Annotated in this window: 182 protein-coding genes, 4 tRNA genes and 1 pseudogene (1 of these 187 only partly in view); 108 read left to right on the top strand and 79 right to left on the bottom strand. The window is 53.6% G+C overall.

Annotated features, from left to right (window positions below):
- Window positions 1-203 (top strand): hypothetical protein (locus ABIB59_RS21205; RefSeq protein ID WP_354036922.1); only part of this gene is annotated, 203 nt, incomplete at its 5' end.
- Between the two features lie 83 nt (window positions 204-286).
- Here the strand turns inward: ABIB59_RS21205 and ABIB59_RS21200 are convergent.
- A complete protein-coding gene (locus tag ABIB59_RS21200; protein ID WP_354036935.1) occupies window positions 287-733 on the bottom strand; it encodes an acyltransferase in 447 nt (148 codons plus the stop codon).
- Window positions 734-754: 21 nt separating this feature from the next.
- A complete protein-coding gene (locus ABIB59_RS21195) occupies window positions 755-1,267 on the bottom strand; it encodes a GNAT family N-acetyltransferase (protein ID WP_079497648.1) in 513 nt (170 codons plus the stop codon).
- A 145-nt stretch (window positions 1,268-1,412) separates the two neighbouring features.
- Here ABIB59_RS21195 and psiE point away from each other — a divergent pair, with 145 nt between their 5' ends.
- Window positions 1,413-1,826 (top strand): phosphate-starvation-inducible protein PsiE, encoded by a 414-nt coding sequence (psiE, locus tag ABIB59_RS21190; RefSeq protein WP_039077938.1) that lies wholly within the window; start codon window positions 1,413-1,415, stop codon window positions 1,824-1,826.
- 338 nt (window positions 1,827-2,164) lie between these two features.
- Here the strand turns inward: psiE and malG are convergent, their stop codons facing one another.
- The 3 genes from malG to malE all read right to left on the bottom strand — a co-directional run bounded on the left by malG (window position 2,165) and on the right by malE (window position 5,994).
- Window positions 2,165-3,055 carry a maltose ABC transporter permease MalG gene (gene malG, locus ABIB59_RS21185; protein WP_039077937.1) on the bottom strand — a complete coding sequence of 297 codons (891 nt, stop codon included), beginning with the start codon at window positions 3,053-3,055 and terminating at the stop codon, window positions 2,165-2,167.
- Window positions 3,056-3,069: 14 nt separating this feature from the next.
- Window positions 3,070-4,614, bottom strand: a complete 1,545-nt coding sequence (gene malF / locus ABIB59_RS21180; protein WP_039077923.1) for a maltose ABC transporter permease MalF — start codon at window positions 4,612-4,614, stop codon at window positions 3,070-3,072.
- Window positions 4,615-4,803: 189 nt separating this feature from the next.
- Window positions 4,804-5,994: a maltose/maltodextrin ABC transporter substrate-binding protein MalE gene (gene malE, locus ABIB59_RS21175; RefSeq protein ID WP_039077922.1), complete on the bottom strand. Its 1,191-nt coding sequence runs from the start codon at window positions 5,992-5,994 to the stop codon at window positions 4,804-4,806.
- A gap of 369 nt (window positions 5,995-6,363) precedes the next feature.
- Between malE and malK the strand changes: the two genes are divergently transcribed.
- The 5 genes from malK (at window position 6,364) to ubiA (ending at window position 11,525) form a co-directional block, all read left to right on the top strand.
- Complete coding sequence (gene malK, locus ABIB59_RS21170; protein ID WP_354036919.1) at window positions 6,364-7,473, top strand: maltose/maltodextrin ABC transporter ATP-binding protein MalK; 1,110 nt, start codon at window positions 6,364-6,366, stop codon at window positions 7,471-7,473.
- A gap of 109 nt (window positions 7,474-7,582) precedes the next feature.
- Window positions 7,583-8,893 carry a maltoporin gene (locus ABIB59_RS21165; RefSeq protein ID WP_354036917.1) on the top strand — a complete coding sequence of 437 codons (1,311 nt, stop codon included), beginning with the start codon at window positions 7,583-7,585 and terminating at the stop codon, window positions 8,891-8,893.
- 108 nt (window positions 8,894-9,001) lie between these two features.
- Window positions 9,002-9,967: a maltose operon protein MalM gene (gene malM / locus ABIB59_RS21160; RefSeq protein ID WP_334750087.1), complete on the top strand. Its 966-nt coding sequence runs from the start codon at window positions 9,002-9,004 to the stop codon at window positions 9,965-9,967.
- 179 nt (window positions 9,968-10,146) lie between these two features.
- Window positions 10,147-10,644: a chorismate lyase gene (ubiC, locus tag ABIB59_RS21155; protein ID WP_039077918.1), complete on the top strand. Its 498-nt coding sequence runs from the start codon at window positions 10,147-10,149 to the stop codon at window positions 10,642-10,644.
- An 11-nt stretch (window positions 10,645-10,655) separates the two neighbouring features.
- Entirely contained in the window at window positions 10,656-11,525 is an 870-nt protein-coding gene (gene ubiA / locus ABIB59_RS21150) for a 4-hydroxybenzoate octaprenyltransferase (protein ID WP_071194361.1), read from the top strand.
- A 116-nt stretch (window positions 11,526-11,641) separates the two neighbouring features.
- Here the strand turns inward: ubiA and plsB are convergent, their stop codons facing one another.
- Window positions 11,642-14,062 carry a glycerol-3-phosphate 1-O-acyltransferase PlsB gene (gene plsB / locus ABIB59_RS21145; protein ID WP_039077916.1) on the bottom strand — a complete coding sequence of 807 codons (2,421 nt, stop codon included), beginning with the start codon at window positions 14,060-14,062 and terminating at the stop codon, window positions 11,642-11,644.
- Between the two features lie 130 nt (window positions 14,063-14,192).
- On the opposite strand from plsB, the gene ABIB59_RS21140 reads away from it, so the two are divergent.
- Entirely contained in the window at window positions 14,193-14,561 is a 369-nt protein-coding gene (locus ABIB59_RS21140) for a diacylglycerol kinase (protein ID WP_079497650.1), read from the top strand.
- A 108-nt stretch (window positions 14,562-14,669) separates the two neighbouring features.
- Window positions 14,670-15,284 (top strand): transcriptional repressor LexA, encoded by a 615-nt coding sequence (gene lexA / locus ABIB59_RS21135; protein WP_039077914.1) that lies wholly within the window; start codon window positions 14,670-14,672, stop codon window positions 15,282-15,284.
- Here the strand turns inward: lexA and ABIB59_RS21130 are convergent.
- Complete coding sequence (locus ABIB59_RS21130; RefSeq protein WP_071194358.1) at window positions 15,259-15,447, bottom strand: hypothetical protein; 189 nt, start codon at window positions 15,445-15,447, stop codon at window positions 15,259-15,261. The two genes, lexA and ABIB59_RS21130, sit on opposite strands and share 26 nt — an antisense overlap.
- A 97-nt stretch (window positions 15,448-15,544) precedes the next feature.
- On the opposite strand from ABIB59_RS21130, the gene ABIB59_RS21125 reads away from it, so the two are divergent.
- Window positions 15,545-15,754, top strand: coding sequence for a CsbD family protein (locus tag ABIB59_RS21125; protein WP_039077936.1), 210 nt, complete (start codon window positions 15,545-15,547; stop codon window positions 15,752-15,754).
- Window positions 15,755-15,861: 107 nt separating this feature from the next.
- Here ABIB59_RS21125 and zur read toward each other — a convergent pair whose 3' ends face one another.
- Complete coding sequence (gene zur / locus ABIB59_RS21120; protein ID WP_039077912.1) at window positions 15,862-16,377, bottom strand: zinc uptake transcriptional repressor Zur; 516 nt, start codon at window positions 16,375-16,377, stop codon at window positions 15,862-15,864.
- A gap of 272 nt (window positions 16,378-16,649) precedes the next feature.
- Between zur and ABIB59_RS21115 the strand changes: the two genes are divergently transcribed.
- Window positions 16,650-17,966 carry a conjugal transfer protein TraF gene (locus ABIB59_RS21115; RefSeq protein ID WP_039077910.1) on the top strand — a complete coding sequence of 439 codons (1,317 nt, stop codon included), beginning with the start codon at window positions 16,650-16,652 and terminating at the stop codon, window positions 17,964-17,966.
- A gap of 41 nt (window positions 17,967-18,007) precedes the next feature.
- Here ABIB59_RS21115 and ABIB59_RS21110 read toward each other — a convergent pair whose 3' ends face one another.
- Together ABIB59_RS21110 and ABIB59_RS21105 are read right to left on the bottom strand one after the other, a co-directional pair.
- Complete coding sequence (locus tag ABIB59_RS21110; RefSeq protein WP_071194355.1) at window positions 18,008-18,325, bottom strand: helix-turn-helix domain-containing protein; 318 nt, start codon at window positions 18,323-18,325, stop codon at window positions 18,008-18,010.
- A gap of 1 nt (window position 18,326) precedes the next feature.
- A pseudogene (locus ABIB59_RS21105) lies at window positions 18,327-18,670 on the bottom strand (type II toxin-antitoxin system RelE/ParE family toxin).
- A 192-nt stretch (window positions 18,671-18,862) separates the two neighbouring features.
- Between ABIB59_RS21105 and dusA the strand changes: the two are divergent.
- Window positions 18,863-19,861 carry a tRNA dihydrouridine(20/20a) synthase DusA gene (dusA, locus tag ABIB59_RS21100; protein ID WP_354036933.1) on the top strand — a complete coding sequence of 333 codons (999 nt, stop codon included), beginning with the start codon at window positions 18,863-18,865 and terminating at the stop codon, window positions 19,859-19,861.
- 152 nt (window positions 19,862-20,013) lie between these two features.
- Window positions 20,014-20,256 carry an envelope stress response protein PspG gene (gene pspG, locus ABIB59_RS21095; protein ID WP_039077907.1) on the top strand — a complete coding sequence of 81 codons (243 nt, stop codon included), beginning with the start codon at window positions 20,014-20,016 and terminating at the stop codon, window positions 20,254-20,256.
- Between the two features lie 290 nt (window positions 20,257-20,546).
- Here the strand turns inward: pspG and ABIB59_RS21090 are convergent, their stop codons facing one another.
- Window positions 20,547-21,530, bottom strand: coding sequence for a quinone oxidoreductase (locus ABIB59_RS21090; protein WP_039077906.1), 984 nt, complete (start codon window positions 21,528-21,530; stop codon window positions 20,547-20,549).
- 58 nt (window positions 21,531-21,588) lie between these two features.
- On the opposite strand from ABIB59_RS21090, the gene dnaB reads away from it, so the two are divergent.
- The 6 genes from dnaB (at window position 21,589) to ABIB59_RS21060 (ending at window position 27,392) form a co-directional block, all read left to right on the top strand.
- Window positions 21,589-22,995, top strand: coding sequence for a replicative DNA helicase (gene dnaB / locus ABIB59_RS21085; protein WP_039077905.1), 1,407 nt, complete (start codon window positions 21,589-21,591; stop codon window positions 22,993-22,995).
- A gap of 124 nt (window positions 22,996-23,119) precedes the next feature.
- On the top strand, window positions 23,120-24,199 hold the full coding sequence (gene alr / locus ABIB59_RS21080; RefSeq protein WP_222557098.1) for an alanine racemase: 1,080 nt from the start codon (window positions 23,120-23,122) through the stop codon (window positions 24,197-24,199).
- Window positions 24,200-24,419: 220 nt separating this feature from the next.
- Entirely contained in the window at window positions 24,420-25,613 is a 1,194-nt protein-coding gene (tyrB, locus tag ABIB59_RS21075) for an aromatic amino acid transaminase (protein ID WP_354036911.1), read from the top strand.
- A 183-nt stretch (window positions 25,614-25,796) separates the two neighbouring features.
- Complete coding sequence (aphA, locus tag ABIB59_RS21070) at window positions 25,797-26,501, top strand: acid phosphatase AphA (protein ID WP_108702192.1); 705 nt, start codon at window positions 25,797-25,799, stop codon at window positions 26,499-26,501.
- A 103-nt stretch (window positions 26,502-26,604) separates the two neighbouring features.
- Window positions 26,605-27,021 carry a secondary thiamine-phosphate synthase enzyme YjbQ gene (locus ABIB59_RS21065; protein WP_039077901.1) on the top strand — a complete coding sequence of 139 codons (417 nt, stop codon included), beginning with the start codon at window positions 26,605-26,607 and terminating at the stop codon, window positions 27,019-27,021.
- A 2-nt stretch (window positions 27,022-27,023) separates the two neighbouring features.
- Window positions 27,024-27,392 carry an MmcQ/YjbR family DNA-binding protein gene (locus ABIB59_RS21060; RefSeq protein ID WP_107223961.1) on the top strand — a complete coding sequence of 123 codons (369 nt, stop codon included), beginning with the start codon at window positions 27,024-27,026 and terminating at the stop codon, window positions 27,390-27,392.
- A gap of 13 nt (window positions 27,393-27,405) precedes the next feature.
- Here the strand turns inward: ABIB59_RS21060 and uvrA are convergent, their stop codons facing one another.
- The gene (gene uvrA / locus ABIB59_RS21055; protein ID WP_039077899.1) at window positions 27,406-30,231 is read right to left on the bottom strand and encodes an excinuclease ABC subunit UvrA; all 2,826 of its coding nucleotides are present in this window, start codon (window positions 30,229-30,231) and stop codon (window positions 27,406-27,408) included.
- Window positions 30,232-30,482: 251 nt separating this feature from the next.
- Between uvrA and ssb1 the strand changes: the two genes are divergently transcribed.
- Window positions 30,483-31,019 (top strand): single-stranded DNA-binding protein SSB1, encoded by a 537-nt coding sequence (gene ssb1, locus ABIB59_RS21050; protein WP_039077898.1) that lies wholly within the window; start codon window positions 30,483-30,485, stop codon window positions 31,017-31,019.
- Between the two features lie 174 nt (window positions 31,020-31,193).
- Here the strand turns inward: ssb1 and ABIB59_RS21045 are convergent, their stop codons facing one another.
- Complete coding sequence (locus ABIB59_RS21045) at window positions 31,194-31,475, bottom strand: YjcB family protein (RefSeq protein ID WP_039077897.1); 282 nt, start codon at window positions 31,473-31,475, stop codon at window positions 31,194-31,196.
- Window positions 31,476-32,028: 553 nt separating this feature from the next.
- Between ABIB59_RS21045 and ABIB59_RS21040 the strand changes: the two genes are divergently transcribed.
- Both ABIB59_RS21040 and pdeC read left to right on the top strand, forming a co-directional pair.
- Window positions 32,029-33,432, top strand: a complete 1,404-nt coding sequence (locus tag ABIB59_RS21040; protein ID WP_354036907.1) for a GGDEF domain-containing protein — start codon at window positions 32,029-32,031, stop codon at window positions 33,430-33,432.
- Window positions 33,433-33,772: 340 nt separating this feature from the next.
- Window positions 33,773-35,344: a cyclic di-3',5'-guanosine monophosphate phosphodiesterase PdeC gene (pdeC, locus tag ABIB59_RS21035; protein WP_039077895.1), complete on the top strand. Its 1,572-nt coding sequence runs from the start codon at window positions 33,773-33,775 to the stop codon at window positions 35,342-35,344.
- A gap of 15 nt (window positions 35,345-35,359) precedes the next feature.
- Here pdeC and soxS read toward each other — a convergent pair whose 3' ends face one another.
- A complete protein-coding gene (gene soxS, locus ABIB59_RS21030) occupies window positions 35,360-35,683 on the bottom strand; it encodes a superoxide response transcriptional regulator SoxS (RefSeq protein ID WP_039077894.1) in 324 nt (107 codons plus the stop codon).
- A gap of 80 nt (window positions 35,684-35,763) precedes the next feature.
- Between soxS and soxR the strand changes: the two genes are divergently transcribed.
- From soxR to ABIB59_RS21010, 4 genes are all read left to right on the top strand, one after another.
- Window positions 35,764-36,222: a redox-sensitive transcriptional activator SoxR gene (gene soxR / locus ABIB59_RS21025; protein ID WP_039077893.1), complete on the top strand. Its 459-nt coding sequence runs from the start codon at window positions 35,764-35,766 to the stop codon at window positions 36,220-36,222.
- A gap of 310 nt (window positions 36,223-36,532) precedes the next feature.
- Window positions 36,533-37,201, top strand: coding sequence for a glutathione S-transferase family protein (locus ABIB59_RS21020; protein WP_039077892.1), 669 nt, complete (start codon window positions 36,533-36,535; stop codon window positions 37,199-37,201).
- Between the two features lie 306 nt (window positions 37,202-37,507).
- Entirely contained in the window at window positions 37,508-38,857 is a 1,350-nt protein-coding gene (gene ghxP, locus ABIB59_RS21015; RefSeq protein WP_039077891.1) for a guanine/hypoxanthine transporter GhxP, read from the top strand.
- A gap of 141 nt (window positions 38,858-38,998) precedes the next feature.
- Complete coding sequence (locus ABIB59_RS21010) at window positions 38,999-40,645, top strand: Na+/H+ antiporter (protein WP_039077890.1); 1,647 nt, start codon at window positions 38,999-39,001, stop codon at window positions 40,643-40,645.
- Window positions 40,646-40,855: 210 nt separating this feature from the next.
- Here ABIB59_RS21010 and ABIB59_RS21005 read toward each other — a convergent pair whose 3' ends face one another.
- The gene (locus ABIB59_RS21005; protein WP_039077889.1) at window positions 40,856-41,776 is read right to left on the bottom strand and encodes a LysR family transcriptional regulator; all 921 of its coding nucleotides are present in this window, start codon (window positions 41,774-41,776) and stop codon (window positions 40,856-40,858) included.
- Between the two features lie 103 nt (window positions 41,777-41,879).
- On the opposite strand from ABIB59_RS21005, the gene ABIB59_RS21000 reads away from it, so the two are divergent.
- Both ABIB59_RS21000 and ABIB59_RS20995 read left to right on the top strand, forming a co-directional pair.
- On the top strand, window positions 41,880-42,290 hold the full coding sequence (locus tag ABIB59_RS21000; RefSeq protein WP_103245048.1) for a CidA/LrgA family protein: 411 nt from the start codon (window positions 41,880-41,882) through the stop codon (window positions 42,288-42,290).
- Window positions 42,283-42,972, top strand: a complete 690-nt coding sequence (locus tag ABIB59_RS20995) for an LrgB family protein (RefSeq protein ID WP_039077887.1) — start codon at window positions 42,283-42,285, stop codon at window positions 42,970-42,972. Before ABIB59_RS21000 ends, ABIB59_RS20995 begins: the two co-directional genes overlap by 8 nt.
- On the opposite strand, the gene ABIB59_RS20990 is transcribed toward ABIB59_RS20995, so the two are convergent.
- Entirely contained in the window at window positions 42,969-44,267 is a 1,299-nt protein-coding gene (locus ABIB59_RS20990; protein ID WP_354036903.1) for a Gfo/Idh/MocA family protein, read from the bottom strand. The two genes, ABIB59_RS20995 and ABIB59_RS20990, sit on opposite strands and share 4 nt — an antisense overlap.
- 47 nt (window positions 44,268-44,314) lie before the next feature.
- On the opposite strand from ABIB59_RS20990, the gene ABIB59_RS20985 reads away from it, so the two are divergent.
- Window positions 44,315-45,880 carry a hypothetical protein gene (locus ABIB59_RS20985; protein ID WP_354036901.1) on the top strand — a complete coding sequence of 522 codons (1,566 nt, stop codon included), beginning with the start codon at window positions 44,315-44,317 and terminating at the stop codon, window positions 45,878-45,880.
- A 72-nt stretch (window positions 45,881-45,952) separates the two neighbouring features.
- Window positions 45,953-46,102 (top strand): hypothetical protein, encoded by a 150-nt coding sequence (locus tag ABIB59_RS20980; RefSeq protein ID WP_165159383.1) that lies wholly within the window; start codon window positions 45,953-45,955, stop codon window positions 46,100-46,102.
- Here the strand turns inward: ABIB59_RS20980 and actP are convergent.
- The 3 genes from actP to acs all read right to left on the bottom strand — a co-directional run bounded on the left by actP (window position 46,099) and on the right by acs (window position 50,150).
- The gene (actP, locus tag ABIB59_RS20975) at window positions 46,099-47,748 is read right to left on the bottom strand and encodes a cation/acetate symporter ActP (protein WP_354036899.1); all 1,650 of its coding nucleotides are present in this window, start codon (window positions 47,746-47,748) and stop codon (window positions 46,099-46,101) included. The two genes, ABIB59_RS20980 and actP, sit on opposite strands and share 4 nt — an antisense overlap.
- A complete protein-coding gene (locus ABIB59_RS20970; RefSeq protein ID WP_039077883.1) occupies window positions 47,745-48,059 on the bottom strand; it encodes a DUF485 domain-containing protein in 315 nt (104 codons plus the stop codon). The genes actP and ABIB59_RS20970 overlap by 4 nt, the downstream gene beginning before the upstream one ends.
- A 132-nt stretch (window positions 48,060-48,191) precedes the next feature.
- Window positions 48,192-50,150, bottom strand: a complete 1,959-nt coding sequence (gene acs, locus ABIB59_RS20965; RefSeq protein WP_107223966.1) for an acetate--CoA ligase — start codon at window positions 50,148-50,150, stop codon at window positions 48,192-48,194.
- 413 nt (window positions 50,151-50,563) lie between these two features.
- On the opposite strand from acs, the gene gltP reads away from it, so the two are divergent.
- Window positions 50,564-51,877, top strand: a complete 1,314-nt coding sequence (gene gltP / locus ABIB59_RS20960; RefSeq protein ID WP_039077881.1) for a glutamate/aspartate:proton symporter GltP — start codon at window positions 50,564-50,566, stop codon at window positions 51,875-51,877.
- Window positions 51,878-51,918: 41 nt separating this feature from the next.
- Here the strand turns inward: gltP and ABIB59_RS20955 are convergent, their stop codons facing one another.
- Window positions 51,919-52,689, bottom strand: coding sequence for a DeoR/GlpR family DNA-binding transcription regulator (locus ABIB59_RS20955; protein ID WP_079497657.1), 771 nt, complete (start codon window positions 52,687-52,689; stop codon window positions 51,919-51,921).
- A gap of 105 nt (window positions 52,690-52,794) precedes the next feature.
- Here ABIB59_RS20955 and ABIB59_RS20950 point away from each other — a divergent pair, with 105 nt between their 5' ends.
- The 3 genes from ABIB59_RS20950 to ABIB59_RS20940 all read left to right on the top strand — a co-directional run bounded on the left by ABIB59_RS20950 (window position 52,795) and on the right by ABIB59_RS20940 (window position 54,314).
- The gene (locus tag ABIB59_RS20950; RefSeq protein WP_071194341.1) at window positions 52,795-53,181 is read left to right on the top strand and encodes a VOC family protein; all 387 of its coding nucleotides are present in this window, start codon (window positions 52,795-52,797) and stop codon (window positions 53,179-53,181) included.
- Window positions 53,182-53,340: 159 nt separating this feature from the next.
- Complete coding sequence (locus tag ABIB59_RS20945) at window positions 53,341-53,817, top strand: hypothetical protein (RefSeq protein WP_039077878.1); 477 nt, start codon at window positions 53,341-53,343, stop codon at window positions 53,815-53,817.
- Complete coding sequence (locus tag ABIB59_RS20940) at window positions 53,817-54,314, top strand: hypothetical protein (protein WP_079497659.1); 498 nt, start codon at window positions 53,817-53,819, stop codon at window positions 54,312-54,314. Before ABIB59_RS20945 ends, ABIB59_RS20940 begins: the two co-directional genes overlap by 1 nt.
- 75 nt (window positions 54,315-54,389) lie before the next feature.
- Here ABIB59_RS20940 and fdhF read toward each other — a convergent pair whose 3' ends face one another.
- On the bottom strand, window positions 54,390-56,537 hold the full coding sequence (gene fdhF, locus ABIB59_RS20935; protein WP_354036895.1) for a formate dehydrogenase subunit alpha: 2,148 nt from the start codon (window positions 56,535-56,537) through the stop codon (window positions 54,390-54,392).
- A 269-nt stretch (window positions 56,538-56,806) separates the two neighbouring features.
- On the opposite strand from fdhF, the gene ABIB59_RS20930 reads away from it, so the two are divergent.
- Window positions 56,807-57,538, top strand: coding sequence for a response regulator transcription factor (locus ABIB59_RS20930; RefSeq protein WP_039077874.1), 732 nt, complete (start codon window positions 56,807-56,809; stop codon window positions 57,536-57,538).
- Between the two features lie 5 nt (window positions 57,539-57,543).
- Here ABIB59_RS20930 and ABIB59_RS20925 read toward each other — a convergent pair whose 3' ends face one another.
- From ABIB59_RS20925 to ABIB59_RS20900, 6 genes are all read right to left on the bottom strand, one after another.
- A complete protein-coding gene (locus ABIB59_RS20925) occupies window positions 57,544-58,551 on the bottom strand; it encodes a carbohydrate kinase family protein (protein WP_354036931.1) in 1,008 nt (335 codons plus the stop codon).
- Complete coding sequence (locus tag ABIB59_RS20920) at window positions 58,548-59,408, bottom strand: ketose 1,6-bisphosphate aldolase (RefSeq protein WP_039077872.1); 861 nt, start codon at window positions 59,406-59,408, stop codon at window positions 58,548-58,550. Before ABIB59_RS20920 ends, ABIB59_RS20925 begins: the two co-directional genes overlap by 4 nt.
- A 10-nt stretch (window positions 59,409-59,418) precedes the next feature.
- Window positions 59,419-60,105: a D-lyxose/D-mannose isomerase gene (locus tag ABIB59_RS20915; RefSeq protein ID WP_039077871.1), complete on the bottom strand. Its 687-nt coding sequence runs from the start codon at window positions 60,103-60,105 to the stop codon at window positions 59,419-59,421.
- Between the two features lie 263 nt (window positions 60,106-60,368).
- Complete coding sequence (locus ABIB59_RS20910; protein ID WP_039077870.1) at window positions 60,369-61,310, bottom strand: ABC transporter substrate-binding protein; 942 nt, start codon at window positions 61,308-61,310, stop codon at window positions 60,369-60,371.
- A gap of 39 nt (window positions 61,311-61,349) precedes the next feature.
- Complete coding sequence (locus ABIB59_RS20905) at window positions 61,350-62,360, bottom strand: ABC transporter permease subunit (RefSeq protein WP_039077869.1); 1,011 nt, start codon at window positions 62,358-62,360, stop codon at window positions 61,350-61,352.
- Complete coding sequence (locus tag ABIB59_RS20900; protein ID WP_193794917.1) at window positions 62,353-63,876, bottom strand: sugar ABC transporter ATP-binding protein; 1,524 nt, start codon at window positions 63,874-63,876, stop codon at window positions 62,353-62,355. Before ABIB59_RS20900 ends, ABIB59_RS20905 begins: the two co-directional genes overlap by 8 nt.
- Before the next feature lie 306 nt (window positions 63,877-64,182).
- Between ABIB59_RS20900 and ABIB59_RS20895 the strand changes: the two genes are divergently transcribed.
- Window positions 64,183-66,747 (top strand): ATP-binding protein, encoded by a 2,565-nt coding sequence (locus tag ABIB59_RS20895; RefSeq protein WP_071194334.1) that lies wholly within the window; start codon window positions 64,183-64,185, stop codon window positions 66,745-66,747.
- Between the two features lie 30 nt (window positions 66,748-66,777).
- On the opposite strand, the gene ABIB59_RS20890 is transcribed toward ABIB59_RS20895, so the two are convergent.
- Both ABIB59_RS20890 and ABIB59_RS20885 read right to left on the bottom strand, forming a co-directional pair.
- Window positions 66,778-67,107, bottom strand: coding sequence for a low molecular weight protein tyrosine phosphatase family protein (locus tag ABIB59_RS20890; RefSeq protein WP_039077866.1), 330 nt, complete (start codon window positions 67,105-67,107; stop codon window positions 66,778-66,780).
- The gene (locus tag ABIB59_RS20885; protein ID WP_071194333.1) at window positions 67,085-67,330 is read right to left on the bottom strand and encodes a hypothetical protein; all 246 of its coding nucleotides are present in this window, start codon (window positions 67,328-67,330) and stop codon (window positions 67,085-67,087) included. Before ABIB59_RS20885 ends, ABIB59_RS20890 begins: the two co-directional genes overlap by 23 nt.
- A 318-nt stretch (window positions 67,331-67,648) precedes the next feature.
- On the opposite strand from ABIB59_RS20885, the gene ABIB59_RS20880 reads away from it, so the two are divergent.
- The 3 genes from ABIB59_RS20880 (at window position 67,649) to yjdP (ending at window position 72,222) form a co-directional block, all read left to right on the top strand.
- Window positions 67,649-69,493, top strand: coding sequence for an ATP-binding protein (locus ABIB59_RS20880; RefSeq protein ID WP_125125497.1), 1,845 nt, complete (start codon window positions 67,649-67,651; stop codon window positions 69,491-69,493).
- 1 nt (window position 69,494) lies between these two features.
- Window positions 69,495-71,810: an ATP-binding protein gene (locus ABIB59_RS20875; RefSeq protein ID WP_354036892.1), complete on the top strand. Its 2,316-nt coding sequence runs from the start codon at window positions 69,495-69,497 to the stop codon at window positions 71,808-71,810.
- 91 nt (window positions 71,811-71,901) lie between these two features.
- Complete coding sequence (yjdP, locus tag ABIB59_RS20870; RefSeq protein ID WP_039077862.1) at window positions 71,902-72,222, top strand: DDRRRQL repeat protein YjdP; 321 nt, start codon at window positions 71,902-71,904, stop codon at window positions 72,220-72,222.
- Window positions 72,223-72,245: 23 nt separating this feature from the next.
- On the opposite strand, the gene ABIB59_RS20865 is transcribed toward yjdP, so the two are convergent.
- Window positions 72,246-72,581, bottom strand: coding sequence for a zinc ribbon domain-containing protein YjdM (locus ABIB59_RS20865; protein WP_039077861.1), 336 nt, complete (start codon window positions 72,579-72,581; stop codon window positions 72,246-72,248).
- A gap of 611 nt (window positions 72,582-73,192) precedes the next feature.
- On the opposite strand from ABIB59_RS20865, the gene crfC reads away from it, so the two are divergent.
- Both crfC and ABIB59_RS20855 read left to right on the top strand, forming a co-directional pair.
- On the top strand, window positions 73,193-75,538 hold the full coding sequence (gene crfC / locus ABIB59_RS20860) for a clamp-binding protein CrfC (RefSeq protein ID WP_039077860.1): 2,346 nt from the start codon (window positions 73,193-73,195) through the stop codon (window positions 75,536-75,538).
- A gap of 2 nt (window positions 75,539-75,540) precedes the next feature.
- Window positions 75,541-76,419 carry a diguanylate cyclase regulator RdcB family protein gene (locus ABIB59_RS20855; RefSeq protein ID WP_039077859.1) on the top strand — a complete coding sequence of 293 codons (879 nt, stop codon included), beginning with the start codon at window positions 75,541-75,543 and terminating at the stop codon, window positions 76,417-76,419.
- A gap of 101 nt (window positions 76,420-76,520) precedes the next feature.
- Here ABIB59_RS20855 and kdgT read toward each other — a convergent pair whose 3' ends face one another.
- Window positions 76,521-77,519: a 2-keto-3-deoxygluconate transporter gene (gene kdgT / locus ABIB59_RS20850; RefSeq protein WP_039077858.1), complete on the bottom strand. Its 999-nt coding sequence runs from the start codon at window positions 77,517-77,519 to the stop codon at window positions 76,521-76,523.
- Window positions 77,520-78,203: 684 nt separating this feature from the next.
- Between kdgT and proP the strand changes: the two genes are divergently transcribed.
- Window positions 78,204-79,706, top strand: coding sequence for a glycine betaine/L-proline transporter ProP (gene proP / locus ABIB59_RS20845; RefSeq protein WP_039077934.1), 1,503 nt, complete (start codon window positions 78,204-78,206; stop codon window positions 79,704-79,706).
- Window positions 79,707-79,741: 35 nt separating this feature from the next.
- Here proP and ABIB59_RS20840 read toward each other — a convergent pair whose 3' ends face one another.
- From ABIB59_RS20840 to ABIB59_RS20825, 4 genes are all read right to left on the bottom strand, one after another.
- Entirely contained in the window at window positions 79,742-80,698 is a 957-nt protein-coding gene (locus ABIB59_RS20840; RefSeq protein ID WP_354036890.1) for a nickel/cobalt transporter, read from the bottom strand.
- Between the two features lie 411 nt (window positions 80,699-81,109).
- The gene (locus tag ABIB59_RS20835) at window positions 81,110-82,240 is read right to left on the bottom strand and encodes a nucleotidyl transferase AbiEii/AbiGii toxin family protein (protein WP_354036888.1); all 1,131 of its coding nucleotides are present in this window, start codon (window positions 82,238-82,240) and stop codon (window positions 81,110-81,112) included.
- Window positions 82,240-82,857, bottom strand: a complete 618-nt coding sequence (locus ABIB59_RS20830; protein WP_335255429.1) for a DUF6088 family protein — start codon at window positions 82,855-82,857, stop codon at window positions 82,240-82,242. Before ABIB59_RS20830 ends, ABIB59_RS20835 begins: the two co-directional genes overlap by 1 nt.
- 800 nt (window positions 82,858-83,657) lie before the next feature.
- Window positions 83,658-83,733 (bottom strand) — tRNA-Phe (locus ABIB59_RS20825).
- Between the two features lie 182 nt (window positions 83,734-83,915).
- Here ABIB59_RS20825 and ABIB59_RS20820 point away from each other — a divergent pair.
- Together ABIB59_RS20820 and ABIB59_RS20815 are read left to right on the top strand one after the other, a co-directional pair.
- Window positions 83,916-84,761 carry an AraC family transcriptional regulator gene (locus ABIB59_RS20820; RefSeq protein WP_354036886.1) on the top strand — a complete coding sequence of 282 codons (846 nt, stop codon included), beginning with the start codon at window positions 83,916-83,918 and terminating at the stop codon, window positions 84,759-84,761.
- 44 nt (window positions 84,762-84,805) lie between these two features.
- Entirely contained in the window at window positions 84,806-85,402 is a 597-nt protein-coding gene (locus tag ABIB59_RS20815; RefSeq protein ID WP_172600719.1) for a LysE family translocator, read from the top strand.
- Here the strand turns inward: ABIB59_RS20815 and ABIB59_RS20810 are convergent, their stop codons facing one another.
- The 5 genes from ABIB59_RS20810 to aspA all read right to left on the bottom strand — a co-directional run bounded on the left by ABIB59_RS20810 (window position 85,403) and on the right by aspA (window position 90,962).
- Complete coding sequence (locus tag ABIB59_RS20810; protein ID WP_039077853.1) at window positions 85,403-85,978, bottom strand: transcriptional regulator; 576 nt, start codon at window positions 85,976-85,978, stop codon at window positions 85,403-85,405.
- A gap of 48 nt (window positions 85,979-86,026) precedes the next feature.
- Window positions 86,027-87,742, bottom strand: coding sequence for a protein-disulfide reductase DsbD (locus ABIB59_RS20805; RefSeq protein ID WP_354036884.1), 1,716 nt, complete (start codon window positions 87,740-87,742; stop codon window positions 86,027-86,029).
- Entirely contained in the window at window positions 87,718-88,041 is a 324-nt protein-coding gene (cutA, locus tag ABIB59_RS20800) for a divalent cation tolerance protein CutA (protein ID WP_039077851.1), read from the bottom strand. Before cutA ends, ABIB59_RS20805 begins: the two co-directional genes overlap by 25 nt.
- 81 nt (window positions 88,042-88,122) lie before the next feature.
- On the bottom strand, window positions 88,123-89,424 hold the full coding sequence (locus ABIB59_RS20795) for an anaerobic C4-dicarboxylate transporter (RefSeq protein WP_079497673.1): 1,302 nt from the start codon (window positions 89,422-89,424) through the stop codon (window positions 88,123-88,125).
- Window positions 89,425-89,525: 101 nt separating this feature from the next.
- Window positions 89,526-90,962 (bottom strand): aspartate ammonia-lyase, encoded by a 1,437-nt coding sequence (gene aspA, locus ABIB59_RS20790; RefSeq protein WP_039077849.1) that lies wholly within the window; start codon window positions 90,960-90,962, stop codon window positions 89,526-89,528.
- 337 nt (window positions 90,963-91,299) lie between these two features.
- Between aspA and ABIB59_RS20785 the strand changes: the two genes are divergently transcribed.
- Window positions 91,300-91,764, top strand: a complete 465-nt coding sequence (locus ABIB59_RS20785) for an FxsA family protein (protein WP_039077848.1) — start codon at window positions 91,300-91,302, stop codon at window positions 91,762-91,764.
- 38 nt (window positions 91,765-91,802) lie between these two features.
- On the opposite strand, the gene yjeH is transcribed toward ABIB59_RS20785, so the two are convergent.
- Complete coding sequence (yjeH, locus tag ABIB59_RS20780) at window positions 91,803-93,050, bottom strand: L-methionine/branched-chain amino acid transporter (RefSeq protein ID WP_354036881.1); 1,248 nt, start codon at window positions 93,048-93,050, stop codon at window positions 91,803-91,805.
- Window positions 93,051-93,316: 266 nt separating this feature from the next.
- On the opposite strand from yjeH, the gene ABIB59_RS20775 reads away from it, so the two are divergent.
- From ABIB59_RS20775 to ABIB59_RS20760, 4 genes are all read left to right on the top strand, one after another.
- Window positions 93,317-93,610 carry a co-chaperone GroES gene (locus ABIB59_RS20775; protein ID WP_007372708.1) on the top strand — a complete coding sequence of 98 codons (294 nt, stop codon included), beginning with the start codon at window positions 93,317-93,319 and terminating at the stop codon, window positions 93,608-93,610.
- A 44-nt stretch (window positions 93,611-93,654) separates the two neighbouring features.
- Window positions 93,655-95,301, top strand: coding sequence for a chaperonin GroEL (gene groL, locus ABIB59_RS20770; RefSeq protein ID WP_071194324.1), 1,647 nt, complete (start codon window positions 93,655-93,657; stop codon window positions 95,299-95,301).
- Window positions 95,302-95,555: 254 nt separating this feature from the next.
- A complete protein-coding gene (locus tag ABIB59_RS20765) occupies window positions 95,556-95,909 on the top strand; it encodes a DUF4156 domain-containing protein (protein WP_039077845.1) in 354 nt (117 codons plus the stop codon).
- 374 nt (window positions 95,910-96,283) lie between these two features.
- A complete protein-coding gene (locus tag ABIB59_RS20760; protein ID WP_317087202.1) occupies window positions 96,284-97,930 on the top strand; it encodes a methyl-accepting chemotaxis protein in 1,647 nt (548 codons plus the stop codon).
- A 93-nt stretch (window positions 97,931-98,023) separates the two neighbouring features.
- Here ABIB59_RS20760 and yjeJ read toward each other — a convergent pair whose 3' ends face one another.
- Both yjeJ and epmB read right to left on the bottom strand, forming a co-directional pair.
- The gene (yjeJ, locus tag ABIB59_RS20755; RefSeq protein ID WP_354036878.1) at window positions 98,024-98,899 is read right to left on the bottom strand and encodes a YjeJ family protein; all 876 of its coding nucleotides are present in this window, start codon (window positions 98,897-98,899) and stop codon (window positions 98,024-98,026) included.
- A gap of 228 nt (window positions 98,900-99,127) precedes the next feature.
- The gene (epmB, locus tag ABIB59_RS20750; RefSeq protein ID WP_354036876.1) at window positions 99,128-100,156 is read right to left on the bottom strand and encodes an EF-P beta-lysylation protein EpmB; all 1,029 of its coding nucleotides are present in this window, start codon (window positions 100,154-100,156) and stop codon (window positions 99,128-99,130) included.
- Between the two features lie 41 nt (window positions 100,157-100,197).
- Here epmB and efp point away from each other — a divergent pair, with 41 nt between their 5' ends.
- The 3 genes from efp to ecnB all read left to right on the top strand — a co-directional run bounded on the left by efp (window position 100,198) and on the right by ecnB (window position 101,329).
- The gene (gene efp / locus ABIB59_RS20745; RefSeq protein WP_039077842.1) at window positions 100,198-100,764 is read left to right on the top strand and encodes an elongation factor P; all 567 of its coding nucleotides are present in this window, start codon (window positions 100,198-100,200) and stop codon (window positions 100,762-100,764) included.
- Window positions 100,765-100,940: 176 nt separating this feature from the next.
- Entirely contained in the window at window positions 100,941-101,075 is a 135-nt protein-coding gene (gene ecnA, locus ABIB59_RS20740) for a lipoprotein antitoxin entericidin A (protein WP_039077841.1), read from the top strand.
- A gap of 107 nt (window positions 101,076-101,182) precedes the next feature.
- Entirely contained in the window at window positions 101,183-101,329 is a 147-nt protein-coding gene (gene ecnB, locus ABIB59_RS20735) for a lipoprotein toxin entericidin B (protein ID WP_039077840.1), read from the top strand.
- A 36-nt stretch (window positions 101,330-101,365) separates the two neighbouring features.
- Here the strand turns inward: ecnB and ABIB59_RS20730 are convergent, their stop codons facing one another.
- Complete coding sequence (locus ABIB59_RS20730; RefSeq protein ID WP_039077839.1) at window positions 101,366-101,989, bottom strand: LuxR C-terminal-related transcriptional regulator; 624 nt, start codon at window positions 101,987-101,989, stop codon at window positions 101,366-101,368.
- A 263-nt stretch (window positions 101,990-102,252) separates the two neighbouring features.
- Here ABIB59_RS20730 and sugE point away from each other — a divergent pair, with 263 nt between their 5' ends.
- Window positions 102,253-102,570 (top strand): quaternary ammonium compound efflux SMR transporter SugE, encoded by a 318-nt coding sequence (gene sugE, locus ABIB59_RS20725; protein WP_039077838.1) that lies wholly within the window; start codon window positions 102,253-102,255, stop codon window positions 102,568-102,570.
- On the opposite strand, the gene ABIB59_RS20720 is transcribed toward sugE, so the two are convergent.
- The 5 genes from ABIB59_RS20720 to frdA all read right to left on the bottom strand — a co-directional run bounded on the left by ABIB59_RS20720 (window position 102,567) and on the right by frdA (window position 106,475).
- Window positions 102,567-103,097 (bottom strand): lipocalin family protein, encoded by a 531-nt coding sequence (locus ABIB59_RS20720; RefSeq protein ID WP_039077837.1) that lies wholly within the window; start codon window positions 103,095-103,097, stop codon window positions 102,567-102,569. The genes sugE and ABIB59_RS20720 overlap by 4 nt on opposite strands.
- Before the next feature lie 83 nt (window positions 103,098-103,180).
- Window positions 103,181-103,540, bottom strand: a complete 360-nt coding sequence (gene frdD, locus ABIB59_RS20715; RefSeq protein WP_039077836.1) for a fumarate reductase subunit FrdD — start codon at window positions 103,538-103,540, stop codon at window positions 103,181-103,183.
- An 11-nt stretch (window positions 103,541-103,551) separates the two neighbouring features.
- On the bottom strand, window positions 103,552-103,947 hold the full coding sequence (gene frdC, locus ABIB59_RS20710) for a fumarate reductase subunit FrdC (protein WP_039077835.1): 396 nt from the start codon (window positions 103,945-103,947) through the stop codon (window positions 103,552-103,554).
- Between the two features lie 10 nt (window positions 103,948-103,957).
- Window positions 103,958-104,692 (bottom strand): succinate dehydrogenase/fumarate reductase iron-sulfur subunit, encoded by a 735-nt coding sequence (locus tag ABIB59_RS20705; protein WP_039077834.1) that lies wholly within the window; start codon window positions 104,690-104,692, stop codon window positions 103,958-103,960.
- Window positions 104,685-106,475 carry a fumarate reductase (quinol) flavoprotein subunit gene (gene frdA, locus ABIB59_RS20700; protein WP_354036872.1) on the bottom strand — a complete coding sequence of 597 codons (1,791 nt, stop codon included), beginning with the start codon at window positions 106,473-106,475 and terminating at the stop codon, window positions 104,685-104,687. Before frdA ends, ABIB59_RS20705 begins: the two co-directional genes overlap by 8 nt.
- Window positions 106,476-106,784: 309 nt before the next feature.
- Between frdA and epmA the strand changes: the two genes are divergently transcribed.
- Window positions 106,785-107,762 (top strand): elongation factor P--(R)-beta-lysine ligase, encoded by a 978-nt coding sequence (gene epmA, locus ABIB59_RS20695; protein ID WP_039077832.1) that lies wholly within the window; start codon window positions 106,785-106,787, stop codon window positions 107,760-107,762.
- 128 nt (window positions 107,763-107,890) lie between these two features.
- Here the strand turns inward: epmA and mscM are convergent, their stop codons facing one another.
- The 3 genes from mscM to rsgA form a co-directional block, all read right to left on the bottom strand.
- Window positions 107,891-111,223, bottom strand: coding sequence for a miniconductance mechanosensitive channel MscM (mscM, locus tag ABIB59_RS20690; protein ID WP_354036870.1), 3,333 nt, complete (start codon window positions 111,221-111,223; stop codon window positions 107,891-107,893).
- Window positions 111,224-111,241: 18 nt separating this feature from the next.
- Window positions 111,242-112,210, bottom strand: coding sequence for an archaetidylserine decarboxylase (asd, locus tag ABIB59_RS20685; RefSeq protein WP_169038535.1), 969 nt, complete (start codon window positions 112,208-112,210; stop codon window positions 111,242-111,244).
- Between the two features lie 99 nt (window positions 112,211-112,309).
- A complete protein-coding gene (gene rsgA, locus ABIB59_RS20680) occupies window positions 112,310-113,365 on the bottom strand; it encodes a small ribosomal subunit biogenesis GTPase RsgA (RefSeq protein ID WP_079497680.1) in 1,056 nt (351 codons plus the stop codon).
- Between the two features lie 106 nt (window positions 113,366-113,471).
- Here rsgA and orn point away from each other — a divergent pair, with 106 nt between their 5' ends.
- The 4 genes from orn (at window position 113,472) to ABIB59_RS20660 (ending at window position 114,556) form a co-directional block, all read left to right on the top strand.
- Complete coding sequence (gene orn, locus ABIB59_RS20675) at window positions 113,472-114,017, top strand: oligoribonuclease (protein ID WP_039077828.1); 546 nt, start codon at window positions 113,472-113,474, stop codon at window positions 114,015-114,017.
- Window positions 114,018-114,220: 203 nt separating this feature from the next.
- Window positions 114,221-114,296: transfer RNA gene (locus tag ABIB59_RS20670), tRNA-Gly, on the top strand.
- A gap of 72 nt (window positions 114,297-114,368) precedes the next feature.
- Window positions 114,369-114,444: transfer RNA gene (locus ABIB59_RS20665), tRNA-Gly, on the top strand.
- Between the two features lie 36 nt (window positions 114,445-114,480).
- A tRNA-Gly gene (locus ABIB59_RS20660) sits at window positions 114,481-114,556 on the top strand.
- 268 nt (window positions 114,557-114,824) lie between these two features.
- Here the strand turns inward: ABIB59_RS20660 and queG are convergent.
- Window positions 114,825-115,964, bottom strand: a complete 1,140-nt coding sequence (gene queG, locus ABIB59_RS20650) for a tRNA epoxyqueuosine(34) reductase QueG (RefSeq protein ID WP_039077821.1) — start codon at window positions 115,962-115,964, stop codon at window positions 114,825-114,827.
- Here queG and nnr point away from each other — a divergent pair.
- From nnr to rlmB, 19 genes are all read left to right on the top strand, one after another.
- Window positions 115,963-117,510, top strand: a complete 1,548-nt coding sequence (gene nnr, locus ABIB59_RS20645) for a bifunctional ADP-dependent NAD(P)H-hydrate dehydratase/NAD(P)H-hydrate epimerase (RefSeq protein WP_354036867.1) — start codon at window positions 115,963-115,965, stop codon at window positions 117,508-117,510. The genes queG and nnr overlap by 2 nt on opposite strands.
- Window positions 117,482-117,943, top strand: a complete 462-nt coding sequence (tsaE, locus tag ABIB59_RS20640; RefSeq protein WP_039077819.1) for a tRNA (adenosine(37)-N6)-threonylcarbamoyltransferase complex ATPase subunit type 1 TsaE — start codon at window positions 117,482-117,484, stop codon at window positions 117,941-117,943. Before nnr ends, tsaE begins: the two co-directional genes overlap by 29 nt.
- Before the next feature lie 16 nt (window positions 117,944-117,959).
- The gene (gene amiB / locus ABIB59_RS20635; protein ID WP_354036865.1) at window positions 117,960-119,300 is read left to right on the top strand and encodes an N-acetylmuramoyl-L-alanine amidase AmiB; all 1,341 of its coding nucleotides are present in this window, start codon (window positions 117,960-117,962) and stop codon (window positions 119,298-119,300) included.
- A 9-nt stretch (window positions 119,301-119,309) separates the two neighbouring features.
- Window positions 119,310-121,160 carry a DNA mismatch repair endonuclease MutL gene (mutL, locus tag ABIB59_RS20630; RefSeq protein WP_354036863.1) on the top strand — a complete coding sequence of 617 codons (1,851 nt, stop codon included), beginning with the start codon at window positions 119,310-119,312 and terminating at the stop codon, window positions 121,158-121,160.
- On the top strand, window positions 121,153-122,103 hold the full coding sequence (miaA, locus tag ABIB59_RS20625; RefSeq protein WP_039077816.1) for a tRNA (adenosine(37)-N6)-dimethylallyltransferase MiaA: 951 nt from the start codon (window positions 121,153-121,155) through the stop codon (window positions 122,101-122,103). The genes mutL and miaA overlap by 8 nt, the downstream gene beginning before the upstream one ends.
- 96 nt (window positions 122,104-122,199) lie before the next feature.
- Complete coding sequence (gene hfq, locus ABIB59_RS20620; RefSeq protein ID WP_039077815.1) at window positions 122,200-122,505, top strand: RNA chaperone Hfq; 306 nt, start codon at window positions 122,200-122,202, stop codon at window positions 122,503-122,505.
- A 74-nt stretch (window positions 122,506-122,579) separates the two neighbouring features.
- Window positions 122,580-123,860, top strand: a complete 1,281-nt coding sequence (hflX, locus tag ABIB59_RS20615) for a ribosome rescue GTPase HflX (RefSeq protein ID WP_039077814.1) — start codon at window positions 122,580-122,582, stop codon at window positions 123,858-123,860.
- A 140-nt stretch (window positions 123,861-124,000) separates the two neighbouring features.
- On the top strand, window positions 124,001-125,266 hold the full coding sequence (gene hflK / locus ABIB59_RS20610; protein ID WP_039077813.1) for an FtsH protease activity modulator HflK: 1,266 nt from the start codon (window positions 124,001-124,003) through the stop codon (window positions 125,264-125,266).
- Window positions 125,267-125,268: 2 nt separating this feature from the next.
- On the top strand, window positions 125,269-126,273 hold the full coding sequence (gene hflC, locus ABIB59_RS20605; RefSeq protein WP_039077812.1) for a protease modulator HflC: 1,005 nt from the start codon (window positions 125,269-125,271) through the stop codon (window positions 126,271-126,273).
- A gap of 75 nt (window positions 126,274-126,348) precedes the next feature.
- Window positions 126,349-126,546 (top strand): DUF2065 domain-containing protein, encoded by a 198-nt coding sequence (locus ABIB59_RS20600; protein WP_039077811.1) that lies wholly within the window; start codon window positions 126,349-126,351, stop codon window positions 126,544-126,546.
- 103 nt (window positions 126,547-126,649) lie between these two features.
- Window positions 126,650-127,948: an adenylosuccinate synthase gene (purA, locus tag ABIB59_RS20595; protein ID WP_039077810.1), complete on the top strand. Its 1,299-nt coding sequence runs from the start codon at window positions 126,650-126,652 to the stop codon at window positions 127,946-127,948.
- Window positions 127,949-128,101: 153 nt separating this feature from the next.
- Complete coding sequence (gene nsrR, locus ABIB59_RS20590) at window positions 128,102-128,530, top strand: nitric oxide-sensing transcriptional repressor NsrR (protein WP_039077809.1); 429 nt, start codon at window positions 128,102-128,104, stop codon at window positions 128,528-128,530.
- 154 nt (window positions 128,531-128,684) lie between these two features.
- Window positions 128,685-131,117 (top strand): ribonuclease R, encoded by a 2,433-nt coding sequence (gene rnr, locus ABIB59_RS20585; RefSeq protein WP_039077808.1) that lies wholly within the window; start codon window positions 128,685-128,687, stop codon window positions 131,115-131,117.
- Window positions 131,118-131,338: 221 nt separating this feature from the next.
- A complete protein-coding gene (gene cuyA, locus ABIB59_RS20580; protein WP_079497686.1) occupies window positions 131,339-132,355 on the top strand; it encodes a D-cysteate sulfo-lyase in 1,017 nt (338 codons plus the stop codon).
- Window positions 132,348-133,073: a cysteate racemase gene (cuyB, locus tag ABIB59_RS20575; RefSeq protein ID WP_039077827.1), complete on the top strand. Its 726-nt coding sequence runs from the start codon at window positions 132,348-132,350 to the stop codon at window positions 133,071-133,073. The genes cuyA and cuyB overlap by 8 nt, the downstream gene beginning before the upstream one ends.
- Window positions 133,074-133,148: 75 nt before the next feature.
- Window positions 133,149-134,150, top strand: a complete 1,002-nt coding sequence (locus ABIB59_RS20570; RefSeq protein WP_354036858.1) for a taurine ABC transporter substrate-binding protein — start codon at window positions 133,149-133,151, stop codon at window positions 134,148-134,150.
- Entirely contained in the window at window positions 134,147-134,917 is a 771-nt protein-coding gene (locus ABIB59_RS20565) for an ABC transporter permease (protein ID WP_071193467.1), read from the top strand. The genes ABIB59_RS20570 and ABIB59_RS20565 overlap by 4 nt, the downstream gene beginning before the upstream one ends.
- The gene (locus ABIB59_RS20560; protein WP_354036856.1) at window positions 134,917-135,693 is read left to right on the top strand and encodes an ABC transporter ATP-binding protein; all 777 of its coding nucleotides are present in this window, start codon (window positions 134,917-134,919) and stop codon (window positions 135,691-135,693) included. Before ABIB59_RS20565 ends, ABIB59_RS20560 begins: the two co-directional genes overlap by 1 nt.
- 93 nt (window positions 135,694-135,786) lie before the next feature.
- Window positions 135,787-136,521, top strand: coding sequence for a 23S rRNA (guanosine(2251)-2'-O)-methyltransferase RlmB (gene rlmB / locus ABIB59_RS20555; RefSeq protein WP_039077803.1), 735 nt, complete (start codon window positions 135,787-135,789; stop codon window positions 136,519-136,521).
- Window positions 136,522-136,761: 240 nt separating this feature from the next.
- Here the strand turns inward: rlmB and ABIB59_RS20550 are convergent, their stop codons facing one another.
- Window positions 136,762-138,042 (bottom strand): MFS transporter, encoded by a 1,281-nt coding sequence (locus tag ABIB59_RS20550; protein ID WP_317086805.1) that lies wholly within the window; start codon window positions 138,040-138,042, stop codon window positions 136,762-136,764.
- Window positions 138,043-138,204: 162 nt separating this feature from the next.
- Here ABIB59_RS20550 and ABIB59_RS20545 point away from each other — a divergent pair, with 162 nt between their 5' ends.
- Window positions 138,205-139,824, top strand: coding sequence for an isovaleryl-CoA dehydrogenase (locus ABIB59_RS20545; RefSeq protein WP_039077800.1), 1,620 nt, complete (start codon window positions 138,205-138,207; stop codon window positions 139,822-139,824).
- Here the strand turns inward: ABIB59_RS20545 and ABIB59_RS20540 are convergent.
- The 3 genes from ABIB59_RS20540 to bsmA all read right to left on the bottom strand — a co-directional run bounded on the left by ABIB59_RS20540 (window position 139,821) and on the right by bsmA (window position 142,669).
- Window positions 139,821-141,755, bottom strand: a complete 1,935-nt coding sequence (locus tag ABIB59_RS20540) for a methyl-accepting chemotaxis protein (protein ID WP_354036853.1) — start codon at window positions 141,753-141,755, stop codon at window positions 139,821-139,823. The two genes, ABIB59_RS20545 and ABIB59_RS20540, sit on opposite strands and share 4 nt — an antisense overlap.
- 173 nt (window positions 141,756-141,928) lie before the next feature.
- Window positions 141,929-142,204, bottom strand: coding sequence for a DUF1471 family protease activator YjfN (yjfN, locus tag ABIB59_RS20535; RefSeq protein WP_039077798.1), 276 nt, complete (start codon window positions 142,202-142,204; stop codon window positions 141,929-141,931).
- Window positions 142,205-142,339: 135 nt separating this feature from the next.
- Complete coding sequence (bsmA, locus tag ABIB59_RS20530; RefSeq protein WP_039077797.1) at window positions 142,340-142,669, bottom strand: biofilm peroxide resistance protein BsmA; 330 nt, start codon at window positions 142,667-142,669, stop codon at window positions 142,340-142,342.
- Window positions 142,670-142,856: 187 nt separating this feature from the next.
- Here bsmA and yjfP point away from each other — a divergent pair, with 187 nt between their 5' ends.
- Window positions 142,857-143,606, top strand: a complete 750-nt coding sequence (yjfP, locus tag ABIB59_RS20525; protein ID WP_039077796.1) for an esterase — start codon at window positions 142,857-142,859, stop codon at window positions 143,604-143,606.
- Here the strand turns inward: yjfP and ulaR are convergent, their stop codons facing one another.
- Window positions 143,607-144,362 carry an HTH-type transcriptional regulator UlaR gene (ulaR, locus tag ABIB59_RS20520; protein WP_039077795.1) on the bottom strand — a complete coding sequence of 252 codons (756 nt, stop codon included), beginning with the start codon at window positions 144,360-144,362 and terminating at the stop codon, window positions 143,607-143,609. It abuts the gene before it with no gap.
- A 118-nt stretch (window positions 144,363-144,480) separates the two neighbouring features.
- Entirely contained in the window at window positions 144,481-145,545 is a 1,065-nt protein-coding gene (gene ulaG / locus ABIB59_RS20515) for an L-ascorbate 6-phosphate lactonase (protein WP_071193478.1), read from the bottom strand.
- Window positions 145,546-145,906: 361 nt separating this feature from the next.
- Here ulaG and ABIB59_RS20510 point away from each other — a divergent pair, with 361 nt between their 5' ends.
- Genes ABIB59_RS20510 through ABIB59_RS20485 form a run of 6 tightly spaced genes read left to right on the top strand, consistent with a single transcriptional unit; the run spans window position 145,907 to window position 150,315 of the window.
- A complete protein-coding gene (locus ABIB59_RS20510) occupies window positions 145,907-147,304 on the top strand; it encodes a PTS ascorbate-specific subunit IIBC (RefSeq protein WP_039077793.1) in 1,398 nt (465 codons plus the stop codon).
- A 14-nt stretch (window positions 147,305-147,318) separates the two neighbouring features.
- The gene (gene ulaB, locus ABIB59_RS20505; RefSeq protein ID WP_039077792.1) at window positions 147,319-147,624 is read left to right on the top strand and encodes a PTS ascorbate transporter subunit IIB; all 306 of its coding nucleotides are present in this window, start codon (window positions 147,319-147,321) and stop codon (window positions 147,622-147,624) included.
- Window positions 147,625-147,633: 9 nt separating this feature from the next.
- Window positions 147,634-148,101: a PTS ascorbate transporter subunit IIA gene (gene ulaC / locus ABIB59_RS20500; protein ID WP_079497699.1), complete on the top strand. Its 468-nt coding sequence runs from the start codon at window positions 147,634-147,636 to the stop codon at window positions 148,099-148,101.
- A gap of 13 nt (window positions 148,102-148,114) precedes the next feature.
- On the top strand, window positions 148,115-148,768 hold the full coding sequence (gene ulaD, locus ABIB59_RS20495; protein WP_107223536.1) for a 3-keto-L-gulonate-6-phosphate decarboxylase UlaD: 654 nt from the start codon (window positions 148,115-148,117) through the stop codon (window positions 148,766-148,768).
- Window positions 148,769-148,777: 9 nt separating this feature from the next.
- Window positions 148,778-149,632 (top strand): L-ribulose-5-phosphate 3-epimerase, encoded by an 855-nt coding sequence (locus tag ABIB59_RS20490; protein WP_079497700.1) that lies wholly within the window; start codon window positions 148,778-148,780, stop codon window positions 149,630-149,632.
- A complete protein-coding gene (locus ABIB59_RS20485; RefSeq protein WP_132439811.1) occupies window positions 149,632-150,315 on the top strand; it encodes an L-ribulose-5-phosphate 4-epimerase in 684 nt (227 codons plus the stop codon). Before ABIB59_RS20490 ends, ABIB59_RS20485 begins: the two co-directional genes overlap by 1 nt.
- Before the next feature lie 132 nt (window positions 150,316-150,447).
- Here ABIB59_RS20485 and ABIB59_RS20480 read toward each other — a convergent pair whose 3' ends face one another.
- Window positions 150,448-151,641 (bottom strand): MFS transporter, encoded by a 1,194-nt coding sequence (locus ABIB59_RS20480; protein ID WP_354036848.1) that lies wholly within the window; start codon window positions 151,639-151,641, stop codon window positions 150,448-150,450.
- Between the two features lie 161 nt (window positions 151,642-151,802).
- On the bottom strand, window positions 151,803-152,075 hold the full coding sequence (gene yjfY / locus ABIB59_RS20475) for a DUF1471 family protein YjfY (protein ID WP_039077825.1): 273 nt from the start codon (window positions 152,073-152,075) through the stop codon (window positions 151,803-151,805).
- Window positions 152,076-152,419: 344 nt separating this feature from the next.
- On the opposite strand from yjfY, the gene rpsF reads away from it, so the two are divergent.
- From rpsF to ABIB59_RS20450, 5 genes are all read left to right on the top strand, one after another.
- On the top strand, window positions 152,420-152,815 hold the full coding sequence (rpsF, locus tag ABIB59_RS20470) for a 30S ribosomal protein S6 (RefSeq protein WP_006686337.1): 396 nt from the start codon (window positions 152,420-152,422) through the stop codon (window positions 152,813-152,815).
- 6 nt (window positions 152,816-152,821) lie between these two features.
- Window positions 152,822-153,136, top strand: coding sequence for a primosomal replication protein N (gene priB / locus ABIB59_RS20465; RefSeq protein ID WP_039077787.1), 315 nt, complete (start codon window positions 152,822-152,824; stop codon window positions 153,134-153,136).
- A 4-nt stretch (window positions 153,137-153,140) separates the two neighbouring features.
- On the top strand, window positions 153,141-153,368 hold the full coding sequence (gene rpsR / locus ABIB59_RS20460) for a 30S ribosomal protein S18 (protein WP_000135199.1): 228 nt from the start codon (window positions 153,141-153,143) through the stop codon (window positions 153,366-153,368).
- Window positions 153,369-153,409: 41 nt separating this feature from the next.
- Window positions 153,410-153,859 carry a 50S ribosomal protein L9 gene (gene rplI / locus ABIB59_RS20455; RefSeq protein WP_039077786.1) on the top strand — a complete coding sequence of 150 codons (450 nt, stop codon included), beginning with the start codon at window positions 153,410-153,412 and terminating at the stop codon, window positions 153,857-153,859.
- Window positions 153,860-154,042: 183 nt separating this feature from the next.
- Entirely contained in the window at window positions 154,043-154,981 is a 939-nt protein-coding gene (locus ABIB59_RS20450; protein ID WP_354036819.1) for a DMT family transporter, read from the top strand.
- A 41-nt stretch (window positions 154,982-155,022) separates the two neighbouring features.
- Here ABIB59_RS20450 and ABIB59_RS20445 read toward each other — a convergent pair whose 3' ends face one another.
- Window positions 155,023-155,682, bottom strand: coding sequence for a LysM-like peptidoglycan-binding domain-containing protein (locus ABIB59_RS20445; protein ID WP_108702164.1), 660 nt, complete (start codon window positions 155,680-155,682; stop codon window positions 155,023-155,025).
- A gap of 233 nt (window positions 155,683-155,915) precedes the next feature.
- On the opposite strand from ABIB59_RS20445, the gene bamJ reads away from it, so the two are divergent.
- Both bamJ and cycA read left to right on the top strand, forming a co-directional pair.
- The gene (bamJ, locus tag ABIB59_RS20440; RefSeq protein ID WP_039077783.1) at window positions 155,916-156,536 is read left to right on the top strand and encodes a BamJ family beta-barrel-assembly machinery protein; all 621 of its coding nucleotides are present in this window, start codon (window positions 155,916-155,918) and stop codon (window positions 156,534-156,536) included.
- A 297-nt stretch (window positions 156,537-156,833) separates the two neighbouring features.
- Window positions 156,834-158,243 carry a D-serine/D-alanine/glycine transporter gene (cycA, locus tag ABIB59_RS20435; RefSeq protein WP_079497704.1) on the top strand — a complete coding sequence of 470 codons (1,410 nt, stop codon included), beginning with the start codon at window positions 156,834-156,836 and terminating at the stop codon, window positions 158,241-158,243.
- A 94-nt stretch (window positions 158,244-158,337) separates the two neighbouring features.
- Here cycA and ytfE read toward each other — a convergent pair whose 3' ends face one another.
- The 4 genes from ytfE to ABIB59_RS20415 all read right to left on the bottom strand — a co-directional run bounded on the left by ytfE (window position 158,338) and on the right by ABIB59_RS20415 (window position 161,893).
- Window positions 158,338-159,000 (bottom strand): iron-sulfur cluster repair protein YtfE, encoded by a 663-nt coding sequence (gene ytfE / locus ABIB59_RS20430; RefSeq protein WP_071193486.1) that lies wholly within the window; start codon window positions 158,998-159,000, stop codon window positions 158,338-158,340.
- A 94-nt stretch (window positions 159,001-159,094) separates the two neighbouring features.
- Window positions 159,095-160,063 (bottom strand): DMT family transporter, encoded by a 969-nt coding sequence (locus tag ABIB59_RS20425; protein ID WP_071193487.1) that lies wholly within the window; start codon window positions 160,061-160,063, stop codon window positions 159,095-159,097.
- Between the two features lie 75 nt (window positions 160,064-160,138).
- Window positions 160,139-160,963: an AraC family transcriptional regulator gene (locus tag ABIB59_RS20420; protein ID WP_071193488.1), complete on the bottom strand. Its 825-nt coding sequence runs from the start codon at window positions 160,961-160,963 to the stop codon at window positions 160,139-160,141.
- 81 nt (window positions 160,964-161,044) lie between these two features.
- A complete protein-coding gene (locus ABIB59_RS20415; protein WP_039077778.1) occupies window positions 161,045-161,893 on the bottom strand; it encodes an SDR family oxidoreductase in 849 nt (282 codons plus the stop codon).
- A gap of 84 nt (window positions 161,894-161,977) precedes the next feature.
- On the opposite strand from ABIB59_RS20415, the gene ABIB59_RS20410 reads away from it, so the two are divergent.
- Window positions 161,978-162,364, top strand: a complete 387-nt coding sequence (locus tag ABIB59_RS20410) for a winged helix-turn-helix transcriptional regulator (RefSeq protein ID WP_039077777.1) — start codon at window positions 161,978-161,980, stop codon at window positions 162,362-162,364.
- Between the two features lie 59 nt (window positions 162,365-162,423).
- Here the strand turns inward: ABIB59_RS20410 and ABIB59_RS20405 are convergent, their stop codons facing one another.
- On the bottom strand, window positions 162,424-164,367 hold the full coding sequence (locus ABIB59_RS20405) for a bifunctional 2',3'-cyclic-nucleotide 2'-phosphodiesterase/3'-nucleotidase (RefSeq protein WP_071193490.1): 1,944 nt from the start codon (window positions 164,365-164,367) through the stop codon (window positions 162,424-162,426).
- A 315-nt stretch (window positions 164,368-164,682) separates the two neighbouring features.
- On the opposite strand from ABIB59_RS20405, the gene cysQ reads away from it, so the two are divergent.
- On the top strand, window positions 164,683-165,423 hold the full coding sequence (gene cysQ / locus ABIB59_RS20400; RefSeq protein ID WP_039077775.1) for a 3'(2'),5'-bisphosphate nucleotidase CysQ: 741 nt from the start codon (window positions 164,683-164,685) through the stop codon (window positions 165,421-165,423).
- Here cysQ and ABIB59_RS20395 read toward each other — a convergent pair.
- The gene (locus ABIB59_RS20395) at window positions 165,417-165,977 is read right to left on the bottom strand and encodes a YtfJ family protein (protein WP_039077774.1); all 561 of its coding nucleotides are present in this window, start codon (window positions 165,975-165,977) and stop codon (window positions 165,417-165,419) included. The two genes, cysQ and ABIB59_RS20395, sit on opposite strands and share 7 nt — an antisense overlap.
- A gap of 326 nt (window positions 165,978-166,303) precedes the next feature.
- Between ABIB59_RS20395 and ABIB59_RS20390 the strand changes: the two genes are divergently transcribed.
- Window positions 166,304-166,510, top strand: coding sequence for a DUF1107 domain-containing protein (locus ABIB59_RS20390; protein ID WP_039077773.1), 207 nt, complete (start codon window positions 166,304-166,306; stop codon window positions 166,508-166,510).
- A 152-nt stretch (window positions 166,511-166,662) separates the two neighbouring features.
- Here the strand turns inward: ABIB59_RS20390 and paeA are convergent, their stop codons facing one another.
- From paeA to msrA, 4 genes are all read right to left on the bottom strand, one after another.
- Window positions 166,663-167,997, bottom strand: a complete 1,335-nt coding sequence (gene paeA / locus ABIB59_RS20385) for a polyamine export protein PaeA (RefSeq protein ID WP_039077772.1) — start codon at window positions 167,995-167,997, stop codon at window positions 166,663-166,665.
- Between the two features lie 415 nt (window positions 167,998-168,412).
- Window positions 168,413-168,886: a hypothetical protein gene (locus ABIB59_RS20380; protein WP_039077771.1), complete on the bottom strand. Its 474-nt coding sequence runs from the start codon at window positions 168,884-168,886 to the stop codon at window positions 168,413-168,415.
- Between the two features lie 356 nt (window positions 168,887-169,242).
- Window positions 169,243-169,833 carry an EAL domain-containing protein gene (locus ABIB59_RS20375; RefSeq protein WP_071193491.1) on the bottom strand — a complete coding sequence of 197 codons (591 nt, stop codon included), beginning with the start codon at window positions 169,831-169,833 and terminating at the stop codon, window positions 169,243-169,245.
- A gap of 389 nt (window positions 169,834-170,222) precedes the next feature.
- Window positions 170,223-170,864: a peptide-methionine (S)-S-oxide reductase MsrA gene (gene msrA / locus ABIB59_RS20370; protein ID WP_039077769.1), complete on the bottom strand. Its 642-nt coding sequence runs from the start codon at window positions 170,862-170,864 to the stop codon at window positions 170,223-170,225.
- A 213-nt stretch (window positions 170,865-171,077) separates the two neighbouring features.
- On the opposite strand from msrA, the gene tamA reads away from it, so the two are divergent.
- The 4 genes from tamA (at window position 171,078) to ABIB59_RS20350 (ending at window position 178,850) form a co-directional block, all read left to right on the top strand.
- Window positions 171,078-172,811, top strand: a complete 1,734-nt coding sequence (gene tamA / locus ABIB59_RS20365; RefSeq protein ID WP_079497708.1) for an autotransporter assembly complex protein TamA — start codon at window positions 171,078-171,080, stop codon at window positions 172,809-172,811.
- Window positions 172,808-176,584: an autotransporter assembly complex protein TamB gene (gene tamB / locus ABIB59_RS20360; protein ID WP_354036815.1), complete on the top strand. Its 3,777-nt coding sequence runs from the start codon at window positions 172,808-172,810 to the stop codon at window positions 176,582-176,584. The genes tamA and tamB overlap by 4 nt, the downstream gene beginning before the upstream one ends.
- A gap of 2 nt (window positions 176,585-176,586) precedes the next feature.
- Window positions 176,587-176,931, top strand: a complete 345-nt coding sequence (locus ABIB59_RS20355) for a gamma-glutamylcyclotransferase family protein (RefSeq protein WP_039077766.1) — start codon at window positions 176,587-176,589, stop codon at window positions 176,929-176,931.
- A gap of 137 nt (window positions 176,932-177,068) precedes the next feature.
- Complete coding sequence (locus ABIB59_RS20350; RefSeq protein ID WP_354036813.1) at window positions 177,069-178,850, top strand: SEL1-like repeat protein; 1,782 nt, start codon at window positions 177,069-177,071, stop codon at window positions 178,848-178,850.
- A gap of 66 nt (window positions 178,851-178,916) precedes the next feature.
- On the opposite strand, the gene bla is transcribed toward ABIB59_RS20350, so the two are convergent.
- The 3 genes from bla to ppa form a co-directional block, all read right to left on the bottom strand.
- On the bottom strand, window positions 178,917-179,771 hold the full coding sequence (gene bla / locus ABIB59_RS20345; RefSeq protein WP_354036811.1) for a class A beta-lactamase: 855 nt from the start codon (window positions 179,769-179,771) through the stop codon (window positions 178,917-178,919).
- Between the two features lie 177 nt (window positions 179,772-179,948).
- A complete protein-coding gene (locus ABIB59_RS20340) occupies window positions 179,949-181,532 on the bottom strand; it encodes a methyl-accepting chemotaxis protein (RefSeq protein ID WP_354036809.1) in 1,584 nt (527 codons plus the stop codon).
- Window positions 181,533-181,795: 263 nt separating this feature from the next.
- Window positions 181,796-182,326 carry an inorganic diphosphatase gene (gene ppa / locus ABIB59_RS20335; protein WP_039077764.1) on the bottom strand — a complete coding sequence of 177 codons (531 nt, stop codon included), beginning with the start codon at window positions 182,324-182,326 and terminating at the stop codon, window positions 181,796-181,798.
- Between the two features lie 401 nt (window positions 182,327-182,727).
- Between ppa and ytfQ the strand changes: the two genes are divergently transcribed.
- From ytfQ to ABIB59_RS20305, 6 genes are all read left to right on the top strand, one after another.
- On the top strand, window positions 182,728-183,684 hold the full coding sequence (ytfQ, locus tag ABIB59_RS20330) for a galactofuranose ABC transporter substrate-binding protein YtfQ (protein ID WP_039077763.1): 957 nt from the start codon (window positions 182,728-182,730) through the stop codon (window positions 183,682-183,684).
- A 122-nt stretch (window positions 183,685-183,806) separates the two neighbouring features.
- Window positions 183,807-185,309: a galactofuranose ABC transporter, ATP-binding protein YtfR gene (gene ytfR, locus ABIB59_RS20325; RefSeq protein ID WP_354036807.1), complete on the top strand. Its 1,503-nt coding sequence runs from the start codon at window positions 183,807-183,809 to the stop codon at window positions 185,307-185,309.
- Between the two features lie 10 nt (window positions 185,310-185,319).
- Window positions 185,320-186,345 (top strand): galactofuranose ABC transporter, ATP-binding protein YtfT, encoded by a 1,026-nt coding sequence (gene ytfT / locus ABIB59_RS20320; RefSeq protein WP_107223524.1) that lies wholly within the window; start codon window positions 185,320-185,322, stop codon window positions 186,343-186,345.
- A complete protein-coding gene (yjfF, locus tag ABIB59_RS20315) occupies window positions 186,332-187,333 on the top strand; it encodes a galactofuranose ABC transporter, permease protein YjfF (RefSeq protein WP_039077760.1) in 1,002 nt (333 codons plus the stop codon). Before ytfT ends, yjfF begins: the two co-directional genes overlap by 14 nt.
- A 108-nt stretch (window positions 187,334-187,441) precedes the next feature.
- A complete protein-coding gene (locus ABIB59_RS20310; protein ID WP_354036804.1) occupies window positions 187,442-189,007 on the top strand; it encodes a methyl-accepting chemotaxis protein in 1,566 nt (521 codons plus the stop codon).
- 52 nt (window positions 189,008-189,059) lie between these two features.
- Complete coding sequence (locus tag ABIB59_RS20305) at window positions 189,060-189,581, top strand: DUF2569 domain-containing protein (RefSeq protein WP_125125456.1); 522 nt, start codon at window positions 189,060-189,062, stop codon at window positions 189,579-189,581.
- 82 nt (window positions 189,582-189,663) lie between these two features.
- Here ABIB59_RS20305 and fbp read toward each other — a convergent pair whose 3' ends face one another.
- Window positions 189,664-190,662 carry a class 1 fructose-bisphosphatase gene (gene fbp, locus ABIB59_RS20300; RefSeq protein WP_039077757.1) on the bottom strand — a complete coding sequence of 333 codons (999 nt, stop codon included), beginning with the start codon at window positions 190,660-190,662 and terminating at the stop codon, window positions 189,664-189,666.
- Window positions 190,663-190,836: 174 nt separating this feature from the next.
- Here fbp and mpl point away from each other — a divergent pair, with 174 nt between their 5' ends.
- Both mpl and iolR read left to right on the top strand, forming a co-directional pair.
- Window positions 190,837-192,213, top strand: a complete 1,377-nt coding sequence (gene mpl, locus ABIB59_RS20295) for a UDP-N-acetylmuramate:L-alanyl-gamma-D-glutamyl-meso-diaminopimelate ligase (RefSeq protein ID WP_039077756.1) — start codon at window positions 190,837-190,839, stop codon at window positions 192,211-192,213.
- Between the two features lie 471 nt (window positions 192,214-192,684).
- A complete protein-coding gene (iolR, locus tag ABIB59_RS20290) occupies window positions 192,685-193,518 on the top strand; it encodes a myo-inositol utilization transcriptional regulator IolR (protein WP_354036801.1) in 834 nt (277 codons plus the stop codon).
- 124 nt (window positions 193,519-193,642) lie between these two features.
- Here iolR and iolT1 read toward each other — a convergent pair whose 3' ends face one another.
- Window positions 193,643-195,076, bottom strand: a complete 1,434-nt coding sequence (gene iolT1 / locus ABIB59_RS20285; protein WP_354036799.1) for a myo-inositol import MFS transporter IolT1 — start codon at window positions 195,074-195,076, stop codon at window positions 193,643-193,645.
- Window positions 195,077-195,517: 441 nt separating this feature from the next.
- Between iolT1 and ABIB59_RS20280 the strand changes: the two genes are divergently transcribed.
- Window positions 195,518-196,954, top strand: a complete 1,437-nt coding sequence (locus ABIB59_RS20280) for a sugar porter family MFS transporter (RefSeq protein ID WP_354036797.1) — start codon at window positions 195,518-195,520, stop codon at window positions 196,952-196,954.
- A gap of 158 nt (window positions 196,955-197,112) precedes the next feature.
- Here ABIB59_RS20280 and iolB read toward each other — a convergent pair whose 3' ends face one another.
- Together iolB and ABIB59_RS20270 are read right to left on the bottom strand one after the other, a co-directional pair.
- Window positions 197,113-197,937: a 5-deoxy-glucuronate isomerase gene (iolB, locus tag ABIB59_RS20275; RefSeq protein WP_354036795.1), complete on the bottom strand. Its 825-nt coding sequence runs from the start codon at window positions 197,935-197,937 to the stop codon at window positions 197,113-197,115.
- 25 nt (window positions 197,938-197,962) lie between these two features.
- Window positions 197,963-198,644 carry the final stretch of a CoA-acylating methylmalonate-semialdehyde dehydrogenase gene (locus tag ABIB59_RS20270; protein ID WP_354036793.1) on the bottom strand. It continues 824 nt past the right edge of the window, so the window shows 682 of its 1,506 coding nt (coding positions 825-1,506); its start codon lies off the right edge, out of view; its stop codon occupies window positions 197,963-197,965.

Here is a 198,644-nt window from a genome sequence, read left to right as displayed (position 1 = left end):
TTCGGGCCAACGCGTTGCGTTGTTCAAAATCGTTCCGGACGATTTTGTCCTGTCTCGACAAACCTCAGTCCGCCATCCCTGGCGGCCTGACCTTGTCATCGGGTCTTCGTCTCACCGATTTCAGCGGGGACTCAACCCCCTCGCTGCATGCTCTGCGCCAGGGGGCACAAAGTTGTCGCTGTGGTTGTCATGCGGGAAAATGAGTCAGCCGTGACTAACAAGGTTGAAGACGCTCACTATCTACGACTGGGCGTGTAGCCCCGGCAAGCGCAGCGCTGCCGGGGGTCTACAAGCGCCGCAACAGCTTCGCCGGATTACCCGCGTAAACCCCTTTCTCAGTAATCGATTTGGTGACCACGCTGCCGGCACCAATCACCACGCCATCGCAAATGGTCACTGCCAGAATGGTGGCGCCGCTGCCAATCGACACATCATTACCCACCACGATATTTCCCCAGCTATCCCTGTCCGGGTTGGGTTTGCCTTCACGAAACATATCGTTAGCGAACATCACGCCATGACCAATAAAACAGCGCTCGCCAATAGTCACATATTCGCAGATAAAACTGTGAGACTGGACTTTGCTGCCCGCACCGATTTTCGTATGCCCCTGAATTTCGACAAAAGGTCCGATGAAAACGTCTTCTGCCAGTTCGCAGTCATACAGATTCACCGGGTCATAGATCACCACATTCTCACCGCAAACCACGTTACGGATAGCGGCCTGCCGCATCTTCGCACCCATCCCATCTCCTTAAATGACTTTGCCCAGAATATGCAGCGTGCTCTGCTGCGAGGCGGTACTGAACACGGTATCCCGCACATGTTCAAATCCCTGGCGTTCATAGAATCGACGGGCCTGCGGGTTGGCATCCAACACTTCCAGCCACAGGAAGCGTTCGCCATGTTCCCGCGCGCGACGGGTTACCTCCTGGATAACACCTTCCCCATAACCTTTACCGGTCGCCTGCGGCAGAAAATAGAGTTTATGCAGTAGCGTTCCTGACGGGCCCTGGGGGCTGGCGGCAGCATGCCAACTGAATTTGGCAAAGCCGACCGGGATACCATCGCTGGCAGCAATCAGCCAGCAGCACCCCTCGTCCTGCAGACTCTGCTGTAAAACGGGCAGTGCGTATTCTTGCGCGAGAAAATTCGCCAGTTCATCTTTGTTCTGCCACAAATGGGCGAAATGATGGGTGTAGCTGGCATATGCCATATCGTGGAGCAGTTCAGCATTGTTAACCTGTGCCTGACAGATTGTAAGCATTATGTTTTTTACTCCCTGTTGCTGTGCTTGCAGGGCGATATGTCACCACGATAGAGCACAAAATATAAGCAAAAAATCTAGATCTGGATCACATTTTTGCGTTATACAGAAAGCTCGTCACTGAGAATGAGGTGCCGGTATGACAATGCCATCGCTAACTGTTCGTCCACGCGTTGAGTTTATCTCCACCGTTCTCCAGACCGTGTTGAATCTGGGTTTACTGAGTCTTGGCCTGATTCTGGTTGTCTTTCTGGGTAAGGAGACGCTGCATCTGGCGGATGTCCTTTTCGCGCCTGAACAAACCAGCAAGTATGCGCTGGTGGAAGGACTGGTGGTCTACTTTCTTTACTTTGAATTTATCGCGCTGATTGTGAAGTACTTTCAGTCAGGTTTTCACTTCCCGCTTCGTTATTTTATCTACATTGGGATCACCGCGATTGTGCGGCTGATCATCGTCGATCATAAATCGCCAATGGACGTGCTGATCTACTCTGGCGCGATCCTGCTTCTCGTGATCACCTTGTGGTTGTGTAACTCTAAGCGTCTGAAACGTGAATAAAAAAATGGCGCTCCGGGGAGCGCCTAACAACAGTCACAAGTTAACTCGCCATATATCGGTTTGCAGGGGGGGTTGGCGGCCTCGTTTACCCCCGTCACCTACGTTGGGTAAGTTTCCGGGGATGCTCTCTCTTGCCGCCTTCCTGCAACCCGAATTATTTAGAGTTCGGGTCAATATTCCAATGAGGACTACAGTGGCATATATACTCGTCATACTTCACGTTGCAGATGCGTTGGCTACACTCGTTCACCCCGGTCACTTACTCCAGTAAGCTACCGGTGACTCTCTCATTTGCCGCCTTCCTGCCACGCGAATTATTTAGAGTATGACGATGAAAATTAACCTTTTACACCGCCTGCGGTGAGGCCGTTAACCAGCCAACGCTGCGCAAGCAGGAAGACAACCGTAATCGGAATAGCTGACAGCACCGCAGCGGCTGCAAAGTCGCCCCACAGATAGTTTTGCGGGTTGAGGTATTGCTGCATGCCAACGGCCAGGGTGTAGCTGTTGACATCGCGCAGTAGCAACGAGGCTACTGGCACTTCGGTGATCGCGGCGATAAACGACAGAATGAACACGACCGCCAGAATCGGTACTGACAACGGCAACAGCACAAGACGGAATGCCTGCCACGGCGTTGCGCCATCCAGCGCTGCCGCTTCCTCCAGCGAGTTGTCGATCGTTTCGAAATAACCTTTAATCGTCCAGACGTGCAGGGCGATGCCGCCCATATAGGCGAAAATAACCCCGCCGTGCGTGTTCAGGCCGATAAACGGAATGTACTGGCCCAGACGGTCAAACAAGGCATACAGAGCCACCAGCGACAGCACCGCCGGGAACATCTGGAAAATCAGCATCCCTTTCAACAGCGTCGCTTTGCCAGGAAAGCGCATACGGGCAAAGGCATACGCACAGGTAGTTGAGAGCGCCACGACACCGATGGCGGTAATCGCTGCGATCTTGATGGAGTTCCACAACCACAGCAGCACCGGGAAGGGGGGCGGCGTCACACGGCCATCGGCGTGCTCCACGCTAAAGCCCAGCGCCAGTTTCCAGTGTTCCCACGAGATGCTTTCCGGAATCAGGCTCCCGGTGGCGAAGTTGCCTTCACGCAGAGAGATGGTGATCACCATCAGCAGCGGGAACATAATTGCGGCGATAAATACCAGCAATAACAAATGGGTAACGAATAACCTTAATTTTTGCGATTTCGCCTGGACCATTGCCATAATCATCGCCCTCCTTAATCAAATTTCATGCGTGTGGCTTTCAGATTGATGATGGCAAGCGCGCCAACCAGCAAGAAAATCAGCGTGGCGATAGCGGCCGCGAGGCCAAAATCTTGCCCACCGCCACCCTCAAAGGCAATGCGGTAGGTGTAGCTGACCAGCAGGTCGGTATAGCCCGCAGGCGTGGTGGTGCCGATACGGTCCGGGCCACCGTTGGTCAACAACTGAATCAACACGAAGTTATTAAAGTTAAAGGCGAAACTGGCGATCATCAGCGGCGTGAGCGGCTTGATCAGCAGCGGGAAGGTGATGCGGAAGAAATTCTGGAACGGCCCGGCGCCATCCATTGCCGAGGCTTCATACAAATCGTCCGGAATCGCTTTCAGCAGCCCCATGCACAGAATCATCATGTACGGATAACCGAGCCAGGTGTTGACGATGATGATCATCGAACGTGCTGTGGTCGGGTCGCTAAACCACGCCGGTTTGATACCAAACAGCGCACTCAGCATCATGTTGATCTCACCGAAGCTCTGGTTAAACAGCCCCTTGAAGATCAGAATGGAAATAAAGGACGGCACGGCGTAAGGCAGAATCAGCAGGACGCGGTAGATGGCCTTGCCTTTCAGCGATTCCCACTGCACCAGACAGGCCAGTACCATGCCGACGGCGACGGTCAACACGACGGTTAACAGCGAGAAGACCACCGTCCAGACGAAAATCTCAATAAACGGTTTCTGGATACCTTCATCGGTAAAGACGCGCATGAAGTTATCCCAGCCAATGGTCACGGTGTAGCCTGGGCTGAGTTTTTCATCGCCCCAACTGTTATCAGCGTTAATAGCCTGATAGAAACCGAGAGTGTTATTGGGACGGTATTTCACACCGCTCTGCTTATTGGTGAGCGTGCCATCTTCCGCCATGCTGTACAGCGGCGTGGTACCAGAGAACTGACGCAGTGAGCTCATCACAACATTGCTGTTATCTGGCAATACGGCGGTAAGCTGGTTAAGCGCGGTGCGGTTTTGCGTGACGTCACGCAGGGTGCCACGTTCGCCCGCAGGCAGGGTATCCGTCTCTTTTAAGACGATTTTTTGCTCGCCACCGAGTTTAAAGGCGTCCGAAAGATAGTTTTTGCCGCTTTCACCGTCGGTCAGCGCCAGTCGCCAGCTTCCCTCTGCCGGGAAAAGCGCAAAGTTATAGGTTTTTCCCGCCTGATAAGAGCGGTCCATCAGCACCTGCTGCGCGCGTTCTTGCGTGAGCTGGTGGGTGCTGCTGTAGTTCGTGAACGCAATGGCGATGGTACAAATCAAGGGAAACAGGACAAACAGCCCCATCCCGGCAAGGCCTGGATAGACATAGCGCCAGGCGTAGGTTTTACGGTTCGCAAAAATGTACAGGCCAGCCGAGCTTAAAATCAGCGTCGTGATGGCGAAAAGATATTCCCCTTGTGCATACATTAAAACTACAAGGTACCCCACCAGTAAGCCCAGCAGACCTATCACTGACCATTTCAGCGCGTCACTTTGCCACCAGTGCTTCTTTTTAATGACATCCATGGGGGAGTTTCCTCTTTACACTTCATCCTTCGCGTTGCCTCTTTGTTGGCTGCGGATGCGCACCCCAGTCACTTACTTTTGTAAGCTCCTGGGGATTTGCATCCTTGCCGCCTCGATGCAACACGAATGATTTCGTGTAAACAACGTATTTAACAATCCTTACTTCCTGAGAAATAAGGGACTACAGTCTTACTTAGTAATACGACCCTGTGCGTCTTTCAGCGCGGCATCGACGGTCTGACGACCACTCACTGCGTTGATCACGGCGGTGCGGGTGGCGTACCAGAAGGCGGCCATCTGCGGAATGTTCGGCATGATTTCGCCTTTCTGGGCGTTATCCATTGTTGCCGCGATACGTGGATCTTTCGCTAACTGGTCCTGGAAGGATTTCAGTGCTACCGCGCCGAGTGGTTTGTCTTTATTCACTTCATCCAGACCCTGATCGGTCAGCAGGTAGTTTTCCAGAAACTCTTTTGCCAGTTCTTTATTCGGGCTGGCGGCGTTAATACCGGCACTCAGCACACCAACGAACGGTTTGGACGCTTTGCCTTTAAAGGTGGGCAAAGAGGTCACGCCGTAGTTGATTTTGCTCTTATCAATGTTGCCCCACGCCCACGGACCGTTAATGGTCAGCGCAGTTTCGCCTTTGTTAAACGCGGCTTCGGCGATGGAGTAATCCGTATCCGCATTCATATGTTTGTCTTTTATGAGCTTAACCAGGAAGCTCAGACCCGCTTTCGCGCCAGCGCTGTCCACGCCAACGTCTTTCACGTCATATTTGCCGTTTTCAAACTTGAAGGCGTAACCGCCGTCAGCGGCAATCAGCGGCCAGGTGAAGTACGGCTCTTGCAGGTTGAACATCAGCGCGCTCTTACCTTTCGCTTTCAGCTCTTTATCCAGCGCCGGGATCTCTTCCCAGGTTTTTGGCGGGTTCGGCACGAGATCTTTGTTGTAAATCAGTGAGAGGGACTCCACGGCGACCGGGTAGGCGATCAGCTTGCCGTTATAACGCACTGCATCCCAGGTGAACGGGAATAACTTGTCCTGGAAGGCTTTATCCGGGGTCACTTCCGCCAGCAGGCCAGACTGTGCGTAGCCGCCAAAACGGTCATGAGCCCAGAAAATAATGTCCGGGCCATCGCCGGTCGCTGCAACTTGCGGGAATTTCTCTTCCAGCTTGTCCGGGTGCTCAACGGTGACCTTAATACCGGTATCTTTCTCGAATTTTTTACCCACTTCGGCCAGGCCGTTATAGCCTTTGTCGCCGTTGATCCAGATAACCAGCTTACCTTCTTCAATCTTTGCGAGGGCAGAAGCGGAGAACATCATCGTCGTCAGTGCGGACAATGCGAGGATGCGTGCGCCTGTTTTGAATTTCATATATCCCGTCCTTTAGGTGATGTGCTCGTGGATATGTTTGGTGGTCTAACGGGGTGTAGTCTCCTTTGTTGGCAAGCGCTTCTCATCCTCCTTACCCCTACGCCCCTGGGTGGATTTGTGTGATCTCTGTTACATAAAGTTTCTTTATGTGTGTCAGCGCACATAAAAACACACCGATTTTTGCCGTCTGCGTCACGAAAATCGCCTCAGCCCCCGGCAACGCGGGGCAGACTCGTCCCTCTCATCCTCCCGTCTCCTCCCCCATAAAAAAGCGAGGGGGTGGAGGATTCGCCAGCGTTATCAATAGCCCATAGTCAGCCCATCTTGAATGTTTCTGTAAGTGACAGGTTGTAACGAAGGGAGAGGGGCATGGCGAGCGTACAGCTGCGGAATGTAACGAAAGCCTGGGGCGATGTGGTGGTGTCAAAAGACATCAATCTCGACATCCACGAAGGAGAATTCGTGGTATTTGTCGGTCCGTCAGGCTGTGGGAAGTCGACGCTGCTGCGCATGATTGCGGGTCTGGAAACCATTACCAGCGGCGATTTGTTTATTGGCGATGCTCGTATGAACGATATCCCACCCGCCGAGCGCGGCGTGGGCATGGTGTTTCAGTCTTATGCACTTTATCCGCACCTTTCTGTGGCGGAGAACATGTCATTCGGCTTAAAGCTGGCCGGGGCGAAAAAAGAGGTCATCAACCAGCGGGTCACCCAGGTCGCAGAAGTCCTGCAACTGGCGCATTTGCTGGAGCGTAAACCGAAAGCCTTGTCTGGCGGTCAGCGTCAGCGCGTGGCAATTGGTCGTACGCTGGTGGCAGAACCGCGCGTTTTCCTGCTGGACGAACCGCTTTCCAACCTCGATGCCGCGCTGCGTGTGCAGATGCGTATTGAGATTTCGCGTCTGCATAAGCGCCTCGGCCGCACGATGATTTACGTCACCCACGATCAGGTAGAAGCGATGACGCTCGCTGACAAAATCGTGGTGCTGGACGCCGGTCGCGTCGCGCAGGTGGGTAAACCACTTGAGCTTTACCACTATCCGTCAGACCGCTTTGTCGCCGGGTTTATTGGTTCGCCAAAAATGAATTTCCTGCCGGTGAAGGTAACGGCCACCGCCATTGAACAAGTCCAGGTCGAGCTGCCTAACCGCCTGCGGGTCTGGCTGCCTGTCGACAGCGCCAATGTGCAGGTCGGCAGCAATATGTCACTCGGTATTCGCCCTGAACACCTGCTGCCAAGCGACATCGCTGATGTCACCCTGGAAGGCGAAGTTCAGGTCGTCGAACAGCTAGGCCACGAAACGCAAATTCACATCCAGATCCCCGCCATCCGTCAAAACCTGGTCTACCGCCAGAATGACGTGGTGTTGGTAGAAGAGGGGGCCACATTCGCTATCGGCTTGCCGCCAGAGCGCTGCCATCTGTTCCGCGAGGATGGTACGGCCTGTCGTCGGTTGCATAAAGAGCCGGGCGTTTAAGGTCTCCCATTAAAAAAGCAAAACGCCAAACCGTTCGCGGTTGCAGCCAACGAAGAGGCAGCCCGAGAGGTGAGGTGTTTAAAGAAAAGCAATGATCTCAGGAGATAGAATGATGACTACTCTGCGCAAAGTTCCACTGGCAATCGCCATCGCCGCGGGCATTTTGTCTGCCCAGGCGGGCGCTGTCGATTTTAAAGGCTATGCCCGTTCGGGTATTGGCTGGACCGGCAGCGGCGGCGAGCAGCAGTGCTTCCAGGCCACCGGTGCTCAAAGTAAGTATCGTCTTGGTAACGAATGCGAAACCTACGCCGAACTGAAACTGGGCCAGGAAGTATGGAAAGAAGGCGACAAGAGCTTCTACTTCGATACCAACGTAGCCTACTCCGTTGCCCAACGTAATGACTGGGAAGCGACCAGCCCTGCGTTCCGTGAAGCCAACGTTCAGGGTAAAAACCTGATCGACGCGCTGCCGGGCTCCACCATCTGGGCAGGTAAACGCTTCTATCAACGTCATGACGTTCACATGATCGACTTCTACTACTGGGATATCTCTGGTCCTGGTGCCGGTCTTGAAAACGTTGATGTTGGTTTCGGTAAACTTTCTTTAGCGGCAACCCGTTCGTCTGAAGCGGGTGGTTCCGGTACTTTCGCTGACCGTGATTCACTTGGTAATCGCGTATATGACAACCTGGTGCCGAACGACGTCTTCGACGTGCGTTTAGCGCAAATGGCTGTCAACCCTGGCGGTACGCTGGAGTTTGGTGTGGATTACGGTCACACCAACCTGCCGGACAAATATGACCTGGCGCCGGGCGCATCGAAAGATGGCTGGATGTTCACCGCTGAACATACCCAGAGCATGATGAAAGGTTACAACAAGTTTGTACTGCAGTACGCAACAGACTCCATGACCTCTAACGGTAAAGGTATTCCGCAGGGCGGCAGCATCAACAACAACGGTTCACTGTGGCGCGTGCTGGATCACGGGGCAATCAACCTCGCTGACAACTGGGACCTGATGTATGTCGGTATGTACCAGGACATCAACCGTGACGACAACAACGGTACCAAGTGGTGGACCGTGGGCGTACGTCCTATGTACAAATGGACACCGATCATGAGCACCCTGCTGGAACTGGGTTATGACAACGTCAAATCCCAGCGCACCAGCGACACCAACAACCAGTACAAAATCACCCTGGCCCAACAGTGGCAGGCTGGCGACAGCATCTGGTCTCGTCCGGCAATTCGTCTTTTCGCAACCTACGCGAAGTGGGATGAGAAATGGGGTTATGCCAACAGCGATTCCGGTGCTGGTTACACCTCTGGCGTAGCGTATCGCGATACCTCCGCGAAAACCTTCAGCCGTGGTGATAACGACGAGTGGAGCTTCGGCGCCCAGATGGAAATCTGGTGGTAATCCTCGCCACCTGACGTACCGAAACAAGAGGGGCGTAAGCCCCTCAATTCTTCGAGACAGTGCGCTATTGCCGGGCGTTAGTTGTCTCTCGTAAAGAAGGTGATAACAATGAAAATGAAAAAAAGTTTCGTCGCCCTGTGCCTGACCGCGGGTTTACTCGCCGCAGCGCCTGGGGTTAGCTTCGCAGATGTTAACATTGTCCCGCAAAATACCACGGCGGCCCCTGCCATTCCGGCCTCCGCACTCCAGCAACTGAGCTGGACGCCTGTCGATCAAAGCAAAACACAAACAACTGAGCTTGCCACCACGGGCCAGCGCCTGAATGTGGCGGGTATCAGTGGCCCGGTGGCCGCATACAGTGTCCCGGCGAACATCGGTGAACTGACGCTCACGCTCAGCAGTGAAGTGAATAAACAAACCAGCGTTTTTGCGCCCAATGTGTTGGTTCTTGACCAGAACATGTCACCTGCCGCGTACTTCCCCAGCAGCTTCTTTACCTATCAGGAGCCGGGAGTGATGAGTGCCGACAGGCTGGAAGGGGTGATGCGCCTGACGCCTGCGCTGGGCCAGCAAAAAATCTATCTGCTGGTCTTCACAACCGAAAACGATCTGCGCCAGACCACCAAACTGATGGACCCGGCCAAATCCTACGCCAAAGGAACGGGTAACGCGGTACCGGATATCCCCGATCCGATAGCCCGTCACGTTACTGAGGGCGTGGTGAAACTGAAAGTGAAAACCAACAGCGGTTCCAGCGTGCTGGTTGGCCCATTGTTTGGTTCATCCGGACCAGGGCCGGTGACGGTGGGCAACACCGCCGCGCCTGCCACCGCTTATAGCGCACCAGCGGCCGCACCTGCTGCGGTGGCTACCGCGCCGACCTCTGCGCCTGCGCCTGCCGCGAAAAGTGAGCCGATGCTGAATGACACTGAAAGCTATTTCAACCAGGCCATTAAACAGGCCGCCGCAAAAGGTGATATCGATAAGGCACTGAAATTACTGAATGAAGCTGAGCGTCTCGGGTCTACATCCGCCCGGAAAACCTTTATCAGCAGTGTAAAAGGCAAGGGGTAACCGTCTCCCCGCAATGCTGATGTTTGCAACAACTGGTGCGTCGCCTGACGCACCCTTTTTTCTGGCGCAACGACGCTGTTGCATATCTGTTGCGCTTATGAAAACTGAATGAAGTTCCCCGCACGAGGCAGCCTGTTCTGCGATACAATAATGTGACGTTATGTATTGGAGAGTAAGGCATGTCACACCCCGCGCTTACGCAACTGCGTGCGCTACGCTATTTTGACGCACTTCCCGCGCTCGACCCGCAGCAACTGGACTGGCTGTTGCTGGAAGATTCCATGACGAAACGTTTTGAGCAACAGGGTAAACAGGTGTCTGTGACGCTTATCCAGGAAGGGTTTGTGACGTCCGATATGCTTGATGGCGAGCGCCATTTGCTGCCTGACGATACGCGGTACTGGCTGCGGGAGATCCTGCTGTGCGCTGACGGCGAACCCTGGCTTGCCGGGCGAACCGTGGTGCCGGAGTCTACGCTGACCGGGCCGGAACTTGCGCTGCAGAAGCTGGGTACTACGCCGCTTGGGCGTTATCTCTTTACATCATCTACGCTGACACGAGATTTTATTGAGGTTGGTCGCTATGACACGCTGTGGGGAAGACGCTCCCGCTTGCGCCTGGGGGGAAAACCTCTCCTGCTGACTGAACTGTTTTTGCCTGCGTCACCGCTGTACTAAGAGGAAAAAAAATGGAGTGGAGTCTCTCGCAGAATAAGCTGCTGGCCTTTCATCGACTCATGCGCACGGACAAGCCCATTGGTGCGTTGCTGCTGCTCTGGCCAACGCTGTGGGCACTGTGGGTTGCAACGCCGGGCGTTCCTCCCCTGTGGATCCTGCTGGTGTTTGTGGCGGGGGTCTGGTTGATGCGTGCGGCAGGCTGTGTGGTAAATGACTATGCAGATCGTAAATTTGACGGGCATGTGAAACGTACGGCTAATCGTCCGCTGCCCAGCGGGGCGGTCACGGAAAACGAAGCGCGCGTACTGTTTGTGGTATTGGTGGTGCTGGCGTTTGCACTGGTGTTGACGCTTAACACGATGACCATTCTGCTCTCCGTTGCGGCGCTTCTGCTTGCCTGGGTTTATCCGTTTATGAAGCGTTATACCCATTTGCCGCAGGTGGTGCTGGGGGCGGCGTTTGGCTGGTCGATTCCGATGGCCTTTGCCGCGGTGAGTGAGTCGGTGCCGCTGAGTTGCTGGGTTATGTTTCTTGCCAATATCTTGTGGGCGGTGGCCTACGATACGCAGTACGCCATGGTGGATCGCGACGATGATCTGAAAATCGGTATCAAGTCGACCGCTATTCTCTTTGGACGCCACGATAAGTTAATCATCGGCATATTGCAGGTGGCGGTGCTGGCGCTGATGGTGGCGATCGGTGCGCTCAATGGCTTAGGCTGGCAATTCTACGGGGCGGTTATTATTGCGGGTGCGCTGTTTGTTTATCAGCAGAAGCTGATTGTGAATCGCGATCGCGACGCCTGTTTTAAGGCGTTTATGAATAATAACTATGTGGGGCTGGTACTGTTTATCGGTCTCGCGGCAAGTTATCTGGCGTAATTCACCTCTTCCCGGATGCGGCGTTGCCTTATCCGGGCCACCTCAAGCGCCAGGCTCAGAGTAGCCCCGATAAGCGAAGCGCATCGGGGACATTACTCCCCGATGCGGCCCTTTATTCACTCAGCCTGGGTTGCGCTCTCAATCGTCAAGCGCACATCAGAGGTAATCAGCTCGGCTAATAGCTGATACACCGCCAGCGTCTGCTCAGGCTCGGCATCTCCGGTATCGCTGATATACCCTTCGTCACGCAGCGTCAGCACCAGGGTACTGAATACCGCCTTATCGAAGAATTCCGGCGCATTGATGCCGTGCAGAACAGACAGACGCTGTGCCAGCGTGCGGCTCTCTTTCTCCAGCGTACTGCGGTTCATTGCCGGATTGGCGCTCAGCAGCCAGAAGGTGATGGCATAGCGTTGCAGCGTTTCGCGCGCACCCGCCGCCAGCAGTTGCAGAGTTCGGGAATGTGCCGGGTTGATATAGAGCTGACCATCTTTCATGGTAATCAGCCCCTGGCGCAGCAATTCCTGAGCAAGACTTTCCAGCACGCCTGCCAGCTCTTCTTTTTCCCAACGTAAGAAAAGCTCGGCTTTCAGCATCGGGTAAAGCAGCTCAACATGGCGCAGCATCTCGTCCTGAGAGATATGACGATGCTGGGTAATAATGGCCGCCATCAGCGAGGGCAACATCAGCATATGCGCAATGTTGTTGCGGTAGTACGTCATCAGAACCGCCTGCTCGCGCGGCAGAATGATGATATCGCCAATCGTGTCTTTCTCTACTTCGAACTTATTCATCTGCAACGCATGCTCAATAAGCGCGTCCGCACTTACGGTGGGTACCGTTGTGTCGGCGGCATAGGGCACATTGCGCATCAGGTTGAGGTAGCAATTCAACTGTTCGGTGAGCTGTTCACGGGTCAGAGAACGCTGGCGAGAGGCCAGAAGCGCGGTACAGCAGAGGTTCATGGCGTTTGCCGCGCCGGCATTGTTAATGCGTACCATCAAATCGGCAGCAATAGCGTTCACCGTCGGCGTCAGCCAGGCAGGACGCACCGCTTCGATAGGATCGATAGACTCGCGCCATTCCGGCACCCGGTGGTTCAGGTAGTTCATCAGCGGGATAGGCTCGCCGAAGTTCACATAACCCTGACCGAGATTACGCAGCTTACTTAAACCGCGTATCATCTGGGCAAAACCTTCTTTCTCTTTCGTCGCGCCACGCAGCTCTTTGGCGTAAGTCCCCACTTCCATGACATGCTCATAACCAATGTAGATTGGCACCAGCGTGATCGGACGGGTACCTCCACGCAGCATGGCCTGAATCGTCATAGAAAGCGTGCCGGTCTTCGGATCCAACAGACGGCCCGTACGGGAGCGCCCGCCTTCAACAAAGTATTCCACTGAGTAGCCACGGTTAAACAGTTCACCCAGATACTCGCGGAAAACGGTGGAATAGAGCTTATTACCCTTAAAGGTACGGCGAATAAAGAACGCGCCCAGACGACGGAAAATGGGGCCCGCTGGCCAAAAGTTCAGGTTGATCCCGGCTGCAATATGCGGCGGTACCAGCCCCTGGTGATAGAGCACATAGGAGAGCAGCAAATAGTCCATATGGCTGCGATGGCAGGGCACATAGACAATTTCATGGCCATCATGGGCGAGCTGACGAACACGCTCCGCGTTATGCACATTAATGCCCTGATACAGACGGTTCCAGGTAAAGCCGAGGATACGGTCTGACAGACGGATCATCTCGTAGGAGAAGTTCGCCGCAATCTCTTCCATCAGCGCAATTGCGTTTTGCTGCGCTTTATCATGGGAGATTTTTTTGCTGCGCGCTTCGTCTTCTACGGCGCGAGCGATGGCTTTGGAGGAGAGCAGCTTATTAAACAGGTCCTGACGGGCAGGTAAACGCGGCCCCACGGCGGCCAGGCGCTGACGGGCAAAGTGCATACGCGCTACGCGCGCCAGTTTTTGCGCAATGGTTTTGTCCGTGCCGTGCTCGGTTGCCATACGACGCAGCGAAACCGGCGGGGAGAAACGCACAAAGCTGTCGCGGCCAAGCCACGAGATCGCGAAAAATTTCTGGATACCGTTTAGCATACGCAGCGGCGGGTTGACCTCGCCCTTTTCGCGACCTGGAGAACGACCAAACATCATCGATACAGGCACCATCTGAACATCCAAATCGGGATGGCTGCGGTGCAGATCGAGATAGTCATGGAATAGCTTGATCGACTCTTCTTTCGGCGTGTACCAGGTAAAGACACGAGGCCCGCCGTGAATAAAGATATAGCGCGGCAGCTCCGCTCCGTCGATTTCAAGCGGTTCGAGGGGGTCGGGCAAATCGTGTGCCAGACACTGAGCGCGCAAGGTCAGTAAATCTGCCTTCGAGTTATAAGGCAAAACGTACATAATAGGACGCGACGTATCGAGCCCTAATTCCTGGGCGGGTTCCGCCGGGATAGACTTGCTTTTTACCAGCACGCTTAATGGTAAATTAAGTAATTTGTAGTAAATTCGTGGCCAGCCGGACATAAACGATGTAAAGCCTCTGGTTAATAATGCCATTGCGCGGCAAGAATATCAGAAAGTCCGCAGAATTTCTTTTCTACCTCTATAAGCTTACATAGACATTGACGTTCATTACATAAAAAGGTTGTTTTTGATGGCCAACAATACCACTGGAATTACCCGCATCATTAAAGCGGCAGGCTATTCATGGAAAGGGGTGCGCGCAGCGTGGATTAACGAAGCTGCTTTTCGTCAGGAAGGTGTTGCGGTCGTTATTGCCATTATCATTGCGGCTTTTCTGGATGTAGATGCGATTACGCGCGTTCTGCTGATTGGCTCTGTCGTACTGGTGATGATTGTGGAAATCCTTAATAGTGCGATTGAAGCCGTGGTTGATCGTATTGGGTCTGAATTTCACGAACTCTCGGGTCGTGCGAAAGACATGGGGTCTGCTGCGGTATTGATGGCCATTCTCCTGGCACTGTTTACCTGGGTTTCTCTGCTGTGGGGCTATTTTCGATAGCGCTTCCAGAAATACGTTAAGTCCGCGTTTTTTGCTTAATTTTGGTTTCAAAATCGCCTTTAACTGTATATACTCACAGCATAACTGTATATACACCCAGGGGGCGGAATGAAAGCTTTAACGGCCAGGCAGCAAGAGGTGTTCGATCTTATTCGCGATCGAATCAACCAGACAGGTATGCCGCCGACGCGTGCGGAGATCGCGCAACAGTTGGGGTTCCGTTCCCCAAACGCGGCAGAGGAACACTTGAAAGCGCTTGCGCGTAAGGGTGTTATCGAGATTGTATCCGGCGCGTCTCGCGGTATTCGTCTGTTGCTTGAAGAGGAAGAGGATATTGGGCTGCCGCTTATCGGGCGCGTCGCTGCTGGCGAACCTTTGCTGGCGCAACAGCACATTGAAGGGCACTATCAGGTCGATCCTTCTCTCTTCAAGCCTAACGCTGATTTTCTGTTGCGCGTAAGCGGTATGTCGATGAAAGATATCGGCATCATGGATGGCGATCTGCTGGCGGTGCATAAAACCCAGGATGTTCGCAACGGACAGGTTGTTGTAGCGCGTATTGACGATGAAGTGACGGTCAAGCGGCTGAAAAAGCAGGGCAATACCGTGCAGCTATTGCCTGAAAACAGTGAGTTTTCCCCTATTGTGGTAGACTTGCGCGATCACAACTTCACCATTGAAGGTCTGGCGGTTGGCGTTATCCGCAATGGTGAATGGCTGTAATACCTTTCTGAGCCGTGGCGGCATGCCTGCTGTCACGGTTGCTTGCTTTTACTGACAAAGCTTTAACCTCTTTTTTATCCCTCTGATCTCGCTCGGTTTTGCTCCGCATATCTATTCCGGTAATTTGCTTTCCGATGGTTAAAAATTCCGAATAAAGAATCATGGCCGCTATCCTTAACTACAATAATTATCACGTTCAGGATATTAAGAGCGTAACGAAAGGAATAACGCTGTTCATGACCAATGATGAGGAGACGACGATGAATAAAGACGAAGTCAGCGGCAACTGGAAACAGTTCAAAGGTAAAGCGAAAGAACAGTGGGGTAAATTGACCGACGATGATATGACCATCATCGAAGGTAAACGCGACCAGTTGGTCGGTAAAATTCAGGAACGCTACGGCTATGCCAAAGATCAGGCAGAAAAAGAAGTCGTGGATTGGGAAACGCGGAACGATTACCGCTGGTAGCCTTCACATCCCCCCAATGTGTAAACCCTCAATGGCTACCCTGCCCGAACGGTACATGGATGTACCACCCTCGGTTGCCTCACCTGCTTAAAAGAGAAAAATCGCGACTAGCGCGATTTTTTTTTCAACTGAATTGTGTGGTCATGATGACATTTGCCGGGGTGTCGGCACGCTTCAACTTCCGCGCAATCAGCGCATAATCCATGTGCTTCTATGACATTATGGCGCAGCGCAAAACCGCGTTTTGCCGCCAGCGCATGCATGATGTCTTCCACGCCCTCCGCTTGCTCCTCTTTTACCACACCACAACGGTCACAGATAAACATTGCGGATGTGTGCGTTGGCTGATCGAAAAGATGACAAAGTACGTAGCTGTTAGTGGACTCCACTTTATGCACAAACCCTTGCTCTAAAAGGAAATCCAGCGCGCGATAGACAGTGGGAGGTTTGGCCTGCGGCTCTGCCTCACGCAGAAGATCGAGCAGGTCATAAGCGCTGATTGCCCCCTGCTGCAGACTCATCAGGCGTAACACTTCGAGGCGCTGAGGAGTCAGGCGCACATTGCGTTGCACACACAGTTTTTCGGCCTGCGCGAGCATCTCTTGCGAAGTGGACTTATCCATAGGCGTTCTCTCATGAAATGGCAATATGAGCCCCCACTTTACCATGTTCTGTACTAAACGCCGAGATCACGACCGCGCCTTCCCCTTTCGCAATCGCTATGCGTCTTCTATAAATATTGTTGGTCACTTCATATAACAACATCTTCTGTAACGCTTTATTACATTCAGTAGAAATAGGATATTTTTTGGATGTTATTCGCAGCAATAGAGCCTCCCTGTCCATGTCACAACTAACAGGGTCATAAAACTCATTTGATTACGAGACGCATACTGTGAAAAACAATCTTAAACTTTCGGTGGTCGCTATCGCTGTCTCCTTTTTCGTGGCAAAGCAAGCCGGAGCGGCAAATACCTGGGCAGAGGCACGTAATGATGCGATGGGGGGAACAGGTGTTGCCTCCGCAAATTACGGCAGTGGTGCATTCATTAACCCGGCGTTGCTGGCAAAAGCAAAACCGGAAGACAATGTTACGGTCATCTTACCGACCGTGGGGGCGCGGATAACTGATGAGGACAACCTGCGTGATGAAATTGATGATATCAGTAATAAGATCGATTATTACAAGGACATAGTTAATAACCTCACCCTGCGGGAAGTGCTGCTTAACCCTGTTAGTACTGTTGATCAGTTCCAGTCAGCGGCAAAAGATCTGGCGGATTCGCTTGATTATCTGGATGGTAAAACCGCGAGTGCGAATGCCGGGGCCGGTATCGCCGTCACGATTCCTAACGATGTGTTATCTGTTGCCTTTGTGACCAAAGGTTACGCGCACGCCCGCGTCAATTCGAATATTGATCAGGACGATATCACCTATCTTCGCAATATCCAGAACAGTGATACGGTAGCCACGGGCGTTGCCCTGGGGGCAGTACTCTCACCTAATGGCTCAGGCGAAATCACAAAAAATCTTAACTCCACGGCATCAGGCCGTGCGGCCATCATTACGGATTTTGGTATCGCCATGGCGCACCAGTTTGACGTGGGCGGTGTTCCGCTTTCCGTGGGCGTTACGCCAAAACTGCAAAAGTCGTGGATCTATAACTACACCACCTCGATTTATGATTACGACAAAAACCAATGGAACAACAGTAAGTACCGCAAGGACGACACGGGCTTTAACATTGATGTTGGCCTGGCGGCAGATTTAACAGATAACGTCACCGTCGGTCTGAGTGGACAAAACCTGGTCTCGCGTAACATCGACACCAAAGATGTATTTATCACCAATGGCAGAACCGGTGAGGTTAAAAACTATAAAGATACCTACCAAATCAGCCCATTAGTCACCGCGGGTGCGGCGTGGCATAACGATCTGCTGACGCTAAGCGCTGATGGCGATCTGACGGAAACCAAAGGCTTTAAGAGCGAGAAAAACTCGCAGTTTGTTGGCGTCGGTGCGGAGGTTCGCCCTCTGAGTTGGCTGGCGGTTCGTGCCGGTTATCGCGCTGATGTCAAAGGCGATGAAAGCAACGTCTTCACCGGCGGTGTCGGTTTTGCGCCATTTAACCGCGTGCACGTTGATTTAATGGGGTTAGTGGGTGAGAACAAAACCTGGGGTGCCGGTGCGCAGTTGAGCATGACATTCTGATGCACAATCGGAGGCCTTGCGCCTCCGGTTTTTCTTTGTGCTCAGGCAAAAACCACCTTCATACGTCCCGGGGTACGGCGCGGGCGCCCAACCACAATTTGAACATCGCGCCCTAAGCGTGTCAGACATTCAAGCATTTTTACTTCACTTATGCCGCGAAATTGGCCGCGCAGCATATTTGATAGCCTGGGCTGTGTCATCCCCAATAACTTTGCCGCCTCCACCTGAGTAAGACGACGACTTTTAATGATATTGCCAATGGTGGTAGCAAGCTGCGCTTTAACCTGCATTTCATCCGCATTGTCCAGTCCAATGTCGGCATAAACATTGCCGCTGCTGATATCGATATTCTGGCTCATATTATGCTCCTCTGGCATGGGCTTCTGCTGCCTTAAGACGTTCTCGAATTTTTTCTATATCAGATTTGGGGGTTTGCATACCGGATGACGACTTCTTCTGAAATGCATGTAGCACATAGACCGCCTGTCTGAATTTCAGGGTATAAACCGCGCGATAAGTATCGGTGCAATAGTCTTCGACCACCTCCAGCACACCTGCGCCCCAAATCCTTTTAACGGTTTTGCCTGGGGATGCTTACCTCCGTCTTGTGCGAGATGCAACGCATAACCAAAAACATCCTGAACATCCTCCGGCAGAGACTGAAGATCTTTTTTGCTGCTCCCCACCCAATACAGTGGCTTCATTCGCGTTATCCTTGCGATTTTTTATATCCATATGGGTATGTTTTAGCTAAAGGGATGAGCAAATAACAGTCAGAAAACAGAATGTGTGCCATTATGTGCAGTACAATAATTACACTAATGTCCTCGCTGCCCGACGGCGATTCTCTGTGCTATAGTAGCGCCCCTTTTTTACCTAAAGCCTATTTATTCGCCATGTCGCCAGAAAATCAGCCTGCTGCTTATCCTGCTCACCGTTTCTCCATTGCGCCGATGCTCGACTGGACGGATCGCCATTGCCGCTATTTCCTGCGCCTGCTTTCACGCCATACGTTGCTCTATACCGAGATGGTGACGACGGGAGCTATTATTCATGGCAAGGGCGACTATCTGGCATACAGCGAAGAAGAACACCCGGTAGCATTGCAGTTGGGGGGGAGTGACCCGGCGCAACTCGCATATTGCGCGAAACTGGCAGAACAGCGCGGTTATGATGAGATCAACCTGAACGTAGGTTGCCCGTCCGATCGCGTGCAGAACGGCATGTTCGGCGCGTGCCTGATGGGCAATGCGCAACTGGTAGCCGATTGCGTCAAAGCGATGCGCGACGTGGTATCCATTCCGGTGACGGTGAAAACCCGCATCGGCATTGACGAACAGGACAGCTACGAATTTCTCTGCGATTTTATCAGCACGGTTTCCGGCAGGGGCGAATGTGAGATGTTTATCATCCATGCGCGTAAAGCCTGGCTTTCCGGCTTAAGCCCGAAAGAGAACCGTGAAATCCCCCCGCTGGACTACCCACGTGTCTACCAGCTTAAACGCGATTTCCCGCATCTCACCATGTCGATTAATGGCGGTATCACTTCGCTGGAGGCGGCCAAAACCCACCTGGAGCATATGGATGGCGTGATGGTTGGACGCGAGGCGTATCAGAATCCGGGCATTCTGGCGCATGTTGATCGGGAAATATTCGGCGCGGATGCGGTGGATGCGGATCCTGTCGCGGTGGTTCGGGCAATGTATCCCTATATTGAGCGTGAACTGCAGCAGGGGACCTACCTCGGGCATATTACCCGCCATATGCTGGGCCTGTTCCAGGGGATCCCAGGGGCGCGCCAGTGGCGTCGCTATCTGAGCGAAAACGCACATAAAGCCGGGGCCGACGTCGCAGTGCTGGAACACGCGCTGAGTCTTGTGGCAAACCGCGAATAATTTCGCTAAAAAATGGTCAAATTCACCAGGCTCTGCATCACCATGCAGAGCCTTTTCTTTTATAAATCAATAAACTAAATGTGGCACGCTTCTTGTAATGCATTTGGTAAGTCATCGTCCCGATGCCATTATCTGTTTACCAGGAGCGCGCCATGTTGGAATTACTGTTTGTTATCGGCTTTTTTGTTGTGCTACTCGCCACCGGTGTTTCATTGCTGGGTATTCTGGCGGCACTGCTGGTGGCAACCGCAGTGATGTTTTTGGGCGGCCTTTTTGCGTTGATGATCAAGCTGTTGCCCTGGTTATTACTGGCGGTTGCGGTGGTGTGGATTATCCGGGCAGTCAAAACGCCAAAAATTCCTCAATATCAGCGCAATAACCGTTGGCGTTACTAAAGTATTGAGTACTTGATCACAACCTCGACACTTTTCCGGGCGCTTTGCTAAGAACCGAATAGGATTTACTTATCAAATCTGTCACTATCGCCGCGTTAACGAATTCATCGAGCTGTACCCTACATACAGCCGAACTAAAAAAAGAATGGGCTTCCTTCGGGAAGCCCTAATTCTTTTTACCGCCGTCATCCTCAGGCCGCAGATGCATTACCTGCGCTCATTCATCCCGGTCACTGCCTTGAATAAGCGCGCGGGCATTCACGCTCTCGCCGCCCGCCTGCAATGTGAATTTACGGAATCAACAGGCTCGACCCTTGCGTTGCGCGGCTTTCCAGAACCTCGTGTGCGCGTCGTGCGTCGGTGAGGGCAAATTTCTGCGATTGCGCCACTTCCACTTTGATCACGCCGCTGGCAATCAGCGAGAACAGCTCATTGCTGGCCTCTTCAAGCTCCTCGCGATTTGTTACGTAGCCGTTGAGGGAAGGGCGGGTCGCATACAGCGAACCTTTCTGGTTGAGAATACCCAGGTTGACGCCTGATACCGGCCCGGAGGCGTTACCAAAGCTCACCATCAGGCCACGGCGCTGCAGGCAATCGAGGGAGTCTTCCCAGGTGTCTTTACCCACCGAGTCATACACGACGCGGACTTTTTTCCCGTTGGTTATCTCTTTTACGCGCTCAACAATGTTTTCTTCGCGATAGTTAATAACCTGCCATGCGCCAGCCTGTAAGGCCCGCTGTGCTTTCTGCGCGGAGCCGACAGTACCGATCAATTTTGCCCCCAGCGCCTTCGCCCACTGGCAGGCAATCAGCCCTACGCCACCCGCCGCCGCATGGAACAGGAATGCTTCATCAGGTTTAATTTCGTACGTTTTGCGCAGCAGATAAAAGACAGTGAGCCCTTTCAGGAAGGAGGCCGCCGCCTGCTCGAACGAGATGGCATTGGGCAGAATAGCGACTTTGTCTGCCAGAACATTGTGCACGGAGCTGTAGGCACCAAGCCCGGATTGGGCGTACACCACGCGATCGCCCGCTTTGACATGTTTGACGCCAGAACCCACTTTGCTGACCACGCCCGCCGCCTCGGTCCCCAGGCCACTCGGTAATGACGGGGGTGGGTACAGCCCACTGCGAATGTAGGTGTCGATATAATTAATCCCTATAGCTTTGTTTTCGACCTGGACTTCATTTTCCGCCGGATCGGTGGGATTAAACTCGACAGCTTGCAATACCTCAGGGCCACCATGCTTGTGAAATTCAATTCTTGTCGCCATGCTTCCTCCCGAATGATAATCTTTCGAACCATTCATTACGTTGGTAACTCCATTCACTATGGCAGGAAATAAACCCTTCAACAAACAGACTGAACCCCGCGATTTTCAGGTCGAGGGGATGAAAGTGCCGCCCCATTCCATTGAAGCGGAACAGTCGGTGTTGGGCGGTTTAATGCTGGATAACGAGCGCTGGGACGATGTTGCCGAGCGCGTTGTGGCGGATGACTTCTACACCCGCCCGCATCGCCATATCTTTACTGAGATGCACCGTCTACAGGAGATGGGTAAACCCATTGACCTGATTACGCTGGCAGAATCGCTGGAACTGCAAGGGCAGTTGGATATTGTCGGCGGCTTTGCTTATCTGGCTGAACTGTCCAAAAACACGCCAAGTGCGGCGAACATCAGCGCTTACGCAGACATCGTGCGTGAACGTGCAGTTGTACGCGAGATGATCTCCGTTGCCAATGAGATCGCCAATGCGGGTTTCGACCCTCAGGGGCGCACCAGTGAAGACCTGCTCGATCTTGCTGAGTCACGGGTTTTCAAAATTGCGGAAAGCCGCGCCAATAAAGACGAAGGCCCGAAAAACATCGCGGATGTGCTTGAGGCGACCGTTGCGCGTATTGAGCTGCTGTTCCAGCAGCCTCACGACGGCGTTACTGGCGTGAATACGGGCTACGATGACTTGAACAAGAAAACGGCGGGTCTACAGCCATCGGACCTGATCATTGTCGCCGCGCGTCCATCCATGGGGAAAACCACCTTTGCGATGAACCTCGTTGAAAACGCGGCGATGTTGCAGGATAAACCGGTTCTCGTCTTCAGTCTTGAGATGCCCTCAGAGCAGATTATGATGCGTTCTCTGGCCTCCCTGTCACGTGTGGACCAGACGCGCATTCGTACCGGTCAGCTTGATGACGAGGACTGGGCCCGTATTTCCGGCACCATGGGCATCCTGCTGGAAAAACGCAATATCTATATTGATGACTCGTCCGGCCTGACGCCGACCGAGGTGCGTTCCCGTGCCCGGCGTGTTGCCCGTGAGCATGGCGGCATTGGGCTTATCATGATCGACTACCTGCAACTGATGCGCGTGCCGTCGCTGTCCGACAACCGTACCCTGGAGATCGCGGAGATATCCCGCTCTCTGAAAGCACTGGCGAAAGAGCTGCAGGTGCCGGTTGTTGCGCTATCGCAGCTTAACCGCTCACTGGAACAGCGTGCGGATAAACGCCCGGTCAACTCCGACCTGCGTGAATCCGGCTCCATCGAGCAGGACGCCGACTTGATCATGTTTATTTATCGTGATGAGGTTTATCACGAAAACAGCGACTTAAAAGGGATCGCTGAAATCATTATTGGTAAGCAACGTAACGGCCCGATCGGTACGGTACGTTTGACCTTTAACGGACAGTGGTCGCGTTTTGATAATTATGCGGGTCCACAATACGACGACGAATAATCCTCGTCATCCTTTGAGCTACAGCGGTGTTGGCTACGTCCCCGGAGATGCATGGCCTTGCCGCCTTGCTGCAACTCAAATGATTTAGAGGATGGTTTATTTTTCTTAAAGGCAAGGAATTCAAATGCAAGCGGCAACTGTTGTAGTCAACCGCCGCGCTCTGCGACACAACCTTCAACGTCTGCGCGAACTGGCTCCCGCCAGCCGCCTGGTTGCGATTGTGAAAGCGAACGCCTACGGACACGGTCTTCTTGAGACCGCGCGAACGCTCCCCGATGCCGACGCTTTCGGCGTCGCCCGTCTCGAAGAGGCTCTTCGCCTGCGTGAGGGGGGCATTACCCATCGCATCCTCTTGCTCGAAGGGTTTTTTACCGCTGACGAGCTCCCTCTGGTTTCTGCTCATCATCTTGATACGGTGGTGCATAGCGTGGAACAACTCACGGCGCTGGAAGCGGCGCATCTGGATGAGCCTGTTACCGTGTGGATGAAGCTTGATACCGGTATGCACCGCCTGGGCTTTCATCCGTCTGAGGCCGAGGCGTTTTACCAGCGTCTGAGCCAGTGCAAAAATGTGCGCCAGCCGGTGAATATTGTCAGCCACTTTGCCCGTGCCGATGAGCCGGACTGTGGTGTGACAGAACGTCAGCTCGATATCTTCACCACCTTTAGCGACGGCAAACCGGGGCAACGTTCTCTTGCTGCATCCGGTGGCACGCTGCTGTGGCCGCAGGCCCATTTTGACTGGGTGCGCCCCGGCATCATTCTGTATGGTGTTTCGCCGCTTGATCGCCATCCATGGGGGGAAGATTTTGGCTTCCAGCCCGCGATGACGTTGACCTCCAGCCTGATTGCCGTGCGCGAGCATAAAGCGGGTGATGCGGTCGGTTATGGCGGAACCTGGGTGAGTGAGCGCGACACGCGCCTTGGGGTGGTGGCGATGGGCTATGGCGATGGTTATCCGCGTTCGGTGCCGTCTGGTACGCCTGTGCTGGTTAACGGTCGCGAAGTCCCGATTGTTGGTCGGGTGGCGATGGATATGATTTGCGTCGATTTGGGCCCGGATGCGCAAGATACCGCCGGAGACCCGGTAGTGTTTTGGGGGGAAGGTTTACCCGTCGAGCGCATTGCGGAAGCCACCGGGATCAGTGCCTATGAATTAATTACGCGCCTGACATCGCGCGCTGTCCTGAAATACGTCGATTAACGCAGCGTCGACTCTCCCCGGATGCGGCGCAAGCGCCCTGTCCGGGATATGATTTTGCCCGCGCTGGCGTTTGGTTTTCTCCCTCTCCCTGTGGGAGAGGGCCGGGGTGAGGGCATCAGACGACACTGCCCAAACGCAGTACACACATCCCGCTCGACCTTCTCTCGCTTCCGGTTTATTGTGTCTTATCCTTCCTACTGTAAACCTGGAGAACCACCTCGTGTTTCAAAAAGTTGACGCCTACGCTGGCGACCCCATCCTTAGCCTGATGGAGCGTTTTAAAGAAGACCCGCGCAGCGACAAAGTTAACCTCAGCATCGGGTTGTATTACAACGAAGATGGCATCATCCCGCAGCTACAGGCTGTTGCCGAAGCGGAAGCCCGCCTCAATGCCCAGCCGCAGGGTGCGTCTCTCTATCTGCCGATGGAAGGTCTGACTACTTATCGCCACACCATTGTGCCGCTATTGTTTGGTGCGGAACATCCGGTGGTGGCGCAAAAACGCGTTGCAACGATCCAGACATTGGGCGGCTCCGGCGCCCTCAAAGTGGGTGCTGATTTCCTGAAACGCTACTTCCCGGATTCCGGTGTGTGGGTCAGCGATCCCACCTGGGAAAACCATGTCGCCATTTTTGAAGGCGCGGGCTTTAAGGTCAACACTTATCCCTGGTTTGACAGTGAAACCAATGGCGTGCGCGTTACCGCGCTGCTGGAAAAACTCGCTACCCTGCCGGAGAAGAGCATCGTTCTGCTGCATCCGTGCTGCCACAACCCAACCGGTTCAGATTTAACAAACGCGCAGTGGGATGAGGTGGTAAACGTGCTGAAAGCCCGCAACCTGATTCCTTTCCTCGACATTGCCTACCAGGGCTTTGGCGGCGGTATGGAAGAAGACGCCTATGCGATCCGGGCGATTGCTGATGCGGGTTTACCGGCGCTGGTCAGTAACTCGTTCTCCAAAATTTTCTCACTCTATGGCGAGCGCGTAGGCGGTCTCTCCATTGTCTGTGAGGATGCGGAAACGGCCTCTCGCGTCCTGGGGCAGTTGAAAGCGACGGTGCGTCGTAACTACTCCAGTCCGCCGAACTTCGGTGCGCAGGTTGTTGCGACGGTGCTCGGCGATACGGCGCTGAAAGCCTCATGGCTGGCGGAAGTCGAGACAATGCGTATGCGCATACTGGCTATGCGTCGGGAGCTGGTGAACGTGCTGAAAGAGGCCGTTCCGGGGCGAAACTTTGACTATCTGCTTAAACAGCGCGGCATGTTCAGCTACACCGGTCTGAGTGCTGCACAAGTTGATCGTCTGCGTGAAGAGTTTGGTGTCTACCTCATTGCCAGTGGGCGTATGTGCGTTGCCGGGCTTAATAGCCGCAATGTGCATCGCGTTGCTCAGGCATTTGCTGCTGTAATGTAAACGACGCATATTTTCCTCCCGTCAGGGAGGAAAATGGCGCGATCCTGCTACAAATATTCCGGTTTATGATGATGAAACCGCAGAAACGCCTTTCTTTCACCCGTCCCTGAGGGTATGGTCAGAGAGCTTTTTGATGCTTAGCACGCTATCTGACAATAACGGACTGAAAATTTAGGGATAAACATGCGAAAGTTCACATTAGCCCTCTGCTTATCGTTTTCGCTCACCGGTGCTTTCTTTGCTCAGGCTTCTACGCCGACTCCGGATAGCACAGGCACCAACGTTGCCAAACTGGCCGAACAAGCGCCCATTCACTGGGTCTCCGTCGCACAGATCGAACACAGCCTGGTGGACCGCCCACCGATGGCCGTCGGGTTTGATATCGACGATACGGTCCTGTTTTCCAGCCCCGGCTTCTGGCGCGGTAAAAAAATGTACTCCCCGGATAGTGAAGCCTATCTCCAGAACCCGGAGTTCTGGGAGAAAATGAACAACGGCTGGGATGAGTTCAGTATTCCAAAAGAGATCGCGCGGGCGCTGATCGCGCTACATGTGAAACGCGGCGACAGCATTTACTTCATTACCGGACGCACGCAGACGGCGACGGAAAGCGTGACCAAAACCTTGCAGGACGATTTCTTGATTCCGGCGGCGAATATGAATCCGGTGATTTTTGCCGGGGTGAAAGACGGGCAAAACAGCAAGACGCAGTGGCTGGCCGACAAGCAAATCAAAATCTTTTACGGCGATTCGGATGAAGACATTACGGCGGCGAAAGCGAGTGAAGCCCGCCCGATACGTATCCTGCGCGCTTCGAATTCAACCTACCGCCCGCTGCCACAAGCCGGGGCGTTTGGTGAAGAGGTGATCGTAAATTCCGAATATTAAGATTGAATTGTTGTTTTTTTAAGCAAATCTGTTCTGTCGGGTTTTACCTTTCGCCGACTTGCTGCACACTTAAAAAGATTCGTCTTTTAAAAGGAAGCAGCAGATGTGGTATCAACAGACTCTTGTTCTCGGGGCAAAACCCCGGGGTTTTCATCTGATCACTGATGAGGTGCTGGGGCAGATCCGCGATTTGTCCCGCATCAGAACAGGCTTGTTGCATCTGCTCCTCCAGCATACTTCCGCTTCTCTCACCCTCAATGAAAACTGTGACCCCACCGTACGTCACGATATGGAGCAGCATTTTCTGCGAGCGGTGCCGGATAACGCCCACTACGAGCATGACTACGAAGGCGCGGACGATATGCCTTCGCATATCAAGTCTTCCATGCTGGGTGTGTCGTTATTACTTCCTGTCGCCAGCGGGCGCGTTCAGCTTGGGACGTGGCAGGGGATTTGGCTGGGAGAGCATCGTATCCACGGCGGTTCGCGAAAAATCATCGCGACGCTACAAGGGGAATAAAGATGACAATTTCGGAGTTATTGCAGTATTGCATGGCGAAGCCGGGTGCAGAGCAGAGCGTACACAGCGACTGGAAGGCCACGCAGATAAAAGTGTCTGATGTGCTGTTTGCGATGGTGAAAGAGGTGGAAGGCCGCCCGGCTGCATCCTTGAAAACCAGCCCGGAACTGGCTGAACTACTGCGTCAGCAGCATAATGACGTGCGCCCAAGCAAACACCTGAACAAAGCGCACTGGAGCACCGTCTATCTCGACGGCTCGCTCCCGGATTCACAGATTTACTACCTTGTGGACGCCTCATACAAACAGGCGATAGAACTGTTGCCTGAACAGATCAGGCAACAGCTTTACTCCGCATCATCCAGGGCGTAATCAGCCCGGAAGATTATTTCAGCATCGGTTTCAGGAATCGCGCCGTGTGTGAGGCTTCACACTCGGCGACGGTTTCTGGTGTGCCGGACACGAGAATTTCCCCGCCTCCGCTGCCGCCTTCCGGACCGAGATCGACAATCCAGTCTGCGGTTTTGATGACGTCCAGGTTATGCTCAATGACCACGATGGTATTGCCCTGGTCACGCAACTGGTGCAGAACGTCCAGCAGTTGCTGAATATCGGCAAAGTGCAGGCCGGTGGTCGGTTCATCCAGAATATAGAGCGTTTGGCCGGTGCCACGTTTCGACAGCTCGCGCGCCAGCTTCACGCGCTGCGCCTCACCGCCGGAAAGCGTGGTGGCTGACTGACCCAGACGGATGTACGTCAGGCCCACGTCCATCAATGTTTGCAGCTTGCGCGCCAGCGCCGGGACGGCATCAAAGAATTCACGGGCTTCTTCGATGGTCATATCCAGCACTTCATGGATGGTTTTGCCTTTGTATTTAATCTCCAGCGTTTCGCGGTTATAGCGCTTGCCTTTGCACTGGTCGCACGGCACGTAGATATCCGGCAGGAAGTGCATCTCAACTTTGATTACGCCATCACCCTGACAGGCTTCGCAGCGTCCACCACGGACGTTAAAACTGAAACGCCCTGGGGTGTAGCCGCGCGAACGGGATTCCGGCACGCCGGCAAACAGTTCACGAACCGGGGTGAAAACGCCGGTATAGGTCGCCGGGTTGGAACGTGGCGTACGGCCAATCGGGCTCTGGTCGATATCGATCACTTTGTCGAAATGTTCCAGCCCCTGAATATCACGATAAGGCGCGGGTTCGGCGATGGTGGCACCGTTTAACTGGCGCTGAGCGATCGGGAACAGCGTGTCGTTAATCAGGGTAGATTTACCCGAACCGGAAACACCGGTAATACAGGTGAACAGCCCTACCGGTAGCGTCAGCGTCACGTCTTTCAGGTTATTGCCGCGTGCTCCGGTCAGTTTAAGCACTTTTTCCGGATCGGCTTTAACGCGATTTTTCGGGACGGCGATCTGGCGTTTGCCGCTCATATACTGCCCGGTGAGGGATTCAGGCACTGCCATAATCGCCTCCAGCGGGCCTTCGGCGACGACCTGACCACCATGCACCCCTGCGCCGGGGCCAATATCGATCACGTGATCTGCGGCGCGAATGGCATCTTCATCATGTTCGACCACGATGACCGTGTTGCCGAGATTACGCAGGTGGATCAGCGTACCGAGCAGACGTTCGTTATCGCGCTGATGCAGGCCGATTGACGGTTCATCCAGCACATACATGACGCCCACCAGACCTGCGCCAATCTGGCTTGCCAGACGGATACGCTGAGCCTCGCCGCCGGAAAGGGTTTCCGCGGAACGGGAAAGCGTCAGGTAATTCAGACCGACGTTCACCAGGAATTTCAGGCGATCGCCAATCTCTTTGAGTACTTTTTCAGCGATTTTCGCGCGCTGGCCGGACAGCTTCAGGTTATTGAAGAAGTCCATAGCGTGACCGATGCTCATGTCCGAGATGGTTGGCAGCGGCGTATTTTCAACGAAAACATGGCGGGCCTCGCGGCGCAGGCGCGTACCGTCGCAAGTGGCGCAGGGACGGTTGCTGATAAATTTCGCCAGCTCTTCGCGTACCGCGCTGGACTCCGTCTCTTTATAGCGACGTTCCATATTGTGCAGCACGCCTTCGAACGGATGGCGGCGCACGGAGGTATCGCCACGATCGTTCATATACTTGAATTCAATACTCTCTTTGCCGGATCCGAACAGCACCACTTTATGCACGGTTGGGCTGAGGCTGTCCCACGGCGCTTCCACATCAAATTTGTAGTGGTCCGCCAGCGATTTCAGCATCTGGAAATAGTAGAAGTTACGGCGATCCCAGCCGCGAATTGCGCCACCCGCCAGCGATAGCTCGGGGTTCTGAATCACGCGGTCAGGGTCGAAATACTGCTGCACGCCGAGCCCGTCACAGGTCGGGCAGGCGCCTGCCGGGTTGTTGAACGAGAACAGGCGCGGTTCCAGCTCGCGCATACTGTAGCCGCAAATCGGGCAGGCGAAATTGGCCGAGAAAAGCAGCTCTTCGGCTTTGGGATCGTCCATGTCGGCGACCACTGCCGTGCCACCGGAAAGCTCCAGCGCCGTTTCGAAGGACTCTGCCAGACGCTGCGCCAGATCCTCGCGCACTTTAAAGCGGTCAATCACGACTTCAATGGTGTGTTTCTTTTGCAGCTCCAGCTTCGGCGGATCGGAAAGGTCGCAGACTTCACCGTCAATACGCGCGCGGATATAACCCTGGCTTGCCAGGTTTTCCAGCGTTTTGGTGTGTTCACCTTTACGTTCTTTGATTACCGGCGCCAGCAGCATCAGACGTTTGCCTTCCGGCTGCGCCAGCACATTGTCGACCATCTGGCTCACGGTCTGTGCCGCCAGCGGAACGTCATGGTCCGGGCAGCGCGGTTCACCTACGCGAGCAAACAACAGACGCAGATAGTCGTGAATTTCGGTAATGGTCCCGACGGTGGAACGCGGGTTATGCGAGGTCGACTTCTGCTCGATAGAAATAGCAGGAGAGAGCCCTTCAATGTGGTCAACGTCAGGCTTTTCCATCAGCGAAAGAAACTGACGGGCATAAGCGGAAAGAGACTCAACGTAGCGACGCTGCCCTTCGGCATACAGAGTGTCGAAAGCCAGTGACGATTTACCCGAACCCGACAGACCGGTAACGACAATCAATTTGTCGCGTGGAATGACGAGGTTGATGTTTTTGAGATTATGGGTGCGCGCGCCCCGTACTTCGATCTTATCCATTCACCTTTCCCGGTAATAACTCGGCATGCCTGGTCGATTGGAAGGACAACCAGCGGTCAGAAACGGCTAATTATGACACAATTTAAACTGGCTGGATATACAGTATTGGAATGCAAATTCAGAGGGGATGTGCAACAATGTTGAGTCCGCGCGACAACTCTGGAAGATCCTTCGCAGCTATGAACATGTCGCATGGAAATGGTACACTCCCGCGCTTACACTATTTAGAAATGTTTTCAGGAGACACGATCATGGCCAGCAGAGGCGTAAACAAGGTGATTCTCGTCGGTAATCTGGGCCAGGACCCGGAAGTACGCTATATGCCGAGTGGTGGTGCAGTGGCCAACATTACGCTGGCGACTTCCGAATCCTGGCGTGATAAAGCGACCGGTGAAATGAAAGAGCAGACTGAATGGCACCGCGTTGTGCTGTTCGGCAAACTGGCAGAAGTGGCCGGTGAGTACCTGCGTAAAGGTTCTCAGGTCTACATTGAGGGTCAACTGCGTACCCGCAAATGGACCGATCAGTCCGGTGCCGAGAAATACACCACCGAAGTCGTGGTTAACGTGGGCGGCACCATGCAGATGCTCGGTGGCCGTCAGGGTGGCGGTGCTCCGGCTGGCGGCAATATGGGCGGCGGCCAGGGCCAGCAGGGCGGTTGGGGCCAACCTCAGCAGCCGCAGGGCGGTAACCAGTTCAGCGGCGGCGCGCAGTCTCGCCCACAGCAGTCTGCGCCGGCACCGTCTAACGAACCGCCGATGGACTTCGACGACGATATTCCGTTCTGAGTGCAGGCCATCGGCCTTATCAGCGCGACCCGTATGGGAAATGTATCGACAAAAACCCCGCACTGCGGGGTTTTTTGTTACCTGCTGGCGTTATTTGTCTCTTTTCGTGTCAGCGGATTTTTGACAATAAAAAAGCTCCACGCGGGAGCTTTTTCACTAAAGAAGGGCTTGCTGTCAGGTAATCACCATCGGCCATTCGGGGGAAGATTTCTCTGACATCTCCGTCATGATATTGATGACGTTGTGCCAGACGGCATGGACATCGACCATCGTAATGCCCAGCAGGCCCGTTGCAAACCAGCAGGCTGCTACCAGACCAAGGCCGCTGCTTATCACAGCCAGACCAATATAATCTGCTTTACGAAAGCGAATGTTCAATGTGCTGGCCATAAACATCAGCACTGCACTCAGTATCTGCCAACGAAGAAGAACGACACTGGTGGTTAATGTAGCCATGAAAACGATCCTCGAAAGAAAACTTTCAGGCACAGGTGGGTGACGCCATGAGCCTGAGCGATGTGTGCAGGCGCAGAAAATCTGCAGAAGTAACGTTCTACATTGAAACAGTGTTCCCTGTCTCAAGAATGTGTGAACTATATCACATTTGTTCTTTTATTCGCCAGTGTGCAAATGAGCAAAATTTTCTGTGCAAAGGGGCATTTTGTTAGAGGGCGTAGGGGTTAACCGGGCGTGATGATAGCGTTTTGCTATGAAGAATAAGAATGCTAATAAATTCAAAAAGATAGTCACTTTATGATTTTTTGCCTATTTTGCCTGGGTTGGCACTTTTCGGAACATCGATTATTCTTGATCGAATAGCTATATATATCTGAATGTCACTTTTCAGATTTCTGATCTGCATGGATATATCCTCAACTGGCGTCTTTTAAACGCATTTCGCTGCATTTTTTGTAAATCAGCGTTGGTCATCGGAATTTAGCTTTTCGTTTTTCCTGTACAGCTCATTGTGGGTATGGTCCGGTGTTTAATCATCTGTGACTGAAAAAAAATGAAAAAAGAAAATACCGCCATTCCTGTGGATGATGGCGCGGTGGCGCTTACTATCCTGGCGAAGTTGATGCCATGCTTCAGTGCACAACGCACGCTAAAAGAAATTTTACAGGCAATTAATAGTGCCGTAGGTTCAACGCTCTCCTGGGTTGTGGTAGAGCAGGATGGGGATTTCCAGCATGAGAGCGCGGGGCAGATTCCATGCACCCTGGGCGATGCGCAAACCTTTCTGGAACAGTCGCAATTGCGGCGCAATCAACATGCGTGGCGTGTTATCTGTTGGCGACGGCAGGTTGGTACAATATTATTTTCTCCTACTCACCATGCTGCTGATAAATTCCATGGCGGTATTCTCTGTAAATTAATTTCAAGCGCTCATGGGGTAGAGGGGTATTTCTTCCTGGCGTTTCCGCAGCCGTTATTTTCAATGAGTATCATTAAAAGTGTGGTGATCATTCTTGTCGAGAAATTAAAAGATTATCTCGCCGGTATTATTGCTAAAGAGCGCATGACCAGAGAAATGCATCGCATTGTCGCGCAATATAAAGTCTTATTTGATCGCGCCCCCGTATTAATGAATTCATTTGATAAAAACAACCGCTGTATATTATGGAATGGGGAGTGCGAACGGCTGTTTGGTTGGTCAATTGAGGAGTTAAACTGTCAACCTGATCCATTAGCATTATTTTTCCCTGATGATGAGGTCCGTCATAAGGTCCGGGCTTCTGTCAGCGCTTCGCCTGCTGTCGATATGTATGAATGGCATCCGGTAAGGCGCACGGGCGAATTATTAACCGTATTGTGGTCAAATATTTTGCTCCCGGATAAATCCATTCTCAGTATCGGGCTGGACATTACCGAACGTAAGAAGGCTGAGCAGCAACTGGCGGTGAAAGCGACGACTGATGACCTGACGGGGTGCTTTAATAGGTTCTCTATATTACGGCAATTCAGAGAGGCGCTTGCCGCCTGTGAACCGGGAGATCCCGATAGTCATTTCAGTATCCTCATGTTGGACCTGGACCATTTTAAAAACATCAACGATCGCTGGGGCCACCTTACAGGCGATGCGGCACTGCGCCATTTCTGCGAGAAAATTCGTGAGCTCAGCACGCCGGACTACGCGTTAGGTCGTCTGGGAGGAGAGGAATTTCTGATTTTATTACCGCAAACTGACAGTCAGACTGCGCTGCGTTTTAGCCAAAAAATTCGCGCTGCGCTGGTCGATAAACCGCTTTTTAACGGGGATGAAAAGATAACCTTATCCTTTAGCGCAGGTGTTGTGTTTGTTACCGGAGGGGTGTCCGATACTTCAGTTTTGCTTACGCTTGCGGACGATGCGCTGTACGATGCGAAGCGTACCGGGCGCAGCCGAACTGTGATTGCAGGAGCAATTTTATAAATATTCCCGGCTTCCTTCCGGAAGGCTATGCAATAGATGAAAAAATACCCGATCGGCCTGTCTTTTTTTTATCCTGCGGAGAGTTTGACTTAATCAACTATTGTCTGTTGCGTAAACTAAAAACCCTGACTGGCGACTGGATAAATATTTTCCTTAATATAAACACAACGCATACTTTTAGTTTGCCTTACGGGCAAATATTATCGTCATAACCAAATATTAGGTTTTTAATGAAAAAAGTAAGTTGCTAATGTCGTATGATTCATGCAACGTAATCACCTGTTTATCAAAGCATCCTGCCTTCATTACAGGCACACTAAATGCAGGGATATAGGCGGAAATGAATCATAGCGCGCAGCGTAAGATGCTGAGAGTCGTCGGGATCATCATGGTAGTGCTCCTACCGGTGATGCTGTCGCTATGGTTTGCGCACATCCGTGCAGTAAAAGAAACAGGTATCCATCTTCGTTCTTTTGCGCAACTTGCTTTAGATAAAACTGAACGGGTTATCGGACAAGTCGACCTGGCCCGAAGCGCCGCTGAGAAATATCACGGTCAAGTTTGTTCCCCTGAGCATCGTAGCTACATGCTCAATATCATTCGCGGTAGCCTGTATGTTGCCGATTTAATATACGCGCGCGGCGAACAGTTTTTATGCTCGACAGCTTTTTACCCTACGCAATCGTATGCTATTTCGCCTCCCGAGTATAAAAAAAAGCCAGCCATCTCTATTTATTACTATCGTGATACGCCATTTTATCCCGGATATAAAATGGTCTATATGCAGAAAGGAAATTATGTCGCGGTAGTCAATCCGCTTTCCTACAGCGAGGTGATGTCAGACGACAGCACGCTGGCTTATGGTATTTACGATACGGTAACGGGTCTCTTTTTTTCCGTCAGTGATCAGGCCGATCTACAAACACTGGATAAGCTCGTCCGTAAAAATGACCTTACTTTTCAAGAGAATGGTCGTTTTTACACAATAGACCATTCTGATAAACGTCCCATTGCAATCATTGTTTCGACCTCCAGCGACACTTATTTTCAGTATCTTTATCATCAGGCGACATTAACACTGCCGTTAGGCATGATTTGTAGCATTATTATTTTATTGATGTGGTCGCGAACACGGCAGGAGTTTAACTCTCCACGACGAATGCTGCACAGAGCATTAACCAAACACCAGCTTGAACTTCATTACCAGCCCATTATTGATATCAAAAACGGCCAATGCGTAGGCGCTGAAGCATTATTGCGCTGGCCGGGTTTTAATGGTCCGGTAATGAGCCCGGCGGAATTTATTCCGCTGGCAGAGAAAGAAGGAATGATTGAGCGGGTTACCGATTATGTCGTTGATGAAGTCTTTAATGATCTAGGAGAATTCTTAGCAGCATGGCCGCATCTTTATATTTCGATTAATCTGTCAGCCGTCGATTTCCATTCTTCCCGCCTGATTGCACTTATTACCAATAAAACCAGGGAACATTCTGTACGCGCAGAACAAATTAAAATTGAAGTAACCGAACGTGGGTTTATTGATGTTCCTAAAACCACGCCGGTCATTCAGGCGTTTCGCCATGCGGGTTACGAGGTGGCGATAGATGACTTCGGCACCGGTTACTCGAACTTGCACAACCTGTACTCCCTCAACGTCGATATTTTAAAAATTGATAAATCCTTTATCGATACGCTGACGACCAATAGTACCAGCCACCTGATCGCTGAACACATCATTGAGATGGCACACAGTTTGCGCCTGAAAATTATCGCGGAAGGGGTGGAAACAGCAGAACAGGTAACCTGGTTACTTAAGCGTGGCGTGCAGTACTGTCAGGGTTGGCATTTTGCGAAGGCTCTGCCGCCGCAGGAGTTTAAAGCCTGGGTTGCGCAGCCACCTTCGCTAAAGTAAGCATCCCGGCGACACTTACGCCTGGTGGCGATAGTCGCTGGGAGTCCGATCAAATTCCCGACGAAACACGCGTGAAAACGTTTGTTGCGAAACGTAGCCCAGATCCATCGCAATATCAAAAATGGGACGCCGCGTAGTACGCAGTGCTTCCGCAGCCAGTAACAGACGGCGCTGACGAATGTAATCTCCCAGCGTCTGATGCATCACGGTACGAAACATTCTCTGCAAATACCATTTTGAATAACCTGACTTTCTGGCGACTACATCAATGTTTAACGGTTGGTCGATATGTTCATCAATCCATTCCGTAAGGGTCTGAATAATTTGCTGATGGGACATAGAGCTGCCTCTTTCTCGATTCGTCGTTTTGTCTGCGGTGGAGTATAATTCCTCAAGTTAACTTGAGGTAAAGAGGTTTTATGGAAAAGAGAACACCGCGTCTCAAGGCGCTGCTCACACCGGGTGAAGTGGCGAAACGCAGCGGGGTGGCCGTTTCCGCGCTGCATTTTTATGAAAGCAAAGGGCTTATAAAAAGTACCCGTAATGCCGGTAACCAGCGGCGCTATACACGCGATGTGCTGCGCTATGTGGCGATCATTAAAATCGCCCAGCGTATTGGTATTCCTCTGTCGACCATCGGCGATGCGTTTGGCGTATTGCCGGAAGGACATACGCTGAGCGCGAAAGAGTGGAAGCACCTTTCGTCGCAGTGGCGCGAGGAACTGGACAGGCGTATTCACACGTTGGTTGCGTTACGTGATGATTTGGATGGGTGTATTGGCTGTGGTTGTCTGTCGCATAGTGATTGCCCGCTGCGAAACCCAGGAGACCAGTTAGGCGCTCAGGGGACGGGGGCAAGGCTGCTGGAAGGCGATTAGCTAAAGAAACATATTCCCCCGGTGGCGCTGTCGCTTACCGGGGCTACAGCAATACAAAAAACTAAAGCGCCCAACTGGGGCGCTTTAGTCGGTCCGGTCTTTGTCTTTCTCTCTATCCCATTCTGTTATGGGAGGGTTTCCCCCGACATCAGCACCCCTCATCATGTTGGAGGTTCCGGATTGTGCTGACACTTTTAGTCTAGGCAATGGCGAAAAATTCGCCACATCATGACGCTTTTTTTTAGGAAATTTTTCATCCAAAGAGCAAGCTTTTCTATAGTTAATTCGAATAACTCAGCGGGAGCCTGTCATGCTTAAAGTTCACCACCTGAACCAGTCTCGTTCTCAGCGCATTCTGTGGGCGCTGGAAGAACTGGGTTTACCGTATCAACTCATTCATTATCAACGTGAAAAAACCATGCTGGCTCCTGCGTCACTTAAGAAAGTGCACCCGCTGGGCAAATCACCGGTACTGGAAGACGACGGTCTGATCCTCGCTGAATCCGGCGCAATTCTGGAATACCTGCAGGAAACCTACGATACAAACAGCCTGCTTAAGCCTCAGGATAGAGAGATGCGTCAGCAGTATCGCTTTTGGCTGCATTACGCCGAAGGATCGCTGATGCCTTTATTATTGATGAAGCTGGTTTTTGCCAGCCTCGGTAAACCACCCGTACCGTTTGGTGTGCGAACGATAGGAAAAATGCTTGGTCAGGGCATCCAGAAAGCCTGGCTAAACAAGCAAATTGAAACCCACGCGCGTTATATCGAGTCGCAACTGGCCGTGAAGCCCTGGTTTGCCGGAGAGCAGTTAAGCATGGCCGACATTCAGATGAGTTTTCCGATTTTCGCATTGCTGTCACGCGGCGGCATTGCCGATCTTCCGCATACCCAGTCATGGAAAAAGAGAGTTGAAATGCGCCCGGCCTGGCAACGGGCGATTGAGCAGGGCGGCCCTTTGGATCTCCCCGGTACGTAATATTGATCGCGAAATGTTGCAAAGTTGCGCAGGGGCGATAACGTTTGCGCATCGGTCGGTTAATTCTTCGTCGTCATAAGCGAAAATTAGCAAAAAGCGGCAAAGTTCAGTTGAAAAGCGGTATCTAAACGCTGGATAATCGTTTGCCTTTTTTGACCAACCGTTTTGTATGCGCGGAGTTAATCGTTTGCTTTTTGTGACACCCCTTCGTCACATCGCAGCTCAGGGAGACGACGTTTAACAGGCAGTGGACACTGTCCGCCTCGCATATCAACGAAAGATAAAAACTCTCAGGGGATGTTTCCTATGTCTACGCCTTCTGCGCGTACCGGCGGTTCGCTTGACGCCTTATTTAAAATTTCTGCTCGCGGCAGTACTGTTCGTCAGGAAATCGTTGCTGGGTTAACCACGTTTCTGGCGATGGTCTATTCCGTTATCGTTGTGCCTGGCATGCTCGGTAAAGCGGGCTTCCCGCCAGCGGCGGTGTTTGTCGCTACCTGTCTGGTTGCCGGTGTCGGTTCGATCGTCATGGGCCTGTGGGCAAACCTGCCACTGGCTATCGGTTGCGCTATCTCTCTGACCGCGTTCACCGCGTTTAGCCTGGTGCTGGGCCAACATATCAGCGTTCCGGTCGCTCTGGGTGCCGTGTTCCTGATGGGTGTGCTGTTTACCGTTATTTCCGCGACGGGTATTCGTAGCTGGATCCTGCGCAACCTGCCGCAAGGTGTTGCGCATGGCACCGGTATCGGTATCGGTCTGTTCCTGCTGCTGATCGCGGCGAACGGCGTGGGTCTGGTTATCAAGAATCCGCTGGACGGCCTGCCCGTCACGCTGGGTCATTTCGCCAGCTTCCCGGTGATCATGTCGCTGATTGGTCTTGCGGTTATCATCGGTCTGGAAAAACTGAAAGTACCGGGCGGCATCCTGCTGACCATCATCGGTGTTTCTATTGTCGGACTCATCTTCGACCCGAGCGTGCACTTCTCCGGTATTTTCGCTATGCCATCGCTGAGCGATGACAAAGGCAACTCCCTGATCGGCAGCCTGGATATCGTTGGCGCGCTGAACCCTGTCGTGCTGCCAAGCGTACTGGCGCTGGTGATGACGGCGGTGTTTGATGCGACCGGTACTATCCGTGCGGTAGCCGGTCAGGCGAACCTGCTGGATAAAGACGGCCAGATTATCGATGGCGGCAAAGCGCTGACCACCGACTCTCTGAGCAGCGTGTTCTCCGGTCTGGTGGGCGCGGCGCCTGCGGCGGTATACATTGAGTCTGCGGCAGGTACGGCGGCAGGCGGTAAAACCGGCCTGACAGCGATCACCGTTGGTGTGCTGTTCCTGCTGATTCTATTCCTCTCTCCGCTCTCCTACCTGGTTCCGGCGTATGCGACTGCGCCAGCGCTGATGTACGTAGGTCTGCTGATGCTGAGCAACGTGGCGAAAATCGACTTTGCCGACTTTGTTGATGCGATGTCCGGCCTTATCACCGCAGTGTTCATCGTGCTGACCTGTAACATTGTTACCGGCATCATGATCGGCTTTGCCTCTCTGGTCATTGGCCGCGTGGTCTCAGGTGATTTCCGTAAACTGAATATCGGTACTGTGGTTATCGCCGTGGCGCTGGTCATCTTCTACGCAGGCGGCTGGGCAATCTAATTCCCTTGTCTCTTGTGTACAACGGGTGGCTCAGGCCGCCCGTTTTCATTTTTTGCGCACATCCTGTTTCCTTTGCGTTAAGCTGAATGTTCTATCATCAAGGCATGACGCCTTAATAAAAACATCGCAAACAGGGAACGCATGGAAATCTTTTTTACCATCCTCATCATGACCTTAGTGGTTTCGCTCTCGGGCGTGGTCACGCGAGTAATACCATTTCAGATCCCACTTCCTCTTATGCAAATCGCCATTGGCGCGCTACTGGCTTTCCCCACGTTCGGGTTGCATGTGGAGTTCGATCCGGAGCTGTTCCTCGTCCTGTTTATTCCGCCATTGCTGTTTGCCGATGGCTGGAAAACGCCCACGCGCGAATTTCTTGAACATGGCCGGGAGATCTTTGGCCTGGCGCTGGCGCTGGTGGTAGTCACCGTCGTCGGGATCGGTTTTCTGATTTACTGGCTGGTTCCGGGCATTCCTCTGGTGCCGGCTTTTGCCCTGGCGGCAGTGCTGTCGCCCACCGATGCGGTGGCGCTGTCTGGCATTGTGGGGGAAGGGCGTATTCCGAAGAAAATCATGGGGATTTTACAGGGCGAAGCGTTGATGAACGACGCATCCGGTCTGGTCTCGCTCAAATTCGCCGTGTCGGTAGCGATGGGTACAATGGTGTTTACCATTGGCGGCGCGACGGTTGAATTTTTGAAGGTGGCGATTGGCGGCATTTTCGCCGGGTTCGTGGTGAGCTGGCTGTACGGTCGTTCACTGCGTTTTCTGAGTCGCTGGGGGGGTGATGAGCCCGCTACACAAATCGTGCTGCTGTTCCTGTTGCCGTTCGCTTCTTATCTGATTGCGGAACACATTGGCTTTTCCGGTATCCTTGCCGCGGTGGCCGCCGGTATGACGATTACCCGCTCCGGCGTGATGCGCACCGCGCCGCTCGCTATGCGTCTGCGTGCCAACAGCACCTGGGCGATGCTGGAGTTTGTATTTAACGGCATGGTGTTCCTGCTGTTAGGCCTGCAACTGCCGGGCATTCTCGAATCGTCGCTGGCAGCAGCAGCAGCCGATCCGAATGTGGAAACCTGGATGCTGTTTACCGATATCGTGCTGATTTACTGCGCGCTGATGCTGGTACGTTTTGGCTGGCTGTGGACGATGAAAAGATTCAGCGTGCGCTTTTTGCACAAAAAACCGATGGAGTTCGGCTCCTGGAGTACGCGTGAGCTGCTGATTGCCACCTTCGCAGGCGTGCGTGGTGCGATTACACTGGCCGGTGTGCTGTCTATTCCGCTGTTTTTACCTGATGGCATCGGTTTCCCGGCACGTTATGAGCTGGTGTTCCTTGCCGCCGGGGTGATTCTGTTCTCGCTGTTTGTTGGCGTTGTAGCGCTGCCGTCTCTGTTGCAGCATATTGAAGTGCGTGACCATTCCCAGCAGTACAATGAAGAACGACAGGCGCGGGCGATGATTGCCGAGGTAGCGATTGTCGCGATTCAGAAAATGGAAGAGCGTATGGCGGCCGATGCGGAAGAGAATATCGACAACCAACTGCTCACCGAAGTGAGTTCCAGGGTGATTGGTAATCTGCGTCGTCGTGCGGATGGGCGTAATAACGCAGAAAGCTCGCTGCTGGAAGAGAACCTTGAACGCCGTTTCCGCCTGGCAGCCCTGCGTGCGGAACGCGCCGAGCTTTACCATCTGCGCGCGACACGGCAAATCAGCAATGAGACGTTACAGAAGATGCTGCACGATCTTGATTTGATGGAAGCGCTGTTAATCGAGAAAAAGTAAGTTTCCTCTCCCTTATCCCCACAAAATGCGAGCACGAACGGTCCCCTCTCCTCTTTGAGGAGAGGGCCAGGGTGAGGGGGAAAATGCGGCTCTGATGGTCATTCCGTTCACCTCCTGAGCCGCATATTCTCCTTGCCCCAAAGGGGAGAAGACAATGAATTGTGCTCGCTGTGGCTATAGCATTCACTTATCGGGGCATTCCCGGTCTGATTACTTCTTTCCTTCGCCCAGCGGCACATCCGCAATATCCATATTCACCCAGAACCCTTCACAGCATTGCAGCCAGGCTTGTGCACTGCGGGAAAGATAGCTTCCTTCACGCCAAATCATCCCCAGATGCCAGCGTAAATCACTCTCCAGCGGAACCCAGCGCAGCGTCTGTTTATCCAGGCGCTGACAAATGGGCTCCGGTAAAATCGCGATCCCTACGCCGGCCTGTACCATCGCAGCCAGGAAATCCCACTGCCCGCTACGCACGGCAATCCGCGGCTTCACGCCATGGTCGTTAAAGAGCTGCATAAGCTGGCGGCTGAGGGCGAAATCTTCGTTATAGATGAGCAGCGGGTGCCCGGCCAACTGTTCAGGTGTTATGGACTGAATATTGAGCCAGTCGCCGGAGCGCGGCACCAGCACACAGAGCGGATGGCTGAATAGCGGCAGGGTAGAAAGGCCGCTATCCTCCTCGACGGGCAGGGCGGTCATCGCCAGATCCAGTTCGCCATTGGTGACCGCCTGCTGGACCGTCAGGCCGCCAAACTCGGAAATTTTCAGCTCAACGCCGGGATAGCGCTGGCGAAACAGGCCTATCGGCCCGGCCATCAGCATTCCGACCATCGGGGGGATGCCGAGGCGCAGCAGCCCTTTATTTAAATGGTTGATATCACCAAGTTCTGCCTCAAGCTGGCGAAACTCAGCAAGGATAGCCAGCCCGCGCTCGAACACCACGCGCCCGGTATCGGTGAGAAGTAATTTGCGTCCATCGCGAATGAGTAGCGTGCAGTTCAGCTCATCTTCAAGATTTTTCAACATCTTACTGATTGTCGGCTGGGTGACGAACAACCGTTCCGCTGCGCGAGTGAAACTTTGCTGGCGCACCACTTCCACAAAATAGCGCAGCGTTCTGATGTCCATAATTATTCCTTTAAACTATGCCTGCGATGAGTTTAATTCATTTCAGTATGGAGTAGCGGCTCCCTATACTGTGCTCTCTGTCTCATTTCCGCGAGAATTATCTATGGATATGGCGTTAGGTCGTATTACGCCTGCCATTGTGCGTCGACTGCAGGTGCCGGTTCAGGTTGTTATCTATGCCGGGCTGTTTATCGTGGCGCAATATCTGGTGCAGTGGCTGCATCTTCCCCTTCCCGCTAACCTGGTTGGCATGATCCTGATGCTGGCGCTGATTGTCTGTCGCGTGGTTCCCCTGAGTTGGGTGAGGGCCGGCGCGCGCTGGCTACTGGCCGAAATGTTACTGTTCTTTGTGCCTGCCGTTGTCGCCGTGGTGAATTACACTCAGCTTTTGATGGTGGACGGCTGGCGTATTTTTGCCGTGATTGCCCTGAGTACCCTGATGGTGCTGGGGGCCACAGCCTGGGTGGTTGATAAGGTTTATCGCTTCGAAATCAGCAGGCTGAATCATGAATGATTTTGCCCTGAGCGTGCTCTGCCTGGTCATGACGCTGGTTATCTATTTTCTCAATAAGCGCCTGTACCGCCGGTTCCATAAACTCCCGTTAATGCCGTTAGTTTTCACCCCTATATTGCTGGTGCTGATCCTGGTGTTCGGGCATATCTCCTGGCAGCGTTATATCGGTGAATCTCACTGGCTGCTTTGGCTGTTAGGCCCGGCGACCATCGCCTTTGCCGTACCGGTGTATGACAACCTCGCGGTGATTCGTCGCCACTGGATGTCGCTTTCCGCGGGCGTTATCACCGCAACGGTGGTCGCCGTAACCAGCTCGGTCTGGCTGGCGCGTCTCTTTACCCTGCCGGATGACATTCAGCGCAGCCTGGCGGTGCGTTCGGTGACGACGCCGTTTGCGCTGGCGGCGGCAGGGCCATTGGGCGGACAGCCGGATCTGGTCGCTTTGTTTGTGGTGATTACCGGGGTATTCGGCATGGCGGTGGGGGATGTGCTCTTTTTGCGCCTCTCCATTCGCGAAGGGATGGCAAAAGGCGCTGGGTTTGGTGCGGCGTCTCACGGCGCGGGAACCGCCCGCTCCTACGAGCTGGGCCAGCAGGAAGGCGTCGTCGCCAGCCTGGTGATGATGCTCTCTGGCGTGGTGACGGTATTGGCCGCGCCGCTGGTGGCGCGGCTACTGTTTTAGCCCTGTTTTTTCAAACGCGATACCAGTTCGAACTCACGGAAATTGACCGGGCGCTGTTGCTGCATGGAAATATTGCCCGCGATGCCCGTCAGGATCGACATTGCCCCGGCGCGGTGATCGGCGGCACGCCTGAGCGGATCGTTACCCGGCGTGCCGAACAGATCGGCAAGCATCGCGTTATCACCGCCGCCGTGACCGCCCTCGCCGAGGGTAAAACTGGCCTCCCAGGGGGCGGCAAACATCGGGAAGACAGTAATATTGCAGGACTCCAGACTTCCCTCGTTTGCGCGCTCGCCCCCGGCGTTCACATACGATTTTTCGACGATTTTCATCTCCAGTCGGCCTTCGCTGCCGTTAAACACCACATTCAGCCCTTCCCAGGGCAAATACGTATTCAGCGAATAGCTAAGCTGGCACTGGTTCTGGTATTTCACCAGCACCGAAAGGGTATCTTCGATGGTGATACCATCGCTGAATACACTCTGATCGCGCCAGTAGTGATCTTCATGCTCCGCGTCCAGATAGAGCGCCTTAAGCTGCGGATTGTCCGCCATGTGCAGCGCAAACGGGTCTTCTTTGGCCGTCGCATAGCCGTGGGCGCGTGGATAGAACCCGGTCACACCCCGTTTTTCCGCGTTCTCTTTGCCGTAAAAACGCAGGCTGCCTTCGGCGTAGACGCGCTCTGGGTAGCTATCGAGCCAGAAGTTCATTAAGTCGAAGTGGTGGGTGGATTTGTGGACCAGCAAACCGCCGCTGTTGCGTTTTTCCCGGTGCCAGCGGCGAAAATAATCGGCGCCGTGCTCGGTGTTGAGCAGCCATTCGAAGTGGACGGAGTAAACCTCGCCAATGGTGCCGGTCATCAGCAGTTCGCGCACTTTGCTGTGGTGCGGCGCATAGCGGTAATTAAACGCCACGCGAACGGTGTGCCCGGTCTCTTCAATGGCATCGAGAATACGGAGCGCCCGTTTTTCATCAATGGTCATCGGCTTTTCAGTGATCACATCGCAGCCCGCTTTCAGCGCCCGTACGATATAGTCGTCATGGGTGCGGTCCATGGTGGTGACGATAATAATGTCCGGACGCGTCTCGCGGATCATCGCCTCGAATTGCGCGGCTTTCCAGGTGGATACCGGAGCAGCGCCTTCGTTTTTTAATAATGTATTGGCGTAATTCATTCGCGTTTGGTTGGTATCGCAAAACGCCACCAGTTGCGCATTGTCTTTCCACTGACCGCCGATCGCAGAAATATATAATCCGGCGCGCCCACCCGTGCCGACCAGGGCATATTTTTTCATACTATCCTCAATTATTATCTGTGAGAGTAAATGACCTGGATGAAGTCATGAAACGTATTGCCCATCAATTAATGGAACTCAACAGCACCTTTATCTGGCACTGGTCATGGTTGATGCAAGGTGTTGAAAGCGCTAAGCAACACGGCTTTACAGGCATCATTCTTCATCAGCAGGAGTTATTTTCACTGCTGGCAACGCCCTCGCCATTGAGTCAGAAATTGAATGTGGAAAATCTCATTCATCAACAGCATTACGCGTTGCACTATTTAAAACGGGTGAACCAGTATCTGGCGGCGAATAATTTGTCTTTTTGGTTGCAGGGAGAGGCCGCGCCCGCTGACGATATTATTAAGCGTAAATTCCCGGAGTTTGCTTTCGACGATAAAAGCACGCCGGATTTCTGGAACCACTTTTATTCCACAACGCTGGCGCCGTTATTAAACGAATTACCCCATCTGAGCGGTATCATTCTTAGCCTGACGACCCCGTCTTTTCAGACGGTAGAGTGGCAAAAAAGTCTGCGTCAGGTCTGGCGGCAATTACGCGGCGCCGGAAAAAAACTGATCCTGCGCGACTTTATTGATGACTCCTGGCCGCGCCAGCAGTTGTCGGGCGTACTGGCAACGCTGCCTCATGACGTTCGCGCCTCGATCAAAGCCACGGAGCTCGATTACCACCCCGGTTTTGCCAATCACCCGCATATCGTCACCCTGCCGGATCATAAAAAATGGATCGAATACGATCTCTTTGGCATCGGTTACGGCTGGACAGCACTGCCGTGCTGGCTTGCCGATGAAATCAGCGGACGGCTGAGCTGGGCCATCGGCGCGACGGACAACAGCGTGGAAGCCATTACCTGCCGGGTAAGCTGGCAGTGGCTACCGGACAGCCGCGTCATGGATTCGGTCAATGCCATCAATCTGCTGGGCCTGGCGGCGGCCAATCAGACGCAGGGCCACGTTTTTGACGACTGGGTCGAACAGCATGGGCTGCGCTTTCGTCAGCCGCAGGATAAAACCCGCCTTGCCGCATTATTCCATTCCAGCTACGACTGGCTGTGTAAAACCCCTAATCTGCTGGGGCGACGCCTGCATTACCAAAGCCAGATCCCGGAAAGCCTGGCGCAGGCGCAACAATTGCTGCATATGGACACGCGCAGCGCCAACTGGCTGCAGGCATATCAGCCGCTGATGCCACCGGACGATCGTGACCTGGGCGGCGAACAGCGCCAGCTTATTGCGTTGGAAAAGCAAAACGCCTGTTTCCTGGCGGCCAATGCCGTACAAACCCTGCGCGAGCTGCTGCCGCGAATCACCTGCCCGGATGATTCGATGGAGACGTTACTGGCCGCCTGGCGCAATGCGGATATCTATAGCCAGATGTTCAGCCGGGTCACAGAGGTCGTTACCGATGTGCTGTGGCGCGATCATTATGGCGACGATGCCCTGCCTGCCAGAGCACTCGAAAAGCATCAGCAATCTCTGCTGCGCTACGCCGATACGCTCGCCGCCTGGGTGAACAATCCGCCACCCGGTAGCCCGCTCTTTCTGCCGTTGCTGCTGAGCCCCCAGCGTCTGGCGGCCTTTGCCGATAGTCTGGAGGCGTCGCTGTGAAATAAGCATAAAGGGGCGCCGTCGGGCTGTCGTGTACCCGTCGACGACCTGCGTGTCGGGAAGGGGCAGGAGATGCAAAAGCGTGATGTTGCTTACAAAGCAGGGGAAATGTTTGTGACAGGGATCGGCTTTTTGGCGGCAAAGAAGGTGATGTCTGTCACCTGTGGCGGGAAAAACTGTGATATCGCCCCGGTCATGGCTGACCGGGGCAGAGGGGCTTAGTGGGCGCGGCCCTGTGCGATGCCGACACCCGTTTGTGAACGGATGAACTGCGCACGGAACTGCTCACGCTCGCGAATACCTTCTTGCGTATTGTCGGTAATCGAGAAAATCCAGATACCGATAAAGGCTACGGCGATAGAGAATAGCGCCGGGTATTCATACGGGAAAATCGCCTGCGCATGGCCGAGGATTTGTACCCAAATGGTCGGGCCGAGGACCATCAGAATCACCGCCGTCAGCAGGCCCAGCCAGCCGCCAATCATTGCGCCACGGGTGGTCAGTTTTGACCAGTACATGGAGAGCAGAATGATAGGGAAGTTGCAGCTCGCCGCGATGGAGAACGCCAGCCCCACCATAAAGGCAATATTCTGCTTCTCAAACAGAATACCCAGCAGAATAGCGACCACACCGAGCACCAGTACGGTGATTTTCGAGACTTTCAGCTCCTGACGTTCGGTGGCGTCTTTATGAATGACGTTAGCGTACAGGTCATGAGAGACCGCAGATGCGCCCGCAAGCGTCAGCCCGGCAACCACCGCCAGGATGGTGGCGAAAGCCACAGCGGAGATAAAGCCGAGGAACAGGTTGCCGCCGACCGCATCCGCCAGGTGCACCGCCGCCATGTTATTGCCGCCAATCAGCGCGCCCGCCGCATCTTTAAAGGCCGGGTTTGCCCCAACCAGCATGATGGCGCCGAAGCCAATGATAAAGGTCAGAATGTAGAAATAACCCATAAAACCCGTGGCGTAGAACACGCTCTTACGGGCTTCACGCGCATCTGACACCGTGAAGAAACGCATCAGAATATGCGGCAAACCTGCCGTACCAAACATCAGCCCCAGGCCCAGCGACAGTGCGGAGATCGGATCTTTAACCAGACCGCCCGGACGCATAATGGCTTCCCCTTTCGGATGAACCGCCATCGCTTCGCTAAACAGGCTATTGAAGCTAAAGCCGACATGCTTCATCACCATAAAGGCCATAAAGCTTGCGCCGAACAGCAGCAACACGGCTTTGATGATCTGTACCCAGGTGGTGGCGAGCATACCGCCGAAGAGAACATAGAGCACCATCAGCACGCCGACCAGCACGACCGCAACGTGGTAGTTGAGGCCGAACAGTAACTGAATAAGCTTACCTGCACCGACCATCTGGGCTATCAGATAGAGCGCCACCACCACCAGCGAACCGCAGGCGGAGAGGGTGCGAATCGGCCCCTGTTTGAGGCGATACGAGGCGACGTCGGCAAAGGTGTAACGCCCCAGATTGCGCAGACGTTCGGCAATCAGGAACAGAATAATTGGCCAGCCGACGAGGAAGCCCAGCGAGTAAATCAGCCCGTCGTAGCCGGAGGTGTAAACCAGCGCAGAGATCCCGAGGAACGACGCGGCTGACATAAAGTCACCGGCAATCGCCAGGCCATTCTGGAAGCCCGTAATATTACCGCCTGCCGTGTAGTAATCGTTACGCGAACGCACCCGTTTTGACGCCCAGTAAGTGATATAGAGCGTCAGCGCCACGAAGATCAGGAACATGATGATCGCCTGCCAGTTGGTTGGCTGGCGTTGGACCGCGCCGGTAATGGCATCGGCGGCGTTGGCCGTAAAAGGCAGTGTGGCGGCGAGCGCCGTCAGAACACGCTTCATGATGCTTTTACCTCTTGCAGAACGGTTTTTGTCAGACGATCAAACTCGCCATTTGCCCGCCAGACGTACACGCCGGTCAGCAAAAACGAAATCACAATCACACCAATGCCAATCGGAATACCCCGCGTGACGCTGCTGCCCGCCGAGATCGGCGTACCGAGCCAGCCTGGCGCAAAGGCGATCAGCAGAATAAAACCGACATAGATAATCAGCATGATGATGGAAAGAATGAAGGCAAACCGTTGCCGCTTTTCGACGAGCTCCCTGTAATGCGCATTGTTTTCTATCCGTTGATAAATGGTGTCATTCATCACAGAACTCTCCAGAGGTAAGGTAGGGTTTGTTGTTATTCCCTCTCCCTTGAGGGAGAGGGTTAGGGTGAGGGGGTGGTTTGCGATGCCCTCACCCCGACCCTCTCCCACGGGGAGAGGGGGAATGCGAGGTTACGATGGCATGGTGATGGCCTGCTTCTCTTCGAGCAGTTTCTCCACGACACCCGGATCCGCGAGGGTCGAAGTATCGCCGAAATTGCTGGTATCCCCGGCGGCAATTTTGCGCAGAATACGGCGCATGATTTTGCCGGAACGGGTTTTGGGCAGAGAGTCGGTCCAGTGCAGGACATCCGGCGTTGCCAGCGGGCCAATCTCTTTACGTACCCAGTTGCGCACCTCGGTATAGAGCGCGGGGGTCGGCTCTTCACCGTGGTTCAGGGTGACGTAAGCGTAGATGGCCTGGCCTTTAATATTGTGTGGAATGCCCACCACCGCGGCTTCGGCGATTTTTGGGTGGGAGACCAGCGCCGATTCAATCTCCGCGGTCCCCAGTCGGTGGCCGGAAACGTTCAGCACGTCGTCCACGCGGCCGGTTATCCAGTAATAGCCATCTTCATCGCGGCGCGCGCCATCGCCACTAAAGTACATGTTCTTGAAGGTTGAGAAGTAGGTCTGCTCAAAACGCTCGTGGTCACCAAACAGGGTACGCGCCTGGCCCGGCCAGGAGTCGGTAATCACCAGGTTGCCCTCGGTGGCCCCTTCCTGCGGATGACCTTCGTTATCCACCAGCGCAGGCTGCACGCCAAAGAACGGACGGGTCGCGGAACCCGCTTTGAGCTGTATCGCACCCGGTAGCGGGGTGATCATAAAGCCCCCGGTTTCGGTCTGCCACCAGGTGTCCATGACCGGGCATTTTTCGTTGCCGATTTTCTTCCAGTACCACTCCCAGGCTTCCGGGTTGATGGGCTCGCCGACGGAACCGAGAATGCGCAGCGAAGAGCGGTCCGTACCGTCAATCGCTTTGTCACCTTCCGCCATCAGCGCACGGATAGCCGTGGGCGCGGTATAGAGAATATTGACCTTGTGTTTGTCCACAACCTGGCTCATACGCGCTGGCGTCGGCCAGTTCGGCACCCCTTCGAACATCAGGGTAATCGCGCCGCAGGCCAGTGGTCCGTACAGCAGGTAGCTGTGGCCGGTGACCCAGCCGACATCGGCGGTGCACCAGTAGACGTCGCCGTCGTGATAATCGAAGACATACTTAAAGGTGGTGGCTGCATAAACCAGATAGCCGCCGGTGGTGTGCAGTACGCCTTTAGGCTTGCCTGTAGAACCGGAGGTATAGAGGATAAACAGCGGGTCTTCGGCATTGACTTCAACCGGCTGGTGTTGCGGGCTGGCATTGGCGGTGAGGGCGTCCCACCACAGGTCGCGGCCTTCGTGCCAGTCGATGTTGCCGCCGGTACGTTTAAGTACCACGACATGCTCAACGGTTTTTACATTCGGGTTTTTCAGCGCGTCATCGACGTTCTTTTTCAACGGGATATTACGCCCGGCACGTACGCCTTCATCGGCGGTGATCACCAGCCGGGAGCTGGAGTCCACAATGCGTCCGGCAACGGCTTCCGGCGAGAAGCCACCGAAAATGACCGAGTGGACGGCACCGATACGCGCACAGGCCAGCATCGCGACTGCGGCTTCCGGAACCATGGGCATATAGATAGCCACCACGTCGCCTTTTTTAATGCCCAGGTCTGTCAGTACATTGGCAAAACGGCAGACATCTGTATGCAACTGGCGATAGGTAATATGTTTACTTTGGCTGGCGTCGTCGCCTTCCCAAATGATGGCGGTTTGGTCGCCACGTTCGGCAAGATGGCGGTCAAGACAGTTGGCCGCAAGGTTCAGCGTGCCGTCTTCGTACCATTTAATGGAGACATTACCCGGGGCGAAGGAAGTGTTTTTCACTTTCTGATAGGGTTTAATCCAGTCAAGGATTTTGCCTTGCTCGCCCCAGAAGGTGTCAGGATCGGTGATGGATTGCTGATATTTAGCCTCGTACTGCTCCGGATTGATCAGGCAACGTTCCGCAATATTTGCGGGAATATCGTGTTTATGGATTTGGCTCATGGCTTTTGCTCTCCTTGTAGGATGTTAATAATATGTCAAATAAACGTTAATTATAGGGGCTTTGCCTGGTTTGTTTATTATTTGCGCTATAGATCACGCATTGACTGAACAGTATGAAAACTGAACAAATGAATCTTTGAAGGAAAATAATTGCCGGAATTAATTATCTAAAAATGGCTGAAAAAAAGTTTTTTCATAACAAATGGTTATGTATGATAAATGGCATAAAAAAGCGTTTTTATGCATAAATTCAGTCAATACCCCTTCTGGTAAAGGGTTGCGCCCTACACCCTGCAAATGGTACTGATAATGCGCGTTAAAAAACCCCGCAAGAGCGTGTGACGCTAACCATACCCTTTCCGTATGAGTCGTTCCCCACCGGGAAGGTCGCTTCATTGAGGATGTCTCGAGTTATGAAAAATTTGAAAGTCAGCCTGGCCTGGCAGATTCTGCTGGCCCTGGTGCTGGGTATTCTTCTGGGCAGTTACTTGCATTATCACAGCGACAGCCGCGAATGGCTGATTGCGAATCTCCTGTCTCCGGCAGGCGATATCTTTATTCATTTGATCAAAATGATTGTTGTGCCGATTGTTATCTCCACGCTGGTGGTGGGTATTGCCGGTGTGGGTGATGCGAAACAATTGGGGCGTATTGGCGCCAAGACCATTATTTATTTCGAAGTGATCACCACGGTGGCCATTGTGCTGGGTATTACGCTGGCGAATGTCTTCCAGCCGGGGTCGGGCATTGATATGTCACAACTCGCGGCGGTGGATATTTCGAAATATCAGAGCACCACGGCAGAAGTGCAAAGCCACGCGCATGGCTTGATGAACACGATTTTGTCTCTGGTGCCGACCAACATTGTGTCTTCGATGGCGAAGGGCGAAATGCTGCCGATTATTTTCTTCTCGGTACTGTTTGGCCTGGGGCTCTCTTCACTGCCTGCCACGCACCGCGAACCGCTGGTTACGGTGTTCCGTTCTATCTCTGAAACCATGTTCAAAGTGACCCATATGGTGATGCGTTACGCGCCGGTCGGCGTATTTGCGCTGATCTCCGTAACGGTCGCGAACTTCGGTTTTGCGTCCCTGTGGCCGCTGGCGAAACTGGTGGTGCTGGTTTACTTTGCGGTGCTGTTCTTTGCGCTGGTGGTGCTGGGACTGGTGGCGCGGATGTGCAAACTCAGTATCTGGACGCTCATCCGCATTCTGAAAGATGAGCTGATCCTGGCCTACTCCACTGCAAGCTCTGAAAGTGTGCTGCCGCGTATCATTGAGAAGATGGAAGCCTATGGCGCGCCAGCATCCATCACCAGCTTCGTGGTACCGACCGGTTACTCCTTTAACCTCGACGGCTCTACGCTGTACCAGAGTATTGCTGCCATCTTTATTGCACAGCTTTACGGTATCGACCTGTCGCTGGGCCAGGAGATCATTCTGGTGCTGACGCTGATGGTTACCTCTAAAGGTATTGCCGGTGTGCCGGGCGTTTCGTTCGTGGTGTTGCTGGCAACGCTGGGCAGTGTGGGCATTCCGCTGGAAGGTCTGGCCTTTATTGCCGGTGTTGACCGTATCCTTGATATGGCGCGTACCGCCCTGAACGTTGTGGGTAATGCGCTGGCGGTACTGGTTATCGCCAAGTGGGAACACAAGTTTGACCGTAAAAAAGCCGCGGCTTACGAGCGTGAAATGCTCGGCAAGTTCGACAAGACGGCCGATCTGTAATCGTCACGCCGCCTTTCGTCAGGGAGGCGGCGCTTCTTGTTTCAGGCCGTGATAACGGTAATCTGTTGTTCCTTTAATACGGTACGCAGTGCATCGCTGATATTTGCTTCAATGATTATCACATCAAGCGCCTGAGGCCGTGCCACAACATAGCGTGCCACGCCGGGCAGTTTATCTGCCGTCAGGGCAACAACCGTCTGGTTACTCTGTTTCAGCACCGCTTTTTTAAATTCGCAGTCGGCAAAATCAAACCCTGTTAGCCCAACATCCGGGTCCATAGCGCAACCGCCAATAAATACCTGATCGAATAACATCTCCTGAATCTGCGCAACGGCACCACTGCCAACGCAGCCTCCCGTGGCCTGATGAATCTGCCCGCCCAGAAGGATCACTTCGCTGTGCGAGCGTTTCATGAGTTCGACGGCGATTTCGGGTGAGTTCGTCACCGCTGTGATGCGGATATCCGCAGGCAGAGCTCTGGCGATGGCCAGATTCGTCGTACCGGCATCAATGAAAATACAGGTGTCTGGCTTCACCAGCGCTGCGCATTGCTGCGCGATCTTGTCCTTTTCTGCACTGTTTTTCACTTTGCGACTGTGAAAATTCCCGGCTTCCGGCAACTGTAGTACCGCGCCGCCATAGACCTTTTTGCACACGCCTGAATGACTAAGCTCTTGTAAATCCCTGCGAATAGTATGTTCAGATACCTGCATCTGGCTGGCCAGTTCTGCACAGACAACGCGTCCGTTTTCCTGCAAAAGCTGGCGAATACGTGCTTGTCGCTGTTGCGGAAAAGCTGCATAATCGAGCATAAAGCCTCTTTATTGAAATGTCATCGAGCAATAATGAGCATGATCCAGCATTATGAACCGCCTTGTCAATGCGGCTACCGGGTATAACCACTGTGGAGATAAAAGATGAAAATTGCACACGTCGCGCTCTGGACGCGCAACCTGGATGCGCAGGTCGCTTTCTGGCAGGAAGTGTTCGGCGGGCAGAGCAACGAACGCTATCTCAGTAAAAACCGTCCTGGCTTCGCCTCGCACTTCATTTCCCTGAGCGAGGGGCCGACCATTGAACTGATGGCCTTGCCTGAGCTTGATGATGCGCCGGCTAACCCGGAGTTTGTCGGCTGGGCGCATATCGCGATTACCGTTGGCGGTAGCAATGAGGTGGACGCGATGGCGCAAAAAGCACAGGCTAACGGGTGTTTGCTAAGCCCGGCGAGATGGACCGGCGATGGGTTCTATGAAGCGGTGATTGCCGACCCGGACGGTAATCGCATTGAGCTGGTCGCGGCGTAATCTCCCTTACCGGGCCATATAATATATGCACGTCGACTGTCGCCTCCTAAATTGCGGGGCGATTTTTTTATAGCAGATTAAGTAATTGTAGCCATAATACGTCTGTCGCGGATATTAGCACGCGTTTAACGTTACCCTGATGATACGGAGAGTTCAGGAATGTCAGACTTTTATCTACATGAAGGCAATCGCTATATTGTTAAAAATCAAAAGGGATTGAAAATAGCCCTGGCGATCGCGTTTGCTGCGATGGGCGTTTATGCCTATTTCAAACATGAATCATCACTGCGCGGTATTATTGTCGCGCTCGTTTTATTTGCCATTGCCGGCGTGATGCTGGCGACGCTGCGCATCAAGATGGTATTTGATTTAGATAAACGCATTTTTTATATCCAGAACGGCGGCGGCAAAACGACATACAACCAGTCGTTGGATAATTTCGCCGGGCTTGAGTTGATTCGCCAGTACCGCTTTTTTGGCCTTATTCGTAACAGTATTGTCAATGTGGTCTTTAACGTTGACGGTAAAACCTCGAAAATGCCGATAAGGCAGTTTGGCCCCGGCCAGAAAGCGCCGCAGGCTATGATGGAAGAGACGGAAGCCTTTCTGGGTATCAGCCCGCGAGGAGATGCCTGATGCCAGCCCCTTTGCTGGTAGAGTTGACCGACCGGCGCCTGGTCTATCGTCCGTGGAAGGTCGGTAGCGCACTGGTATTTGTCGCGGCCGGTATTGCCCTGCTGGTCGGCACGTTTATTTGGACGCAAATGAACGACAGGACACTGCAATCCGTCATCGTGTTTCTGCTTTTCGGCGCCGTTCTGACGGGGTACGGGCTTATCTACACCCTAAAGAATGCGGAAGTGCTTATTTTTGATGTCGCCACCGGGCGGATAACAAAGAAAGCTCCCTTTCTGCCGGAAAAAGATCTCAGCCGTTTTAATGAGGTCTACTCCATTTCACGCGTCGGCGAAATGCGGACATTTCATTATGCCCTGAGCCGTAAGAGCGAGCACGGCGGCGGTAATATTGCCATTTCTGACGATTTTTTAAGTGAAAAACGCGAGCCTGAACGCACTGCGTTTGAAGAGAATATTTTGCCTGTTATTTCAAGGCTGCTTAATTTAAAACCATAATCATTTAATGGTTATGTTATAAATAACAAAATAAAACGGGGTGCGATAATCACACCCCGTTTTTTTACGCCGCTATTAGCCCAGTGCGCTTTCGCGCAGACGCGATTTCAGTTTGTTGTACTCGTCGATCACATACTGCTCGGCAGCACGCTGGTCGGGAATACGTTCCACATTCACCGCGCAGTACTTGTACTCTGGCGTTTTGGTAATCGGACTCAGGTTCTCCGTCACCAGCTCGTTACAGGCACCAATCCACCACTGGTAGGTCATGTACACCGCGCCTTTATTCGGGCGTTCACTGACCTGCGCACGAGTGATAATCCGGCCTTTACGCGAGTTCACCCACACCAGTGCTTCATCTTCAATACCGAGGCGCGCGGCATCGGCGGTGTTGATTTGCGCGTAGCCGGGTTCATCTGCCAGTGCCGACAGCGCCGCACAGTTGCCGGTCATCGAACGGCAAGAGTAGTGGCCCACTTCACGCACGGTAGAGAGCACCATCGGGAACTCGTCGTTGAGTTTGTCGATTGGCGCGACCCAGTCGCAGGTGAAGAACTTCGCCAGCCCGGTATCGGTGTCGAACTTCTCTTTGAAGAGATACGACGTCCCCTGGTCGGCATCCGATGTATCGCGACACGGCCACTGAATGTAGCCCAGCTCACCCATTTTCTCGTAGGTGGCGCCGTAGAAATCCGGGCAGAGATGACGCAATTCGTCCCAGATTTCCTGCGTGTTGTTGTAATGCATCGGGTAGCCCATACGGGTGGCAATCTCACTGATAATCTGCCAGTCCGTTTTCAGATCCCACTTCGGTTCTACCGCTTTAAAGAAGCGCTGGAAGCCACGGTCAGCCGCCGTGAACACACCTTCGTGCTCACCCCAGGAGGTGGATGGCAATATGACGTCCGCCGCCGACGCGGTTTTGGTCATAAAGATATCCTGCACGATGACCAGTTCCAGATCCTCAAACGCTTTACGCACGGCGGAGAGTTCTGCGTCGGTCTGCAGCGGATCTTCCCCCATGATGTACGCGGCGCGCACTTCGCCATGTGCCGCGCGGTGCGGCAGTTCGCTGATGCGATAACCGGTATGCGCGGGCAGCTCGGCCACACCCCAGGCTTTCGCGAATTTATCGCGGTGAGCCTGTTCTTTGACGAACTGGTAGCCCGGGAAGGTATCCGGCAGCGCACCCATATCGCAGGCGCCCTGGACGTTGTTCTGCCCACGTACCGGGTTCACCCCAACATGCGGTTTACCCAGGTTGCCCGTCAGCATGGCGAGACTGGTCAGTGAACGTACCGTCTCTACGCCCTGATAGAACTGGGTTACGCCCATGCCCCACAGGATGGTGGCGTTTTTCGCACCGGTATACATGCGGGCGGCTTTACGGATATCCGCAGCGCACACGCCCGTGATCTCTTCCACCGACTCCGGCGTATAGCCTTCGACGATTTTTTTGTACTCTTCAAAACCCTGGGTACGCGAGGCCACGAACGCCTGGTCGTACAGGTTTTCTTCAATAATCACATGCCCGAGTGCGTTTAACAGCGCGATGTTCGAGCCGTTTTTCAACGCAACGTGCATATCAGCAATACGCGCGGTTTCGATTTTGCGCGGATCGCAGACGATGATTTTTGCCCCGTTCTGTTTCGCCCGAATCACGTGGTTAGCGACGATAGGATGCGAATCCGCCGGGTTATAGCCAAAGATAAACACGAGATCCGTGTTATCGATTTCGTTAATGGCATTACTCATTGCGCCATTGCCGACCGACTGGTGCAGACCTGCAACCGATGGGCCGTGTCAGACGCGTGCGCAGCAGTCCACGTTATTGGTACCAATAACGGCGCGCGCAAATTTTTGCATTATGTAGTTGGTTTCGTTCCCCGTACCGCGGGACGAGCCGGTTGTCTGAATCGCATCCGGGCCATACTTCTCTTTAATGGCGCTCAGGCGAGTGGCAACGTAATCCAGGGCTTCATCCCAGGAGACGGCTTCCAGTTTGCCGCCACGCTGGCGACGGATCATTGGGGTTTTCAGACGAGGCGTAAGGATCTGTGTATCATTAATAAAATCCCAGCCATAGTAGCCTTTCAGACACAGGGTACCCTGGTTGGTCTTTCCTTGCGCAGCCTCCGCCCGAACGATTTTTCCGTTATCCACCACCAGGTTAATCTTGCAACCTGAGGCGCAATACGGACAAACCGTGACGACTTTTTTCATCGCTATCGCTCCAGTTAAGAAAGATCGCGCTTTGCGCGCTCACTCGACCCATTATGCATCTTCTATGCCATGCTTCTTTTGTGGGTATTGCCTGATTTTACGTCCGAATTTTGGTCAAAATACTGACGAAGGGCAGGCCATCGTCAAATTTGACGTGACGAAGGCGAGGGGATGTGACCGCGATTATAAAAACAGCATTAATTCACCGCCTTTATGGTTCCGCCAAATAAAATAAAGCAACGAATCACTTTTCCTGACGGATGCGGACAATGAAACCTGCGATTCTGGTAGTGGATGATGATGTGGCGGTCTGCGAACTGCTCAGGGATGTGTTGAGCGAGCACGTCTTTACGGTACACGTGTGTCATAACGGGCTGGATGCGATTGCTGCGGCAGCACGGCATCCTGAAATTGCGCTGGTGTTGCTCGATATGGTCCTGCCGGACATCAACGGCCTGATGGTGCTTACCCAACTGCAGAAACAACGCCCTGAGCTGCCGGTGATTATGCTCACGGGGCTGGGCAGTGAATCGGATGTGGTAGTGGGGCTGGAAATGGGGGCTGATGACTATATTGGCAAACCCTTTACCCCACGGGTGCTGGTGGCGCGGGTGAAGGCGGTGATGCGCCGCACGGGCGCGCTGGCGGCGGATGTGCAGACGATGAAAATGGCCGGGTATGCCTTCAATGGCTGGCATCTTGATCCCGCACGCTGCCAGCTTAGCGACCCCCGTCGGCAAACCGTTGATTTAACCCAGGGGGAATACAGCCTGCTGCTGGCGCTGGTACAAAACGCGCGTCGTGTACTCAGCCGTGAGCAACTGCTGGAATTGACCCACAGTGAAAGCGTTGAGGTGTTTGACCGCACTATCGATGTATTGATCATGCGCCTGCGCCGCAAAATTGAGATCAACCCGCATCAACCCGCGTTAATCAAAACAATACGCGGGCTGGGCTATGTTTTTGCGGCGGATGTCGTACACAGCGAACAGGCGGCGTAGCGGCGCTATGGCGCGCCGTCGATCTCTTGTTTTAATTCTTCCAGCGATTTCGCCCCGTCGATGGCGTTCGCGCAAAGCAGGCTTGCCCGGGCGCAGGCGTGGGCCAGTTGAATGCTTTGCGCCAGCGGCCAGTGTTCGTGGCAGCCGTAGAGCAGCCCGGCGCAAAACGCATCTCCCGCACCGACGCTACCGATGATCTCCTCCTGCGTGAGCATCAGGGTGGCTATCCACTGACCCTCGCGGCCTGGTTCCTCGCCCCATGCCCCCTCCGGGCAGTGGATCACCACGCGCTGGCGTACCCCGGCGGCGAGCAACTGCGAGGCGGCCGTGGCGATGTTGGCGATATGCGGCGAATCGTCAGGCAGGCGCATCTCCAGCCCGCTAAATTCTCCCGCTTCCATCTCGTTGATGACCAGATAATCCAGATACGGCAGGCAGGGCATCACCAGCGGCTGATAACGCGGATCGCCCTTGCGGGAGACCAGATCGAGCGACGTTTCGTAACCCTGCTCGCGCATCTGTGCCAGCAGGCGGGCGCTGCGGGTACCAAACTCCTCATCCGGCAGGTCAAGGCTGTCGAGCAGCAACAAATAGCCGAGATGGAAGATTTTCATGGTCTGGTCCAGGCTGTTGAATGCCGGGAGATCCAGAAGACGGTTGGCGCCGGGGGAGTGGAAGAAGGTGCGTTGGCCGGTTGGATCGGTCATGACCTGCGACATGGAAGTTGGGGCAGAATTGGTGCGCTGCACATGCTGGCGATTGACATGATACTGGTCGAGCATCGCCATAATGTAATCCCCGTCGCTGTCTTCACCGACCAGCCCCACCGCCTGAAGCGGCATGCCCGTGCGCATTTTGGCCAGCGTCAGCAGGACATTGAGCGGCGCTCCACCGGTAGAACGCTCGCTTTGCGTGATCTCCGCTAACCAGCCACGCTCCGGCCATTGCACAATCTGGTGCACATGATCGACCAGCATGTTTCCGGCGGCGATAATTCCTTTTCTTTCCATCAGAGTTGCCCCGCGCTGCCAAAGACGCGCATCTGCCCGGCAACGGTGTCGGTGATGGCCTCTTCCACGCTCAGCAAGAGCTGGGCGAATTCGTCGTAGAGAGGCTGGCGGTTGGCCATGCGTGCTTCAATGGTGTCCAGCGCCGCTTGCGACATCCCGGTATAGAAATTGATTTTATGGATGCCAAGCCCGATAGCGCGCCGGAAATCCGCGTCACTGATGCCGGAACCACCGTGGAGCACCAGCGGCAGGCCGGTTTGCTGGCGAATCGCCTCCAGGCGAGCAAAGTCGAGCTTCGGTTCCCCTTTGTATTTACCATGGGCGTTACCAATGGCGACGGCGAGGGTGTCGATACCGGTACGGTCGACAAAATCACGCGCTTTGGCGGGGTCGGTAAACCAGGCTTCATCCGCATGACCATACAATGCGCCACCTTCATCGCCGCCAACGGCCCCGAGTTCAGCCTCCACAGAGACGCCCACCGCATGGCACATCTTCACCACTTCCCGCGTCTGGCGAATATTCTCTTCATATTCCAGCGTAGAGCCATCAAACATCACCGAAGTAAAGCCCAGCCTTAAGGCGCGCACCACGGATTCAAAATGCAGGCCGTGATCGAGGTTAAGCACCACCGGAATGTCATGGTGGGCGGCTTCGTATTTCACCGCTTCCACCAGTGATTCGAGGGAGACATATTTGAAGTGCACCTCGGCGATATTGATGATGAAAGGCGAACGCTCCTGTCTCGCCGCAGCATACAGCGCGCGTAAAAAGTGGGAGTCGAGCACGTTGAACGCGCCCAGCGCGTAGTGATGTTCACGGGCGTGCGCCAAACCCTGGGCAAGCGAAATCAAAGCCATCGTATTCTCCTTAGCTCAGAAACAGACCATATTCGTTACACAGCACTAGCTGCGCGGGTTCGTCTTCCAGAATGTCGTTAAAGCGATCTACCGGGTGCAGGAAGTGGTTGTCATGTTCGTCATCGTTGACCGACGACACTTCGCCGACCAGCACATCGCCGAAACCGGATTCGCCCCAAAAGCTGTGGTACAGACCGGGCGGCAGGCAAATGCTTTCCCCTGGTGAGAGGCGTAACTGGCTGCCCGCTGAATGTGTCTGGAGACAACCGTCGATAACCACGCTCACGTCGGTATACGTCGTCTCTTCATGCGCGCCGGCGTTCCACAGCTCGATAATCAGATTGCCGCCGCCACGGTTAATAATGTCTTCGCGTTTGCGCCAGTGAAAATGCATGGGTGTGACCTGCCCGTCGCGCACGTGCATGATTTTTTCCGCATAGCATTTGGCGTAAGGGGTGCCATTTGGCGAACCATTGCGCAGGGTGAAAAGGGTGAGCCCTTGGGTGTAAAAATTGTCACCGCCGAAAGCGGTGACATCCCAACCCAGTTTTAAGTCGAAGACTTCGCGCCAGCTATCGTGATCAAGTTGATGCCATTTGGTTGGGGGAAAACTGGCGAAGGGCGGCAAGTGGACGTCGTGCATGGAAAAGAATTGCCGGGTATGGCCGAGGATTTCATTGATTTCGGAGCGTTTCATGACTATCTCCTGATGGCATTTGAGCGCGTTGTGCCCCTCACCCTAACCCTCTCCCCACAGGGGCGAGGGGATGGTTTGCTCCCTCTCCCCACAGGGGCGAGGGGATGGTTTGCACCCTCTCCCCACAGGGGTGAGAGGATGGTATGCTCCCTCTCCCCACAGGGGCGAGGGGATGGTTTGCTCCCTCACCCCACAGGGCGAGGGGATGGTTTACTCCCTCTCCCCTATGGGGAGAGGGCAGGGGTGAGGGGAAAAAACCGCACTTACTTAACCGTCCAGCCCTTATAGGTACTGACGTTTTTCTTGTCGATCATCGTCACCGGGATCAGCACAGGCTCTTTCGGCGCGGGTTTCCCCTGCAGAATGTCATAGCCGATTTCCACCGCTTTGGCCGCCATTACCTGGGGATCTTGCGCCGGGGTCGCGACAAACAGCGAGTTCTCGCGTTTCAGCGCCTCTTCACCGTCCGGGCTGCCGTCCACGCCAACGATAAAGAACTCGTTACGTTGTGCCTGTTTAGCAGCCAGATCGGCGCCGATCGCCGTTGGATCGTTAATCGCAAACACACCGTCGATCTTCGGATTCGCGGCCAGCAGCGAGGTCATCACTTCCAGACCCCCTTCGCGGCTGCCTTTGGCGTTCTGGTTAGACGACAGCACTTTGATATCCGGGTGGCGCTTGAATTCGGTCTGGCAGCCTTCCACACGGTTCTGTACCGCAGAGACCGGCGGTCCGTTGATGATGACCACATTGCCTTTGCCTTTCAGACGGTCGGTAATGTACTTACAGGCCATCTCTCCGGCCTGGGTGTTATCCGAGGTAATGGTGGCATCTGCCCCTTCCGCCGCAACGTCAACGGCGACCACGACGATACCGGCATCTTTCGCGCGTTTGACCGCAGGCCCAATACCTTTCGAATCCGCAGCGTTGAGGATAATCATGTCCACTTTGGCGGCGATAAAGTTATCGATTTGCGCCACCTGTTGGCCAAGGTCGTAGCCGCTGGAAACCAGCGTTACTTTCACCTTATCGCCCGCCAGTTTACGCGCTTCCAGCTCCGCCCCTTTGGTGATTTGCACGAAGAACGGGTTGGCAAGGTCGCCTACCGTTACCCCGATCGATTTCAGTTCTTTGGCCTGCGCAAATGGCGCTGCGGCAAGCAGTGCGCCAGCACAGAGCGCGGTGACTAACGGCTTCAAACGCATATTCTTTCCTCACGTAGGGTTTTCAGGGAAATCTTGTTGTTATGCACTTTGATGATGTCGGGTACGGTATTTGTCTATCAGCACTGCAATGATGATCACCGCCCCTTTGATCACCAGTTGCCAGAAGTAAGAAACACCCATCAATGTCATGCCATTGTTCAGGGTGGCGATAATCAGCGCCCCGACCAGCGTACCGGTGATGGTGCCGATGCCGCCGACGAAACTGGTGCCGCCGAGGATGACCGCCGCGATGGCGTCAAGCTCGTAGCCCATACCAAGGTTACCGTTGGCGCTGTACAGACGAGACGCGCTCATCACCCCGCCAAGGCCAGACAGCAGGCCGCTCATGCCGTAGACAAACAGCAGTACCAGCCACACTTTGATACCGGTAAGACGCGCCGCCTGCATGTTGCCGCCGACGGCATAAATGTGCACACCCAGGGTGGTACGACGCAGGATGAACCAGCAGACCACAATCACCGCCAGCGCAATCACCACCAGCCAGGGGATCGGCCCGAGATAGTTATTGCCGATCCACTCAAACCCGATACTGGAGTTGATGACCGTGGTGCCGTCCGCCAGCAGATAAGCCGCGCCGCGCAGCGCCGTATAGGTGCCAAGCGTAACGATAAAGGGGGGAAGCCCGGCGAACGCGACCAGTACGCCGTTAAACAACCCCAGCACCAGACCGAGCATCAGCGCGGCGGGTACGGAAAGGAAAGCCAGTTCCGGGATCAGCGACACCACCATCGCCGCCACCGCCGTGGTGCCGAGGATGGATCCGACTGACAGGTCAATACCGCCGGTCAAAATGATAAAGGTCATCCCCGCCGCCAGCACGATGTTGATCGATGCCTGGCGAGTGATATTCAGCAGGTTGCTTTCCGTAAAAAAGTTCGGTGCGATAAAGCCAAATACTGCGACGATCAGGATCAAGATTGGCAAGATGCCGACCGTTTGCATCAGATCGCCCATCAGCATTTTTTTCGCCGAGGCCGATTTCGCCACCTGTTGTGGCGTGGTGGCAGAGGTCTCTTTCGATTCAGTCATGGTGCACCGCCTGATGATGGGATTCGTTCACGCCGGTCGCCAGCGTCATAATGTTTTCCTGGGTAATACGTTCGCCTTCCAGTTCACCGGCGATACTGCCTTCATGCATCACATATACGCGGTCGCTCATACCGACCACCTCCGGTAACTCGCTGGAAATCATCAGAATGGCCACCCCTTTGCGCGCCATCTGGCTCATGATGCGATAGATTTCGCTCTTGGCCCCGACATCGACGCCGCGTGTGGGCTCATCGAGAATCAGGATGCGCGGCCCGATGGCGACCCAGCGGGAGATCAGCAGTTTTTGCTGATTGCCGCCCGAAAGACCACCCGCCCGCACCTGAGAGTGGGGCACGCGGATATTGAGTAACTTGATGGCGTCATCGGAGATGGATTGCGCTTTCTTGCGGTCGAGCAGGCCGTAACTGGCATCGCGCTCAATGGTCGCCATCGTGATGTTTTCCTGCGCGGCCAGCTCCAGAAACAACCCTTGTTCTTTGCGGTTTTCGGTGAGGAAGCCGATGCCTAAATCAATGGCGGCTCGCGGAGAGTGGATAACCACCGGTTCGCCATCGATTTCAATCACCCCGCCGGTAGCTTTACGCACGCCAAAAATCAGTTGTGCGAGCTCTGAACGACCTGCGCCCACCAGGCCGGCAAGGCCGACGATCTCTCCGGCGCGTACCTGCAGGCTGACCGGCTGGATTTTTTTGCCGTCGGTGAGGTGATGAATGTTCAGACGAACATCGCCCCGTGGAATATCGCGTTCTTTATTGAAGAGATCGCTGAGCGGGCGGCCCACCATCATACGTACCAGTTCTGAGGCGTTGAGTTTGTCGCGGGTCAGGCTGCCCACATACTGACCATCACGCAGGACGCTAACCCGGTCGGAAAGCTCATACACTTCTGCCATGCGGTGGCTGATATAGATGATTGCCATCCCTTCGTCGCGCAGACGCATGATCAGTTCAAACAGGCGGTGTGTTTCACGAGAGGAGAGGGCGGCGGTGGGTTCATCCATCACCAGAATACGGCTGTTACGATGCAGGGCGCGGGCGATTTCGACTTGTTGTTGTTCGGCGATGGTCAGTTTCATCACCAGGTCACTGGCTTTGAACTGAGCGCCGAGGCGGTCAATCACGCTTTGCGCCTGAGCGACCATGTCCCGGCGCTGAATTAGCCCACCGCGGGAAATCTCACTGCCCAGAAAGATATTTTCGGCGACGGTCAGATTGGGGGCTAACTGCATCTCCTGATAGATCAGCGTGATGCCAGCCGCCAGCGCGTCTTTTGGCCCTTTGATATTAAATGACTGCCCGTCAATTAATATCTCGCCGCTGGTGGCGGTGTATGCCCCCGCGAGGATCTTCATCAGGGTGCTTTTACCCGCGCCGTTTTCCCCCATCAGTGCGTGGATTTCGCCAGGATATACCGTCAGATCCACGCCTTTGAGCGCGTAAAACTTGCCAAACGCTTTGGCAATATTGCGCATCTCCAGAACCGGCGTCTTGCTCATGGCTTACTCCTGCAAGGGTTATCAATACTTGCAGTCCACCACGATGAAATAAATGCAGAATGACATTGGGCGTTCATATTTGTCATATTGCTGAATAGTTAACGAAGATCACAGTTACGCAACATAACTTCCTTCACCCTCACCCCAGCCCTCTCCCTGGAAGGGAGAGGGAGAAAACCCAGACCGCACCGAGCAGTCCCCTCGCCCCTCCGGGGAGAGGGAGGAAACCCAGCCCGCACCGAACAGTCCCCTCGCTCCTCCGGGGAGAGGGTTAGGGTGAGGGGAACACAGACAACGGAGCCCGCTATGCCCTATCGGCACAACTCGTTTTTCGCCAGCGCGCGCGGGCGGTTACTGTTCTTCAACCTGCTGGTGATGGCCGTGACCCTGATGGTTTGCGGCGTTGCGGTATTGGGATTTCGCCATGCCAGCCAAATCCAGGAGCAGGTGCAGCAGCAGACGCTGGATGACATGACCGGCAGCATGAACCTTGCGCGTGATACGGCAAATGTCGCCACGGCGGCGGTGCGCCTTTCGCAGGTGGTGGGGGCGCTGGAATATAAGAGCGAAGCGGAACGGCTTAAGGCGACCCAAATGGCGCTGCAAAAATCGCTGGAACAACTCGCCCGTGCCCCGCTGGCCCAACTGGAACCGCAACTGGTGGAGCGCATTACCTGGCGCAGCAATGAACTGGAACAGAGTGTGACGCAGATGCTGGAGCGTGGTCAGCGCCGCCATCTTGAACGTAATGCGCTACTCAGTTCGCTGTATCAGAACCAAAGTTATCTGCGCCATTTGCAGGCGTTTAACCAGCGCGATGGCATTGCCATTGGCGATCCCCGTTTACTCGGCGAAATGGACAGGCTGCTGGCCGCTGCCATCCGTACCCCCTCGCCACGCCCGACGATCCAGCAACTGACGGAGATCCGCACACAGTTGCCAGAGCGCACCGACAACCCGGTGGTGAATGGCATTTTGCAGGATTTCAACGATGAGCTGGCAAAACTCGGTCCGCTGGCGGCGCAACTGGATGAGAGCGATCTGGCGATAAGCTGGTTTATGTTTCATATCAAAGCGCTGGTCGCTATTCTCAATACCGATATCAATCAGTACGTTGCCCAGGTGGCGCAGGCTTCTGAGCAACGGACCGCGCAAAGTCACAGTGAAATGCGCTCGATCATTATCTTTATCAGCGCCTTTGCCCTGCTGGCGCTGGTGATTACCGGGTTTGCTGGCTGGTATATCTACCGCAATCTGGGGTCGAATTTAACGGCGATTTCCCGTGCGATGTCCCGTCTGGCGCGCGGTGAGCCGGATGTTCCTGTACCAGCGCTGCAACGGCGCGATGAACTGGGCGAACTGGCGCGCGCCTTTAACGTCTTCGCCCGCAATACCGCCTCGCTTGAGCACACCTCTAAGTTGCTCAAAGAGAAAAGCACCCAACTGGAGACCACCTTCCATGCCATGCGTGACGGCTTTGCGCTGTTCGACAGCCAGGGCTGCCTGGTGGTGTGGAACCCGCAGTATCCGTTGCTGCTTGGCCTCTCTGCCGAGGCGCTGCAACGCGGGCAGCACTATCAGAGCCTGTTGCGTCAGGTGAGTGAGCTGCCGGACCATGTGCAGGAGAACCTCGCGCGACCCATGCCAAAACCGCAGGAGCTTCGTCTGGCGGATAACCGCACTATTGAGCTGCGATTTAGCCCGGTACCGGGGCGCGGAATGGTCAATGTCGTGCTGGACAGAACGGAACGTAAGGGGCTGGAAGAGGCGCTGTTGCACAGCCAGAAAATGAAAGCCGTCGGTCAGCTTACCGGTGGGCTGGCGCACGATTTCAATAACTTACTGGCGGTCATCATCGGTAGCCTGGAACTGGTGAACCCGCAATCGCCGGATGCCCCGCGTATCTCCCGTGCGCTAAAAGCGGCTGAGCGTGGGGCGATGCTGACCCAGCGTTTGCTGGCCTTCTCGCGTAAACAATCTCTGCACCCCCATGCAGTAGAGATGCAGCCGCTGCTGGAGAACTTAAGCGAGCTGATGCGTCATTCTCTTCCTGCCACGTTGACGCTGGAGATTGAGGCTCAACAACCTGCCTGGCCTGCATGGATTGACGTTGGCCAACTGGAAAACGCCATCATCAATCTGGTAATGAACGCGCGGGATGCGATGGAAGGGCAGAAAGGGACGATCAAGATCCGTACCTGGAACCAGCGTGTGACGCGCAGCGACGGACGCAGGCAGGATATGGTGGTCCTGGAAGTGATCGACAGAGGTTGCGGCATGTCCGGGGAGGTGAAGGCCCGCGTCTTCGAGCCGTTCTTCACCACCAAGCAGACCGGCAGCGGCAGCGGCCTGGGGCTGTCGATGGTATACGGCTTTGTGCGCCAGTCCGGTGGACGGGTGGCTATTGATAGCGCGCCAGGCCAGGGAACCACGGTACGTTTACAACTTCCACGCGCGTCGGTACAGGTCGTCAGCCCGGTCGAGCAGGCGCCCGCACAGGAAGCGGACCGTACTGATAAGTTAATCCTGGTGCTGGAAGATGAAGCGGATGTACGACAAACCCTCTGCGAACAGTTACATGGGTTAGGGTATTTAACGCTGGAGGCGGAGTGCGGTGAACAGGCGCTGGCGCTGCTGGCGGCATCGGAGGATATCGGCATGCTGATTAGCGACCTGATGCTGCCGGGGCAGATGAGTGGCGCGGAAGTGATTAATTTCGCCCGTCAGCACTACCCGCATTTGCCGCTGTTACTGATTAGCGGCCAGGATTTACGCCCGGCGCATAACCCTGCGCTACCGGATGTTGAACTGTTGCGAAAACCCTTTACCCGCGTGCAACTGGCACAGGCGCTGCGACGGATTGCGGCGTAGCGGCCATTGACGCGCCCCTGAACACTGGGACTATGTGGCGAGGCCAAGTACCGGGGGAACGATCTCTTCGAGCAGCGCGATCAACGCAGGGTCCATGTAGCGGTAGTCATCGGGGATATCGAGAACGTGAAGCGGTTTATTGTCGATGATACGACGATAGTCGGCCATTAAGCGGTTTTTATGTTTCTGCTCCATCACACAGATAACATCTGCCCACTGCAACCCTTCGGCACAGACCGTTTTTTTGGCATTGCGACTGGTCCCGGCAGAACGGACGTTAAGCCCGGGATAACGGCGGAACACCTGTTCCGCCGTGGGGCTGCGCCATTGATTACGACTACATATGAAAAGGACGTTCATTGGCAAACAGATACTCTTCCAGGCCGCGCCTCGTCCTTTGTTGACGGGTTACGCGTGGATACTCAATCCCCAGTTGTGCGGCCCGCGTTACTTTTTCAGAACGCAGATACAGCATCTTCCAGTTCTTTTCGCCACGAAAACGTAAAAGCGCGGTGTGAACATCTCGGGATTTATTGCGCCGCTTTTGGGCACGGCGCCAGTCCCGGCTACGGGGTGTTTCCATTGCTTTTTCTCTCTTCGATTGATCGGGTTCAGCAGCCGCGATAATACGGAGAGAGCAAACAGCGAAATTCTATTCCATTTCGTTATGGCGTGCGACAGCAATTAATGAACTTGTCATTTTACTCAGATATGTTGCGTCACATAACAGGGAAAAGTATCAGTCGAAATAATTCATATTCTATTAATCAATATCCTTTAAGATTTTATCGACTTATTCTTCCTGGCTGAAAATAATAATATGTAGCCGCGATTTTTTTGTAGCTGCACCTATACTTACCTGTTTGCAATGTAATTGAAAAACCAGAGATCTGAAAAAATTATGGATAATAAGATCGTCGCTATTGAGCAGCATGATACAGCGGTAAATCTGCATGGCCTTATGCAGGTGTTAAGTAAACATCTTTACTCCACGCCCATGGTTGCGTTGCGTGAGCTTGTACAGAATGCGCATGATGCGATAGTCCGGCGCAGGCTGGAGGAGGTTGATTCTTCCTTCACGCCTGAAATTCGGGTTACCGGCAACCCGCAGAATAAAACGATTACCATTTATGACTCGGGTGCGGGCCTGACAAAACAAGAAATCCATGAATTCCTGGCAACGGTCGGCATCGGCTATACGCGGCAATTGCGCCAGGAGGATGATGATACCGGCCTCATCGGTATGTTCGGTCTGGGTTTCTTATCTTCTTTCGTGCTGGCACAACAGGTTGTTGTCCATACCACGTCCTGGAAAACGCCGCAGGAAGGTTGGGTTTATCGTTCCGATAACGGCGAGACGTATCGCATCGAATCTGCCCTGCCCAGGGAGCCTGGCTTTACGGTCACTCTCAACCTTAAAGAGGAGTTCAGCTACCTGGCGGATAATCCGCTGCTGGAAACGCTGCTTGGCCGCTACTGCGTGTTGATGCGTGAACCGCTGTTTGTGGGGCAATCGGAGACGGCGGTCAACCATCTTTCGCCACCCTGGCGCCGTGACTCCGACTCGGCGGTCGTACTCCATCCGGGGCTTCGGCAGAAGCAGAATATTGAGTTCGCCAGCCGTTTTGAACGCACTTTTACCCCCATTTGCACCATCGATATCACCCCTTCTGGCAAAAGCGATGTGGTCGGCATTCTCTGGATCCAGGATGGCGCGACTTATGGCACCAGCGATAACCGTAATTTGTCGCTCTTTTTGCGTGGCATGCTGCTCGACGATCAGGCACATGACCTGCTGCCGCTGTGGGCCGGTTTTGTTGGTGGCGTCGTGGAGTCCAACGTCCTGACACCCACGGCGAATCGGGAAGATTTACAACGTGATGACGCCTATTTCGCCACCCAGCATGCATTAGCCGAAGGGTTAATTAAAGGGTTGGGTGAGCTGGCGAAAAACCAGCCGGCTATCTGGCGGCGTGTGCTGCTTCGTCATAATGAAGCGCTGTTAGGTGCAGCGATCTGCGACGAAAGGCTGTTTGATCTGCTCAAAGATGATTTGCTCATCCCGACCTCGAAAGGCGAAATTCCGGTTCGCAGTCTGCGCCAGCAAAATACGCTACTGGTGATGCCGGGAGAAGAGAGTTCTTTCGAAGAGATGTTATTTCGCCTCTCTGGCCGCCCCGTCGCGCTGGGGCATCGTTATGCCGTTATACCGTTTCTTCGCCGTTGGGCCACGCTCTATTCAGCGCGGTTAATTGAAATTGGCACCACGGGCGGCAACCAGTCTTTGTTCTCCTGCCATGAAATTAGCCAACAGGAAGAGCAGTGGTGGCGTGAACAACTGGCCGATGATGAAGAGTGCGTTATTTCACGATTTGAACCCGCGGTGCTCCCCTTTGTGGTGGTACCGAATCGCGAAGTGGAATTAAAACAGCGGCTGGAACAGGATGACGCCGACCGACGCATGAGTACTGCGGCGCTGATGCTGGCACGGCAGTTTACTCAACGGATCAGCGAGCAGGCCGATAAACAGCTCTATATTAATTTTAATAATCCGGCCATCAAGGCGCTTTCTGCTTCCTGGCAAAACGGGAAAAACACTGACGTTGCCTGTCAGTTATTGAAAAGCATGAAGGTCATCTTATCTTTTCAATTACAACGCTCGGGACCCAATGATTTTCATCAGGCGCTGGATAATATTAACCAGATAATAATGACGCAATTTCTTGCAAATAAAGGGGAGCAATAAAATGGATATATGGCAATGGTATAACCAATATGAAAGGGATCTTCACGCTGCAGGCCAACCCTATATTACCGATCATTTGAATAAATTGATTAACGCCATTTGTGACGTTAAGCCCGATGTGAGCGAAGCGTTACTGCCGGAAGCGCGATCATTTAAGAAAACGGCCGGCAATCCCTGGCTTGAGGTCTTTATCGGCCACTGGGAGATGCGCCACCGGCTGGGGATGGGCGAAGGCGAGACAGCGCTGGGAGATGCGGTGACCTTCTTTGAGCGTGCCCATCAGCCGGATGCGATTGATTGCCCGCAATCCGTTTGCGTGACGCAGGATCTCAGCGATTGCTACGGCAATATCGACGGTCCGGGCTGGGCGGATGAACGTATTGCCGTGTGTCAGGAAACGATGGAGCGGATTACGCCGTTATGGAGCTGCTTCCAGTGCTTATCGGACGAGCAATTCTGTGCCATGGTCGATAAAGGCGAGAAGCAGCAGGCGCTGGATTACATTCGGGGGCAGATAAAGAAAGTGCGTGATGCAGGGGAGCCTGATGTCACTGGCCTGCTGGAAAACGAAGCCGAAGCATTGATCTATTTGGGGCGCTATGAAGAAGCGCTGGCGGTGATTGAACCCCTCTGCGAGCCGGACGAACTGGAAGGCAGCGCCGAACAGATACGGCTTACCCGAATGATGATCCGCGCTGAGGCCTATGCCTGTATGGGGCGGCTGGATGATGCCTGCAATAGCCTTATCCACTGGAAGCAACTGCAAACGCGCGGCGTCGTCCGCTGGGTGAGGATTATTGACCAGCTTTGCCGCCACGATGCCTCTTACAACAACTGGCAGACGGGCGTCTCATTACAGCAAATCCTTGAACAGCGTATCGCCCGGCAGGCCTGGCGGGCTGCAATAGATACCGCAATTGTACATATTCGTCTGGCGCTGGCGCGCAATGCGACCTGGATTGCCCGCCGGGCGTTAGGGCAGGCAAAAGCCTGTTTGCCACGTTTACGTAAACAGATGGGTGCCGACAGCGTTCTGGCCGATCTTGAACGTGAGGTTGCTGGCATGGAAAAAGAGGTGCTGCTCCCGGTTCCTGCCCATGAGCTTTATGACTGGCTTGACGAGCGCAGCAAACAAAATGAGGCGCGTGACCCTGAACAGGAAGCGGAGTGGCTGAAACTGGCGGCCATGCAGTTGCCTGATAATGAACAACTGGTTGCGCTGGCGTCATCCGCCCTGGAGGCGTGCCATGCTGCTGATGAAGCCATCGCGCTGCTGCAAACCTGGCGGTCACGCCATCCACACACTGAATCTCCTCTTCTGTTCGAGTTGCTGGGCGTGCTGTTGCGTACGCGGCGGTTCGATGAGGTTTTAACCCTCGCTAAGGACTATCACGAGACGCTTCCCCATGTCGCGTACTGGTTCGAAATGCAGGTAGCCTTTGGCAATGAGGATTGGGCGGCGCTGGAATCTCTGAGTGAATCAATGCTTGCGACGCCAGAAGGCAGCACTAAGATCGCACCGCTGTTAATGGCGAGCCGCGCGGCAATGAAACTACGCGCCAGCGAGCGGGCTATCCCTCGTCTTCAGCGCGCTATTGCGATGCTTGAGGAACAAGAACAAGAGACAAACAATGTTCTGTGGGATCTGATCACCTCGGCGAGTATTCAGCAGGAGTGGGCGCTGGTGCGCGAGGCCGGAACGAAGCTGGGGATGAAATTCGACAGCGAAGATGGCCCCATTGAAGAAAACTGGGGAGCGGTACGGCTACGTTTCCGGGAAGAGCACGACTACGTTTACTACCTTGCTCAGCGTACCGGGCCTGCGACGGCCAGAGTCTTCCAGCCAGCCTGGCCGAAAGCGCAGCAGCATTTAGGCGACAGCGTAGTATTTGATGTCGAACTGCTCAATACCCCTCCGGAAGATGAAGCCGAGCGGGAGTATTTTATCGGTCTTTATGACGCTGTCGAAATCATTGAAGAGGGTGAATATGCCCCATCATGGTTTGTTGATGGCGTTTATCCGGGCGAGGAACTGTTTGGTCAGTTTGAGAATAAAGTGCGCGAGTTGGGTGGGCAAGTATGGGTGAGTAGCGAAGGCGATTATGAAATAACCGACCGCGAAAATCCTCAAGAGCCATTGCCTGGCGTGTACTTTAATCTGGCTACGCCGCTATCGATGCTGCCGCAGGAAGTGGACAGTATGTTGCTCACGCTCACACGGGACTGGCCGCATCCGGTGCACTGGCTTGGCGTTGCCATTAAAGGCGGGCTGGATGAACAGCGTCACCGGCAGATTATTGACCGCTACGGTTTGTAAACTGTTACCCGGCGTAGTTTGAGATTCCTCCGCTACTCGTGAGAACAGCGCTTGATTAACGTAAAGCCAGCCCACTGTTGAGACTGGCTTTATGAAACGTTACGCAACCCTGCTGTTTATCAGCGCACTCTCTCTTACCAGCCAAATTGCCCGTGCTGATATTGTCGATGACGCCATCGGCAATATTCAGCGGGCAATTAATGATGCGTATCACCCCAGCGATAGCCGTGATGACGATGATCGGCAGTATGATGACGATCGCCGTCGAAGTGACGAGCAGAGCAGACGCTATGAAGACCGACGCAGACAGCTTGAAGACCGACGCCGCCAGTTAGATGACCGGCAGCGCCAGCTCGATCAGGAGCGTCGCCAACTGGACGACGAAGAACGTCGACTGGAAGACGAGTTCTAATCCGCAGGCGCGAAAGAGGGCTATCAGTTCTTTTTAACGAACTCGGATTTCAACTTCATTGGGCCAAATCCGTCGATTTTGCAGTCAATGTTATGATCGCCTTCGACCAGACGGATATTCTTCACTTTCGTGCCGATTTTCAGCATGGAAGAACTCCCTTTTACTTTCAGATCCTTAATGACAGTGACGCTGTCGCCATCGGCCAGTAAATTGCCGTTGGCATCTTTGACAATCAGTTCATCGCTTTCGGCAGCAGCTTCGTTGTCATTCCATTCATGGGCGCATTCCGGGCAGATGAACATGCCATTATCTTCATAAGCGTATTCGGAATTGCATTTCGGGCAGTTTGGCAGTTGCATGGGGGTATCCTCAAAAAGTACGTATGATGCTGGAAACAGGCCAGCGAAAAAGGCGGTTTATGCCAGAAAAGTCCGCGATTATACAGCATGTCCGTATAATTACTGTTGCTATTCTTTTTTTCAGAAAAAGATAAAAAAGGTGATAGAAGTGACATACCCTGTCATTAGCTTAAGCGATGCTAGGCCAATCTGATTAGGGGTAAACCCTTATGTATGATATTTAGAATATTTTCGACGGGAAATTGCTACCCATTGCCAATTCAGATAAGGTGAGGTGACGCAACCGGTGTTAATAATTAGCATACTGTCATATCAGCAGGGTCTTCTACCGAAGACAGTTAATTACCTCGCAAATTGGGGGGGTAAATAAATGACGATATATCCTGGTCGTTCTTGAAAATGAGCTACGCTCTCTATCTCCCAGCCATTTTATGTCCGGGACGGCGTGCTCTGTCAGTCTCTACCGAGAAAATGCATTTTTCCTGATTCCCATCAGGCATTTATCTTCTATAAGATATTTTCCACACGTAATTATAAAAGCCGAAACTTCACAAATAAAACATCACGGCTTAATAAAAGTAAGAAATTTGCGTTAAGGAAAGACTTTTATCATGCACACACAGACAATTTTCGAATTAAGCCAGGAAGCAGAGAGATTGTTACAGCTCTCCTTGCAGAATCTGCAGGCGCTCAAAGCCCTGCCGATTGCAACGCTTGATGAGGCGGCTTCCGGCAAAGCAGATAACGCAAATGTACTGCCATTACATTTTAGTGCTCGCGGCATCGAGACGCAGCAAGCCACTCTGCACAACGAATTACGGAAAATCACCCGCCTGGAGATGGTGTTAGCGATTGTCGGGACGATGAAAGCGGGTAAATCGACCACGATCAACGCGATTGTGGGCACTGAGGTTTTGCCTAATCGCAACCGTCCGATGACGGCGCTGCCGACATTAATCCGCCACACGCCGGGCCAGAAAGAGCCTGTACTGCATTTCGCCCATGTTGGGCCAATCGATACGCTGACCCAGCAACTCCAGATGCGGCTTTATACCTATGACCGTGAAAAGCTGGCGCAAAAACTCGAAATCGATAAAGACATGAGTGCCCTGCTCGAACGCATCGCACAAGGGGATGCGTTCGACAAACATTATCTCGGCGCGCAGCCCATTTTCCATTGTTTAAAGAGCCTTAACGATCTGGTGCGCCTGTCGAAAGCGCTGGATGTTGATTTTCCTTTCTCCGCTTACGCCTCCATAGAGAATATCCCGGTTATTGAAGTTGAGTTTGTTCACCTGGCGGGCCTTGAAAATGATTTGGGCCAGTTGACGCTGCTCGATACCCCCGGGCCAAACGAAGCGGGACAGCCGCATCTGCACAAGATGCTCAATGAACAACTGGCGCGAGCGTCTGCGGTGCTGGCGGTGATGGATTACACCCAGCTTAAGTCGATCTCTGATGAAGAGGTGCGCCACGCGATTTCCGCCGTTGGGCGCTCCGTTCCGCTGTATGCGCTGGTTAATAAATTCGATCAGAAAGACCGTAACAGCGATGACGAAGAACAGGTGCGGGCGCTGATCGCCGGGACATTAATGAAAGGCTACATTAATCCGACGCAGATTTTCCCCGTCTCCTCGATGTGGGGCTATCTGGCAAACCGCGCCCGCCATGAAATCAAACAACAGGGGAAATTACCCGACCCGCAAGAGCAGCGTTGGGTGCAGGACTTTGCCGAAGCGGCGCTGGGCCGACGCTGGAGAATGGCTGACCTGGATGATGTTGAACATATCCATCACGCCGCCGATCTGTTGTGGGAAGATTCGCTGTTTGAGCAACCTATTCGCAAGCTGCTGCATGCTGCGCACGCCAACGCGTCGCTGTATGCCCTGCGTTCGGCGTCGCATAAATTGCTTAACTACGCACAGAGCGCCCGGGAATATCTTGATTTCCGCTATCAAGGGCTGACGGTTGCGTTTGAGAACCTTGAGCACAATATCAGCCGCCTTGAAGAAGATATGACGCTACTGAAAAGCTGTCAGGAGCGCGTCAGCGATGAGATTGATCATGAGGTGGATGAAGCGCTGGCGGCGGCGGACCTCTTCATTAATAGCCAGCAAGTGGAAATTGTTGGAGCCATTAACGCCTGGTTTAGTGATGGCAGGATCATGGAAATGGCCAACGAAAGTCAGGCCGACCTGCGTCTTGAGGCGGGAGTTTCGCCAGGCCAACTGGTGCTGGAAGATGAAGGGCAGGCGCAGATTGTGCTGAGCAAAATGCGCTCCTCCTGCGAAGCGATTTTTGTCACCGCACAGGAGAAGATCGGCCGCGAACTGGCGATGCGTTTTGACCAACTGGAAAATACCCTGACCCGCTCTCTCAATGATGCGATGCGCCCGATCGAGATGCGCATTAAAGAAGAGCTCAGCCACGCGGGTTTCCGGGCGCGTATCAGTTTCCCCGCATTCCAGGCAAGCGCACTCAATTTTAATACCCGCCAGCTTTTTACCAACGCGATCGCGCCGGAAGACACTCCGGCAGGGCAGGCGCCGCGTAGCGGAAGCGTACGGGAAACGGTTTCTCGTTGGTTAAATAATCCGAGCTGGGGATGGGATGATTACGTGGTGACCCGCACACGCTACGTCATTGATGTGGCGTCATTACATACCAAGCTCGTCCAGCATGTTGCTCATTTTTGTGAACAAATTCGTAAAGCTTTGGCTGCGCAGGTCGATGTTTCTGTTACGGCGGGAATGGCGACGTTCTTTGCTGAGTTCTCGCTGAGCCTGGCGGGGCTACAAGATAGTTTGCGTGACAGTTTGGCGATTCGTCAGCAAAACGAATCGTCAGTGTTAGCATTGCGGCAGCACCTGCGACACTGCATCAAAACAGCTAACTGGATTCAGGAAGATGCACGTCTTTTACGCGATGATATCCAAACACTATTCGCAGCAGAGTAATTATGAAAAATCGACTACTGGAAGGGCCTGGGCGAACGCTTGAGTGCATTCATCCGAAGTTCATTGTGGATTTAGTGCAGGGTGCCGATGCGCCTCGCCAGAGTCAGATTGTGCCCCAACAGCAGTTGTTTCGTGAAAGACTGACCCAGGAAGTGATGGCGCAGACCCAACTGCGCCCGTGGGCCATGTCCGGTGTCTTAAATGAGAATGACTCGTTACGTCTGGGGCTGGCGGAAAAGCTCGCCAGTATGCTCGACCCCGGTCATCTTGCGCTGACGCGTATCACCCAGCGTCTGGTCTCATTACAGCAGGCTGAGCAGCGCCGTCCCGCCAACACACCGGGCAACCAGCAGCAATATGATGAGTTAATTGAGCACTTTAGCCAGCGAGCGAGCTGGAAAGAGAAAGCGCTCGGCCAGCGGGGCTTAACGGTACAGGCGGGAAATCACAGCGAACAAATTTTTACCCGCTGGCGGGCCGGGAATTATAACGGCTGGTCGATGGCGGGGCGCTGCTATGTTGCGCTGGAAGAGTTACGCTGGGGCGCTTTTGGCGACGCCTGCCGCCTGGCGAGTAGCGAGGTGGCTTCCATGCTGAAAGATAACCTGCGTGCGATGGCCTCTGATTTTCTGGCGCAGGGTATTAATGCTGCGCCTGCCACTCGCCATTTTTATCACCAGTGGCTGACAACGCCTGCGACACCGGGCCTGATGGATTATAAAGATCTGCTGGGCTGGCTTGGTGACTGGTGCGATGCGGATCGTCACCCTATTTGCTGGTCGGTGACCCAAAGCTGGCAGACAGTCGCGTTAGGTATGCCAAGGCTCTGTTCGGCATCGCGCTTAGCCACTGCCATGGTGGACGAGATTTTCGGTGAGTAAAAAGGTGTGTCCTGCAATTAACCAATGTTGATGGCTAATTGCAGGGCATAGCGATAAACAGGCAAAGAGAAGCCCCCGGCGTGTCACGTCGGGGGCTTTTTTTAATGATTGAGCGATGCAGCGGGATTGTCTGCCGTTTTGGTCGTTTCAGGCACGTCGCCAAACCGTCTGGCGTACAGTGCGGTGATGATGGGCACCAGAATCGCCGTTACAATCACGCTTGCTGCCACCAGCGCCGTTGCGGAGGCGGCTACCGGTTCAAACGCCGGGTTGATTTGGGCAATGATCACCGGGTTTGCTACCGCAGCCCCGGCTGCCGATGAGGCAGCGACACCTGCCGTACCGTTACCGCCACCAATGACTTTATCGGCAATAATCAGTGGAATACCGGTGATGATGATAACCGCGATACCCAGGACGATACCCAGCAGACCGGTATCGAGGATCACTTTCAGGTTGATGGTATTACCCAGCGCGAAGCCGAAGAACGGGATCAGTACTGGTGTGGCTTTACTAAAGAACGCGCGCAGATCGTGGTCGAGGTTGCCCAGCGTAAAGCCAATCAGGAACGGCAGTACAGCTCCGATAAAGTGGTGCGGTTCGAAGGATGCCAGGCCCGCAGATCCCAGAATGACCATGGTCATCAGTGGGCCGGATTCCAGCGACATCAGCACGAATGCGCCCGATTCTTCTTTGGTGCCGTACTGGTTCATCAGGCTGGCATACAGGCCGCCGTTGGTCATGTCCATCGCGGAAACAATAGCCAATACGGAGATACCGGCGAAGAAACCGGTCTGAATACCGCCTTCCGGGATAAAGGTGGCGGCGATCATTGCCACTACCCAGGCAACGGCGATTTTTGTCAGTACCAGCGTGCCGGATTTGCGTAAGACGGTCCCGGTGGCGCGTAAATCAATTGACGCGCCGATACAGAAAAACCAAACGGCAAGAATAGGTACCGTACCTGTGATCATACCCTTGGTGAAAGAACCGAAATAAGCGCCTGTGTTAGGTGCCAGCGTATTTAAAATTGCCCCAAGCAGCAAAGGTATTAACATCATCCCACCGGGGATGCGTTCAATGGTGGCTTTGATTTTCATTATGAATCCTCATATCTCATCATGTGCAATGACCGAGAAAATAAAAACATGCTATTCAATGAGTTAAACCTTCCTGGTTTGAATTTTTTCAATGTCCGGAGCTGTTATTCCTTTCCGGAGATCACCGTCGCTATCCTTGTCTGTTTTGTGTCTGGACGTATGATGCGATCATTGGAATATTGATTCAATGAAAATAAAACACTGTTTTAGTTATCTTCATCACATATTCCGTGTAAAGATTTATATGTGAACAATTAAATAACTTTGCGTTACATAGTTTCTGTAAAAAGGTGAATGGATACAGCTAGCAGAATAATAATCACGGGGGGTATGGCATATCAGTGTAAATAGCAACCGGGAGTATTCTATAAGTTAAAAACGTTTTTTCTCGTTAAGTAAAACGCAGTTCCGACAGAAAGAGGAGGGGATTGCCAGAATTGTGGGTGTTATCACAGGGATATTTTGTGTGAAGTTGATCACGTTTTTAAACCCTGTTAGGGTAAAAGGCGGTTAAACAACGCTCTGCCAGGCGTCAACAGGTTCGGTTGTACAGGCTGTAACCAGCCAGTGTAAGTAAACCTGCTACGCTTGAACAAGGTAAGTCGGCATGTATGGCTTAATACGCGCAATGCCGGTATGGCATATCAAATGCGCGGTTCAGGGCGAAAGTCAAAAGAGGACATCATGTTAAAAAGGAAGAAAGTTAAACCTATTACGCTGCGCGATGTAACCATCATTGATGACGGTAAGTTGCGAAAAGCAATAACTGCCGCTTCACTCGGTAACGCGATGGAATGGTTTGATTTTGGCGTATATGGGTTCGTAGCTTACGCACTGGGTAAAGTGTTTTTTCCTGATGCCAACCCCAGTGTGCAAATGATTGCCGCGCTGGCGACCTTCTCCGTTCCGTTCCTGATTCGCCCGCTGGGTGGTTTGTTTTTCGGGATGCTTGGCGATAAATATGGGCGGCAGAAAATCCTCGCTATCACCATTGTGATTATGTCCGTCAGTACATTCTGTATTGGGCTTATTCCCTCGTATGCCTCTATTGGTATTTGGGCGCCTATCCTGCTCTTGCTGTGCAAAATGGCACAGGGGTTTTCAGTGGGCGGGGAATACACCGGCGCATCGATTTTCGTAGCGGAATACTCCCCGGACCGTCGACGCGGTTTTCTGGGCAGTTGGCTTGATTTTGGTTCGATAGCGGGCTTCGTTATCGGTGCGGGCGTTGTTGTGCTTATCTCCACCGTCGTTGGTGAAGAAAACTTCCTCAGTTGGGGCTGGCGTATTCCCTTCTTCCTGGCGTTGCCACTGGGGATAATCGGTCTCTATTTGCGCCATGCGCTGGAAGAGACTCCGGCGTTCCAGCAGCACGTGGATAAACTGGAGCAGGGCGATCGCGAAGGGCTGCAAAACGGCCCGAAAGTCTCCTTCAAAGAGATTGCGACAAAGCACTGGCGTAGTTTGCTGATCTGTATCGGTATGGTGATTGCGACCAACGTCACCTATTACATGTTGTTGACGTACATGCCGAGCTATCTGTCGCATAACCTGAACTATTCAGAAGACCACGGCGTGCTGATTATTATCGCGATTATGGTCGGTATGCTGTTTGTTCAGCCTGTGATGGGCTTACTCAGCGACCGTTTTGGCCGCCGTCCGTTTATTATTCTTGGGAGTGTGGCGCTGTTTGCGCTGTCCATTCCGGCATTTATCTTGATCAACAGCAACGTGACGGGGCTGATTTTCGCGGGATTGCTGATGCTGGCCGTGATTCTCAACTGTTTCATTGGCGTGATGGCATCGACATTGCCGGCAATGTTCCCGACGCACATTCGTTATAGCGCACTGGCGAGTGCCTTTAACATTTCGGTGCTGGTAGCTGGTCTGACCCCGACACTGGCCGCCTGGCTGGTTGAAAGTACTCAGAACCTGATGATGCCAGCTTATTATCTGATGGTTGTTGCGGTGATTGGTCTGATCACTGGGCTTACGATGAAGGAGACGGCGAATCGCCCATTAAAAGGTGCGACGCCTGCGGCTTCCGATATCCAGGAGGCAAAAGAGATTCTGCGCGAGCATCACGATAATATTGAACAGAAAATCGAAGACATCGATGCGGAAATTGCTGAGCTACAGGCGAAACGCTCACGCCTTGTCGACCAGCACCCAAGGATTAACGAATAACAGACAAAGCCCGGTTCACGTACCGGGCTTTTTTATCAGCAGCCCGCCGCAATATAATCACCGCCAGGACTGACCGGAACGACGGTTAAGAACAACACCACGGCGAACAAAATCAGCGCCAGCCCGCCGACGATATTCAGTGCCGGTACCAGCCATGGCATGCTGCCGCTCTCCGCACCAAAAAAGGCAGCCGTCCGGTTGCGGGCATAACGCACTGCCAGTGACAGACCCATAATCGACAATGCGGTACCGAATGCCATTGTCATTACGGCTGCGATCCCCCAGCTCACAATGCCCAGCGCGTTAGAAAAGAGCAAAATCATGATTGCGCCGCTGCAGGGGCGTGCACCAATGGCGAGTATGACGCCCAGACGTGTTTTCCAGTCGCCCTGCGTACTGATTCCCACACCGTGGTTTCCGCAGCCGCAGTCGTCAGAATGCCGGTGAGACAGAGGCCTCATGGCAGTGATTTTCATTTTTTGCGGTTTGATGGTTTTTATCGCTTTGACGATGAGCCAGACGCCAAACCCACCCACCATAAACGCGCTGATTTTCTCAACGTACCAGCGGCTCTCACTGAGATCGCCAGAGGCGAGGTTAAAACCTACCGCGAGGATAAAGACAAAAAGAATGGCGCTCACACCTTGCATCAGGCTGCCAAGAAACGGGATGACGCGGGCGGCGGTTTGGCTCTCCTGGTTGGTGCTGAGATAGGTTGTGACGATAAATTTTCCGTGACCCGGCCCAACCGCATGTAACACGCCATAAAAGAATGAACCGGTCAGTAGCCATAGTCCCCCGGCATACTGATGGTTATTCAGTTGCAGCAGGTACATCACCAGATAACGATGCAGCGTAATCTGGGTTGCCAGGCACCACTGGATAAAGGCATTCCAGTGCGCATGTAGCGCAAAGGCGGCGCCCAGCAATAACATCACTGCTACGATGGCGCCAGGCAGACGCCATTGACGGGTAAGCGTTTGGGTTGTCATAAGCTTTAGGGGAATGGTTAAAGCATGACCGCAGTATAGGTGCTGCTTGTGGGGAGCTCCAGCCAGGGGAGGGGATGATCGTTACCAGACGTAAGTGGCGAGACGAAAAGAGCCTGTCTGGCTCATTGAGTGAGGGGGCGCTCGGTAAGCGCAGCGCACCCTGGATTCCCGGATACGGCGCAAGCGCCTTATCAGGGTTACATTTTAAAAAAAATGCGCGAAAACGCACCCGCCAGGGTGAAGGGAATATATGGCTCTGGACGCGCTGGCCCCGTAGGGGTGAGCCGCTAGCGGCGAATAATCGAACGGAGTTTGATGGAGAGTCCGGAAAACCAAAAGCAAAAAACAGCCATAGGCTGGGCTCTCTGAATAGTGGTGCCCGGACTCATGAACATTAAATTACTTACCAATTTAATTTCCAGCAGAAATCTTTCTGCTACTTATTGTCAAGACCCTGCGTGTGACCCGCATTATTTGTACCCGAGAGTCACGCATAAACCGATTGATTTCATCTTGTGCATGACGAAGACGATCGGCAATGTCAGCAAATCTGTCAGGCTCACGAAAGAACATCCCTCCTTCCACCGCCGTTTGATGATCCCTGGCGATGGCGGCGAGTCGTTCAGCGTCATCAGGCAACAGTTGCAGGTTTCCGACAATCACCTGAGTAAAATCCACGCCCGGCACGGACCAGCGACGTTGCTTCATCTCGACCACATTCTGCATGGCTTCCAGCGTTTCATAGGGGCTGGCAAAATGATTACGCAGCAGACAATCCACATCATACCAGTGGCGTGCCAGTCGGGCCGGGTTTGGCGCTTTGGTTTGTGTGCAGAATTGGTGCAGAGCCGTCAGTTTTTCCCAAAGAATATAACCGGTGTCATAAGCGTTTACGGTCGCGGCGGGTAACAGAAGTGTATCCATTCCTGCAATCCCAGACAGATAGCTTACAACAGGCATCAGGTCGGTTGGCTTGCCACGATTTCGCCCGCCAAATTCCAGCAGAATATGATCGCGTTGATAGGCCATATTGTCTTCAGTCACCCGCGGGAAATTGATGTCTATTTTTTCTCCACTGCTGTCGGGTTCCATTTTTGCTTCAAGCTCCGGAATTTCATAAGCTTGAAAGCGTTGATTTAACCGTTCTGCCAGCGTGTTTGTCCATTCTGTTAAGCGCTCTTGCTGTTGCTCTCTGAACCGGCGATTCTGGCTGTTATTTAGCGTGCTTTGCTCCCAAGCCTGCTGTTCTTCCTCTTCTGAGTGACCTGCCAGATCGGCCCAGTGAACAGAAAGATCGATATCTTCAGAAAAGCGCTCAATCACGTTCCAGCACTTGCTTAATGCCGTTCCACCTTTAAACGCGACAGATAAATCTCCTAATAGACCCTCATTAAAAAGCAGCCGAAGGATCTCCGTTACCCAGAGATCCTTTTCCAGAAAGCTGGCTCCCAGCCCGGAGGGATGCTGCTGTGCCGCGTAAGAGAGGATTTCCTGAAGCTCCCGGCGTTGCGATGCGCTCCGGTAGTAATCAAAAATGTTCATCAGAGGGTCTTTTGCAAGGTCATCAGATGCGAGCGCCACGCGTGAAGCGCAGGCTCATTCATTAACTTCCCGGCAATCTGTCGCGCTTCAGCGGACGGAATGTTCAGCCGATGGAAGGCATTCTTCAACGTTTCCGGCGGGGTATGCTCCTGATCCAGACTCAGCAAACTGCGCATCAGCTCTCCTTCGGGCCGCCTCAGCCAACGTAACCGGCTTGCTGATTTATGTTGGATCCGTACCCGCTCATTGCCGACACGAAACTCTCGCGTAGGGCCGCTTGACCAGTAGATGCGTTTAACCGGCGCCTGTGTTTGCAGACCTAACCGATAAGCGGCTTCCAGTCCCTGAAGGGTGATTTTATAACCGCGCGCTTTTGCCCACGCTGCGGCAACATCATTGGCGCTGGCGATAACGTTAATAGAGGGGATATTTTTCAGTGGTTTTGGTCGGGAGTAGAAGCCGCGTTCAACCCGGACCAAAAGGCCTTCTTTTACCAGACGACTCATTGCCTGTTGTACCGATGCGCGGCTTCCCAACGAATAAAATCCGCTGATGGAAAAGGGGATACCCCGCTTCATGCGGTGGACCCGCTGGCGGGCCAGAGCGGCAACAGACATTGATTCTCCTGTACTGATATTTTTACTGAATGTGATCTTATTCTAGACCAATATTATCAGGCTATACAAGATTATTGATGTCAGCAAAAATATGTCTACCCTGGTATAATTACTGACAGGATCGCTATGAAGAGTGACCCTGTCGGTTTCTGTATCAAGCCCCAGCGTTTAGTGGTTCCGCATTGCGTCTGAATCTGGGGTCTTCTTGTTTTCCGTGCTGCTCAGCCCAACCGAGAACCTGAGCCAGCAATTGTCGCATGTAGTCATCGGTATCCCTGATGGTTTCAAAAGGAGAATGCTGTTCGGATGACAGGAGTGCAGTCAATAAACCCTGAACGCCAGTAGCCAGACCCTCGTCCTGAGTAATTTGCAGATAAGCATTTAGCGGCTTATCTTTCGACGCTTCGTCTCCACCCATAAAACGTTCAAAATCAGGAATACTGACGCGGTGGCGAACCGTAAGCCCTTCATTATAGTGGTGCCCGGACTCGGACTAACGCCGAAGGCGTTGAACGGCGCGCGCGTCGCGCTGGCCCCGTAGGGGTGAGCCGCTTGTGGCGAATAATCGAACGGAGTTCGATGAAGAGTCCGGTCGTAGAAAAGCAAAAACCCAGCCATAGGCTGGGTTCTCTGAATAGTGGTGCCCGGACTCGGACTAACGCCGGAGGCGTTGAACAGCGCGCGTGTCGCGCTGGCCCCGTAGGGGTGAGCCGCTAGCGGCGAATAATCGAACGGAGTTTGATGGAGAGTCCGGTCGTAGAAAAGCAAAAACCCAGCCATAGGCTGGGTTCTCTGAATAGTGGTGCCCGGACTCGGAATCGAACCAAGGACACGGGGATTTTCAATCCCCTGCTCTACCGACTGAGCTATCCGGGCAACGGGGCGCATTAAACCCTAATCAATGTAATGCGTCAACTCTATTTCAAAAAATGCTGTTCAGTTGCTCAAGTTTGCGGCAGTCTGAGTGATTCTGCGCCACAAAACGGCGTATTGCACAAATCTTCCAGATTTTTTCCGCACGGGAGAGTAATGCTGTTCCCGGGGATTTCGGAGGCAATATGGCTAATAACTGGCTGGAACTGCGGCAACATGCGGACACCGGCATCGAAACAATTCGCGCCCACTTTGAAGGCCATGCGTACGATCCGCACTGGCACGACAGCTATCTGGTGGGTATCACCCTCAGCGGAACGCAGGAATTTCATTGCCGCCGTGAGCGTCATCGCAGTACGCCGGGAGATGCCTTCTTGCTCGAGCCCGGTGAAATTCACGATGGTGACGCGCCGGTTGAAGGCGGTTTCACCTACCTGACATTCTACCTCGATGAAGCGTGGCTCAGTTCCACCCTCCGGGGTTTGTACGAGTCCGTCCCTTCCAGTTATTCGCTGCATTTTTCCCGCACGATGGCGCGCGAGCCACAGCTTGCTGGCGCGATCGCCCGGACCTTTCATTCACTGCACAGCGAAGAGATGCGCATTGTGCAGCAAAGCACCATGGATGATCTGCTCGGGCAGCTTACCCGGCACAGCCAGTGGCGCAAGCGCCTGCCGTCGCATCTGCAAAGCGCAGCGGTGGCTCATCGCGCACGGGACTATTTGCATGCCCATATGGGGGAAAACATCGGCCTGTCCGATCTGGCCCGCGAAACGGGTACCGACCGGTTTACCCTGACCCGTTGTTTTAAGCGCGAATTTCATCTCTCCCCCCATGCCTGGCTTATTCAACTGCGGCTGGCCAATGCCCGAAGCATGCTGGCGCGCGGCGAACAACCGGCGGACGTGGCGGCTACGCTGGGCTTTGCCGATCAAAGCCATCTGGGACGCTGGTTCCAGCGGGCATATCGGCTATCGCCAGCCCACTACCGGAAACTTTGCACAAATCTTCCAGACGACATCCGTAAATAACGCCAAAGTCACAGGACGGAGAATAAGGAGTCCCGACTGTGAACATGCTCTACAGCTACCTGCCATTTATGTTGTTTGCCTTTGTGGCGTCGATAACGCCCGGCCCGACCAATATTCTGATCCTTGCCAGCAGTCAACGCTATGGCATCAGGGCCACGCTACCTGCGGTGTTCGGGGCATGTGTGGCAGCAAGCCTTATTGTGTTTATCTCCGGGGCGGGGGCAGGAGAGATACTGCGAGGGTATCCGTTGCTACGTGAGGGGATGAGTTGGGCCGGTGCATTGTGGCTAAGCTGGATGAGCTGGCAGCTCTTTACCGCCCCGGCAGCGGATCTGAACGAGAAGAGTGGTGAACCCTTTAGCGGCAAAGCGGCGGCCATGTTGCAGCTAATCAATCCCAAAACCTGGATGATGGCGCTGGCCGTGGTCAGTCTGTTTGCCCCGAACGGCGCGCATCCCGTGCGCGAAGTGTCATTTTTGTCACTGAGCTTCCTGCTCATTTCGGTGCTCTGCCTGGGCGCGTGGACACTACTGGGCAAAGCGGTAAACCGGCTCTTTCGCAGTGCGGCATCGCTGATTTGGTTTCAACGGGCGATGGCGCTCTGCCTGCTGATTTCCGCCTGGGCCGGGTTTATGCACTGATCAGGTTAATGCACCGCCCGTGCGACAACATGCAAAACGAAGAATATCTTCTGCGAGCTGTCGGGCGGTATCGACGTCGGTCTGGCTGCGATTGACCAGCATCCTGCTTAGACAACCTTCCAGCACCAGCTCCATCTGTTTCGCGACCATTGTCGGGTCGTCCACTTCCAGTTGGGTTAACAGGTCATGGGTGAAGTCGAAGGCCGCTTGCTTTTGCTGATCCGCCAGTTGGTGTATCGGATGGTCCGGGTCGGGGTAAAAGGTGCAGGCGGCGATAAACAGGCAGCCCGGATAGCGATTGTTACTAACGCAATCCGTCAACGCCCCATAACGCGCCAGCAATTTTTGCTCTTTTGTCAGCTCTTCATCGAGTAATAACTGCCTGCGCCAGATATCAACCTGCTGGCTGAGATAGCGTAGCGCATCATAAAACAGCGCTTCTTTATCCGGCCAGAAACGCAAAAACTCCTCTAACGGGTAGTCAATACGTTCCGCGACCATTTCCGGCGTGGTGTCAGCAATCCCTCTTAATTCAAATAATTGAAGTGTCTGGCTTAAAACATCTTCACGTTGCACGGTAAGTTCCTCCGTTGTCAGAAGCCTGCGTCCCCAACCAAGTGTTGTTTACGGTGTGTGATTGCGCAAATGTGTCGTAAAGGCAGGCGCATCCATAAACCCCGTGACCCGCTGTGCCGGTTGCTCGTGGCCTTGCGCATCAAAAAACACAATGGTGGGTAAGCCCAGAACCTGTAAATGGTGCAGCAGCGCTTGATCCTGTGCGTTATTGGCGGTGACATCCGCCTGTAATAACACGGAATTTTTTAATGCTGCCTGAACCCGCGTATCGCTAAAGGTGTACTTCTCAAACTCTTTGCACGCCACGCACCAGTCGGCGTAAAGATCCAGCATCACCGGGCGACCTTTGGCCTGTGCCAGCGCCTGATTAAGGTCATCCACGGTTTTGATGGTAGTAAATGACAGGTGCGCCTGGTTTTGCGCCGCTGGATGACCAAAGGCCCAGTCCTGCAAGGGACGAGCGCAAATCAGCGCCGCACCTAACAGGACGATTTGCACAATGCGCATCACCGGGCGGGTTGCGCCGAGGCTGACAATAAAGGCCCAGGCGAAAAAGGCGACGCCGAGCAGCGACCATAAGCGTAAACCCCAGTTATCGCCCAATACTCGCTCGAGCAGGAAAACGGGTAACGCCAGGATCACAAAGCCAAAGGCGATTTTGACCTGCGCCATCCACGGGCCGCTTTTCGGCAGCAGGCGGTTGCCAAAGACGGTAACCATAATCAGCGGCAATCCCATCCCCAGGGCATACAGATATAGCGTGCCGCCGCCAAGCCACAGATTACCGCTTTGGGCGATATAGAGCAGGATGGCGCTCAGCGGCGCTGTGGTGCAAGGGGAACAAATTAGCCCGGCAATCGCCCCCATAGCGAATACACCGCCTGCGGAACCACCTTGTTGGCGGTTGCTCATCAGCGTTAAGCGGGTTTGCAGCGAGGAGGGCAATTGCAGGGTGAACAGGCCAAACATCGACAGCGCCAGCACAAGAAAAACCACCGACAGGCCAATCAGCACATACGGATGCTGGAGTGCTGCCTGGAACTGGAGACCGGCCGCCGCCACGACCAGGCCCAGCGCGGTATAGGTCAGCGCCATGCCCTGCACATAGATAAATGCCAGCAGCAGCGCGCGGGGCGTTGAAAGGCGTTGTTTGCCCCCCAGCACGATGCCTGAGATCAGCGGGTACATCGGTAAGACGCAGGGGGTGAAGGCCACGCCAATGCCAATCAGCAGCGCCCAGAGGGCGGAGAAGGGCAGCGCGGCTGGAGCCGTATCGTCATTGCCCCTCACCCCGGCCCTCTCCCCGGAGGGGCGAGGGGGGATGGATTGGGCAGTGGCTTTCACCTCACTCAACGGAATCACTTTGGTTTCCGGCGGGTAACAGAACCCGGCGTCCGCACAACCCTGGTAGATCACCGTCAGGGTCGCGCCTTTGGCCGCCTCGGTGATGGTCACCGGCAGGTGCAACTGTTGGCGATAAATCTCGCTCTTGCCATAAAACTCATCGTTATGTGGCTCGCCGAAAGGCAGTTGTGGCGGGGTGATCTCCGCCTGCTGCGCAGTGAGTTTGATTTGCTGGCGATAGAGGTAATAGCCCTCTTTCACCTGCCAGTTCAGCTTGAGTTCATTTTCCTGCTGCTGGAAATCAAACATAAAGGCCTGATCGGCCGGAACAAAACTGGACCGTCCGGGGGCGTCAAATAACCCGGCAAGGGCCGGTGTGCTGCATAACAGCAGAATCAGCGTAAGGATGCGTTGAGCCATGAGAGGTAATCAAAATCTCCGTGAGTAACCGGTATAGCGAGTAATTCTGGGGTCTGATAAGGGTGATGCGATTTTATGCAGGCGAAGAGATCTTCAAGGTGTGCAACGTCAGTTTTGAGCAACAACTGTACTTCATATTCCTGTTCCAGCTTCCCCTCCCAGTAGTACATAGAGGTGGCGCCGGGGAGGAGGGTCACGCAGGCAGCCAGCTTATCGGCCAGCGCTTTGGCGGCCAGCTCCTGGGCCGTCGCTTCATCCGGGGCGGTACAGAGCACAACAACAGTATCAGGCGTGTTCATCGTTAACCTCTTCGCAGCGAAAAGGGGACTATATCACGCACACGAAAAACGGGCCGCAGTACGGCCCGTTTTTAACCACTTTTACAACAGAATACCGCCAATTACGAAACCGAGTATTACGCACAGGGTGATGGCGATAACGCCCGGAACTAAAAAGGCATGGTTAAACACATATTTGCCGATACGCGTTGAACCCGTATCGTCCATTTCCACCGCCGCAAGCAGCGTTGGGTAGGTTGGCAGGACAAACAATGCAGATACCGCAGCAAACGATGCCACGGCGGTCAGCGGGCTGACACCCAGCATCAGTGCCGCAGGCATCAGCGCTTTCGCGGTTGCTGCCTGAGAGTAAAGCAGGGTAGAGGCGAAAAACAGCACCACTGCCAGCAGCCACGGGTAGCTGTTGAGCAGGTTGCCGGCCACAGTCTGGATATCCTGAATGTGGTTTTTCACAAAGGTATCGCCCAGCCAGGCCACGCCCAGGACGCAAATACAGGCGCTCATACCGGATTTGAAGGTGCTGGCGTTGAGAATGTCGCCCGTGTTGATTTTACAGGTCAGGCAAATCAGCGTGGCGATGGTTAACATGAACACCACAATCGCTTCGTTACGTGGCAATACCGGGTTCGTGATAAGACCTACGTTCGGACTGATTGCCGTGGCGTACAGCATGACGGCGATAATCCCAACCAGGAACAGCAGCACGGAACGTTTGGCATGCGGTTTCATCTCGAAAACTTTGCTGCCGCGCAGTTTGACTTCCCCTCTTGCCAGACGCTCCTGGTAAACCGGATCATCTTTCAATTCAGCGCCGAGGAAGTTACACACAATAGCCGTCAGCATAACGGCAATCAGCGTAACAGGAATACAGACCGCCAGCAGCGTCAGATAACTCACACCGAGCGGTTCCAGAATGCCGGCAAAAAAGACGACAGCCGCAGAGATGGGGGAGGCGGTAATAGCGATTTGCGAAGCCACGACGGCAATGGAAAGTGGGCGGGAAGGACGAATCCCTTGCTCTTTCGCCACTTCGGTAATGACCGGCAGCGTAGAAAACGCCGTATGACCGGTACCCGCCAGGATGGTCATAAACCAGGTGACCAGCGGGGCGAGAAAAGTAATGTATTTCGGATGACGGCGCAGCATACGCTCCGCAATACTCACCAGGTAATCCATGCCCCCTGCCACCTGCATCGCGGCAATCGAGGCGATGACCGCCATGATGATTTCAATCACATCGAAGGGTATAGCGCCGGGTTTGATTTGAAAAAAGAGTGTCAGTACAAGCACCCCGAAACCACCGGCAAAACCGATGCCGATACCGCCGAGTCTGGCCCCCAGGTAAATAGCAAGCAGGACGAGTACAAGTTCTGCAGCAAACATAATTGCCTTCCTTGTTGATGAAATGAGAATGATTTTTTTTACTGCAGGCTAAAAAAAAGGCACGTCAGAGCTGACGTGCCTTGTGGCTTTAGCCGTCAGTGTTACTGTTCGCTTTCATCGGTATAACGCTTCGCCTTATAGGCCGGATGCATCAGGTTCTGTGCGGAGAAAATATCATCCAGCTCCGCTTCCGTCAGCAGACCGCGCTCCAGCACGACCTCGCGCACACTCTTGCCCGTTTCGGCGCAGATTTTGCCGACGATGTCACCGTTATGGTGGCCAATAAACGGGTTGAGGTAGGTCACAATACCAATCGAGTTATAGACATAGCCTTCGCACACAGACTTGTTAGCCGTGATACCGCTGACGCATTTTTCCAGCAGGTTGTAGCAGGCGTTGGTCAGAATGTGGATGGACTCAAACATGGCCTGGCCAATCACTGGCTCCATCACGTTCAACTGTAACTGGCCCGCTTCGGACGCCATGGTTACGGTGGTGTCGTTACCGATGACTTTGAAGCACACCTGGTTCACCACTTCCGGCACGACCGGGTTCACTTTAGCTGGCATGATAGACGAGCCTGCCTGCAGTTCCGGCAGGTTGATTTCGTTCAGACCCGCACGTGGACCCGAAGAGAGCAGTCGCAGGTCATTACAGATTTTGGACATTTTGACGGCCAGGCGTTTCAGCGCGCTGTGTACCATCACGTAAGCACCGCAGTCGGAGGTCGCTTCAATCAGGTCTTCTGCCGGAACTACAGGCAGGTTGCTCACTTCCGCCAGTTTTTGCACCGCCAGTTGCTGGTAGCCATCCGGGGTGTTCAGACGTGTGCCGATAGCCGTTGCGCCGAGGTTCACTTCCAGCAGCAGCTCGGAAGTGCGCAGCAGGTTTTTTGTCTCTTCATTCAGCAGTACGTTGAAGGCGTGGAACTCTTGTCCCAGCGTCATCGGAACGGCGTCCTGCAACTGCGTACGACCCATTTTCAGGATGTCACGGAACTCATCCGCTTTGTGTTCAAAACCTTCACCTAACTGAGTGATGGCATCGACCAGCTTGAGGATGGAGGTATACACCGCGATACGAAAACCGGTCGGGTAGGCGTCGTTGGTGGACTGGCATTTATTGACGTGGTCGTTCGGGTTGAGGTACTGGTATTCGCCTTTCTGGTGGCCCATGAGCTCCAGACCGATGTTGGCCAGTACTTCGTTGGTGTTCATGTTTACTGATGTCCCTGCGCCGCCCTGATAGACGTCGACCGGGAACTGGTCCATGCATTTGCCGTTATTCAGGACTTCATCACATGCCGCCACGATGGTGTTCGCAATGCTCTTAGGAATGGTTTGCAGCTCCTTGTTGGCCAGAGCAGCCGCTTTTTTCACCATTACCATTCCCCGGACAAACTCCGGGATGTCGCTGATTTTGCTGTTACTAATGTAGAAGTTCTCAATCGCTCTAAGAGTATGCACACCATAATAGGCATCCGCTGGAACTTCCCTTGTGCCCAACAAATCTTCTTCGATACGAATGTTGTTTAACATGTGAACCTTCTTTATCAAGCTACGAATGAATACACCAAACACACAGTATATATGTGGTTATGTGTGATTTCGGGCCGACGATTATCCCCTTAATCGGCCAGATATCTGCGATCATATGCTGATCCGAGCGAAAAGCCGTAATCTGGATCACTTATTATCTTAGCCGCTTTATCAGAATCATTAATCTGTGAAATGAATCACCGCTATCGCAGCGCTGGAAAAAATAGTTTCCGCGGAAAATTGAATTTTCCGGCAGTTGTCACCATCTCAGTAAGTATGCGAATCGCAAAAATTTACCGACAGGCGCCAGTGGCGTCTGTTCACTGAGGAGAAACCAGTGCGCTGGATACCGCTGATTGCTGTTTTTTTATACGTCTACATCGAGATATCGATTTTCATTCAGGTGGCGCACGTGTTTGGCGTGCTGATGACGCTTATCCTGGTCATTTTTACTTCGGTTATCGGGATGTCTCTGGTGCGTAATCAGGGCTTCAAAAACTTTCTGTTGATGCAGCAAAAGCTGGCGACAGGGGAAAGCCCGGCGGCCGAGATGATTAAAAGCGTGTCGCTGATTATTGCAGGTTTACTGCTGGTGCTGCCGGGGTTCTTTACCGATTTCCTCGGCTTACTGCTGCTGTTGCCTCCGGTACAAAAACATCTGACGCTTAAGCTGATGCCGCATTTACGTTTTTCCCGTATGCCGGGCGGCGGCTTTAGCACCGGGCCTGGTAATACGTTTGAAGGGGAGTACCAGCGCAAAGATGATCAGCGCGACCGCCTGGATAACAAAGACGATCGCTAAACATTTTGTAGCCCGGAAGGCGAAGCCGCCTTCCGGGTTTACGACCGCTGAACCGCCACGCCGCGCCTGGGTAAAAATGCCCACAGACCTGCCAGCATCACAATCGCATACAGACTCTTCCAGCCAGGAATGGCCAGCAGCAGTAAGCACAGAATGCTGCCCACCCAGGCCAGCACTTTATAACGCCCTTTCAACAGACGGCACCCTGCCAGCATGCACAGCAAGTAAATCAGAATGAAAATGCCGTTGGCATAAATGATGAGCGTGTCGAGATTAATGGCAAACGCGTAGATACCCAGCGTGCAGATAACGCAGCAAATCAGGACGGCATTCAACGCGTTAAGCGGGATTTGTCGGGAGGACAAACGCGCCAGCGGGCTTTGCGGCTTGTATTGTGCCTGCGACCACACCAGCCGGGCGAAGCTCTGAATATAGATATTGAGACTGGCAAAACAGGCCAGATAACCGATGATGCAGGCAATCCACTGTGCCTGCTTGCCGAACAGCTCAACGACGATGATCGGTAAGGACGCCGCTGCCCCTGCGCGATGCCAGAGCGGGAAATGCAGCACCACCACGGTACAGGCCCAGTAGACTGAGCCGGCCAGAATCAGGCCAATCATCAGTGCGCGGGGGAAGTCGCGTTCAGGATGCTTAAACTCCGAGGCCAGATGGGCAAAGGCTTCCAGGCCGACGAAGCACCAGAACATCACCGCCAGCGAGGCGGTCATGCCGGAGAGGGGAACCTCGGCCGGAGCCGGGAAAGACAGGGCGCTAAAGGAGAGCCCACCACGCCACCAGATGGCGATGATCAATGCAACGATAAGCCCGGCAATGATGGATTGCAGGTTAGCGCTGGAACCCGCACCGCGCGTCCCGATGAGCCAGATGAGTGCCAGGGTGGCAAGCTCTGCTATCAGCAGTTGCGCGCCCTGCCAGCCAAACATACCCTGCCAGAAACCGGCGGCGATATGCAGTGCCGCGGGCAACCCTACCGGGATCACTGACAGAAACAGCCAGCCGGTGACGCGCTCCAGTCGTGAGCCAAACGCCATGCCGACAAAGTGGGCAACGCCGCCCGCGCTGGGAAACTGACGACCAAGAACGGCGAAGACGATAGCGACCGGAAAGACCAGCAGAATGAGTACAGGCCAGGCCCACAGGCTGCTGTCACCTGCCGCCAGCGCAGCCAGCGCCGGAACGGCAAAAACCCCGGTGCCCAGTAACGATGTTGAAAGTAACCCAATTCCCTGAGCCAGCCCCAGCTCCTGTTTCAGTCCACTCATGGCCCGTATCCCGCACGTCATCGCAAAGTAAAGTGGGATAATGCTATCACAATCAATTTTACTTATGGCTGTTGGTGCGCCTGCCTCTTCTTACGGATTGCGTTTTCCCTTTTCTTGCCGGCCTGGGGCTTTGTGCGAATTTTTTTTAAAGTCCCCCCTTGAAGGGGGAAAAACCCATCCCCATCTCTCTGGTCACCAGCCGGAGAACCGATTGCGGGCCGGCGTCACCCATAACTGATAATGACTTTCTCAAAGGAGAGCTATCAATGAGTATTCGTCCGTTACATGATCGTGTGATCGTCAAACGTAAAGAAGTTGAATCTAAATCCGCTGGCGGCATCGTTCTGACCGGTTCTGCAGCAGGCAAATCAACTCGTGGCGAAATCATCGCTGTCGGTAAGGGCCGCATCCTGGAAAACGGTACAGTGCAGCCACTGGACGTGAAAGTGGGCGACATCGTGATTTTCAATGATGGTTACGGTGTTAAAGCTGAGAAGATCGACAATGAAGAAGTGTTGATCATGTCCGAAAGCGACATTCTGGCAATTGTTGAAGCGTAATCCGCGAACGACACTGAACATACGAATTTAAGGGAAAGATTAAAATGGCAGCTAAAGACGTAAAATTCGGTAACGACGCTCGTGTGAAAATGCTGCGCGGCGTAAACGTACTGGCAGACGCAGTTAAAGTGACCCTGGGCCCGAAAGGCCGTAACGTAGTGCTGGATAAATCCTTCGGTGCGCCGACCATCACTAAAGATGGTGTTTCTGTAGCACGTGAAATCGAACTGGAAGACAAGTTCGAAAACATGGGTGCTCAGATGGTGAAAGAAGTTGCCTCTAAAGCGAACGACGCTGCAGGCGACGGTACCACCACCGCTACCGTACTGGCGCAGGCTATCATCACCGAAGGCCTGAAAGCTGTGGCTGCGGGCATGAACCCGATGGACCTGAAACGCGGTATCGACAAAGCCGTTCTGGCCGCTGTTGAAGAGCTGAAAGCACTGTCCGTACCGTGCTCTGACTCTAAAGCGATTGCTCAGGTTGGTACTATCTCCGCTAACTCCGACGAAACCGTAGGTAAACTGATCGCAGAAGCGATGGACAAAGTCGGTAAAGAAGGCGTGATCACCGTTGAAGACGGTACCGGTCTGCAGGACGAACTGGACGTGGTTGAAGGTATGCAGTTTGACCGCGGTTACCTGTCTCCTTACTTCATCAACAAGCCGGAAACTGGCGCAGTAGAACTGGAAAGCCCGTTCATCCTGCTGGCTGACAAGAAAATCTCCAACATCCGCGAAATGCTGCCGGTTCTGGAAGCCGTTGCGAAAGCAGGCAAACCGCTGGTTATCATCGCAGAAGACGTTGAAGGCGAAGCGCTGGCGACCCTGGTTGTCAACACCATGCGTGGCATCGTGAAAGTGGCTGCGGTTAAAGCACCGGGCTTCGGCGACCGCCGTAAAGCTATGCTGCAGGACATCGCTACCCTGACTGGCGGTACCGTGATCTCCGAAGAGATCGGTATGGAGCTGGAAAAAGCGACGCTGGAAGACCTGGGCCAGGCGAAACGCGTTGTGATCAACAAAGACACCACTACCATCATTGATGGCGTGGGCGACGAAGCGGCAATTCAGGGCCGTGTTGGTCAGATTCGTCAGCAGATCGAAGAAGCGACTTCCGATTACGACCGTGAAAAACTGCAAGAGCGCGTAGCCAAACTGGCTGGCGGCGTTGCGGTTATCAAAGTCGGTGCTGCTACCGAAGTTGAAATGAAAGAGAAAAAAGCACGTGTTGAAGATGCCCTGCACGCGACCCGTGCTGCGGTAGAAGAAGGCGTGGTTGCGGGTGGTGGTGTTGCGCTGATCCGCGTAGCAAGCAAAATCGCTGGCCTGAAAGGTCAGAACGAAGACCAGAACGTGGGTATCAAAGTTGCGCTGCGCGCAATGGAAGCTCCGCTGCGTCAGATCGTGCTGAACTGCGGTGAAGAGCCGTCTGTTGTGGCTAACACCGTGAAAGCGGGCGACGGTAACTACGGTTACAACGCATCTACCGAAGAATACGGCAACATGATCGAGATGGGTATCCTGGATCCGACTAAAGTGACCCGTTCTGCGCTGCAGTACGCGGCATCTGTAGCCGGCCTGATGATCACCACCGAGTGCATGGTGACCGACCTGCCGAAAGGCGACGCGCCTGACTTAGGTGCTGCTGGTGGTATGGGTGGCATGGGCGGTATGGGCGGCATGATGTAATTTAATCTTCATACTTCAAGCCGCAGGTGCGTTGGCTGCGCTCATTCACCCCAGTCACTTACTTATGTAAGCTCCCGGGGATGAATGGACTTGCCGCCTGCCTGCAACCTGAACTATTCGATTAAATAAGCATCTCGCTAAAAATGAGAAACCCCCGGGCAGAAATGGCCGGGGGTTTTTCTTTTGGTCATCTTTTTAGTATAAGATTCAGACACGGACGCAAGACGTCCAGCTCATTGATTGTGGGGAATAACATGCACGTTAAATATTTAGCAGGGATTGTCGGCGCAACGTTGTTACTGGCAGGCTGTAGCGCCGGTAATGAGCTTTCTTCGGGCGGGCAGAATGTTCGCTTCGTAGAAGATAAACCTGCAGCAAACTGTCAGTATCTGGGTACCGCAACGGGTAAACAAAGCAACTGGCTTTCTGGCCAGCATGGCGAAGAGGGTGGTTCAATGCGCGGTGCGGCTAACGACCTGCGTAACCAGGCTGCGCAAATGGGCGGCAACGTGCTGTTCAGCGTCTCCAGCCCGACACAAGGCTTTATGTCCAGCTTCGTGCCGACAGCCAGCGAAATGACCGGTCAGGTTTATAAATGCCCGCAGTAACGTAAACTGCATTGCTCCCATTTATAAATGGGAGCAGTGATCCTGATGTTGTTTGTATGTTTTATTATTCATATTATTTTTCTAAACTCACGTTTTAATCGTAACTGTTTAATTCTTAATCATATTTTTTATTGGTTTATAAATTAAAATCGAACGTCTTTTATTTTTATCCCCCACGTATATTAAGATTTCTTAAGCTTTCACTTGTGTGAGAGTTTTCACATCTTTTTTTCAATTCGTAAAGTAAAAGTTAACTTAACGCTAAAGTTTTAATAAAGCGTTCCGATAAATAAAACCGAAGTGTGAAAGGACTCTCCCTCATGGTGGTTATTCATCATGATATATCAAAGATACTAAAGTTAAATTGGAGAGGTATGATGAACATCACCAAACGGTTATTACTCGCTTTTTCTCTACTTATCATTAGCTTGATTGGCACAAATATCATTGCAATGATTTCTTTATCAAAAATTAGTGAGGACACTAATTATTTCCAGGAAAATATTCTTCCCAGCCTGACGACAATGAATAAGGAAATGATTCAGGCTACAGGCGTTCGTTCGCAACTTTATTTGCATGGTTTAACCGAAGACCCGGCGCAAATGGATGTCATTAAACAAAGTGCCAATAAAATTTATGATGAGCTCCTTGCAAAACATCAATACTATCTTAAAGAATTAGCTTCTGACCCGCGTGACGTAGAACTGAGCAATAAAACACTGGCGGATTTACAGGCGTTCCGCGGAGCAATGGACCAATATTTTAAAATATCAGAATCGAATGACCGCAAAGCGATTATCCAAAGCATGCAAAAAGGCGGATTAATCGCAGAAAAAATTGCTGCATTACTTGCTGATTTTAATGACCAGATTGACTACAACACCTCTTTAGTTGTACAGGCGAATGCGGCCAGTAAATCGCTTATTAGCAAAGCTCTGATTTTATCAGTGAGCGCAACGCTGGCTGCCACCATTCTTCTTGGGCTGTTTGGTCTGCTTACGGTTTTAAATATTCGTCGCCGTTTAAATGCCATGAGAGATGGCATGGTGCAGATCAGTGAAGACCTTGATCTCAGCAAAAATCTGCCGGCCGGCCGCCAGGATGAAATTGGCCATGCCATCACGGCATTTAACCATCTCGTTGAGCGGGTGGCGGAATCCCTCAGTATGGTGAGAAATGCTTCTGCTTCGGTAAATACTGCGGCAAACGAAATTTCTTTAGGCAATGATGAGCTGTCAGCGCGTACTGAACAACAATCTGCCGCCGTTGTTGAAACTGCGGCCAGTATGGAAGAGCTGAGCTCGACGGTAAAACAGAACGCGCAAAACGCCCAACAGGCGAGTTTGCTGGCTGTTACCGCGTCCGATACGGCGAGTCAGGGTGGTATTGTTGTGGGTAATGCCGTGAGTCGGATGAAAGATATTATCGAAAGCTCACGCCGCATCTCTGAAATTACCACCGTCATTAACGGTATCGCGTTCCAGACCAATATTCTGGCGCTCAATGCCGCCGTTGAGGCTGCGCGTGCGGGCGACCAGGGGCGCGGGTTTGCCGTTGTTGCCGGAGAGGTTCGTTCACTAGCTCAGCGCAGCTCACAGGCTGCAAAAGAGATTGAAGCGCTCATCGGCGAGTCAGTTCATTTTGTAGAAGAAGGCGCAAAACAGGTCGATCTGGCGGGTGAAAGTATGAGTGGGATTGTTCACTCCGTTACCCAGGTTAAAGATTTGATGCAGGAAATTGCCGCAGCGTCTGACGAGCAAAATCGGGGTATTGCGCAGATTGCTCAGGCCATGTCTGAAATGGACACGACAACACAGCAGAACGCCGCTCTGGTTCAGGAATCGTCTGCTGCTGCGGGAAGTCTGGAAGATCAGGCGGTCAAGCTGCAACAACTGGTTGATGTATTCCGTTTACCTGGGGTACAAACGGCGGCGGCTGCGGCCAAAGCCCCTAAACGTCCTCTTAAAATGTCCCCTGTGTCTGCGGCTGCAGGCCATGATGCAGGTTGGGAGACGTTCTAAAGCAGGGTCTTACTGTAATAGCGTCGCACCTTTTGTTCAGGTGCCAGTAATTCCAACGCTGCCACGGAATATCGTGGCAGCGTTTTCGCTATATTATTTTTTGGTTTTTTTTACCGATGGTTTCACCGTGACCTGATGGCGTATCTGGTTCAGCGTATGCATGCATCTATCCAGATTAAGCGGTTCACCCTCTTGCACGTTAATAGCCTGAATGTGTACCTGACAGGCTTTACTGGCGAGTTTCCCCAGCCGTGGGCTGAAAGCCAACAGTCTTTTGGCGATCGCCTGAGTTTCAGGAGTATCGGGAAGGCTTCTGGTTTTGATCACCGTACCGCAGAAAGTGGATTTTTTCTTTGTCTCGGCATAGTGGTACAGAAGAATTAAATAGTGATCAAACAATGCCGTTTTCCACTCTGGCTGGGTATAGGTATCGTAGATCATCTTACCGTCAGGCTGGCAATCAACATCATATAGTGGAAGAAAATCCAGTAACGAAGAGATACGCAATGCCAGGTCGCGCATACCAGCGTTATTAATGGCATGAATTAAAACATGGGTAAGTAACTCTATTTGCAGCTCATGAACTTCGAAGGTGAACTTTTCATTATTATGTAACTGCAAAGTAAAAATGAGTTTCCCTTCATCGTAGGTGAAATTATCAATGGTGTTTACGCGATAATTTATATCTGCATTTTCCAGTTCTTCCCTTTTTAACTCAGGAATATGGGCGTGCATTGCTTTGGTTACCGCAGTTTGCGCTGCGATGAAATCATCCCGTTGAGTACCGTCCAGTTCTTTTTGCTTAGAGAGATGATATTCCATGGCGACAAAAAGATCGCGTAAAGTCAAAGCCGGAAAGAAAAGCAGCTTCGTGTCACTCTTTTTAATGTTTAGTTTTAGCGCGACGGCAAGAAACTCGTCATTGTTACGTATTACGCCTGCGTTGACACCCGTAATATTCATTTCCATTATGGTTCTCCATAACCATTGTTAAAAACTATATATCCAACTGAACAATAGAATTGGTGAATATATTCTCTGCTATAAACTTAAAAAGAGGATTAAAATACCATAATAAATGCAGTGAACAATCAGATATGCTAAAAAATCGAGCCTGGATGAGAAAACACTATCGTTTTCGTAGATACAGAAAAGCGATGCATTCCAGCACCGCTTTTCTGTTTGAACGGTTAGCTTCTATTGTTGCCGTAACTGCAAATCCAGTGGCGTTTTGCTGGGCTCACCGCCAATTTCCCGGGCCAGTTTCGGCACCATATAGCCTGAGATCAGCGTCAACAGCTCCCGCATAATTTCCCGCGCTTCATCATCGCTAACCATGAAATGGGCCGCGCCCTGAACTTTATCCAGCACATGCAGGTAGTAGGGCATCACGCCAGCATCAAACAACGCGTTACTGAGGTCTGCAAGCGTGCGGGCATTATCATTAACGCCGCGCAATAACACGCTCTGATTAAGCAGTGTTACACCAGCCCGACGCAGTTTAACCATGGACGCGCGAAAGTCGTCATCGATTTCCTGGGCATGATTGATATGGTTCACCAGCAGAATCTGCAGAGAAGAACCTGCAAGGCGGGCGACGAATGTGTCAGTGATCCGCGCAGGAATGACAATCGGCAGCCGGCTGTGAATACGCAAGCGCTTGATATGTGGAATGGCTTCAAGCTGCGCGATCAGCCAGTCCAGTTCATGATCTTTCGCCATCAGCGGATCGCCACCGGAGAAAATGATCTCATCAAGTTCCGGTTGCTGGGCAATATAATCCAGCGCAACCTGCCAGTTGCGTTTATTGCCCTGATTTTCTGCATACGGGAAGTGGCGGCGGAAGCAGTAGCGGCAGTTTACTGCACAGCCACCTTTAACCAGCAGCAGTGCACGGTTACGGTACTTATGCAGCAAGCCAGGCACCACACTTTCCTGCTCTTCCAGCGGATCGGTGCTGTATCCTGGGGCGGCAACAAACTCTTCTCTCGCCGTCAGGACCTGACGTAAAAGCGGATCGTTGGGGTCGCCTTTTTTCATTCTCGCGGCAAAAGCACGGGGCACGCGCAGCGGGAACAGGCGTTTTGCTTCGCGTCCGGCGGTTAAATTTTCGTCAGTGTCTATATTTAAAACACGCAAGAGTTCATCTGGATCGGTTATTACATCGGCAAGTTGCACTAACCAATCTTCTCTGGATGGGGTATTTAGGGTTACAATATGCGCCATTTTGTGGCTTAGCTACCAGTTAACATTTTTAGAGGGCCTTTATGGCGACTTACTATAGCAACGATTTTCGTGCCGGTCTTAAAATCATGCTCGACGGCGAACCTTATGCAGTTGAAGCCAGCGAATTCGTTAAACCAGGCAAAGGTCAGGCATTTGCACGCGTTAAACTGCGCCGCCTGCTGACTGGCACCCGTGTAGAAAAAACCTTCAAATCTACTGACTCTGCCGAAGGCGCAGATGTTATCGATATGAACCTGACTTACCTCTACAACGACGGTGAGTTCTACCATTTCATGAACAACGAAACCTTCGAGCAGTTGGCTGCCGATGCGAAAACCGTTGGTGACAGCGCGAAATGGCTGCTGGACCAGGCTGAGTGCATCGTGACGCTGTGGGATGGCCGTCCGATCGCTGTGACTCCGCCGAACTTTGTTGAACTGGAAATCATTGAAACCGATCCAGGTCTGAAAGGTGATACCGCGGGTACCGGTGGTAAGCCGGCTACGCTGAGCACTGGCGCAGTGGTTAAAGTTCCGCTGTTCGTACAGATCGGTGAAGTGATTAAAGTGGATACGCGTTCCGGCGAATATGTATCCCGCGTGAAGTAATTCACTTTATCTTTTAGGCTGCCTCTTTGTTGGCTGTGCTTAGAGAAACCCCAGTTAACCCGTTAAATAGTTTGCTGGGATTTCTTGCTTGTCGCCACAATGCAGCCTGAATGATTTGTCTATTGTGAAATGTTGGTGCGCTCACCTTATTGCACCTTTGCTTTTCCAGGGCAGGAATGATGAAACGTCTTCTCAGTCTTGTAGCACTCTTTCTTCTCACCACCACTTTGCTGGCGGGCTGTAATACCGCGCGTGGCTTTGGTGAAGACATCAAACATCTCGGCAACTCTATCTCGCACGCTGCCAGCTAATTTCTTCCTGTCGTCCTAAAAATCGCCGATATTCCGCCAGGTTGCGCAATCTTGTCTATTCTTAAGTGGCTATGCACAAACAATATTGGCTACATAAGGAAGATATTATGGTTAAGAAGACATTTGCTGCGATCTTTACTGTACTGGTTCTTTCCTCAGCGCTGACTGCTTGTAACACCACGCGTGGTGTCGGTCAGGATATCTCTGAGGGTGGTAGCGCTATTTCTGGCGCAGCGACAAAAGCGCAGCAGTAATTCCTGCCAGTACGCGGTACGGCCAGTGCCGTACCGTTAATTCAGGTTGTCTTGCACGGTATCTGGTGCTTCGGGGAGCGAAAGGAACGGTGTAAAACGGTTACCCATCCCCAGCTTCATCCGAATATTGCGCTTGTAGGTATACACCGTCTTACCATTGATGCTCATTTTGGACGCAATAGATTGATTGCTGCGGCCTTCCATCCACAATGACAGTACTTTTTCTTCCTGGCGTGTGAGCAACGGGGTGGCTATCTGTGGCCCGGTTCGCACGGGGCGGGACAGAACGGCATGATCAATGACTTTAGCCAGCGTTTCCATCGGCTCACTTTTTTGCAGCGTTGCCTGTACCTGATACTGGGCACAATACGCCATGAGTTGGGCATCTTCCCCTGACTGCAAAAGGATAAGGTGGTTATCTTTACCGCAGGCGGTGAACAGTGAAGAAAGTTGCTGAATATGGTGGAGATCATTCTTAAAGCCGTAAAGATCGGCAATGATCAAGTCCGGCTGCCATTGCACAATATGCTCTTTTGCCAGCATCAGGTTATTCAGCGAAGTCACAAGGAATGAAGCCGGGAAAAAATCAGTCTGATTGAGCCAACTTTCCAGCCCCGTACGGGTGAAGTAACAACGGTCAATCAAGAGAATTTTGAACATATTTTTCTTCGCAGTAAGAATATTGACGCACGGCGTCCCGTTGCTGGCAGCACTTCATCATAGGGGGTACTTATGGGGAATAAATGCGCGAACTGCGTTGCTATCTGTAGCTATTTCTTGCTTTAAGTCACTTAAATCTGCGCAATTCCGCAAAAATTGCATTCCGTTTGTAACCAGGTCAAAATTTATCTCTCTCAACCAGCCTGTCGGGACGACCCGATTGCGCAACACTCAATGGGGACGGCCCCGCACTGGAGCCACCTATGTCATGGATAATTCTTTTTATCGCTGGTCTTCTTGAAGTCGTTTGGGCTATTGGCCTGAAATACACGCACGGATTTACCCGCCTTGTACCCAGCGTGATTACCGTAACGGCGATGATCGTTAGCATCGTGATGTTGTCATGGGCGATGAAAAGCCTGCCCACAGGAACGGCGTATGCCGTCTGGACAGGCATTGGCGCCGTGGGGGCTGCTATCACGGGGATTGTGTTATTCGGTGAATCGGCCAATCCCGCGCGCCTGCTAAGCCTGGCACTGATTGTCGCGGGGATTATCGGCCTTAAGCTCAGTACGCCTTAAAGGGTCTGATTTATCCACAGAAGTTTTTCAACCGCAAAACCTTCGCGGGCTGCGATATCAACGAGCTGTTTTTTCACCGCATCCGGAAGCGTCGGTGTGCGTGACAAAATCCACAGATAGTCCCGATCCGGCCCGCATACCAGCGCGTATCGGTAATCTTTGTCCAGCGCAATGACGTTATAGCCGCCATAGAAAGGACCGAAGAACGAGACCTTAAGTGCGGCCTTACGCGTATCACCGGTAAAGTACGCCTTCCCGACCGATTGTTGCCACATGCCGCGTTCCGGATTGTAGCCTTTATTGATGACCTGAATGCCGCCGTCATCCATTGTGCTGTAGGTCGCGGTCACCTTTTCCAGGCCACGCTCGAAGCGGTGGTCAAAGCGGGCAATTTCATACCAGCGGCCAAGGTAACGTTGCGCATCGAAGTTATCCACCACGGTGACGCCAGAAGGGGGAGTAGGAGAGCTACAGGCTACAACCAAAAATGCAGCAGCAGCCGTTGCGATAATCGGCAACAAACGCATGATTTTTTCCTTCCAGTTTTTTACTTAAGTGTAGAAGCTGGCGGGAAAAATGCTCTCCCGCCAGAGCGGGAGAGCGAGGTGAATTAAAGGAAGATGACCCCGATCAGTGTGACCACTGTCAGAATAGCGGCGAGGCCATAGAAGACCCATTTCCCGCTGGGGATATGGACTTTAATATCATGCATGGCATGGTGCAGACGGTGCAGCCCGCACCATAGCGGCAGAACAATCATCAGGAATAAAAACGCACGGCCGATAAAGCTTTGGGCGAATGCCAGTACACGTTCGTAGCCGAGCGCTTCACCGGGGTAGAGACCCAGCGGTAGCAGCACGCCAACCAGCAGAATCATCACCGGCGCGATAATCGCACTCCACATGCCGCCTGCGCCGAACAGCCCCCAGAAGACGGGTTCATCGGAACGTTTTGGGTTTGGATTGATCACCTTTGGCCTCCTTACCAGAACAGTGCAACGAAAAGAATGACCACCGTCGCCAGCACGGTCACGACCCACAGCCCTCTGATAACCGGCTCGGGTTTAAGCTTTTCGCTTTTGATGATGATATTCGACGCTTTTGGCGCCAGTTCAAACCAGGTTTTGGTGTGCAGCAACGCTGCCGCCAGGGCAATCAGGTTCAGGATCACCACTATTGGGTTTCGCAGGAAGGTAACAAATCCTTCCCAGGATTCCGGGCCATGTTTTAAGGAAAAAAGTCCGCAGATCAAAATGATGCTGAACCATACCGCCGGTAACGCTGTTCCTTCACGCAGCATATAGAAGCGATAAAACGGCAGCGATTTCCACCAGGTCGACGGCATTGGCCGGACATAGGGTTTGCGTTTAGTCGTCATGATGCGCTCCTTAGCGTGGTTTCAGAGTGGCGATAAGAAAGTCTTTCGAGCTTTCCACTTTGCCCTGCTGGATAGCGGCCGCCGGGTCGACATGTTTCGGGCACACTTCCGAGCAGTAGCCCACAAAGGTACAGCTCCAGACGCCATTTGGACTGTTCAACTGCGGCATACGCTGCTGTTTCCCGTGGTCGCGGTTATCCAGATTGTAGCGGTGCGCCAGCGTGATGGCCGCCGGGCCAATAAACTCCGGATTGAGGCCAAACTGCGGACATGCCGCATAGCACAGGCCACAGTTGATACAGCCGGAGAACTGATGGTATTTCGCCATCTGCGCCGGGGTTTGCTTGTTCGGCCCCTGATCCGGTGTCCGCGAATTGCCAATGATGTACGGCTTAATGGCCTCCAGGCTTTCGATAAAGTGAGTCATGTCGACCACTAAATCGCGCTCGATAGGGAAGTTGGCCAGCGCCTCGATTTTTAGCCCTTTCGTGTAGTCACGTAAAAACGTTTTACAGGCCAGCTTCGGCACTTTGTTGACCATCATGCCGCAGGAGCCGCAAATCGCCATACGGCAGGACCAGCGATAACTGAGGTCCGGCGCCAGGTTATCCTTTATATAACCCAGCGCGTCCAGCAGCGACGTTTGCTCATCGTAAGGCACATCATAAAAGGCGCTGTGCGGAGCGGTATCCACTTCCGGGTTATATCGCACCACCTCAACTTTCAGGGTTTGCATCTCAGCCATGGGTCGACTCCTTCTTCTCAGCGGCTTCCGCTTCGCCACCGTAAACACGTTTCGCAGGCGGCAGCGTCGTTATCTTCACGTCGCTGTAATCGAGACGGGTAGTACCGTCTGCGTCCCGGTACGCCAGGGTGTGCTTGAGGAAGTTGACGTCATCGCGCTCCGTGCAGCCCTCATCCAGACGTTGATGCGCCCCGCGCGACTCTTTACGTGCCAGCGCGGAATGAGCCATACATTCGGCGACGTTCAGGCCGTGCCCCAGTTCGATGGTATAAAGGATGTCGGTATTGAACACGCTGGAAGTATCGGTGATGCGCACGCGTTTGAAACGCTCTTGCAGCTCCGCCAGTTTATCAACGGTTTTTTGCATCAGCTCTGGCGTACGGTAGATACCGCAGCCCTCTTCCATTGACTCACCCATTTCGTCGCGAATTTTCGCCCAGTTTTCCGTGCCTTCCTGATTAACCAGATTTTTCAGGCGTTGCTCAACGTCAGCGGCCTGTGCGTTCAGTGCAGCGTCGCTGGCTGCTGTCGCGGAGGCGGCGCGCGCCATTGCTTGTTCACCTGCCAGACGACCAAACACCACCAGCTCTGCCAGCGAGTTTGAGCCAAGACGGTTTGCGCCATGCAGACCAACAGATGAACACTCACCCACAGCAAACAGCCCTTTGATACGGGTTTCGCACTGCTGATCGGTTTCGATACCGCCCATGGTGTAGTGCGCGGTGGGGCGTACAGGAATCGGTTCTTTTACTGGATCCACGCCAACGTAGGCTTTTGCCAGTTCGCAAATAAACGGCAGACGCTCCAGCAGTTTTTTCTCACCCAGATGGCGCAAGTCGAGATGGACGACATCGCCGCGCGGGGTCGAAATGGTGTTGCCTTTACGCCATTCATGCCAGAACGCCTGCGACACTTTATCGCGCGGCCCCAGCTCCATATATTTGTTCTTCGGTTCGCCCAGCGGGGTTTCTGGCCCCATGCCGTAATCCTGCAGATAACGGTAGCCGTTTTTGTTGACCAGGATACCGCCTTCGCCACGGCAGCCTTCCGTCATCAAAATACCGGAACCCGGCAGCCCGGTGGGGTGATACTGGACAAACTCCATATCACGCAGCGGTACGCCATGAGCAAGCGCCATGCCCATTCCGTCGCCGGTGACGATACCGCCATTGGTGTTGTAACGGTAAACGCGACCCGCACCGCCTGTTGCCATAACGACCGCGTTGGCACGAATCTGCACCAGCGTGCCTTCCATCATGTTCATCGCGACTAACCCACGCACCTGGCCATCGTCGACCAGAATATCCAGCACGAAGTGCTCGTCGAAACGCTGAATTTGCGGGAACTGAAGTGATGCCTGGAAGAGGGTGTGTAGCATATGGAAGCCGGTTTTATCTGCGGCAAACCAGGTGCGTTCGATCTTCATACCGCCAAAGCGGCGTACGTTGACAGAACCATCGGGGCGGCGGCTCCACGGACAGCCCCAGAGTTCAAGCTGCGTCATTTCGGTGGGGCAATGACGGACAAAGTAGTCAACGACATCCTGCTCGCACAGCCAGTCGCCACCGGCTACAGTGTCGTGAAAATGGTACTCGAAGCTATCATGATCCTGTGCAACGGCTGCGGAACCGCCTTCTGCGGCCACGGTGTGGCTGCGCATGGGATAAACTTTTGAAATAAGGGCGATTTTAGCATTTGGATTTGCCTGGGCGGCTGCTATGGCGGCACGTAAACCCGCGCCACCCGCGCCAATTACAGCAAGATCGGCTTGAAAATTTTGCACGACATTCCTCCTGATTATTGTTATTTCGCAACCCTTTCTGATCTGACCAGCCAGGGCCTCGAATACGATTCCACTGCTCCTTTATTGGTATGCATTATAATCTTAGGATGGTGAGGGAAATTTGACCTGTTCGATTTTTTTAACGTATGAATAGCCTAAAACATCATTGATTTTGATTAATTTAATTACAAAACCCCCAACCTTTAGTGATTTTACCTCCCGTCGCTGAACCTTATTCCGCTCAAAATTTGTCTCTCTGAGCTGATACGGGTAGACTTCGTGCCCTTGTTTGAATTCGGAGAACGTACCATGAGCGAGACGGCAACCTGGCAGCCGAGCGCATCCATCCCTAACTTATTAAAACGCGCAGCAATTATGGCGGAAATTAGGCGTTTCTTCGCCGATCGCGGCGTGTTAGAGGTGGAAACGCCTTGTATGAGCCAGGCCACGGTAACCGATATTCATCTGTTCCCGTTTGAGACCCGTTTCGTTGGTCCCGGCCATTCGCAAGGGATGAATCTTTATCTGATGACCAGCCCGGAATACCACATGAAGCGTCTTCTGGCGGCAGGATGTGGCCCGGTTTTCCAACTGTGCCGTAGCTTCCGTAATGAGGAAATGGGGCGTCATCATAATCCTGAGTTCACCATGCTGGAGTGGTACCGTCCGCACTACGATATGTATCGTTTGATGAATGAAGTGGATGACCTTCTGCAACAGGTGCTGGAGTGCCCGGCAGCGGAATCACTCTCTTATCAGCAGGCTTTCCAGCGCTACCTGGAAATCGATCCACTTTCTGCGGATAAAACTCAACTGCGTGAAGTGGCGGCGAAGCTTGATTTAAGCAATATCGCAGACACTGAAGAAGACCGCGATACCTTGCTGCAACTGCTGTTCACCATGGGCGTTGAGCCGCATATCGGCAAAGACCGTCCGGCGTTTGTCTACCACTTCCCGGCAAGTCAGGCCGCGCTGGCGCAAATCAGCACCGAAGATCACCGCGTGGCGGAACGCTTTGAGGTCTACTTCAAAGGTATTGAACTGGCGAATGGTTTTCATGAACTGACCGATGCCCGCGAACAGCAGCAGCGTTTTGAGCAGGATAATCGCAAGCGTGCCGCACGTGGTCTGCCGCAGCAACCGGTGGATACAAATCTGCTGGAGGCGCTGAAGGCCGGTATGCCGGATTGCTCCGGTGTGGCGCTGGGCGTTGATCGCCTGGTGATGCTGGCGCTGGGGGCGGAAAGCCTCGCCGAGGTAATGGCGTTTACCGTCGATCGCTCCTGATTTTTCGGCTTCACCATCCCGGATGCGGCTACGCCTTATCCGGGCACGATCTGATGGCGTTGATCATCGAAGCCTCTCCCGGTGGGAGAGGCTGTCAGAGTAGCCCCGATAAGCGTATTGGGGAAAGATTACACACTTCCCGCCGGACGATTCCCTTTCCCTGCCGATGTCAGCGTGCGCGCCGTGCGCTTGCCGTCCAGACTTTCAAGCCGCATCTGGAACGGTGGGAACGGCAGATCGATGCCATGTTCGCGGAAGCCCGCCAGAATCAACTGATGAATCTCGTGGCGCAGCGGCATACGGTGCCCCATCTCGGCGGCGTAGATACGCAGTTCAAATAGCTGGATCCCTTGCTGGAGGTCCACCAGAAACACTTCCGGGGCAGGGTTATCAATCACAAACGTACAACGTTCTGCGGCGGTATAAAGGATCTGCGTTACCTCTTCGCTGTTGGCATCGGCGGGTGCCGGAACCGTCAGCACCACACGCGTCACCGAATCCGACAGTGACCAGTTGATAAACTGCTCGGTAATAAAGGCCTTATTGGGCACGATGATCTCTTTGCGATCCCAGTCGCTGATCGTCGTGGCGCGGGTATTGATCTTCGTGACGCTACCGGTCAGATCGCGGATCGTCACGGTATCACCGATGCGGATCGGCTTTTCAAACAGAATGATCAGGCCGGAAATGAAGTTAGCGAAGATCTCCTGCAGGCCAAAGCCCAGACCGACGCCAAGCGCGGCAACCAGCCACTGCAATTTCGCCCATTCGATCCCGATCATTGAGAATCCAACCAGCCCGCCAAACAGCATTAGCAGATATTTGGTGATGGTGGTGATGGCATAACCGGTGCCGGGGGTGAGATCCAGATGCTGCAACAGGGCAAGCTCAAGCAGCGCCGGAAAGTTACGCACCAGTTGCGTGGTGATGATAAACACCAGAATGGCAATCAACACCGCGCCGAGAGTGATGGGCTCAAGGCTTTCCACCCCCTGCACCGTGGAGGTGACATCCCACAGGGAAATGTTCTCCAGGAAGCCGAAAGCTGAGTGGATTTCTGACCACAGCACAATGACGGAGAGCAGCGCGATAAGCATCAGGATCGAGCGCACCAGGCGCAGCGATTGCACGCTGATGGCATCCAGATCGAGCTCTTTCTCATCTATCTCGACCGATCCTTCGGTACTGGTGGAGTGCGGCGTCTCATCTTCGCCTTTCGCACGTTGGGCGAGGATCTCAGCGCGACGATGGCGGGCACGATCGAACGCCAGACGGCGGCGTTGGATCAGCATCCAGCGGCGGATAATGTGATAGACCACTAACAGCAGGAACCAGATGGCGACGGAGGTTTCCAGACGCGCCAGCAGAGCCTGCGAGGTGGCCAGATAGCCCACCGCAGCAGCCAGAATCGCAATCAGCGGGGCGCTTAACAGAAGGTTCCATAGCAGGCGGTTCGGCATGTTATCACCCGAACCGGTCTTATCGACATAGAGCGGGATCCCGGCGTGTTTAAGGCTGAGTGTGACGACCGCCAGCGCACCACAAATTAGAATAAAACAGAGCCTGCCCAGCGACCCGGAAAACTCCCGGTCATTGAGGTTATCGAACATGATCAGCGCCATAATCAATGGTACGATAAAACCAATGCTCATCAGATAGTTGCGCATTCCACGCGCCACGCGATGACGCGGCCAGCCGAAATGGGCGACAAATAATCCGGTTGGGCGGGCGAAAGTGGCGCAAATCATCACGACCCACAGTAGCGGAACGGTCGCGGTGACGCCGTCGCCAATCGCTACGGCCAGCGGATACGGCCAGGCTTCCTGTAAGCCGTAACCCAGCGTTGCCCACAATACGGGAAGCGGAAGGGCGACCAGAATCGACCAGAACACCGTACGCATTGTCAGCCAGAAATGGTCCTGAGTGACTTTGCCGACTTTGGCGCTGGAACGCTCGAGGAAACGGGTGAAATGCTTACGTGAGTAGAGGCTGAAACCTACGAGGATGAGCGCGCCAAAAAGCGGGAACAGCGTCTCTTTGCTGGTTAGCATCATTGCGCTGGCTTTGCCGAGTTGGCTAAAGGTATCCAGCGAGATCAGGCGTCGCAGATCCTGTACGATTTCAACCGGCCAGCTCAGGCTCATTGGACTGACGTCCGCCGTCCAGAAAAGGTAGCGGTGCGTGGCTTCATTCACCTCGCGCAGCGCATCCTCAAGCTGGCTATTGGAAACTTTGAGCTTTGTCAGTTCCAGAATCAGGGTATCGCCACCCTGTAGTAGCGACGAGAGCAACTCACGCTGCGTGCGCAACTGGGCATCGAGTATACGGCTCTGCTCCGCCGTCAGTTGCTGGCCATCAGCCTGACGAATCTGTCGCAACTGAGGCTGCTTGTTCACCAGGTCTTCATAGCGCATGCGGTGCACGCGAAGCTGCGCCATTTCTGTATCAAGCTGCTGGGGCTTAGGCATTTCCGGCAGGCGAGCCACCTGAGCGCGCAACGCTTCACCCAGCATATTGGACGCGCCCAGCCACTGTGACTGCTCGCGCAGGGTGTTCAGTGCCTGGCGGACCTGCAACATCTGATTCGTCGCCTGACGCTGTTGCGAGGCGACCAGATCCATGCGCTGCGCCTGCTGGTTCAGCGCCTGCGACAGCTCACGGTTGATCTTAAACTGTTCGATGATACCGGGCGGTAGGTTATCGCTGTTTTCCGCCAGTTGTTCGGTACTCTCCAGTGCCTGCTCGGCTTCACGCTGACGCTGGCTGTTGAGCTGATTACGCAGCGCCTGCAGGTAAGCATCCAGTTGCTGTGCCTGCTTTTGGGCCAGCTCTGAGCGCATCCGAGACAGCTCCTGGCGGTTATTTGCCGATAGCTGTGCCAGTTCCAGTTCATCGACCAGCGCCCTCAGTTTTGCAGACTCTGCCTGGGCACTCAGATTTTGCGCCTGCGCGAGCGGCGTATTGCTGGTTTGCGCCCCGATGCGGCGTTCAACTTCATTAACCTGGCGGCGGGCATCCGTTTGCTGCTGCGGAAGCTGGCTCAGGGAATCGTTAATTTCCCGGGCGCGCTCCTGCTCTTGCTGCGCCTGGCGAGTTTTTTCCAGCAACTGACTGCTGACTTGCAGAATTTCCTGGTTTAGCGCATCGGTGCTTATATTGGCAGGCACCGATTTTGGCTCATCGCGCAGGTTATCTAGCTGCGAGCGTAGCGTGCGGGAAAGTTTGGGGAAATTATCGATAACATCTTGATATTGCTGGGCTCGCTCAAGCGAGCCTTTACGTTCTTCAAGCGCGTTCAACGCGCCCTGGAGCACTTCGACGGTTTCAGCCTGATCGGGCGTGGCTTTTGCCGCTTTGGCCTGCTCCAGTTCTTGCGAGATTTGTTTGGCATCGGGGGCCGTTGCTGCATTGGCCCCCAGGCTGAGGCACCAGGCCATCAGAAAAATGATAATCAGGCGCACTACAGCTTACCTTCTTCGTTAGACTTCGTCTTTCTTGTCGTCTACCAGCGGGCTGGCATCCAGCTCGGCGGCAATTTCTTCTGCGGGCAGAGGCGTCGGTTCAGCTTCCGGTGTCACCAGCGTTTCGGTGGAGACGGCCAGCGGCTCGCCGATTTTGGTCACAGAAAGGCTTTGCAGGTGTTCTGCCAGATTCACTTTACCCGGAGCGAACAGGTTAATCACCGTTGAACCCAGTTTGAAGCGGCCCATCTCCTGGCCTTTCAGCAGCGCAACTGCACCATCGCTCTCGCCTGCAGGAAAGGTCCAGCGTTTGATGATGCCTTCGCGCGGCGGGGTGATCGTACCGGCCCAGACTGTCTCAATACTGCCGACAATCGTGGCTCCGACCAGAATTTGCGCCATCGGGCCGAATTCAGTATCGAACAAGCAAATGACGCGCTCGTTACGGGCAAACAGGTTCGGCACGTTCTGCGCCGTCAGGTGGTTAACCGAAAACAGGTCGCCCGGTACATAAATCATTTCCCGCAGGATGCCGTTGCACGGCATATGCACGCGGTGATAATCACGCGGTGACAGGTACGTGGTAGCAAAAGAGCCATTACGGAACAGGTCTGCCATCAGGTAGTTGCCTGCCAGCAGGGCTTCCAGGCTGTAATCGTGGCCTTTCGCCTGCAGGATTTTGTCGTTTTCGATTTTACCGAGCTGGCTTATCACGCCGTCTGCGGGCATGACCAGGATGTTCGGATCGGTGTTCAGCGGGCGAACATCGTCACGCAACGGGCGCACGAAGAAGTCGTTGAAGGTGCGATAGCTGGCGGTGTCCGGCTTTTGCGCCTCCTTCATATTGACCTTGTAGTATTTGACGAACAGATCAATAACCAGTTTGGTCAGCCAACCCGCGCGTTTGCTTGCGCCCCAGCCCGCCAGGCGAGTGAGCCACAGTTTCGGCAGAATGTATTGAAGCGAAAGTTTAAATGAGTTTAACAAGGTAGCCTCCAGGCCATTGTTTTTGTCGTTCCTGACCCGGCGCTATCGCCAGGTCTTTGCAAAAAAGGGGGACGATTCTAACGACGCTTAGCTTAGTTGTCAGTCATCGGATTCAGAAAAGCTTTTACGCGTTTTTACTTGTGCCATGCTCTCAAGAATACGGTGATAATTTTCGAACCGCGTCCCGGCGATTTCGCCCTTGTCGACGGCTTCGCGGATGGCGCAGCCTGGGTCGCTGGCATGTTTACAGTCACGGTATTTGCAGTGGCCGATATAGTCATGGAATTCGACAAAGCCGTTAGTAATTTGTTCCGGCTCCAGATGCCAGAGTCCAAATTCACGCACCCCGGGAGAATCAATCACATCGCCGCCGTGCGGGAAGTGATAAAGACGGGCGGCTGTCGTAGTGTGCTGGCCCAGACCGGAGTTATCAGAGACATCATTTGTCAGGATTTGGTCTTCATGCAGACCGAGCAGGGCGTTCAACAGGCTGGATTTGCCCACGCCAGACTGCCCGGCAAAAATACTGATACGGTCAGTTAATGCGTCCTCAAGTGGCAGCAGCCCGTTCTGGGTATGGCTGGATACCATCAATACGCGATAACCGATTTTGCGGTAGATATCCATCTGCTCATTGACGAAGGCCATGCCTTCATCGTCCAGCAGATCGATCTTGTTCAGCACGATCAGCGGTTCAACCTCCAACGCTTCGCAGGCCACCAGATAACGATCGATAATATTGAGCGAGAGTTCCGGCAAAATGGCTGAAACGATCACGATCTGATCGATATTTGCCGCGATCGGTTTAACGCCATCGTAAAAGTCAGGACGAGTCAGTACGGAAGTGCGATCGTGTACGGCTTCGACAATGCCTTTTACCGTCACCCCTTCCGCCGCCTCTTTGCCCGGACGCCAGACGACGCGGTCGCCGGTGACCAGTGAACGAATGGTACGACGAATATTGCAACGGTGTACGGTGCCATCCGCGGCTTCAACGTCCGCGTGCATGCCGAAGCGGCTAATCACTATGCCCTCAGACGGCTCGCCAAACAGGTTGTCATCGTAGTCGGCTTTCTCCACAGACGTTTTTAACCGGCGCTGATGATTCGCGTTGACGCGGCGTTGCTGTCCTTTGGAGAGTTTATTTTTACTCAATCGTACTGGCTCCTGGTCGCCCCGGATGGGCAAAACCTTTATGATACACGCTATTTTAGATGAATATAGTCACGCTGAATATGACGCGAGAAGGGTGGAAAATAGCATGAGTGCAAATGAAAACAACCTGATTTGGATCGATCTGGAGATGACCGGGCTGAATCCGGAACGCGATCGTATTATTGAAATCGCGACCCTGGTTACCGACGCGAATCTGAATATCCTGGCGGAGGGGCCGACCATTGCGGTTCATCAGTCTGACGCTCAGCTGGCGTTGATGGATGACTGGAACGTACGTACCCACACTGGCAGCGGTCTGGTGGAGCGCGTCAAGGCAAGTCAGTTTGATGATCGCGCGGCAGAGCTGGCGACCATCGAATTTCTGAAAGAGTGGGTGCCAGCGGGCAAGTCGCCAATTTGTGGCAACAGTATCGGTCAGGACCGTCGTTTTCTGTTTAAGTACATGCCGGAGCTGGAAGCTTACTTCCACTATCGTTATCTGGACGTCAGCACCTTAAAAGAGTTAGCGCGTCGCTGGAAACCGGAAATTCTCGACGGCTTCAAAAAACAGGGCACGCATCAGGCAATGGATGATATCCGCGAGTCTGTGGCCGAGCTTTCCTACTATCGCGAACATTTTATTAAGCTGTAAAAAGAGTGCCCGGATGGATGAAAAAGAGAGTAAGGTGGTCCGTCCGGTGCAAAAACAGGCAAGATGACGAATAATCGAGCACTTGAACGAAAAATTTAAAAAATCGTTTTCGGGGGGCTTGCAGGAGAAAGGAATTCTCGTATAATGCGCCTCCCGTGACGACACAGAAATGTGAAATTACGACAGCAAGAAAAATGATGTTTGCGGGAATAGCTCAGTTGGTAGAGCACGACCTTGCCAAGGTCGGGGTCGCGAGTTCGAGTCTCGTTTCCCGCTCCAAAATTTGAATGCACCATCAATCGCCGGTATGCACGTGTAGCCAAGCTGTTGCAACGTGAAACCAGAGATTATGCGGGAATAGCTCAGTTGGTAGAGCACGACCTTGCCAAGGTCGGGGTCGCGAGTTCGAGTCTCGTTTCCCGCTCCAAAATTTGAAAAGTATCGAAAGATACGCACCACCCAAGCGGGAATAGCTCAGTTGGTAGAGCACGACCTTGCCAAGGTCGGGGTCGCGAGTTCGAGTCTCGTTTCCCGCTCCAAATTTTTACTCCATTAAATTATCCACAGCGGAAAGCACATGCTGCGGACGATTTTTTTCGTCCTTACATATTCTTGTAAACAGACTTATCCACAGAACGCCTGCCTTCATTTGAAATCCCAATCGCTTCGCCTGGTGAATAGTATCAATTTAACTTACTGAATTTTTTAATAAAAAATTCATCTTAAATTGTTAATGGGATCACTTGACGATTTTGTGGGCATTGAAACGCAATACGTTTTTAATTTTATTCACAAGCTGTGGATGTCTCAGGCGTCACGTATTAACCCCTTCTCGATGACCCTCACAAGGCGTTGTTTCTTCGGCGTCTGTACTTCCACCACACAGGCATTTCGTTTTTCCACCTGTTGCGCAATGGCCCATTCTATATGTTCATCAAGAAGTGGGTGCTCACCCCGGCGTTGTTCCAGCGCACGTATATTGGCTTCATCCCAGGGGGCGTTACCCAGCGCGACGGCAATATTACGCAGCCAGCGTAGATGACCGATACGGCGAATCGCCGAGCCTTCCGTTACTTTCAAAAACCAGCTCTCGCTCCATGCAAACAATTCAATCAGTTCCGGCGAATGCAGCGCCTTGCGCGGGCTGAAATCTGCTTCATCTGTTAATTGCGAGAAACGGTTCCACGGGCAAATAAGCTGACAGTCGTCGCAGCCATAGATGCGGTTACCGATTAACGGGCGGAATTCCTCCGGAATCGCCCCTTCCAGCTCAATGGTGAGATAAGAGATGCAGCGGCGTGCATCGACCGTATAGGGCTCGACAATCGCCCCGGTCGGGCAAATGGTGAGGCAGGCCACGCAGCGACCGCAATCCTCTTCAACGGGCTGATCGACAGGCAGGGGCAAATCAATGAGTAACTCGCCGAGGAAGAAGAATGACCCGGCCTGGCGATTAAGGATTAGTGAGTGCTTACCTACCCAGCCAAGCCCGGCTTTTTCGGCTAACGGGCGTTCAAGGATGGGCGCAGAATCCACAAACGGTCTAAAATTCAGCGAGGCACAATGCTGCTGGATCTTTTCACCGAGTTGCTTTAATCGGTTACGTAGCAGTTTATGATAATCGCGGCCCAGCGCGTAGCGGCTGACATAGCCCAGCGCCGGGTTTTTAAGTGTGCTGGCGAAGGCGGCATTTGCGGGGAGATAGTTCATTCTTACGCTGATAACCCGCAAGGTGCCGGGCAGAAGCTCGTGTGGACGGGCGCGCATCATGCCGTGTCGCGCCATCCACTCCATTTCGCCATGATATTGTTTGTCCAGCCATGCCTGCAGCTTAGGTTCGCTGGCGGAAAGGTCGGTGTCAGCGATACCGACCTGCTGAAAACCCAGTTCAGTGCCCCACTGTTTGATGCTGTGCGCTAATTGATTGAGATCGAGGGGCTCTGACATGACGGACCATACAATGAAGAAATACGCAGCAAGTATACCACACTCCATCTGGCCTGCGGATGAACTGCGGCGGGCGGAAAAGGAGGCGGCAGATAGCCTTGGGATTACACTGTTTGAACTGATGCAGCGTGCGGGTGAAGCCGCGTTCAACGTCGCACGGGCATACTACCCCACAACGCGACACTGGCTCGTGCTGTGTGGCCATGGCAACAACGGCGGCGATGGTTACGTTGTCGCACGTCTGGCCGCGGCCGCAGGCATTGAGGTGACCCTGTTGGCTATTGAGGGGAGCAAGCCGCTGCCGGAAGAGGCGCAGGCGGCGCGAGAAGCCTGGCTGAACGCGGGAGGTGTCATCCATGCTGCTGATATTATCTGGCCGGAAGGCGTCGATCTGATTATTGATGGTTTGCTGGGCACAGGGCTTAACAGCGCACCAAAAGAGCCTGGCGCAGCCCTGATAACCCAGGCTAATTCACATCCGGCTCCGATCCTGGCGCTGGATATTCCTTCTGGTTTAGTGGCACAGACCGGTACAACGCCTGGTGCGGTCATTGAGGCCGCGCATACCGTGACTTTTATCGCCCTGAAACCGGGGTTGCTGACCGGGAAGGCCCGTGATGTCGTCGGTGTGCTCCATCATCATGCTCTGGGGCTGGGTAACTGGCTGGCCGGGCAGCAAACTTTACTGACCCGCGTTGATGTGACGTTCCTTCCTCACTGGTTTAGGCCGCGCCGTCCCACTTCACATAAAGGCTCCCATGGCCGGCTGGTCATCATTGGCGGCGATCATGGCACCGCTGGCGCTATTCGCATGGCGGGCGAAGCGGCGCTGCGGGCGGGGGCGGGGCTGGTGCGTGTGCTCACGCGTAGCGAAAATATTGCGCCTGTCATTACGGCCCGCCCGGAACTGATGGTACATCAACTCACGCCACAGAGCCTTGAAGAGAGTCTGGAGTGGGCCGATGTGGTGGTCATTGGGCCGGGGCTCGGTCAGCAAGAGTGGGGCAAAAAAGCCCTGCAGAAAGTTGAGAATTTCCGCAAACCGATGCTCTGGGACGCGGATGCGCTGAACCTTCTGGCAATCAATCCCGATAAACGTCACAATCGCATCCTGACGCCGCACCCTGGCGAGGCTGCGCGCCTGCTTGGCTGTTCCGTTGCAGAAATTGAAAGTGATCGCTTACTTTCTGCGCAACGTCTGCTACAACGATACGCAGGCGTTGTCGTTCTGAAAGGGGCGGGTACGGTGGTGGCGGGCGCTGACGGCAAGGTCAGTATTATTGATGCCGGCAATGCGGGGATGGCCAGCGGCGGCATGGGAGATGTGCTGTCTGGCATTATCGGCGCAATGCTGGGGCAGAAGCTTGAACTGTATGACGCGGCCTGCGCAGGCTGTCTCGCCCATGGTGTCGCAGCAGATGTGCTGGCGGCGCGGCAAGGGATGCGGGGCATGCTGGCAACCGATCTTTTTTCCACGCTGGTGCGTGTAGTTAACCCGGACGTTATTGAAACAGAAGATGATGAATCGAGTAATTCCTTTACCTGATGAGCAGGCGACCCTTACGTTGGGGCAACGCATGGCGCAGGCTTGCAATGGCGCGACAGTGATTTACCTGTACGGCGACCTGGGTGCGGGTAAAACCACTTTCAGCCGGGGCTTTCTGCAGGCTCTGGGCCACAACGGGAATGTTAAAAGCCCGACCTATACGCTGGTTGAACCCTACACACTCGATAAGCTGAATGTGTACCACTTCGACCTGTATCGCCTTGCGGATCCTGAGGAGCTGGAATTTATGGGGATCCGCGATTACTTTGCCAACGACGCTATTTGCCTGGTCGAGTGGCCGCAACAAGGTGCGGGTGTGCTGCCTGACCCGGATGTCGAAATTCATATTGATTACCAGGCGCAGGGGCGTGAGGCGCGCATTACTGCTGTATCCTCATCTGGCGATGCATTGCTGGCTCGTTTGGCCGGTTAATCTAAGGGATGACGGGATGATTTATCGCGTTAAAAGTTGGCTAATGACCGCACTGATTTTATTCAGCATGCAGGTCGGTGCGGCGAGTTTGTCAGATATTCAGGTTTCCAATGGGGATAACCAGGCCCGTATCACGTTCAGTTTTATGGGCGACCCGGAATATGCCTTTTCTCAGGAAGGGAAGCGAAGCGTTGCGCTGGATATCAAACAAACCGGTGTAATTCAGGGGTTGCCGCTCCAGTTCAGCGGTAACAATTTGGTCAGGAGCATTCGTTCGGGCACGCCGAAGGATAACCAGTCGCTGCGATTGGTGGTCGATTTAACGCAAAACGGTAAAACGCGCGCGGTGAAACAGCAAAGCGGCTCAGGTTATACCGTGGTGTTTACCATTGATGCCGATGTGCCGCCACCGCCTCCACCGCCAAAAGTGGTAGCGAAACGCGTTGAGGCGCCTGCCGTCACGCCGCAACCGGTGCAGACCCAACCCGGTCGTAATCCTTTTAGTGGCAGCAACGATCGCATCACCAGTGTCACCAGCAGCAATACGGCGGTTCGTCCTGCGGCACAGGCGCGTCCGGCTTCCGGGGACAGTAAAGTCATTATTGCTATCGATGCCGGGCACGGCGGGCAGGATCCTGGTGCGATTGGCCCTGGCGGCACTCAGGAGAAAAACGTCACTATCTCCGTGGCGCGTAAACTGCGTACTTTGCTGAATGACGACCCCATGTTCAAAGCCGTAATGACCCGCGATGGCGACTACTTTATCTCGGTGATGGGGCGTTCGGACGTGGCGCGTAAACAAAACGCAAACTTCCTGGTGTCGATTCATGCGGATGCCGCACCGAATCGCGATGCTATCGGCGCGTCCGTCTGGGTGCTTTCTAACCGTCGCGCCAACAGTGAAATGGCGGGCTGGCTTGAGCAGCATGAGAAACAGTCCGAACTGTTGGGCGGCGCGGGCGATGTGCTGGCGAACAGTCAGTCTGACCCCTACCTGAGCCAGGCGGTGCTGGATTTACAATTCGGCCATTCTCAGCGTGTCGGTTATGATGTCGCCAGCAGTATGATCACTCAGCTTGCGCGTATTGGCGCGCTGCATAAGCGACATCCGGAACACGCAAGCCTTGGTGTACTTCGTTCGCCGGATATCCCGTCAGTGCTGGTTGAAACCGGGTTTATCAGTAACAACAGCGAAGAGCGTATGCTGGGCAGCGATGAATACCAGCAGCAGCTTGCGGAAGCAATCTACACGGGGCTGCGCAACTATTTCCTTGCACACCCTCTGCAATCTGCGCCGCAGGGGGGCAGTGGACAAATGGCTAACGCCGCAGCGCCCGCCAGCGGATTGCTTAATTAAGGAGACTTCATGCCGATTCAGGTTTTGCCGCCACAGCTTGCGAACCAAATCGCCGCAGGCGAAGTGGTGGAACGCCCTGCGTCGGTGGTGAAGGAACTGGTGGAAAACAGTCTGGATGCGGGCGCGACCCGCATCGATATCGATATCGAACGCGGCGGGGCGAAGCTTATCCGCATTCGCGATAATGGCGGCGGTATTAAAAAAGATGAGCTGGCGCTGGCGCTGGCACGTCATGCCACCAGTAAAATTGCCTCGCTTGACGATCTTGAAGCCATCATCAGTCTGGGTTTTCGCGGTGAAGCGCTGGCCAGTATCAGCTCTGTCTCGCGTTTGACGCTCACCTCGCGCACCGCCGAACAGCAGGAGGCCTGGCAGGCTTATGCGGAAGGCCGCGATATGGACGTGACCGTTAAGCCGGCCGCCCATCCTGTTGGCACCACGCTGGAAGTGCTGGACCTCTTCTATAACACCCCGGCGCGGCGCAAATTCATGCGCACCGAAAAAACCGAATTCGGCCATATCGATGAAGTCGTAAGACGCATCGCGCTGGCGCGTTTTGATGTCACCATCAACCTGAGCCATAACGGTAAGATGATGCGTCAGTACCGTGCGGTGACTCAGAACGGGCAAAAAGAGCGTCGACTGGGGGCTATTTGCGGTACTGCATTTCTGGAACAGGCGCTGGAAATCGAATGGCAGCATGGCGACCTGGCGCTACGTGGCTGGGTGGCTGAGCCCACGGCGACCACATCCGCGTTTGCTGAAATCCAGTATTGCTACGTCAATGGCCGCATGATGCGCGATCGCCTGATTAACCACGCGATTCGCCAGGCCTGTGAAGACAAGCTTGGGGCCGATCAGCAGCCTGCCTTTGTCCTCTATTTAGAGATAGACCCGCACCAGGTTGATGTGAACGTGCACCCGGCAAAACATGAGGTGCGTTTTCACCAGTCAAGGCTGGTGCATGATTTTATCTACCAGGGTGTGCTGAGCGTGCTGCAACAGCAGACAGCAACCGCCTTGCCGTTGGAAGACGAACCTGCGCCGCGTCCGATACCGGAAAACCGCATCGCCGCCGGGCGCAATCACTTCGCAGAACCCTCTGTGATGCGCGAGCCCACGCCGCGAGCGTCTGCTTCATCAGGGGCTGCTTCGGCAGGTTCCGCGCGTGCGCCTTCATGGCCAAACGCACAGCCGGGTTATCAGAAGCAGCAAGGCGCGCTGTACCGCCAGTTGCTGGAAACCCCGGCGGCGGAGCGTAAAGCGGATGTCGTAAAAGAAGCCGCACCCGTTCTGGACGCGCACACCCAGAGTTTTGGTCGGGTGCTGACGGTTGTCGCGCCTGCCTTTGCTTTGCTTGAGCGCGGCGGTCAGGTCGCATTACTGGCGTTGCCCGTGGCAGAACGCTGGCTGAGGCAGGCGCAATTGTCGCCGACCGGCGGGCCGGTGTGCGGACAGCCGTTGCTCATTCCCGTGCGTCTGAAAGTGTCCTCACAAGAAAATGCCGCGTTAAAACGCGCGCAACCGGTACTGGCCGAAATGGGTATCGAATTTGTGCCGGATGGTCAACACGTTACGATTCGCGCCGTGCCTTTACCCTTACGCCAACAAAATTTACAAATCTTGATTCCTGAACTGATAGGCTACCTGGCGCAGCAGACAGAGATTGATGCGGTGAATGTTTCCCACTGGCTGGCCCGCCATCTGGCGAGCGAACATACCCAGTGGAATATGGCGCAAGCCATTAGCCTGCTTACCGACGTCGAGCGTCTTTGTCCGCATCTGGTTAAGACCCCGCCAGATGGTTTGTTACAACCTGTTGATTTATCTATGGCGATGAATGCCCTGAAACATGAGTGATGTAAGCAAGGCTGGCCTGCCTAAGGCTATTTTTTTGATGGGGCCGACGGCCTCTGGCAAAACGGCATTAGCCATTGAGTTACGTAAAGTTTTGCCAGTTGAGTTGATAAGCGTGGATTCAGCCCTTATCTATCAAGGGATGGATATCGGTACGGCGAAGCCGACTGCCGCTGAATTATGCGCCGCTCCGCACCGGTTGTTGGATATTCTCGACCCGGCGCAGGCGTATTCCGCGGCCGATTTTCGCCGCGATGCGCTGGCAGCCATGGCGGAGATTACCGCAGAAGGGCGCATCCCGTTGCTGGTTGGCGGTACGATGCTTTATTTTAAAGCACTGCTGGAAGGGTTGTCCCCTTTGCCATCAGCGGATCCAGCGGTACGAGCAGAGATTGAAAGACAAGCAGCAGAGCGTGGATGGGACGCGTTGCATCAGCAGCTACAGACTATTGATCCTGTAGCCGCAGCGCGAATCCATCCAAATGATCCGCAAAGGCTTTCCCGGGCACTGGAAGTTTTTTTCATTTCGGGTAAAACTTTAACAGATCTGACGCAAACGTCTGGAGATACTCTGCCGTATCAGGTGCATCAGTTCGCCATCGCCCCGGCGAGCCGTGAACTGCTCCATCAGCGAATTGAGCAGCGTTTTCATCAGATGTTAGCTTCGGGTTTTGAAGCAGAAGTGCGGGCGCTTTTTGCTCGCGGAGATTTGCATACGGATATGCCTTCCGTTCGTTGTGTGGGTTATCGCCAGATGTGGTCGTATCTTGAAGGCGAAATATCCTACGACGAAATGGTTTACAGAGGTGTTTGCGCCACGAGGCAGTTAGCAAAGCGGCAAATAACCTGGTTGCGTGGCTGGGATGGCGTTCACTGGTTAGACAGTGAAAAGCCGCAAGAGTCATACAACGAAGTGTTACAGGTTATTGGTGCGATCGCGAATTGAATGTGTACAATCAAGTTGTATCGTGCGCAAAATTTTACGCAGTTTTCAGAACTCCCGGGTTCTAAGTACAAAACAAGCATATAAGGAAAAGATAGAATGGCTAAGGGGCAATCTTTACAAGATCCGTTCCTGAACGCACTGCGTCGGGAACGTGTTCCAGTTTCAATTTATTTGGTGAATGGTATTAAGCTGCAAGGGCAAATTGAGTCTTTCGATCAGTTCGTGATCCTGTTGAAAAACACGGTCAGCCAGATGGTCTACAAGCATGCTATTTCTACTGTTGTTCCGTCTCGCCCGGTTTCTCATCATAGCAATAACGCGGGCGGCGGCACTGGCAGTAACTACCATCACGGTAGCAATGCTCAGTCCTCTGCGCAGCAGGACAGCGAAGAAACCGAATAAGGTTGATGGCTGTTTTTCCATGTCGGGGAGCCAGGATTCTGAGTTCCCCGCTGGTATTTTAGGAGAGTTTACGCTTGTTTGACCGTTATGAAGCCGGTGAGCAGGCGGTGCTGGTACACATCTATTTTTCGCAAGACAAAGATATGGAAGATCTCCAGGAGTTTGAATCTCTGGTCTCTTCCGCCGGTGTCGAAGCAATGCAGGTGATTACTGGTAGCCGTAAAGCACCGCACCCTAAGTATTTTGTAGGTGAAGGTAAGGCTGTCGAAATTGCGGAAGCCGTAAAAGCGACAGGGGCTTCTGTTGTTTTATTTGATCACGCATTGAGTCCGGCCCAGGAACGTAATCTTGAAGCGTTATGTGAATGCCGGGTTATCGACCGTACAGGTTTGATATTAGATATTTTCGCCCAGCGTGCGCGTACCCATGAAGGTAAGCTGCAGGTTGAGCTGGCGCAGTTGCGCCATTTAGCGACGCGTTTAGTGCGTGGCTGGACCCACCTTGAAAGACAGAAGGGCGGGATTGGTTTGCGTGGCCCGGGTGAAACCCAGCTCGAAACCGACCGTCGTTTACTGCGTAATCGTATTATGCAAATCCTCTCGCGGCTTGAGAAAGTGGAAAAGCAGCGTGAACAGGGACGCCGCTCGCGCATGAAAGCGGATATTCCAACGGTGTCGCTGGTGGGTTATACCAACGCCGGCAAATCCTCCCTGTTTAATCAGATAACCGAGGCCCAGGTGTACGCGGCGGATCAACTGTTCGCCACACTGGACCCGACCCTGCGTCGTATTGATGTTGCTGACGTAGGTGAAACCGTACTGGCGGATACCGTTGGGTTTATTCGCCATTTGCCACATGACCTGGTGGCGGCGTTTAAAGCGACGTTGCAGGAAACCCGGCAGGCGACGCTGCTATTGCATGTCATAGACGCGGCTGATGTGCGTGTCGCTGACAACATCGAGGCGGTGAACATTGTGCTTGAGGAGATCGACGCACATGAAATCCCGACGCTGCTGGTGATGAACAAGATCGATATGCTGGATGATTTTGAGCCGCGTATCGACCGTGATGATGAAAATAAACCGATTCGGGTGTGGCTTTCCGCTCAGACCGGAGTCGGCGTACCACTGTTATTCCAGGCTTTAACAGAGCGGCTGTCTGGCGAGGTTGCGCAGCATACGTTGCGTTTGCCGGCAAAAGAAGGTCGTCTGAGAAGTCGTTTTTATCAGCTTCAGGCCATCGAAAAAGAGTGGATGGAGGAAGACGGGAGTCTGGGCATACAGGTGCGTATGCCGATTGTGGACTGGCGTCGCCTCTGTAAACAAGAACCGGCACTGGAAGACTACGTCGTCTGACCGGTTGGCCAGAAGGATTTTCCCCTTTGGGGGTACCTAAAATAATTTGGGTTGCATCGTGGCGGCAAATCAAGGCCGCCAACAAAGAGGCAGCCCGAAGCATGAAGGGTAAAACCGCATAACAAATATGGAGCACATACATGGCGTGGAATCAGCCCGGTAACAACGGACAAGACCGCGACCCGTGGGGAAGCAGCAAACCAGGCGGCAACTCTGAGGGAAATGGAAACAAAGGCGGTCGCGATCAGGGGCCACCTGATCTGGATGATATCTTCCGTAAGCTGAGCAAAAAACTCGGCGGCCTGGGCGGTGGCAAAGGCACCGGTTCAGGTGGCGCAAGCCAACAACCTTCCGGCCCGCGTGGCCACGTTGGCGGCCGCATCGTCAGTATCGTCGCGGCTGCTGCCGTGATTATCTGGGCTGCCAGTGGGTTCTACACCATTAAAGAAGCGGAACGTGGCGTTGTGACCCGTTTCGGCAAATTCAGTCATCTGGTAGAGCCAGGTCTGAACTGGAAACCGACCTTTATCGATAACGTGACGGCGGTCAACGTCGAATCCGTTCGCGAGCTGGCGGCGTCCGGCGTGATGTTAACGTCTGATGAAAACGTCGTGCGCGTCGAAATGAACGTGCAGTACCGCGTGACCGATCCTGAACGTTACCTCTATAGCGTAACCAGCGCGGATGACAGTCTGCGCCAGGCGACAGACAGCGCGCTGCGTGGCGTTATTGGTAAATACGGCATGGACCGCATTCTGACGGAAGGCCGTACCGTTATCCGTAGCGATACCCAGCGTGAGCTGGAAGAGACCATCAGACCGTACAACATGGGTATCACCCTGCTGGACGTCAACTTCCAGGCGGCGCGTCCGCCAGAAGAGGTCAAAGCCGCCTTTGATGATGCGATTGCCGCACGTGAAAACGAGCAGCAATTCATCCGTGAAGCGGAAGCGTACACCAACGAAGTGCAGCCTCGTGCAAACGGTCAGGCGCAGCGTATCCTGGAAGAAGCGCGCGCGTACAAGACCCAAACCATTCTGGAAGCCCAGGGTGAAGTGGCTCGCTTTGCGAAGATTCTGCCTGAGTATAAAGCCGCACCGGAAATTACCCGTGAGCGTCTCTATATCGAGACCATGGAAAAAGTGCTGAGCCACACCCGTAAAGTGCTGGTCAACGATAAAGGTGGCAACCTGATGGTTCTGCCGCTTGATCAGATGCTGAAAGGCGGGAATGCACCTGCGGCAAAGAGCGATAGCAGTGGCGCGAACAACCTTCTGCGCCTGCCGCCTGCGTCCTCTTCCGGTAACAGCGGTGCGAGCAATTCATCGTCTATCAGTCAGGGCGACATTATGGACCAACGCCGCGCTAACGCGCAGCGTAACGACTATCAGCGTCAGGGGGAATAACGATGCGTAAGTCAGTTATCGCGATTATCATCATCGCGCTGGTAGTGCTCTACACCTCTATTTTTGTCGTAAAAGAGGGTGAACGCGGGATCAAATTCCAGTTCAGCAGCGTGGTGCGTGACGGCGATAAAAAGCCGGTAATTTATGAGCCTGGTCTGCATTTTAAAGTGCCTTTTATTCAGTCAGTTAAAATGATGGACGCGCGTATACAGACGATGGATAACCAGGCCGATCGTTTCGTGACCAAAGAGAAGAAAGACCTGATTGTCGACTCGTACATCAAGTGGCGGATCAGCGATTTCAGCCGTTACTTCCTGGCGACGGGTGGCGGTGACGTCTCTCAGGCGGAAGTACTGTTGAAACGTAAGTTCTCGGACCGTCTGCGTTCTGAAATTGGTCGCCTGGATGTCAAAGATATCGTGACCGACTCTCGTGGCCGCCTGACGCTGGAAGTGCGTGACGCGCTGAACTCCGGTTCTGCGGGTACGGTAGACGAAGTGACAACGCCAGCGGCGGATAACGAAATCGCTAAAGCGGCGGAGCGCGTTCAGGCTGAAACCAACGGTAAAGTGCCGGTGGTGAACCCGAACAGTATGGCGGCGCTGGGTATCGAAGTTGTTGACGTGCGTATCAAGCAGATCAACCTGCCAACCGAAGTGTCGGAAGCGATCTTCAACCGTATGCGCGCTGAGCGTGAAGCGGTTGCCCGTCGCCACCGTTCTCAGGGTCAGGAAGAGGCTGAAAAACTGCGCGCAGCGGCCGATTATGAAGTCACGAAGACACTGGCAGAATCTGAGCGTCAGGGCCGTATCCTGCGTGGTGAAGGCGATGCCGAAGCGGCGAAGCTGTTTGCTGACGCCTTTAGTCAGGATCCTGACTTCTACGCCTTTATCCGTAGCCTGCGTGCTTACGAAAGCAGTTTCCAGAGCAACCAGGATGTGATGGTGCTCAGCCCGGATAGCGATTTCTTCCGTTACATGAAGACACCGACTTCCGCGACACGTTAAACTGACGTCATCGATTTTATAAGTAAAAACCACCGGCCCATCAGGGCGGTGGTTTTCTTTTTATAAGGATAAAAAATGAACGCAACAATCTGGCTGGCACTGGCACTCGTGTTGGTGTTTGAAGGGCTCGGTCCGATGCTTTATCCCCGAGCCTGGCGTCGCATGATTGCCACGATGAGTACATTGCCAGACAACCTGCTGCGTCGCTTCGGAGGGGGTCTTGTGGTCGCCGGTATCGTTATCTACTACATGTTGAGGAAAACGATTGGCTGATCAAAAAACGGTCGGATTTGCCTCATTTTGGGTACAAAAAGTGCTGTATATCTGAAAAAGCGATGGTAGAATCCATTTTTAAGCAAACGGTGATTTTGAAAAAATGGGTAACAACGTCGTCGTACTGGGCACCCAATGGGGTGACGAAGGTAAAGGGAAGATTGTTGATCTTCTGACTGAACGGGCTAAATATGTTGTTCGCTACCAGGGCGGTCACAACGCAGGCCATACTCTCGTAATCAACGGTGAAAAAACCGTCCTCCATCTTATTCCATCAGGCATTCTTCGTGACAATGTGACCAGCATCATCGGTAACGGTGTTGTGCTGTCTCCTGCTGCTCTGATGAAAGAGATGAAAGAACTGGAAGACCGTGGTATCCCGGTTCGTGAACGTCTGCTGCTCTCCGAAGCATGCCCGCTGATCCTTGATTATCACGTTGCGCTCGATGTGGCACGTGAGAAAGCGCGCGGTGCGAAAGCTATCGGCACCACCGGTCGTGGTATCGGGCCAGCTTATGAAGATAAAGTTGCTCGCCGCGGTCTGCGTGTTGGCGACCTGTTCGATAAAGCGACCTTTGCTGACAAACTGAAAGAAGTGATGGAATATCACAACTTCCAGTTGGTGAATTTCTATAAAGTTGAAGCGGTTGACTACCAGAAAGTGCTGGACGATGTCATGGCGATTGCCGACATCCTCACCGCAATGGTGGTTGATGTTTCCGATCTGCTGGATCAGGCGCGTAAGCGCGGCGACTTCGTGATGTTCGAAGGCGCGCAGGGTACGCTGCTGGATATCGACCACGGTACCTATCCGTACGTCACCTCCTCTAACACCACCGCAGGTGGCGTGGCAACCGGTTCTGGCCTGGGTCCGCGTTATGTGGATTACGTACTGGGTATCATCAAAGCCTACTCCACCCGCGTGGGTGCGGGTCCGTTCCCGACAGAACTGTTCGATGATATCGGCGAGTTCCTGTGCAAACAGGGTAACGAATACGGCGCTACCACCGGTCGTCGTCGTCGTACCGGCTGGCTGGACTCCGTTGCCGTTCGTCGTGCTGTGCAGATCAACTCCCTGTCTGGCTTCTGCCTGACCAAGCTGGACGTCCTGGACGGCCTGAAAGAAGTGAAGATCTGTGTTGCTTACCGTATGCCGGATGGTCGTGAAGTGACGACGACTCCGCTGGCGGCAGACAACTGGGAAGGTATTGAGCCGATTTATGAAACCATGCCGGGCTGGTCTGAATCGACCTTTGGCGTGAAAGAGCGTAGCGGGTTACCGCAGGCGGCGTTGAATTACATCAAACGCATTGAAGAACTGACTGGCGTGCCGATCGATATTATCTCTACCGGTCCGGACCGCACAGAAACCATGATCCTGCGCGACCCATTCGACGCGTAATGATCCAGGGGGCTTGCCTTGCAGGCCCCTCTCTCTTCCTGCTTTTTTCCCCTTCAGTTCAAATAAATTAGCGGCATCACTGTTGGCTGGTTTATCATCAATAGAGTCAATACCTGTAGGTATCTCACCTTTCTCCCTTTTACTGAGGTAGATGTGCAGTTAACAAGTTTTACGGATTACGGATTACGCGCACTGATTTACATGGCTTCCTTGCCGGAAGGAAAGATGACCAGCATTACCGAGGTCACTGAAATTTATGGTGTGTCCCGTAATCATATGGTCAAAATAATCAATCAACTTAGTCGTGAAGGTTACGTTGCTGCCGTCAGAGGAAAAAACGGCGGGATACGCCTTGGTCGGGCGGCGAAAGATATCTGCATTGGCGATGTCGTGCGTGACCTGGAACCGCTGGCGCTGGTTAACTGTAGCAGTGAGTTTTGCCATATTACTTCCGCCTGCCGCCTTAAGCGGGCGCTTTCTAAGGCTGTGCAAAGTTTCCTCAAGGAGTTGGATAACTACACGCTGGCCGATTTGGTTGAAGAGAATCAACCGCTTTACAAATTACTGCTGGTGGAAGGATAAAAGCCCTGAGTATTTCGCGTTACATCGCGGCGGCAACTGAACGAATTCCCCCGGCGCTTATATCGATAAGTGACGGGGTGAGTGAAAGAAGCCAACAAGAGGTAGCGTGGAAGATAACGGGACTTTCACCAGAGATGACAACGGAGGAACCGCTATGTCACACGATCCTTTCCAGGAACGCGAAGCTGAAAAATACACAAACCCCATCCCCAGCCGCGAATTTATCCTCGAACATTTAACAAAACGCGAAAAACCGGCCAGCCGTGAAGAGCTGGCAATTGAACTCAATATCGAAGGCGAAGAGCAAAACGAAGCACTGCGCCGCCGCCTGCGCGCCATGGAGCGCGACGGACAACTGGTCTTTACCCGCCGTCAGTGTTACGCCCTGCCAGAACGCCTTGATTTGCTGAAAGGAACGGTTATCGGTCACCGCGATGGCTACGGCTTCTTGCGCGTAGAAGGCCGCAAAGACGATCTGTACCTCTCCAGCGAACAGATGAAAATGTGTATTCACGGCGATCAGATTCTGGCCCAGCCGCTGGGTGCCGACCGTAAAGGTCGTCGTGAAGCGCGTGTTGTGCGCATCCTGGTACCGAAAACCGGTCAGATTGTTGGCCGTTACTTTACCGACGCGGGCGTCGGCTTTGTGGTGCCGGATGACAGCCGTCTGAGTTTCGACATCCTGATCCCGCCAGAAGAGATCATGGGCGCGCGCATGGGCTTTGTGGTGGTGGTTGAACTGACCCAGCGCCCGACCCGTCGCACTAAAGCCATCGGTAAAATTGTCGAAGTACTGGGTGACAATATGGGCACCGGCATGGCTGTCGATATGGCGCTGCGTACCCATGAAATTCCGTATGTCTGGCCGCCTGCGGTTGAAAAACAGGTTTCAGGGCTGAAAGAGCAGGTGCCGGAAGAGGCCAAAGTGGGCCGCATAGACCTGCGTTCCTTGCCACTGGTCACCATCGATGGTGAAGATGCCCGCGACTTCGACGACGCCGTTTATTGTGAGAAAAAACGCGGCGGCGGCTGGCGCCTGTGGGTTGCTATTGCCGATGTCAGCTATTACGTCCGCCCGGGCACGCCGCTGGATGATGAGGCGCGAGCTCGTGGAACCTCGGTCTATTTCCCATCCCAGGTTGTGCCGATGCTGCCGGAGGTGCTCTCCAACGGCCTGTGTTCACTCAACCCGCAGGTTGACCGTCTGTGCATGGTCTGCGAAATGACCATTTCGGCAAAGGGTCGTCTGACGAGTTATACCTTCTACGAAGCGGTAATGAGCTCCCATGCCCGTCTGACCTATAACAAGGTCTGGCATATACTGCAGGGCGATCAGGATCTGCGCGAGCAGTATGCGCCGCTGGTTAAGCACATCGAAGAGCTGCACAACCTCTATAAAGTTCTTGATGCCTCCCGTGCCGAACGTGGCGGTATCTCTTTTGAGAGCGAAGAGGCGAAGTTTATCTTCAACGCCGAGCGTCGTATTGAGCGCATTGAGCAAACTCAGCGTAATGATGCCCATAAATTGATTGAAGAGTGCATGATCCTCGCGAATATCTCGGCGGCGCGTTTCGTTGAGAAAGAGGATGAGCCCGCGCTGTTCCGTATCCACGACAAGCCAACGACTGAAGCGATCACTTCTTTCCGTACCGTCCTGGCGGAGTTGGGCCTGGAGCTACCGGGCGGTAACAAGCCTGAGCCTGCGGATTATGCCGCACTGCTTGAGTCCATCGCCGATCGTCCCGATCATGAGATGCTGCAAACCATGCTGCTGCGATCCATGAAGCAGGCGGTCTACGATCCGGAAAACCGCGGCCACTTCGGTCTGGCGCTGCAATCCTACGCACACTTTACCTCGCCGATCCGCCGTTATCCTGACCTGTCGCTGCACCGTGCCATCAAATATCTGCTGGCGAAAGATGAGGGCCATACCGGCAACAGCACCGAAACCGGCGGTTGGCACTACTCTATGGAAGAGATGCTGCAACTGGGCCAGCACTGCTCGATGACTGAACGTCGCGCGGATGAAGCGACCCGTGAAGTCTCTGACTGGCTGAAATGCGACTTTATGCAGGACCAGGTGGGCAACACCTTCCCTGGCGTGATTGCCAGCGTCACCGGCTTTGGCTTCTTTGTACGCCTGACCGATCTGTTTATCGATGGTCTGGTGCACGTCTCCACGCTCGATAACGACTACTATCGCTTCGACCAGGTGGGCCAGCGTCTGATTGGCGAATCGGGCGGCCAGACTTACCGTCTGGGCGACAAAGTGGAAGTGCGCGTGGAAGCGGTCAATATGGACGAGCGTAAAATCGACTTCTCGTTGATTTCCAGCGAACGCGGCCCGCGTAATGTGGGTAAAACCGCACGTGAAAACGCGAAGAAAGGTAACGGCGCTAAGCCGTCGGGAAAACGTCGTCAGACCGGTAAGAAAGTCAATTTCGAACCCGACAGCGCATTCCGTAAAGCGAAAAGCCCCGCGAAACCGAAGAAAGAAAAAAGCGTGAAAAAGCCGTCTGCGAAGACGCAAAAAATTGCCGCAGCGACTAAAGCGAAGCGTGCGTCAAAAAAGAAAGATGCTGAATAAATAGCGCTGAAATACCGCCTGACAACCCCTCTCTATGCAGAGGGGTTATTCTTTTTTAACGTAATATATTCCCGCGTGTAATAGGAATAGCCCTCCGGACGGTTATTTCTCTGACTTAGCTAAATTGTGAGAATCGATATTTATTATTGGTGATTAGCGCTCAGAATCTGATGTGTATAGTGACTCCCATCTGTTATTCGCTTATTTAGCAAGGAGTCGTTATGCATCTGGCGCGCTTTCCCCGACTTTCGCTCGGCCATTTTCCCACTCCCCTGGAGCCTCTGAATAATCTCTCTGCATTACTCGGCGGTCCGAAAATATGGATCAAACGCGATGATGCGACAGGGCTTGCCAGCGGCGGCAATAAAACCCGTAAGCTGGAATTTCTGCTGGCCGATGCGCTGGAGAAAAAAGCCGATGTGATCATTACCCAGGGGGCGACCCAGTCTAACCATGTGCGCCAGACCATTGCCGGTGCGGCGAAACTTGGGCTGGCCGCAAAAGTGCTGCTGGAAAAACGCGTTACCGAGTTTGGCGAAGACTATCAACGCTCAGGGAATGTCCTGCTGGATGATTTGCTGGGCGGCGAAATCGTTGCCCATCTGCCGGGCGGCACCGATATGCAGCAGGCAATGGAAGAGTATGCCGCGACGCTGCGTGAGCAGGGCCATAGCCCCTACATTATCCCTGGTGGTGGCTCTAACCCCATTGGCGCGCTGGGTTATGTCGCCTGTGCCGAAGAGTTACTGTACCAGTCTTCACAGTTACGTTTGCGTATTGATCATGTCGTGCACGCCACCGGCAGTACAGGTACACAAGCCGGGCTGGTCGCCGGGTTTACCGCCACCAACAGCCAGGTGCCGGTGCTGGGGATAAGCGTTCGCGCACCCAGGGCAAAACAGGAAGAGAACGTCTGGAATCTGGCTTCACGCACCCTGGCGTTGCTGGGTGTGCCGGGTGAGTTGCCGCGTGAGGTGGTGGTGGCGAACAGCGATTACGTTGGTGACGGTTATGGCTTGCCAACCGAGAGCATGCTGGAGGCGCTGACCCTCTTTGCCCGCCATGAAGGCATTCTTCTTGACCCGGTCTATTCCGGGAAAGGGGCGGCCGGGCTTATCGACCTGATTCGCAAGGGCCATTTCCGCAAGGATGAGAACGTGGTGTTTATCCACACCGGTGGTTCCGTTGGCCTGTTTGGCTATCGCCAGGTGCTGGAGGCGCATGCCCGTCATGGCTAAGCCCTTTTTGCTTGGCGTGCTGGGCGGCATGGGGCCGCTCGCCACGCTCGACTTTCAGCACAAATTGCTCGACGCCACACCGGCGCAGAGCGATCAGCATCACCTGCCGTCGGTAGTGTGGAATGTGCCGCAAATCGCCGACCGGCAAAAGGCGCTGGCCGGGGCTGGTCCGTCGCCGTTGCCTCAACTGCTTGAGGGCATTGAAAAACTGAATCAGGCGGGGGCGAGCCATATCGCTATTCCTTGCAACACCGCGCACCACTGGTATCCGCAACTGAGCGCCGCCAGCGATGCGCCCATTCTGCATATCGTGGATGCTACTCTGGATGCGCTGTTAACGGTGGCGAAAAAGCCCGAACGTGTTGGCATCATTGCCACCAAAGGGACGCTGGACGCCGGCTGGTTTCAGCAACGTCTGGCAGCGCAGGGTATTGAATCCATTACGCCTACCGAAGACGAGCTGGCTGAGTGGTTTGTGCCCGGCTGCTATGCGGTGAAGCGCGGCAAACTGGCTGAGGGTGGCGAACTGCTCTCATTGCAGGCGCTGGCGCTGATGGCGCGTGGCGCGCAGCAACTGGTGCTGGCTTGCACGGAAGTCCCGGTGGCTCTGCGCGCGGTGGAAGCGCCGTTTCTGTCACTTACGCACGACCCCGCACAATCGCTGGCCGAACGATGTTCCCGCCTCTGGCAGGACTATCGCCTCACGCAACTGGCATAAAACAACACGCTTTAATTGACTATTTTCCCCTGCTTCGCGGGAAAGATGACTCGCATTTACCTCAAGGAAAAAGAAATGAAAAAAACGCTCGGCATATTACTCGCAGCAGGCAGCCTGTGGGCCAATATCAGTATGGCCGCCAATCCTCCTGAAGTCCGCGTGGCTTATAGCGGCGGCTCGCAGGTATTAATGCTCGCCAAAGCCGACGGCTCTTTAGATAAAGCCTTACACAGCCAGGTGAAATGGGTGCAATTTGCCTCCGGTGCCGATGCCCTTAATTATTTCGCCAGCAATGCGATTGATATTGCCAATTTCGGATCCAGTCCGGCAACCGCAGGTATTGTCCGTAAATTGCCTGTGGAAATTATTGGTGTTTCAGGCGTCATTGCCAGCTATGAACGTTTAATTGGCAAAGACGGCATCAACACGATTAAAGATATTGAAGGGAAACGCGTGGCCTATCCGCCAAATTCTACGGCGGCTTATGCGCTGGAAGCGGCAATTAGCGTCAATAAACTCGATCGCAGCAAAATAACGCTGTTGCCATTGCGCCCGGCAGAGATGGTGGCAGCGTGGAAACGCGGCGATATTGACGCAGGTTACGTCTGGGCTCCCTTTGCGCAGGAGCTGGAATCCTCCGGCGGTCACCAGGTCTTTGCCACCAAAGATCTGCAGAAAGATGGCTACCTGATTTACAACAACTACGTGGTACGTAAGGCCTTTGCCGAACAGTACCCGGAAGCAGTGAGCGCCTTCCTGCGCGTGCATCAGCAGAAAGTCGACGAGTTTAAGAAAGACCCGGAAAGCGCTGCCGCCATCGTTGCGAAAGAAGTGGGCGCACCGGTCACCACCGCTGCCAATACGCTGGGCGGGCTGGAGTACCCAACGCTTGCTGAGCAGGGCACTGCGGCCTGGTTGGGTAACGGTACGGACACCACCCATAGCGGCATTGGCAAGGCGCTGACCAAAACCGCTAACTTCCTCGCAGGCATTGGCGAAATTCGTAAGCAGGATATCCCGGAAAACTGGGACACGGCGATTGATTCCCGTTACATCCGGGAAGCGGCGGCAAAATGAAAGTAGGTCAGCATATCGCCATCAGCGTGTTTTCGGTGGCGGTTTTCTTCGCGCTCTGGCAACTGGCGGCCAGCCGGCAATGGGTGGACCCGCTGTTACTGCCGTCACTCACCGATATTGGACTGACGGCTGAAGAGCTGCTGGCGGACGGTTACCGCCAGGTCCCGCTCTGGCAGCATGTGGCGGTGAGCCTGGCCCGTGCGCTGAGCGCCTTTGCGGTCGCGATTGTGCTGGGTATCCCGCTCGGACTGCTGATGGGGCTGTCACCCGGTTTGTCTGCAGTGCTTAACCCGTTTGTGCAGTTCCTGCGCCCGTTACCGAAAATCGCGCTGATCCCACTGGCCGTGGTCTGGCTGGGGATAGGGGAAGCGTCGAAATTCTTCCTGATCTTTATCGCCACCTTCCTGAGTGTGGTGGTGGGGGCGTCGGCGGCGGTGGAGCGGATTGGTCGGGCACGCATCCGGGTGGCGCAAACGTTGGGGGCAACCAAAGGGCAGATTTTCCTGCGTGTGGTACTGCCGGATGCCCTGCCGGATCTCTTTACCACCGTCAGGCTCTCTATTGGTATTGGCTGGACCTCGTTGATTGCCGCTGAGATGGTCGCCGCCAGTTCCGGCCTTGGCTGGATGGTCATCAACGCCAGCTCTTATTTACGTACCGATATCGTCATGCTCGGCATCCTGCTCTTGGGCGGGACGGGGTATCTATTGGATTTATTACTGCTGGGGCTACAACGTCTGTTTGTCCCGTGGGCGGGGAAAGAATAATGAGTGCCATCGCGCTTGAAAATGTCTCCCTCTCTTTTGCGGCTAAACCGCAGCCGTTTACGGTGCTGGAGGGGATCAACCTCACCCTCGATAAAGGGGAGTTTGTCGTGCTGTTAGGCCCGTCGGGCTGCGGCAAATCCACCATTCTCAACCTGGTCGCCGGGTTTACCAAACCGGACAGCGGCCGCGTACTGGCGAGCGGAAAACCGGTGCGGCAGCCGGGGCCGGAGCGCGGCATGATCTTCCAGCAGCCGAATCTGTTCCCGTGGCTGTCGGTGCTGGATAACGTCACCTTCGGCCCGCGCCTGGGCCGTTATCAAAAAGAAGAGGTCAATGCGCGGGCGCAGGACTGGCTGAACCGCGTTGGCCTGAAAGGCTTTGAACAGCATGCGCCGTGGCAGCTTTCCGGGGGCATGAAGCAGCGTGTGGCGCTGGCCCGCGCCTGGCTGCCGGGGCCAGAAGTGCTGCTGCTGGATGAACCCTTTGGCGCACTGGATGCACAAACCCGCCTGATGATGCAGGAGCTGCTGCGTGAAGCCTGGCTGACGACCGGCACCACGCTGCTGTTCGTCACCCACGATGTAGAAGAGGCGCTGTTTCTGGCTGACCGCATTCTGGTGATGTCGGCCAAACCGGGAAAAATCGTCGAAGAGATTGTTCTGCCCTTTGGCCGCGAGCGCGACATTGAAACGCTGGCGGAGTACCCGCGTTACGGCGAAATCAAGCAGCACGTTTTACACCGCGTCCGCCAGGAGGCGAAACGTCATCTTAGTTGATTCGATCTGGGGCGTCTGTCGGTTATAATGTGGCGATGTGAATGTCTCACAGCCTATTCAACCCGGCGATATCGCCTCAAATGAGTACCATTGATGAGTGAAATGATTTACGGCATCCATGCGGTGCAGGCCCTGCTGGAACGCGCTCCGGAGCGTTTTCAGGAAGTGTTTATTCTCAAGGGGCGCGAAGACAAACGTCTGATGCCCCTGATTCACGCGCTGGAAGCGCAGGGTGTCGTGATTCAGGTCGCTAACCGTCAATATCTGGATGAGAAAAGCGAAGGGGCGGTGCATCAGGGCATTATCGCTCGCGTGAAACCGGGGCGTCAGTATCAGGAAAACGATCTGCCGGATCTGATCGCCAGTCTCGACCAGCCTTTCTTCCTGATCCTCGATGGCGTTACCGATCCCCATAACCTCGGCGCCTGTCTGCGTAGCGCCGATGCCGCTGGTGTGCATGCCATCATCGTACCGAAAGACAAATCTGCCCAGTTGAACGCGACCGCCAAAAAAGTGGCCTGTGGTGCGGCGGAAAACGTCCCGCTGATCCGCGTGACCAATCTGGCGCGTACCATGCGTCTGCTACAGGAAGAGAATATCTGGATTGTCGGTACTGCGGGTGAAGCGGATCACACCCTGTTCCAGAGCAAAATGACCGGCCCGATGGCGCTGGTGATGGGTGCGGAAGGTGAGGGGATGCGTCGTCTGACGCGCGAGCATTGCGACGAGCTCATCAGCATTCCGATGGCGGGCAGCGTGTCGTCGCTGAACGTGTCGGTCGCCACCGGTATCTGCCTGTTTGAAGCTGTACGTCAGCGCACAAAATAAACCGCAAAAGGCAACGTAAGTTGCCTTTTTAGTGTTTGCTCCCTCTCCCTGTGGAGGTAAAAGCAAAACGGCAACGTTAGTTGCTGTTTTTAGTGTTTGCTCCCTCTCCCTGTGGAGGTAAAAGCAAAACGGCAACGTTGGTTGCTGTTTTTAGTGTTTGCTCCCTCTCCCTGTGGGAGAGGGCTGGGGTGAGGGCACCAGACCGCACGATTGCCAGCAAGGTGAGGGCATCAGACCGCACTACTCCTCCAGTGAACGCTGGTGATCATCCTTCCTGAGCGTCATCAGCGCAATCACGCTCACCACCGCCGTCGCCATCACGTAATACGCCGGAATATCCAGATTCCCCGTCTGCTTAATCAGTCCGGTAATGATCAACCCCGCACAGCCTGAGAAAATCGCATTCGACAGCGAATAGGCCAGCCCCAGGCCGGTATAACGAACCCTGGTCGGAAACATCTCAGCCAGCATGGCGGGCCCAGGCCCTGCCAGCATTCCCACCAGTCCACCGGCGATAAACACCACCACCGCCTTGATAAATATCGTGCTTGATTCCGCCTGTAACACTTTCAGCAGCGGCAGCGCCAGGATGAGCAACAGCACTGCGGCGGTGACCATCACGGTGCGTCGACCAATCCTATCGCTCAGCATGCCGGAGGGGATAATCGTCAGGGCGAACCCGGCATTAGAAATCACCGCAATCAACAATGCCTGGTTAAAGCCGGTGTGCAGCGCCGACTGAAGGTAGGTCGGCATAATCACCAGATAGGTATAACCCGCCGCTGACCAGACCATCAGGCGACCAATCCCGGTGATAATCGCTTTTAGTGTACTGGCGAAACTGGCCGCCTGAGGCGGAGCGGCCTGCGCTTGCTGATGTACAAAACTGGGTGTCTCTTCCATATGAACGCGTAGCCAGAGCGCAACGGCGCCCATTGGAATAGCGATGAAAAAGGGAATACGCCAGCCCCAGTCATGAAGGGCCTCCGGACTAAGTACTGCTGACAACAATGCTACGACCCCGGCCCCTGCCAGCAGACCGAGGGCGACGGTCAATGACTGCCACGCACCGTACAAACCGCGCTTACCTCGGGGGGCAAACTCGGTCATCAGCGAGACGGCCCCGCCATATTCCCCACCGGCAAACAGCCCCTGCAAAATGCGCAGGCCGGTAATAAGCAGCGGTGCGGCGACGCCGATACTGGCATAAACCGGCACCACGCCAATGGCCGCCGTGGCTAGCGTCATCAGTACGAGGACAATAATCAGCGTTGGCTTACGGCCTATCCGGTCACCCATGCGGCCAAACACCACCGCACCCAACGGACGGAAGAAAAAGGCGACGGCAAAGGCGGCATAGGTCAGGATCAGACTGGTGATAGCAGATTCACCTGCGAGGGTAAAAAAGTTCTTCGCAATCACCGTGGCAAGAAAGCCATAGACCGCAAACTCGTACCATTCGATAAAATTACCGATAGAGCCTGCGACCAGCGCTTTTTTTTGTGCATGTGTTGTTGTCATGGGCGTCACCGTTCCTGGTTTCATATCGTTAAGCCTCGCCGTTAAGTACGGGTAACGCAAACAGAAAGCGCCCATACGCACCGTTTTGTGACCGCTATCGCGGGCGGAACGCCTGCCATCTGCCCATACTTATTGCCGATGCCATTGATGGAGGGCAAACAGATGCACTGGCAAACGCATACCGTTTTTAATCAACCCATCCCCCTGAATAACAGCAATCTTTTCCTTTCTGACCGAGCCCTGTATGACGCTGTCATCCGTGAAGGCGCAGCCTGGGATACTGATTTACTGGCCAGTATCGGCCAGCAATTGGGTACGGCAGAATCGCTGGAGCTCGGCAGGTTGGCTAACGTTAATCCCCCGGAACTGCTGCGTTATGACCCGACGGGGGCACGACTCGATGATGTACGGTTTCACCCGGCATGGCACTTACTGATGCAAGGCCTGTGCGCCAACCGTGTTCATAACCTGGCATGGGAAGAGGACGCGCGCAGCGGCTCGTTTGTTGCCCGCGCCGCGCGGTTTGTGCTCCATGCACAGGTGGAAGCCGGTTCGTTATGCCCGGTTACCATGACCTTTGCCGCCACGCCGCTATTGCAGCATTCCCTTCCTGCGCCTTTTCAGGATTGGCTAAAACCGCTGATGAGCGACCGTTACGACCCGCATCTCGCGCCAGGCAACCAAAAGCGCGGTTTGCTGATTGGCATGGGGATGACGGAAAAACAGGGCGGCTCGGACGTGCTCAGTAATACTACGCGGGCGCAACGCAGCGGCGACAGCTACCGGCTGGTGGGGCATAAATGGTTTTTCTCGGTGCCGCAGAGCGATGCGCATCTGGTCCTGGCGCAGGCGGAAGGCGGACTCTCCTGCTTTTTTGTGCCGCGTTTTTTACCTGACGGACAGCGCAACGGTGTGCGGCTCGAACGTCTGAAAGACAAGCTGGGTAACCGCTCAAATGCCAGCAGCGAAGCAGAATTTTGCGAGGCCAGCGGCTGGCTGGTAGGAGAAGAGGGCGACGGCGTGCGTCAAATCCTCAAAATGGGTGGTCTGACCCGTTTTGACTGTGCGCTGGGGAGCCATGGTCTGATGCGCCGGGCATTTTCCGTAGCCCTGTACCATGCTCATCAGCGTCAGGCATTCGGAAAAAATCTCGTCGACCAGCCAATGATGCGGGAAGTCCTTAGCCGGATGGCGTTGCAACTGGAAGGGCAGACGGCGTTTTTATTTCGCCTTGCCCGTGCCTGGGATGGTCGCACTAAGCCGGAAGAGACGCTTTGGGCACGGCTGTTTACCCCCGTTGCGAAATTCGCGGTCTGCAAAGCGGGTATGCCCTTTGTTGCGGAAGCCATGGAAGTGCTGGGCGGCATTGGCTATTGCGAGGAGAGCGAGCTTCCACGGCTTTACCGGGAAATGCCGGTGAACAGTATCTGGGAGGGCTCCGGCAATATTATGTGTCTTGATGTCTTACGCGTGCTGGCTAAACAGCAAGGCATCAGTGAGTTGTTGCACGATGCGTTTGGTGCGGTCAAAGGTCAGGACAGGCATTTTGATCGTGCATGGCGTCAGTTACAGCAACAGTTGCGTAAACCTCTTGAGGCGCAAGGGCGGGAGATTACCCGGCAACTGTATCTGCTAGCGACGGGGGCGCAATTGTTGCAGTTCGCTCCCCCGTCAATAGCACAAGCCTGGTGCCGGATGATGTTGGATATACGCGGCGCGTCTGTTGTGGCTGAGCAGGTCCAAAGTGACCTGCTGCTGCGTGCCACGGGCGGTGCCGGTTAGTCCGTTTTCAGGCTGAACAGGCGGACCACCTCCGTCAGATGTGCCCCTTTTTCGCGCAGCGTGCCAGCGGTTTGCTCACTGCGCGAAACCCGTCCTGCGTTAATATGCGTGGCTTCACCAATATGCGTCATGGCGATATTGACCTGATTAATCCCTGCCGACTGCTCATGAGAGGCGTTGTTAATCTCGTTAACCAACTGGTTAATGTGGTTCATATGCGCGGTGATAGAGCCCATCGCCTGCCGGGTATTGTTAGATAACGTATGCCCCTCATGGACTTTTTTGAGCGTATCGCTGGTCAGTTCATCGATCTCTTTTACTGCATTGGCGCTGCGGGCTGCCAGCGCCCGTACTTCCTGGGCTACGACGGCAAATCCTTTACCATGTTCCCCGGCGCGAGCGGCTTCAACCGCAGCATTAAGCGCCAGGATATTGGTCTGGAAGGCGATAGATTCAATCACATGGGTGATGTCGGCAATTCGCTGAGAGGCGGTACGAATCGCGTCCATGGTGGCAACCGCTTCTTCGACGGTTATGCCACCCTTTTGTACTTCCCGGGCGGTTTCATTCACCAGCGACTGCATCTCTTCCATATTGGCGGCATTCTGCTGTAGGGTCGCGGCAAGTTGCTCCATGCTGGCTGAGGTCTCCTCGACGCTACTGGCCTGCTTGTTAATTTGCTCGCTGATTTCACTGCTGTCGGCGGCAAGCGCATTGGTGCCGTGGTGAATATCACTGGTCGATTCACGCACTTGTAAAACAATGGTATGCAAGCCATTGCCGATCCCGTTGATGGCATCAATGAGTTGCCCCACTTCGTCCTGACGTTTGACTTCCAGACTGGCCCGCAGATCGCCCGACGCATAGCGGCTGGCCAGGCCAATGGCATCACGAAGAGGGCGGGTCAGCCAACGGCGAACAATTACCACAAACAGTGCGGCAAACAGCAGAGAGAGCACCAGCCCGGCTATCAGGAACTGGTTGCGTAGCGTGTTGACATCATTGAGTAATGCCGCCTTGTCGACTTCGCCCACCACCGTCCAGTTCCAGCCGGGCACAGTTATCCATGAGAGCATTTGTCGATGGCCATCGGGGCGCTGCTGTTCCAGCGTACCGGTAGTCTGTTGCAGAACGGTATTCAGATCGCGCTCATCCCACTGCGGGCGTTTACCCTCCTCGCTGGGGTGGAACAGGTAATTACCGTAGTTCTTACCATTATTACGATCCAGTACGTAGAAATGGCCGCTATCGCCAAGCTGGCGTCCGAGGATCTTACTGCGCATGCCCTCCCATGAGTGGGTGATGTCCACGCCGACAAATAAGATGGCTATGGTATTGCCGTTGTTATCTTTTACCGGCTGGTATTGCGTGATGTAGCGCTTACCGAATAATAAGGCCAGTCCACGGTAGGTTTCGCCTTTCAACGCCGGAGCAAAAGCCGGGCTGGCTTTGTCCAGTTTCGTGCCTATCGCACGATCGCCATTCTCTTTACGTAACGAGGTAGCAACGCGCACAAAGTCATCGCCACTGCGCACAAACAGCGTGGCGATAGCCCCGGTGCGGGTAAGAAAATCATCAACAATGGCATTGTTTTCATGAAGGTCACTGTCGCCCCCTTTCAGCAAGGGAACGCTAATGCCGTTAATTTCACGGCGTTGCGCCTGATCGATGGTCACAGGTTGAGGCAAAAAACTGCTGAACAGACGGGTATAGCTTTCAACCTCTTCGCTCAGGCTGCTGTTAAACATTTCTACCATATCCTGAACGCCCGTGGACTGGTTATGGAGATCTTCCACCGCCAGCGTTTCCAGTTGTTGGCTGGCTTTATTGCTTAACAGAAAGGTGAAAACCAGGAAAAGCACGGCTACGCTTGTGCCCGTCAAAAGAGAAAGTTTGGTGCCGAGTCCAATGCGACTAAAAAAGGTGCTCATAAAATATCCGCTGAAAAGAATGTCAGCACCTTCAACGGCAATAATTCGATAACATTTAACGCGTCAATGTAACCAAATGTTACTAAAATGTATTGTCTTCGTAACCCTTTGTTAACGATGAAGTAAACAAAAAAGCCACTCTTTAAAAGTGGCTTTTTCGGGTATATGGCATGTCAGGCATAAAGTATGGCCTGCACCCGCCAGTTATCTGCCCGTTGTTCTTCCTGCATCTGAATAATACGGTACCAGGATGCACCCTGTTCGTCTGCCTTCAGCGCGATGACACGCTCCACATCCTGTGGGCTTCCGGAAACGTTGTTGACAGAAATCAGGCCAATTTCATTCAGCCCGGTGACGCAGTCAGCGCTCGCGAACTCTGCTGGCTGCGCTGTTATGCTGGCTAAACCTGTAGAAAGCAACAGTGAGTTTAAGGCAAGAGATCGTTTCATATCAGCTCCATTCCACGTTACCCCGATTTTTTCCAGGGCACTCCATCGCGCGAAAATTCCATACATTCCATTGTGCACAGGCAAACATAAAAGGACGCAAAGCAGTGTAAATCTTCCTTAAACCCAGACGTTTACTTAATGACGATACAACATAGCCCTTGCATACCAGCGGCCTGGAATGACCGTGTCATCCATCATCAGAATGACGTAGTAATCCGCTTTTTCAGCGGTAGCTCTGGCTTTTATTTCATCTTCAACGTCCATAGGCGAACCCAGCACCGATACGCTAAATGCACCCATTTCATGCAGGTTTTGCGTCTGATTACGACTTATCTCCTGCGGATGATCGCTGACGGGCGGGGCGGGCTGTGGTTTACCTTCCAGCACGCTACATCCACTCAAAAACAGCGCCATAACAAGGGGGAGAAACCAGCGCATCATGTTTTCATGTTTCCTGATAGCCATAGTGTAGTTCCATAATAAACAGGCAAGAGGGGAATGTTCCCAATTTTGCTATTGCCAACATAAGTTTCGAATGAAAATGCGATCGGCGCAGCATCTTTATCATAATGCTAACACTTGATATGCGAACGTTGACTTGCACCTTCGAAGGCGTGATGGCATACCAGCACTATAGATCAAGGAGAGGCCAATGATTGAACTCGATGTACGGCATTTTGCCGGGATTGAAGCATTACACGCGTTCCCGGCGGGAAAAGAGGCACAGCCATTACCCTGTATTGTTTTTTACCACGGATTTACCTCCTCCAAGCTGGTATATAGCTATTTTGCCGTGGCGCTGGCTCAGGCCGGGTTTCGGGTCGTTATGCCTGACGCGCCGGAGCATGGTGCCCGGTTTGACGGTGATGAAACGCGGCGGCTACAGCGTTTCTGGCAAATTTTGCAGGGTAATTTTACGGAGTTTGCGGCGCTGAAAGCGGCACTGTATCAGCAGGGATTGATCGACAATCAGCGGCTGGGCGTAGGGGGCGCATCGATGGGCGGCATGACGGCGCTCGGTATTATGACGCAGTTTCCGGAGGTCCGAAGCGTTGCCTGCCTGATGGGTTCTGGCTATTTCTCCACCCTGGCGAATTCCCTTTTTCCGCCGCTGGAGGTGACAACACCGGAAGAGCAGGCGGCGTTCGATGCGATTGTCGCGCCGTTAGCAAAATGGGATATCAGCGGGCAATTAGCACAGCTTGCCAACCGTCCGCTTTTTCTCTGGCATGGGGAGGAGGACGACGTTGTACCCGCAGCCGAAACATTACGTCTGCAGCAGGCGCTGGCGGCTGCACGTCTGGACGAGCAGTTAACCTGCCTGTGGGAAGCAGGCGTAAAACATCGCATAACACCCACCGCCCTGACGGCCACCGTCCGCTTTTTCACCGAGCATCTTTAACTACACGCGCATCACTTTAACTCCCTGATCCTCAAGTTTTTTGAGGATTTCGGGGTTGGCCTGTTTTCCGGTGATCACCAAATCGATTTGATCGGCGTTACTGAACAGCATACCCGCACGCTCACCGACTTTGCTGCTATCCACCAGAACGACCAGTTTTCCCACCATGTTCAGCATTTTCTGTTCGGCCATGGCCGTCAGCATGTCGGTTTTATAAAGACCTTCTGCCGTCAGCCCTTTGCCGCTGGTAAACATCCAGTGACCGGCATAGAGGCTATTTTCACTGCTTTGCGGGCTCAGGGTGATGGACTGCGTCTTGTTGTACTGTCCGCCCATGATGACCACGCTTTCGTGTTCTTGTTCGATGAGGTAATTGGCGAGTGGTAGGTAGTTAGTGATGATTTGTACCGGTTTACCGCAGATTTCACGGCCTAACAGGAAGGCAGTTGATCCGCAGTTGATCACTACGCTTTCACCAGCGCTAACGAGCTGTGATGCGGCTCTGGCGATACGTACTTTTTCATCGTGGTGTAGTGCCTCATGGATATTCATCGGCGACCAGCGCGGACGCTGCTGGCTGATGGCTTCGGCGCCGTTACGCACTTTCTTAAGTTTGCCACTTTCATCCAGCTTGTTGATATCGCGACGTGCGGTTGCAGGAGAAACGCCCAGGCTGGCGATCACTTCTTCAACCGTAATAAAGCCCGTCTGCGACAGTTGATCCAGCAGTATTTGATGTCGTTGCGCTTCCGTCATGAGCTATTCCGATGATTAATGATGTGAAAAGATGATATTTGAAATAGCCTGAAATTACTAAAGATAAGTGCACGATACTGATGATAAAAGCGGGTGCACACGGCACCCGCTCCGGCTTTTAGAGGAAGGACTTAAACGGTAAATCGGGCTCGATAGTAAAGCAATCATCAAAACCACGTGGGTAGTGATACTCGAAATTATCTTTATCCACAGGCCAGGTAAATTTCCCGCCCACCTGCCAGATATAAGGCTTAAAGCCATACTGTAAGCGGTCTTTTTTCATGTTCCACAGAACACGAATCTCTTGTGGATCGGCCTGAAAATTAGACCAGATATCGTGGTGGAATGGGATCACGACTTTTGTATTTAGCGCTTCCGCCATACGCAGTATGTCGGCGCTGGTCATTTTGTCGGTAATGCCGCGCGGGTTCTCGCCGTAGGAACCCAATGCCACATCAATTTGGTACTCGTTGCCATGTTTCGCATAGTAGTTGGAATAGTGCGAGTCACCGCTGTGGTATAGCGTACCGCCGGGGGTTTTAAAGAGGTAGTTAACTGCACGCTGATCCATGCCGTCAGGCAGTACGCCGGCCGCTTTTTGCTCTGCAGGCAGGGTAATTAACGCGGTGCGATCGAACGCATCAAGGGCATGAATTTCAATATCTTTTACGCGAACGACATCACCCGGTTTGACGACGATACAGCGTGACTTTGGTACACCCCAGCCAATCCATAAATCGACGCAGGTTTGTGGGCCGATGAAGGGGACATCATCGGCACAGTTCTTCATGACGGCAGCGGCGACGTTTACATCAATATGATCGTTGTGATCGTGAGTGGCGAGGATGGCATCGACATGACGAATAGCGAACGGATCCAGCACGAACGGTGTGGTGCGCAGGTTTGGCTGCAGTTTTTCAACACCTGCCATGCGCTGCATCTGATGCCCTTTTTTCATCAATGGATTACCGTGGCTCTGCTTGCCCGTACCGCACCAGAAATCGACGCACACATTGGTACCTCCTTCTGATTTCAGCCAGATACCGGTACAGCCCAGCCACCACATAGCAAAAGTGCCGGGAGCGACACGTTCCTGCTCAATTTCCTCATTAAGCCAGCTTCCCCACTCGGGAAAAGTGCTCAGAATCCATGATTCCCGGGTAATGGTTTCAATCTTACTCATGGTGTCGCTCCTTACCTTTTTAATCAAAACAAATCATATTGTGATAACTTGTGATTTATATTTTCACAGTTTCATCATGATCGCAACAGGGTTTGGCGTGTTAAATCGCATTGTGATTGTGTTGCTACGATACGCTTTGCATGCTGATTTCTTTGCTATTTTTATTAACTATATGAATTTAATAAATTGTTTTGCGGCTTCTTGTACTGGATATGTATGTCTAATGAGAATGGGGAAATAAATTGCGTGATGCATCACAATTAATCAAAAACAATCTTTTTGTGATTATTTATGATTGGTAGAGTGTTTTCACCTTGTGCTGCATTGCACAAATGCAGCCACTTTCTTACTGGAGCGAGTTATGGAGATTCTCTACAACGTCTTCACTGTCTTTTTTAATCAGGTGATGACCAATGCCCCGTTGCTGCTGGGGATCGTGACCTGTATTGGCTATATCCTGTTGAGAAAAAGTGTCAGCGTTATCGTTAAAGGCACGATCAAAACGATCATCGGCTTTATGTTGCTGCAGGCGGGGTCGGGGATCCTGACCAGCACGTTTAAACCGGTGGTTGCCAAAATGTCTGACGTATACGGCATCAACGGTGCGATTTCTGACACCTACGCGTCAATGATGGCGACCATCGAACGTATGGGTGACGCGTACAGTTGGGTGGGTTATGCGGTACTGCTGGCCCTGGCGCTAAACATTATTTACGTACTGCTGCGGCGTATTACTGGCATTCGCACCATCATGCTGACCGGGCACATCATGTTCCAGCAGGCCGGTCTGATTGCGGTGTTCTTCTTTATTCTCGGTTACTCCATGTGGACCACCATTATCTGTGCTGCCGTGCTGGTTTCACTCTATTGGGGCATTACCTCCAATATGATGTACAAACCAACACAGGAAGTGACAGATAATTGCGGTTTCTCTATCGGTCACCAGCAGCAGTTCGCCTCCTGGATCGCTTACAAAATCGCGCCGTACCTTGGGAAAAAAGAGGAAAGCGTTGAAGATCTGAAACTGCCGGGCTGGCTGAATATCTTCCATGACAACATCGTCTCTACCGCCATTGTCATGACGGTCTTTTTTGGCGCGATTCTGCTCTCTTTTGGCCTTGATACCGTTCAGGCGATGGCGGGGAAAACTCACTGGACGGTCTATATCCTGCAAACCGGCTTCCAGTTTGCAGTGGCGATTTTCATTATCGTCCAGGGCGTGCGTATGTTTGTCGCCGAGCTTTCCGAAGCCTTCAACGGTATTTCTCAGCGCTTGATTCCGGGGGCTGTGCTGGCAATTGACTGTGCGGCGATTTATAGCTTCGCGCCGAACGCGGTGGTCTGGGGCTTTATGTGGGGGACTATCGGGCAGTTGATTGCAGTCGGCATCCTGATTGCCTGCGGCTCCTCCATTCTCATCATTCCTGGCTTTATCCCGATGTTTTTCTCCAACGCCACCATTGGCGTCTTTGCCAACCACTTCGGCGGCTGGCGCGCCGCCATCAAGATTTGCCTGGTGATGGGCATGATCGAAATTTTTGGCTGTGTCTGGGCGGTAAAACTGACGGGAATGAGCGCATGGATGGGAATGGCTGACTGGTCCATCCTGGCACCGCCGATGATGCAAGGCTTTGCCTCCGTGGGGATCGCGTTTATGGCTGTGATGATTTTGATTGCGCTGGCTTACATGTTCTTTGCCGGTCGCGCCCTGCGTGCTGAGGAAGACGCGGAAAAACAACTGACAGAACACTCTGTTTAAAAAGGAGTTTGATTATGACCGTACGTATTCTGGCTGTGTGTGGTTGTGGGCAAGGTAGTTCCATGATCATGAAAATGAAAGTTGACCAGTTTTTGACGCAACAAAAGGTCGACCATACGGTGAACAGCTGCGCGGTGGGGGAATACAAAAGTGAACTGAGCGGGGCGGACATCATCATTGCTTCTACCCATGTCGCCAGTGAAATCGAAGTCTCCGGTAATAAATACGTGGTCGGGGTACGCAATATGCTCTCTGCCGCTGATTTTGGTCCGAAGCTAATGGAAGTCATCAACGCCCATTTTGCACAGGATGTGAAATAAGGACTCACTATGAAATTACGTGACTCGCTGGCGGAGAACAATGCGATTCGCTTGCAGGCAGAGGCCAGTACGTGGCAGGAGGCGGTGAAGCTTGGCGTGGATCTGCTGGTAGGGGCTGAGGTTGTTGAACCGCGTTACTACCAGGCCATTCTGGACGGTGTGGAACGGTTTGGACCGTACTTCGTGATTGCCCCAGGGCTTGCCATGCCCCATGGCCGCCCGGAAGAAGGGGTGAAGAAAAATGGCTTTGCGCTGGTGACCCTCAAAACACCGCTGGTTTTTAATCACGAGGACAACGACCCGGTCGACATCCTTATCACTCTGGCGGCAGTGGATGCGCGTACGCATCAGGAAGACGGCATCATGCAAATCGTCAACCTGTTTGAAGATGAAGCGAATTTTGACCGTTTACGCGCCTGTCGCACGGCGCAGCAGGTACTGGATTTAATTGATAGCGCCACGGCGGCGTCTGTATAAGGAGCAAAAAAACATGTCTGATTTACCGATGTTGCAGGTAGCCCTGGATAACCAGACGCTGTCACACGCTTATGCAACCACCCGCTTAATTGCCGAAGAGGTGGACATTATTGAGGTTGGGACCATTTTATGTGTTGGCGAGGGCGTTCGGGCTGTTCGCGATCTTAAGGCGCTGTATCCTCACAAAATCGTACTGGCCGACGCCAAAATTGCCGATGCCGGGAAAATCCTTTCAAGAATGTGCTTTGAAGCCAATGCCGACTGGGTGACCGTGATCTGTTGCGCCGATATTAACACCGCGAAAGGTGCGCTGGATGTGGCGAAAGAGTTTAACGGCGACGTGCAGATTGAACTGACCGGCTACTGGACGTGGCAACAGGCGCAGCAGTGGCGCGATGCAGGCATTCAACAAGTCGTTTATCACCGCAGCCGTGATGCGCAGGCGGCAGGGGTCGCATGGGGTGAGGCGGATATCAGCGCGGTGAAAAAACTGGCCGAAATGGGCTTTAAGGTGACGGTTACCGGCGGACTGGCGCTGGAAGATTTGCCGCTGTTCAAGGGCATTCCCATTCACGTCTTTATTGCCGGGCGCAGTATCCGCGACGCCGCAGATCCGGTTGAAGCGGCGCGCCAGTTCAAGCGCTCAATTGCTCAGTTGTGGGGCTAAGGAGCGGGTATGTTGTCAAAACAGATCCCGCTGGGTATCTACGAAAAAGCACTCCCTGCCGGGGAGTGCTGGCTGGAACGGTTGCGACTGGCGAAAACGCTGGGTTTCGATTTTGTCGAAATGTCGGTAGATGAAACCGATGCCCGTCTGGCCCGTCTCGACTGGAACCCTGAGCAGCGTCTGGCACTGGTAGCTGCGATAGCGGAAACAGGCGTTCGCGTTCCTTCAATGTGTCTGAGCGCGCACCGGCGTTTTCCGCTGGGCAGCGAAGATGACGCGGTACGTAACCAGGGGCTGGAGATCATGCGCAAGGCTATCCGGTTTGCGCAGGATACCGGTATCCGGGTGATTCAACTCGCTGGTTATGACGTTTACTACCAGCAGGCGAATGATGAGACGCGCCGCCGCTTTCGCGACGGACTCAAAGAGAGCGTGGAAATGGCCAGCCGCGCACAGGTAACCCTGGCGATGGAAATTATGGATTACCCGCTGATGAATTCGATCAGCAAAGCGCTGGGGTACGCGCACTACCTTAATAACCCATGGTTTCAGCTCTACCCGGATATCGGCAATCTTTCAGCCTGGGATAACGACGTGCAGATGGAACTGCTGGCGGGCGTCGGCCATATCGTGGCGGTTCATGTCAAAGACACGCGCCCCGGCGTTTTTAAAAACGTCCCCTTTGGCACCGGCGTAGTGGATTTTGAACGCTGTTTCGCCACGCTCAAAGAGAGCGGCTACTGTGGTCCGTACTTGATCGAGATGTGGAGCGAGACGGCAGAAGATCCGGCGGCAGAGGTGCTAAAAGCGCGCGACTGGGTGAAAGCGCGTATGGCAAACGCGGGTTTGGTGGAGGCGGCATAATGCAAGAGCTTAAACAGCAGGTGTTTGACGCCAATATGGATTTGCCGCGCTATGGATTAGTGACCTTTACCTGGGGAAATGTCAGCGCTATTGATCGTGAACGCGGGCTGGTGGTGATTAAACCCAGCGGTATTGCCTACGAGAACATGAAACCAGATGACATGGTCGTGGTGGATTTACAGGGCAACAGGGTGGAAGGGCAGTGGCGCCCGTCTTCCGATACCGCAACACACCTTGAGTTGTACCGACGCTACCCTCAGCTTGGCGGTGTTGTGCACACCCATTCCACGCATGCCACAGCCTGGGCTCAGGCGGGGCTGGCCATTCCTGCGCTTGGCACCACCCATGCGGATTATTTCTTTGGCGATATTCCCTGTACCCGGGCGCTCTCTGAAGAGGAGGTACGGGAAGAGTATGAACTCAACACTGGTAAGGTGATTGTCGAGACGCTGGGCAACAGTAACCCATTGCATACGCCGGGAATGGTGGTCTACCAACACGGTCCGTTTGCATGGGGGAAAAATGCCGCTGACGCCGTTCATAATGCGGTGGTCATGGAAGAGGTTGCCCGGATGGCGTGGATTGCCCGAGGTATCAATCCGTCGTTAAAACCGATTGATGATTATCTGATGAATAAACACTTTATGCGTAAGCACGGCCCAAATGCCTATTACGGGCAGTGACTAGAGATCCGGCCAGGCGAAGCGCCGCAGGAGTTTCCCTGGCATCTGCTATGCTTCGTCCGGACTACCAGAAAATTATGCTCCGGAATGTGTACGCCTTCGGGATGTTACTGGTCTGATTCCGGAGCCTTTTTATGCCTGTCGATAGGCTGATGGTATGCAGCGCATCCCTGCCAGCGTAATCAGGCAGATCACGGCACCGGCATAAAATGTTGATGCTGCGCCCAGGCTTTCCCACAAGACACCGGCCCCGGCGCTGGCCAACAGCAGGGCGATACCGCTCATGAGGTTAAACATGCCAAACGCGGTGCCGCGCAGTTCTGCTCGCGCGGTATGGGCGATCATCGCCGCCAGCAGGCCCTGGGTCATTCCCATATGGATACCCCACAGGGCAACGCCAAGCAGCAACGTGCTCCAGTGGTGGCTTAACGCCAGTACCAGATCGGCGGCAATCAGCACCAGCAGGCCTGCCTGCAGCATTTTGCTGTGGCTCATGCCGTCGGACAATTTACCAAAGGGGTAGGCCGTCAGGCCGTACACCAGGTTCATTGCGACCATTACCAGCGGAATGGCGAACAGTGGAATCTCCATCTGCTGTGCGCGTAGTACCAGAAAGGCTTCACTAAAACGGGCGAGGGTAAAGACGCTGCCCAGTCCAACGACCCACCAGTAAGCGCTACTGAGTTTTTTCAGGTTCTCACGGGTGAGCGGGTTGGTGCGCTTGTTGGTAATGGGCGTTTTAGGTTCATCAAGCCCGAAATAGAGCAGAGCGATAGCCAGTGTGCCTGGGATCACTGCCACCCAGAAGATGGACTGGAAATCATTGTCCCACAGAAACATCAGCGCCACGGCCAGCAGCGGACCAAGGAAAGCACCGACTGTGTCCAGCGACTGGCGCAGGCCAAATGCGGCACCGCGAATGTCGGGGGGCGTCACATCGGCAACCAGCGCGTCGCGAGGCGCCCCACGGATCCCTTTGCCAACGCGGTCAATCATTCGCGCGCCGAATACCAGGCCGGAGGAGGAAGCCAGGGCAAACAGCGGTTTGCTAAGCGCACCCATGCCATATCCCAGCAGGGCCAGTCCTTTGCGTTTACCCAGATAGTCGCTGAGTACGCCGGAAAACACTTTAATAATAAGCGCAGTTGCCTCTGCCATCCCTTCGATCAGGCCAATGACAATGACGCTGGCACCTAATGTGGTCGCCATAAAGAGAGGTAACAGGCTGTGGATCATCTCGGACGAGACATCCATTAACAGACTTACGCCGCCGAGCACCCAAACGCCTTGCGGGATACGGCCCAGGGTTGCAAAACGCACAAACACGATATTGCTCCGGATAATCAGGTTATTAAGATGCTATTACATCAGCGGCCTGCGCTTTTGATAAGCATACTGTACAAATAATTATCATTTAATGATGTGCAAAAAAAAGCCCTCATGGAAGAGGGCGATTAATAATGGCAAGGGTAACTGATCTGTGTGTACTAGCGATAAATGTCAGCGCTGGCGTGAATAAGGCCATTGCTGCCCGGCTCCCGAAGTAAGACCGGGTGATAATATTTCGCACCCTTCGCGTCAGTTTCGACTTTGAGTGCTTGATCCGCTTCGCTTTCAGTGGCGATGTTATGATTAATGTAAATAACGCCTAAGCTCTGCACATCATCCATGTTTTTGGCTTGCCGCCCGTCAATTTTGATGGCTGCTGCCGCATTGGCGCTAAGGAGTAGCGCTGTGAGTAAGATTGCGATGTTTTTCATAATATTGTGCTCCATTACTGCTTATGTTGTGACCTTCAGAACATCTTTCCTCCCGTGTCATTGGGGTGTATTTAAAGTCTACGCTTTCCCGCCAAAACGTATCGCGACCATTTCTGATGCTGTCGTTCAAAAAATTGCCGTATCCGTTTTGTCTAATTTTAATCCCACTCTGTGAAGCGGCTTTGCGCTTAGTGCGAATTATTTGTGCAATCAGCTTGAGTTTGGGGGGCGAGATAAGTATTATGACGCGTCAATTTTTCAGCCGCCCTTTAATCACGTTCCTTGCCTCCATGGGCCGCGGCTGACCCAGACAGGAGGCTGAATAATCCGTAAGGAGCAATTCGATGCGTCATTACGAAATCGTTTTTATGGTCCATCCTGACCAGAGCGAACAGGTTCCGGGCATGATCGAACGTTACACTGGTGCAATCACTGCAGCAGAAGGTACGATCCACCGTCTGGAAGACTGGGGCCGCCGTCAGCTGGCTTACCCGATCAACAAACTGCACAAAGCACACTACGTTCTGCTGAACGTTGAAGCTCCGCAGGAAGTTATCGATGAGCTGGAAACAAACTTCCGCTTCAACGATGCCGTTATCCGTAGCATGGTAATGCGTACTAAACACGCTGTTACCGAAGCATCTCCGATGGTTAAAGCGAAAGACGAGCGCCGTGAGCGTCGCGATGATTTCGCAAACGAAACCGCAGATGATGCAGATGCTGGGGATTCTGAAGAGTAATTTCTGATGACCAACCGTCTGGTGTTGTCCGGCACCGTGTGCAGGACCCCCCTTCGAAAGGTCAGCCCATCAGGAATTCCTCACTGCCAGTTCGTGCTTGAGCACCGTTCTGTTCAGGAGGAAGCCGGGTTTCACCGGCAGGCGTGGTGCCAAATGCCCGTTATCATTAGCGGACACGAAAACCAGGCCATTACTCACAGTATAACGGTCGGTAGCGCAGTAACCGTTCAGGGGTTCATCTCTTGCCACAAGGCAAAGAACGGTCTGACTAAAATGGTTCTGCATGCCGAGCAGATTGAATTGATAGATTCTGGAGACTAGCCATATGGCACGTTATTTCCGTCGTCGCAAGTTCTGCCGTTTCACCGCGGAAGGCGTTCAAGAGATCGACTATAAAGATATCGCTACGCTGAAAAACTACATCACCGAAAGCGGTAAGATTGTCCCAAGCCGTATCACCGGTACTCGTGCAAAATACCAGCGTCAGCTGGCTCGCGCTATCAAACGCGCTCGCTACCTGTCTCTGCTGCCGTACACTGATCGTCATCAGTAATCGGGCACGGTCCATTAATACGACTTTAAGAGGATAAGGTAATGCAAGTTATTCTGCTTGATAAAGTAGCAAACCTGGGCAGCCTGGGTGATCAGGTAAACGTTAAAGCGGGCTACGCTCGTAACTTCCTGGTTCCACAGGGTAAAGCTGTTCCGGCTACCAAGAAAAACGTTGAGTTTTTCGAAGCTCGTCGCGCTGAACTGGAAGCCAAACTGGCTGACGTTCTGGCGGCTGCTAACGCTCGCGCTGAAGCAATCAACGCACTGGGCACTGTAACCATCGCTTCCAAATCTGGCGACGAAGGTAAACTGTTCGGTTCCATCGGTACCCGCGACATCGCTGACGCTGTAACAGCAGCTGGCGTTGAAGTGGCTAAGAGCGAAGTTCGTCTGCCGAACGGCGTTCTGCGTACCACTGGTGAGCACGAAGTGGACTTCCAGGTTCACAGCGAAGTATTCGCTAAACTGATCGTTAACGTTGTTGCTGAGTAATTAGCTTCTGACGTTGCGTAAAAACGCCGGCCTTGTGCCGGCGTTTTGCTTTTTATCCTTCTGGTTTTTCCTTTTTATCCCTTCGAGCTCACAACCTGATCTCTGTTTTCGCATATCTGTTTCCATTTCCTGGCTATTCCGCAATAATTAAAAAATAAAACGTTATTTTAAATTGGTGAATGTATGGAAACGATACACCAGTCGCCGCTCTTTGCCCGTAAAAATGCGGCGTATGCAGGAGCAGCATTCTGTTGTTTATTATGGGGGAGCGCCTACCCGGCGATTAAAAGCGGTTATGAGATTTTCCAGATTGACGTGGATGATATCCCTTCGAAAATCGTCTTTGCTGGCTATCGCTTCTTCTTCGCAGGGCTACTGTTATTACTGCTTGCGCTGGCGCAGCGCCGCCCGCTGGCTCGCCTCTCTTTCCATCAGTGTGGCCAACTGGCACTGCTCGGGGTCACGCAAACCTCACTCCAGTACGTCTTCTTCTATATTGGTCTGGCCTTCACCACTGGGGTAAAAGGTTCAATTATGAATGCGACGGGCACCTTCTTTAGCGTGCTGCTGGCCCACTTTATCTACCAGAATGACAAACTGAGCTATAACAAAACCCTTGGCTGCGTACTGGGGTTTGCTGGCGTCATGGTGGTTAACCTCAACAATGGCCTGATGGAGTTCAGCTTTAGCCTGATGGGGGATGGTTTTGTAGTCCTGGCGGCGTTTATCCTCTCGGCATCGACGCTATACGGTAAGCGGATCTCGCAAACGGTCGATCCGTTGGTAATGACGGGTTATCAACTGGGGTTTGGTGGCGTCGTGCTCGCGGTCGGCGGGTATGTTTTTGGCGGCGAGCTTACCGTGCATGGCCCCTCCGCGGTGGCGATTCTTGGCTACCTGACGCTACTCTCCTCGGTTGCGTTTGCGCTGTGGAGCATTCTGCTCAAGTACAATCGGGTGGGGATGATTGCGCCGTTTAACTTCTTAATCCCGGTCTCAGGTGCGTTATTGTCGGCTATTTTTCTGGGCGAGAATATTCTCGAACTCAAATACGCGGTTGCGTTGATGCTGGTGTGCTCCGGCATCTGGTGGGTGAACAAGGTCTCCCGAAAAGCCGATTAACTTCTGGCCGGGTAGCGTTATTGCTCACCCGGCCAGGAAGCTTATCGTGCCCGGATAAAACTACCGTCCTGCTGGCGAGTGAACAAGACAGACTGGCCGCTGCCATTTTCAATCGTCAACCCGGTTACTACGCCATTCGCGTTCTGACGAATTTTCACCATCTGGCCGCTTTGCAGGGTGCTGAGCGGTTTGCCTTCGCCTTCTACTTTTGCCATGGCATAAACATCGGTTGGCGGCAAATTGTGGTCACGGAAAACCTGGGCCAGCGTTTTGCCCTGCTCGACACGGTAGGTGCGCCACTGCTGCTCAATACCGCCAGCGGAAGAGGCAGCAGGGGCAGAGTGTTCGGCGACCGGACGCTCCTGTTGTATCGGCTCCTGCACGGCCTGCGGTTCCTCGTTAAAGACAGGAGCAGGTTGCTGGTTTTGCACCGGCTGTGACGTCACCAGCGGTTGTGAAGGCTGCGATTGTGTCTGCGGCTGGGATTGTGACTGAATATTCAGTTGTGCTTCGCGCCCGACAGAGGCGGGAGGCGTCACCGTCTCTTTCGGGGTGGGCAGCAGGAAACCGATAATAACCAACAACGCCGCAAGGATCAGCCCACGACGGTGCATCGGCGGAAGCGGGTCCAGAATGCGAAAATGATCCGGGGCGTGCCAGATTTTCGCCAGGGTAGGTTTCAGTTCAAATCGCCCGGGCATGGCTTTCCTCCTGCTCCGCGTCATTATTTATCCTGTCTCGTTGAGTATAGATGGCTAACTACCTGATTGGCTGTGTGATGCATTGTCTCGTGACATCATAATGAGAATTATCTTACCGGGAGTATTGTTTCTGTTTCTCTGCGATTTGTCATCTTTACTACGACAAAGTTTTACCCGCTGCGGCGTGGCTGTTATGCTGCGCGCTACCTTAAAAAGTGATGAAAGGAAAACCCATGACAACCCCAACGTTTGACACGATCGAAGCGCAGGCCAGCTATGGCATTGGTTTGCAGGTAGGGCAGCAGCTTAGCGACTCCGGCTTACAGGGGCTGTTGCCGGAAGCGCTGGTCGCCGGTATTGCTGACGCGCTGGCAGGTAAACAACCGGCTGTGCCGGTGGACGTTGTTCATCGTGCGCTGCGTGAAATCCACGAACGTGCGGACGCAGTGCGTCGTGCGCGCTTTGAAGAGATGGCGGCAGAAGGCGTGAAATATCTGGACGAAAACCGCGAGAAAGAAGGTGTGAACAGCACGGAGTCTGGTCTGCAGTTCCGCGTTATCACTCAGGGCGAAGGCGCTATCCCGGCGCGTACTGACCGTGTTCGCGTTCACTACACCGGTAAACTGATCGACGGTACCGTGTTCGACAGCTCCGTCGCGCGTGGCGAACCGGCTGAATTCCCGGTAAACGGCGTGATTGGCGGCTGGATCGAAGCGCTGACGCTGATGCCGGTTGGCTCCAAATGGGAACTGACGATTCCGCACGAACTGGCCTACGGCGAGCGTGGCGCGGGCGCGTCCATCCCGCCATTCAGCACCCTGGTATTCGAAGTGGAATTACTGGAAATCCTGTAATCTTCCCGATGTTTTCCTCTCCTCGTCAGGGGAGAGGAAGACGATGTTGCGTGAATCATTCATTAAATGAATTGGTTTCGATACTTTATCTTGCTATGCGCGTATTGCGGTGTATTTTTGTGAACTCCATCCCCTAATTTGAGTGATATGCTGCTCACTTTAAACAAATATTTAACATCTCTTTTAATTCAGAGTATTCATCCTACCAATTCTTACCTAATATCGTTGCGTCCGCGAATGGGCGAAGTATGCAATTAAAGGCCAGAAGAGCCTCAACAACACAGACAGGATATAAACATGGTAGATCAGGCAAAAGTCGCGGCTGACGAAGAGGCTTCGACTGAACAATCGCTACGGCGCAATCTTACAAACCGTCATATTCAGCTAATCGCTATTGGTGGTGCCATCGGTACCGGGCTGTTTATGGGCTCCGGGAAAACCATCAGCCTTGCAGGACCGTCGATCATTTTTGTCTATATGATCATCGGGTTCATGCTGTTTTTCGTCATGCGTGCGATGGGTGAGTTGCTGCTGTCGAACCTTGAGTACAAATCTTTTAGCGACTTCGCCGCCGACCTACTCGGACCGTGGGCGGGGTATTTTACCGGCTGGACATACTGGTTCTGCTGGGTAGTCACCGGGATGGCCGATGTGGTGGCGATCACCGCTTACGCACAATTCTGGTTCCCTGGATTATCCGACTGGATAGTGGCGTTGACCATTGTCCTGGTGCTGCTGAGCCTGAACCTTGCCACCGTAAAAATGTTCGGCGAGATGGAGTTCTGGTTCGCGATGATCAAAATCGTCGCCATTGTGGCGCTGATTGTTGTTGGTCTGGTGATGGTGCTGACCAGTTTCAAATCGCCGACCGGGGTAGAAGCCTCTGTTGCGCATCTGTGGAATGACGGCGGCTGGTTCCCGAAAGGCATCAGCGGCTTCTTTGCCGGTTTCCAGATTGCAGTCTTTGCCTTTGTGGGGATTGAGCTGGTCGGAACGACAGCGGCAGAAACCAAAGACCCGGAAAAGTCGCTGCCGCGCGCGATTAACTCCATTCCGATCCGCATCATCATGTTCTATGTGTTTGCGTTGATTGTGATTATGTCCGTGACCCCATGGAGTTCCGTGGTGCCGGATAAGAGCCCGTTTGTTGAACTGTTTGTTCTGGTGGGCCTGCCTGCCGCAGCGAGCATTATCAACTTTGTGGTGCTGACGTCTGCTGCGTCTTCCGCGAACAGCGGCGTGTTCTCCACCAGCCGTATGCTGTTCGGCCTGGCACAAGATGGGGTGGCGCCAAAAGCGTTCGGTAAGCTCTCTAAACGTGCGGTACCGGCGAAAGGGCTGACCTTCTCTTGTATCTGCCTGCTGGGCGGTGTAGTGATGCTGTACGTGAACCCAAGTGCGATTGCGGCGTTCACCATGATTACCACCGTTTCGGCCATCCTGTTTATGTTTGTCTGGACGATTATCCTCTGCTCTTACCTCGTCTACCGTAAACAGCGTCCGCAACTGCATGAAGCGTCCATCTACAAAATGCCGCTTGGCAAAGTGATGTGCTGGGTATGCATGGCGTTCTTTGTGTTCGTACTGGTGTTGCTGACGCTCGAAGAGGACACTCGTCAGGCGCTGATCGTCACCCCAATCTGGTTTATTGTGCTGGGCGCGGGCTGGCTGATTGTGGGTAAAAAACGCCTGGCAGGTATGCGCTAGTATTCGTAGACCTGGCATCCGGGAAAATAAAAAAGAGCCGCGCAGGCGGCTCTAAAGACTTCCATGAATCAGGCGCTCTCAGGGGCGCCTTTGCTTATTCTCCAGCGAGGGCACGCGGAAACAGAACGTTGTTTTCCAGACTGATGTGTTCCATCAGGTCGTCGATCAATTCATTGATACCGTTATACATTGCTTTCCAGGTGGTGCAGGCTTCCGGCGGCGGCGTCACGCCATTGGTAATGTGCTTGATCACTTCCAGCAGTTCGCCTGCATCATCATGCTCGCTTTCCATCACGCTGATTGGCCCCATCGCCTGGCTGCCCATCCCCTCTTTAATCATCGGGAACAGGATGCGCTCTTCTTTCATCATGTGGCTGGAAAGCTCGTCGTGCAGCATGGTCAGGTATTTGGTTAACCCTTTTGGCACGTTGGGTTTATCGGCATGCACGCGTTCTACTTTGGTCGCCTGCAGGATAAGCTCTGGCAGTTGTTCGCGGTGGCGGTCGTGGTAACGCACGATAATGTGATCGATGATTTCGCTCAAGGCGGCGACGCGCCAGTCTTTCTCGATGGGCTGCTCTGCCAGCTTTGCCAGTTCGGTTTCAATGATGCCAACGTCCAGTTCTTTGCGGGACGCGGCGCGCTCCAGCGTCTGCTTACCGCCGCAGCAGTAATCCATATCGTATTTACGAAACAGCGCTGACGCACGTGGAATGGATAGCGCCAGTTCACCCAGGGGTTGGTCACGGAAAGCCATAGCAGTTACCTCATCAGAAATTATAACATGCATTTTAAATACATCTTTTATTCGATGATATACCCCTTTCGGGGCAGGGTAAACAAGACCACGATTAACCGTGGTCTGAAACTGACTGAACCAGAGGCTTTTCTGGCTTCGCGCGTACGGCCATGACCACGCCGCAAACCAACAGGGCGATACCACAGAGGGTGAGCAACGGCGGCATTTGCTGACGTAGCATGAAGGTATAAAGCAGGCCCGCAAGGGTTTCAAAAACAATCAGTGGCCCGACAATAACCGTGGGTAAACGCTGACTGGCAACATTCCAGCACATAGCGCCGACCCAGGAGCAGAGCACAGCAATCGCGAACATCAAACCGAGAAACACCGCGGGGCGCGGGCCAAAGGGTTGGGCAAAATCAGGCTGTTGCGCACTCAGCCACAGACAGGCAGCAGCATAGCCGAGTAAAGAGACGGGGAGTGTCACCAGTGCCTGCGCGGTTGCCCACATCATCGGGTTCTTGTCCGGGTTTTCCCGCAGCCAGCGGGCGTTACGCAGCGCATACCACGCCCAGCAGGCGACGGAAACCAGCGCAAGGGCAATGCCGGAGCCATAGCGCCACCAGGAGAACGCCGGCAGGCCGCCGTGCAGTTCGGCTATGTTGACGCAGGTCAGTCCCGCCGCAATACAGAGCAGTGCCGGGGCGAGGCTGGTCCAGGCGCGTTTACCGTCACGCTGGCTGTAGAGCAGATTTGCACATATCGGGATAACAACCGGCAGGGTGCCAATGATCATCGTCGAAACCGGTGCCCCGGTGCGCTGAATGGCGCTGGCAAGACAGACGTAATAGATGAGATTGCCCATCATGGTCAGCGCCAGTGCGGTGAGCCAGTCTTTCTGCGTTAACTGCCGTAAACGCTGGCGGCCCAGCCAGGCCAGCGGCAGGGCAATTATCCCCAACGCCAGATAACGACCGGTTGACTGCAATGCCGCCGGGTAATCCGGCACAATCAACGGCCCAACAAAAATAAGCCCCCACAACATCCCCGCGAGCAGGGCATACAACACACCACTAATCATACTTCCACCTGACGTTTCTGTTTGCCGTCACAGTGTAGGAAAGGAGGGGAACGGAATATTGTATGAGATTGCGCATTAGCGCCGGGCGACCTGCTTCTGGTAGCGCACGGGGGTGATGCCGTAACGACGCGTAAAGGCGCGGGTGAGGTGTGACTGGTCAGTCAGCCCGGTGGCTGCGGCGACTTCGGCGGCGGGCATCCCGTGGGTCAGGAAATCTTTCGCCCGCCACAGACGAATCGCCATCAGCATTTGATGGGGTGTCACATGAAAATGGGCTTTGAACTGACGCTGAAAATGGTACGGGCTCAACGAGACCACCTGCGCCAGCTCATCCAGCGTCAGGGGGTGCATAAAATTATCATGCAGATAGTCACGGACCCGCTCAAAACGATGAGCGCCTTCCTGACTGACCGGCGCGTGACGTGCAAGCGGTGTGAAGGTGTCGATCAGGTCCAGCAGCATCCCTTTTTGCGCCAGCGAATCCTCGGTGTGCCACAGGCCATGAATCAGGCGGCAAATCTTGACTGTGCGCAGGGGATCGTGGCGAGTAGCATCGCTAAACCACCAGTGGCGGATACCGGTCACCTCTTCCAGCAACGCGGGGTCAAGGTAGATCATGCGATAGCGCCAGCCATCCGCGGTCTCAGCCTCACCGGTATGCAGTTCGTCGGGGTTCATGGTGACAACGGAATTGGCAGGCGCAACGTACTGCGTACCGCGATAACGAAAGCGTTCGGCACCCGCTTCGATTGCGCCAATACCAAAGGCTTCGTGGGTGTGGGGTTCGAAGGCATAACGGGAGATATGCGCATGGTACAACTCCACCCCTGGCAATTGCGCCAGGTGGCGAAAACGCGCGCTGTCTCTCTCGTCAAAGAATTGTTCCGGTACGCCTTCCACTTTTCGCCTCCGCTCAGGTCATCTTCTCATTATTAAGGATGACCCGGCGGCGTGCTACAAAAATTAACCAGCCTTTAACAGTTACAGGATGCCTTTGACGCTTTCCGCGAGCGGGGTGGTCGGGCGACCAATCAGCTTGCTCAGGGTATGGCTGTCATCGAACAGACCTCCTTTCGAGGCGCCGATATCCGAGTCAGCCAGCAGGTTAGCGAACACGTCTGGCAGACCAACACCCTTTAACGCACCCGCAAAATCGGCTTCGCTCAGGTTCTGATACACCACCGGTTTACCGCTCTGTTTGCTCAGTTCAGCCGCCAGTTCGCTGAGTGTCCAGGCGCTGTCACCGGCCAGTTCGTAGACTTTCCCGGCATGGCCCTCTGTGCTGATAACGCGTGCGGCGGCAGCGGCGTAATCTGCGCGGGTGGCCGAGGCGATTTTGCCGTCTCCCGCAGCGCCGATGAAGACGCCATGAGCCAGCGCCGCCGGGGCGCTGGCCAGGTAATTTTCGGTATACCAGCCATTACGCAGCAGGGCGTAAGGGATGCCGGAATCGGCCAACATTTTTTCGGTTTCAACGTGCTCAACATGCAGACCGAGCGGAGATTTATCCGCATGCAACAGGCTGGTATAGGCGATAAATTTCACGCCCGCCGCTTTGGCTGCATTGATCACGTTACGATGCTGAGCGGCGCGCTGGCCCACTTCGCTGGAGGAGACCAGCAACAGTTTTTCTACGCCCGACAGTGCCGCCGTTAGCGCTGCCTGGTCGCCGTAGTCGGCCTGGCGAACGACGACACCTTTCTGAGCCAGTGCGTCAGCTTTTGCCGGGTTACGTACAATCGCGACGAGCTCACTCGCTTTGACGGTTTTCAGTAATTCTTCAACAGCCAGTGCGCCCAGTTGGCCTGTAGCTCCGGTAATTGCGATCATGATGATTCCTCTTCGTGTTTGTCTTGTGTTGTGGCACACTATCACCTTAACTAACTTTTAGTAAGTACGTACAAAAAGGTAAGTATGGAAGGCATAAATCCCACCCTGAGCGAGCGGATGCGCGACGGTAATCTGTTTGCTGAGGAGTGCCCCTCCCGTGAGGTGCTTAAACACGTGACCAGCCGCTGGGGCGTATTGATTCTGGTGGCGCTGCGCCACGGCACCCACCGTTTCAGCGATTTACGCCGCAAAATGGGCGGTGTCAGCGAAAAGATGCTGGCGCAATCGCTGCAGGCGCTGGAAATGGACGGTTTTATTAACCGCATTTCGTATCCGGTGGTGCCGCCGCATGTGGAGTATAGCCTGACGCCGCTGGGAGAGCAGGTGAGCGAGAAAGTGGCCGCGCTGGCCGACTGGATTGAGCTAAATTTGCCGCAGGTGCTGGCGACGCGAGACGACCGCGCCGCCTGAGTGAACCCGGATGGCGGCGTGAACGCCTAGTCCGGGCTACAGTTGCGGGATAAACGAGCTTACTTACTTAAATCCACCTGATAGAGCGCAAAGCCAATCTCGTCCGTACCGACCTTCTTCATCGGGTACTGCGCTTTCTCTTTGATAAACGCAGCCGCCTTCTCAGAAGGTGAGGTTTCGAAACGGATATCCAGCGCCGTATTACTGTGAATCGGCGCCAGGCGCCAGTTGTTATCCGCTGCCGGGTGGATTTCTCCCGCTTTTGCCGATTCGTCGGTTATCCATTTTGCCAGCACCGCGCGGTTTTCATCCGGCGAGGCAAAGGCGATATGGCTGTCACCCGTTCCCGCAAACTTACCGCCATAGGCGCGGTAGTTATTGGTTGCCACCAGGAACACCTGGTTGGGATCGATCGGTTTGCCGTTAAAGGTCAGATCTTTAATACGCTCAGCTTGCGGGTTGATGCTCTGGCACTCGCCGTCATAACGCGCAGGCTGCGTCACATCAATCTGGTATTTCACCCCATCAATCACATCGAAGTTATAGGTACGGAAGGTCTCCCAGTTGATGAGTGACTGAGGCTTCGTGCTGTTGATATCGATCTGATTAAACTGCCCGGCGGAGCACTCCAGCCACTCTTTCACCTCTTTGCCCGTCGCTTTCACGACCACCAGTGTGTTGGGGTAAAGATACAGATCGGCGGCGTTACGGAAGGTGAGCTGCCCTTTTTCGACCTCGACAAAACTGGCCGGATCGTTTTTACGTCCGCCTGCTTTGAACGGGGCGGCGGCAGATAAGACCGGCAGGTTCGCCAGATCCGGATCGCCCTGAATAAAGTGCTTCACATAAGCGGTCTGGGCGTTGTTGACGACCTGGACGGTTGGGTCATCCTGTACAAGGGAGAGGAAGCTGTACATGTTGTCGGCGGATTTACCGATAGGCTTGCCGACGAACTGACGGGTGGCATCGTGGTCGTGTTTCAGGATTTCCACCAGTTTGCTGTCTTCTGCGGCCAACGATTTTTTGGCGGCGGCATCATAAATCGGGCGCGCTTCGGCTTTTGACGAAGCGACCTGCCACTTCCCGGCATCGTTATTCAATACCAGATCCACCACGCCGAGGTGGTCGCCCCACATTCCTGGCATCACTGACGGCACGCCATTTAAGGTTCCTTTGGCGATATCCGCTCCTTTAATGGCGGCGAAATCTTTCGACGGGAAGACCGCATGGGCATGGCCAAACAGAATAGCGTCAACGCCGGGGACTTCGCTTAAGTAGTAGACGGAGTTTTCCGCCATCGCCTGATAAGGTTCAGAAGAGAGGCCGGAGTGGGCAACCAGTACCACCAGGTCGGCCCCTTTTTCGCGCATCTCTGGCACATATTTCTTCGCCGTTTCGGTGATGTCATTAACCGTGACTTTGCCGCTCAGGTTGGCTTTATCCCACACCATGATTTGCGGCGGGACAAAGCCGATATAGCCAATCTTCAGAGTATGCGTTTTACCATCGGTATCGGTAACGGCGGTCTCTTTAATGAGATACGGGGTAAACAGCGGCTTTTGGGTTTTGACATCGATAATATTGGCATTCACGTAGGGGAATTTTGCCCCTTCCAGCGCCCGGTGCAGATAATCCAGGCCATAGTTGAATTCGTGATTGCCGAGGTTGCCCACGGCGTAGTCCAGCGTATTCAGCGCCTTATAGACAGGGTGGATGTCGCCCTTTTTCAGCCCTTTGGCTGCCATATAATCACCGAGCGGGCTGCCCTGAATTAAGTCGCCGTTGTCCACCAGCACGCTATTTTTGACTTCTTTTCTGGCGGCATTGATCAGGCTGGCGGTACGCACCAGGCCAAATTTTTCTGTCGCAGAATCTTTATAGTAATCAAAGTCCATCATGTTGCTATGCAAATCAGTGGTTTCCATAATCCGGAGATCCACCGTCGCCGCTTGTACGCTGGCTGCTATCAACGTGGCAAGGAGCGTTGCGCTAAACTTAATCATCAGAGGTGTCCTTTTTAGATCTGAGCCACAAAAGAAATGATATGTACATTTTGTTGCTTACAGAATTGTGAATTCTGCCATGAAATTTGCCACATAAATGCAACAACTATCACACCTGGCAGATTCGACCTGAATGCGATATAAGTAAAACAATGAGTTATACCCGTCATACTTCATGTTGCATGAGCGTTGGCAGCGTTCACTCACCCGAATCACTTGCTGAGGTAAGTGCATTGGGATTCACTCACTTGCCGCCTTCCCGCAATGTGAATTATTGAGGGTAAAAACCCCACTGCCATAGATAAGAGGTGGATGATGTTAGAAGCCATTTGTCAGCTCGCGCGAGAAGCGGGCGATGCCATTATGCAGGTCTACGACGGCCATAAGCCGATGGATGTAACCAGCAAATCCGACGATTCCCCCGTAACGGCCGCCGATATTGCCGCGCATGCGGTGATTGCTGGCGGGCTACAGGCACTGACGCCGGATATTCCGGTTCTGTCGGAAGAAGATCCCCCCTCCTGGAGCGTTCGTCAGCACTGGCAGCGTTACTGGCTGGTCGATCCGCTGGACGGCACTAAAGAGTTTATAAAGCGTAACGGTGAGTTCACGGTGAATATCGCCCTGATTGAAAACGGGAAACCGGTACTTGGCGTCGTTTATGCCCCGGTGCTTAAAGTGATGTATTGCGCGGCGGAAGGTAAAGCGTGGAAAGAGGAAAACGGCACGCGGACGCAGATTAAAGTGCGTGACGCGCGTCCGCCGCTGGTGGTGGTAAGCCGTTCCCACGCGGATGACGAACTGAAAGAGTATTTAACGCAGTTGGGCGAACATCAGACGACCGCGATTGGTTCATCGCTGAAATTCTGCCTGGTGGCAGAGGGACAGGCTCAACTGTATCCGCGTTTCGGGCCGACCAGCGTCTGGGATACGGCGGCAGGCCATGCGGTAGCCGTGGCAGCCGGGGCACATGTTCACGACTGGCAGGGAAAAACCCTGGATTACACGCCGCGTGAATCTTTCCTGAACCCCGGCTTTCGAGTGTCGATTTACTGACCGTCGAGTAATTTATGCAGCAGGGCGATGACCTGCTGCACTTCCGCCTGTGTCAGCCCGCCGTCTTTGACATATTGCACCCGTCCGTCTTTATCCAGCACAACGATGGCTGAACTGCCTTCATCAAGTTGCCAGGCCTTTCGCGCTACGCCATCACTGTCGACAATAAACTGTGACCAGGGATAGAGCTTTTTGTTGCTCTCAATACTGCTGCGCACAAACATTGCTGAGCCGGGGATAGCATCATCTGTATTGATGATGGTCGTCGTCTGGTAACGATCATGAGGTAAATTTGCGGCCTTGATCGCTTCAATCAGCGCGGCATTTTTCTCTTTGGCAGAGGTCCGACCGGCAATATGTTGCACCACTCGCACTTTGCCAGGAAGCTGCGCGCTGTTCCAGTTTTTGTAGCTAAACTTATCGTTATTGAGAATCAATTCCCCTCTGTCAGCGATGCCCACAGGCGGTACTCGTTGGCTGGTTTCAAAATTGTGGGCTTGCGCCAGGAGCGGCAGTAGCAGGCAGGTGGCTGCCAGGATGTTACGTAAGGTCATGGTGTTTCCTTTTATTGTTTGCAGGTGATCCGACCACTTAACTCAACCTTTTAATCATAAGTGCGATCAATGTGCTTTTCCCGCAAACGGGATGCCAGTTTGCGGGTTAACGCACATAACGGCGAAAAAACGACGACTTATACTGCCTGTTCGTAAGCGCTGAAAAGAAAATTCTGAATAACTGTAATCAAAAGGTAAATAAACTTATACATACTAGGTCTCATGTTGTTTCTGAACTATGCTCATTGAGCACCAAAATTTGCGCTCATCACTGTTGGGCCAAGCGTGGCACCGCAAGGGCGTATTACTTAGCAGGAGATACAAAAATGAAAATTTTCCAACGTTACAACCCACTTCAGGTGGCAAAGTACGTGAAAATCCTGTTCCGTGGACGGTTGTACATCAAGGACGTTGGCGCTTTCGAGTTTGATAAAGGCAAGATCCTTATCCCGAAAGTGAAGGACAAACAGCACTTTACTGTGATGTCCGAAGTCAACCGTCAGGTTATGCGTCTGCAAACTGAGATGGCTTAACCAACCCACTACGCTATGCAGTAATCGCAGTACAACAAAAACGGCTCCGTCAGGGAGCCGTTGATGTTTTCAGGGGAGAATCGCCGCTGAATGGCAGGCAAGAAAAAAGGCGGAAATTACGCCGCCTTTTATGTAGTGATTTGCCGTCGCGATTACTCGCTTTTCTCTTCAGCATCCGGCAACTTTGGCGTTAACACCGTGGCCTTGTTATCAATCCGCGTGACCAGCAACTGGTCGATACGGTAGTTATCAATGTCCACGACTTCGAACTTATAGCCGGAGTACTTCACCGAGTCGGTACGTTTCGGGATCTTACGCAGCATGAACATCATAAAGCCGCCAATGGTCTCGTAATTGCCGGACTGAGGGAACTCGTCGATATCCAGCACCCGCATCACGTCATCAATCGGCGTGCCGCCGTCAATCAGCCATGAGTTTTCATCACGCGCGACGATTTGTTCTTCCAGCCCCTGACCGACCAGGTCGCCCATCAGCGTGGTCATTACGTCGTTGAGGGTGATAATCCCCACCACCAACGCATACTCGTTCATGATGACCGCAAAGTCTTCACCTGCCGTTTTAAAGCTTTCCAGCGCTTCGGAGAGCGTTAACGTATCCGGCACAATAAGCGTGTTGCGGATTTGCACGCCGCTGCTCAGCACCAGGCTTTGGTTGGCCAGTACGCGAATAAGCAGGTCTTTTGAGTCGACGTAACCAACGATATGGTCAATGTCTTCATTACATACAAGGAACTTGGAGTGCGGGTTTTCAGCGACTTTTCGTTTTAAGCTTTGCTCATCTTCATGCAGATCAAACCACACCACGTTTTCGCGCGATGTCATTGACGATGGTACCGTGCGCGATTCCAGCTCAAACACATTCTCAATCAGCTCATGCTCTTGCTTACGCAGCACCCCGGCCAGCGCGCCAGCCTCGAAGATGGCATAGACATCATCAGACGTGATGTCATCTTTACGCACCATTGGCAGCTTGAAGATGCGGAAAATAATGTTAGCCATGCCGTTAAAAAACCACACCAGCGGGCGGAAGAGAAACAGGCAGAAGCGCATCGGGTTGATAATGCGCAAAGCCACAACTTCAGGCGCGATCATACCGATGCGTTTCGGGGTCAGGTCGGCGAACAGGATAAACATCCCCGTTACCAGCGAGAACGAAATAATAAAGCTCAGACGGTCTGCCAGCTCTGGCGACACCACGGTGACTAAGATGCTGTAGAACGCGGGGGAGAAAGCGGCATCACCCACGATACCACCCAGGATGGCAACGGCATTCAGGCCGATTTGCACCACGGTAAAAAAGGTGCCGGGGTTTTCCTGCATTTTTAAAATGCGTTGCGCATTGACGTTGCCATCATCGGCAAGCAGTTTCAGTTTTATTTTTCTGGAAGCGGCAAGCGAAATCTCAGATAGCGAGAAGAATGCACTTACGACTATCAGACAGAGTATGACTAAGATGCTGTTTAACATAATTTATCCAGCTATAAGCGGGATCCTCGGAGGGAAGTTGAAAAATCCTTGTGGTAAACACATTGAAAGCGAGTCCGAAGCGGTGGACCTACAATTTCGACGGCTAGTATAGCGTAAGCGTGTTACAGCCTGCCAGCAGTGTAAGCAGTTTGTTACATGTAGATGGGAGCTTTTCTCATTTGTGAGTTCGTTTCTTGCTCGAATGGCGCAATGCGTAGTCGTTTTTCAGGTGTAGCCTTTATCCACAGGGGTGAGCAATGCGTCAATGAAAGAGCAAAAGGAGTAATAAGAGGGTTTTTATATATTCCCGTGGCACGTTATTACTTCCTTTTACTCGCGCTAAGGTTTTGCCTTTAATTTCTATTTTGTGGATGTGACCTTTTCGTTATTACGTTTGTGTTCTCTTTCGTGACGATTAAAGCAACCACTCCAGTTTCTTTAAGGGTACTGAGCGATACATGTAGCCCTGAACCGCCCAGATGCCGCAATCCTGTAGTACTGAAAATTCCCACGTACTTTGTACGCCGTCGATAATGACGCGATCCGAATATGATTTTCGGATGTTCTTAATCAGTTCAGGGAAAGTGGGTTTCTGCACCTGTTTATGGTAGAAGTCTCGATTAATCACCACGGCCTGGCGGACGTTTTCCCGCCATAGCCCAAATAACGCAGGATCTTCCTGTTTCATTAATGTCAGGTGTGGAAACTGTGCTGCAGTATCTGTAAGATTCCTGGGGTTGTTAACATAAAACAAAAGCCCATTTTCGACAGAGAAGTCAGAACAATACTTCAGGTGATGGCTGTGCGGGGGGTGATCGCTACAGTCCATTGAAAATCCAACAATTGTGCCATTCAGGCTGTGAATGGGTATTACGCTAACCCGGTCCATATCCTTTCCTTGTTAATGCCTAGATATATCTAATATTGATCGCTAAAAGTTATTAATCAATCATTTATTGATCGATAATTAATATCAATATATATACCTATCAAAGGGTATTTCTTTGATAGTTAGCGCATTTGTCCATTGCCACTTGTGCAAAGAACGTTGTTAAGCAGTGATGGTTCTGGCACTGACTTCACTATGAAGACGGCTTTTTTATGGCCGTAAGACGTCCTTCCTTACCTGAGGATATACTGGAGTTTTTCACTGTTTATGTGTGAAAAAATAAAGCAAGATATCAATTCATATTCATTTCGTAATAAATGACACTGTAAATGGGCAGGGCGTTTCGCAACAAAGGGTTACATTAACTGATGCACCTTACTGAACGGTATTGGCGCATAAAGCCCGCAACAGGCCCAAATGCCCGCCTCTTCAAGTGCCCGACGGTTAATATTATTGTCTGTTTTTATAATAACTTTTTCGCAATAACGCTTTAAATTTTGGATAAGATACGGAAACGTATTTTTGTTTAGCTCGTTGTTCGTAAAGGTTTCATCCAAAACGATTGCCTCACAGTACTGCGTAAAGGGCGCGTTTTCATTCCCCACATGACTCAGCCAGATACCATTTTTACTTTTTGCTAAATCCTGTATGGCTGTTTCAAATGTTTGGTTGATTTGTAATTTTACAAAAGGGAGTCGAGCCAGTGTTGCCTGCAATACTAAGTCGAACGTTAATAGCATTGCGATCTCTTCATCGGTGATGGAGACCAGACAGAACAAATCACGCTTTTTAAAAAAATCGGCTTTATTGCCGATGGCATTCATTAAATCAAAAAGATAAGTTCTTTTTTTTTCCAGGCTGTTAAGGACAAGCGTTTTTCTTGGGTAGATCTTAACGCCCAGTAGTTGACCGTGTGGAGTGGTTATCCTTTCTGCTAAGTAAGGCATATAAAATCTCCCTCCAGGTGGTATTCACATCGCTTTCTCAAAAACATGCTTACAACGCGTGTAACACATACTAAGAGCATATTGCGACAGGTGATGTCACTCTTAAATGGAAATTTATCTGAAATACGCTTATGAAAAAGAACGTTATATATGACAGATTTTACTTAAGTTAAAAAATGAAAACGTTAAAAAAACTTCTCAATAAAATGAACGGGATACACATATCTCGTAATGCAGTTCAGGCATGCGAAATTAAACCAGTAATGACGAGTAAATAGCGTGGCCGGTTGAGAAAGAATAGCGAAAAGTTAAAGCGAGAATTTCCAGGGTGAGCGGGTCAGGTGCTACGTGAAAACCGGTTCAGGAAGCTGAACCGGTAATAAGAAATATCAGGCCAGTTGCGGCGGCAGGCAAACGCCAATGCCACCAATGCCGCAATATCCATAGGGGTTTTTATGCAGATACTGCTGATGATCGTCTTCGGCATAGTAAAACGGCGGTGCGTTAACAATTTCCGTCGTAATAGTTCGATCATCATTCGCGGCCCGCATTGCCGCCTGAAAGCGTTCGAGGCTGGCGTGGGCGGCGGCGCTCTGCTCGGGCGTCAGCGGATAAATGGCGGAGCGGTATTGTGTGCCGTGGTCATTGCCCTGACGCATCCCCTGGGCCGGATCGTGGTTTTCCCAGAACACGTGCAGAAGCTGCTCATAACTGATCACCGACGGGTCATACACTACGCGAACCGCTTCGGCATGGCCCGTCTGTCCGGTACACACTTCGCGGTAGGTTGGGTTCGGCGTATAACCGCCCATGTAACCTGCCGCCGTGCTGTAGACACCGGGCAGTTGCCAGAACAGACGTTCGACACCCCAGAAGCAACCCATTGCGAAATAAGCGGTCTCCATCCCTTCCGGTACGTTTGTCATGGAGTGCTCGTTAACAGCATGTAGCGTGGCAACGGGCATTGGCGTGTTACGTCCGGGTAACGCATCCGATTGAGTAACAAGGTTTTTCTTATCAAACAGACTCATGGTGAGGCCTCCCATAAGCGCAAATTGCGGTTAAGGTTGTAACGAAGCGTCTCTTTTAACACAATAAACGCGGTAAATCAGACTAGATTTAAACATAAGAAATATTTGGGGTGTCGTCCGTTTTTCAATCCACATATTGGATTTTTTACAAGCCGCGGAGCGGTATTGACGTTTCCTTCCAGGGGTGGGAACAAGGGATATTCAGGAGAGAACGTGCCAAAAATCCGTACTTTATGTTTTGCCGGTTTGTTGCTGGCAAGCCATAGCGCCATGTCGGCAAACGTCCGATTGCAACTGGAAGGGTTGACCGGAGCGCTGCAGAAAAATGTCCGCGCTCAGCTTTCCACCATCCAGAGCGATGAAGTGACGCCGGACAAGCGATTTCAGGCGCGTGTCGATGACGCCATCCGTGAAGGTTTGAAAGCGCTGGGATATTACGAACCCACTATCGAGTTCGAGCTTCGCCCACCGCCGGCGAAAGGGCGTCAGGTGTTGATTGCGCGTGTCTCGGCAGGGGAACCGGTACGCATCGGCGGTACGGATGTGATCCTGCGCGGCGGTGCGCGTACCGATGAAGATTATATTGCATTGCTAAAAAAGCGCCCGGAAAAAGGCACTGTGCTCAACCACGGTGATTACGACGGTTTTAAGAAATCACTCACCCGTGTGGCCTTGCGCAAAGGCTATTTCGATAGCCACTACAACCACAGCCAGTTGGGCATCGCGCTTGACCGGCATCAGGCATTCTGGGACATCGACTATGACAGCGGACAGCGCTACCGTTTCGGAGATGTGACCTTCGAAGGTTCGCAAATCCGCGAAGAGTATCTGCAAAATCTGGTGCCGTTTAAAAAAGGTGATTATTACCAGACCAAAGATCTGGCGGAACTTAACCGTCGCCTGTCGGCTACCGGCTGGTTTAACTCCGTGGTGGTGGCACCGGAGTTTGATAAAGCCAGAGAAAGCAAAGTACTACCTTTAAAAGGTGTCGTCGCACCGCGTATTGAAAACACCATTGAGACCGGCATCGGCTATTCCACCGACGTAGGTCCGCGCGTCAAAGCCACATGGAAAAAGCCGTGGATAAACTCCTATGGCCACAGTTTTACCACCACAGCCAGCGTCTCGGCGCCGGAACAACAGCTTGATTTCAGCTACAAAGTTCCGCTGCTCAAAAACCCGCTTGAGCAATATTATCTGGTACAGGGCGGTTTTAAGCGCACCGATTTAAATGATACCGAAGCGGACTCCACCACGCTTGCGGTGTCCCGTTACTGGGATCTCTCCAGCGGCTGGCAGCGCGCTATTAACCTGCGCTGGAGCCTCGACCACTTTACGCAGGCGAGCGTAACCAACACCACCATGCTGCTTTATCCGGGGGTGATGATCAGCCGTACCCGTTCGCGCGGCGGTCTGATGCCGACCTGGGGTGATTCTCAGCGTTATTCCATCGATTACTCCAGCACCGCCTGGGGCTCGGATGTGGAGTTTATCGTGATGCAGGCGCAAAACGCCTGGATCCGCACGTTATATGACCGCCACCGTTTTGTGGCCCGTGGCAACCTGGGGTGGATTGAAACAGACGATTTTAACCGCGTACCGCCAGATTTGCGCTTCTTTGCCGGGGGGGATCGCAGCATCCGCGGCTATAAATACAAATCTATCGCGCCGAAGGATGATGACGGCAAGCTGATCGGCGCCTCGAAAATGGCCACCGGATCGCTGGAATATCAGTACAACGTGACGGGTAAATGGTGGGGCGCGGTCTTTGTCGACAGCGGCGAGGCCGTGAGCGATATCCGCCGCAGTGATTTCAAAACCGGTACCGGCGTCGGGGTGCGCTGGCAATCACCGGTTGGCCCGATCAAATTCGATCTGGCCGTTCCGGTCGGCGATAAAGACGAGCATGGATTACAGTTTTACATCGGTTTGGGGCCTGAATTATGAGTTTATGGAAGAAGATAAGCCTCGGCGTACTGGTGTTTATCCTGTTAGTGCTGGGGACGGTTATTTTTCTCGTCGGGACGACGAGCGGGTTACACCTGCTGTTTAAGGCCGCCAACCGTTGGGTTCCGGGGCTGGAAATCGGCCAGGTGACGGGCGGCTGGCGTGATTTATCGCTGAAAAACATTCGTTACGATCAGCCGGGTATCGCGGTGAATGCCGGAGAGTTCCATCTGGCGGTGAAACTGGGCTGCCTGCGTGACAGTAGCCTGTGCGTGAACGATATCTCGCTAAAAGATATCAATGTGGTCATCGATACCAAAAAGATGCCACCTGCCGCGCCGGTGAAAGAAGAGGATAACGGGCCGTTAAACCTTTCCACGCCGTATCCCATTACGTTAAGCCGCGTGGCCCTCAATAACGTCAATATCAATATTGATGACACGACCGTCTCCGTCATGAACTTCTCCTCTGCCCTGAACTGGGAAGAGAAGAACCTGACCCTGAAACCCACCTCGCTGAGCGGCCTGTTGATTGCCCTGCCGAAAGTGGCGAAGGTGGCGCAGGAACAGGTGGTGGAGCCGAAGGTTGAGAATCCGAAACCGGATGAACTGCCGCTGGGCGAATCCCTTAAGCAACTCTTCGCCAAACCGCTGCTGCCGCAGATGACGGATGTGCATCTGCCGCTCAATCTCAATATTGAAGAATTTCGCGGTGAGCAGCTTCGCTTAACCGGCGACACTGATATCACGGTCAGCAATATGCTGCTCAAAGTGAGCAGCATTGACGGCAATATGAAGCTTGATGCGTTCGATATCGATTCAAATCAGGGCACGCTTAATGCCACGGGCACGGCGACATTGCGGGATAACTGGCCGGTAGATATCACCCTCAACAGCACCCTGAATGTCGATCCGATGAAAGGCGAGAAAGTGAAGCTCAAAGTCGGCGGCGAGGTGCGCAAACAACTGGAGTTTGGCGTCAACCTGTCCGGCCCGGTGGATATTGTTCTGCGTGGGCAAACGCAGCTTGCCGAGGCGGGGCTGCCGCTCAATCTGGACATCACCAGCGAGCAGCTCTACTGGCCGTTTACCGGTGAAAAACAGTATCAGGCCGACGACCTTAAGCTCAAGCTGACCGGTAAAATGACTGACTACACGCTGTCGTTCCGCACGGCGGTAAAGGGCCAGGACGTACCACCAGCCACCATCACTCTGGACGGTAAAGGTAACGAGCAGCAAATCAGCATCGACAAGCTGAGCGTAGCCGCGCTGGAAGGGAAAACCGAACTCAAAGCCTTGCTCGACTGGCAGCAGGCGATTAGCTGGCGAGGTGAGTTAACGCTGGACGGCATCAACACCGCAAAAACCTTCCCGGACTGGCCTGCAAAACTGAACGGGCTGGCGAAAATGCGCGGCAGTCTCTATGGCGGAACCTGGCAGCTTGATATCCCGGAGCTGAAACTCGCCGGGAACGTGAAACAAAATAAAGTCAGCGTTGACGGGCAGCTTAAAGGCAACAGCTATATGCAGTGGACCATTCCGGGGCTGCATCTGGAACTGGGTCGCAACAAAGCCGATGTCAAAGGCGAACTGGGCGTAAAAGATCTTAACCTGGATGCCAACATCGACGCGCCAGGTCTGGATAACGCACTGCCAGGGCTGGGCGGTACGGCTAAAGGGCTGGTGAATATTCGCGGTACGGTGGATGCGCCACAGGTAATGGCGGATATCACCGCCAGCAATCTGCGCTGGCAAGCGCTGCGTGTGGCCCGTGTCCTGGTGAAAGGGGATGTGAAATCGACCGATCAGCTTGCCGGTACGATGGATGTGCGGGTTGAACGCCTCTCTCAGCCTGGGGTGAATATCAGCCTGGCAACGCTTGCTGCCAAAGGTAGTGAAAAGCAGCACGAGCTTGAGTTGCGGGTGCAGGGTGAGCCGGTCGCCGGGCAGTTAAAACTGGCCGGGAGTTTTGATCGCAACGAACAGCGCTGGAAGGGCACTCTTAGCGATACACGCTTCACCACCCCCGTCGGGCCAGTTGCCCTGAACCGTGAAATCGCGCTGGATTACCGTAATCAGGAACAGAAGATCAGTATTGGGCCACACTGCTGGACCAACCCGAATGCGGAGCTTTGCGTGCCGCAGACGATCGATGCCGGGGCGCAGGGGCGTGCGGTAGTCAATCTGAACCGCTTCGACCTGGCGATGCTGAAACCCTTTATGCCGGATACCACCCAGGCCAGCGGCACATTCAGCGGTAAGGCTGATGTTTCGTGGGATGCCAGCAAAGAAGGCTTGCCGCAGGGTGAAGTGACGCTATCCGGGCGTAATGTCAAAGTGACCCAGGTAGTGAACGATGCACCGCTGCCGGTCGCCTTCGAAACACTGAACCTTAACGCGAAGTTGCAGAATAACCGTGCGGATTTAGGCTGGCTGATCCGTCTGAACAATAACGGACAGTTTGACGGGCAGGTGCAGATCACCGATCCGCAGGGGCGGCGTAACCTTGGCGGTAACGTCAATATCCGCAATTTCTCGCTGGCAATGGCTAACGCCATCTTTACGCGCGGCGAGAAAGCGGCGGGTACGCTGAACGCTAACCTACGGCTCGGCGGAAATCTGCAAAGCCCGCAATTGTTCGGGCAGATGCAGCTCAACGGTGTGGATGTGGAAGGTAACTTCATGCCGTTCGATATGCAGCCCAGCCAACTGGCAATGAACTTCAATGGCACCACCTCGACCCTGCAAGGGGTGGTGCGGACCCAGCGTGGACAGATTAACCTGAGCGGTGATGCGGACTGGAGCCAGATTAACAACTGGCGTGCCCGCGTGGCGGCACAGGGGAACAAGGTGCGTATTACCGTGCCGCCTATGGTGCGTCTGGACGTCTCCCCTGACCTGGTGTTCGAGGCTACGCCGACGCTGTTTACGCTTGATGGCCGGGTCGATGTGCCCTGGGCGCGGATCGTCGTGCATGATTTGCCGGAAAGCGCGGTTGGCACCTCCAGTGATGAGGTGATGCTCAATGCGGATCTGAAACCGGAAAAACCGAAAAGCGCGGCGATTCCGATTAACAGTAATTTGATTGTGCATGTCGGCAATAATGTGCGGATGGATGCTTTCGGACTGAAAGCGCGGCTGACCGGCGATCTGAAAGTGACTCAGGATCAACAAGGGCTTGGCCTTAACGGGCAAATCAATATTCCGGAAGGGCGCTATCACGCTTATGGCCAGGATTTGATTGTGCGTAAGGGGGAGCTGATTTTCTCCGGCCCTGTCGATCAGCCGCTGCTGAATATCGAGGCGATTCGTAACCCGGATGCCACCGAGAACGACGTGACCGCCGGGGTGCGTATTACCGGCACGGCAGATGAACCGAAGGCGGAGATCTTCTCCGACCCGGCGATGTCGCAGCAAGAGGCGCTCTCTTACCTGCTTCGCGGGCAGGGTCTGGAGAGCGGACAAAGCGATAGTGCAGCAATGACTTCAGCCTTAGTGGGCCTGGGGGTTGCACAAAGTGGTCAGGTTGTGGGTAAAATCGGCGAGACGTTTGGCGTAAGCAATCTGGCGCTGGACACCGAAGGGGTGGGCGACTCCTCCCAGGTGGTGGTCAGCGGCTATGTACTGCCGGGTCTACAGGTAAAATATGGTGTGGGTATTTTTGACTCACTGGCGACTCTCACGTTACGTTATCGCCTGATGCCTAAGCTGTATCTGGAAGCGGTGTCTGGCTTAGATCAGGCACTTGATCTGCTCTATCAGTTTGAGTTTTAGCAATGCGAATATTTGTCTACGGCAGTTTACGACGCAAGCAAGGCAACAGCCACTGGATGACCAATGCTCAGTGGCTGGGCGATTATTGCGTTGAAGATTATCAACTCTACAGTCTGGGGCACTACCCTGGCGCTGTACCGGGTGATGGCAGTGTGCTGGGTGAAGTTTACCGCATTGATGCGACAACGCTTGGCGAACTGGACGCGCTACGTACCGCTGGGGGCGAATATAAACGGCAGCTTATCCAGACGCCTTATGGCAGCGCCTGGATGTATGTGTACCAACGGCCGGTGGAGGGGAAAACGTTTATCCCTACCGGCAACTGGTTAGACAGAGACCAGTATTAATACAAACACGCCACCTTCGGGTGGCGTTGTTTTTCCTGAATACCTTCCTAAATAACCGTTTCCTTCCGCGATTTTTCTATATTGCCTGGTTGAGCCGTGCCATAAAACGCACTCACGCTTAACAAGGACGATATGGCATGAACAAATCTATTTTTGCATTGCTGCTGGTTGGCATGTTGACCATTTCCTCGCCGACCTGGAGCGCATCTTCATTTAACGATGTGCAGCAACGGGCGGAAAGCGGGGACGCGAAAGCGCAACTGGAGTTGGGATACCGTTACTTTCAGGGTAATGAAACGGCCAGGGATGTAGAAAAGGCCTTACGCTGGTTCCAGCGTGCGGCGCAGCAGGGGTACACTCCCGCAGAATATGTGATGGGCCTGCGTTATGCGAATGGCGAAGGCGTCGCGCAGGATTATGCACAGGCGGCACAGTGGTATCGGAAAGCGGCGGTGAAGGGATTGCCGCAGGCACAACAAAATCTTGCGGTGCTCTACCGGAAAGGGCATGGCGTTGCGGCGGATAACCATGAGGCGGTGATGTGGCACCGTAAAGCCGCTGAGCAGGGGTTGGCTAACGCACAATGCAGTATGGGGTACGCGTATTTAGAGGGGGATGGTGTCGCTCAGGATTATGCTCTGGCGCTGGCGTGGTATCGCAAATCTGCTGAGCAAGGGAATGCCGAAGCCTACAATCAGTTGGGCGTGATGTACGTTCAGGGATTGGGTGTTGAAAAGGATCCCGCTGTGGCGGCACAGTTGTACCGCAAAGCAGCAGAAAAAGGTTATGACGTCGCACAATCGAATTTGGGCAGTCTTTATTATAAGGGGAGTGGTGTCGAAAAGGACTACGGGCTGGCCAAACACTGGTATTTGAAATCGGCCGAACAAGGATTCGCAGCCGCACAAACTTCACTTGCCTCGCTTTATTATCATGGTGAAGGCGTTGAACAAGACTATGTGCAAGCCCGCGAATGGTATCGGAAAGCGGCGGAGCAAGGCGATGCAACTGCGCAGGAGAGTTTGGGGATTCTGTATGAACGTGGCCTGGGCGTCGAAAAAAATCTTCAACAAGCGGTAGCCTGGTATCGGCTGGCTGCGGCGCAGGGGGATGCCAGGGGGCAAATGAACCTGGGCACCATGTACCTTGACGGGAGCGGTGTGGAACAGAACTACGTCCTGGCGCGCAAGTGGTTTGGCAAAGCCGCAGAACAGGGAAATAGCGTCGCACAGCATCGCCTGGGTTATCTGTACGAGAAAGGCCTGGGGGGTGAAAAAGATGGGCCGCAGGCGCTGGCGTGGTATCAAAAATCGGCTGAACAAGGAAACGCCATCGGGCAGTTCCGCCTGGCCGAGCTGTATAGCAGCGGCACTGAGGGCGTCAAATACAATCGCGAGCAGGCCATTATCTGGTACAACAAAGCCGCAGAACAGGGCGATCTTCATGCACAGGTGAATCTCGGTGCGCTGTACGGACATGGTACGAAAGAAGAGCAGCGTAAAGCCGTGGCGTTATACCGCAAGGCAGCCGAAAAGGGCTTTCGCATTGGTCAGTACAACCTCGGTTATGTCTACCTGCACGGAAAAGGGGTAGAGAAGGACGAAGCTCAGGCAGCGAACTGGGTGCGTAAGGCCGCTGAACAGGGGCTCAGCGAGGCACAGCTCCTGTTAGGGGAAATGTACCGGGATGGGCAGGGCGTTAAGCGCGATCGTGTGCAGGCGTGGGCCTGGTTTGATACGTCCTCAGCCAATGATATGAATCCCTTTGCGGCGCAAAACAGTATTTTTCTCGAGAAGAAAATGACCGCTGAGGAACGTGCGCAGGCGAAGGTACTTTCGAAACAGTACGTTGAGAAATACGCGCCGGAGGCCTGGGCGCGAATACAGAAGCTTAAGACTCAGTCTGCACCCATACAGTAATGAACTGGATGTGTGCCAACGCCACCTTCGGGTGGCGTTGTTTTTTGTCCTGCAGGCGTTGTCCGGTTACCAGTGCTTAATCAGCGATGCGCCGATGTCGGCGATTTTTTTGTTTCGTTCGTCCATGGTCGCCTGCGTTTCGGTGATGTAGATAACGACGATGCGGGCCGGTTTGCCATCAGGCCCCAGCGCGGCAACAATACCGCGAGAACCCCGTTCCCCCGCTCCCGTTTTATCGGCGATAAACCAGCCCGCTGGCATGACCGAGCGAATCAGCGGCCCACCGACTTTATCTGCTTCCATCCAGGCCATTAATTGCCGCTGTGATGCTGGTGTCAGTATCTTGCCGTTGAGAAGCTGGCGCAGCATCTGCGCCATGGCCTCAGGCGTTGTCGTATCACGCTCATCGCCAGGCAACGCTTCATTCAACGCGGTTTCCCATCGGTCGAGACGGGTGACCCGATCGCCCGCTTTACGCAGGAACGCCGTAAGTGCTGACGGTCCACCGATCGCAGACAGCAGCAGGTTGCCCGCTGTGTTATCACTCATTGTGATGGCGGCGCTGCACAGTTCGGCCACGGTCATCCCGTCGGTAAGGTGTTTTTCCGTTACCGGCGAGTACGCGACCAGGTCCTGCTTACGATACTGTATACGACGGGCAAGCTGCTCCTGCCCGGCATCCACCCGCGATAAGACCGCGCCGCACAGTAGCACTTTAAAAGTACTCATCATGGGAAAACGTTCTTGTGGACGATAGCTGCCCAGCATCTGACCGTTGGCGAGGCTCAATTCAGCATAGCCCACTCGTGCGTTAAGCTGGTCCTCAGCTTTTTTTACGGTCTCCAGCGTGAGCGGGTGAGCAAAAGCGGGCAGGCAAAAGGCGGTCAGCAGGGAGATAAAGTGCAAACGAAACCGTGGCATAGAGATACGTTTCCTTGTGGTTATTTCGGGGCCGGGGGGCAATCACTCAACGGTATGCATTGTAGAGGCATATGTTTACCAAAGCGTGATGAATTCGGGGATAAAGAATCGCACAGTCAATGAAAGCGGGGGAGATGCAGCACCCTCCGACCCAAAGGCGAATGGCGCTGCTGCTGATTACGCGGCGTTTTGCCGCAATTTGAACTGGCTTACGGCTTCTAACAGCTCTTCTGCCTGGCGCTGCATTTGATGCGCGGCAGCCGACGATTCCTGCGACAGCGTGGCGTTCTGCTGGGTTGCGGTATCCATATGCGTCACCGCCACGTTCACCTGATCGATTCCGGTGCTCTGCTCTTTGCTGGCGGCGGAAATGGACTCCACCAGCTCGCTCACCTGCTGCACGCTACGCAAAATCTCGGTCATTGCGGAACCGGCGCTTTGTACCTGCGCGTTCCCTTCGGCGATACGGTTAACGGAATTGTCGATCAGGTTACGAATATCCCGCGCGGCAGAGGCAGAACGTTGCGCCAGGGCGCGGACTTCGGAGGCAACGACAGCGAAACCTCGTCCTTCGGCACCCGCGCGTGCGGCCTCGACGGCGGCATTCAGCGCCAGGATGTTGGTCTGGAAGGCAATACTGTCAATCACACCGATGATGTTATTAATCTGGCTGGAGAGCTGGTGGATGTCGCTCATGGTTTGCACCACGCGCTCCACGGCTTGCCCGCCCTGACCTGCGATAGTGAATGCGTCGCGGGCGATAGTGCTGGCAAAACGCGAGTTCTCGGCGTTGCTTTTCACCACAGAGGTGAGCTCCTCCATGGAGGCGGCCGTTTCTTCCAGCGCGCTCGCCTGCGCCTCGTTACGTGAAGAGAGTTCCCGGCTACCGGTGGCAATTTGCACCGATGCCGAGGCTATGGATTCCGTGCTGTGGCGAACACCGTGGACGATGCGGGTCAGGTTGCCGTTCATCTCCTGCAAGGCGTGCATCAGTTCGGCTGTCTCGTCGCGCCCGGTGATACTAAAGGTTGTCTGCAAATCACCAGAGGCCACCGTGCGGGCAACGGTAACGGCTTGTGCCAGCGGATGGGTAATGCTGCGCACCAGCCACCAGGTGATAATCCCACCGGCCAGCATGGTCAGCGCCATGGCGATCAGCAACATCAGGCGGGTTTGCTGATATTGCGCCAGGTTGCGCGCGTCCGTCTCCACGTGAATGGCATTGGCGTGTTTCAGCGTCCGCTCTACTACCTCGTCAATCATCCGTGTCGGCTCCCGGTCAATGCCGGTCACCAGTTTGTCGACGCGTTGGGCGCTGGTAGGGTCGCTCAGATCGTATTGCTGTAGTGCGCTCAGGTAGTGTGCTTCAAGCTCAGCATGGAGCTTGCGAGTCTGTTCAACCTGCGCGTTATCCATGCCAAGTTGTGGCAACATCGCGCTCAGTTTTTCCAGCAGTTGCTGCGTTTTTTGGCTCTGGGAAACAAAGGCGGCTTTGTATTTATCAAAAGTCTCTTGTCCCTGAGCGCCGCGTAGTAGCGTGTTCTTCCATTCCTGGACCTGGATTTTGAACTGCACCTGGGCGTTACGCGCGGTATTAATGCTCTCAACAAGCACCTTCTCCGTTGCCATCATTTTCTGATTTTGCCCAAAGCTGTCACTGTTTATCGCCAGCCCCCGCAAGCCGATAAACAGCGTTGCCAGCAGTAACAGTGTTGCCATCAGGCCGAGTCGTTGCCCAATTGTGAAGTGATTAAGTTTCATGTTGTTCCCCGGTGGAATGAAAGAGCACGGTCACAAAAGGGGTATCGACCCGCGTGGGGCGGACTTTACAGAGGTCGGAAGGCGGTTGTGGGGCGGGTTTGGGTTATATCGTTCAAACGCATGGGAAAAGAATTTTGTGACATTTTTATGACAAATTAAGAAACGGGCGCTGAAAGGGCAGGAACAGAGAAGGACAGAGGAATAAGACATAAAAAAACCCTGTCCGCCGTTATCCGCGTTCAGGGTTTTTCAGATAAAACGGATTACTTCTTCGCAGCGCGCTCGAAGGAAGCAACGATTTCAGCTTTAGCCGCTTCAGCGTTGTCCCAACCGTCTACTTTCACCCATTTGCCTTTTTCGAGGTCTTTGTAGTGCTCGAAGAAGTGAGTGATCTGTGCTTTCAGCAGTTCTGGCAGGTCGTTCACATCTTTAATGTGATCGTACTCTTTGCTCAGTTTGGTGTGCGGTACAGCAACCAGTTTGGCATCTTCACCAGATTCGTCGGTCATTTTCAGCACGCCAACCGGACGGCAGCGAATGACAGAGCCGGGTTCCAGCGGGTACGGCGTTGGGACCAGCACGTCTACCGGGTCACCGTCCAGAGACAGGGTGTGGTTGATGTAGCCGTAGTTGCACGGATAGAACATCGCAGTGGACATGAAACGGTCAACGAACAGCGCGCCGCTGTCTTTATCGACTTCGTATTTGATCGGATCTGCGTTAGCCGGGATTTCGATAATAACGTAGATATCTTCTGGCAGATCTTTGCCCGCCGGGACGTTGAGTAAGCTCATGTTTGTTTCCTTTAAAATGTGTGGCAAACAAGTGCCGGGTATTATAGCCAACTCATCGGGAATGTCTTTGCTTGTTTTACATTGCGACACGCCTGACGCCCCCTTTTTTTTCTAAAAATGCAGCCGGATTATCCATAAAGATAGCTGCATCCTGAATAAAATTGTGAAAGCGATTACACTGCATAAATTAGACGTGGCTTTGAATGAAAATTTGTGTGTTTTCAAAGCATGATGCAGAGGCGATCGACCTGGCTCTTTTCGCGCGCCAGATCTCAACTGGCAACTAACAATTCATTCACTTTTCTGATTTGTGATGTAACGCATTCTGTTACATCTCCAATTGTCTATAGTTTTCCCGCAGGCGAAGTTGTAGCCAACAATAACCCTACGAGGATACACCTATGTGGAAGCGCTTACTTCTTGTCACAGCAGTTTCAGCAGCCATGTCGTCTATGGCGATGGCCGCCCCGTTAACCGTGGGATTTTCGCAGGTCGGATCAGAATCCGGCTGGCGAGCCGCCGAAACCAACGTCGCTAAAAGCGAAGCTCAAAAACGCGGTATTACCCTGAAAATTGCTGACGGTCAGCAAAAACAGGAAAACCAGATCAAAGCGGTGCGTTCGTTCATTGCCCAGGGCGTGGACGCCATCTTTATTGCACCTGTTGTGGCAACAGGCTGGGAGCCGGTACTGAAAGAAGCGAAAGATGCAAAAATCCCGGTATTCCTGCTCGACCGCTCAATTGATGTGAAAGATAAATCCCTCTATATGACCACCGTGACCGCCAATAACGTGCTGGAAGGGCAACTCATTGGTGACTGGCTGGTGAAAACCGTCGCCGGCAAACCGTGTAACGTGGTTGAACTACAGGGCACCGTAGGCGCGAGCGTGGCGATTGACCGTAAGAAAGGCTTTGCCGATGCCATTTCTAAAGCGTCCAACATCAAAATCATTCGTTCTCAATCCGGCGACTTCACCCGCAGTAAAGGGAAAGAGGTCATGGAAAGCTTTATCAAAGCGGAGAACAACGGCAAAAACATCTGCATGGTTTATGCCCATAACGATGACATGGTGATCGGTGCCATTCAGGCCATCAAAGAAGCAGGTCTGAAACCGGGCAAAGACATCCTGACGGGCTCTATTGACGGCGTGCCGGATATCTACAAAGCGATGATCGACGGTGAAGCCAATGCCAGCGTCGAACTGACGCCGAACATGGCCGGGCCGGCGTTTGATGCGCTGGAAAAATACAAAAAAGACGGCACCCTGCCTGAGAAGCTGACCATCACCAAATCCACGCTCTACCTGCCGGATACGGCGAAAGAAGAGTTAGAGAAAAAGAAAAACATGGGCTACTAATGCCTTTATCGCTCTGCCCCTCACCCCAGCCCTCTCCCCGGAGGGGAGAGGGTGTCGACGGGCTGGCACTATCTATCCCCTCTCCCCTCCGGGGAGAGGGTCAGGGTGAGGGGGAGAAAACAATGACCACCGAACAACACCAGGAGATCCTCCGTACAGAGGGGCTTTGCCAGTACTTCCCGGGCGTTAAAGCGCTGGATAACGTCAATTTCAGTCTGCGTCGGGGCGAAATCATGGCGTTACTCGGTGAAAACGGTGCGGGAAAATCCACGCTGATTAAAGCCTTAACGGGCGTCTACCATGCAAACAGCGGCACCATCTGGCTGGAAGGCAATGAAATCCGGCCTAAAAACACCGCCCATGCGCAGCAACTGGGCATTGGTACGGTGTACCAGGAAGTCAACCTGCTGCCGAACATGTCGGTAGCGGATAACCTGTTTATTGGGCGCGAACCGCGTCGTTTCGGCTTTATATGTCGCAAAGAGATGGAAAGACGCGCCACCGAGTTAATGGCGTCTTATGGCTTTTCCCTCGATGTGCGCGAGCCGCTCAACCGTTATTCCGTCGCCATGCAGCAGATTGTGGCGATCTGCCGTGCCATCGATCTCTCTGCCAAAGTGCTGATCCTGGATGAACCCACCGCCAGCCTGGATACCCAGGAAGTAGAAATGCTCTTCACCCTGATGCGCAAGCTCCGCGCGCAAGGTGTTGCGCTGATTTTCGTGACCCACTTCCTGGACCAGGTTTACGAGGTGAGCGACCGCATCACGGTTCTGCGTAATGGCAGCTTTGTTGGCTGCCGCGACACGCGAGAACTGCCGCAAATTGAGCTGGTAAAAATGATGCTGGGACGCGAACTGGATAATAACGCCCTGCAACGTGCGGGACGTACCCTGTTGAGCGAAAAACCCGTCGCGGCATTTAAAGGCTTCGGTAAGAAAGGGCTGATAGCACCGTTCGATCTGGAGGTTCGTCCCGGTGAGATCGTAGGCCTGGCCGGGCTATTGGGTTCCGGGCGCACCGAAACCGCCGAGGTTATCTTCGGGATTAAGCCCGCCGACAGCGGCAATGCGATGATCAAGGGTAAGCCCCAGACGCTGCGCTCACCGCATCAGGCCTCCTGCCTCGGTATCGGTTTTTGCCCTGAAGACCGTAAAACGGACGGCATTATTGCCGCCGCCTCCGTGCGGGAAAATATCGTTCTCGCGTTGCAGGCGCAGCGCGGCTGGCTACGGCCAATTCCCCGGCGCGATCAAAACGCCATTGCGGAGCGCTTTATCCGCCAGTTAGGGATCCGTACGCCGAGTGCGGAACAGCCGATTGAGTTTCTCTCCGGCGGCAACCAACAGAAGGTGCTCCTTTCCCGCTGGCTGCTGACCAAACCGCAGTTCCTGATCCTCGATGAGCCAACGCGTGGCATCGACGTCGGGGCGCATGCGGAAATCATCCGCCTGATTGAAACGTTGTGCGCGGACGGCCTGGCGCTACTGGTTATCTCTTCGGAACTGGAAGAGCTGGTGGGCTACGCTGACCGGGTAATTATCATGCGCGATCGCAAGCAAATAGCGGAAATCCCGCTTGCTGAGCTGTCGGTCCCGGCGATCATGAATGCCATTGCGGCATAAGGAGTACAGTGTGATGCCTCAATCACTCCCGCAAACCGGGCAACCGAAGCGCCGCTTTAAGTGGCCCACAGGGACGCCACAAATACTGGCGCTGATTCTGGTGCTCGTGGTGGATAGCCTGGTGGCGCCCCATTTCTTCCAGATTGTGTTACAGGATGGCCGCCTGTTCGGCAGCCCGATTGATATTCTCAACCGCGCCGCGCCCGTGGCGTTACTGGCCATTGGCATGACGCTGGTGATCGCGACCGGGGGGATCGACCTTTCCGTCGGTGCGGTTATGGCCATCGCCGGGGCGACCGCCGCGTCAATGACCGTGGCCGGATACGGCTTGCCGATAGTGCTGCTTGCCGCGTTGGGGACGGGGATCCTCGCCGGTCTGTGGAACGGCGTTCTGGTGGCGGTTTTAAAGATCCAGCCGTTCGTCGCCACGCTGATTTTGATGGTGGCCGGACGCGGGGTGGCGCAACTGATTACCTCCGGGCAAATCGTCACTTTCAACGCGCCCAATCTGGCCTGGATTGGTAGCGGTAAGCTCTTGCTGTTCCCGACACCGGTCATCATCGCACTGGCCACACTGGTTATCTTCTGGCTGTTTACCCGTAAAACGGCGCTCGGCATGTTTATTGAAGCGGTGGGGATTAATATCCGCGCGGCGAAAAATGCCGGGGTGAATACCCGCACCGTGGTGATGCTGGCCTATGTACTAAGCGGCGTATGTGCGGCTATCGCCGGGGTGATTGTGGCGGCGGATATCCGCGGGGCTGATGCCAACAACGCCGGTCTGTGGCTGGAGCTGGATGCCATCCTCGCCGTGGTGATTGGTGGCGCATCGCTCATGGGCGGGCGCTTTAACCTTGTGCTGTCGGTAGTAGGGGCACTGATTATTCAGGGCATGAATACAGGAATTTTGCTCTCCGGCTTCCAGCCAGAGCTTAACCAGGTGGTGAAAGCGGTGGTGGTGCTGTGCGTACTGATTGTTCAGTCGCCGCGCTTTATCGCACTGATTAAAGGAGCGCGCGGTCATGATAAAACGTAATTTACCGCTGATGATCACTCTGGGCGTGTTTATCCTGGGTTATCTCTATTGCCTGACGCAGTTTCCCGGTTTTGCGTCCACACGCGTCATTTGTAATATCCTGACTGATAACGCCTTTTTGGGCATTATCGCTGTCGGTATGACCTTTGTGATTCTGTCCGGGGGGATAGACCTCTCCGTGGGCTCGGTGATTGCTTTCACCGGGGTTTTTTTGGCGAAAGCCATTGGCTTCTGGGGGATATCGCCGCTGGTTGCCTTCCCGCTGGTGCTGGTGATGGGCTGTGCGTTTGGCGCGTTCATGGGGCTTTTGATCGACGCGCTGAAAATCCCTGCATTCATCATTACCCTGGCCGGGATGTTCTTTTTACGCGGTGTCAGTTATCTGGTCTCCGAAGAGTCGATCCCGATTAACCACCCGGTCTATGACACTCTGTCCGGCCTGTCGTGGCTGATTCCCGGCGGTGGGCGCCTGAGCGCCATGGGGCTGCTGATGTTAGGGGTCGTGGTCATCGGGATTTTCCTTGCCCACCGTACCCGTTTTGGCAATGAAGTGTATGCCATTGGCGGCAGCGCAACATCGGCGAACCTGATGGGGATCTCAACGCGCAGCACTACCATTCGTATCTATATGCTCTCGACCGGGCTGGCGACGCTGGCAGGCATTGTCTTTTCTATCTACACCCAGGCGGGATATGCGCTGGCCGGTGTGGGGGTGGAACTGGACGCGATTGCCTCGGTAGTCATTGGCGGTACGCTGCTGAGCGGTGGTGTGGGCACGGTACTGGGTACGCTGTTCGGTGTAGCGATTCAGGGGCTGATCCAAACCTACATCAATTTTGACGGAACATTGAGTTCCTGGTGGACCAAAATCGCGATCGGCATTTTATTGTTTATTTTTATCGCGTTACAACGTGGTCTTACGGTGCTGTGGGAGAATCGGCAGAGCTCGCCTGTTACACGCGTTAGCACAGCGGCAACAAGGCAGTAACACATTGAAATAATTAAAAAGAAGTAAAGTTTTTCCGGTGGCGGTCGATAACCTGCCAATGAGGCTTATTTTACGCCTGAAAGAATCTCTGCTACCGGAAAAACTATCATGCTCAGAACGCTCTCGCTTCGTACTGGTTTGCTTTCCCTTCTCGCTATTATGACTTTCCTGCTGCTGGTGGTGAGCGGCATGGGAATTTATGCCCTCAGCAAAAGCTCCTCCTCCCTGGAACGAATTAGCGTTCTGCAAGGTGAGAAGATGGCGCGCCTCAATGAAGGCTATACGCAAATTCTGCGTGCGCGTAATGAGTCGGGCCAGGCTGTACGCATGATGGAAGTTGGTCTGCTCGCCGATGCAGGCAGTGCAGTCAAAATCATTAATAGCGAAATTGAGCAGGGGCGTAAATCGCTCGATAGCGTCATTAAAGCGGGCGTGGATGACGAGCAGGGCGCAGCGTTGCTGGCTCAGGTTGCGAAAAGCTACAGCGTGTATCTGGACCAGGGCATTAAGCCGATGCAGGCAGCGTTAAACCAACAAAGCGCGGATGCCTATTATGATCTGCTGGAGAACAAATTAGTTCCGGTTTCCCGGCAGTTTGATAACGATATTCAAGCGTTTCTTAGCTGGGGCGAAAACCGTGGTAAAGCTGAGGTAAGCGCGGTCCAGACCAGCAAAAATTTTGTGATGATGCTGATTGTCGTCGTTGCACTGGCCGCGGCGGGCATCATCGTGCTGGCCTGGCTGGCAATGCGCCATATGCTGCTTAAACCGCTGAATGCGTCGATTGTCCAACTGGAGCATGTCGCCGCCGGAGACCTGGCATCCGTTAGCGTCAGTACCGCCAGTAAAGAGTTCAACCGCCTGAATGCGGCGATTGAGAATATGCGTCATTCGCTCATTAACTCCGTTACCCGCGTGCGTGATGCCAGCTCGCAAATCGATACGGGCAGCCGTGAATTGTCGCTGGGTAACGTCGACCTGGCGCAACGTACCGAATCAACGGCAACGTCGCTGGAGCAGACCGCCGCCAGCATGGAACAGATCACCGCCACGGTGAAACAGAATGCGGATAACGCCGACCAGGCGCATCAACTGGCGAAATCGGTGTCTGATACTGCCGATCGCGGCAGTGAAATGGTCTGCTATGTGATTGAGAAAATGCGCGATATTTCAGACAGTTCCAGCCGCATCGCCGATATCCTCAGCATGATTGACAGCATAGCCTTCCAGACCAACATCCTGGCGCTGAACGCCGCCGTTGAAGCGGCCCGTGCAGGCGAGCAAGGGCGCGGCTTTGCCGTGGTGGCAGGCGAAGTGCGTAACCTGGCAAGCCGCAGCGGTGATGCGGCCAAAGAGATCCGCCAGCTCATCAGTAGCTCTCAGGCCCAGGTGTCCGAAGGCAGCGACCTGGCGATGCAGGCAGGCGAAACGATGGATGAGATCGCGTCCGAAGTTATGCGTATGACCAAATTGATGCGTGAAATTGCCAGTGCGTCGCAGGAACAGAGTCGTGGCATTGAGCAGGTAAATATCGCAGTCAGCCAGATGGACGAAACGGCACAGCAAAACGCCTCGCTGGTGCAGCAATCTTCCGCCGCGACCCGCTCGCTGGAAGAGCAGTCCCGCGAACTGCTGGAGGCGATGGCCTCTTTCCGTTTGCAGCCAACTGCATAATAATTAGCCCCGCGCAGGTTCGCGCGGGATTTTTTATACAGGGTAAGGATAGATGGACACACAGGAAGAGATCAGAAAACACATTTGTATTCAGTGTGATAACGAAGCGCTTAAGGGCAGCGATTTCTGCGAAGCGTGTGAGACCAAAGAATTTAAGAAAATTGGTGGCTGGTTGTATCTCCCCGCGCTGGGGCTGCTCGTGGCGTTAGTGTTGAGTATTTTTGCCATTAACAATACCGCGCGTGCCCTGCTTGAATTCAGCAGTAGCTTTACCACCAGTGGGCTTGCGGTCATTTACTTTGAGCTTTTTGGGTTTATCGGGCAATTCCTGCTCGTTATTTATGTGGGCAGTCTCTTTCTGCGCAAAAAGCGCCAGTTACCGGTTACTTACATCATTTTTCTTCTTTACGGCGTGGTGTTTGTGGGCGTGGATTTGTGGCTGGCGAACGCGCTGATGAACCTTCCATTTGGCTATGACGATGCACGCTCCCTCATTCGCGCGATCGTGGCTTGCTGTATCTGGATACCCTATTTCCGGATGTCTGAACGTGTAAAACGGACTTTTGTGCATTAATCAAAAAAACCGGATGCGGCATCAATGCCTTATCCGGTTATAGCCCGGGTACGCGAAGCGCACCCGGGACCAAATGCCGAACTTACGCGTCCGGGAACTCACGCATAAGACGTTCTACATCATCCACCATGTGCTCATTGCCAACGAAGAACGGGCGGCGTTGGTGCAGACTTTGCGGCACGATATCCAGAATACGGTTTTTACCGTCACTCGCTTTACCGCCAGCTTGTTCCGCCAGGAACGCCATCGGGTTGCACTCATACAGCAAACGCAGTTTTCCTTCCGGGTGGCTCGCGGTGCTCGGGTAGAGGTAGATCCCACCTTTGAGCAGGTTACGATGGAAATCCGCCACCAGTGAGCCGATATAGCGCGTGGTGTACGGGCGCTGAGTGGACTTATCTTCTTCCTGACAGAACTTGAGATACTTCTTCACGCCCAGCGGGAATTTGATGTAGTTGCCTTCGTTGATGGAGTACGTGGTTCCTTTTTCCGGGAAGCGCATACGCTCCTGGCACAGGCAGAACACACCCAGGGACGGGTCATAGGTGAAGGCATGTACGCCACAGCCGGTGGTGTAGACCAGCATAGTGGACGAGCCGTAAACCACATAACCCGCGGCAACCTGCTTATTGCCAGGCTGCAGGAAATCTTCTTCGGTGACAGGTGTGCCTACCGGCGTAACACGGCGGTAGATAGAGAAGATGGTACCGACAGAAACGTTAACATCGATGTTGCTGGAGCCGTCCAGTGGATCCATGAGCACAACATATTTCGCGTGTTCGCAGCCTTCGAAAACGACGATTTCGTCCTCTTCCTCAGAGGCAATACCCGCGACAATATCGCGCGCACGCAGCGCGGCTTTCAGTTTTTCATTGGCAAACAGGTCGAGTTTTTGTTGCACCTCACCCTGGACGTTCTCGGCGCCACTGGCACCCAGGATATCAACCAGACCCGCTTTGTTGATATCTCGATGGATGATTTTGGCACCCAGTTTTATTGCCGAGAGCAGTGCAGTCAGCTCACCGGTAGCATGGGAAAATTCATGCTGCTTTTCGACAATAAATTCACCTAACGTTTTCATACCCTGTCCCTACATTTTATATGGAGTAATGTGACTGCAACAATATTAACAAAGATTCAAATGTTAGCGCACAGGTGAATCGCGCCAGCACAATACGGATTATCCTTAAATGCATTTCCGTCGTGTGAGACAAGAGGGTAAAATGTGCGCCGTAGATAAGAAGGATAGAGACGAATGCGCATTCATATTTTGGGGATTTGTGGCACCTTCATGGGTGGGCTGGCGCTGCTGGCGCGCTCACTGGGTCATGAGGTAACGGGTTCGGACGCCAATGTGTATCCGCCGATGAGCACCCTGCTCGAGAAGCAAGGCATTGAACTTATTCAGGGTTACGACGCCAGTCAGCTTGATAACGCGCCGGACCTGGTCATCATTGGCAATGCCATGACGCGCGGGAACCCGTGTGTTGAGGCGGTGCTGGAAAAAAACATTCCGTATGTTTCAGGCCCGCAATGGCTGCATGACTTTGTGTTGCGTGACCGTTGGGTGCTGGCAGTGGCGGGCACACACGGCAAAACGACCACGGCAGGCATGGCGACCTGGATTCTGGAAGCCTGCGGTTATAAACCTGGATTTGTCATTGGCGGCGTGCCGGGCAACTTCGAGGTGTCTGCTCGCTTAGGGGAAAGCCCGTTTTTTGTCATCGAAGCCGATGAATATGACTGCGCGTTTTTCGATAAGCGTTCGAAATTCGTCCATTACTGCCCGCGTACGCTGATCCTCAATAACCTTGAGTTCGATCATGCGGACATTTTCGACGATCTGAAAGCGATCCAGAAACAGTTCCACCACCTGGTGCGTATCGTACCGGGGCAGGGCAAGATCATCTGGCCTGAAAGCGACATCAACCTGAAACAGACGATGGCGATGGGTTGCTGGAGCGAGCAGGAGCTGGTGGGCGAACAGGGACACTGGCAGGCAAAAAAACTGACCACCGATGCCTCTGAATGGGAAGTGCTGCTGGACGGTGAATCTGTCGGACAGGTGAAGTGGGGTCTGGTCGGCGAACACAATATGCATAACGGTCTGATGGCGATTGCCGCTGCCCGTCATGTGGGGGTTGCGCCAGCCGATGCTGCCGATGCGTTGGGCTCGTTCGTGAACGCCCGTCGCCGCCTTGAACTGCGCGGTGAAGCCTATGGCGTCAAGGTGTATGACGATTTCGCGCATCACCCGACGGCGATTCTGGCGACGCTGGCTGCACTGCGCAGCAAAGTGGGGGGAACGGCGCGCATTATTGCGGTGCTGGAGCCGCGCTCAAACACCATGAAAATGGGCATCTGCAAGGACGATCTGGCGCCTTCTCTGGGGCGTGCCGATGAAGTCTTCCTGTTGCAGCCTCAGCATATTCCGTGGCAAGTGGCGGAAGTGGCTGACGCGTGCGTGGTCCCTGCGCACTGGAGTGGCGATGTCGACGCGCTGGCAGAGATGATCCTCAAAACCGCGCTGCCTGGCGATCACATTCTGGTGATGAGTAATGGCGGGTTCGGCGGCATCCATCAAAAACTGCTGGACGGGCTGGCGAAAAAAGCCGAAGCGGTCGCAGAGTAATTTACCGGCCCCTCTCCCGTTGGAGAGGGGGTATTCGGTGCGAGTATTTCAAAATCATTCCAAAAAAAATGTATCAATACGCAGGGCTCTCCGTGCGGTGATACTTTTTATATCATTCATTATCTTTGTTAATTAGACTATTATTTTTATACCGCCAGGGCTTATGCGTGCCATAAAACTATGACGGGTATTATCTTGAATTCACTATCTTTATTTATAGCCAGTTCGCAGAGATGCTGAAAAATTCAATCCCGACATCGCTGTGTGCCGCATGGCTACGGGTGCTCTTTTTGCCGCTCTAACTTAAGTGAAACACCAGTTCGGATTTTACGAATTGCGCTCAAAGAGGCTTGTTTCATACACTGTTCTTCCGTGATGCAAAGCGCGTTTCCATTGACGCTGAATGAATATTCAGCTCATTCATGCTAATGTTGATATTATTGAAATTTTAGTTTTATAAGAGTATTTTGCATGTCTAAACATCAAACACAGCTTTCTTTACTGCAGGACGATATACGCAGCCGTTACGACTCGCTCAGCAAACGCTTAAAGCAGGTCGCCCAGTATATTCTCGATAACAGCAACAGCGTCGCCTTTGATACGGTGGCATCCATTGCCCAGCACGCCGACGTTCCTCCCTCGACATTAATTCGTTTCGCCAATGCATTTGGTTTCAGCGGATTTAACGAGATGAAACAGGTATTCCGGCAGCATCTGATGGAAGAGACGGTGAGCTACACTGAGCGCGCCAAACTGTTCCGCCAGAAAAACGTGGAAGAAGGCGAACCGACGCCCGAAAAACCCGGCGAAATCCTTAAGTTATTCTCCATGGTCAATGCGCAGGTTCTGCAGCAGCTTCCTGTGCAAATTAAAAATGAGCAATTGGATGTCGCCGTGGAGCTGCTTAAGAACGCGGAAAATATATATGTGATTGGCCTGCGTCGCTCGTTCAGCGTGGCCAGCTATCTGACGTATGCGTTGCGCCATCTTGAGCGTCGTGCGTTCCTGATTGACGGGTTGGGTGGGATGTTCTCCGAGCAGCTCAGCATGGTCAGCCCGAATGATGTTGTGATCGCGATTAGCTACTCGCCTTATGCGCAGGAAGTGGTAGAACTGGTTGAACTTGGCGCAAAACGCGGCGCTAACCATATCGCGATTACCGATAGCCAGGTTAGCCCACTGGCGGCATTCAGCGAAGTCTGTTTTGTGGTGCGTGAAGCGCAGGTGGATGGTTTCCGTTCCCAGGTGGCGTCAATGTGCCTGGCACAAACTCTGGCCGTTTCTCTGGCATTATCCGTGGAATAATACCTGGCGATTACCAGCAGGGAATATACAGAATGTCGTTAACGGGCAAGTAAGTATATGACCTGGGTAAAATAAAAAAATTACCGATGATCGATTTTCATCGATCATCGGTTAGCGTTACGTCTTAATCAGAATAACGTTCAGCTTGGATTTGCGGCTGCTGTTTGCCACGTTTTGCCAGTACCACGGCTTCCATTTTTTCCAGCGATACGCCTTTGGTTTCCGGCAGGTAACGACTGATAAAGAAGTAGCTAAAGGTACAGCAGGCGGCGAATATCCACATCGGGAAAGCGCCGTGGAAGTTAGACAGCAACCAGGGATTCTCGTTAATCATCGGGAAGAACTGCGAGACCACGAAGTTTGCCATCCACATAAAGCCCACGGAAATACTCATCCCCTGAGAACGCATTCTGTTCGGGAATATTTCAGAAATCAGTACCCATGCGCCCACGCCCCATGACAGCGCGTAGAAGATCATAAAGAACAGCATGCCGAACAGAGCGAAATAGCCCGTTGCCTGTGTGTACAGCGCCCAGGACGTTAATAGCAGACCGACAATACTGCCGATGGTGCCTTTACGCATCAGCGACAGACGGCCCATTTTATCCATGATCATCGCGCCAATGACGGAGCCAATAAGCTGGATAACACCAATCCAGATCGTCTGGAACAGCGCTTCTTGTGCACTGCCGGTGACATCTTTCAGGACGATAGGCGCGTAGTACATCATGACGTTAACGCCGGTCACCTGCTGGAGCATGGCGATCATACAACCCAGAATCAAAATGAAGCGGACGTTGCCATCGCGCAGGTTCAGTTTCTGCCGGGCGGCATTCTGGTCGCTGCGCAGAGATTCTTTAATATCATTCAGAAGATGTTTGGCATGTTCGGTGTTCGAAATACGCGTCAGGATCGCTAAGGTTTCCTGTTCGCGACCGACCATCATGGTCCAGCGTGGGGATTCAGGAATCACTAACACCAGAATACAAAACATGATGCAGGGAATAATCCCGGCGGCGAACATATAGCGCCAGCCCATTTCAATCAGCCAGCTTTCGGCCGCAATGGTGGCGATTTTATAATTAACGTAAAAGATTAATATTTGCCCGAACACGATGGCAAACTGCTGCATACTCAGCGCACGACCACGCATATTTTTCGGTGACACCTCAGACATATACATCGGCGATACCGTTGCGGCCAGGCCAACGGCCAGACCACCGATAATACGATAAACCACGAAGTGACCGAAGGTATGGGCCAGCGATGTGCCGACAGCGGAAACGGTAAATAGCAGTGCGGAAAGAATTAACGATTTTTTACGACCAAAGCGTTTAGATAAGTAACCTGCCGAGAAAGAACCAACGACGCAACCAACAACCACACAGGAAACAGCCCAACCGGTTTCCGCCGCAGATAGGTGGAAATAAGCGGTGAGTGAACCAATGGCACCTGATATGACGGCTGTGTCATAACCAAAGAGTATCCCGCCGAGTGCGGCTATGGCGCAGATACGTAATATATAGCCTGTGTTGTAACGACCATCTGATGGGGACATAGGTAGATTATCTCCAGAATTGTATTCATTTACATGCACTTATGCATAGAGCAGATAAATGAATTCATCTTATGTCGGTCAAAATTAGCCGACGTTTTTTATGAGAATTCTCGGTTCACAACCTATGTTTTAATTCCAAAACGATCAATAATGAAATTTATGTTTTGTTATTGTTGTCACATTTCATATTTTGTAATCTTGGTGTTTTGCCGTTTTCCCTTGCGCTTAGTTTATTCCATTATCGTTTTATCTCATTGTTTTTAAGCATTATAATAATTTAACCCTCCACCATGAGCCTGTTTAGTAATCCTGGGTCTTTTTTGGCTTATTCTTGGGAGATTGTGTTTTCGTGATCTCTTGCATGGAATTTTTTTTCTATAAAATGGGAAAATAGGATGAAAAATTTCATGTTAGATGTTTGAAACAGGCAAGGGAGAAGGTATGAGTCAGAAAAGTAAGTACAATTCAGCCTATGTATATACGCTTTGTTGCATCGCGGCACTCGCCGGGCTGATGTTCGGGTATTCAACCGCAGTAATTACCGGGGTGGTATTACCCCTGCAAAAATTTTATCAACTCACCCCTACGGAAACCGGTTGGGCGGTTTCCAGTATTGTTATCGGTTGTATTGTCGGCGCGCTGTGCGGTGGCAAAATCGCCGACAAGCTGGGACGCAAAACGGCGCTGCTGATTATCGCCACTATCTTTATCGTCTCTTCGCTCGGGGCCGCGTTCAGCGAGTCCTTCGCGATCTTCTCTGTCTCAAGGATCATCTGTGGCTTCGCCGTCGGGATGGCCGGGACGGCATCAACGATGTACATGGGCGAGCTGGCTCCGGCGGAAATCAGAGGCAAAGCGCTGGGGATCTATAATATTGTGGTGGTGTCCGGCCAGGTGCTGGTCTTCATCATTAACTACCTGATTGCAAAAGGCATGACGGAAGATCTGCTGGTTTCTCAGGGCTGGAAAACGATGCTCTATGTACAGGTCATTCCGTCCGTGGCTATGCTGGTGATCACCTTGTTCTTACCGGAATCTCCCGCCTGGTGCGCGCGTAATAATAAACGCGAAGAGAGTTCGCTGCAGGTGCTGGCGAAGGTCTACCACGGTCTTTCCGCTGCGGAAGTGCGGGCCATTTTCGAGACGATGAAGGAAAACCGCGCGGCGAAAGCCGACACGGCCACGAGTGAGAAAGTGAACCTGGGTCAGTCTCCGGTTCTGAAATACATTCTGGTGGTGGGCTGCTGCATTGCGGTTCTGCAGCAATTTACCGGCGTAAACGTCATGAACTATTACGCACCGCTGGTACTGCAAAATGCCAGTACCGAAGTAGTGATGTTCCAGACGATCTTCATCGCCGTTTGTAACATGGTAGGAAGCTTTATCGGCATGATCCTGTTTGACCGCTATGGCCGCATCCCGATTATGAAAATCGGCACTATTGGCTCCATCATTGGCCTGCTTATCGCCTCATATGGTTTGTATACCCATGATACGGGCTACATCACCATCTTCGGGATCCTGTTTTTTATGCTGCTCTTCGCTATTAGCTGGAGCGTCGGAGCATGGGTGCTGATTTCCGAAGTCTTCCCGGAAAAAATCAAAGGCTTTGGTATGGGTCTGGCGGTCAGCCTGATGTGGATTGCCAACTTCCTGATTTCGCTTTTGTTCCCGGTTGTGAACGACAATGGCTGGCTACAGGCGCAGTTCGGCGGTGCCTTCTCGATGTGGGTGTTCGTGGCCTTCAACCTGGTGTGCTACTTCTTCATTGCTCGTTACGTGCCGGAAACAAAAGGCGTGCCGCTCAATGAGATCGAAGCCCTGGCGGCCACTAAACTCCAGTCACTGCAGGGTAAGAACCATAATGTGACGGCCTGACCCTAATTTCTTGTACCATCGCGCTGTACTCAGCCGCTGCACAGGCAGCGGCTTTGCTGTTTCTGTCGTTTGCCTGGCCAGGACGACAACAAAAAAAGCCGGTCCCATGGGGCCGGCAGAGTAAGTAACGCAATGTTATTATTATCGGTGTTGCAGTCCTAAACGGTCGAAGCTTCTCGTGGGTAGTCTGGCGAATTAATCCAGGCGTGATCCACTTCCCAGGTAAACTGCCACTTGCGGTCCGGGCCTGCCATCACGTTCAGATAGTAGTTGTCATAACCGGCAATGGTGGCAACAGGGTGGTAGCCCCTCGGTACTTTCACCACGTCGCGATCGTATACCGCCATACACTCATCGAGGCTGCGGTCATCGGTATAGACGCGCTGCAGGCAGAAGCCCTGCGGCGGATCGAAACGGTGGTAGTAGGTCTCTTCCAGGTAGGTCTCTTTTCCCGCCACGGCGGTGTCGTGCTTGTGCGCAGGCCAGGAGCTGGTGTCACCTTCACGGGTATACACTTCCACAACCAGCAGGCTATCCGCCGGTTTGTTATCAGGGAGAATGTTGTGCACCAGGCGTTGGTTACGGCCTTTACCACGGTGCTCCACGCCGACATCGTCAGGCGAAATCAGGCGTACGGGTAGATCTCCAAACCCCGGTGCGCTGCAAACGGCCAGTTCAAGATCGGTCTCTGCAATCACCTGAGCGCAGGTATGGTGCGGCACGTACACTGACCAGGCCGGTGTTCGTTCAAACGGACTCATGCGCTGACCAATACGATAGAAATGGCTTTCAGCGGCTTTCACGCTTGCCAGACCGGCGACCAGCACCAGGCAGCGTTCGAACTTGTCGGATGGCAGTTCAATGGATTCGCCCGCTTTGAGTCGCCAGACATCAAAGCCGACATATTCCCACCCCGCATTCTGCGGGGTGATGTGCTGAATTTTGCTCGTTTCGACGGAATATTTACTCAGCAAGTTGGCCATAATTCCCTCCTCGTCTTACTGTGCGTTAGCCGAGTGTTGGCATACTGAACTCAGAAACAATCTGCTGACCGTTCGGCCAGCGAGTGGTGACAGTTTTCATACGGGTATAGAAGCGCACGCCGTCTGGTCCGTGGACGTTGAGTGCACCAAATACTGAACGTTTCCAGCCGCCGAACGAGTGGAACGCCACCGGAACTGGCACCGGAATATTCACCCCAACCATACCGGCTTCAACGTTCTGCACGAAATCACGCGCGTAGTGACCGTTGGTGGTGAAAATCACGCTGCCGTTGCCAAACTCGTGTGAATTGACGGTGCGGATCGCACTGGCATAATCCGCAACACGCACGATCCCCAGAACAGGTCCGAAGATCTCTTCACGCCAGATGGTCATATCGGTGGTGACGTTATCGAACAGCGTACCACCGACGTAGAAGCCATCAGGATGACCTGGAACACGATAATTGCGACCATCGATAAGCAGTTTTGCGCCTTCGCTTGCGCCTTTATCGATATAGCTGATTACTTTTTGCTGATGCGCGCGTGATACCACCGGGCCCATTTCATTTTCTTGCTCGCCGCGCAGGTTCCCCGGGCCGATACGCAGTGCGTTAATCAGCGGGGTCAGGCGGGCAATCAGTCTGTCGGCGGTATCATCGCCAACGGCAACCACAACCGGCAGCGCCATGCAGCGTTCCCCGGCAGAA

Source organism: Citrobacter sp. UYEF32 (assembly GCF_040546205.1).
Classification (GTDB): Bacteria; Pseudomonadota; Gammaproteobacteria; order Enterobacterales; family Enterobacteriaceae; genus Phytobacter; species Phytobacter diazotrophicus.
The sequence above is the reverse complement of the archived record's forward strand: the minus strand, read 5'-3'. Positions and strand labels throughout refer to the sequence as shown.

Bases quoted from the DNA above. Each gene is read 5' to 3' on its own strand.
- ABIB59_RS20970 (WP_039077883.1), bottom strand. From the start codon at position 48,059: ATGAATGACACCATTTATCAACGGATAGAAAACAATGCGCATTACAGG.
- soxS (WP_039077894.1), bottom strand. From the start codon at position 35,683: ATGTCCCATCAGCAAATTATTCAGACCCTTACGGAATGGATTGATGAA.
- ABIB59_RS20980 (WP_165159383.1), top strand. From the start codon at position 45,953: ATGCAAAAGCGTGATGTTGCTTACAAAGCAGGGGAAATGTTTGTGACA.
- msrA (WP_039077769.1), bottom strand. From the start codon at position 170,864: ATGAGTCTGTTTGATAAGAAAAACCTTGTTACTCAATCGGATGCGTTA.
- ABIB59_RS20990 (WP_354036903.1), bottom strand. From the start codon at position 44,267: ATGAAAAAATATGCCCTGGTCGGCACGGGTGGGCGCGCCGGATTATAT.
- uvrA (WP_039077899.1), bottom strand. From the start codon at position 30,231: ATGGATAAGATCGAAGTACGGGGCGCGCGCACCCATAATCTCAAAAAC.
- kdgT (WP_039077858.1), bottom strand. From the start codon at position 77,519: ATGAAAATCAAAGCCACCATTGAACGCATCCCCGGTGGGATGATGTTA.
- ecnA (WP_039077841.1), top strand. From the start codon at position 100,941: ATGATGAAACGTCTTCTCAGTCTTGTAGCACTCTTTCTTCTCACCACC.
- plsB (WP_039077916.1), bottom strand. From the start codon at position 14,062: ATGTCCGGCTGGCCACGAATTTACTACAAATTACTTAATTTACCATTA.
- ytfR (WP_354036807.1), top strand. From the start codon at position 183,807: ATGACCACCGAACAACACCAGGAGATCCTCCGTACAGAGGGGCTTTGC.
- ABIB59_RS21020 (WP_039077892.1), top strand. From the start codon at position 36,533: ATGCTTAAAGTTCACCACCTGAACCAGTCTCGTTCTCAGCGCATTCTG.
- ABIB59_RS20835 (WP_354036888.1), bottom strand. From the start codon at position 82,240: ATGAACATTTTTGATTACTACCGGAGCGCATCGCAACGCCGGGAGCTT.
- orn (WP_039077828.1), top strand. From the start codon at position 113,472: ATGAGTGCAAATGAAAACAACCTGATTTGGATCGATCTGGAGATGACC.
- ABIB59_RS20450 (WP_354036819.1), top strand. From the start codon at position 154,043: ATGGAAACGATACACCAGTCGCCGCTCTTTGCCCGTAAAAATGCGGCG.
- groL (WP_071194324.1), top strand. From the start codon at position 93,655: ATGGCAGCTAAAGACGTAAAATTCGGTAACGACGCTCGTGTGAAAATG.
- mpl (WP_039077756.1), top strand. From the start codon at position 190,837: ATGCGCATTCATATTTTGGGGATTTGTGGCACCTTCATGGGTGGGCTG.
- cuyB (WP_039077827.1), top strand. From the start codon at position 132,348: ATGGCTAAGCCCTTTTTGCTTGGCGTGCTGGGCGGCATGGGGCCGCTC.
- ubiC (WP_039077918.1), top strand. From the start codon at position 10,147: ATGTCACACCCCGCGCTTACGCAACTGCGTGCGCTACGCTATTTTGAC.
- hflC (WP_039077812.1), top strand. From the start codon at position 125,269: ATGCGTAAGTCAGTTATCGCGATTATCATCATCGCGCTGGTAGTGCTC.
- bla (WP_354036811.1), bottom strand. From the start codon at position 179,771: ATGCCACGGTTTCGTTTGCACTTTATCTCCCTGCTGACCGCCTTTTGC.
- cycA (WP_079497704.1), top strand. From the start codon at position 156,834: ATGGTAGATCAGGCAAAAGTCGCGGCTGACGAAGAGGCTTCGACTGAA.
- ABIB59_RS20905 (WP_039077869.1), bottom strand. From the start codon at position 62,360: ATGACTGAATCGAAAGAGACCTCTGCCACCACGCCACAACAGGTGGCG.
- ABIB59_RS21045 (WP_039077897.1), bottom strand. From the start codon at position 31,475: ATGGCTACATTAACCACCAGTGTCGTTCTTCTTCGTTGGCAGATACTG.
- ABIB59_RS20395 (WP_039077774.1), bottom strand. From the start codon at position 165,977: ATGACCTTACGTAACATCCTGGCAGCCACCTGCCTGCTACTGCCGCTC.
- cysQ (WP_039077775.1), top strand. From the start codon at position 164,683: ATGTTAGAAGCCATTTGTCAGCTCGCGCGAGAAGCGGGCGATGCCATT.
- ABIB59_RS20865 (WP_039077861.1), bottom strand. From the start codon at position 72,581: ATGCAACTGCCAAACTGCCCGAAATGCAATTCCGAATACGCTTATGAA.
- ABIB59_RS21110 (WP_071194355.1), bottom strand. From the start codon at position 18,325: ATGAGCCAGAATATCGATATCAGCAGCGGCAATGTTTATGCCGACATT.
- cutA (WP_039077851.1), bottom strand. From the start codon at position 88,041: ATGAACACGCCTGATACTGTTGTTGTGCTCTGTACCGCCCCGGATGAA.
- ABIB59_RS20310 (WP_354036804.1), top strand. From the start codon at position 187,442: ATGCTCAGAACGCTCTCGCTTCGTACTGGTTTGCTTTCCCTTCTCGCT.
- ABIB59_RS20350 (WP_354036813.1), top strand. From the start codon at position 177,069: ATGAACAAATCTATTTTTGCATTGCTGCTGGTTGGCATGTTGACCATT.
- ABIB59_RS20830 (WP_335255429.1), bottom strand. From the start codon at position 82,857: ATGTCTGTTGCCGCTCTGGCCCGCCAGCGGGTCCACCGCATGAAGCGG.
- pdeC (WP_039077895.1), top strand. From the start codon at position 33,773: ATGAATCATAGCGCGCAGCGTAAGATGCTGAGAGTCGTCGGGATCATC.
- yjfN (WP_039077798.1), bottom strand. From the start codon at position 142,204: ATGAAACGATCTCTTGCCTTAAACTCACTGTTGCTTTCTACAGGTTTA.
- frdC (WP_039077835.1), bottom strand. From the start codon at position 103,947: ATGACGACTAAACGCAAACCCTATGTCCGGCCAATGCCGTCGACCTGG.
- ABIB59_RS20510 (WP_039077793.1), top strand. From the start codon at position 145,907: ATGGAGATTCTCTACAACGTCTTCACTGTCTTTTTTAATCAGGTGATG.
- gltP (WP_039077881.1), top strand. From the start codon at position 50,564: ATGAAAAATTTGAAAGTCAGCCTGGCCTGGCAGATTCTGCTGGCCCTG.
- aphA (WP_108702192.1), top strand. From the start codon at position 25,797: ATGCGAAAGTTCACATTAGCCCTCTGCTTATCGTTTTCGCTCACCGGT.
- ecnB (WP_039077840.1), top strand. From the start codon at position 101,183: ATGGTTAAGAAGACATTTGCTGCGATCTTTACTGTACTGGTTCTTTCC.
- ytfQ (WP_039077763.1), top strand. From the start codon at position 182,728: ATGTGGAAGCGCTTACTTCTTGTCACAGCAGTTTCAGCAGCCATGTCG.
- rnr (WP_039077808.1), top strand. From the start codon at position 128,685: ATGTCACACGATCCTTTCCAGGAACGCGAAGCTGAAAAATACACAAAC.
- ABIB59_RS20540 (WP_354036853.1), bottom strand. From the start codon at position 141,755: ATGAGCACCTTTTTTAGTCGCATTGGACTCGGCACCAAACTTTCTCTT.
- paeA (WP_039077772.1), bottom strand. From the start codon at position 167,997: ATGTTAAACAGCATCTTAGTCATACTCTGTCTGATAGTCGTAAGTGCA.
- ABIB59_RS20995 (WP_039077887.1), top strand. From the start codon at position 42,283: ATGAATGATTTTGCCCTGAGCGTGCTCTGCCTGGTCATGACGCTGGTT.
- iolB (WP_354036795.1), bottom strand. From the start codon at position 197,937: ATGGCCAACTTGCTGAGTAAATATTCCGTCGAAACGAGCAAAATTCAG.
- ABIB59_RS20985 (WP_354036901.1), top strand. From the start codon at position 44,315: ATGAAACGTATTGCCCATCAATTAATGGAACTCAACAGCACCTTTATC.
- amiB (WP_354036865.1), top strand. From the start codon at position 117,960: ATGATTTATCGCGTTAAAAGTTGGCTAATGACCGCACTGATTTTATTC.
- ABIB59_RS21065 (WP_039077901.1), top strand. From the start codon at position 26,605: ATGTGGTATCAACAGACTCTTGTTCTCGGGGCAAAACCCCGGGGTTTT.
- crfC (WP_039077860.1), top strand. From the start codon at position 73,193: ATGCACACACAGACAATTTTCGAATTAAGCCAGGAAGCAGAGAGATTG.
- ABIB59_RS20415 (WP_039077778.1), bottom strand. From the start codon at position 161,893: ATGATCGCAATTACCGGAGCTACAGGCCAACTGGGCGCACTGGCTGTT.
- ABIB59_RS20380 (WP_039077771.1), bottom strand. From the start codon at position 168,886: ATGGACCGGGTTAGCGTAATACCCATTCACAGCCTGAATGGCACAATT.
- ABIB59_RS20490 (WP_079497700.1), top strand. From the start codon at position 148,778: ATGTTGTCAAAACAGATCCCGCTGGGTATCTACGAAAAAGCACTCCCT.
- hfq (WP_039077815.1), top strand. From the start codon at position 122,200: ATGGCTAAGGGGCAATCTTTACAAGATCCGTTCCTGAACGCACTGCGT.
- ABIB59_RS20795 (WP_079497673.1), bottom strand. From the start codon at position 89,424: ATGTTTGCTGCAGAACTTGTACTCGTCCTGCTTGCTATTTACCTGGGG.
- ABIB59_RS20915 (WP_039077871.1), bottom strand. From the start codon at position 60,105: ATGAAACGCTCCGAAATCAATGAAATCCTCGGCCATACCCGGCAATTC.
- ABIB59_RS21010 (WP_039077890.1), top strand. From the start codon at position 38,999: ATGGAAATCTTTTTTACCATCCTCATCATGACCTTAGTGGTTTCGCTC.
- ulaD (WP_107223536.1), top strand. From the start codon at position 148,115: ATGTCTGATTTACCGATGTTGCAGGTAGCCCTGGATAACCAGACGCTG.
- miaA (WP_039077816.1), top strand. From the start codon at position 121,153: ATGAGTGATGTAAGCAAGGCTGGCCTGCCTAAGGCTATTTTTTTGATG.
- ABIB59_RS20885 (WP_071194333.1), bottom strand. From the start codon at position 67,330: ATGGAAACACCCCGTAGCCGGGACTGGCGCCGTGCCCAAAAGCGGCGC.
- ABIB59_RS20950 (WP_071194341.1), top strand. From the start codon at position 52,795: ATGAAAATTGCACACGTCGCGCTCTGGACGCGCAACCTGGATGCGCAG.
- ABIB59_RS20880 (WP_125125497.1), top strand. From the start codon at position 67,649: ATGGATAATAAGATCGTCGCTATTGAGCAGCATGATACAGCGGTAAAT.
- ABIB59_RS21040 (WP_354036907.1), top strand. From the start codon at position 32,029: ATGAAAAAAGAAAATACCGCCATTCCTGTGGATGATGGCGCGGTGGCG.
- ABIB59_RS20760 (WP_317087202.1), top strand. From the start codon at position 96,284: ATGATGAACATCACCAAACGGTTATTACTCGCTTTTTCTCTACTTATC.
- yjfP (WP_039077796.1), top strand. From the start codon at position 142,857: ATGATTGAACTCGATGTACGGCATTTTGCCGGGATTGAAGCATTACAC.
- dusA (WP_354036933.1), top strand. From the start codon at position 18,863: ATGTCGCCAGAAAATCAGCCTGCTGCTTATCCTGCTCACCGTTTCTCC.
- ABIB59_RS21060 (WP_107223961.1), top strand. From the start codon at position 27,024: ATGACAATTTCGGAGTTATTGCAGTATTGCATGGCGAAGCCGGGTGCA.
- ABIB59_RS20355 (WP_039077766.1), top strand. From the start codon at position 176,587: ATGCGAATATTTGTCTACGGCAGTTTACGACGCAAGCAAGGCAACAGC.
- rlmB (WP_039077803.1), top strand. From the start codon at position 135,787: ATGAGTGAAATGATTTACGGCATCCATGCGGTGCAGGCCCTGCTGGAA.
- ppa (WP_039077764.1), bottom strand. From the start codon at position 182,326: ATGAGCTTACTCAACGTCCCGGCGGGCAAAGATCTGCCAGAAGATATC.
- hflK (WP_039077813.1), top strand. From the start codon at position 124,001: ATGGCGTGGAATCAGCCCGGTAACAACGGACAAGACCGCGACCCGTGG.
- ABIB59_RS20390 (WP_039077773.1), top strand. From the start codon at position 166,304: ATGAAAATTTTCCAACGTTACAACCCACTTCAGGTGGCAAAGTACGTG.
- acs (WP_107223966.1), bottom strand. From the start codon at position 50,150: ATGAGCCAAATCCATAAACACGATATTCCCGCAAATATTGCGGAACGT.
- ABIB59_RS20550 (WP_317086805.1), bottom strand. From the start codon at position 138,042: ATGACAACAACACATGCACAAAAAAAAGCGCTGGTCGCAGGCTCTATC.
- yjfF (WP_039077760.1), top strand. From the start codon at position 186,332: ATGATAAAACGTAATTTACCGCTGATGATCACTCTGGGCGTGTTTATC.
- ABIB59_RS20920 (WP_039077872.1), bottom strand. From the start codon at position 59,408: ATGGCTTTGATTTCGCTTGCCCAGGGTTTGGCGCACGCCCGTGAACAT.
- ABIB59_RS20485 (WP_132439811.1), top strand. From the start codon at position 149,632: ATGCAAGAGCTTAAACAGCAGGTGTTTGACGCCAATATGGATTTGCCG.
- ABIB59_RS20340 (WP_354036809.1), bottom strand. From the start codon at position 181,532: ATGAAACTTAATCACTTCACAATTGGGCAACGACTCGGCCTGATGGCA.
- alr (WP_222557098.1), top strand. From the start codon at position 23,120: ATGCAAGCGGCAACTGTTGTAGTCAACCGCCGCGCTCTGCGACACAAC.
- ulaG (WP_071193478.1), bottom strand. From the start codon at position 145,545: ATGAGTAAGATTGAAACCATTACCCGGGAATCATGGATTCTGAGCACT.
- malM (WP_334750087.1), top strand. From the start codon at position 9,002: ATGAAAATGAAAAAAAGTTTCGTCGCCCTGTGCCTGACCGCGGGTTTA.
- ghxP (WP_039077891.1), top strand. From the start codon at position 37,508: ATGTCTACGCCTTCTGCGCGTACCGGCGGTTCGCTTGACGCCTTATTT.
- ABIB59_RS20720 (WP_039077837.1), bottom strand. From the start codon at position 103,097: ATGCGTTTGTTGCCGATTATCGCAACGGCTGCTGCTGCATTTTTGGTT.
- ABIB59_RS21090 (WP_039077906.1), bottom strand. From the start codon at position 21,530: ATGGCGACAAGAATTGAATTTCACAAGCATGGTGGCCCTGAGGTATTG.
- malF (WP_039077923.1), bottom strand. From the start codon at position 4,614: ATGGATGTCATTAAAAAGAAGCACTGGTGGCAAAGTGACGCGCTGAAA.
- fbp (WP_039077757.1), bottom strand. From the start codon at position 190,662: ATGAAAACGTTAGGTGAATTTATTGTCGAAAAGCAGCATGAATTTTCC.
- ABIB59_RS20405 (WP_071193490.1), bottom strand. From the start codon at position 164,367: ATGATTAAGTTTAGCGCAACGCTCCTTGCCACGTTGATAGCAGCCAGC.
- psiE (WP_039077938.1), top strand. From the start codon at position 1,413: ATGCCATCGCTAACTGTTCGTCCACGCGTTGAGTTTATCTCCACCGTT.
- ABIB59_RS20945 (WP_039077878.1), top strand. From the start codon at position 53,341: ATGTCAGACTTTTATCTACATGAAGGCAATCGCTATATTGTTAAAAAT.
- nnr (WP_354036867.1), top strand. From the start codon at position 115,963: ATGACGGACCATACAATGAAGAAATACGCAGCAAGTATACCACACTCC.
- epmB (WP_354036876.1), bottom strand. From the start codon at position 100,156: ATGGCGCATATTGTAACCCTAAATACCCCATCCAGAGAAGATTGGTTA.
- ABIB59_RS20910 (WP_039077870.1), bottom strand. From the start codon at position 61,310: ATGCGTTTGAAGCCGTTAGTCACCGCGCTCTGTGCTGGCGCACTGCTT.
- ABIB59_RS21000 (WP_103245048.1), top strand. From the start codon at position 41,880: ATGGATATGGCGTTAGGTCGTATTACGCCTGCCATTGTGCGTCGACTG.
- ABIB59_RS20410 (WP_039077777.1), top strand. From the start codon at position 161,978: ATGGAAGGCATAAATCCCACCCTGAGCGAGCGGATGCGCGACGGTAAT.
- sugE (WP_039077838.1), top strand. From the start codon at position 102,253: ATGTCATGGATAATTCTTTTTATCGCTGGTCTTCTTGAAGTCGTTTGG.
- pspG (WP_039077907.1), top strand. From the start codon at position 20,014: ATGTTGGAATTACTGTTTGTTATCGGCTTTTTTGTTGTGCTACTCGCC.
- ABIB59_RS20445 (WP_108702164.1), bottom strand. From the start codon at position 155,682: ATGCCCGGGCGATTTGAACTGAAACCTACCCTGGCGAAAATCTGGCAC.
- soxR (WP_039077893.1), top strand. From the start codon at position 35,764: ATGGAAAAGAGAACACCGCGTCTCAAGGCGCTGCTCACACCGGGTGAA.
- ABIB59_RS20560 (WP_354036856.1), top strand. From the start codon at position 134,917: ATGAGTGCCATCGCGCTTGAAAATGTCTCCCTCTCTTTTGCGGCTAAA.
- ABIB59_RS20570 (WP_354036858.1), top strand. From the start codon at position 133,149: ATGAAAAAAACGCTCGGCATATTACTCGCAGCAGGCAGCCTGTGGGCC.
- malE (WP_039077922.1), bottom strand. From the start codon at position 5,994: ATGAAATTCAAAACAGGCGCACGCATCCTCGCATTGTCCGCACTGACG.
- ABIB59_RS20565 (WP_071193467.1), top strand. From the start codon at position 134,147: ATGAAAGTAGGTCAGCATATCGCCATCAGCGTGTTTTCGGTGGCGGTT.
- ABIB59_RS20775 (WP_007372708.1), top strand. From the start codon at position 93,317: ATGAGTATTCGTCCGTTACATGATCGTGTGATCGTCAAACGTAAAGAA.
- efp (WP_039077842.1), top strand. From the start codon at position 100,198: ATGGCGACTTACTATAGCAACGATTTTCGTGCCGGTCTTAAAATCATG.
- ABIB59_RS20765 (WP_039077845.1), top strand. From the start codon at position 95,556: ATGCACGTTAAATATTTAGCAGGGATTGTCGGCGCAACGTTGTTACTG.
- mutL (WP_354036863.1), top strand. From the start codon at position 119,310: ATGCCGATTCAGGTTTTGCCGCCACAGCTTGCGAACCAAATCGCCGCA.
- ABIB59_RS21130 (WP_071194358.1), bottom strand. From the start codon at position 15,447: ATGATTCTTTATTCGGAATTTTTAACCATCGGAAAGCAAATTACCGGA.
- ABIB59_RS21005 (WP_039077889.1), bottom strand. From the start codon at position 41,776: ATGGACATCAGAACGCTGCGCTATTTTGTGGAAGTGGTGCGCCAGCAA.
- rpsR (WP_000135199.1), top strand. From the start codon at position 153,141: ATGGCACGTTATTTCCGTCGTCGCAAGTTCTGCCGTTTCACCGCGGAA.
- ABIB59_RS20805 (WP_354036884.1), bottom strand. From the start codon at position 87,742: ATGGCTCAACGCATCCTTACGCTGATTCTGCTGTTATGCAGCACACCG.
- cuyA (WP_079497686.1), top strand. From the start codon at position 131,339: ATGCATCTGGCGCGCTTTCCCCGACTTTCGCTCGGCCATTTTCCCACT.
- ABIB59_RS20855 (WP_039077859.1), top strand. From the start codon at position 75,541: ATGAAAAATCGACTACTGGAAGGGCCTGGGCGAACGCTTGAGTGCATT.
- ABIB59_RS20930 (WP_039077874.1), top strand. From the start codon at position 56,807: ATGAAACCTGCGATTCTGGTAGTGGATGATGATGTGGCGGTCTGCGAA.
- tamB (WP_354036815.1), top strand. From the start codon at position 172,808: ATGAGTTTATGGAAGAAGATAAGCCTCGGCGTACTGGTGTTTATCCTG.
- iolT1 (WP_354036799.1), bottom strand. From the start codon at position 195,076: ATGTCCCCATCAGATGGTCGTTACAACACAGGCTATATATTACGTATC.
- yjdP (WP_039077862.1), top strand. From the start codon at position 71,902: ATGAAACGTTACGCAACCCTGCTGTTTATCAGCGCACTCTCTCTTACC.
- bamJ (WP_039077783.1), top strand. From the start codon at position 155,916: ATGACAACCCCAACGTTTGACACGATCGAAGCGCAGGCCAGCTATGGC.
- actP (WP_354036899.1), bottom strand. From the start codon at position 47,748: ATGAAGCGTGTTCTGACGGCGCTCGCCGCCACACTGCCTTTTACGGCC.
- malG (WP_039077937.1), bottom strand. From the start codon at position 3,055: ATGGCAATGGTCCAGGCGAAATCGCAAAAATTAAGGTTATTCGTTACC.
- ABIB59_RS20425 (WP_071193487.1), bottom strand. From the start codon at position 160,063: ATGATTAGTGGTGTGTTGTATGCCCTGCTCGCGGGGATGTTGTGGGGG.
- ABIB59_RS20730 (WP_039077839.1), bottom strand. From the start codon at position 101,989: ATGTTCAAAATTCTCTTGATTGACCGTTGTTACTTCACCCGTACGGGG.
- ABIB59_RS20900 (WP_193794917.1), bottom strand. From the start codon at position 63,876: ATGAGCAAGACGCCGGTTCTGGAGATGCGCAATATTGCCAAAGCGTTT.
- ulaR (WP_039077795.1), bottom strand. From the start codon at position 144,362: ATGACGGAAGCGCAACGACATCAAATACTGCTGGATCAACTGTCGCAG.
- yjfY (WP_039077825.1), bottom strand. From the start codon at position 152,075: ATGAAAAACATCGCAATCTTACTCACAGCGCTACTCCTTAGCGCCAAT.
- proP (WP_039077934.1), top strand. From the start codon at position 78,204: ATGTTAAAAAGGAAGAAAGTTAAACCTATTACGCTGCGCGATGTAACC.
- rpsF (WP_006686337.1), top strand. From the start codon at position 152,420: ATGCGTCATTACGAAATCGTTTTTATGGTCCATCCTGACCAGAGCGAA.
- rplI (WP_039077786.1), top strand. From the start codon at position 153,410: ATGCAAGTTATTCTGCTTGATAAAGTAGCAAACCTGGGCAGCCTGGGT.
- ABIB59_RS20545 (WP_039077800.1), top strand. From the start codon at position 138,205: ATGCACTGGCAAACGCATACCGTTTTTAATCAACCCATCCCCCTGAAT.
- malK (WP_354036919.1), top strand. From the start codon at position 6,364: ATGGCGAGCGTACAGCTGCGGAATGTAACGAAAGCCTGGGGCGATGTG.
- ssb1 (WP_039077898.1), top strand. From the start codon at position 30,483: ATGGCCAGCAGAGGCGTAAACAAGGTGATTCTCGTCGGTAATCTGGGC.
- ABIB59_RS20955 (WP_079497657.1), bottom strand. From the start codon at position 52,689: ATGCTCGATTATGCAGCTTTTCCGCAACAGCGACAAGCACGTATTCGC.
- ulaB (WP_039077792.1), top strand. From the start codon at position 147,319: ATGACCGTACGTATTCTGGCTGTGTGTGGTTGTGGGCAAGGTAGTTCC.
- yjeJ (WP_354036878.1), bottom strand. From the start codon at position 98,899: ATGGAAATGAATATTACGGGTGTCAACGCAGGCGTAATACGTAACAAT.
- ABIB59_RS21125 (WP_039077936.1), top strand. From the start codon at position 15,545: ATGAATAAAGACGAAGTCAGCGGCAACTGGAAACAGTTCAAAGGTAAA.
- ytfE (WP_071193486.1), bottom strand. From the start codon at position 159,000: ATGGCTTTCCGTGACCAACCCCTGGGTGAACTGGCGCTATCCATTCCA.
- ABIB59_RS21200 (WP_354036935.1), bottom strand. From the start codon at position 733: ATGCGGCAGGCCGCTATCCGTAACGTGGTTTGCGGTGAGAATGTGGTG.
- ABIB59_RS21165 (WP_354036917.1), top strand. From the start codon at position 7,583: ATGATGACTACTCTGCGCAAAGTTCCACTGGCAATCGCCATCGCCGCG.
- queG (WP_039077821.1), bottom strand. From the start codon at position 115,964: ATGTCAGAGCCCCTCGATCTCAATCAATTAGCGCACAGCATCAAACAG.
- ABIB59_RS20940 (WP_079497659.1), top strand. From the start codon at position 53,817: ATGCCAGCCCCTTTGCTGGTAGAGTTGACCGACCGGCGCCTGGTCTAT.
- yjeH (WP_354036881.1), bottom strand. From the start codon at position 93,050: ATGAGTGGACTGAAACAGGAGCTGGGGCTGGCTCAGGGAATTGGGTTA.
- dnaB (WP_039077905.1), top strand. From the start codon at position 21,589: ATGGCAGGAAATAAACCCTTCAACAAACAGACTGAACCCCGCGATTTT.
- ABIB59_RS20820 (WP_354036886.1), top strand. From the start codon at position 83,916: ATGGCTAATAACTGGCTGGAACTGCGGCAACATGCGGACACCGGCATC.
- ABIB59_RS20305 (WP_125125456.1), top strand. From the start codon at position 189,060: ATGGACACACAGGAAGAGATCAGAAAACACATTTGTATTCAGTGTGAT.
- aspA (WP_039077849.1), bottom strand. From the start codon at position 90,962: ATGTTAAACAACATTCGTATCGAAGAAGATTTGTTGGGCACAAGGGAA.
- ABIB59_RS20840 (WP_354036890.1), bottom strand. From the start codon at position 80,698: ATGACAACCCAAACGCTTACCCGTCAATGGCGTCTGCCTGGCGCCATC.
- bsmA (WP_039077797.1), bottom strand. From the start codon at position 142,669: ATGGCTATCAGGAAACATGAAAACATGATGCGCTGGTTTCTCCCCCTT.
- ABIB59_RS20875 (WP_354036892.1), top strand. From the start codon at position 69,495: ATGGATATATGGCAATGGTATAACCAATATGAAAGGGATCTTCACGCT.
- ubiA (WP_071194361.1), top strand. From the start codon at position 10,656: ATGGAGTGGAGTCTCTCGCAGAATAAGCTGCTGGCCTTTCATCGACTC.
- ABIB59_RS20375 (WP_071193491.1), bottom strand. From the start codon at position 169,833: ATGCCTTACTTAGCAGAAAGGATAACCACTCCACACGGTCAACTACTG.
- ABIB59_RS21140 (WP_079497650.1), top strand. From the start codon at position 14,193: ATGGCCAACAATACCACTGGAATTACCCGCATCATTAAAGCGGCAGGC.
- ABIB59_RS20895 (WP_071194334.1), top strand. From the start codon at position 64,183: ATGCCCTATCGGCACAACTCGTTTTTCGCCAGCGCGCGCGGGCGGTTA.
- iolR (WP_354036801.1), top strand. From the start codon at position 192,685: ATGTCTAAACATCAAACACAGCTTTCTTTACTGCAGGACGATATACGC.
- purA (WP_039077810.1), top strand. From the start codon at position 126,650: ATGGGTAACAACGTCGTCGTACTGGGCACCCAATGGGGTGACGAAGGT.
- ABIB59_RS20890 (WP_039077866.1), bottom strand. From the start codon at position 67,107: ATGAACGTCCTTTTCATATGTAGTCGTAATCAATGGCGCAGCCCCACG.
- zur (WP_039077912.1), bottom strand. From the start codon at position 16,377: ATGGATAAGTCCACTTCGCAAGAGATGCTCGCGCAGGCCGAAAAACTG.
- ABIB59_RS20600 (WP_039077811.1), top strand. From the start codon at position 126,349: ATGAACGCAACAATCTGGCTGGCACTGGCACTCGTGTTGGTGTTTGAA.
- ABIB59_RS20815 (WP_172600719.1), top strand. From the start codon at position 84,806: ATGCTCTACAGCTACCTGCCATTTATGTTGTTTGCCTTTGTGGCGTCG.
- tsaE (WP_039077819.1), top strand. From the start codon at position 117,482: ATGATGAATCGAGTAATTCCTTTACCTGATGAGCAGGCGACCCTTACG.
- ulaC (WP_079497699.1), top strand. From the start codon at position 147,634: ATGAAATTACGTGACTCGCTGGCGGAGAACAATGCGATTCGCTTGCAG.
- epmA (WP_039077832.1), top strand. From the start codon at position 106,785: ATGAGCGAGACGGCAACCTGGCAGCCGAGCGCATCCATCCCTAACTTA.
- ABIB59_RS21195 (WP_079497648.1), bottom strand. From the start codon at position 1,267: ATGCTTACAATCTGTCAGGCACAGGTTAACAATGCTGAACTGCTCCAC.
- priB (WP_039077787.1), top strand. From the start codon at position 152,822: ATGACCAACCGTCTGGTGTTGTCCGGCACCGTGTGCAGGACCCCCCTT.
- lexA (WP_039077914.1), top strand. From the start codon at position 14,670: ATGAAAGCTTTAACGGCCAGGCAGCAAGAGGTGTTCGATCTTATTCGC.
- ABIB59_RS20705 (WP_039077834.1), bottom strand. From the start codon at position 104,692: ATGGCTGAGATGCAAACCCTGAAAGTTGAGGTGGTGCGATATAACCCG.
- ABIB59_RS20280 (WP_354036797.1), top strand. From the start codon at position 195,518: ATGAGTCAGAAAAGTAAGTACAATTCAGCCTATGTATATACGCTTTGT.